This window comes from Polynucleobacter sp. MG-6-Vaara-E2 (assembly GCF_018687695.1).
Classification (GTDB): Bacteria; Pseudomonadota; Gammaproteobacteria; order Burkholderiales; family Burkholderiaceae; genus Polynucleobacter.
The window spans coordinates 1,548,531-1,776,353 of the sequence record NZ_CP061303.1 but is presented as its reverse complement, the minus strand read 5'-3'; the positions used below and the strand labels follow the sequence as shown (position 1 = coordinate 1,776,353).

At 44.5% G+C, this 227,823-nt stretch carries 225 protein-coding genes and 2 tRNA genes (1 of these 227 cut by a window edge); 130 read left to right on the top strand and 97 right to left on the bottom strand.

Translation table 11 applies throughout. The features are described from left to right. Positions 1-14: 14 nt before the first annotated feature. A complete protein-coding gene (locus tag ICV38_RS09170; RefSeq protein ID WP_068949441.1) occupies positions 15-302 on the bottom strand; it encodes a glycine zipper domain-containing protein in 288 nt (95 codons plus the stop codon). Between the two features lie 46 nt (positions 303-348). After that, on the bottom strand, positions 349-717 hold the full coding sequence (locus ICV38_RS09165) for a Rap1a/Tai family immunity protein (RefSeq protein WP_215380326.1): 369 nt from the start codon (positions 715-717) through the stop codon (positions 349-351). A 137-nt stretch (positions 718-854) separates the two neighbouring features. Between ICV38_RS09165 and ICV38_RS09160 the strand changes: the two genes are divergently transcribed. From ICV38_RS09160 to ICV38_RS09150, 3 genes are read left to right on the top strand one after another with little or no spacing between them, the layout of a single operon-like run. Then, complete coding sequence (locus ICV38_RS09160; protein ID WP_215380324.1) at positions 855-2,057, top strand: ammonium transporter; 1,203 nt, start codon at positions 855-857, stop codon at positions 2,055-2,057. A 54-nt stretch (positions 2,058-2,111) separates the two neighbouring features. Next, positions 2,112-2,636, top strand: a complete 525-nt coding sequence (locus ICV38_RS09155) for a gamma carbonic anhydrase family protein (RefSeq protein WP_215380321.1) — start codon at positions 2,112-2,114, stop codon at positions 2,634-2,636. 12 nt (positions 2,637-2,648) lie between these two features. Continuing rightward, entirely contained in the window at positions 2,649-3,578 is a 930-nt protein-coding gene (locus tag ICV38_RS09150) for an AEC family transporter (RefSeq protein WP_215380318.1), read from the top strand. On the opposite strand, the gene maiA is transcribed toward ICV38_RS09150, so the two are convergent. Then, positions 3,549-4,229: a maleylacetoacetate isomerase gene (gene maiA, locus ICV38_RS09145; protein ID WP_215380315.1), complete on the bottom strand. Its 681-nt coding sequence runs from the start codon at positions 4,227-4,229 to the stop codon at positions 3,549-3,551. The genes ICV38_RS09150 and maiA overlap by 30 nt on opposite strands. A 93-nt stretch (positions 4,230-4,322) precedes the next feature. On the opposite strand from maiA, the gene ICV38_RS09140 reads away from it, so the two are divergent. Beyond that, complete coding sequence (locus tag ICV38_RS09140; RefSeq protein ID WP_215380284.1) at positions 4,323-4,952, top strand: trimeric intracellular cation channel family protein; 630 nt, start codon at positions 4,323-4,325, stop codon at positions 4,950-4,952. On the opposite strand, the gene ggt is transcribed toward ICV38_RS09140, so the two are convergent. Next, positions 4,939-6,537, bottom strand: coding sequence for a gamma-glutamyltransferase (gene ggt, locus ICV38_RS09135; protein ID WP_215380281.1), 1,599 nt, complete (start codon positions 6,535-6,537; stop codon positions 4,939-4,941). The two genes, ICV38_RS09140 and ggt, sit on opposite strands and share 14 nt — an antisense overlap. 223 nt (positions 6,538-6,760) lie before the next feature. On the opposite strand from ggt, the gene ICV38_RS09130 reads away from it, so the two are divergent. After that, on the top strand, positions 6,761-8,431 hold the full coding sequence (locus tag ICV38_RS09130; RefSeq protein ID WP_215380278.1) for an MFS transporter: 1,671 nt from the start codon (positions 6,761-6,763) through the stop codon (positions 8,429-8,431). A 52-nt stretch (positions 8,432-8,483) separates the two neighbouring features. On the opposite strand, the gene ICV38_RS09125 is transcribed toward ICV38_RS09130, so the two are convergent. Further along, entirely contained in the window at positions 8,484-9,095 is a 612-nt protein-coding gene (locus ICV38_RS09125) for an MOSC domain-containing protein (RefSeq protein WP_215380274.1), read from the bottom strand. Positions 9,096-9,110: 15 nt separating this feature from the next. Then, positions 9,111-9,431, bottom strand: a complete 321-nt coding sequence (locus ICV38_RS09120) for a DUF6150 family protein (RefSeq protein ID WP_215380271.1) — start codon at positions 9,429-9,431, stop codon at positions 9,111-9,113. 68 nt (positions 9,432-9,499) lie between these two features. On the opposite strand from ICV38_RS09120, the gene ICV38_RS09115 reads away from it, so the two are divergent. From ICV38_RS09115 to ICV38_RS09080, 8 genes are all read left to right on the top strand, one after another. Further along, positions 9,500-9,576: transfer RNA gene (locus ICV38_RS09115), tRNA-Met, on the top strand. 62 nt (positions 9,577-9,638) lie between these two features. Further along, positions 9,639-10,172 carry a DUF2878 domain-containing protein gene (locus ICV38_RS09110; protein WP_215380256.1) on the top strand — a complete coding sequence of 178 codons (534 nt, stop codon included), beginning with the start codon at positions 9,639-9,641 and terminating at the stop codon, positions 10,170-10,172. 167 nt (positions 10,173-10,339) lie between these two features. After that, positions 10,340-11,383, top strand: a complete 1,044-nt coding sequence (recA, locus tag ICV38_RS09105; protein ID WP_228385137.1) for a recombinase RecA — start codon at positions 10,340-10,342, stop codon at positions 11,381-11,383. Positions 11,384-11,400: 17 nt separating this feature from the next. Further along, complete coding sequence (gene recX / locus ICV38_RS09100; protein WP_215380252.1) at positions 11,401-11,919, top strand: recombination regulator RecX; 519 nt, start codon at positions 11,401-11,403, stop codon at positions 11,917-11,919. Positions 11,920-12,107: 188 nt separating this feature from the next. Next, complete coding sequence (gene sucC / locus ICV38_RS09095) at positions 12,108-13,277, top strand: ADP-forming succinate--CoA ligase subunit beta (RefSeq protein WP_215380240.1); 1,170 nt, start codon at positions 12,108-12,110, stop codon at positions 13,275-13,277. Positions 13,278-13,292: 15 nt separating this feature from the next. Beyond that, positions 13,293-14,186 carry a succinate--CoA ligase subunit alpha gene (sucD, locus tag ICV38_RS09090; protein WP_215380228.1) on the top strand — a complete coding sequence of 298 codons (894 nt, stop codon included), beginning with the start codon at positions 13,293-13,295 and terminating at the stop codon, positions 14,184-14,186. Positions 14,187-14,287: 101 nt separating this feature from the next. After that, positions 14,288-14,992 (top strand): TerC family protein, encoded by a 705-nt coding sequence (locus ICV38_RS09085; protein WP_215380217.1) that lies wholly within the window; start codon positions 14,288-14,290, stop codon positions 14,990-14,992. 121 nt (positions 14,993-15,113) lie between these two features. After that, positions 15,114-15,614, top strand: a complete 501-nt coding sequence (locus tag ICV38_RS09080; protein ID WP_215380214.1) for a pilin — start codon at positions 15,114-15,116, stop codon at positions 15,612-15,614. 49 nt (positions 15,615-15,663) lie between these two features. Here ICV38_RS09080 and moaC read toward each other — a convergent pair whose 3' ends face one another. Continuing rightward, complete coding sequence (moaC, locus tag ICV38_RS09075) at positions 15,664-16,140, bottom strand: cyclic pyranopterin monophosphate synthase MoaC (protein WP_215380212.1); 477 nt, start codon at positions 16,138-16,140, stop codon at positions 15,664-15,666. A gap of 23 nt (positions 16,141-16,163) precedes the next feature. Here moaC and ICV38_RS09070 point away from each other — a divergent pair, with 23 nt between their 5' ends. Then, a complete protein-coding gene (locus ICV38_RS09070) occupies positions 16,164-17,864 on the top strand; it encodes a M48 family metalloprotease (protein ID WP_215380199.1) in 1,701 nt (566 codons plus the stop codon). Here the strand turns inward: ICV38_RS09070 and ICV38_RS09065 are convergent. The 5 genes from ICV38_RS09065 to ICV38_RS09045 are packed head-to-tail and all read right to left on the bottom strand — an operon-like array spanning position 17,861 to position 21,163. Continuing rightward, complete coding sequence (locus ICV38_RS09065; RefSeq protein WP_215380183.1) at positions 17,861-18,484, bottom strand: DUF2946 family protein; 624 nt, start codon at positions 18,482-18,484, stop codon at positions 17,861-17,863. The two genes, ICV38_RS09070 and ICV38_RS09065, sit on opposite strands and share 4 nt — an antisense overlap. A gap of 6 nt (positions 18,485-18,490) precedes the next feature. Next, on the bottom strand, positions 18,491-18,925 hold the full coding sequence (locus tag ICV38_RS09060; RefSeq protein ID WP_215380181.1) for a nuclear transport factor 2 family protein: 435 nt from the start codon (positions 18,923-18,925) through the stop codon (positions 18,491-18,493). A 20-nt stretch (positions 18,926-18,945) separates the two neighbouring features. Continuing rightward, positions 18,946-19,980: a lipopolysaccharide heptosyltransferase II gene (gene waaF / locus ICV38_RS09055; protein ID WP_215380178.1), complete on the bottom strand. Its 1,035-nt coding sequence runs from the start codon at positions 19,978-19,980 to the stop codon at positions 18,946-18,948. A gap of 46 nt (positions 19,981-20,026) precedes the next feature. Further along, complete coding sequence (locus ICV38_RS09050; protein ID WP_215380164.1) at positions 20,027-20,215, bottom strand: zinc-finger domain-containing protein; 189 nt, start codon at positions 20,213-20,215, stop codon at positions 20,027-20,029. Between the two features lie 24 nt (positions 20,216-20,239). Next, a complete protein-coding gene (locus tag ICV38_RS09045) occupies positions 20,240-21,163 on the bottom strand; it encodes a branched-chain amino acid transaminase (protein WP_215380161.1) in 924 nt (307 codons plus the stop codon). 210 nt (positions 21,164-21,373) lie between these two features. Here ICV38_RS09045 and ICV38_RS09040 point away from each other — a divergent pair, with 210 nt between their 5' ends. Genes ICV38_RS09040 through ICV38_RS09010 form a run of 7 tightly spaced genes read left to right on the top strand, consistent with a single transcriptional unit; the run spans position 21,374 to position 28,860 of the window. Beyond that, a complete protein-coding gene (locus ICV38_RS09040; RefSeq protein WP_215382865.1) occupies positions 21,374-22,585 on the top strand; it encodes a phosphoglycerate kinase in 1,212 nt (403 codons plus the stop codon). Positions 22,586-22,587: 2 nt separating this feature from the next. After that, positions 22,588-24,024 carry a pyruvate kinase gene (gene pyk, locus ICV38_RS09035; RefSeq protein ID WP_215380159.1) on the top strand — a complete coding sequence of 479 codons (1,437 nt, stop codon included), beginning with the start codon at positions 22,588-22,590 and terminating at the stop codon, positions 24,022-24,024. Positions 24,025-24,075: 51 nt separating this feature from the next. Further along, on the top strand, positions 24,076-25,140 hold the full coding sequence (fba, locus tag ICV38_RS09030; protein WP_215380156.1) for a class II fructose-bisphosphate aldolase: 1,065 nt from the start codon (positions 24,076-24,078) through the stop codon (positions 25,138-25,140). 8 nt (positions 25,141-25,148) lie between these two features. Beyond that, entirely contained in the window at positions 25,149-26,045 is an 897-nt protein-coding gene (locus ICV38_RS09025) for a phosphoribosylaminoimidazolesuccinocarboxamide synthase (protein ID WP_215380144.1), read from the top strand. Positions 26,046-26,084: 39 nt separating this feature from the next. Then, positions 26,085-26,579: a 5-(carboxyamino)imidazole ribonucleotide mutase gene (gene purE / locus ICV38_RS09020; RefSeq protein WP_215380141.1), complete on the top strand. Its 495-nt coding sequence runs from the start codon at positions 26,085-26,087 to the stop codon at positions 26,577-26,579. A 4-nt stretch (positions 26,580-26,583) separates the two neighbouring features. Next, complete coding sequence (locus tag ICV38_RS09015; RefSeq protein WP_215380118.1) at positions 26,584-27,768, top strand: 5-(carboxyamino)imidazole ribonucleotide synthase; 1,185 nt, start codon at positions 26,584-26,586, stop codon at positions 27,766-27,768. A 3-nt stretch (positions 27,769-27,771) separates the two neighbouring features. Continuing rightward, the gene (locus ICV38_RS09010) at positions 27,772-28,860 is read left to right on the top strand and encodes an L-threonylcarbamoyladenylate synthase (RefSeq protein ID WP_215380115.1); all 1,089 of its coding nucleotides are present in this window, start codon (positions 27,772-27,774) and stop codon (positions 28,858-28,860) included. Here the strand turns inward: ICV38_RS09010 and dacB are convergent. The 4 genes from dacB to ICV38_RS08990 are packed head-to-tail and all read right to left on the bottom strand — an operon-like array spanning position 28,806 to position 34,271. Beyond that, positions 28,806-30,338, bottom strand: a complete 1,533-nt coding sequence (gene dacB / locus ICV38_RS09005; protein WP_215380093.1) for a D-alanyl-D-alanine carboxypeptidase/D-alanyl-D-alanine-endopeptidase — start codon at positions 30,336-30,338, stop codon at positions 28,806-28,808. The genes ICV38_RS09010 and dacB overlap by 55 nt on opposite strands. A gap of 38 nt (positions 30,339-30,376) precedes the next feature. Then, the gene (locus ICV38_RS09000) at positions 30,377-32,800 is read right to left on the bottom strand and encodes a response regulator (protein ID WP_215380077.1); all 2,424 of its coding nucleotides are present in this window, start codon (positions 32,798-32,800) and stop codon (positions 30,377-30,379) included. 5 nt (positions 32,801-32,805) lie between these two features. After that, positions 32,806-33,429, bottom strand: coding sequence for a response regulator transcription factor (locus ICV38_RS08995; RefSeq protein WP_215380074.1), 624 nt, complete (start codon positions 33,427-33,429; stop codon positions 32,806-32,808). Then, positions 33,429-34,271 (bottom strand): diguanylate phosphodiesterase, encoded by an 843-nt coding sequence (locus ICV38_RS08990; RefSeq protein ID WP_215380071.1) that lies wholly within the window; start codon positions 34,269-34,271, stop codon positions 33,429-33,431. The genes ICV38_RS08995 and ICV38_RS08990 overlap by 1 nt, the downstream gene beginning before the upstream one ends. A 314-nt stretch (positions 34,272-34,585) precedes the next feature. Here ICV38_RS08990 and ICV38_RS08985 point away from each other — a divergent pair, with 314 nt between their 5' ends. The 3 genes from ICV38_RS08985 to oxlT all read left to right on the top strand — a co-directional run bounded on the left by ICV38_RS08985 (position 34,586) and on the right by oxlT (position 38,018). Further along, positions 34,586-34,876 (top strand): co-chaperone GroES, encoded by a 291-nt coding sequence (locus tag ICV38_RS08985; protein WP_068949371.1) that lies wholly within the window; start codon positions 34,586-34,588, stop codon positions 34,874-34,876. A gap of 28 nt (positions 34,877-34,904) precedes the next feature. Continuing rightward, complete coding sequence (gene groL, locus ICV38_RS08980; RefSeq protein ID WP_215380059.1) at positions 34,905-36,557, top strand: chaperonin GroEL; 1,653 nt, start codon at positions 34,905-34,907, stop codon at positions 36,555-36,557. Positions 36,558-36,773: 216 nt separating this feature from the next. Continuing rightward, positions 36,774-38,018 carry an oxalate/formate MFS antiporter gene (oxlT, locus tag ICV38_RS08975; protein ID WP_215380056.1) on the top strand — a complete coding sequence of 415 codons (1,245 nt, stop codon included), beginning with the start codon at positions 36,774-36,776 and terminating at the stop codon, positions 38,016-38,018. 73 nt (positions 38,019-38,091) lie between these two features. Here oxlT and ICV38_RS08970 read toward each other — a convergent pair whose 3' ends face one another. From ICV38_RS08970 to ICV38_RS08955, 4 genes are all read right to left on the bottom strand, one after another. Beyond that, on the bottom strand, positions 38,092-39,069 hold the full coding sequence (locus ICV38_RS08970) for a tripartite tricarboxylate transporter substrate binding protein (protein ID WP_215380053.1): 978 nt from the start codon (positions 39,067-39,069) through the stop codon (positions 38,092-38,094). A gap of 108 nt (positions 39,070-39,177) precedes the next feature. Continuing rightward, entirely contained in the window at positions 39,178-40,545 is a 1,368-nt protein-coding gene (locus ICV38_RS08965) for an NAD(P)(+) transhydrogenase (Re/Si-specific) subunit beta (protein ID WP_215380040.1), read from the bottom strand. Between the two features lie 29 nt (positions 40,546-40,574). Next, entirely contained in the window at positions 40,575-40,910 is a 336-nt protein-coding gene (locus tag ICV38_RS08960; protein WP_215380037.1) for a proton-translocating transhydrogenase family protein, read from the bottom strand. A 26-nt stretch (positions 40,911-40,936) separates the two neighbouring features. Then, positions 40,937-42,067, bottom strand: a complete 1,131-nt coding sequence (locus tag ICV38_RS08955; protein WP_215380034.1) for a Re/Si-specific NAD(P)(+) transhydrogenase subunit alpha — start codon at positions 42,065-42,067, stop codon at positions 40,937-40,939. Between the two features lie 173 nt (positions 42,068-42,240). On the opposite strand from ICV38_RS08955, the gene mnmA reads away from it, so the two are divergent. Further along, a complete protein-coding gene (mnmA, locus tag ICV38_RS08950; protein WP_215380020.1) occupies positions 42,241-43,350 on the top strand; it encodes a tRNA 2-thiouridine(34) synthase MnmA in 1,110 nt (369 codons plus the stop codon). A 15-nt stretch (positions 43,351-43,365) separates the two neighbouring features. Here mnmA and ICV38_RS08945 read toward each other — a convergent pair whose 3' ends face one another. After that, complete coding sequence (locus ICV38_RS08945; RefSeq protein WP_215380006.1) at positions 43,366-43,980, bottom strand: glutathione S-transferase; 615 nt, start codon at positions 43,978-43,980, stop codon at positions 43,366-43,368. Between the two features lie 95 nt (positions 43,981-44,075). On the opposite strand from ICV38_RS08945, the gene purB reads away from it, so the two are divergent. Both purB and ICV38_RS08935 read left to right on the top strand, forming a co-directional pair. Then, positions 44,076-45,455, top strand: a complete 1,380-nt coding sequence (gene purB / locus ICV38_RS08940) for an adenylosuccinate lyase (protein WP_215380003.1) — start codon at positions 44,076-44,078, stop codon at positions 45,453-45,455. Continuing rightward, complete coding sequence (locus ICV38_RS08935) at positions 45,452-46,813, top strand: 3-deoxy-D-manno-octulosonic acid transferase (protein WP_215380000.1); 1,362 nt, start codon at positions 45,452-45,454, stop codon at positions 46,811-46,813. The genes purB and ICV38_RS08935 overlap by 4 nt, the downstream gene beginning before the upstream one ends. Before the next feature lie 6 nt (positions 46,814-46,819). Here ICV38_RS08935 and secF read toward each other — a convergent pair whose 3' ends face one another. The 5 genes from secF to queA all read right to left on the bottom strand — a co-directional run bounded on the left by secF (position 46,820) and on the right by queA (position 52,344). Further along, on the bottom strand, positions 46,820-47,794 hold the full coding sequence (gene secF / locus ICV38_RS08930) for a protein translocase subunit SecF (RefSeq protein ID WP_215379997.1): 975 nt from the start codon (positions 47,792-47,794) through the stop codon (positions 46,820-46,822). 3 nt (positions 47,795-47,797) lie between these two features. Continuing rightward, positions 47,798-49,657 (bottom strand): protein translocase subunit SecD, encoded by a 1,860-nt coding sequence (gene secD / locus ICV38_RS08925; RefSeq protein WP_215379981.1) that lies wholly within the window; start codon positions 49,655-49,657, stop codon positions 47,798-47,800. Between the two features lie 25 nt (positions 49,658-49,682). Then, a complete protein-coding gene (yajC, locus tag ICV38_RS08920) occupies positions 49,683-50,009 on the bottom strand; it encodes a preprotein translocase subunit YajC (RefSeq protein WP_215379968.1) in 327 nt (108 codons plus the stop codon). 134 nt (positions 50,010-50,143) lie between these two features. Next, positions 50,144-51,301, bottom strand: a complete 1,158-nt coding sequence (gene tgt / locus ICV38_RS08915; RefSeq protein WP_215379965.1) for a tRNA guanosine(34) transglycosylase Tgt — start codon at positions 51,299-51,301, stop codon at positions 50,144-50,146. Then, positions 51,298-52,344, bottom strand: a complete 1,047-nt coding sequence (gene queA / locus ICV38_RS08910) for a tRNA preQ1(34) S-adenosylmethionine ribosyltransferase-isomerase QueA (RefSeq protein WP_215379950.1) — start codon at positions 52,342-52,344, stop codon at positions 51,298-51,300. Before queA ends, tgt begins: the two co-directional genes overlap by 4 nt. Before the next feature lie 30 nt (positions 52,345-52,374). On the opposite strand from queA, the gene recG reads away from it, so the two are divergent. Beyond that, positions 52,375-54,444 carry an ATP-dependent DNA helicase RecG gene (recG, locus tag ICV38_RS08905; RefSeq protein ID WP_215379947.1) on the top strand — a complete coding sequence of 690 codons (2,070 nt, stop codon included), beginning with the start codon at positions 52,375-52,377 and terminating at the stop codon, positions 54,442-54,444. 7 nt (positions 54,445-54,451) lie between these two features. Next, positions 54,452-55,315: a 4-hydroxybenzoate octaprenyltransferase gene (ubiA, locus tag ICV38_RS08900; RefSeq protein WP_215379944.1), complete on the top strand. Its 864-nt coding sequence runs from the start codon at positions 54,452-54,454 to the stop codon at positions 55,313-55,315. 12 nt (positions 55,316-55,327) lie between these two features. On the opposite strand, the gene proC is transcribed toward ubiA, so the two are convergent. Genes proC through ICV38_RS08875 form a run of 5 tightly spaced genes read right to left on the bottom strand, consistent with a single transcriptional unit; the run spans position 55,328 to position 60,846 of the window. Further along, positions 55,328-56,194 carry a pyrroline-5-carboxylate reductase gene (gene proC, locus ICV38_RS08895; RefSeq protein ID WP_215379930.1) on the bottom strand — a complete coding sequence of 289 codons (867 nt, stop codon included), beginning with the start codon at positions 56,192-56,194 and terminating at the stop codon, positions 55,328-55,330. After that, positions 56,191-56,916, bottom strand: a complete 726-nt coding sequence (locus ICV38_RS08890; protein ID WP_215379919.1) for a YggS family pyridoxal phosphate-dependent enzyme — start codon at positions 56,914-56,916, stop codon at positions 56,191-56,193. Before ICV38_RS08890 ends, proC begins: the two co-directional genes overlap by 4 nt. Next, on the bottom strand, positions 56,916-58,190 hold the full coding sequence (gene glcF, locus ICV38_RS08885) for a glycolate oxidase subunit GlcF (RefSeq protein ID WP_215379917.1): 1,275 nt from the start codon (positions 58,188-58,190) through the stop codon (positions 56,916-56,918). Before glcF ends, ICV38_RS08890 begins: the two co-directional genes overlap by 1 nt. A gap of 8 nt (positions 58,191-58,198) precedes the next feature. Then, positions 58,199-59,341: a glycolate oxidase subunit GlcE gene (glcE, locus tag ICV38_RS08880; RefSeq protein WP_215379914.1), complete on the bottom strand. Its 1,143-nt coding sequence runs from the start codon at positions 59,339-59,341 to the stop codon at positions 58,199-58,201. Further along, positions 59,341-60,846, bottom strand: coding sequence for an FAD-linked oxidase C-terminal domain-containing protein (locus tag ICV38_RS08875; RefSeq protein ID WP_251368286.1), 1,506 nt, complete (start codon positions 60,844-60,846; stop codon positions 59,341-59,343). Before ICV38_RS08875 ends, glcE begins: the two co-directional genes overlap by 1 nt. A gap of 27 nt (positions 60,847-60,873) precedes the next feature. Here ICV38_RS08875 and ICV38_RS08870 point away from each other — a divergent pair, with 27 nt between their 5' ends. Beyond that, positions 60,874-61,443 carry a cob(I)yrinic acid a,c-diamide adenosyltransferase gene (locus tag ICV38_RS08870; protein WP_215379900.1) on the top strand — a complete coding sequence of 190 codons (570 nt, stop codon included), beginning with the start codon at positions 60,874-60,876 and terminating at the stop codon, positions 61,441-61,443. Between the two features lie 37 nt (positions 61,444-61,480). Here ICV38_RS08870 and ICV38_RS08865 read toward each other — a convergent pair whose 3' ends face one another. Genes ICV38_RS08865 through ICV38_RS08850 form a run of 4 tightly spaced genes read right to left on the bottom strand, consistent with a single transcriptional unit; the run spans position 61,481 to position 69,120 of the window. Continuing rightward, a complete protein-coding gene (locus ICV38_RS08865; protein ID WP_215379897.1) occupies positions 61,481-62,605 on the bottom strand; it encodes a 3-deoxy-7-phosphoheptulonate synthase in 1,125 nt (374 codons plus the stop codon). 30 nt (positions 62,606-62,635) lie between these two features. Then, entirely contained in the window at positions 62,636-64,126 is a 1,491-nt protein-coding gene (gene tldD, locus ICV38_RS08860) for a metalloprotease TldD (RefSeq protein ID WP_251368142.1), read from the bottom strand. 20 nt (positions 64,127-64,146) lie between these two features. Further along, positions 64,147-64,980 carry a carbon-nitrogen hydrolase family protein gene (locus ICV38_RS08855; protein WP_215379895.1) on the bottom strand — a complete coding sequence of 278 codons (834 nt, stop codon included), beginning with the start codon at positions 64,978-64,980 and terminating at the stop codon, positions 64,147-64,149. 6 nt (positions 64,981-64,986) lie between these two features. Next, the gene (locus tag ICV38_RS08850) at positions 64,987-69,120 is read right to left on the bottom strand and encodes a YhdP family protein (protein WP_215379892.1); all 4,134 of its coding nucleotides are present in this window, start codon (positions 69,118-69,120) and stop codon (positions 64,987-64,989) included. 78 nt (positions 69,121-69,198) lie between these two features. On the opposite strand from ICV38_RS08850, the gene glnE reads away from it, so the two are divergent. Next, positions 69,199-72,003, top strand: coding sequence for a bifunctional [glutamate--ammonia ligase]-adenylyl-L-tyrosine phosphorylase/[glutamate--ammonia-ligase] adenylyltransferase (gene glnE, locus ICV38_RS08845; RefSeq protein WP_215379890.1), 2,805 nt, complete (start codon positions 69,199-69,201; stop codon positions 72,001-72,003). Between the two features lie 6 nt (positions 72,004-72,009). Here the strand turns inward: glnE and recN are convergent, their stop codons facing one another. Both recN and ICV38_RS08835 read right to left on the bottom strand, forming a co-directional pair. Beyond that, positions 72,010-73,680 (bottom strand): DNA repair protein RecN, encoded by a 1,671-nt coding sequence (recN, locus tag ICV38_RS08840; RefSeq protein WP_215379887.1) that lies wholly within the window; start codon positions 73,678-73,680, stop codon positions 72,010-72,012. Between the two features lie 26 nt (positions 73,681-73,706). Beyond that, a complete protein-coding gene (locus ICV38_RS08835) occupies positions 73,707-74,612 on the bottom strand; it encodes an NAD kinase (protein WP_215379875.1) in 906 nt (301 codons plus the stop codon). 37 nt (positions 74,613-74,649) lie between these two features. Between ICV38_RS08835 and hrcA the strand changes: the two genes are divergently transcribed. From hrcA to dnaJ, 5 genes are all read left to right on the top strand, one after another. Beyond that, positions 74,650-75,660, top strand: a complete 1,011-nt coding sequence (hrcA, locus tag ICV38_RS08830; protein WP_215379872.1) for a heat-inducible transcriptional repressor HrcA — start codon at positions 74,650-74,652, stop codon at positions 75,658-75,660. Positions 75,661-75,697: 37 nt separating this feature from the next. After that, entirely contained in the window at positions 75,698-76,789 is a 1,092-nt protein-coding gene (gene hemH / locus ICV38_RS08825) for a ferrochelatase (RefSeq protein WP_371819255.1), read from the top strand. A gap of 83 nt (positions 76,790-76,872) precedes the next feature. After that, positions 76,873-77,424 carry a nucleotide exchange factor GrpE gene (grpE, locus tag ICV38_RS08820; protein WP_215379830.1) on the top strand — a complete coding sequence of 184 codons (552 nt, stop codon included), beginning with the start codon at positions 76,873-76,875 and terminating at the stop codon, positions 77,422-77,424. Between the two features lie 190 nt (positions 77,425-77,614). Next, positions 77,615-79,546: a molecular chaperone DnaK gene (gene dnaK / locus ICV38_RS08815; RefSeq protein ID WP_215379828.1), complete on the top strand. Its 1,932-nt coding sequence runs from the start codon at positions 77,615-77,617 to the stop codon at positions 79,544-79,546. 99 nt (positions 79,547-79,645) lie between these two features. After that, entirely contained in the window at positions 79,646-80,782 is a 1,137-nt protein-coding gene (gene dnaJ / locus ICV38_RS08810; RefSeq protein WP_215379825.1) for a molecular chaperone DnaJ, read from the top strand. On the opposite strand, the gene panB is transcribed toward dnaJ, so the two are convergent. Genes panB through ICV38_RS08780 form a run of 6 tightly spaced genes read right to left on the bottom strand, consistent with a single transcriptional unit; the run spans position 80,783 to position 86,051 of the window. Beyond that, entirely contained in the window at positions 80,783-81,598 is an 816-nt protein-coding gene (panB, locus tag ICV38_RS08805) for a 3-methyl-2-oxobutanoate hydroxymethyltransferase (RefSeq protein WP_215379823.1), read from the bottom strand. A gap of 17 nt (positions 81,599-81,615) precedes the next feature. Continuing rightward, entirely contained in the window at positions 81,616-82,143 is a 528-nt protein-coding gene (gene folK / locus ICV38_RS08800; RefSeq protein ID WP_215379820.1) for a 2-amino-4-hydroxy-6-hydroxymethyldihydropteridine diphosphokinase, read from the bottom strand. Positions 82,144-82,195: 52 nt separating this feature from the next. Then, positions 82,196-83,599, bottom strand: coding sequence for a polynucleotide adenylyltransferase PcnB (pcnB, locus tag ICV38_RS08795; protein WP_215379817.1), 1,404 nt, complete (start codon positions 83,597-83,599; stop codon positions 82,196-82,198). Continuing rightward, positions 83,596-84,276, bottom strand: a complete 681-nt coding sequence (locus tag ICV38_RS08790) for an HAD family phosphatase (RefSeq protein WP_215379803.1) — start codon at positions 84,274-84,276, stop codon at positions 83,596-83,598. The genes pcnB and ICV38_RS08790 overlap by 4 nt, the downstream gene beginning before the upstream one ends. A gap of 19 nt (positions 84,277-84,295) precedes the next feature. Continuing rightward, entirely contained in the window at positions 84,296-85,051 is a 756-nt protein-coding gene (hda, locus tag ICV38_RS08785; protein ID WP_215379799.1) for a DnaA regulatory inactivator Hda, read from the bottom strand. 10 nt (positions 85,052-85,061) lie between these two features. Next, positions 85,062-86,051: an AI-2E family transporter gene (locus ICV38_RS08780; protein WP_215379795.1), complete on the bottom strand. Its 990-nt coding sequence runs from the start codon at positions 86,049-86,051 to the stop codon at positions 85,062-85,064. 72 nt (positions 86,052-86,123) lie between these two features. Between ICV38_RS08780 and purM the strand changes: the two genes are divergently transcribed. Then, positions 86,124-87,176, top strand: coding sequence for a phosphoribosylformylglycinamidine cyclo-ligase (gene purM / locus ICV38_RS08775; RefSeq protein WP_215379792.1), 1,053 nt, complete (start codon positions 86,124-86,126; stop codon positions 87,174-87,176). On the opposite strand, the gene miaA is transcribed toward purM, so the two are convergent. Continuing rightward, on the bottom strand, positions 87,169-88,209 hold the full coding sequence (miaA, locus tag ICV38_RS08770) for a tRNA (adenosine(37)-N6)-dimethylallyltransferase MiaA (RefSeq protein ID WP_215379780.1): 1,041 nt from the start codon (positions 88,207-88,209) through the stop codon (positions 87,169-87,171). The genes purM and miaA overlap by 8 nt on opposite strands. 58 nt (positions 88,210-88,267) lie before the next feature. On the opposite strand from miaA, the gene ICV38_RS08765 reads away from it, so the two are divergent. After that, a complete protein-coding gene (locus tag ICV38_RS08765; protein WP_215382859.1) occupies positions 88,268-88,912 on the top strand; it encodes a VTT domain-containing protein in 645 nt (214 codons plus the stop codon). Between the two features lie 14 nt (positions 88,913-88,926). On the opposite strand, the gene ICV38_RS08760 is transcribed toward ICV38_RS08765, so the two are convergent. Together ICV38_RS08760 and murJ are read right to left on the bottom strand one after the other, a co-directional pair. After that, entirely contained in the window at positions 88,927-89,769 is an 843-nt protein-coding gene (locus ICV38_RS08760; RefSeq protein ID WP_215379777.1) for a SirB1 family protein, read from the bottom strand. Positions 89,770-89,774: 5 nt separating this feature from the next. Continuing rightward, positions 89,775-91,328, bottom strand: coding sequence for a murein biosynthesis integral membrane protein MurJ (murJ, locus tag ICV38_RS08755; protein WP_215379774.1), 1,554 nt, complete (start codon positions 91,326-91,328; stop codon positions 89,775-89,777). 151 nt (positions 91,329-91,479) lie between these two features. On the opposite strand from murJ, the gene rpsT reads away from it, so the two are divergent. Continuing rightward, positions 91,480-91,746 (top strand): 30S ribosomal protein S20, encoded by a 267-nt coding sequence (gene rpsT / locus ICV38_RS08750; protein WP_068320845.1) that lies wholly within the window; start codon positions 91,480-91,482, stop codon positions 91,744-91,746. Positions 91,747-91,826: 80 nt separating this feature from the next. Here rpsT and ICV38_RS08745 read toward each other — a convergent pair whose 3' ends face one another. Next, entirely contained in the window at positions 91,827-92,135 is a 309-nt protein-coding gene (locus ICV38_RS08745; protein WP_215379762.1) for a DUF3579 domain-containing protein, read from the bottom strand. A gap of 152 nt (positions 92,136-92,287) precedes the next feature. Here ICV38_RS08745 and argF point away from each other — a divergent pair, with 152 nt between their 5' ends. The 3 genes from argF to ICV38_RS08730 all read left to right on the top strand — a co-directional run bounded on the left by argF (position 92,288) and on the right by ICV38_RS08730 (position 94,880). Continuing rightward, positions 92,288-93,235 carry an ornithine carbamoyltransferase gene (gene argF, locus ICV38_RS08740; protein WP_215382857.1) on the top strand — a complete coding sequence of 316 codons (948 nt, stop codon included), beginning with the start codon at positions 92,288-92,290 and terminating at the stop codon, positions 93,233-93,235. A gap of 64 nt (positions 93,236-93,299) precedes the next feature. Further along, positions 93,300-94,532 carry an argininosuccinate synthase gene (locus tag ICV38_RS08735; RefSeq protein WP_215379759.1) on the top strand — a complete coding sequence of 411 codons (1,233 nt, stop codon included), beginning with the start codon at positions 93,300-93,302 and terminating at the stop codon, positions 94,530-94,532. A 42-nt stretch (positions 94,533-94,574) separates the two neighbouring features. Next, a complete protein-coding gene (locus ICV38_RS08730) occupies positions 94,575-94,880 on the top strand; it encodes a pyrimidine/purine nucleoside phosphorylase (protein ID WP_071466051.1) in 306 nt (101 codons plus the stop codon). A 71-nt stretch (positions 94,881-94,951) separates the two neighbouring features. On the opposite strand, the gene ICV38_RS08725 is transcribed toward ICV38_RS08730, so the two are convergent. Continuing rightward, the gene (locus ICV38_RS08725; RefSeq protein ID WP_215379757.1) at positions 94,952-95,404 is read right to left on the bottom strand and encodes a DUF192 domain-containing protein; all 453 of its coding nucleotides are present in this window, start codon (positions 95,402-95,404) and stop codon (positions 94,952-94,954) included. 83 nt (positions 95,405-95,487) lie between these two features. Beyond that, on the bottom strand, positions 95,488-95,691 hold the full coding sequence (locus tag ICV38_RS08720; protein ID WP_011903586.1) for a cold-shock protein: 204 nt from the start codon (positions 95,689-95,691) through the stop codon (positions 95,488-95,490). 276 nt (positions 95,692-95,967) lie between these two features. On the opposite strand from ICV38_RS08720, the gene clpS reads away from it, so the two are divergent. The 3 genes from clpS to ICV38_RS08705 are packed head-to-tail and all read left to right on the top strand — an operon-like array spanning position 95,968 to position 98,891. Beyond that, positions 95,968-96,324: an ATP-dependent Clp protease adapter ClpS gene (gene clpS / locus ICV38_RS08715; protein WP_068949325.1), complete on the top strand. Its 357-nt coding sequence runs from the start codon at positions 95,968-95,970 to the stop codon at positions 96,322-96,324. Continuing rightward, a complete protein-coding gene (gene clpA / locus ICV38_RS08710; protein ID WP_215379754.1) occupies positions 96,321-98,627 on the top strand; it encodes an ATP-dependent Clp protease ATP-binding subunit ClpA in 2,307 nt (768 codons plus the stop codon). The genes clpS and clpA overlap by 4 nt, the downstream gene beginning before the upstream one ends. 27 nt (positions 98,628-98,654) lie before the next feature. Further along, complete coding sequence (locus ICV38_RS08705) at positions 98,655-98,891, top strand: hypothetical protein (protein WP_215365608.1); 237 nt, start codon at positions 98,655-98,657, stop codon at positions 98,889-98,891. 64 nt (positions 98,892-98,955) lie between these two features. On the opposite strand, the gene dut is transcribed toward ICV38_RS08705, so the two are convergent. From dut to ICV38_RS08680, 5 genes are read right to left on the bottom strand one after another with little or no spacing between them, the layout of a single operon-like run. Next, a complete protein-coding gene (gene dut / locus ICV38_RS08700; RefSeq protein WP_215379742.1) occupies positions 98,956-99,405 on the bottom strand; it encodes a dUTP diphosphatase in 450 nt (149 codons plus the stop codon). Positions 99,406-99,444: 39 nt separating this feature from the next. Next, a complete protein-coding gene (gene coaBC, locus ICV38_RS08695) occupies positions 99,445-100,656 on the bottom strand; it encodes a bifunctional phosphopantothenoylcysteine decarboxylase/phosphopantothenate--cysteine ligase CoaBC (RefSeq protein WP_215379729.1) in 1,212 nt (403 codons plus the stop codon). Positions 100,657-100,665: 9 nt separating this feature from the next. Then, the gene (gene lspA, locus ICV38_RS08690; RefSeq protein WP_215379726.1) at positions 100,666-101,154 is read right to left on the bottom strand and encodes a signal peptidase II; all 489 of its coding nucleotides are present in this window, start codon (positions 101,152-101,154) and stop codon (positions 100,666-100,668) included. 10 nt (positions 101,155-101,164) lie between these two features. Beyond that, the gene (gene ileS / locus ICV38_RS08685) at positions 101,165-104,041 is read right to left on the bottom strand and encodes an isoleucine--tRNA ligase (protein WP_371819254.1); all 2,877 of its coding nucleotides are present in this window, start codon (positions 104,039-104,041) and stop codon (positions 101,165-101,167) included. After that, entirely contained in the window at positions 104,016-104,966 is a 951-nt protein-coding gene (locus tag ICV38_RS08680) for a bifunctional riboflavin kinase/FAD synthetase (protein WP_215379709.1), read from the bottom strand. The genes ileS and ICV38_RS08680 overlap by 26 nt, the downstream gene beginning before the upstream one ends. Before the next feature lie 39 nt (positions 104,967-105,005). Here ICV38_RS08680 and purN point away from each other — a divergent pair, with 39 nt between their 5' ends. The 3 genes from purN to ICV38_RS08665 are packed head-to-tail and all read left to right on the top strand — an operon-like array spanning position 105,006 to position 108,418. After that, complete coding sequence (purN, locus tag ICV38_RS08675) at positions 105,006-105,635, top strand: phosphoribosylglycinamide formyltransferase (RefSeq protein WP_215379698.1); 630 nt, start codon at positions 105,006-105,008, stop codon at positions 105,633-105,635. Next, a complete protein-coding gene (locus ICV38_RS08670) occupies positions 105,632-107,176 on the top strand; it encodes an RsmB/NOP family class I SAM-dependent RNA methyltransferase (protein ID WP_215379695.1) in 1,545 nt (514 codons plus the stop codon). The genes purN and ICV38_RS08670 overlap by 4 nt, the downstream gene beginning before the upstream one ends. Positions 107,177-107,218: 42 nt before the next feature. Further along, entirely contained in the window at positions 107,219-108,418 is a 1,200-nt protein-coding gene (locus ICV38_RS08665) for an acyl-CoA desaturase (RefSeq protein ID WP_215379681.1), read from the top strand. A 61-nt stretch (positions 108,419-108,479) separates the two neighbouring features. Here the strand turns inward: ICV38_RS08665 and rpmG are convergent, their stop codons facing one another. The 3 genes from rpmG to radC all read right to left on the bottom strand — a co-directional run bounded on the left by rpmG (position 108,480) and on the right by radC (position 109,742). Then, positions 108,480-108,647 carry a 50S ribosomal protein L33 gene (rpmG, locus tag ICV38_RS08660; protein WP_015421876.1) on the bottom strand — a complete coding sequence of 56 codons (168 nt, stop codon included), beginning with the start codon at positions 108,645-108,647 and terminating at the stop codon, positions 108,480-108,482. A gap of 11 nt (positions 108,648-108,658) precedes the next feature. Beyond that, entirely contained in the window at positions 108,659-108,892 is a 234-nt protein-coding gene (gene rpmB / locus ICV38_RS08655) for a 50S ribosomal protein L28 (protein ID WP_011903570.1), read from the bottom strand. A gap of 157 nt (positions 108,893-109,049) precedes the next feature. Beyond that, positions 109,050-109,742 (bottom strand): DNA repair protein RadC, encoded by a 693-nt coding sequence (radC, locus tag ICV38_RS08650; protein ID WP_251368141.1) that lies wholly within the window; start codon positions 109,740-109,742, stop codon positions 109,050-109,052. A 30-nt stretch (positions 109,743-109,772) separates the two neighbouring features. Here radC and ICV38_RS08645 point away from each other — a divergent pair, with 30 nt between their 5' ends. The 7 genes from ICV38_RS08645 (at position 109,773) to ICV38_RS08615 (ending at position 115,947) form a co-directional block, all read left to right on the top strand. After that, a complete protein-coding gene (locus ICV38_RS08645; protein ID WP_215379678.1) occupies positions 109,773-110,219 on the top strand; it encodes a peptidylprolyl isomerase in 447 nt (148 codons plus the stop codon). Between the two features lie 3 nt (positions 110,220-110,222). Further along, a complete protein-coding gene (ispH, locus tag ICV38_RS08640) occupies positions 110,223-111,164 on the top strand; it encodes a 4-hydroxy-3-methylbut-2-enyl diphosphate reductase (RefSeq protein ID WP_215379675.1) in 942 nt (313 codons plus the stop codon). 95 nt (positions 111,165-111,259) lie between these two features. Then, complete coding sequence (locus ICV38_RS08635) at positions 111,260-112,381, top strand: branched-chain amino acid ABC transporter substrate-binding protein (protein ID WP_371819253.1); 1,122 nt, start codon at positions 111,260-111,262, stop codon at positions 112,379-112,381. Positions 112,382-112,444: 63 nt separating this feature from the next. Continuing rightward, positions 112,445-113,380, top strand: a complete 936-nt coding sequence (locus ICV38_RS08630) for a branched-chain amino acid ABC transporter permease (RefSeq protein WP_215379661.1) — start codon at positions 112,445-112,447, stop codon at positions 113,378-113,380. A gap of 43 nt (positions 113,381-113,423) precedes the next feature. Next, positions 113,424-114,461 carry an ABC transporter ATP-binding protein gene (locus ICV38_RS08625; protein ID WP_371819252.1) on the top strand — a complete coding sequence of 346 codons (1,038 nt, stop codon included), beginning with the start codon at positions 113,424-113,426 and terminating at the stop codon, positions 114,459-114,461. Next, positions 114,461-115,234, top strand: coding sequence for an ABC transporter ATP-binding protein (locus tag ICV38_RS08620; RefSeq protein WP_215379643.1), 774 nt, complete (start codon positions 114,461-114,463; stop codon positions 115,232-115,234). The genes ICV38_RS08625 and ICV38_RS08620 overlap by 1 nt, the downstream gene beginning before the upstream one ends. After that, positions 115,234-115,947 (top strand): ABC transporter ATP-binding protein, encoded by a 714-nt coding sequence (locus ICV38_RS08615; protein WP_215379640.1) that lies wholly within the window; start codon positions 115,234-115,236, stop codon positions 115,945-115,947. Before ICV38_RS08620 ends, ICV38_RS08615 begins: the two co-directional genes overlap by 1 nt. A gap of 20 nt (positions 115,948-115,967) precedes the next feature. Here the strand turns inward: ICV38_RS08615 and ICV38_RS08610 are convergent, their stop codons facing one another. Continuing rightward, a complete protein-coding gene (locus ICV38_RS08610; RefSeq protein WP_215379638.1) occupies positions 115,968-117,158 on the bottom strand; it encodes an acetylornithine transaminase in 1,191 nt (396 codons plus the stop codon). Between the two features lie 47 nt (positions 117,159-117,205). Beyond that, on the bottom strand, positions 117,206-118,255 hold the full coding sequence (locus tag ICV38_RS08605; RefSeq protein WP_215379636.1) for a CDP-6-deoxy-delta-3,4-glucoseen reductase: 1,050 nt from the start codon (positions 118,253-118,255) through the stop codon (positions 117,206-117,208). Between the two features lie 27 nt (positions 118,256-118,282). Between ICV38_RS08605 and ICV38_RS08600 the strand changes: the two genes are divergently transcribed. Continuing rightward, positions 118,283-119,179, top strand: a complete 897-nt coding sequence (locus tag ICV38_RS08600) for an SDR family oxidoreductase (protein WP_215379633.1) — start codon at positions 118,283-118,285, stop codon at positions 119,177-119,179. Here the strand turns inward: ICV38_RS08600 and ICV38_RS08595 are convergent. From ICV38_RS08595 to ICV38_RS08585, 3 genes are all read right to left on the bottom strand, one after another. Next, entirely contained in the window at positions 119,160-120,932 is a 1,773-nt protein-coding gene (locus tag ICV38_RS08595; RefSeq protein ID WP_215379630.1) for a glutamine--tRNA ligase/YqeY domain fusion protein, read from the bottom strand. The two genes, ICV38_RS08600 and ICV38_RS08595, sit on opposite strands and share 20 nt — an antisense overlap. Before the next feature lie 85 nt (positions 120,933-121,017). Then, positions 121,018-122,520: a tripartite tricarboxylate transporter permease gene (locus ICV38_RS08590; RefSeq protein ID WP_215379627.1), complete on the bottom strand. Its 1,503-nt coding sequence runs from the start codon at positions 122,518-122,520 to the stop codon at positions 121,018-121,020. Positions 122,521-122,538: 18 nt separating this feature from the next. Further along, the gene (locus ICV38_RS08585) at positions 122,539-123,000 is read right to left on the bottom strand and encodes a tripartite tricarboxylate transporter TctB family protein (protein WP_215379624.1); all 462 of its coding nucleotides are present in this window, start codon (positions 122,998-123,000) and stop codon (positions 122,539-122,541) included. Between the two features lie 123 nt (positions 123,001-123,123). Between ICV38_RS08585 and alaS the strand changes: the two genes are divergently transcribed. Both alaS and ICV38_RS08575 read left to right on the top strand, forming a co-directional pair. Continuing rightward, complete coding sequence (gene alaS, locus ICV38_RS08580; protein ID WP_215379614.1) at positions 123,124-125,748, top strand: alanine--tRNA ligase; 2,625 nt, start codon at positions 123,124-123,126, stop codon at positions 125,746-125,748. A gap of 11 nt (positions 125,749-125,759) precedes the next feature. Continuing rightward, positions 125,760-125,987 (top strand): sulfurtransferase TusA family protein, encoded by a 228-nt coding sequence (locus tag ICV38_RS08575; protein WP_215382854.1) that lies wholly within the window; start codon positions 125,760-125,762, stop codon positions 125,985-125,987. A 78-nt stretch (positions 125,988-126,065) separates the two neighbouring features. On the opposite strand, the gene galU is transcribed toward ICV38_RS08575, so the two are convergent. Both galU and ICV38_RS08565 read right to left on the bottom strand, forming a co-directional pair. After that, positions 126,066-126,950 carry a UTP--glucose-1-phosphate uridylyltransferase GalU gene (gene galU, locus ICV38_RS08570; RefSeq protein ID WP_215379611.1) on the bottom strand — a complete coding sequence of 295 codons (885 nt, stop codon included), beginning with the start codon at positions 126,948-126,950 and terminating at the stop codon, positions 126,066-126,068. Positions 126,951-126,964: 14 nt separating this feature from the next. Continuing rightward, on the bottom strand, positions 126,965-129,856 hold the full coding sequence (locus ICV38_RS08565) for a valine--tRNA ligase (protein WP_215379598.1): 2,892 nt from the start codon (positions 129,854-129,856) through the stop codon (positions 126,965-126,967). 24 nt (positions 129,857-129,880) lie between these two features. Between ICV38_RS08565 and ICV38_RS08560 the strand changes: the two genes are divergently transcribed. Next, a complete protein-coding gene (locus ICV38_RS08560) occupies positions 129,881-132,244 on the top strand; it encodes a UvrD-helicase domain-containing protein (RefSeq protein WP_215379584.1) in 2,364 nt (787 codons plus the stop codon). A gap of 10 nt (positions 132,245-132,254) precedes the next feature. Here ICV38_RS08560 and ICV38_RS08555 read toward each other — a convergent pair whose 3' ends face one another. From ICV38_RS08555 to ICV38_RS08545, 3 genes are read right to left on the bottom strand one after another with little or no spacing between them, the layout of a single operon-like run. Then, entirely contained in the window at positions 132,255-133,028 is a 774-nt protein-coding gene (locus ICV38_RS08555; RefSeq protein ID WP_215379581.1) for a BPSS1780 family membrane protein, read from the bottom strand. Next, a complete protein-coding gene (locus ICV38_RS08550) occupies positions 133,025-134,002 on the bottom strand; it encodes a homoserine kinase (RefSeq protein WP_215379569.1) in 978 nt (325 codons plus the stop codon). Before ICV38_RS08550 ends, ICV38_RS08555 begins: the two co-directional genes overlap by 4 nt. Before the next feature lie 28 nt (positions 134,003-134,030). Continuing rightward, positions 134,031-134,444, bottom strand: coding sequence for a hypothetical protein (locus tag ICV38_RS08545; protein ID WP_215379566.1), 414 nt, complete (start codon positions 134,442-134,444; stop codon positions 134,031-134,033). An 82-nt stretch (positions 134,445-134,526) separates the two neighbouring features. Here ICV38_RS08545 and polA point away from each other — a divergent pair, with 82 nt between their 5' ends. From polA to ICV38_RS08530, 3 genes are read left to right on the top strand one after another with little or no spacing between them, the layout of a single operon-like run. Next, the gene (gene polA, locus ICV38_RS08540; protein ID WP_215379563.1) at positions 134,527-137,352 is read left to right on the top strand and encodes a DNA polymerase I; all 2,826 of its coding nucleotides are present in this window, start codon (positions 134,527-134,529) and stop codon (positions 137,350-137,352) included. 23 nt (positions 137,353-137,375) lie between these two features. Then, a complete protein-coding gene (locus ICV38_RS08535) occupies positions 137,376-138,260 on the top strand; it encodes a dienelactone hydrolase family protein (RefSeq protein WP_215379561.1) in 885 nt (294 codons plus the stop codon). A gap of 6 nt (positions 138,261-138,266) precedes the next feature. Then, positions 138,267-139,040 (top strand): ZIP family metal transporter, encoded by a 774-nt coding sequence (locus ICV38_RS08530; RefSeq protein WP_215379559.1) that lies wholly within the window; start codon positions 138,267-138,269, stop codon positions 139,038-139,040. A gap of 14 nt (positions 139,041-139,054) precedes the next feature. Here ICV38_RS08530 and ICV38_RS08525 read toward each other — a convergent pair whose 3' ends face one another. Next, positions 139,055-139,885, bottom strand: a complete 831-nt coding sequence (locus ICV38_RS08525; RefSeq protein WP_215379556.1) for a sulfurtransferase — start codon at positions 139,883-139,885, stop codon at positions 139,055-139,057. 50 nt (positions 139,886-139,935) lie between these two features. Beyond that, complete coding sequence (locus ICV38_RS08520) at positions 139,936-141,042, bottom strand: aromatic ring-hydroxylating dioxygenase subunit alpha (protein WP_215379537.1); 1,107 nt, start codon at positions 141,040-141,042, stop codon at positions 139,936-139,938. Positions 141,043-141,178: 136 nt separating this feature from the next. Here ICV38_RS08520 and xseB point away from each other — a divergent pair, with 136 nt between their 5' ends. The 4 genes from xseB to folE2 are packed head-to-tail and all read left to right on the top strand — an operon-like array spanning position 141,179 to position 145,106. Beyond that, positions 141,179-141,439, top strand: a complete 261-nt coding sequence (gene xseB / locus ICV38_RS08515) for an exodeoxyribonuclease VII small subunit (RefSeq protein ID WP_251368140.1) — start codon at positions 141,179-141,181, stop codon at positions 141,437-141,439. Further along, complete coding sequence (locus ICV38_RS08510) at positions 141,440-142,336, top strand: polyprenyl synthetase family protein (RefSeq protein ID WP_215379535.1); 897 nt, start codon at positions 141,440-141,442, stop codon at positions 142,334-142,336. 15 nt (positions 142,337-142,351) lie between these two features. Beyond that, positions 142,352-144,253 (top strand): 1-deoxy-D-xylulose-5-phosphate synthase, encoded by a 1,902-nt coding sequence (gene dxs, locus ICV38_RS08505; protein WP_215379532.1) that lies wholly within the window; start codon positions 142,352-142,354, stop codon positions 144,251-144,253. A gap of 25 nt (positions 144,254-144,278) precedes the next feature. After that, the gene (gene folE2, locus ICV38_RS08500; RefSeq protein ID WP_215379518.1) at positions 144,279-145,106 is read left to right on the top strand and encodes a GTP cyclohydrolase FolE2; all 828 of its coding nucleotides are present in this window, start codon (positions 144,279-144,281) and stop codon (positions 145,104-145,106) included. Between the two features lie 14 nt (positions 145,107-145,120). Here the strand turns inward: folE2 and tsaD are convergent, their stop codons facing one another. Further along, positions 145,121-146,194 carry a tRNA (adenosine(37)-N6)-threonylcarbamoyltransferase complex transferase subunit TsaD gene (gene tsaD / locus ICV38_RS08495; protein ID WP_215379515.1) on the bottom strand — a complete coding sequence of 358 codons (1,074 nt, stop codon included), beginning with the start codon at positions 146,192-146,194 and terminating at the stop codon, positions 145,121-145,123. Between the two features lie 77 nt (positions 146,195-146,271). Between tsaD and rpsU the strand changes: the two genes are divergently transcribed. From rpsU to ICV38_RS08470, 5 genes are all read left to right on the top strand, one after another. Further along, complete coding sequence (gene rpsU, locus ICV38_RS08490) at positions 146,272-146,484, top strand: 30S ribosomal protein S21 (RefSeq protein WP_011903537.1); 213 nt, start codon at positions 146,272-146,274, stop codon at positions 146,482-146,484. 128 nt (positions 146,485-146,612) lie between these two features. Next, positions 146,613-147,059, top strand: a complete 447-nt coding sequence (locus tag ICV38_RS08485) for a GatB/YqeY domain-containing protein (RefSeq protein ID WP_215379513.1) — start codon at positions 146,613-146,615, stop codon at positions 147,057-147,059. A 27-nt stretch (positions 147,060-147,086) separates the two neighbouring features. After that, on the top strand, positions 147,087-149,039 hold the full coding sequence (gene dnaG, locus ICV38_RS08480) for a DNA primase (RefSeq protein WP_215379508.1): 1,953 nt from the start codon (positions 147,087-147,089) through the stop codon (positions 149,037-149,039). 234 nt (positions 149,040-149,273) lie between these two features. Continuing rightward, positions 149,274-151,826: an RNA polymerase sigma factor RpoD gene (gene rpoD, locus ICV38_RS08475; RefSeq protein WP_215379505.1), complete on the top strand. Its 2,553-nt coding sequence runs from the start codon at positions 149,274-149,276 to the stop codon at positions 151,824-151,826. Positions 151,827-152,065: 239 nt separating this feature from the next. Beyond that, positions 152,066-152,142, top strand: a tRNA-Ile gene (locus tag ICV38_RS08470). A gap of 97 nt (positions 152,143-152,239) precedes the next feature. On the opposite strand, the gene ICV38_RS08465 is transcribed toward ICV38_RS08470, so the two are convergent. Beyond that, positions 152,240-152,524: a hypothetical protein gene (locus ICV38_RS08465; protein WP_215379503.1), complete on the bottom strand. Its 285-nt coding sequence runs from the start codon at positions 152,522-152,524 to the stop codon at positions 152,240-152,242. 65 nt (positions 152,525-152,589) lie between these two features. After that, positions 152,590-153,294, bottom strand: coding sequence for a hypothetical protein (locus ICV38_RS08460; RefSeq protein ID WP_215379500.1), 705 nt, complete (start codon positions 153,292-153,294; stop codon positions 152,590-152,592). A 196-nt stretch (positions 153,295-153,490) separates the two neighbouring features. On the opposite strand from ICV38_RS08460, the gene ICV38_RS08455 reads away from it, so the two are divergent. The 11 genes from ICV38_RS08455 to ICV38_RS08405 all read left to right on the top strand — a co-directional run bounded on the left by ICV38_RS08455 (position 153,491) and on the right by ICV38_RS08405 (position 163,596). After that, on the top strand, positions 153,491-154,780 hold the full coding sequence (locus ICV38_RS08455; protein WP_215379497.1) for a restriction endonuclease: 1,290 nt from the start codon (positions 153,491-153,493) through the stop codon (positions 154,778-154,780). A 136-nt stretch (positions 154,781-154,916) separates the two neighbouring features. Beyond that, positions 154,917-156,263 carry a hypothetical protein gene (locus ICV38_RS08450; RefSeq protein ID WP_215379494.1) on the top strand — a complete coding sequence of 449 codons (1,347 nt, stop codon included), beginning with the start codon at positions 154,917-154,919 and terminating at the stop codon, positions 156,261-156,263. A 117-nt stretch (positions 156,264-156,380) separates the two neighbouring features. After that, the gene (locus ICV38_RS08445) at positions 156,381-156,743 is read left to right on the top strand and encodes a hypothetical protein (protein WP_215379491.1); all 363 of its coding nucleotides are present in this window, start codon (positions 156,381-156,383) and stop codon (positions 156,741-156,743) included. A 76-nt stretch (positions 156,744-156,819) separates the two neighbouring features. Beyond that, positions 156,820-157,095, top strand: a complete 276-nt coding sequence (locus ICV38_RS08440) for a hypothetical protein (protein ID WP_215379488.1) — start codon at positions 156,820-156,822, stop codon at positions 157,093-157,095. Further along, the gene (locus ICV38_RS08435; RefSeq protein WP_215379485.1) at positions 157,085-157,549 is read left to right on the top strand and encodes a hypothetical protein; all 465 of its coding nucleotides are present in this window, start codon (positions 157,085-157,087) and stop codon (positions 157,547-157,549) included. The genes ICV38_RS08440 and ICV38_RS08435 overlap by 11 nt, the downstream gene beginning before the upstream one ends. Before the next feature lie 191 nt (positions 157,550-157,740). Further along, positions 157,741-159,072 carry a ParB/RepB/Spo0J family partition protein gene (locus ICV38_RS08430; RefSeq protein WP_215379483.1) on the top strand — a complete coding sequence of 444 codons (1,332 nt, stop codon included), beginning with the start codon at positions 157,741-157,743 and terminating at the stop codon, positions 159,070-159,072. A 37-nt stretch (positions 159,073-159,109) separates the two neighbouring features. Further along, positions 159,110-160,936 carry a DEAD/DEAH box helicase gene (locus tag ICV38_RS08425; protein ID WP_215379480.1) on the top strand — a complete coding sequence of 609 codons (1,827 nt, stop codon included), beginning with the start codon at positions 159,110-159,112 and terminating at the stop codon, positions 160,934-160,936. Further along, a complete protein-coding gene (locus tag ICV38_RS08420; RefSeq protein ID WP_215379466.1) occupies positions 160,929-161,675 on the top strand; it encodes a protein NO VEIN domain-containing protein in 747 nt (248 codons plus the stop codon). Before ICV38_RS08425 ends, ICV38_RS08420 begins: the two co-directional genes overlap by 8 nt. A 3-nt stretch (positions 161,676-161,678) precedes the next feature. Then, complete coding sequence (locus ICV38_RS08415) at positions 161,679-162,101, top strand: restriction endonuclease PLD domain-containing protein (RefSeq protein ID WP_215379457.1); 423 nt, start codon at positions 161,679-161,681, stop codon at positions 162,099-162,101. A gap of 11 nt (positions 162,102-162,112) precedes the next feature. Continuing rightward, a complete protein-coding gene (locus ICV38_RS08410; RefSeq protein ID WP_215379454.1) occupies positions 162,113-162,463 on the top strand; it encodes a polyhydroxyalkanoate synthesis regulator DNA-binding domain-containing protein in 351 nt (116 codons plus the stop codon). Positions 162,464-162,507: 44 nt separating this feature from the next. Beyond that, a complete protein-coding gene (locus tag ICV38_RS08405) occupies positions 162,508-163,596 on the top strand; it encodes a DNA cytosine methyltransferase (RefSeq protein WP_215379451.1) in 1,089 nt (362 codons plus the stop codon). Here ICV38_RS08405 and ICV38_RS08400 read toward each other — a convergent pair. Then, positions 163,593-164,654: a restriction endonuclease PLD domain-containing protein gene (locus ICV38_RS08400; RefSeq protein ID WP_215379437.1), complete on the bottom strand. Its 1,062-nt coding sequence runs from the start codon at positions 164,652-164,654 to the stop codon at positions 163,593-163,595. The genes ICV38_RS08405 and ICV38_RS08400 overlap by 4 nt on opposite strands. A gap of 151 nt (positions 164,655-164,805) precedes the next feature. After that, positions 164,806-165,777: a YafY family protein gene (locus ICV38_RS08395; protein WP_215379434.1), complete on the bottom strand. Its 972-nt coding sequence runs from the start codon at positions 165,775-165,777 to the stop codon at positions 164,806-164,808. Between the two features lie 306 nt (positions 165,778-166,083). Between ICV38_RS08395 and ICV38_RS08390 the strand changes: the two genes are divergently transcribed. Together ICV38_RS08390 and ICV38_RS08385 are read left to right on the top strand one after the other, a co-directional pair. Beyond that, the gene (locus ICV38_RS08390; RefSeq protein ID WP_215379431.1) at positions 166,084-166,437 is read left to right on the top strand and encodes a hypothetical protein; all 354 of its coding nucleotides are present in this window, start codon (positions 166,084-166,086) and stop codon (positions 166,435-166,437) included. Then, positions 166,430-166,780, top strand: coding sequence for a hypothetical protein (locus ICV38_RS08385; RefSeq protein WP_215379428.1), 351 nt, complete (start codon positions 166,430-166,432; stop codon positions 166,778-166,780). Before ICV38_RS08390 ends, ICV38_RS08385 begins: the two co-directional genes overlap by 8 nt. 2 nt (positions 166,781-166,782) lie before the next feature. Here ICV38_RS08385 and ICV38_RS08380 read toward each other — a convergent pair whose 3' ends face one another. The 4 genes from ICV38_RS08380 to ICV38_RS08365 all read right to left on the bottom strand — a co-directional run bounded on the left by ICV38_RS08380 (position 166,783) and on the right by ICV38_RS08365 (position 168,232). Beyond that, entirely contained in the window at positions 166,783-167,208 is a 426-nt protein-coding gene (locus tag ICV38_RS08380) for an HAD domain-containing protein (protein WP_215379425.1), read from the bottom strand. A gap of 2 nt (positions 167,209-167,210) precedes the next feature. After that, entirely contained in the window at positions 167,211-167,411 is a 201-nt protein-coding gene (locus ICV38_RS08375; protein ID WP_215379421.1) for a hypothetical protein, read from the bottom strand. 311 nt (positions 167,412-167,722) lie between these two features. Beyond that, the gene (locus ICV38_RS08370; protein WP_215379418.1) at positions 167,723-167,914 is read right to left on the bottom strand and encodes a hypothetical protein; all 192 of its coding nucleotides are present in this window, start codon (positions 167,912-167,914) and stop codon (positions 167,723-167,725) included. Positions 167,915-167,917: 3 nt separating this feature from the next. Beyond that, positions 167,918-168,232, bottom strand: coding sequence for a hypothetical protein (locus ICV38_RS08365; RefSeq protein ID WP_215379394.1), 315 nt, complete (start codon positions 168,230-168,232; stop codon positions 167,918-167,920). Between the two features lie 109 nt (positions 168,233-168,341). Here ICV38_RS08365 and ICV38_RS08360 point away from each other — a divergent pair, with 109 nt between their 5' ends. The 3 genes from ICV38_RS08360 to ICV38_RS08350 are packed head-to-tail and all read left to right on the top strand — an operon-like array spanning position 168,342 to position 170,836. Next, positions 168,342-168,629: a hypothetical protein gene (locus tag ICV38_RS08360; RefSeq protein ID WP_215379391.1), complete on the top strand. Its 288-nt coding sequence runs from the start codon at positions 168,342-168,344 to the stop codon at positions 168,627-168,629. 7 nt (positions 168,630-168,636) lie between these two features. After that, the gene (locus tag ICV38_RS08355; RefSeq protein WP_215379381.1) at positions 168,637-170,544 is read left to right on the top strand and encodes a DUF3857 and transglutaminase domain-containing protein; all 1,908 of its coding nucleotides are present in this window, start codon (positions 168,637-168,639) and stop codon (positions 170,542-170,544) included. A gap of 31 nt (positions 170,545-170,575) precedes the next feature. Then, positions 170,576-170,836: a hypothetical protein gene (locus ICV38_RS08350; protein WP_215379379.1), complete on the top strand. Its 261-nt coding sequence runs from the start codon at positions 170,576-170,578 to the stop codon at positions 170,834-170,836. 229 nt (positions 170,837-171,065) lie between these two features. Here the strand turns inward: ICV38_RS08350 and ICV38_RS08345 are convergent, their stop codons facing one another. Both ICV38_RS08345 and ICV38_RS08340 read right to left on the bottom strand, forming a co-directional pair. Then, positions 171,066-171,671 carry a hypothetical protein gene (locus tag ICV38_RS08345; RefSeq protein WP_215379376.1) on the bottom strand — a complete coding sequence of 202 codons (606 nt, stop codon included), beginning with the start codon at positions 171,669-171,671 and terminating at the stop codon, positions 171,066-171,068. Continuing rightward, complete coding sequence (locus ICV38_RS08340) at positions 171,668-172,141, bottom strand: hypothetical protein (protein WP_215379374.1); 474 nt, start codon at positions 172,139-172,141, stop codon at positions 171,668-171,670. The genes ICV38_RS08345 and ICV38_RS08340 overlap by 4 nt, the downstream gene beginning before the upstream one ends. 154 nt (positions 172,142-172,295) lie before the next feature. Between ICV38_RS08340 and ICV38_RS08335 the strand changes: the two genes are divergently transcribed. The 4 genes from ICV38_RS08335 (at position 172,296) to ICV38_RS08320 (ending at position 179,786) form a co-directional block, all read left to right on the top strand. Beyond that, positions 172,296-172,844: a hypothetical protein gene (locus ICV38_RS08335; RefSeq protein WP_215379354.1), complete on the top strand. Its 549-nt coding sequence runs from the start codon at positions 172,296-172,298 to the stop codon at positions 172,842-172,844. A gap of 8 nt (positions 172,845-172,852) precedes the next feature. After that, positions 172,853-173,431 carry a SprT-like domain-containing protein gene (locus tag ICV38_RS08330; protein WP_215379351.1) on the top strand — a complete coding sequence of 193 codons (579 nt, stop codon included), beginning with the start codon at positions 172,853-172,855 and terminating at the stop codon, positions 173,429-173,431. Positions 173,432-173,496: 65 nt separating this feature from the next. Then, positions 173,497-178,059, top strand: a complete 4,563-nt coding sequence (locus ICV38_RS08325) for a DUF3883 domain-containing protein (protein WP_215379349.1) — start codon at positions 173,497-173,499, stop codon at positions 178,057-178,059. 2 nt (positions 178,060-178,061) lie between these two features. Beyond that, entirely contained in the window at positions 178,062-179,786 is a 1,725-nt protein-coding gene (locus ICV38_RS08320; protein ID WP_215379346.1) for an NERD domain-containing protein, read from the top strand. A 1-nt stretch (position 179,787) separates the two neighbouring features. Here the strand turns inward: ICV38_RS08320 and ICV38_RS08315 are convergent, their stop codons facing one another. After that, positions 179,788-180,444: a putative quorum-sensing-regulated virulence factor gene (locus ICV38_RS08315; protein ID WP_215379343.1), complete on the bottom strand. Its 657-nt coding sequence runs from the start codon at positions 180,442-180,444 to the stop codon at positions 179,788-179,790. A 47-nt stretch (positions 180,445-180,491) separates the two neighbouring features. On the opposite strand from ICV38_RS08315, the gene ICV38_RS08310 reads away from it, so the two are divergent. Continuing rightward, positions 180,492-180,815: a hypothetical protein gene (locus ICV38_RS08310; protein ID WP_215379340.1), complete on the top strand. Its 324-nt coding sequence runs from the start codon at positions 180,492-180,494 to the stop codon at positions 180,813-180,815. Between the two features lie 139 nt (positions 180,816-180,954). On the opposite strand, the gene ICV38_RS08305 is transcribed toward ICV38_RS08310, so the two are convergent. Continuing rightward, a complete protein-coding gene (locus tag ICV38_RS08305) occupies positions 180,955-181,293 on the bottom strand; it encodes a hypothetical protein (RefSeq protein WP_215382893.1) in 339 nt (112 codons plus the stop codon). 26 nt (positions 181,294-181,319) lie between these two features. Further along, positions 181,320-181,757: a DUF6641 family protein gene (locus ICV38_RS08300; protein WP_215379337.1), complete on the bottom strand. Its 438-nt coding sequence runs from the start codon at positions 181,755-181,757 to the stop codon at positions 181,320-181,322. Positions 181,758-182,470: 713 nt separating this feature from the next. On the opposite strand from ICV38_RS08300, the gene ICV38_RS08295 reads away from it, so the two are divergent. Both ICV38_RS08295 and ICV38_RS08290 read left to right on the top strand, forming a co-directional pair. Beyond that, positions 182,471-182,857 (top strand): hypothetical protein, encoded by a 387-nt coding sequence (locus tag ICV38_RS08295; RefSeq protein ID WP_215379333.1) that lies wholly within the window; start codon positions 182,471-182,473, stop codon positions 182,855-182,857. A gap of 232 nt (positions 182,858-183,089) precedes the next feature. Further along, entirely contained in the window at positions 183,090-183,662 is a 573-nt protein-coding gene (locus ICV38_RS08290; protein ID WP_215379330.1) for a site-specific integrase, read from the top strand. Here the strand turns inward: ICV38_RS08290 and ICV38_RS08285 are convergent. Then, complete coding sequence (locus tag ICV38_RS08285) at positions 183,655-184,518, bottom strand: hypothetical protein (protein ID WP_215379327.1); 864 nt, start codon at positions 184,516-184,518, stop codon at positions 183,655-183,657. The genes ICV38_RS08290 and ICV38_RS08285 overlap by 8 nt on opposite strands. A gap of 137 nt (positions 184,519-184,655) precedes the next feature. On the opposite strand from ICV38_RS08285, the gene ICV38_RS08280 reads away from it, so the two are divergent. From ICV38_RS08280 to ICV38_RS08260, 5 genes are read left to right on the top strand one after another with little or no spacing between them, the layout of a single operon-like run. Further along, entirely contained in the window at positions 184,656-185,147 is a 492-nt protein-coding gene (locus tag ICV38_RS08280; RefSeq protein WP_215379324.1) for a hypothetical protein, read from the top strand. A 24-nt stretch (positions 185,148-185,171) separates the two neighbouring features. Next, positions 185,172-185,582 (top strand): hypothetical protein, encoded by a 411-nt coding sequence (locus ICV38_RS08275; RefSeq protein WP_215379322.1) that lies wholly within the window; start codon positions 185,172-185,174, stop codon positions 185,580-185,582. A gap of 56 nt (positions 185,583-185,638) precedes the next feature. Then, positions 185,639-186,499, top strand: coding sequence for a hypothetical protein (locus tag ICV38_RS08270; RefSeq protein WP_215379319.1), 861 nt, complete (start codon positions 185,639-185,641; stop codon positions 186,497-186,499). Positions 186,500-186,501: 2 nt separating this feature from the next. Continuing rightward, positions 186,502-187,023 (top strand): hypothetical protein, encoded by a 522-nt coding sequence (locus tag ICV38_RS08265; RefSeq protein WP_215379316.1) that lies wholly within the window; start codon positions 186,502-186,504, stop codon positions 187,021-187,023. 59 nt (positions 187,024-187,082) lie between these two features. Further along, a complete protein-coding gene (locus ICV38_RS08260) occupies positions 187,083-188,273 on the top strand; it encodes a hypothetical protein (RefSeq protein WP_215379303.1) in 1,191 nt (396 codons plus the stop codon). A gap of 416 nt (positions 188,274-188,689) precedes the next feature. Here ICV38_RS08260 and ICV38_RS08255 read toward each other — a convergent pair whose 3' ends face one another. The 4 genes from ICV38_RS08255 to ICV38_RS08240 are packed head-to-tail and all read right to left on the bottom strand — an operon-like array spanning position 188,690 to position 192,774. After that, positions 188,690-189,532 carry a hypothetical protein gene (locus ICV38_RS08255; RefSeq protein ID WP_215379300.1) on the bottom strand — a complete coding sequence of 281 codons (843 nt, stop codon included), beginning with the start codon at positions 189,530-189,532 and terminating at the stop codon, positions 188,690-188,692. Further along, complete coding sequence (locus tag ICV38_RS08250; RefSeq protein WP_215379298.1) at positions 189,507-190,613, bottom strand: HEAT repeat domain-containing protein; 1,107 nt, start codon at positions 190,611-190,613, stop codon at positions 189,507-189,509. The genes ICV38_RS08255 and ICV38_RS08250 overlap by 26 nt, the downstream gene beginning before the upstream one ends. Before the next feature lie 18 nt (positions 190,614-190,631). After that, positions 190,632-191,255: a hypothetical protein gene (locus ICV38_RS08245; protein WP_215379294.1), complete on the bottom strand. Its 624-nt coding sequence runs from the start codon at positions 191,253-191,255 to the stop codon at positions 190,632-190,634. Between the two features lie 10 nt (positions 191,256-191,265). Next, entirely contained in the window at positions 191,266-192,774 is a 1,509-nt protein-coding gene (locus tag ICV38_RS08240; RefSeq protein WP_215379292.1) for a DUF2779 domain-containing protein, read from the bottom strand. A gap of 502 nt (positions 192,775-193,276) precedes the next feature. Between ICV38_RS08240 and ICV38_RS08235 the strand changes: the two genes are divergently transcribed. From ICV38_RS08235 to ICV38_RS08195, 9 genes are all read left to right on the top strand, one after another. After that, positions 193,277-193,597: a hypothetical protein gene (locus ICV38_RS08235; RefSeq protein WP_215379289.1), complete on the top strand. Its 321-nt coding sequence runs from the start codon at positions 193,277-193,279 to the stop codon at positions 193,595-193,597. Between the two features lie 12 nt (positions 193,598-193,609). Beyond that, positions 193,610-194,944 carry a hypothetical protein gene (locus ICV38_RS08230; protein WP_215379286.1) on the top strand — a complete coding sequence of 445 codons (1,335 nt, stop codon included), beginning with the start codon at positions 193,610-193,612 and terminating at the stop codon, positions 194,942-194,944. A gap of 102 nt (positions 194,945-195,046) precedes the next feature. Continuing rightward, entirely contained in the window at positions 195,047-196,936 is a 1,890-nt protein-coding gene (locus ICV38_RS08225; RefSeq protein WP_215379284.1) for a hypothetical protein, read from the top strand. Positions 196,937-196,939: 3 nt separating this feature from the next. Next, positions 196,940-197,470 carry a hypothetical protein gene (locus ICV38_RS08220; RefSeq protein WP_215379281.1) on the top strand — a complete coding sequence of 177 codons (531 nt, stop codon included), beginning with the start codon at positions 196,940-196,942 and terminating at the stop codon, positions 197,468-197,470. 24 nt (positions 197,471-197,494) lie between these two features. Further along, positions 197,495-198,487, top strand: a complete 993-nt coding sequence (locus tag ICV38_RS08215; RefSeq protein ID WP_215379278.1) for a zinc ribbon domain-containing protein — start codon at positions 197,495-197,497, stop codon at positions 198,485-198,487. A gap of 15 nt (positions 198,488-198,502) precedes the next feature. Continuing rightward, positions 198,503-200,095 carry a zinc ribbon domain-containing protein gene (locus ICV38_RS08210; protein ID WP_215379268.1) on the top strand — a complete coding sequence of 531 codons (1,593 nt, stop codon included), beginning with the start codon at positions 198,503-198,505 and terminating at the stop codon, positions 200,093-200,095. Between the two features lie 159 nt (positions 200,096-200,254). After that, a complete protein-coding gene (locus ICV38_RS08205; protein WP_215379265.1) occupies positions 200,255-200,533 on the top strand; it encodes a hypothetical protein in 279 nt (92 codons plus the stop codon). Positions 200,534-200,652: 119 nt separating this feature from the next. Continuing rightward, positions 200,653-201,081, top strand: a complete 429-nt coding sequence (locus ICV38_RS08200; RefSeq protein WP_215379263.1) for a YbjN domain-containing protein — start codon at positions 200,653-200,655, stop codon at positions 201,079-201,081. Between the two features lie 56 nt (positions 201,082-201,137). Further along, a complete protein-coding gene (locus ICV38_RS08195; RefSeq protein WP_215379260.1) occupies positions 201,138-201,830 on the top strand; it encodes a hypothetical protein in 693 nt (230 codons plus the stop codon). Between the two features lie 110 nt (positions 201,831-201,940). On the opposite strand, the gene ICV38_RS08190 is transcribed toward ICV38_RS08195, so the two are convergent. Further along, positions 201,941-202,399, bottom strand: coding sequence for a hypothetical protein (locus ICV38_RS08190; RefSeq protein ID WP_215379258.1), 459 nt, complete (start codon positions 202,397-202,399; stop codon positions 201,941-201,943). A 648-nt stretch (positions 202,400-203,047) separates the two neighbouring features. Further along, complete coding sequence (locus ICV38_RS08185; protein ID WP_251368138.1) at positions 203,048-203,620, bottom strand: hypothetical protein; 573 nt, start codon at positions 203,618-203,620, stop codon at positions 203,048-203,050. A gap of 72 nt (positions 203,621-203,692) precedes the next feature. Here ICV38_RS08185 and ICV38_RS08180 point away from each other — a divergent pair, with 72 nt between their 5' ends. Further along, entirely contained in the window at positions 203,693-204,046 is a 354-nt protein-coding gene (locus ICV38_RS08180) for a MarR family winged helix-turn-helix transcriptional regulator (RefSeq protein ID WP_215379255.1), read from the top strand. A 217-nt stretch (positions 204,047-204,263) separates the two neighbouring features. Here the strand turns inward: ICV38_RS08180 and ICV38_RS08175 are convergent, their stop codons facing one another. Then, positions 204,264-204,860: an AAA family ATPase gene (locus ICV38_RS08175; RefSeq protein WP_215379252.1), complete on the bottom strand. Its 597-nt coding sequence runs from the start codon at positions 204,858-204,860 to the stop codon at positions 204,264-204,266. A 234-nt stretch (positions 204,861-205,094) separates the two neighbouring features. On the opposite strand from ICV38_RS08175, the gene ICV38_RS08170 reads away from it, so the two are divergent. From ICV38_RS08170 to ICV38_RS08160, 3 genes are all read left to right on the top strand, one after another. Then, a complete protein-coding gene (locus ICV38_RS08170) occupies positions 205,095-205,814 on the top strand; it encodes an MFS transporter (RefSeq protein WP_215379249.1) in 720 nt (239 codons plus the stop codon). A gap of 192 nt (positions 205,815-206,006) precedes the next feature. Next, the gene (locus ICV38_RS08165) at positions 206,007-206,273 is read left to right on the top strand and encodes a DUF1488 family protein (RefSeq protein WP_215379246.1); all 267 of its coding nucleotides are present in this window, start codon (positions 206,007-206,009) and stop codon (positions 206,271-206,273) included. 20 nt (positions 206,274-206,293) lie between these two features. Continuing rightward, the gene (locus tag ICV38_RS08160) at positions 206,294-207,262 is read left to right on the top strand and encodes a glycosyltransferase family 2 protein (protein ID WP_215379244.1); all 969 of its coding nucleotides are present in this window, start codon (positions 206,294-206,296) and stop codon (positions 207,260-207,262) included. Between the two features lie 22 nt (positions 207,263-207,284). On the opposite strand, the gene ICV38_RS08155 is transcribed toward ICV38_RS08160, so the two are convergent. Further along, entirely contained in the window at positions 207,285-208,718 is a 1,434-nt protein-coding gene (locus tag ICV38_RS08155) for a hypothetical protein (protein WP_215379241.1), read from the bottom strand. An 81-nt stretch (positions 208,719-208,799) separates the two neighbouring features. On the opposite strand from ICV38_RS08155, the gene ICV38_RS08150 reads away from it, so the two are divergent. Genes ICV38_RS08150 through ICV38_RS08130 form a run of 5 tightly spaced genes read left to right on the top strand, consistent with a single transcriptional unit; the run spans position 208,800 to position 212,778 of the window. Beyond that, positions 208,800-210,080, top strand: a complete 1,281-nt coding sequence (locus tag ICV38_RS08150; RefSeq protein ID WP_215379238.1) for a pilus assembly protein TadG-related protein — start codon at positions 208,800-208,802, stop codon at positions 210,078-210,080. Beyond that, positions 210,077-210,538: a TadE family protein gene (locus ICV38_RS08145; protein WP_215379236.1), complete on the top strand. Its 462-nt coding sequence runs from the start codon at positions 210,077-210,079 to the stop codon at positions 210,536-210,538. The genes ICV38_RS08150 and ICV38_RS08145 overlap by 4 nt, the downstream gene beginning before the upstream one ends. Before the next feature lie 8 nt (positions 210,539-210,546). Then, entirely contained in the window at positions 210,547-210,981 is a 435-nt protein-coding gene (locus ICV38_RS08140; protein WP_215379233.1) for a TadE/TadG family type IV pilus assembly protein, read from the top strand. Further along, on the top strand, positions 210,978-211,454 hold the full coding sequence (locus ICV38_RS08135; protein ID WP_215379230.1) for a hypothetical protein: 477 nt from the start codon (positions 210,978-210,980) through the stop codon (positions 211,452-211,454). Before ICV38_RS08140 ends, ICV38_RS08135 begins: the two co-directional genes overlap by 4 nt. After that, complete coding sequence (locus tag ICV38_RS08130; RefSeq protein WP_215379228.1) at positions 211,447-212,778, top strand: hypothetical protein; 1,332 nt, start codon at positions 211,447-211,449, stop codon at positions 212,776-212,778. The genes ICV38_RS08135 and ICV38_RS08130 overlap by 8 nt, the downstream gene beginning before the upstream one ends. Here ICV38_RS08130 and ICV38_RS08125 read toward each other — a convergent pair. Then, a complete protein-coding gene (locus ICV38_RS08125) occupies positions 212,741-213,781 on the bottom strand; it encodes a helix-turn-helix transcriptional regulator (RefSeq protein ID WP_215379226.1) in 1,041 nt (346 codons plus the stop codon). The genes ICV38_RS08130 and ICV38_RS08125 overlap by 38 nt on opposite strands. Before the next feature lie 189 nt (positions 213,782-213,970). Here ICV38_RS08125 and ICV38_RS08120 point away from each other — a divergent pair, with 189 nt between their 5' ends. The 8 genes from ICV38_RS08120 to ICV38_RS08085 all read left to right on the top strand — a co-directional run bounded on the left by ICV38_RS08120 (position 213,971) and on the right by ICV38_RS08085 (position 221,106). Next, positions 213,971-214,162, top strand: coding sequence for a Flp family type IVb pilin (locus ICV38_RS08120; protein WP_215379223.1), 192 nt, complete (start codon positions 213,971-213,973; stop codon positions 214,160-214,162). Positions 214,163-214,265: 103 nt separating this feature from the next. After that, a complete protein-coding gene (cpaB, locus tag ICV38_RS08115) occupies positions 214,266-215,018 on the top strand; it encodes a Flp pilus assembly protein CpaB (protein WP_215379221.1) in 753 nt (250 codons plus the stop codon). Between the two features lies 1 nt (position 215,019). Further along, positions 215,020-216,354, top strand: a complete 1,335-nt coding sequence (locus ICV38_RS08110; protein ID WP_215379218.1) for a type II and III secretion system protein family protein — start codon at positions 215,020-215,022, stop codon at positions 216,352-216,354. Next, complete coding sequence (locus ICV38_RS08105) at positions 216,355-216,648, top strand: pilus assembly protein (RefSeq protein ID WP_215379215.1); 294 nt, start codon at positions 216,355-216,357, stop codon at positions 216,646-216,648. A 6-nt stretch (positions 216,649-216,654) separates the two neighbouring features. Continuing rightward, on the top strand, positions 216,655-217,827 hold the full coding sequence (locus ICV38_RS08100; RefSeq protein WP_215379212.1) for an AAA family ATPase: 1,173 nt from the start codon (positions 216,655-216,657) through the stop codon (positions 217,825-217,827). 2 nt (positions 217,828-217,829) lie between these two features. Beyond that, positions 217,830-219,188: a CpaF family protein gene (locus tag ICV38_RS08095; protein ID WP_215379202.1), complete on the top strand. Its 1,359-nt coding sequence runs from the start codon at positions 217,830-217,832 to the stop codon at positions 219,186-219,188. Next, positions 219,189-220,160 carry a type II secretion system F family protein gene (locus tag ICV38_RS08090; protein WP_215379199.1) on the top strand — a complete coding sequence of 324 codons (972 nt, stop codon included), beginning with the start codon at positions 219,189-219,191 and terminating at the stop codon, positions 220,158-220,160. Between the two features lie 10 nt (positions 220,161-220,170). Then, positions 220,171-221,106 carry a type II secretion system F family protein gene (locus ICV38_RS08085; RefSeq protein ID WP_215379196.1) on the top strand — a complete coding sequence of 312 codons (936 nt, stop codon included), beginning with the start codon at positions 220,171-220,173 and terminating at the stop codon, positions 221,104-221,106. A 16-nt stretch (positions 221,107-221,122) separates the two neighbouring features. Here the strand turns inward: ICV38_RS08085 and ICV38_RS08080 are convergent, their stop codons facing one another. The 3 genes from ICV38_RS08080 to ICV38_RS08070 form a co-directional block, all read right to left on the bottom strand. Next, positions 221,123-221,611: an A24 family peptidase gene (locus ICV38_RS08080; RefSeq protein ID WP_215379193.1), complete on the bottom strand. Its 489-nt coding sequence runs from the start codon at positions 221,609-221,611 to the stop codon at positions 221,123-221,125. An 11-nt stretch (positions 221,612-221,622) separates the two neighbouring features. Continuing rightward, positions 221,623-222,123, bottom strand: a complete 501-nt coding sequence (locus ICV38_RS08075) for a hypothetical protein (protein ID WP_215379190.1) — start codon at positions 222,121-222,123, stop codon at positions 221,623-221,625. A 430-nt stretch (positions 222,124-222,553) separates the two neighbouring features. Beyond that, positions 222,554-222,904 carry a DUF3147 family protein gene (locus ICV38_RS08070; protein WP_215379173.1) on the bottom strand — a complete coding sequence of 117 codons (351 nt, stop codon included), beginning with the start codon at positions 222,902-222,904 and terminating at the stop codon, positions 222,554-222,556. A 79-nt stretch (positions 222,905-222,983) separates the two neighbouring features. On the opposite strand from ICV38_RS08070, the gene ICV38_RS08065 reads away from it, so the two are divergent. Beyond that, on the top strand, positions 222,984-224,171 hold the full coding sequence (locus ICV38_RS08065) for an MFS transporter (RefSeq protein ID WP_215379170.1): 1,188 nt from the start codon (positions 222,984-222,986) through the stop codon (positions 224,169-224,171). Between the two features lie 145 nt (positions 224,172-224,316). Then, positions 224,317-224,832: a DUF1003 domain-containing protein gene (locus ICV38_RS08060; RefSeq protein ID WP_215379167.1), complete on the top strand. Its 516-nt coding sequence runs from the start codon at positions 224,317-224,319 to the stop codon at positions 224,830-224,832. Positions 224,833-224,869: 37 nt separating this feature from the next. Here the strand turns inward: ICV38_RS08060 and ICV38_RS08055 are convergent, their stop codons facing one another. Next, positions 224,870-226,345, bottom strand: coding sequence for a ribonuclease catalytic domain-containing protein (locus ICV38_RS08055; RefSeq protein ID WP_215379164.1), 1,476 nt, complete (start codon positions 226,343-226,345; stop codon positions 224,870-224,872). Between the two features lie 193 nt (positions 226,346-226,538). On the opposite strand from ICV38_RS08055, the gene ICV38_RS08050 reads away from it, so the two are divergent. The 3 genes from ICV38_RS08050 to ICV38_RS08040 all read left to right on the top strand — a co-directional run. Further along, positions 226,539-226,979: a universal stress protein gene (locus tag ICV38_RS08050; protein WP_215379161.1), complete on the top strand. Its 441-nt coding sequence runs from the start codon at positions 226,539-226,541 to the stop codon at positions 226,977-226,979. A gap of 1 nt (position 226,980) precedes the next feature. Then, positions 226,981-227,244 (top strand): DUF1488 family protein, encoded by a 264-nt coding sequence (locus tag ICV38_RS08045; RefSeq protein ID WP_215379158.1) that lies wholly within the window; start codon positions 226,981-226,983, stop codon positions 227,242-227,244. Positions 227,245-227,339: 95 nt separating this feature from the next. Then, a protein-coding gene (locus tag ICV38_RS08040; protein ID WP_215379155.1) for a glycosyltransferase family 2 protein crosses the window boundary here: on the top strand, positions 227,340-227,823 show its start. It continues 761 nt past the right edge of the window; 484 of the gene's 1,245 nt are visible here — the first part of the coding sequence; it begins with the start codon at positions 227,340-227,342; its stop codon lies beyond the right edge, outside the window.

The following is a 227,823-nucleotide window of genomic DNA, read 5'->3' as shown; positions in this document are numbered from 1 at the left end:
GCTAGTACGCTGAATTAGTTAGGAGCGTTTGCAGGCTTATTGTTTTTACCGGCGTTGTATCCAGAGTTGTATTCAGAAGCCTGTTCTTTTTTGTAAGCGTCGTATACATAGCCAGATGCTGCACCAACTGCTGCACCACCTACAGCGCCCCAGATTGGATTGCCGTGGAAAATCGCTGCGCCTACACCACCAGCTACTGCGCCAATAGAGGCACCAGATAATGTACGTTGCTCAGTGTTGCTCATATTTGAACAGCCAGCAATTGCGAGAGTTGCTGCAGTAATCGCGATAATTTTTTTCATATCAACAGATCCTTTAAATTAATTTTGTAATGAATAGCTAGTGAGATTATTTTCTGGCGCAAGGAAAGCGTGCTGCCAAAAAGCCCAAGAAAACACCTGACGCTGGTTTATCAGCGGTTTGTGGATTTTCTTGACCAAACTTCACAAAATCTGCAATCACTTCATCCCGTGATGGAGCGGGTTGTTTTACGCAAATAAATGGTTTTGCACGCTGAGGATGACGAGTTGCTAAATAAGTGTCATAAATCGCGGTCGAATAGCCAACGCAGTAACTGCGGGATTCTGGACTTGCTGGTAATTTGCAAACGTTCACAAGCTCTTGGGTGCTCAGCACTTTGACTGGAGCGCTCGATTGAGCCTGAGCTAGGCCAGAAAATGCGACAAATGCAGCTAATAAAACGAGGACTTTTTTCATGGATTCTCCCTGAGGTGTATGTAAATTCATCATAAACCATAAATAATGCCAATTTACGCACTAATTTAGTGCAATATGCACCTATTTAGGTTTATGAATTCCCCATAATGAGGCAAAAAATAGAGGGAGAAAATCACATGGAAATTTTGAAATCAGGTAGTGACGCTTTATTTATTTTGCTCGGCGCCATCATGGTGCTAGGCATGCATGCGGGTTTTGCTTTCTTGGAGCTGGGCACAGTTCGCAAGAAAAACCAGGTCAATGCGTTGGTAAAGATCTTGGTTGATTTTGCCGTTTCGACAATCGCTTACTTTTTTATTGGTTACAGCATTGCCTATGGCGTGAACTTCTTTTCGGGCGCAGAATTGCTTGCTGAAAAAAATGGTTATGAATTAGTGAAATTTTTCTTCTTACTCACTTTTGCTGCTGCTATTCCGGCGATTATTTCTGGTGGCATTGCTGAGCGCGCTAAATTCAATCCACAATTGATTGCTACTTTTGTATTGGTTGGATTTGTGTATCCCTTCTTTGAGGGAATTGCCTGGAATCAACACTATGGTATTCAAGCTTGGATCAAAGGTTTAACTGGTGAAGAGTTTCATGATTTTGCTGGCTCTGTAGTGGTGCATGCGGTTGGTGGCTGGATTGCTTTGCCAGCAGTCATTCTTCTGGGTGCGCGGCGTGGTCGCTATACCAAAGAAGGTCAAATCTCAGCACATCCACCATCAAGCATTCCTTTCTTGGCACTGGGGGCTTGGATTTTGGCAGTAGGTTGGTTTGGTTTTAATGTCATGAGTGCGCAGACCATCGACAAGATTAGTGGCTTGGTTGCTTTGAATTCCTTGATGGCGATGGTTGGTGGCACTCTTGCTGCATGGATTGTGGGTCGTAACGATCCTGGTTTTACCTACAACGGCCCACTAGCAGGTTTGGTTGCGGTTTGCGCAGGCTCTGACCTGATGCATCCGGTGGGTGCTTTAGTAGTGGGCCTAGTTGCTGGCGCTCTATTTGTATACATGTTTACCTTGGTACAAAACCGTTGGAAGATTGATGATGTTTTGGGTGTCTGGCCATTACATGGACTGTGCGGTCTCTGGGGTGGATTAGCCGCAGGTATTTTTGGAGCGAAAGCTTTGGGCGGAATTGGTGGGATTACGTTTACAGGTCAACTCATTGGTAGCGCCTTGGGTGTTGGTATTGCCTTGATCGGCGGTATCGTAGTCTACGGAACCCTAAAAGCCCTTCTCGGAATTCGAATGACTCAGGAAGAAGAATACGAAGGTGCTGACTTAAGCGTGCACCGTATTTCAGCAACACCTGATCGCGAGCCTAACTGGTAATTCATTTGCATTACTCAGTCTTATATATGGCCTGATTCATACCTATAATGGGTCATGGCTATATATGAACTAGACGGAAACGCCCCTCAACTAGCAGAGGGCGCTTGGGTTGCCGAGAGTGCTGAAGTAATTGGGAGGGTTGAGCTTCATCGAAGCGCAAACATTTGGCCCAAAGTCGTTATCCGCGGCGACAACGATCTGATTCAAGTTGGAGAAGGCAGCAACGTTCAAGATGCCTCTGTACTTCACACTGATCCAGGTTATCCACTTCTTATTGGTAAGAATGTCACGGTTGGACATCAAGTCATGTTGCACGGTTGCAGTATTGGGGATAGTAGCTTGATCGGTATTGGAGCAGTTATTCTGAATGGCGCCAAGATTGGAAAACATTGTTTAGTGGGCGCTGGCGCTTTAGTCACGGAGGGTAAAGAATTTCCTGACGGTTCCATGATTATTGGCTCACCTGCTAAGGCAGTAAAAGAATTGAGCCCAGAGCAAATTGCAGGCATCAGCGAAATCGCAGGTCGCTACGTCAAAAATGCACAGCGTTATATCAAAACGCTTAAGAAAATTTCCTAATCATTAAAACCTGTGCTCTACGTCTTTAATGTAGTCCTACCTGTATTTGTCCTGATCCTCATCGGATATGTTGGTGGTCGCGCAGGTAAGTTGGGCGAGAACGCCTCTATTGAGCTGAATCGGTTCGTAGTGTGGTTGGCATTACCTGCCCAGCTTTTTAATTTCGCTGCAAACAGTGGTTGGCAAACGCTTTGGCAACCACAATTCATTACTGCATTTTTTCTCAGTTGCTTCACCGTTTTTATATTAGTGTTCGCTGCTAGCTATTGGAAGAGTCGAGATTTAGTGGCCGCTAGCTTTAATAGTTTGAGTGCATCCTATTCAAATACGGGTTATATGGGTATCCCATTATGTCTTCTTGCATTGGGGCAGGATGGTCTGGCTCCCGCAATTATTTCTACCTTTATTGTGTTTGTGATGTTTGCATTAGCAACAGTACTTATCGAGATTGGGATGTTGTCCCATAAAAAGAATTATCAAATTCTTTTAAGTGTTGTGAAATCACTTGGTGCAAATCCACTTTTGATTGCGCCGGTTTTAGGCTTGCTATGGGCGGCATCCAACTTCACTTTGTATGATCCAATCGCTCAAGTCATTTCTTTTTTAGCTGCCGCTGCCACCCCATGCGCCTTAGTATCGATCGGCTTATTTCTATTGCAGAGGAGCGAGGCTGAGGTAACGCAGGCATGGGGCATTAGTGCCGCAAAATTAATGATTCAGCCCATCGTTGCCTGGGTCATTGCTGGACCTATTATGGGGTTGCCCCCGCTGTGGTTAAACGCCATCGTGATTTTGAGTGCGCTACCAACAGGTACGGGCCCATTTATGCTGGCTCAGTATTACAAGGCAGATGGCAGTGTGATATCGCGGGTTGTATTAATAACGACAGTAGGATCCTTAGTCACGCTGTCTTTATTCTTGTGGTGGAACAGCGGGATTTAATCCTTCGGCATCAATTTGCTTTTCCCATGATGCGTTGATGAATGCTGGCTGCTGCATGCATTCATTAAAGATCTTCATGAGAGTGGGATAAAGACTCACGTCTATTTTTGCACTTAACGCATTAAATAACTGTGGCACTAAGCAGACATCAATCAAACTCGGTTGATCGCCATAGGCAAAACGTCCAACTCGAGGATCGCTACTCAAACGTTTTTCGAGGCTGGTCAAGCCAATTACAACCCAGTGTTGGTACCAAGTGTCTTTTGCCTCAATGCTAATGCCCAATTGTTTTACAAGATAGCGCAAGACCCTTAAGTTATCGATAGGATGAATATCGCTAGCGATATCTTGAGAAAGTGCGCGTACCCATGCGCGATCAATGGCTGCTTGTGGAAGCAAAGCAGGCTCTTTTTTAATTTCTTCTAAATACTCAATGATGGCTATAGATTGATGGATATTATTTTTTCCGTCATCGAATAAGGGTACTAGTTGATTTGGATTTTTACTGGTGTACGCATCTGAGAGTTGATTGCCACCATTTTTACTTAGGTGAACTGGAATGATTTCATAATCCATTCCCTTCAGGTTTAAGGCAATACGCACTCGAAACGCAGCGGAGCTACGCCAATAGCTATAAAGCTTGGGTTTCATAGTGTTATCAATGTAGGAGAATTCATAAACCACAGTATATTCATGCACCAATTTTTCGTTCAGAAGAATTTGAAGTGCTTTAGACTATTTCCTATGGAACAGATTCAATTTTGGATTAGCGTGATTGCAACGATGGCGTTTGCAGTCACTGGCGTACTTGCAATTGCTGATCGTGGCGTCGATCTTTTCGGTGTTTTAGTTCTTGGGCTTATTACCGCCATTGGTGGTGGAACCATTCGCGACATTATCTTGGGCGCCCCGGTGTTTTGGTCAGAGAACCAAATCTATGTTTGGCTTGCCTTAGGGGCTAGCGTACTCACTTTTGTAGCTGAATCATTTTTTACGCAACCCCAAATTTATCGATGGATGCTTTATATCGACGGTTTTGGTGCGGCACTATTTGCAATTCAAGGGGCTGACAAAGCTTGGTCTATGGGATATGGACTGCCAGTTGGCCCAGTCATACTGGGTGTCATTACTGCTATTGGTGGTGGATTGATACGGGATATTTTGGCTGGCAGAAAAACACTCATCATGTCGCATGAGTTGTACGCGATTCCAGTCACTCTGGGTTGTTGCGCTTATGTGTTGGTATTGAACTTCGCCCCCCTATATGCGCTAGAGGGTTCAGTACTTTGCATGTTGGGAATATTTGGATTACGCGCAGCCGCCATTTATTGGGATCTACGCGTGCCCAAAATGTTTATTACTAAAACGCGCTAACAGCACCATCGCTACGAGGATCCCATCCTCCGCGAAGCGTGCCAGATGGCTCGCGAATAATGCACCCTGCATGGCCTACGGTTTCATCGAACGCGTCAAGCATTTCAATGTCGTGTCCCATTGCATGTAATTCTTTTGCAACCCATGGGCTAAAGCGTGACTCCAGCTTTAAGCTATCGCTCGTTTGACCCCAGGTGCGACCCAGTAACCAGCGAGGACGGCTGATGGCATCTTGCGGATCAAGTCCATAAGTCGCGGCGCGAGTAAAGACTGCGCATTGGGTTTGTGGTTGGCCGTCACCACCCATCGTTCCATAAACCATGGAGCGACCATCTTTGAATAAAGCCATTGCCGGATTGAGCGTATGGAATGGTTTTCGATAGGGCTCGAGATGATTGAGTGTCTTCGGATCTAGAGAGAAGCTACAGCCACGGTTCTGCCAATTAACTCCTGATTTAGGAAGAACAATGCCGGCACCAAACTCGTGATAAATACTTTGAATGAACGACACGCAATTGCCATCACCATCAATCACGCCCATCCAGATAGTGTCTGCTGGACCTTTGCCTTGGCCCCAAGGTAAAGCTTTGTTGGGATCGATATTTTTTGCTAACTTTTTCAAGAAAGCGGGGGACAAAAAGGACTGGGCATTCTTCGTCATGTAGGCCGGGTCAGTGACAAACTGATCGCGAATCTTAAATGCCTGCTTTGTAGCTTCAACACAATGGTGAACATATTCAGTACTATCAACTTTAAAGCGCTTGAGATTAAGTTGATCAAGGATGCCGATAATCATGAGCGATACGACGCCTTGAGTTGGGGGTACCATGTTATAGACATTCCCCAGGCTATGTTTGAGCTCAAGCGGATCAATCAGTTTTGCGTGGTGACGATGAAGGTCATCTAGACGTAGTGGGCTGCCAACGTCAGCCAGTTCTTTTGCCAATAATTCTGCAAGGTCACCACGATAAAAATCATCAGTGCCCTCAGTGGCGATTTGTCGCAAAGTTTTAGCTAAGCGATCTTGCTTAAAGATACTGCCCACTGCAGGTGCTTTGCCGTTGACTAAGAACGTTTTGGAAAATCCTGGGATAGGGCTAAGCTCTTCACGCTTTTTAGCTGTGAGACTCGATTGGCTATAAGTAACTGGAACGCCTGCTTCAGCATAATGAATCGCATCCGCTAAGAGGCGCGATAAAGGAATCTTTCCGCCCAGACCTTGCTGAGATAGTTTGTGTGCAGCACCCCAGCCCGAAATTGTTCCTGCCACGGTATTGGCTGCAACGGGTCCGCGAAATGGAATGGCTTTAGTAATGCCGCGCTCTGCATACCATCTCTTAGTTGCAAGGCCTGCAGCTGCGCCGCAGGCATCAATGCCGCCCATGGCTTTGCCTGGAGAGTGGATAACCCAAAACGAGTCTCCGCCAATGGAGTTCATATGGGGATAAACAACTGCAATTGTTGCCGCTGCAGCGACCATTGCTTCTAGGGCGTTACCACCCTCACGAAGAACTGCTAAAGCTGATTCCGAAGCGAGGGAGTGTGGCGCAACAGCCATTCCTCGAATTCCCCATTTTTGTTGCATGGTTATTTTGCCCCTTAAACAGTGCACTACTTCATTGCTTGAATTTTTTATTAGACATCAGGCTAACTCTTGTTGCGTTATAGCATCTTCTCGCTGGGTTTCTCGGGAAAACCCCGATCCTAATTGATGGGGAGTTACCCTAACTAGCGGATTTCTTTGGTTTTTTTCAAAGCATAATCGATTCGTTGTTTTTTACTTCAATAAAAATAGTTAGGAGCTACTGATGTCAACATCAATTAAAGCAGCCCCAATGACCGCTGAAGAGCGCAAAGTTATTTTTGCTTCCTCCTTGGGTACGGTTTTTGAGTGGTACGACTTTTATCTTTACGGTTCACTTGCCGCAATTATTGCTAAGCAATTCTTTTCAGGCTTAGATGCAGGCTCTGCCTTCATTTTTGCGTTGTTAGCGTTTGCCGCCGGTTTCATCGTGCGTCCATTTGGCGCGTTGGTGTTTGGTCGCTTAGGCGATTTGATTGGTCGTAAATACACCTTCTTGGTCACCATCCTATTAATGGGTGGCGCAACCTTTATCGTAGGCATTCTGCCTAACTACGCAACGATCGGTGTTGCCGCTCCAGTCATTTTGATCGCATTACGTATGCTTCAAGGTTTGGCTTTGGGTGGTGAGTACGGCGGTGCTGCTACTTATGTTGCAGAACATGCTCCGAATGGTCGTCGTGGTGCTTACACGGCTTGGATCCAAACAACTGCTACTTTGGGCTTGTTCCTTTCCTTGCTCGTGATTTTGTTCACACGTGAATTCACTGGTCCAGACTTTGACGTTTGGGGCTGGCGCATTCCTTTCATCGTTTCTATCGCATTGTTGGCGATCTCTGTATGGATTCGCTTGTCCATGAATGAGTCACCAGCTTTCAAGAAGATGAAAGAAGAAGGTAAATTGTCTAAAGCACCTTTGACTGAGTCATTTGGTCAATGGAAGAATTTGAAGATTGTGATCTTGGCATTGTTTGGTCTGGTAGCAGGTCAAGCAGTGGTTTGGTATACAGGTCAGTTCTACGCTCTGTTCTATCTGACACAAGTATTAAAGGTAGATCCAAAGACTGCGAACTTATTGATTGCTGCTTCATTGGTAATCGGCACACCATTCTTCGTGGTGTTCGGTAGCTTGTCAGACAAGATCGGCCGTAAAGTGATCATCATGGGTGGCTTGTTATTGGCTGTAATTACTTACATCCCTAACACCCCAGTTTCTGTGTTCAATGCCTTGACTCACTACGCTAACCCAGCGCTAGAAAAAGCAATGGCAACAGCGCCAGCAACAATCACTGCTGATGTAAATGAATGTACTTTCCAGTTCAACCCAACAGGTACTGCCAAATTCACAAGCTCTTGCGATATTGCAAAACAAGTGATGGCATCTAACTCTGCTAGCTACAGCACTATCCCAGCTCCTGCTGGCACTGTTGCTGTAGTGAAAATTGGTGATGTAGAGATTCCGGGCTACACCGCTAAGGGCCTAGATCCTGCTGAAGCGAAAGCAAAAGATGCTGAATTTAAGAAAGCAATCCGCGACGCTTTGAACAAAGAAGGTTACCCAGCAAAAGCTGATTCAGCACAAATTAACTATGTTGCTGTATTGCTCTTATTGGTTTACTTAGTGATCTTGGTAACCATGGTTTATGGTCCAATCGCTGCGATGTTGGTTGAGATGTTCCCAACCCGAATTCGCTACACCTCTATGTCATTGCCATACCATATTGGTAACGGTTGGTTCGGCGGCTTGTTGCCAACGATCTCCTTTGCCCTGGTTGCGCAAAACGGCAATATTTACTATGGCCTCTGGTATCCAATTATCGTTGCTGCGGTTACTTTAGTAATCGGCACATTGTTTGTACGTGAAACCAAGGATGTAGATATCTATGCACGTGACTAAGATTTTTTAGTCTGCAGTAAATTCAAAACCCGATCAGAAATGATCGGGTTTTTTATTCCCACAAATCTTTTTGATTCCGACGATTTAAGAGGGTTTTATTTTGTGCGGCAATCGAAATATTTCTGGGGCCTGGAATTAGAGTGATACTAGCGCCTGCTGACAAAGAGCCTGTTTTGAGTACGCGTAAGTACCAACCACTAAAGCCCGATTGGAGCATAGCCTTGCTGGCTCCCTTGTAGCCTAAAGCAGCATTGAATTTAAAACAAGGCTCTCTTAATTTGACAACAGAAAACTCAAGCTCACCAATCAGTAGTTGGTCACCAACAAACACATCTGTTTCTAAAAGACCTTCAATTGTGAAGTTTTCACCAATAGCCCCATATTCAAGTGATGAGTGCTTTTTGGTTTCGCGTGCGAGTAGCTCATTCCAGAACGCGTAGTGCTCTGATGGATAAACATAAATTGCTTTTTCAATGCCACCGTGCACACTTAAGTCGGCCTGTTCATCTCCCACAACTCCAAGATGATTAATTTCCACTGCTTTAGGATTTTGTAAATTACTCATGCTCTTCTTGTGAATTGCTGATGCCACGGATTGGTAATTGGGGTGATGATTGCCAAATAAAGGCAGAACCTTTCCTGAGGAAATGGAGATGAGCTTCATGTGTTAAATGCTAAATTAGTAGCGACAACGAGCATCGCTTTTGTACTTCGTGAAATACACCACAAGATCAGCATCGGATTTGTATTGGGTGTAGTAGATCGTAGCTCGAGCATCACTTTTATATTTTGTATAAAACCAAACTCCTGGCTCGTTATCGCTGGAGTATTGGGTTTCATAAACAATGCAATTTGCCTCGGATGGGTACTTGGTAACAAAGACCTTGGCATTGGCTTCCGATGGGTAGTTAGTGATAAAGATTTGTGCTGCAAATGCGCTCTGGGGTAAAAAAGTGCCTAAGGCTAACCAAATCAGTACTTTTCGCAGTTGATTTTTCATGTATCTATATTACGGTTTCTGGGTTGAGCCATTACAGAATGGGGTAGATTTGCTACAATCACACCTTCGGCGAATTAGCTCAGCTGGTTAGAGCGACGGAATCATAATCCGCAGGTCCGGGGTTCAAATCCCTGATTCGCCACCAAATCTAAAGGCCATTGCCCATCGGCAGTGGCCTTTTTCTTAGGCTCAGTAGAATCTTCCGATATGGCTAAATTTTGGAATTTTGTCTTTTTCCAGCTAGGTTGGTTTGCTTGTGTGTTGGGCGCTGCTAACAAGCAAGTGTTCTGGGCGGTTCTGGGAACGTTGGGCTACATTGCCTTTCATATATGGCGCCTAGATGAGCCCAGGGAGTCATTCCGTTTATTAAGCAGGGCGCTTATTTATGGAATCCTGGCTGATACCCTAATTGTTCATCTGGGTTACTTAGATTTTCAAGATTCTTGGCCCTTAAGCTACCTATCCCCAGTTTGGATGTGGGTTCTATGGGTTTTAGTAGCCACCACCATCAATGGATCTTTGTCCTGGTTGCGTGGCAGGCCAATCCTGGGGGCCATATTAGGGGGGATTTGTGGCCCAATGTCCTATGAGGCTGGCATTCGGATGGGGGCTGGAGGTTGGGGTCCAGGCGGGCAGACTATCGGTTTTATCCTCGTTGGGATCGTTTGGGCTGTGGCTATACCCTTGTTTTTCTATTGGGATCGAACCCCTCTCGAACAAGGATTAGTAAAAAATCTGTAAATTCCTTGAAAAAGTCGCTTGCAAAGAATACTGTTTTTATATACAGTAAGTCCTAAGTTGTTAGACAGTAGATAAAACTTCGGGAAAAAGCCCCAATACAAAGCGAAAAGGGAACAAAAATGGCCTTGGATGACAAAAGAAAATCAGCCTCATCAGAATTTGAGGGAATGAGTGGAGACAAACAAAAAGCACTAACAGCTGCCTTAGCGCAAATTGAAAAGCAATTTGGCAAAGGCTCGATCATGCGATTGGGTGATGCTGAAATCAGTCAAGATATTCAAGTGGTATCAAGTGGATCACTTGGCTTGGATATCGCTCTGGGTGTTGGTGGTCTAGCACGTGGTCGCGTCATAGAAATCTACGGCCCAGAATCATCTGGTAAAACGACTTTAACGTTGCATGCTATTGCTGAAATGCAAAAGCTCGGTGGCACTTGCGCATTTATTGACGCTGAGCACGCTTTAGATGTTCAGTACGCATCACGCTTGGGCGTAGACGTAAATAATTTATTGATTTCTCAGCCAGACACTGGCGAGCAGGCATTAGAGATTGCTGATGCCTTGGTGCGCTCCGGATCAATTGATTTAATCGTTATTGACTCTGTTGCGGCGCTGGTTCCAAAGGCTGAGATTGAAGGCGACATGGGTGATTCATTGCCAGGCTTACAGGCTCGTTTGATGAGTCAAGCTTTGCGTAAATTGACTGGCGCTATCAAGCGTACCAACACCACCGTGATTTTTATTAATCAAATTCGTATGAAGATTGGCGTGATGTTTGGTTCTCCAGAGACCACTACTGGTGGTAATGCGCTGAAGTTCTACGCTTCTATGCGTTTGGATATTCGTCGTATCGGTAGCATCAAAAAAGGTGATGAGGTTGTTGGTAACGAAACTCGTGTGAAGGTTGTGAAGAATAAAGTTTCTCCTCCATTTCGTGAAGCTATTTTTGACATCATGTATGGCGCTGGCATTTCAAGAGAGGGTGAGATCATTGACATGGGTGTTGAGGCCGATATCGTTGAAAAGTCAGGGTCTTGGTATAGCTACAACGGCGATCGCATTGGTCAAGGTAAAGACAATGTACGCGATTTCTTGAAAGAGAATCCCGCAATCGCTAAAGATATTGAAGCCAAAATTCGTGAGAAGCTAGGCGTTAAGGTTGGCTCTGCAGTAGTCACTGATGTTCTGAGTGAGGAAGAGGAAGTCGAATAAGCACATCGAATAACTCAATGTCAGAATTAGGTAGCAAGAAACCAAAACAAAGCCCGAGTCTCAAAGCTCGGGCTTTGCGTCTTTTATCGCTCCGAGAATATAGTCGCAAGACTTTAGCCTCCAAGTTAGCTGAGTCAGAGGCTCGGTGGGCCAAGCTTGGGGCTCAGCAGGAAGGGCAAACTCAGCATGCGACTACCCTGGGTATTGAGGCAGTGCTGGATGATTTTGAGGCGCGGGGTTGGCTCTCAGATGAGCGATTTTCTGAAGCTTTGGTGCGTCGGCGTAGCGATCGCTATGGCGCTCGGAAAATAGCTGATGAGCTCGAGAGGGCGGGGGTAGACTCTAAGCAATCTGCCAAGCTGCTTGGCGCCCTCAAGGAGACTGAATTTCAGAGGGCCTACGATCTTTGGTCAAGAAGATATGGACAGAAAGCCCAAGACCAAAAGGAGCGCGCGAGGCAATATCGCTTCTTAGCATCCAAAGGATTTAGCTCGGATGTGGTCGCTAAAATCATTGGCGGCCAGAGCCCGGATTAGGGCAATTACGGATCTAGAAATGCCATTTGCGGCATTGCAACATGATAGACTTAGGTAGTCGGTCAAGCCGTTCGCATTTATTCAAATTTAGCTAATTTAGCTACTTCCAGGGTAAGTATGGGATCAAGGCAACATCGGTTTAACTAATCCTCATTGCTTGCTAAAAAAGATACCGTTTCGGAGTAATTATGAAAATTCACGAGTACCAAGGCAAAGAACTTCTGCGCCAATTTAATGTGCCTGTTCCAAACGGCATTCCTGCATTTAGTGTTGATGAGGCAGTGAAAGCTGCTGAAAAGCTTGGCGGCCCAGTATGGGTTGTAAAGGCACAGATTCATGCTGGTGGTCGCGGTAAAGGTGGTGGCGTGAAGTTGGCGCGAAGCATGGACGACGTGAAGAAATATGCTTCTGAAATCTTAGGCATGCAACTCAAGACTCATCAAACTGGACCAGAAGGTCAAAAAGTAAATCGCCTTTTGATTGAAGACGGCGCAGACATTAAAAAAGAGTACTACTTCAGCATCGTTACAGACCGTGCAACACAAAAGAATGTGATCATGGCCTCAAGCGAAGGCGGTATGGATATCGAGGAAGTTGCAGAATCCCATCCAGAAAAAATTATCAAAGTATTTGTTGATCCATTGATTGGCTTGACAGATGCAGACTGCGACATTGTTGCTAAAGGCATTGGTGTACCAGAAGCCTCTATTCCAATGGCTCGTGACGTATTTAAAAATCTCTACAAAACTTACTGGGATACCGATGCTTCATTGGTTGAAATTAATCCATTGATCCTAGAGGGTAATGGCAAGATTAAGGCCTTGGATGCGAAGTTCAACTTTGATCCAAACGCATTATTCCGTCATCCTGAAATCGTTGCCTATCGTGATATCGATGAAGAAGATGCTGCCGAAATCGAAGCCTCTAAATTCGATCTTGCTTATATCTCTTTAGATGGCAACATTGGTTGTTTGGTGAATGGTGCTGGTTTAGCTATGGCAACCATGGACACTATTAAGTTGTTCGGTGGTGAGCCTGCAAACTTCTTGGATGTTGGCGGTGGCGCTACAGCAGAGAAGGTTACTGAAGCATTCAAGATCATGCTTAAGAACAAGAGCGTTGAAGCTATTTTGGTCAACATCTTCGGCGGCATTATGCGTTGCGATGTGATTGCTGACGGTGTGGTCACTGCATGTAAGGCAGTTAATCTCACAGTACCTTTGGTTGTGCGTATGAAGGGTACAAACGAAGAGTTAGGCAAGAAGATTCTTGCGGACTCTGGTTTGCCAATCATTAGCGCAGATTCAATGGCGGAGGCTGCTACAAAGGTAGTTGCTGCTGTTGCCAAAAACAAATAATCCAGGAATTTCAATATGTCTATTTTGATCAATAAAAACACCAAAGTCATTACACAAGGTATTACTGGTAAGACCGGTCAATTCCACACTGAAAAGTGTCAAGAATACGCAAACGGCAAGAACTGTTTTGTTGCTGGTGTAAATCCTAAAAAAGCTGGCGAGTCTATTTTTAATATTCCGATTTATGCGACTGTTAAAGAGGCTGCTCAGCAAACTGGCGCAACTACTTCAGTTATCTATGTTCCGCCTCCTGGTGCTGCTGCAGCGATCTGGGAAGCTGTTGAAGCTGACCTAGATTTCGTAATTTGTATTACTGAAGGTATTCCTGTGCGAGACATGCTTGAAGTACGCAACAAGATGAGGGCAAAAGAAGCTAAAGGTGGCAAGAAAACCTTGTTACTTGGCCCTAACTGCCCAGGAATCATCACACCTGATGAAATCAAAATCGGCATCATGCCTGGCCATATCCATAAAAAGGGCCGCATTGGTGTTGTTAGCCGCTCAGGTACTCTGACATACGAAGCTGTTGGTCAATTGACAGCAATCGGTTTGGGTCAATCTACTGCCGTTGGTATCGGTGGTGACCCAATTAACGGTTTGAAGCATATTGATGTGATGCGCATGTTCAACGAAGATCCAGAGACTGATGCAGTCATCATGATCGGTGAAATCGGCGGACCAGATGAAGCTGAAGCGGCTCGTTGGTGCAAAGAAAATATGAAGAAACCAGTGGTCGGCTTTATTGCTGGTGTAACTGCGCCTCCTGGTAAGCGTATGGGTCATGCTGGCGCATTGATCTCTGGTGGTGCTGATACTGCTGATGCCAAGCTTGCCGTGATGGAAGAGTGTGGTTTCAAGGTAACTAAGAACCCATCTGAGATGGCAGCCTTGCTAAAAGCAATGCTTTAATTTGTAATCAAAAATGGATGCTGAATAATCGGCATCCATTTTTTGTAGTGAATAGTAGTAAATCAGTAATCAAAATATAAAAAATTGCAGGGAGACAAACAATGGATTTTTCAGTATTTTCAGGTCCGGCATTTTGGGCTGCACTTCTATCAATCATCATTGCAAATATTTTGTTATCAGGCGATAACGCTGTTGTGATTGCTTTGGCATCACGCAATCTACCAGCGCATCAGCAGAAGAAAGCAATTTTTTGGGGTAGTGCTGCTGCAATTGTTTTGCGTGTAGTTCTTACCATTACAGCAGTTCAGTTACTAACCCTTCCCTATTTAAAAATTATTGGCGCAATATTGCTGATTTATATCGGAGTGCAATTATTAGCCGATAGTGATGATGATGCAAACATGGAGGGTAGCTCTAATATTTGGGGTGCTATTCGTACGATCTTAGTAGCCGATTTGGTAATGAGTTTGGACAATGTATTGGCCGTTGCAGCTGCCGCACAAAAGGGTCCAGAAGAAACCCGTTTAGCTCTACTCATCATTGGTCTTGGCCTATCCATTCCATTGATTATTTTTGGTAGCACCATGCTTCTCAAAGTGATGGATCGTTTTCCGGTCATCATTACTCTTGGTGCAGGCTTGCTAGGGTTATTGGCAGGTGGCATGTTGGTAGAAGATCCTGCGATCAAAGAATCGATGCAGGCTGCTTTTGAAGATGCTCACATGATCTTTGAGGGTATCGGGGTTGCGATCGTGATCCTGCTAGGCACTTATCTCAAGAAAAAGAATGCATCTAAAGAGGCATAAGTCTCTTATTCAAAAATCAGAAAAAGCCGGCTCAAAAAGCTGGCTTTTTTATTAGTCGTTTCATTGAGTTGAAGAGGTATAGACTGGATGATGAGGTATTTCACCTCAGGAGCCAAAAAATATGCAGAGTACAAATAAAGATCATCAAGAAGCTGGTTTTACCTTGATCGAAGTGATGGTAGTGGTGGCGATTATTGGTATTTTGGTTGCTGTAGCAGTACCGCAATATCAAGACTATATCGCTCGCAGCAGAGTAGTTGAGGGTATGAATCTCTCCTCAAGCGCTAAGCTTGCGGTGACAGAAGCATTTGCCAGTCGCGGAACCGTACCGATGGATGAGGCAACAAACGGAGCATTTACATTTACGCCTACACGAAGTGTCAAGTTAATTGAAATTACACCCTCTGGTGCAATTGCTATTGACTATCAAGTGAGTGTGGCGCCTGAAGGAAAAAATACATTGCACTTAGTACCAACAAATGAGCCAGATGCGAATTCTCCTAAGCCTATTGACTTATCAAAACCAGAGGGAGCAACTTGGGCTGGCGGTTGGTCATGCAGGTCTACCGAGACAAATTTAATTTCTCAGCTACTGCCGTCGGAGTGCAGAATTAGTAAGTAGATAGAACGGATGATCTGGTAATTAAAGCCACCCTAGGGTGGCTTGTGTTTTATTGGGCTTTCCACTCACCTGATTTACCGCCACTTTTCTCAAGTAGCTTCACATCACCCATTACCATGCCACGGTCAACTGCTTTGCACATATCGTAGATTGTGAGTAGGGCAACTTGGACTGCGGTGAGAGCTTCCATTTCAACGCCAGTGGGGCCGGTGGTTTCTGCTCTGACTTGGCAAGAGATGCTGCTGGTTTTTGGGTCAAGCGCAAATTCGAGGCTGACGTGAGTAAGTGCTAAAGGGTGGCAGAGAGGGATGAGATCCGCCGTCTTTTTGGACGCCTGAATACCTGCAATGCGAGCGATTCCTAAAACATCACCCTTTTTATGGGTCCCTGACTCAACCATTTTGAAGGTTTCCGGGAGCATCGTAATTTTCCCAGTTGCAATGGCTATGCGGTGGGTATTGGGTTTATCGCCGACATTGACCATGTGGGCTTGGCCACTGGCATCAAAATGAGTTAGTTTGTTCATGAGATAAGTTTTACCATATAGGGATGCAAGACATAAAGACATCTAACAAAACATCTGTATTTAGGCGTGGTTTGGCATTATTACTGGCGCTATCCTTGGAGATTTCTGGGGCTGGCGTAACCACTGCTGCGCCGGCTGTGGGTGATGTCTCCGTGGAAGGTAACTCTGCCGCAATCCAGAATATTGGTAGAGCTATGCAATCTCCAGACGCCCGACCTGCTAATGCCCCCACTCGCAATACTCTTCAAGCGCAGCCCAATATCATCCTGCCGGATATGGGTGATCCAGGTGGTGATGCTTTAAGTCGCATAGATGAGCGTAAGTATGGTGAGCTCATCATGCGGGAGATTCGGCCTGATGCTGACTATTCAAATGACTTACCGCTATATGACTACTTGAATCAAATGGAGCGACGCTTACTTCAGACTGCAAAAAAATTGCAACTGGGTGGCGCAAACGAACAAGGAAGCGGCGCCTATAACTTTGAAGTATTCGCAGTAAAAGATAGCAGCATCAATGCATTTGCGTTACCAGGGGGGTTCATTGGATTTCATACTGGCTTAATTGTGGATGCAGAGACAGATTCTGAAGTAGCTTCTGTGATGGGGCATGAAACAGGTCACGTTTTACAGCGGCACTTAGCGCGTCAGATGGATCGGCAGGCCACCAACACCATGATTGCTTTAGCGGGTATGGTTTTAGGCGCATTAGCGATGTCTCGCAATCCTCAGGCTGCTGGTGGCTTAATGCAAGGGGGTCAAGCTGCTGCAATCAATAATCAGCTTTCTTACTCAAGAGATGCGGAGCGTGAGGCGGATCGAGTTGGCTTCCAAATCCTCAATGCTAGTGGCTATGACGTAAATGGCGCCCCAGACTTTTTCCAGCGCTTACAAAAAATTACCGGGATTATGGATAAAGGGGTTCCAACCTATGTTCGGTCCCACCCATTAACTACCGACCGTATTGCGGATATGCAGGATCGCGTTCGTAGCGTGCCTCAGCATCATGTTCCTGCCACTTCTGAATTTTATTTTATTAAAGCTCGTGCACGTATGGAGCAGGCAGGAACATCAAGCGGTTTATATGACCTCAAGAATGTATTTGAAAGTCTGAGTAAACAAGCTCCAATCGGTAAGCAAATGGAAGGCTTTTATGGTTTAGCGCTGATCGCTCAAAGACAAGGCAAGATTGATGTTGCAGAGAGTAACTTACAGCAGGCGCGAAATTTAGCGCAAAAATACAGTACAACTTCTTCATCAGGACAGCGCCAAAGTCTTTCCTTAGATGTCATGTCATCTGAGTTGGCACTTGCAAAAGGAAGAAACGATGAGGCTTTGCAAATAGCTCAATCAGCCCTGAAAGCTTATCCGCAATCCTTTGCAGCAGCAGTAGCAATGATCAATGCTGAATTAAAACTAGGCAGAACGAATGATGCAATTTCTTGGCTCAAGGCTCGTACAAAGGTGCAGTCGAATGAGGTGATCTGGTGGGGCCTGCTTTCGAAAGCCTATGATCAGGCTAACAATATTCCAATGCGTCATTACGCTCTTGGTGAAAAATATGCACTAGAGGGCGCTTGGCCATCAGCCTTGGAGCAGATGAGAATTGCTAGATCCGCAGCAGGTTCAGACTTTTATCAAGGCTCATCTATTGATGCTCGTCTTAGAGAGATGCAAAGACAATATAACGACGAGTTGAAAGAGAAGAAGCAACTACCAAGCTAGATTGAACTTGGTTGCGGTTGACTGATATACCCAAATCTTTTGCTTAATTCTTCAGAATATATTGGGTCTAAAGGTAACTGCTTGCCCTGCCAACTCCAAGATCCCCCAAAGCTACAGGCCTCTTCGCGTAGTTTAGCTAACTCAGAAAATTGATCTAGGTCGTGATCATGTAACAACGCGACGCATGGGTGCAATTCTTTTGTGAATTGTTGCGAAGCTAAATCTTGATATTTCGTTTGGCTAACTAGACCAACAATATAAATATTCCCATGCTCATCACTTAGTGCCGCATTTGGTGAAATTTCTGTTTGACATTGTGTAATCAGTTTTAAGCCTTGATCACTTGGAATGATGCGAGTTATCCAGGGTGTTGCAGCTAGATTGATAAATACCCGTTGTGGACCATTTTGAAAAAAGAATTTTCCCAATGAATCGCTAGCGTAATTTCTGGAAATGAACTCATTGAGCATTGCATGAGTAATGACTTGTCCAGGAAGTTTGCTTTGCTGTGCAAATTCATTAACCATGCGCCATTGACCACGGCGATCAAGAGCTAGCCAGCCATAGCAATCTGGCACATTAGGCCATTTGATGAGTGAGCGAAGTACTTGCTCATCCATACATTTTTAATGCAAACCGTGTGGGGTAGATGGTGCGTCAAAAGTATCGTCAGTTGAGCGACTGGCGTGTAGGTGAGCAATGCGCCAACCTTGACTATCTTGTAAGAGTACCAAAGTGATATTGAGAAAAAACTCTGCCTCAATTTGATCCGCTCTTAGATGAACTGCTTCAGTGGTGTCATACACTGCCGCGCCCAAAATGGAGTGACTGATACAAGCAATTGGCTCAAGAAATAACGCTTGTTTTGATAAAAGCCTTTCTAGGCCCTCACGAATTTCTGTATGACCGCTTAGACGATGGCCCTCAGGAAGTACGCAAGTAATCGAATCATCATCTAGCCAAATATCTAGGGCGCCTTTGACGTCACGGTGTCTTAGTGCATCACGCCAGGCATCAACCACTTCATCAGCGTTGTGAAAGAGTCTGGCTAGTTTGGTCATGGCTAACGTTTCCTAGATATTTAATTCAAGGTATTCAGTGTAGCGAATACTTGCTGGGGCAGGATGTCATTTAGACACTTTAAGTGGCCCAAGGGACAGATCTTTTTATGACAAGGGCTACAGGGAAGATTGAGCCAAATCACTTTCGCCTTCTCTGAAAGTGGAGGTGTATGAGCAGGGTCGCTGGACCCAAAAATAGCCACTTGAGGGGTTTTGAGTGCCGCAGCGATATGCATCAAGCCCGAATCATTGCTTACTACAGCCATTGCTGTATCAATTAAAGCAATCGCCTCGTCTAAGGAGGTGATGCCACACCAGTTATGTAGATGAGGGTTGTTTCCAGATTGCAACACGATATTCTGGGCAAGTTCGTGATCACTACTTCCACCTAACAGCACAATCTGAAGATCTGCATTTTGCTCAATAAGATTCCTGGCGAGCTCCGCAAAATGTTCAGCTGGCCAACGTTTTGTTGGGCCAAACTCGGCTCCTGGACAAAACACCAAAAGAGCATTTGGATTGATGTTTGCTGCAGCTAATTTTTGTTCTACAGAGTGCTGAGCAACAGATGAGACATTGAGCTTTGGTGTTAATTCGTTTGGCGGATTGACTTCATCGTCTTTCAGTAATTGGCTCAGCGCGAGGTAGTGCTCCACCATTGGTGGGCGATTAACTTTGCTTGGATTATCAAGCGATACGTTGATTAAGCCATATCGCAACTCTCCACGATAACCAATTCGGAATGGAATATTGGCTAACCAAGGGATGAGTGCGGATTTGAAACTATTCGGAAGTACAAGGCATGCTTGGTAATTATTAGCCTCAATGTCTTTGGCTAGTTGTTTGCGTAATCCCCATTGCAGTTGCTGATGTTCAAACTTTGCTTCAATGACTTCATTGACTTCAGTGCACGCACGATAAATGGGTGCAACCCAGGTGCTAGCTAGAACATCAATTGTTGAGTTTGGATATTGCGCCTTGAGATTAGCCAGTAGGGGCTGAGTCATGACGGCATCCCCAATCCAGTTGGGGGCGATGATCAGAATACCTTGCATGTGTTGTATCCCGACTCAGCACCCCACGGGGAGGTGCTGATATGGCCTAGTGCCCGTGTGGCTCTGTGCCAGGTATGAGCTTGTACTCAGCGCCACAATAAGGACACTTCGCTTCGCCAGTTTTGGTGATGTCTAAAAAAACTCTTGGATGAGAATTCCATGCAGGAGTTTTATTGGTTGGGCAATGCAATGGCAGATCTTTGCCATCAATCATTGTCACTTGAGCTTGAGTCATATTTTGCTTCCCGGTTGCTAAATATTATTTAACGTAAGTGAGCCAAGACTTATATTGATCGCTGCGGCCATACACTGCATCGAAATAGGTCTTCTGAATTTTTTCAGTAATTGGACCACGCTTACCATCACCGATCGTGCGATCATCGAGCTCGCGAATGGGTGTTACTTCGGCAGCGGTACCAGTAAAGAATGCTTCATCAGCAGAATAGACTTCATCACGAGTTAAACGTTTTTCGCGAACTTCATAGCCAAGATCTTTAGCGATTTGAATCACTGAATCACGTGTAATACCGTCTAAGCAAGAAGCCAAGTCTGGTGTGTAAACAACCCCATTGCGAACCATAAAAAGATTCTCTCCAGAGCCTTCAGAAACATAACCTTCGGTATCGAGTAACAACGCTTCGTCGTACCCATTAGCAGTGACTTCTTGGTTAGCCAAAATAGAGTTGATGTAATAGCCTGAGGCTTTGGCGCGAACTAATGAGGAGTTTACAAAGTGGCGAGTAAACGATGAGGTCTTAACGCGAATCCCTTTATTGAGACCGTCTTCTCCTAAATAGGCGCCCCACTCCCATGCTGCGATGGCAGTGTGGATGCTGTTGCCTTTAGGGGAGATGCCAAGCTTTTGGGAGCCAATAAAGATGATGGGGCGGATGTAGCAAGACTCTAGCTTATTGCTATTGACCACATCAATAATGCCTTTAGTAATCTCATCTGAGCTGTAAGGCATGTTCATCTGAAAGATCTTGGTGCCATTAAAGAGGCGTTTGACGTGCTCTGGCAGGCGGAAAATGGCGGTACCCTGGGGGGTTTTATAAGCGCGGATACCTTCAAATACACCCATACCGTAGTGCAGGCTATGGGTTAGTACGTGAACATTGGCCTCACGCCAAGGAATCAGCTTCCCATCGGACCAAATAAAGCCATCGCGGTCGGACATCGACATTTTCTCTACCTTTTGTGTCTATAGGCTATGTTTAATAGCGGATTAATGAGGGCGCAGATTCAATCGGTTTTGGGCCTTTTGACATGCAATGCGTCCAAACCTCTATTGTAGAGCAGGCTGAGCAGTCCGATAGTCCAGTCCTTCGGGGTGATGGGGCTAGACGATTTAGAATGGAGTATTCCCTATAAACCACCTAATTTAGCTACTCTCATGCCGGAATCCTTATTTAAAGTTAAGCGTTTAAGCGAATTAGCCCAATTGGGCCAATTAAAGGGAAAACGGGTTTTTATCCGTGCTGACCTCAATGTCCCTCAAGACGAAGCTGGCAACATTACGGAAGACACCCGAATCCGCGCATCCATGCCTGCAGTGCAAATGTGCTTAGATGCTGGCGCAGCAGTAATGGTGACCTCTCACTTGGGGCGCCCAACCGAGGGTGAATTTAAACCCGAGGATAGCTTGGCGCCTGTAGCGGATCGGATTGCTACTTTTCTTAATCGTAAGGTCCCTCTTATTAGTGATTGGGTAGATGGTGGTTTTGAAGTCAATCCAGGCGAAGTAGTTCTTTTGGAAAATTGCCGTTTAAATATTGGCGAGAAAAAGAACAATGATGAGCTAGCAAAAAAGATTGCAGCTCTTTGCGATGTTTACGTCAACGATGCATTTGGCACGGCGCATCGTGCTGAGGCGACCACTAATGGCGTTGCGAAGTTTGCGCCAATTGCTTGTGCCGGTCCTTTAATGGCTGCCGAATTAGATGCCTTAAGTCGCGCATTGGCAAGTCCAAAACGCCCGCTAGTAGCGATTGTTGCTGGCTCCAAGGTTTCCTCGAAGTTAACTATTCTGAAAGCCCTCTCTGAAAAAGTAGATGAGCTAATTGTTGGTGGTGGTATTGCCAATACCTTTATGTTGGCCAAAGGTTTGCCAATCGGCAAATCTCTTGCTGAGCCTGACTTGGTGCAGGAAGCGCGAGAGATTATGCATCTGATGGAAAAGCGTGGGGCACATGTACCTATTCCAGAGGATGTTGTGGTTGCGAATGAACTCTCACCACTAGCTCGTGCAAACCGCGTGCCTGCTGATCAAGTTGCCGAAGACGACATGATTTTGGATATTGGCCCCAAGACAGCGGCGCGTTTATCAATCATGTTGGCGCATGCAGGTACGATTGTTTGGAACGGCCCCCTTGGCGTTTTTGAAATCGATCAGTTTGGCGGTGGCACCAAGATGCTTGCGGCAGCGATTGCACACTCACCAGCCTTCTCAATTGCAGGGGGTGGCGATACTTTGGCAGCTATTGCTAAGTACGGCATTGAAAATCAAGTGGATTACATCTCAACTGGCGGTGGCGCTTTCTTGGAGTTCCTTGAAGGTAAAACGTTGCCGGCCTTTGCAGTACTTGCCGAAAGGGCGAAAGACTAAACATGCTTAGAGCAACCAAAATCATTGCAACATTAGGGCCAGCATCCGAAAAGCCTGAAGTCTTACGCGACATGATTCGTGCTGGAGTTGATGTCGTGCGGATGAACTTTTCACACGGCACAGTTGCAGATCACAAAGCGCGTCATGATTTGGTGCGAAGCATTTCTGCTGAAGCTGGCAAGGAAGTTGGCATCATGGCCGATCTTCAGGGCCCAAAGATACGGGTCGGAAAGTTTGCTGATAGCAAGATCCTTCTAAAAGAAGGTGAAAAATTTATTCTGGATGTAGCGTGTGAAATGGGTAATCAAGATCGTGTAGGGCTTGATTACAAAGAACTTCCTAATGATGTAAAGCCAGGCGATCGCCTTCTGTTGAATGATGGCTTAGTAGTACTCCGTGTTGAAAGCGTTAAAGGCGGAGAAATTTTTACTCTTGTTGAGCAAGGCGGGCCACTCTCCAATAACAAAGGTATTAATCGTGCAGGCGGGGGTTTGACTGCACCTGCATTGACTGAAAAAGATATCACAGACTTAGATGCGGCAATCGCCATGGGGGTTGATTTCCTGGCAATCAGTTTTCCAAAAGATGGCGCAGATATGGCTTATGCGCGCAAGCTAGCGGATGCCGCTAGCGCCAAGTATGGTGTAGGCAGGGTTAGAACGATTGCTAAGGTAGAGCGCGCTGAGGCTATTGAGCCAGAGGCTCTCAAAAGTATTATTGCTGAGAGTGACGGCATTATGGTCGCCCGTGGTGATCTTGCCATTGAAGTTGGTAATGCTGCGGTGCCTGCGTTACAAAAACGGATGATTACATGGGCGCGTGAGGCGGATAAATTCACAATCACGGCAACACAAATGATGGAGTCAATGATTAGCGCTCCAGTTCCAACCCGTGCCGAAGTTAGTGACGTGGCTAATGCAGTTTTAGATGGCACCGATGCTGTGATGCTTTCTGCTGAGTCTGCAGCTGGAATGTATCCAGTGCAAACCATTAAAGCAATGGCTGAGATTTGCGTTGAAGCGGAGAAATCAGATCGCGTGAAGTTAGATACAGACTTCTTAGATCAAACCTTTACTCGCATTGATCAAACCATAGCGTTGGGCGCTTTATTTACCGCTCATCACTTAAATGCAGATGCGATTGCAGCATTGACAGATTCAGGTTCGACTGCAATCTGGATGAGCCGTCATAACATTCATGTGCCGATCTTTGCCTTAACTTCAAAGATTGCTACACAGCGCGCATTAAGTACTTACCGTAATGTCACACCTATTGGTTTGGATTACACCAAGGATCGTGACACTGCTCTACAAGAGGTAGAGGCATGTCTAAAGAAATTGGGCGCAGTTAAAAAGGGCGATACCGTCGTGTTGACTTCTGGTGAGCCTATGGGTGAGCCTGGTGGCACCAATACCCTCAAGATTATTCATGTGAAATAAACACATTCATTCCATTTCAATTATTAACTTCATACAAATAAAGAGAACATCATGGCTTTAGTATCTTTACGACAACTCTTGGATCATGCGGCCGAAAATGGCTATGGTTTACCGGCTTTTAACGTCAACAACTTGGAGCAAGTGACTGCGATCATGGAGGCGGCTAATGAGGCTGATTCCCCAGTGATCATGCAAGCATCTGCTGGCGCACGTAAATATGCTGGAGAAGCATTCTTACGTCATTTAATTTCTGCTGCAGTTGAGGCCTACCCTCATATCCCAGTCGTGATGCACCAAGACCATGGTCAAAGCCCGGCGGTTTGCATGGCTGCAATCAAGAGCGGTTTTACTAGCGTCATGATGGACGGTTCATTGGAGGCCGATGGAAAGTCTGTTGCCAGTTACGAGTACAACGTAGATGTATCGAGAGAGGTAGTGAAGTTCTCTCATTCCATCGGAGTGACAGTAGAGGCAGAGCTTGGCGTATTGGGTTCATTAGAAACGATGAAAGGTGATAAAGAAGATGGTCATGGTGCAGATGGCACGATGACCCGTGAACAGTTACTGACTGATGTAGAGCAAGCCGCTGATTTTGTAAAAGCGACTCAGTGTGATGCTTTGGCAATTGCAATTGGCACTAGTCATGGCGCATATAAGTTCACCAAAAAGCCAACTGGCGATATTTTGGCAATCGATCGCATTAAAGAAATTCATGCGCGTATTCCGAATACACATCTCGTAATGCATGGTTCCTCTAGTGTTCCACAAGAACTGCTTGCAGAGATTCGTGAGTTCGGTGGCGACATGAAAGAGACTTATGGTGTTCCTGTTGAAGAAATTCAAGAGGGCATCAAGAATGGCGTTCGCAAAATCAATATTGATACTGATATTCGCTTGGCAATGACAGGCGCCATCCGCCGTTATATGTTCGAGAATCCAAGTAAATTTGACCCACGAGATTATTTGAAGCCGGCTCGTGAAGCCGCTAAGAAAGTCTGCATTGCACGCTTCCAAGCATTTGGTTCTGCCGGTCAAGCTTCCAAAATTAAGCCTATCCCATTAGAAAAAATGGCAGAGCTATACAAGAGCGGCAAGTTAGCTCAGATTGTGAAGTGATCTAAAACATGCCAGCTCTCTACGCAACTTCTATTAAGTCACTGCCTTTGCTCTCTAAAGGTAAGGTACGTGATGTGTATGCATTAGGTGATGACAAGCTTTTGATGATTACAACGGATCGCTTATCTGCATTTGACGTTGTGATGGGTGAGCCTATTCCAGAAAAAGGTATTGTTCTCAATCAAATGGCGAACTTCTGGTTCGATAAATTGGGCAAGGTAATCCCAAACCATTTGACTGGAATTGATCCAGCCACTGTTGTTCCTATCGATGAAGTGGAGCAGGTTAAAGGACGCGCAGTAGTGGCAAAGCGGTTAAAGCCAATTCTGGTTGAAGCAGTTGTGCGCGGCTATTTGGCTGGCAGCGGTTGGAAAGACTATCAAGAAACTGGCAAGGTATGTGGTATCGCATTACCTGCGGGACTAGAGAATGCGCAAAAGTTACCAGAGCCGATTTTTACTCCAGCTGCTAAAGCGGAAGTTGGCGAGCACGATGAAAATATCTCGTTTGAAAAAGTGATTGAGCTTATTGGTGAGAAGCTCGCAAATCAAATTCGTGAAGTGAGTATTCGTCTTTATAAAGAAGCTTCTGAATATGCAGCTACTCGCGGAATCATTATTGCGGATACCAAGTTTGAGTTCGGCTTGGATGATGCTGGTCAATTGGTCTTAATGGATGAGATCCTGACGGCTGATTCTTCCCGTTTCTGGCCTGCAGAAACCTATTATGTTGGCTCAAATCCACCGTCTTACGATAAGCAATTTGTCCGTGATTGGCTAGAAACCGCTCAAGTGAACGGTAAGTTATGGCCTAAGACAGCCCCTGCACCCGAGTTGCCTGCTGACGTTATTGAAAAGACCGCCCAAAAGTACCGTGAGGCCCTAACTCGCTTAACTCAGGGATAATAGATCCTTAGTTGATATTTAGGGCATTTGGAGAGGTAAATGAGCAAGAAGCCAATAGTCGGAATAGTGATGGGTTCCAATTCAGATTGGGACACTATGCAGCACGCTGCTCAGATGCTCGAGCAATTTGGTATTGCTCACGAAGCGAAAGTCCTCTCTGCGCACCGCATGCCTGATGATATGTTTCAGTATGCTGAAAATGCTCAGAAAAATGGCTTGCAAGCAATTATTGCTGGTGCAGGCGGCGCTGCTCACTTGCCGGGCATGCTAGCTTCCAAAACTATTGTTCCGGTTTACGGTGTTCCAGTTGCAAGTAAATATTTGCGTGGAGAAGATTCTTTATATTCCATCGTACAGATGCCTAAAGGTATCCCCGTCGCTACTTTTGCAATTGGTGAGGCGGGCGCAGCAAATGCCGCATTACATGTGATTGCAGGCTTAGCTTTGCATGATGCTGATTTAGCTAAGCGTTTAGAAGAGTTTCGTGCGAAGCAGTCTGATACTGCACGCTCAATGAATCTGCCGGGATATTAATTACATGGCAGATCATATGGAACCCATCTTACCGGGTTCGTATTTGGGAATTTTGGGCGGTGGTCAATTAGGGCGGATGTTTACTCAGGCGGCCCAAGCCATGGGCTACAAAGTTTGTGTGTTAGATCCAGGGTCCGATAGTCCCGCGGGCTCAATTGCTGAAAAGTTTATTCAAGCTGATTACACAGATTCTGCTGCCTTAAAAGAGATGGCCTCACTCTGTGCATCAGTGAGCACTGAGTTTGAAAATGTTCCAGCGCAAGCTTTGGATGAGCTTGAGTCATTGGGAGTGTTTGTTGCCCCCCGGAGTAGTTGTGTTTCTTTGGCGCAAAATCGTATCGCTGAGAAAAATTTCTTAGCAACCTGGAAATCTGAAACTAATATTGGCCCGGCTCCTAATTTCGTAATTGAGCATGATGCTGATATTGCGCATACCCCAGCAGATCTTTTTCCTGGAATTCTGAAGACGGCCCGCATGGGTTATGACGGTAAGGGTCAGATTACTGTGCCTACGGCTGAAGACCTTCCTGCCGCTTGGGTGGAGTTAGGCAAGGTACCCTGTGTGCTGGAAAAGCGCATGGAGTTGGACTTTGAAGTATCTGCTTTGGTAGTGCGCGGCTACGATGATGCTGTGGTTGCCTACCCTGTTTCTCAAAACATTCATCGTGATGGTATTTTGCATACCTCTACAGTTCCTGCACCATCACTCAAGCCTGCCCAAGAGAAAAAGATTATTGATGCTGCGAAGGCACTCATTCGAAAAATTGATTATGTAGGTGTGCTTTGTGTTGAATTCTTTGTTCTAAAGAATGGCGATATTGTTGCAAATGAAATTGCCCCTCGTCCTCATAACTCTGGACACTATACGATGGACGCCTGTGTCAGTAGCCAGTTTGAGCAGCAAGTAAGAGCGATGGCACGTTTGCCTCTGGGAGATACCCGTCAGTTAGCTCCCGTGTCTATGTTGAACTTATTGGGTGATCTTTGGTATGAGGGTAGTGAAGATCAAGTTAAAGAGCCCGCTTGGAATAAAGTGCTCGCTCATCCTGATGCGAAATTGCATCTCTACGGCAAGTCAGCCCCTCGTATTGGCAGAAAGATGGGCCATATTAATTGCTTGGGTGAGGCTCTCAATGAAGCGCGTCAGAACTGCGCAGCTGTCGCCACTGAATTAGGTATCGAGCCCTAGAAAATGTCCAGCGATAGTACGCCACTGCAATCATCGGCAGTGATCGATGAAGCAGTGCAAACCTTGCGCGATGGTGGCTTAGTTGCTTTCCCAACGGAGACGGTCTACGGCTTAGGTGCCGATGCAAAAAATCCTGAGGCTATTAAGAAGGTCTTCGCTACCAAAGGTAGACCATCTAACCATCCTTTGATTGTGCACTTAGCAGCACCGGATAGATTTGATCAAACTCAGGTGGATTGGGCTCCAGTGCTGGTGCCATGGGTCAGAGATCTCTCTGAGGATGCTTTAAAGCTAATCAATGCATTTTGGCCTGGCCCTTTAACCTTGGTTTTCAAAAAAGACAAGAGTGTCTTAAGTGAGATTACTGGCGGCCAAGATACTGTCGCGATTCGTGCTCCAGCACACCCAATGGCTCAGGAGTTATTAAGAAAATTTAGGAGTGGAGTAGTTGCGCCTTCGGCCAATCGTTTTGGCAAAGTATCTCCTACTAGCGCAGCAGATGTTCGTCATGAGTTTGAAGGTGAGCTTGGATTAATGGTTTTAGATGGTGGTGACTGCGAGGTGGGTATTGAGTCGACCATCATTGATTTATCCAGTAGCGATCACCCAGTATTGCTTCGCCCAGGATTAATTACTCCCAAAGAGATTTTGGCTAAAACAGGAATTAAAGTTTATCAAGCAGGCGAACAATTTAAGACTGGAGATAGCCTGCCTAGAGTATCGGGAAGTCTAAAAGCGCATTACGCACCAACAACCCCTTTACGTCTATATGCACCTGGAAGAGTCTTGGATGCACTTAGTGAGTTCCCGGATACAAAGTCTAGGGTTGCTGTAGCAGTTTGGGATTTTGAATCTTCTTTAGGTGATGATGGTCATCCATCTGTTCACTTCGAGGAAGTTGAAGTGCCTAGTGATAGCGGAACTTTTGCTAGTCGCCTTTATCGTTCTTTGAGAGACTTAGATCAACAAGGTTGGGACCTCATTTTATTTCCTGAGCCGCCAGTAGGCGAGGAGTGGGATGGGGTAAGAGATCGACTTCAGCGCGCCTGTTTTGGTTCAGGGCCATCCTCAAGTAACCACGATAGTAATTGATCGTGAGCATCCAAGCCTCTCCAGGCGTTGGGATGATTAATAAACGAACTCACAGCATATAGTTTTCCAGATTTACTCAGGACGTATCCTGAAATCGCACGTACATCAGAAAGCGATCCTGTTTTAATTCTAGCTTCAGGCTTTTTCTTGGGATGTAAAAATTTACGCAGTTGAGTCATGAGTCGATGACGCATCGTTCCATCAACACCAGCAATGGGAAGGCTACTATAAAAAATCTCCCCAATTGGTAGATTGCGTGCAGTGAGTAACAATTGATTCATTTGTCCGGCAGATATAGCTTCATTGCGTGAGAGTCCTGAGCCATTCTCAATGATCAGTCCTGAGAAATTCAAACCGTTCTGTTTTAGCCAACTCTGAATAACGTGCTCACCGTTTGCAGTCGTTGCTGGTTTACCCATTTTCTCCAGCGCTAGTGTTAGCAATAGCTGACGTGCCATGACATTATTGGAGTACTTATTTATATCCTGCACATCATCAGCAAGACTGATACCTTCAAATTGCAGGAGTAGTTTTGCTGCAAGTGGTACGGCAGCATCTTTCCCAATTGGTGGGTTCACCCAAGTGCCTCCAGACAATTCCCAAGCCGCCGCAAATCCCTGAGTTAAGAAGGTATTCGCATCTAGGGCTGCAACGTTGTAATTAACTTCCCCGCAAGAGCTTGGAAAGATGCCGGAGAACTGAGCGGTGAGTGCTTGATCTGTATTGGTTACAGATTCGGGATCAAGTTTGAAGTGAGTATTACTTTTCCAGTTATCACAAGGCCGATCAACCAATTTCATTTGATTATTTACCTTCAGCTGAGAAAGTGCGGGAGTGTAACTAATGTCAATGGAGTTACCAGTACGTGACTTTCCAATTTGAAAAGATAACGTTCTAAATGCATAAAGCAGGGGATCAGGCGGCACGTTATAGGCGCGAAGTGATTCCCCGTCAATTGTGCTGTGTTCCATCACGCTAGGAGCGTAAGCACTTCGGTCAAAAAATAAATTCCCATCGATTTTTTGAATACCGAGAGCTTGCAAGTCTTTCATGAGCTTAGCAAGTTCTTCGGGGATAAGTTTTGGATCGCCGCTGCCCTGTAAATAGAGATTCCCTTTGAGTGTGTCCTGACGAATAAAGCCATCGGTAAATATTTTCGTCTGCCAGCGATACTGTGGACCGAGAACATCTAAGCCTGCTAGTGTTGTGAGAATCTTCATAGTCGAGGCAGGATTCATCGCATTTTGCGCACGCCACTCCAGAACACTTTTGGCTGTATGTTTCCCAAGTTTGTTAGGCTCAATCTCAACTACGGAGATGCTCACTGCGTCTAATGGAATTTGGTTGCGCTCTAGACTATTCGTAATGGCAGCGGGGATTGAAAGATCCCGAGCTTTTGTAGTAATTGGTGTGCATGAGAGCCCAATCCATAAAATTGCTAAAAGCAGATGGGTTAGCCGGTAAATACGTTTTTTCATTCACCATAGAATAAACCCACGGCGATAGAAGGCAAGCCTCAAATTGATGACTTAGAAAACTTTGCTTGATAGCGGGCAATCACTTGGTTTTGCTGGATAAGTAACACTCTAAAAGAAGCAAGCTTGCCATGAAAATCTTCCTCTTTTTCTAAAGATTCGCAGGAATGAATAAATTGCCCTGCACTTAGAAGTTGAGCGCCGCCCTTGATCTTATGAATCAGGCTGTCTAGGGTGGGTTCACTGAGAAGTTCTGTTTCAATGGCCTGCAGAGCTTCATCATGAACTTTCTTAATCTCACTTAAAATAATTGATATCTTTTCTGGCTCATTCCTCAGCAAGTTAGCAAAAGCATCAAATGAGTATTCTTCTTTAGGGAAGCATGCCTTTTCTATTTCTTCAACAGCTTGAAAATACCGCACTAATTCATTTTCAAGACTCATCAGGCTTAGGGGTTTAATGAGAACACCGTTCATGCCCGCTGCTAAAAACTGATGGCGCGACTCTAGGGCATAAATATCGGCCGTTACCCCAATGATGACAAGATCTCGATTTCCAGAAGCTCGAATTTGTTTAGCTAATTCCGAACCTTGCATACCTGGTATCGATTGATCGGTCATTAATAGATCAAAATGATTCTCAGAAATCATTTGTAGGGCTGTTTGGGCGTTATCGCAAACCAAGACATTGATACCTAGGGATTCCAATTGGAGAGAAATAATTTGCCTACTTGCGGGATGATCCTCAACTACCAGAGCATTTAAGGCTTTATCTCTATTCTGAGGATTTTTTGCAGTGAACTTGACTGAGCTATGACCTATGGATGAAGAGTATTCATTTTTAGATGGGGCCATGCTTGTTCGAGGAAATGCCACGCAGAAATGAATATTGCTGCCAAAACCAGGGGCACTTTCAAAGTAAAGTTGGCTATTCATGGAGGTGACTAGGTGATTGGTGATCGTTAAGCCAAGACCGGTGCCATGCTCTTGAATTCCTTTGCCGGGCACCTGTTCAAATGCTTGTAGTGCTAGCTCAATCTCGTCTGCACCCATACCAACCCCAGTATCAATGATCCGAAATTCTATTAACTGTCCAGCATGATCGTCTGCTAGAACGCTGATAGAGAAGTAAATTTCTCCCTGTCGAGTAAATTTAATGGCATTACTAATAAGGTTTTGCAAAATCTGACGCAAGCGCAAAGCATCGACCATGAGAGCTTCTGCTATGCGTGGATCTTTCGAGGTATGTAGGATTAAGTTTTGCTTATAAGCTATCGCTGAATACGCAGAGTCAATATCATTAATTAAAGAATTTAAGCAGCAAGGCTCTAAATTTAAGGTGAGCTTACCTGCTTCTATCTTAGAGAGATCTAAAACTTGATTCAGAATTCCCAAAAGAGAGTTGGCTGAGGTGTTAGCGCTTTTGAGTAAGGACTTTGCCTGCGCTGGAAATTCTTGACTCTTCAAGAGTATTTCCTGAACCCCAAGAATTGCATTCATGGGGGTACGAATCTCATGGCTCATTGTGGCGAGGAAAGAGGACTTAGCAGCATTTGCTCTTTCTGCAAGCTCCTTTGAAGAGAGTAGTTCTGCTACCTCTTGGTCTTGTAGTTGTCGTCTTTTGTGCATCCGCCAGAAGAGCGTGCAGCCACCAATCAAGATTAAAAAAGTACTTAGCCAGGGCAGAACTTTTAAATGACTACTCCTGATTTCAGGTTGAGTGAAATCTAGCGCAAAGAGTTCCCGCGACTCTATAGGATCCAGATTATTGAGGAAGTGACTAAGAACTCTATGAAGTGGTGCATCTTCATGTGAAATCAACCAGCGATAAGCAAAGGGCTCTCGGTTATATATCCCATCTAGTTGGATTTGTGGATCGTTTACTTTTTGAATAAGTTGCTGAGCTAAGCGTATGGGTAGGATTAAAGCTTCCACATCATTCTTAATTAGAGCAGTCAGTAACTTATCGGAATTATTGAAGAACTGTGGTTCTAGGTGAGTACTTGCGGGAGGATTCTCATAGCCGCGATCAAAGTAAGCAACATTGGTTGGATCAATTGCAGTAGTACTTAACTTATTTCGCTTGGTGATAACTGCATCGTGCCCCCAAAAGATAGCTTCCGATAAAGATCCGAAGCGAAGGTAGTTGTCATTTATGCTCGGCGGATCAATGATGAAGTCAACTTCACCGTTGGATAGTTGTTCCAATCCCTCTTGTTCTGTTTTTCTCCATTTCGGACGAAACTCTTGTTGGGTATGATTGCTCAGTTTTTTTAGAAGCAGGTTAAATATCCCTGCTTCATCTTGATTTTGAAGATAGGGTGCATATTTTTCATGAATACTGAAATGCACTATGGGATGGGCATCGATCCACCGTTGTTCTGCTGAACTTATCGGGTGGGCATATGATGCCCCATTCCATAAGATGCCACATATCAGAACTATGCGAATAATGAATCGATGCATGTTGATTAGCTTTCGATAATATTATTCATTCGGCAAAACAGAATTAAGTCCGCAATATTGTTGATGCCGAGTTTGTCAAAGACACGGGTCTTATAGGTAGCAACTGTTTTATTACTAATATGCAGCATGTCAGAAATTTGTTGATTTGTATTTCCCTTGCCTAGATATTTCATCACCTGCAATTCACGGTCAGAGATTAAGGCGAGCTTATCGTTGTCTGTTAGTGAGCTATTACCATTTTTTCCATGGGTAAAGAAGTTATAGCCTTGAGATATGGCAACGCAAGCTGCCAGGATAACGTCAGCCCCAGCTGTTTTATTGACAAAGCCGTGACCGCCAAGGGATCTCACTCTACCGCCGTAGACCGCTTCATCCATGCTCGATAAAATGAGCATACGAATATCTGGATACATGAGACCGATGCGTCTAATGACATCAAAGCCATCCGTCTTGGGCATATCCAAATCTAGAATGACCATGTTCGGATTTACCTCTTTTATAGACCGAAGGCACTCTTCACCGTTCTGAGCTTGGCCCACTACCTCGAACATCAGTTGGTCTTGCAACATACTTTTAAGAGCCATCAGCATTGCTGGATGGTCATCTACCAACATCACGCGTTTTCTCATTACTTGTCTCCATTTGGGTTTAGGTGTTGATGAGGGTGCAGCGAAAAAATGGCTTTAGCGATTCGGCTATCGTTAATCTGAAGCATTTGATGTCGACTAATGGGTGCCATCATGAGACCCCCATAACAATGATCTATTTGCCAATTCGAGGCATTTTCCAGGTCCTTCACTAGTGCTACATTGCTTGCATATATTTGTGTTGGTGAATATGGCGAGCGCCTAATTTTTGCCAGAACATCATGCGAAATCTCCTGATCACGAAGTTGATTCATGTCTAAATGAATTCCTTCCATTTGCATTTCTTGAGCCCATTGAAGTTGCTCTGGTTCTCCGGTGAAATTGATCAGGTGCAACAAGACGCCTAGTCGTCGCATGCGTAGTAAACCTTCCTTGCAAGAATCTGCGAGATCTTTTTCTGGCAGGGACTGCATGCCTAATGCAACTAAACCAACAGGTAAGCGTGAATTCAAAATGAGGTCGCTAAAGGCATCGACATACTCAGCAGAAGCAAGAGCATGTGTCGGAATTGGCAAAATGCCGGGAATGAATCGACCACCTTGGTACCAGTAGGAGATCGTATCCAAGCCCTCCATGAATAAACGCAGTAATTGCATATCAGTGGCTGCCAGTAGTGGTCTAAATAAAGAGCCGGTCAGTTTTGTCCCTTTGCAGTTAAAAATAGGTTCATGACTAATCGCCTGTCGCTTGGACCAGGATTGGTGTTCTTCGAGGGCTTGACTACTCAGGCCAAGCCAGGGTGCGCCACAGGCGTCGCGTACTTCTTGGAAGGGTTTGTTCTTCCATGCCTTTACAAGCGTGTACAGCCGGGATTTCGGGCTCATCAGCATTCTCCAATCGGTGACTGTTCAGTCTAGGCAGGACGGATTGGAGCGGTAAGGGCTTAAGGCTTATTTATCTGTAGGAATTCTCCTACTTGCCTGTCCAAAGTATAGGGAGAGGCTAAATCCTTAAAGAATTTATGGGGATCAGCCCTTGAAATCTCGAGAAGCAGACCTATATAATCAGCACTCCCTACACGTGAGTGCTAAAAAGGCTGTTTTTTGATAAATCAGTCTAAATTTGCGTGTGAGAGACTATAAAGCTTTGATTTATTTAGATTTTTAATTAGTTAACACTTACTAACATAGGAGAAGAGATGAATTTGCGTCCTTTACATGATCGCGTAATCATCAAGCGTTTGGATCAAGAATCAAAAACTGCATCTGGAATCATTATTCCTGACGCTGCTGCAGAAAAGCCTGATCAAGGTGAAGTATTAGCAGTTGGTCCAGGTAAGCGCGATGAAACCGGCAAGTTAAACCCACTCGACGTCAAAGTTGGCGATCGCGTGTTGTTTGGCAAATATGCTGGCCAAACAGTCAAAGTAGACAACGAAGAGCTCATCGTGATGCGTGAAGACGACATCATGGCTGTTGTTCAGAAGTAATTTTGGTACTTAAGAGAGGAATTTAATCATGGCAGCAAAAGACGTTGTATTTGGAGATGGCGCCCGTACCAAGATGGTAGAAGGCGTAAATATTCTTGCAAACGCAGTTAAAACTACTTTGGGGCCAAAAGGTCGTAACGTAGTGATCGAGCGTTCATTCGGTGGCCCAACAATCACTAAAGACGGTGTATCCGTTGCGAAAGAAATCGAACTCAAAGATAAGCTTCAGAATATGGGCGCTCAAATGGTTAAGGAAGTTGCTTCCAAAACTGCTGATATCGCTGGTGACGGTACAACTACCGCAACTGTTTTGGCGCAATCCATCGTTCGCGAGGGTATGAAATATGTTGTTTCAGGCCATAATCCAATGGACTTGAAGCGCGGAATTGATAAGGCTGTTACAGCTGCAATCGAAGAGCTCGCAAAAATCAGCAAGCCTTGCACCACTACTAAAGAAATCGCTCAAGTAGGCTCTATTTCTGCAAACAGCGACCACAGTATTGGTCAGCGTATTGCAGAAGCAATGGAAAAAGTAGGTAAAGAGGGTGTTATTACTGTTGAAGATGGCAAGTCTTTAGAGGACGAGCTTGAAGTAGTTGAGGGTATGCAGTTTGATCGTGGCTACCTCTCTCCATATTTCATTAATCAGCCTGAAAAACAAGTTGCCGTATTAGAGAACCCATTTGTTCTCTTGTTCGACAAGAAGATTGCCAATATCCGTGATTTGCTCCCAGTCCTTGAGCAAGTAGCGAAGTCTGGTCGTCCATTGTTGATCATTGCTGAAGATGTTGAGGGCGAAGCCTTGGCAACTTTGGTTGTAAACAATATTCGCGGCATTATCAAAACCTGTGCAGTTAAAGCTCCTGGTTTTGGTGATCGTCGTAAAGCAATGTTGGAAGACATTGCAATTTTGACTGGTGGCACTGTTATCGCTGAAGAAATTGGCCTCACACTCGAGAAAACAACTCTCGAGCACTTAGGTCAAGCGAAGCGTATCGAAGTCGGCAAAGAAAACACCATCATCATTGATGGCGCTGGCGATGCTAAAGCGATTGAAGCGCGAGTGAAGAACATTCGTGTTCAGATCGACGAAGCTACAAGCGACTATGACAAAGAAAAATTGCAAGAGCGTGTTGCTAAATTGGCAGGCGGTGTTGCGGTGATTCGTGTTGGTGCAGCTACTGAAGTAGAAATGAAAGAGAAGAAAGCTCGTGTTGATGATGCATTGCATGCAACTCGTGCTGCCGTCGAAGAAGGTATTGTGCCTGGTGGTGGCGTAGCATTGATTCGTGCAATGCAAGGCATCAAGGGCTTGAAAGGTGATAATGCTGATCAAGACGCTGGTATCAGTATCGTATTGCGCGCTATGCAAGAGCCTCTTCGTACTATCGTTAGCAATGCTGGTGAAGATGCTGGTGTAGTCGTTAATGCTGTACAGGAAAGCAAGGGCAACAATGGCTACAACGCTGCTACTGGTGAGTACGGTGATCTTGTTGCACAAGGCGTGATCGACCCAACTAAAGTCACTAAAACCGCATTAGTAAATGCAGCATCTGTTGCTGGCTTGTTGTTGACTACTGATTGTGCAATCTCCGAGGCGCCAAAAGAAGAATCTGCTGGCGGCGGAATGCCTGATATGGGCGGCATGGGTGGTATGGGTGGAATGGGCGGCATGATGTAATAGCCACTCCTTTCATCGGCAACTTAGCCGTAGAAGTTAAAACGCCTAGTTCAAAAGACTAGGCGTTTTTTTATCCATTTTTTTATTGAATGCGCCTATGATTCAAAAAGAAGCATGTTGCACCAAGTTAGCGCAATTGACAGTAGAAACCCGTAGTAAATCTATAAAAATGAATTAACCAAATTGAAGTTGATTTTAATAATGAGGAGATAAGCAATGAGTGAAAGCACGAACCCTTTAAAGTCGAAGTGGGTCCAGCTAGCTTTAGGTGTGATCTGCATGATGTCCATCTCAAGCCCGCAATATGTTTGGGCTTTGTTTACTAAACCCATTATGGGTCAGTTGGGCGTTACATTGACTGAGCTTCAAGTAACGTTTTCTCTTTTGATTGTGTTGCAAACTTTCTTTTCCCCATTTCAGGGATGGTTGGTTGATAAGTTTGGCCCTCGCTTACTGCTCTCAGTAGGCACCGTACTTACTGGTCTGAGTTGGGTGCTCTCAGCCAATCTGACTACCGTCTCGAATCTCTACATTACCTATGGTGTATTGGGCGGTCTCGGTACCGGCATTGTTTACATTGGTGTTGTTGGTCTAATGGTTCGTTGGTTCCCAAATAACCGTGGCTTTGCAGTAGGGATGGTTGCTGCGGGATACGGTATCGGCGCTCTTTTGACGACCTTCCCAATATCTACAAGCCTGACTGAATCCGGTTTACAAAGCACTTTGACATTCTTTGGCTACATCATTGGTGCAGTGGGTTTGCTGGCTGCGCAGGGTATTCGTGTGCCACATGCTGATCGTGTGCAAACAGCAGGTCAGATTGAAGCTGCAGCTGCTGGCGTTGCGCCAAAAACGATGTTGAAGACCCCGGTCTTTTGGCTCATGTTTTTGATGATGTCCATGATGTCAACATCTGGTCTGATGGTTATTTCTCAAATGGGCGCATTTGCAAAAGATTTTGGCATTACTACCGCAACTGTATTTGGCATGGCAGCGCTTCCATTAGCGCTCACAATTGATCGCGTTACCAACGGACTTACTCGTCCGTTCTTTGGTTGGGTTTCTGACAAACTTGGCCGTGAATACACGATGACTATCGCATTTGGTCTCGAAGCAATTGCCATGTTTATTTGGATCTCGACACGCTCCGATCCGCTGATGTTTGTATTGATGTCTGGTGTGGTGTTCTTTGGTTGGGGTGAGATTTTCTCTTTATTCCCATCAACCTTGACAGACACATTTGGGCAAAAGCATGCGACTACCAATTATGGTTTCCTGTATATGGCTCAAGGTGTAGGCTCCATTATTGGTGGTCCAATTGCCGCGTATATCCATGGTGTAGCAGATAGCTGGATACCAGTGTTTGGCATCATGATTGCCTTAGACGCGACAGCAGCCCTGTTGGCATTTTTTGTGCTGCGCCCAATGCGTGCTAATTACATGAAATCCAGAGCTGCATGATTTAGACGGAGTGGTTTTAAGTAATAACAAAAGGCTGCCAAATAGCAGCCTTTTGTTTTGAGGACTTTGTCCATTAATCAGGCTGAATACCGCCATCTTTAATCACTTTTTTCATCCTCGCCAATCCTTGGGCGATCATATCTTTTAAATGATCTGGACCGAGTGGTACAAACTCAAAACCTTGCTGTATAAGTTGTTCGCGGAGTTTTGTATCTTTGAGAACTAATGCTAAAGATTCATTTAGTTTTTCAATAACCGCTGATGGAGTGCCTTTGGGTGCTAGTAGAGCTCCCCAGGTAGAAAATTCATAACCCTTCACGCTTTCATTAATGGTGGGGATGTTGGGCAAAAGGGGGGACCGCGTTTTACTTGCAACCCCTAATACTTTTAATTTCCCAGCTCGAATGTGTGGAAGCACAACAGACAATGCGCTGATCATGACAGGCACTTGTCCGGCCATCACGTCAGTTACTGCTGCAGCAGCGCCGCGATAGGGGATATGCACGATAGGGGCGCCTGTGTATTGGCGGAAAATTTCCATACCGATGTGTTGAGGCGAGCCATTGCCGCCTGATGCGTAATCAATCTTTCCGGGCTTTTCTTTTGCGATGCGTACCAAGTCTGCCGCGGTATTTCCTGGGAATGATGGGTTAGCCACCAAAACAAAAGTAATCGCTGCAACTTCAGAAATTGGAGAAAAACTTTGCACCGGATCGTAATCAATCTTTTTATACAGATTAGGCAGCATTGTCAGAATGCTGTCATTGAAGGCGCCTAAGACATAACCATCAGCAGGGCTCTGCGCGATCTTGGCTGCGCCAATCAGTCCTGCGCCTCCAGGAATATTTTCAATAGTGATTGCTTGCCCTAGACTTTCACTCATTCTTTGAGCAATTGGCCGCATCAGTATATCAACCCCACTACCAGCTTGGAGAGGCATGATCGTTTGTATAGTGCGATTGGGGTAACTGTTCTGTGCGCTGATTGATCCAGCCCAAAAGATTGTGCAGATAGAAATCAGAATATGGGGTAATAGTGGTTTGATTTGCATATTGTCTCGATGTTGAATGGTTCAGCATTCTGTCGATGCTTGTGTCATATCTTAGCGCAATAAAAAACCGCCCGTAGGCGGTTTAATGAGGCGATTAAATCTTTGATTTTATTCAATAGACTTAACCATGTCTTCTACAACCTTCTTGGCATCACCGAAGACCATCATAGTTTTATCCATGTAAAAGAGTTCATTGTCCAAACCAGCATAACCAGCAGCCATGGAGCGCTTGTTAACGATGATGGTTTTTGCTTTGAATGCTTCCAAGATTGGCATGCCAAAAATTGGGCTGCCGGGTGTGCGAGCAGCAGGGTTCACCACGTCGTTAGCGCCTAAGATCAACACCACATCAGCCTGACCAAAGTCGCTATTGATATCTTCCATCTCAAATACTTGATCGTATGGAACTTCAGCTTCAGCCAAAAGAACATTCATATGACCAGGCATCCGACCTGCTACTGGATGGATCGCATACTTCACTGTTACACCATGATGAGTTAACTTTTCAGTCAATTCTTTAAGGGCGTGTTGAGCGCGGGCAACTGCAAGGCCATAACCCGGAACAATGATCACTTTATCTGCATTTTCCATCAGGAAGGCAGCATCTTCTGGTGAGCCTGTTTTGTAGTTCTTAGGGCCACCATCATCGCCACCGCCAGCTGCCGCTTCAGCACCAAAGCCGCCGAGCAATACTGCAAGGATAGAGCGATTCATTGCCTTACACATAATGTAAGACAGAATCGCACCAGAAGAGCCTACGCATGCACCGGCGATGATCAATACTGGATTGTTTAATGTGAAGCCAATGCCTGCCGCCGCCCAACCAGAGTAGCTGTTGAGCATAGATACAACCACTGGCATATCTGCGCCACCAATTGGGATGATTAATGTCACGCCCAATACCAATGCAATTGCACACATTGCCAAGAACGCAGCATGACTATCAACCATGTAATACGCAATACCTGCACCAATCATCGAGACTGCTAAAACCAGGTTTAGTAAATGTTGTCCAGAAAAACTTACTGGTTTACCGCTCACTTTGCCTGAGAGTTTTCCGAAGGCAATTACAGACGCAGTAAAAGTGATTGCACCAATAAATGCTCCGATAAAGAGTTCAATCTTTTGGGCACCAGTATGGTCATGTGCAGTATTAAATACAGCTGCAATTGCAATTAATACGGCAGATAAGCCAACGAATGAGTGCATCAAAGCAACGAGCTCAGGCATTTTAGTCATCTGAACGCGCTTCGCAGCCAAGGTGCCGATGATTGCGCCACCTACAACTGCTGCAGCAATCAATGAAACTGCAGGTTTGAAGTCGGGAACAAAGAAGGTGGTGATTACGGCTAACAACATACCGATCATGCCAAAGGTATTGCCTTGGCGTGAGGTGGTAGGTGAAGACAAGCCACGCAACGCGAGGATGAACAGCACCGATGAAATGAGATAAGAAATAGCGGTTATGTTTGACATTGTTTTGGTCTCTGTAGATCTTGTTCTATTTATTTAGCAGCTGCGTCAGCCTTGGGAGCTTTTTTCTTAAACATCTCTAGCATGCGGCGGGTAACCATAAAGCCCCCAAAAATATTGATGGAGGCTAAGAAAACCGCAACCGCACCAATCACACTGGTGAGGGTGATTTCATCGCCACCAATCACTTCGGTCTGCAAGAGCGCGCCAACAATGATGATTCCAGAAATAGCATTAGTAACCGCCATCAAAGGGGTGTGTAGTGCTGGGGTTACGTTCCAAACAACGTGATAGCCCACAAAAATAGCCAAGACAAATACAGTGATGCTTTGGACTGTGAGGATACTTTGAAAAGCAGCGAGATCCATGATGTTTCCTTAGTATGAATGTTCTATTAGTTTTTGCGAACAGCTTGGCCGTCACGACACATTAAGCAAGCAGTAACGATGTCGTCATCACTCGGGATAACTAACTTCGCTTCTTTATCGACGATCAGTTTCATAAAGTCGAGTAAGTTGCGCGCATAAAGTGCGGAAGCATCGGCAGCGACCATGCTGGCTAGATTGGTGTAACCCACAATCTTTACGCCATTCACATCAACCACTTTATCTGCCTGAGTCAAAGGACAGTTGCCAGATCCGTTGTCGCCTTTGCCAGCTGCCAAATCAATCACAATAGAACCTGGCTTCATATTGGCAACAGTGTTGCTATGCAGCAGAACTGGTGGCTTGCGACCAGGAATCAATGCAGTAGTAATGACAATGTCTGCTTGTTGGGCACGTTCTGCAACCAAGGCTGCTTGACGTCTCATCCAAGCCTCTGGCATTGGACGGGCATAGCCACCAACACCCTGAGCAATTTCACGCTCTTCATCTGTTTCGTAAGGCACATCAACAAACTTTGCACCTAAAGATTCGATCTGCTCCTTAGCGGCAGGGCGCACATCAGATGCTTCAATCACAGCGCCAAGACGTTTTGCAGTAGCAATCGCTTGTAGACCAGCAACGCCAGCACCTAAGATGAGAACGCGTGCTGCTTTTACGGTTCCCGCTGCAGTCATCAACATTGGCATGAAACGTTGATACTCACTTGCGGCAACCATAACTGCTTTATATCCAGCAATATTTGCTTGAGATGACAATACGTCCATGCTTTGTGCTCTAGTAGTGCGTGGGGCAGCTTCTAAGGAGAAGCCAGTAATCCCTTGAGCAGCCATAGCAGCAATGTTGTCACTATCAAATGGATCGAGCATACCAATCAGCACACTGCCAGATTGAATTTGTTTCAGTTCTGCAGCCTCAGGAGCGCGTACCTTGAGAACAATTTCTGCGCTAAAGGCGTCAGCCGCACTACCAATAGAAGCGCCTACAGCCTCATAAGCAGAGTCTGGTTGGCTCGCCTGCACGCCAGCACCTTTTTGGATGACGACAGTGTGGCCTTGGCCAATCAGTTTTTTAACGGTTTCTGGTGTTGCAGCAACCCGAGTTTCCCCAGACCTAGTTTCCAGCGGCACTCCTATGCGCATGGCATGTCTCCAAAAGCAAAATTTAAATGTCTATTTTAGTGAAATGGGTCAAAAAATGCCCATCTACTTACCCCTAAAACCACCCGCATGGCTTTTGCCTAAATTTCTGTTAAATCGGGCTAAGACTTCTACAATGTGGTTTGTCAGCTTATATTGAATTCTCGCATTTTTTGATGATCCAGCTCAATTCTTCAGCAATCCCACCTTCAAAACCCAAGAAAGTCGTTATTGGCATGTCTGGGGGCGTAGATTCGTCGGTTGCAGCTTGGATGCTCAAGGAGCAGGGCTATGAGGTTGTAGGCCTTTTTATGAAAAATTGGGAGGATGACGATAGCGATGAATATTGTTCTGCCCGCCAAGATTGGCTAGATGTCGTCTCGGTTGCTGATTTGATTGGCATTGATGTTGAAGCAGTCAATTTTGCCGCCGAATATCGCGAGCGGGTTTTTGCTGAATTTTTGCGCGAGTATTCCGCAGGGCGAACCCCTAATCCTGATGTACTTTGCAATGCTGAAATTAAATTTAAGGCCTTCTTAGATCATGCAATGAGTCTTGGGGCCGATGCCATTGCTACTGGCCACTATGCGCGTGTCCGTCACGAGGGCGGCAAAGTGCAATTATTGAAAGCGCTCGATGCCAGTAAAGACCAAAGTTATTTCTTGCATCGCTTAACTCAGCAACAGTTAGCGAATGTTTTATTTCCTTTGGGAGAAATTCCTAAAACTGAAGTGCGCGAAATTGCTGAAAAAATTGGTTTGCATAACGCCAAGAAAAAAGACTCTACTGGAATTTGTTTTATTGGTGAGAGGCCATTTCGAGAATTTTTAAATCGCTACTTACCGCGTGCACCTGGCCCCATTAAAACACCTGAAGGAAAAATTGTCGGCGAGCATATGGGCTTAGCATTTTTCACCCTAGGTCAGCGCAAGGGAATCGGTTTAGGTGGCAGTCAGGACGGCAATGGCGATGCTTGGTATGTTGCTCGCAAGGATGTTACCAATAACACCTTATACGTAGTGCAAGGTCATGAGCACCCGTGGCTATTGGCCGGTAAGCTCGATGCTATCGATGCGAGTTGGGTTGCTGGCATTACGCCTACTGCTGGAAATTACTCTGCTAAGACACGTTATCGTCAAGCAGACTCTGCTTGCACATTAAGCAACAATGATTCTTTGAATTTCAGTTTAAGTTTTCCAGATGCGCAATGGGCTGTGACCCCTGGACAATCAGCCGTCTTGTATGACGGTGATATTTGTTTGGGTGGCGGAATTATTTCCGCCTAATCCCTAAAATATTAACTATGCAGCTGGCGGTTCGGTTTCAACAAACGAAGCACGTTGCAATAGCTTTTGATACAAGCGATCTAAGTTTGGATATTGCGCCTGCCATTTAATTTCTGGAAAGCGAAATAAAAGATAGCCAACTGCACATCCAAGGGCAACATCTGCCAAAGTCATTTGGTTGCCATGACACCAGGCATTTTCACCAAGCTTCTCAGACATTTGCTCAAGTGCTTTATTGATCTTGCCGTTTTGACGATCTACCCATGCTGTGCATTGCTCATTTGCAGGGCGCCATGTACGCTCAAGGCGAGCCAAGATGCCGGCATCCATAATGCCGTCAGCCAAGGCCTCCCAGGTCTTCACTGCAGCACGCTCACGATTGTCGGTAGGGATAAGCTTGCTGACTGGACTCAAGGCGTCAGCATATTCTGCAATCACTCTAGAGTCGTAGATTGCCTCGTCATCATCCGGAATGAGGCATGGAACCTTCCCTAAAGGGTTGGAACTAGCGATTTTGGTGTCTGCAGACCATACATTGTCTAATTCAAGGTCGACATCAAGCTTCTTTTCCAAGAAAACAATGCGTACTTTACGTACATAGGGGCTGGTAAGGGATCCGATCAGTTTCATAGGGCACAGTATAGCCACCCAAACTCAGGTTTGCCCAGGCTCAGAACGCATTAAAATCAGGTTTTATTGATTTCTTCAATGTAAAGGCAATATTCGTGAGTCAGCCGCTTTCTACCCTTAACGCCCTTTCCCCTTTAGACGGTCGCTATGCCGGAAAACTAGACGCTTTGCGTCCTTGGTTATCCGAGGCTGCTTTTATGCGTCAGCGGGTTTTTGTGGAGATTCACTGGTTATTGGCTTTGGCGTCTGCAGGCCTGCCAGATGTTCCTAAGATCAGCGCAGCTGACGAAGCTTTTTTGCTTTCCCTGCCAGAAAACTTTTCTGATGCCGACGCACAGCGCATTAAAGATATTGAAGCGGTAACCAATCATGATGTCAAAGCAGTTGAATACTTCTTGAAAGAGAAAGTTGCTGGCCGCCCTGATTTATTAAAAGCAAGTGAGTTTATTCATTTTGCTTGTACCTCCGAAGACATTAACAACACCTCACATGGTTTGATGTTGCGTGGTGCGCGTGATGAAGTGTTGTTACCACAGCTGCGCAAGGTACTCTCTGTATTGACTGATTTGGCTATTGAGAACGCAAAAGTGCCTTTGCTTTCTCGTACACATGGACAACCTGCTTCGCCAAGTACTTTAGGCAAAGAGATTGCCAATATTGCTAAACGCTTAGAGCGCGCAATTGAATCTATCGCTGCAGCGCCATTGCTTGGCAAAATGAATGGTGCTGTTGGCAACTACAACGCACATTTATCTGCCTACCCTGATTTTGATTGGGAAAACTTCTCCAAGGGTGTTGTTGAAAAGCGTCTGGGATTAACTTTTAATCCATACACCATTCAGATTGAGCCGCATGATGGTATGGCCCAGTTGTTTGATGCGATTGCGCGCGCCAATACGATTTTGCTAGATATGGATCGTGACTTCTGGGCTTATATTTCTGTTGGATACTTTAAGCAACGTACCAAGGCAGGCGAGATTGGTTCTTCAACTATGCCGCATAAAGTCAATCCTATAGATTTTGAAAACTCTGAAGGTAACTTAGGCGTAGCGAATGCCCTCTTACGGCACCTCGCAGAAAAATTACCAATCTCTCGTTGGCAGCGTGACCTTACAGACTCTACTGTTTTGCGTAATCTGGGCCCCGCGTTTGGCCATAGTGTTCTAGCCTATGACAGTGCATTGCGCGGTCTAGGTAAGTTAGAGGTGAATCACGCAGCTATTGCTGCGGATCTAGATGAATGCTGGGAAGTATTGGCTGAGCCGGTACAAACTGTGATGCGTCGTTATGGTATTGAGAATCCCTACGAGCAATTAAAAGAATTGACGCGTGGCAAAGGTATCAACCAAGCAGATTTACAAAACTTCATTCGTGGTTTGAAGATTCCAGATGATGCAAAAGCACGTTTGCTTGAAATGACACCATCCTCTTATCTCGGTAAGGCGGTCGAATTGACCGAACGTCTCAAAAAGTGAGTGTGACCTCCAATTCAGGATACGGGGCTCATCCTCGTCTCTGGTTTGCTGCGTACCAATTGCTATGGCACCTGCTGTTGCCATTAGCGTTTGTGCGCCTAGCTTGGCGCGCACGATATTCATTTGCTTATTTACATCACATTCCAGAGCGCCTTGGATTTGGGTATGAGAAACCGATTATTAAAGGCTCCATTTGGATACATGCAGTTTCTGTGGGTGAGACCCGCGCGGCTCAGCCTTTAATTGAAGCCTATCTTGCCCGTGGCGAATCAATTTTGCTCACGCATATGACCCTCAATGGTCGTCGTACAGGAAAACAACTTTTTAACAAAGCCATTAGTGCTGGCCAAATTCGTCAGGTGTATTTGCCTTACGACCTTTGCTGGTGCGTGGAGCATTTTCTGAAAACGTTTAAGCCAAAATTTGGCCTCTTCATGGAAACAGAGGCTTGGCCAACAGTCGTGTTTCGTTGTGCCGAAATCAATTTACCTTTATTTTTGGTCAATGCCCGCCTTTCTGAGAGAAGTGCGCGTCGCGTGAATCGTTTTGGTAAGGCAGGACGTGCATTATTTCAGGCCTTTGCAGGCATCTTGGCGCAGACTGAATTTGATGCGGATCGTTATCGCAGCTTGGGTGTAAAAAATGTAGCCATAACCGGCAATATGAAGTTTGATGTGCCTCTTGATCCACAACTGGTTGCCCAAGGCAAAGCATGGCATCAAGATTTCCATGCAAGTAATCGACTCATGGTGTGTGCTGCTAGTACACGCGATGGTGAAGAAGAAATCATTCTCAAGGCTTGGAAAGATTTAGTGCTTAGCAATGCCTTTGAGATTCAACCTTTGCTTTGCTTGGTACCGCGTCACCCTGAGCGCTTTGGTGAAGTCGCCAATCAAATACAGGCCTCAGGTTTAAGTTTCCGCCGACGCTCTGAGTGGCCCGGTTTGCCGAAAGATAGTGCTAGCTTAGATGTCATCTTAGGCGACTCCATGGGTGAGATGCCCATGTATTACAGTGCATCTGATGTAGTTGTCATGGGTGGAAGCTTATTGCCTTTTGGCGGCCAGAACTTGATTGAAGCTTGTGCCGCAGGATGTCCAGTATTACTTGGTGAACATACCTACAATTTCCAGCAGGCTGCAGTAGATGCCATTTCAATTGGCGCTGCTAAGCGAATTAAAGGCGATCTCTCACTTGACGAAACAATTGCGCTCACAGAGTCTTTGAAAGCCTTGCTCTTAAATACTGCTGAGTTATCTAGGATGAGTCAGGCTGCCAAGAGCTACTCAACTGAACATCAAGGCGCAACCAAAAAAATCTTGGCTGCCCTTGATCAACAAAACTTTTCTCTGAGCTAAGTCTGCTTAAACTCGTGCCCCGTAGTTCGGGTCATCATTGCGAGCATTGTCATCGGGTTTTTTATCACCCTTAATTAAATCTTCTCGTGTTACTCCAAGCCACATGGCGAGTGCGGCTGCAACGAAAACGGACGAGTAAATACCGAACAAAATACCGATGGTCAGAGCCAGGGCGAAGTAGAACAGTGTTGGGCCACCAAAGATCAGCATTGCAAGCACCATCATTTCAGTACTACCGTGGGTAATCACAGTGCGACTGATAGTGCTAGTAATCGCATTATCAATGATCTCTCGGGTGTTCATCTTGCGATATTTGCGGAAGTTTTCACGAATACGGTCAAAGATCACCACTGATTCATTTACGGAGTAACCCAAGACTGCTAGGACTGCCGCCAGAACAGAGAGTGAAAACTCCCAGTGAAAGAAAGCAAAGAAGCCCAGAATGATTACCACGTCATGCAAGTTAGCGATGATGCCGGCAAGTGCAAACTTCCACTCAAAGCGGAAGGAGAGATAAAGCACAATACCGATGATGACAAATACCAGTGCCTTTAGTCCGTCAATCGCTAGCTCTTGACCAACTTGTGGACCAACGAATTCAACGCGCTGTAGTTTGACCCCAGAAGTTGCGGGATCAAGTGCCTGCATGACTGCATTGCTTTGATCCGCTGAAGAGATGAGTTTGCCTTCTACATCTTTTTGTAACGGCAAACGAATCATCACATCACGTGAGCTACCAAAGTTTTGAATTTGAGTATCCGCATAACCCAGCTTTTCAACTTTAGAGCGAATGGATTCTAGAGGGGCGGTTTGGGGATAAGTAACCTCCATTACCGTACCACCAGTAAATTCAATAGATAGGTGTAGGCCGTTATGCCAAAGAAAGAAGACTGCCGCCAAGAAAGTAATTAAAGAAATCGCATTGAGCGCCAATGCGTGGCGCATAAACGGAATATCTTTTTTGATTCTAAAAAATTCCATGACTTATTTCTCCTGTGGACGCCAAACTTGGCCGATCGCGAGTTTTTGAATCTTCTTATGTCTGCCATACCAAAGGTTGACGAGACCGCGAGAGAAGAATACAGCCGAGAACATTGAAGTCAAAATACCCAAACAGTGAACTACCGCAAAACCCTTAATAGGGCCAGAGCCAAATGCCAAAAGGGCAAGACCAGCAATCAAGGTGGTTACGTTTGAGTCTAGGATGGTTGCCCAAGCCTTATCAAAGCCAACCGCAATCGCAGTTTGCGGAGAGGAACCATTGCGAAGTTCCTCGCGAATACGCTCGTTAATCAGAACGTTTGAGTCAATTGCCATACCCAGTGCAAGTGCCATCGCAGCAATGCCTGGTAATGTGAGTGTTGCCTGCAGCATCGATAACACCGATATCAGCAATAGCAAGTTGACTGCCAATGCGACTACAGAGAAGGTGCCAAATAGAAGATAGTAGGCAACCATAAAAATAGAGATTGCTGCAAATCCAATTAATAAAGATTTAAAGCCTTTCTCAATATTCTCCGCGCCTAAGCTTGGCCCAATCGTGCGCTCTTCAATGATTTCCATTGGAGCTGCCAAAGATCCAGCGCGCAGGAGAAGGGCTAAGTCGTTTGCGCTCTCAGTGGTAGGCTGCCCAGTAATTTGGAACTTGGAGCCAAACTCGCCTTGAATGGTGGCAATTGTGAGAACCTCGCCCTTACCCTTTTCAAACAAAATCATACCCATGGGCTTGCCAATGTTTTCGCGGGTTACTTCTTGCATCACACGTCCACCAGCAGCGTCTAAGGAGATGTTGACTGCAGGACGTTGGTTTTGATCAAAGCCTGCGCTGGCATCAGTAATGCGATCGCCACTAAAAATCACAGACTTTTTGAATACGCCTAAACGATTCTCTCCAAAGCGGAATGTGTCCATGCCTGGTGGAGGTGTTTCACCAATACCAATCGTAGATACCAGTGGATCAGCAAGGCGTGATTCTAGAGTGGCGGTGCGACCAATAATGTCTTTAGCACGAGCTGTATCTTGAACGCCTGGCAATTGCACAACGATGCGCTCGGCACCTTGTTGTTGAATGACGGGTTCTTTTACTGCCAATTCATTCACGCGCTTATTTAGGGTAATGATGTTTTGTTTTACTGCATTGTCCTGAATGTCTTTCAGGGCTTTTGGTTTGAACTCACCAAATAGTTTTGCTGAGCCACCGCTAGTTTTGACTAGCCAAATAAGGTCAGGTTGTGATGTATTTAGAAGTGTGCGAGCCGCTTCAGCTTCATCGCTGCTGCCAAAATTAATAGAGATGGATTCTGGGTTGCGATCAATGCCTTGATGGCGAATATTCTTATCACGCAGTTGACTGCGTATATCAGTTGCCAAGGAGGTGACTTTCTTCTGAACAGCACCCTTCATATCAACTTGCAAGAGGAAGTAGACGCCACCACGTAAGTCTAGACCTAGTGGCATTGGTAAAGCGTTAATCGCATTTAACCAGCCCGGTGTATTGGACAAAAGATTTAGTGCAACTGTGAAATTAGGATCGTTCTGATCAACATTTAATTTTTGCTGCAGGAGATCGCGTGCACGCAATTGAATGTCGGTATTGTTAAGGCGAATTTTGATGGAGCCTACATTGCCAGCACTCTCAAAAAAGATGCCGGTGCTATTGAGGTCGGCGTCAGACAAAATCTTTTCGACACGAGATTGAGTCGCCAAATCAACCTTGATGGTTGGTTTGGCGGACGAGACTTGAACTGCTGGAGCCTCACCGTAGAAATTAGGTAATGAGTAAAGTCCGCCAATAAGTAATGCAACGGCTATGACAATATATTTCCAGAGAGGGTAGCGATTCATATCGAGATACTTTTAAACAATCGTATTAAGCAGACTTCAGAGTGCCTTTTGGCAAAACAGTGGTGATTGCACCTTTTTGTAATTGCACTTGTGTACCGGCAGCAATTTCAACAGTGACTACATCATCTTTTAAGGCGCTTACTTTTCCGAAGATGCCGCCAATAGTGACTACTTCATCGCCAACAGCCAAGGCTGAGAGCATCGCTTTAGTTTCTTTTTGACGCTTCATTTGTGGGCGAATCATGATGAAGTACAAAACTGCAAACATCAAAATTAAGGGGAGGAAGCTCATCAAGCCACCTGCATCTGCGCCCGCGGCTGGAGCCTGAGCAAAAGCATTACTAATCCACATACAAAACCTCCGTTAATAACCAAATGGAAACTGCATCATTTTTAGGCTTTAAATAGAAAGCCGTAAACCCGCAATTCTAAACGCTATGGGGCTTTAGAGGTGGTTTGAGGGGGTTATTCCCCCCTCTGGGGCTATTAATCCTGCCCAGGTTCCACGCCACGCTGGCGATTAGTGTGGAATTCCTCGCGATAGGCGCTAAAACGATCCTTACTTAAGGCCTCTCGTACTTCAGTCATTAACTGAAGGTAATACGAGAGGTTGTGAATTGTGTTGAGTTGGGACCCCAGAATCTCATTGGCTTTTTGGAGGTGATTTAAGTAGGACCTAGTGAAGTTTTGGCAGGTATAGCAAGCGCATGTAGGGTCTAGCGGACGATCATCATCTTTATACCCAGAATTGCGTAATTTCAGGTCCCCAAACCGGGTAAATAACCAGCCGTTCCGCGCATTACGAGTAGGCATTACGCAATCAAACATATCGATGCCTAAACTGACGCCCAAAATTAGGTCTTCTGGAGTGCCTACACCCATAAGGTAGTGAGGCATATGTTCAGGTAACTTTGGTGCGGTGAAATTGAGAATTCTTTCAAACTCAGGCTTTGGCTCACCAACCGATAAGCCGCCAATGGCAATACCATCAAAACCTTGGTGACTGACGGCATCCAAAGAAAACTCGCGCAGATTTTCAAACATGCCACCTTGCACGATGCCAAAAAGACCGTTACCAGTGTCAAGTTCGCGAAAACGTTTGAGTGAGCGATCGCCCCAGCGTAATGACATTTCAAGTGATGCCCGTGCTATTTTCTCTGAGGTAGGTTGCCCCTTAATTTCATAAGGAGTGCACTCATCAAATTGCATGGCAATGTCACTATTTAAAACCGCCTGAATTTCCATCGACACTTCGGGTGACATAAAAAGTTTGTCACCGTTGATTGGTGATGCAAAGGTGACGCCTTCTTCAGAGATCTTACGCAACGCACCTAAGCTAAATACCTGAAAGCCGCCAGAGTCTGTCAGGAGCGGTTTATCCCAACCCATAAAGCGATGTAACCCACCATGCTTTTTAATGACATCTAGACCTGGCCTCAGCCAAAGATGAAAAGTATTTCCTAAAATGATTTGAGCTTTAGCTTCGTTGAGATCACGTGGCGTCATCGCTTTTACGGTGCCATACGTGCCCACAGGCATAAAGATGGGGGTTTGCACGCTGCCGTGCGGAAGATCAAGCTGACCAAGACGTGCAGGACTTTGGGAGTCGCGCGCCAAAATATTGAAGTGAACGGGTTTGGTCATATTTCTGTTTTCTCAAGTCGGCAAAGAAACATGGCATCTCCATAACTGAAGAAGCGATATTTCTGGTGAATTGCATGTTGGTATGCGGCACGAATATTTTCCATCCCCGCAAAGGCGCTTACCAACATCAATAGAGTAGATTTTGGCAGATGAAAGTTGGTTAGTAAGCAATCTACCGTTTTAAATTGAAAACCCGGTGTAATAAAGAGGTTCGTTTCACCACTGCTTTGTCCAGTTGCTGCTTGGCTTTCTAGGGCGCGTAGGCTAGTAGTGCCAACAGCAATGACTCTCCCGCCATTCTTCTGAGTTTTTGTAATTGCTTGCAAAGTAGCGTCCGGAATAGAAAACCACTCATAGTGCATCTTGTGCTTGGACAGATCTTCCTCGCGAACGGGGGTAAATGTGCCTGCACCAACATGTAAAGTCACTGTAGCCTGCTCAACTCCCAAGTTATTTAATTGCTGCAGAATGGACTCGTCAAAATGTAGACCTGCGGTTGGTGCAGCAACGGCGCCTGGATTTTTCGCAACAACAGTTTGATAGCGTTGCGCATCTTCACCATCAGGTTGATGCTCGATGTATGGAGGAAGAGGTAGTTCACCAAAACGCTCAAGCAAAGCAAAAACATTTTCTGGAAAGCGGACTTCATAAAAGCGACCGTCATACCCAATCATCTCGACAGGAAAGGTTTCGCCGGCTTGATTGTGAATATGAACAATAGAACCCGTCTTGGGAACTTTAGATGCCCTGATTTGGACCCAAGCCTGCTTATCGCCGCTAATGCGCTCAATGAGGAGTTCGACATTGCCCCCAGTCTCTTTTTTGCCATGAAGTCTCGCGGGTATGACCTTAGTGTCATTAAAGACTACCAAGTCCCCAGGATGCATCAGGTTAAGAATGTCCTTAAACTGACTATCTACAAGCTGAACGCAATCATCCCGCTCAGCCTTGACCTCCAGGAGGCGGCTATCGGTTCTATTCGCCAAGGGGTGTTGGGCGATTAGTTCGGCTGGGAGTTCGTAATTAAAGTCGGAGAGTTGCATAGCATTACCATCAGGTATTAGATTTTAACGATGACTACTAAGCAAGCGCCAAACACACTGCAAAAAATGGGTTTAGACAGCCCAATGGCCCTTGCTTTGCACCTGCCATCCCGCTATGAGGATGAAACCGAGTTATGTACGATTGAAGAGGGCTTGATACAGGGGCGCTTTAGCTCGCTGCAAACTCAAGGCGTGGTGATCAAAAACCAGGTCCTGTTTCGACCCAGAAGGCAAATGATTGTCACGATAGAGGACGACACAGCAACATTACAGCTGCGCTTTCTCAATTTCTACCCAAGTCAACAAAAGCAAATGGCAGTGGGTGCGCATGTTCGAGTTCGGGGAGAGGTGCGCGAAGGTTTTCAGGGGCCCGAGATGGTTCATCCTACCGTCAAGGCGGTTGCCCCAGATGCACCGTTACCTTCAAGTTTGACGCCGGTTTATCCCGCTAGTGCAGGCGTATCGCAAGCAGTCATACGCAAGGCAGTCACCCAGGCTTTACGTGATCCCAGCTTGCAAGAAAGTTTGTCTGAGTTTTTACCCAAGCAATTAATGATGGAGTTACTGCCAAGCAATGACTGGCCGAATTTGCAGTCAGCAATAACTTATCTGCATCAACCTCCAGCAGATGCCGATACACAGGCCTTGTTAGAGCGCACCCATCCAGCATGGCGTCGTGTTCAATTCGAAGAGTTGCTTGCTCAACAAATATCCTTAAAGCGTGCGCACGCTATTCGTAGAGAGCGGCATGCTCCGAGTTTTGTCGATTCAAATGAGAATGTTGGTTCTTTAGAAACTCGTCTTCTGAGAGTTTTACCGTTTCAATTAACAAAAGCCCAAGCACGCGTTTGGGATGAGATTAGCTCCGACCTATCGAAGCCATTTCCGATGAATCGTCTGCTCCAAGGAGACGTTGGCAGCGGTAAGACTGTCGTAGCTGCCTTGGCGGCAGCGCGTGTTATGAATCATGGTTATCAAGCAGCAGTGATGGCGCCGACCGAAATATTAGCTGAGCAGCATTATTTAAAGATGAAGGAGTGGTTTGAGCCTTTAGGAATTCAGGCCGCTTGGCTGTCTGGAAGCTTGAAAGCTAAAGAGAAAAGATCTGCTCAAGAAATGATTGAGAGTGGTTACGCTCAACTCATCATTGGTACTCATGCTCTCATTCAGGAAAATGTAAGCTTTGCAAAATTAGGTTTAGCGGTAATTGATGAGCAACACCGTTTTGGTGTCCGTCAGCGTCTAGAAATTCAGCAACGCGTTGGCTCGGAATTATTTTATTGCCATCAGTTAATGATGTCGGCCACACCAATTCCCCGTACTCTGGCAATGACCTATTACGCCGATCTTGACGTGTCTGTAATTGATGAGTTGCCACCGGGGCGCAAGCCTATCGCCACTAAGGTAGTCAAAGCTAGCCGACGCGATGAAGTGATTAGCGGTTTGCAAAGTTGGTTGTCCAAAGGATTACAGGCTTATTGGGTATGTCCTCTGATTGAGGAGTCAGAGGCATTGCAACTCCAAACCGCCGTAGAAAGTTTTGAGCAATTAACTCAAGCACTACCAGAATTCAAAGTGGGTCTAGTACATGGACGCTTAAAAGCAGAAGAAAAAGCGGCAGTTATGGCGGCATTCAAAGCCAATGAAATTCAATTGCTGGTAGCTACTACCGTGATTGAGGTTGGAGTTGATGTACCTAATGCTGCTCTGATGGTGATTGAGCACGCAGAGCGTTTTGGTTATGCGCAGATTCACCAATTGCGAGGGCGCGTGGGTCGCGGCTCTGCAGATTCAGTATGTATTTTGATGTATGCAGAACCTTTGTCTATGGCAGCTAAAGAGCGTTTACAAACCTTGCGTGAGACATCTGATGGTTTTGTGATTGCTGAGCGCGATCTATCTTTACGTGGGCCAGGAGAGCTTCTGGGTGCAAAACAATCAGGTGATGCCATGCTACGTTTCGTTGATTTGCAGCGAGATGCCTGGTTGATTGAGTTAGCTCAGCAGGCTGCGGAGCGATTATTAGCTAAGCATACTAATATCGTTGAGCGTCACTTAGAGCGTTGGCTGGGCTCTAGAGCCGAGTTTCTGAAGGCATAATTTAGGCATGTCTTTTGTTGATCGCCTTAAAGCCTATGCTTATCTTATACGTTTAGATAAGCCGATTGGTACTTTGCTGCTTTTATGGCCGACTTTATGGGCCTTGTGGCTAGCAAGCTCAGGCATCCCTGACTTCAGTATTTTGTTCATCTTTGTAGCTGGCACCATCTTGATGCGAAGTGCGGGGTGTGCAATTAATGATTATGCGGACCGTGACTTTGACCGTCATGTACAAAGAACCCAAGGTCGCCCAGTGACTAGCGGAAAAATTTCTGGAAAAGAAGCAGTCGCTATTGCTACAAGTCTAGCGCTCATTGCTTTTCTGTTAATTCAGCCCCTCAATACCTTTACTAAGCAACTTTCAGTTCTCGCTTTATTGGTCGCTTTTATTTACCCATTTACCAAACGTTTCTTTGCCATGCCACAAGCGGTGCTAGGAATTGCTTTTGGCTTTGGCATTCCAATGGCTTATGCCGCCATTCTGGATTTCATTCCACTCGAAGCTTGGATCCTATTTATAGGCAATGTTTTTTGGGCCATTGCTTATGACACAGCGTATGCCATGGTCGATCGAGAGGATGATTTACGTTTAGGTTTACGAACCTCGGCAATTACTTTCGGAAAACATGATGTACTAGCTATCGGCATCAGTTACACCATTTTGCTTGTGAGCCAACTTTGGGTTGCGCAACTCGCGGACCTCAGTAACTACTTTTTGGTGGGCTGGATTATGGCTTTAGGGTGCGCAATTTATCACCTCAAACTTATTTCCACTAGGGGGCGAGACGAGTGCTTTTTAGCATTCCGTCACAATAATTGGTTGGGTGGATTTTTATTCTTAGGAATCGTGTTGGGTCTAAGTATTAACTAATTGAGAACCAACTCAGTTTTTACCCAGCTCGTCGCCCATTGTTTTGCCACGCTGACTGGCAGCATCAATTGCTTTTTCCAAGATCTCATGCCAACCATGTCGGCTCATGACATCCAAGGCCGCAGCAGTCGTGCCACCCTTGGAGGTAACACGTTCACGCAAGATGCCGGCATGCTCATCTGAGTTGTGCGCTAACTGAGTAGCACCTTCAAGAGTGGCGTAGGCTAATTTGCGTGCAGTCTGTGCATCAAGGCCTAGTTTTTCTCCTGCAGATTGCATTGCCTCTAGGAATGCAAAAACATAAGCTGGGCCGCTACCAGAAACGGCTGTAACGGCATCCATTAATTTTTCATCAGACACCCAAACAGCTTGACCAACGGCGTTGCAAATAGTCTCTGCTAAAGCGCGATCTGATGGATTTACCGCAGCATCAGCAAATAGACCAGTAATACCCTTTCCAATGAGAGCGGGTGTATTGGGCATAGCACGGACACAGCGAGCATGATCTAACCAACGACTCATATCTTGAAGTCGAATGCCTGCGGCAATAGATAAGATCAGCGGACCTGGTGCTGTTGCATGTTTCAGTTTTGATGCTAGACCCTTAGCAACCACATTAAAGTCTTGAGGTTTGATGGCCATCACCACCACATTGTTTTTTGAGAAGTCAAAAGCAATCTGCTCTAGAGCGCCAATACCTTGTACACCAAAGTCTTCATGTAGCTTTAGAGCTGTCACGGCATTTGCTTCAACCACTGAAATTTGATTGGGTTCAAATCCATTGGCCAGAAGACCGCTAATTAAAGCGCGACCCATATTGCCACCACCAATAAAAGTGATGTGTGCATTACTGTTTTGCATGTTCTTTTGTTGACTCATTTAGTAATCTTATCGCGCTTCCCAAAAATAGCCGTTCCAACCCGCACCATGGTGCTGCCCTCTGCGATAGCGGCCTCTAAATCATCGGACATACCCATTGAGAGCGTGTCAAAGAATTGATAGCCTGGGTCCAAGGCTCGGCTAGTTTGAATCTTCCGAAAGCAATCTTGTACTGCAGCAAATGCCTCTCTCTGGATCTTAGCGTCTGGATTGGGAGCGGGAATAGCCATGAGGCCACGTAAGGTGACGTTTGGGAGCTGGCTGATGGCATCGCAAAGAGCCTCCGCTTCCGTGAGTGCCACACCACTCTTACTGTCTTCCTCGCTAACGTTTACTTGAACGCAAAGTTGTAATTCAGGTAAGTTCGGAAATTCGCCTCTCTGGGTCGATAGTCGCTCTGCAATTTTGAGCCTATCCACACTATGAACCCAATCAAAATGCTCGGCAACGTCTCTTGTTTTATTGCTTTGCAGGGGTCCAATAAAGTGCCAGATGAGCCAAGGCCTGAGTTTTGCTAATTGAATAATTTTTTCAACACCCTCTTGCACGTAGTTTTCGCCAAATGCAGATTGACCGGCATGCATTGCTTCTTCAACAGCGGACGCAGGAAAGGTTTTGCTAACAGCGAGCAACTCAATTTCTTCAGGCTCCCGCTTTGCGGCTAGAGCAGCCAACTCTATACGATTTCTAACCTGAATAAGATTAACGACAATCGAGTTCATTAAGCCTTGGCTTGCTGATGAATGAGTTGATCAACGATTTCAATCCAATGAAGTACTGGCGTATCTTCCTGTTGGAGATGGGTAATACAGCCAATATTCCCAGAGACAATGACCTCGGCGCCAGACTCTTCGCAAGCCGCATTTAAATGGGTTAACTTATTTTTACGTAATTGTTCTGAGAGCTCTGGTTGTGTCACAGAGTAAGTGCCGGCAGAGCCGCAGCAAAGATGGCTGTCATTGCAAAGACGTACGCCAATACCTAAGCTAGAAAGCAGCCCTTCGACTTTTCCCCGAATCTGTTGACCATGCTGCAAAGTGCAGGGTGGGTGATATACCACGCCTGGCTTTTGATCAGAGCCAATGATTTGTACTAGTTCATTTTGAAGTGAGGGCAAAATCTCTGCAATGTCTTTGGTTAATTCTGAAATCTTTTTCGCTTTCGCGGCATACGCAGGATTATTTGCAAAGAGATGTCCATAGTCTTTGACCATGACACCACATCCAGACGCGGTCATCACAATCGCTTCAATACCTTGCTCAACCAACGGCCACCATGCATCAATATTTAGCTTGGCATTCTCAAGACCGCCTGCCTGGTCATTTAGGTGATAACGCAATGCACCACAGCAAGTAGCATTAGATGCGCTGACGAGTTGAATCTTCAGTGCATCTAATACTCTTGCTGTTGCTGAGTTGATGTTAGGCAACATACCAGGCTGAACACAACCCTCTAGGATGAGCATCTTGCGTGCGTGTACTGCTTTAGGTCGAGCATAAGGATTAGTTGTTGGGGCTAAAGCTTTATTTTTTGCTAAAGGAATCTTGCGCTGAATTCCACTGGGCATGAGTGGGCGCACTAAGCGTCCCAAAGTCATTGCAGAATTAAATAATGCGGGTTTGGTCAAGCCTTCCTTGAGGGCCCAGCGAGTAAGGCGCTGACCTAGTGGGCGCTCGGGCGTATTTTCTTCTGCCCATTTGCGACCAATATCAACCAAGTTGCCATATTGCACGCCGCTAGGGCAGGTACTTTCGCAATTACGACACGTGAGGCAGCGATCTAAATGCAAACGGGTTTTTTCAGTTGGCGCTTGACCTTCCGCAATTTGCTTGATGAGATAAATACGACCACGTGGCCCATCCAGCTCATCACCTAGTAGTTGATAGGTAGGGCATGTAGCAGTACAAAAACCGCAGTGAACACATTTACCCAAGATGCGGGCTGCCTCTATACCTTCAGGAGTATTGGCAAATTGAGGGGCGAGTTGAGTTTGCATAGAAATACTTATGGAAGACGTTTAGTGGCAAATACACCGGCCGGATCAAATGCCGATCTTAGGCGTGCTTGTACTGTTTCGAGAGCTGTGGAGTGCGCTTGTTCGCTAAGCAGAGTAAAACGCTGTAAGGATGGGTCAACATCTGAACCTTGTTTAAAGCGGGTTACATGACCACCATGACTACTGACAATTTTTTTGATTGCTGTAAAAGTAGCTTCATCACCAGGGGCTTTAACCCAGCGTTGCTGCCCGTGCCACTCGAGAACTTCATCCTTGTTAGAGTTTGGGAAGACCAATGGGCCGCATGCTGCAGGCAGTGCTAAACGGTATAAGGTTTGATTTCCTGTAAGACTAGTAAACGCCGATAGTTTTTGCTCGCGGACATCATTCCAAAAGATTGCTGCTTCTTCAGGAGTGATTTCATATGTGTTGACTAAAGAGCTCATCAAGGGAATAGCTGCTTTTACTGCAGCTACTGCGCCTGATAAGCGAATAGTGAGCTCGCCATCACTATCTTGATTGCCAATCCAGCAACTGGCTGATAGTGGCAAAGGTTGACCAGCCCATTCATTGAGAATCCTTAAGGCTTTTTCTTGAGAAACCTGGCAACGCAATGTGGTAGTAGCAGCAGGCTTAGGCAAGACCTTAACGGATGCTTCTAGCAATAAGGAAAGAGTTCCCATGGATCCTGGCAGCAGACGAGATACGTCATAACCTGCAACGTTCTTCATCACCTTACCGCCAAAGAAAAGATCCTGACCTTTGCCATCAAGAATACGAGCACCCAAAACAAAATCGCGGAAATTACCAACGCTAATGCGCCCTGGTCCTGCGAGTCCAGCAGCAATGGCGCCACCAAAAGTGGCATGCTCGCCAAAGTGGGGAGGTTCAAATGCGAGAACTTGATTCTTCTCTTTGAGCGCTGCTTCAATCTCTTTTAAGGGTGTACCGGCACAGGCGGTAATGACAAGTTCTTCAGGTTGATATTCCAAAATACCGGAATAAGAACGTGTATCTAACTTGGTGAGCTGATTGGGATTGCCATACCAAGCTTTTGTACCACCACCTTCTATAGAGAGCGGAGTTTGGTTCTTTGCTGCATTCAGAATCTGTTCGCGAAAACTGCTAATCCTAGGGTTGGTAGCCGTCATTAGAAGCGCTCCAATTCCGGATGTGGCAGATTGCCGCCGCTAATACGCATACGCCCGTACTCAGCGCAGCGATTTAAGGTTGGAATTGCCTTATCAGGATTGAGGAGCTTTTCTGGATCAAAAGCTGCTTTGACACCCCAGAAAGATTCGCGTTCACCCTCGCCAAACTGAACACACATTGAATTAATTTTTTCTATACCAACACCATGTTCACCAGTAATGGTTCCGCCAAGTTCAACACAGGCTTCCAAGATTTCTGTACCGAATTCTTCAGCGCGGTGCCATTCTTCTTGATCGGCACCATTAAATAAAATGAGTGGATGCATATTGCCATCACCTGCATGGAATACATTCAGGCAGCCAAGACCATATTTCACTTCCATACCCTGAATACGTTTGAGTAAGGTTGCAATATGGCGGCGTGGAATGGTGCCGTCCATACAGTAGTAATCTGCTGCTAAACGACCAGCAGCAGGGAAGGCATTCTTTCGACCGCTCCAAAACTTTAAGCGTTCAGCTTCGTCTCTAGAGATCTGAATACCAGTAGCACCAGCATGCTCCAAAACTTTGGTCATGCGTTCAATTTCTTCCGCCACTTCTTCTGGAGTGCCATCAGATTCGCAAAGCAAAATAGCTGCAGCATCTAAGTCATAGCCTGCATGCACAAACTCTTCAACGGCACGAGTAGTGGCTTTGTCCATCATTTCTAAGCCGGCAGGAATAATACCTGCAGCAATAATGGCAGCAACCGCATTGCCGCCTTTTTCAATATCGTCAAAGCTAGCCATGATCACGCGCGCTAACTTCGGTTTGGCAACCAGCTTTACAGTGACTTCAGTGACTACTGCCAACATACCTTCACTACCCATCATGATTGCTAGCAAATCCAATCCTGGTGAGTCAGGAGCTAAGCTACCAAACTCCACAATCTCGCCACTCATAAGAACACCGCGTACACGCAAGACGTTATGTAAGGTCAATCCATATTTAAGGCAGTGCACGCCACCAGAGTTCTCATTGACATTGCCACCAATGGAGCAAGCAATTTGGGATGAGGGATCTGGTGCGTAATACAGACCCAAATGAGCTACAGCTTCTGAGATTGCCAGATTGCGAACGCCAGGTTGGACCACTGCAGTTCGAGTAAATGGGTCGATGCTGATGATCTTCTTGAGCTTGGCAAGAGAAAGAACAAGGCCTTGTGAAAGCGGCATCGCTCCACCTGATAAACCTGTTCCAGATCCCCGAGGCACCACCGGGATTTGCATCTCAAAGCAGATCTTCAGAATTTGGGCTACCTGCTCCTCTGTTTCTGGAAGGGCAACAGCCAAAGGCATCCTGCGGTAGGCCGCTAAACCATCGCATTCGTAGGGAATCGTGTCTTCTGGCTCCCAAAGCAGGGCATGCTCTGGGAGAATTGGGCGCAGGGCCGAAACCAGTTTGGACTGAAGGGCGCTAATAGCGGCCAGATCGGGGGGCGGGGTCACCATATTCATGACAATCATTTTAGCCATTTACCTATAATTAAGCTCATGGGAAATCGACTATCAAAAATCGCCACTAGAACGGGTGATGCTGGCATGACTGGCCTTGGAGACGGAAGTCGCGTTGAGAAGGATCATTTGCGTATTTGCGCCATGGGTGATGTCGATGAGCTTAATTCAGAAATCGGTGTTTTGATGACCGAAGAGATCCCAGCCAGTATTGCTGATGAGCTAAAAACCCTCTTTTTGCAAATTCAGCATGACTTGTTTGATCTGGGCGGCGAGCTCTGCATTCCAAATTACAAACTGCTTAATCCAGATCATGTGGCTCAATTAGATATCTGGCTAGAAAAATACAATCAACAACTTCCTCCGCTCACTGAATTTATTTTGCCAGGCGGAACTCGTGCTGCAGCACAAGCTCATGTGTGTCGTACAGTTTGCAGAAGAGCAGAGCGCTCGATTGTGCGTCTAGGATGGGAAGAGCCGTTATATGACTCCCCACGTCAATATGTGAACCGTTTATCTGATTTATTGTTTGTTATCGCTCGCATTCTTAATCGCGCAGCAGGTGGAACGGATGTGTTGTGGAAGCACGAAAAAAAAGAGACTAAATAAATCAGTCTCTTTTAGTATTTGCTAAATGAATGCAGTATTACTTCTTTTTGCTGCGACGTTTTTTCACTGCAGCCGCAAGCCGCTCGAGTACCTGAACTGAATCATCCCAATTAATACAAGCATCAGTAATACTCTTGCCGTACTCTAATTTGCTTGGGTCATCCTTGCCTGGTGTAAATTTCTGTGCACCCTCATTGAGGTGACTCTCCACCATGACACCAAAAATTTGATGTGAGCCAGATTCAATTTGCTTACCAATATCATCGGCTACAACGATTTGACGTTCATGTTTTTTGCTCGAATTAGCATGTGATAGATCAACCATCAAACTACCACGAAGCTTGCCAGCTTCAAGCTCAGAGCATGCTGCCTCAACAAATTTAGCCTCATAGTTAGGCTCCTTGCCTCCGCGCAAGATAACGTGGCAATCTTTATTACCTTTAGTTTCGACTACGGATACTTGACCATTTTTATGAACGGATAAAAAGTGGTGAGGACGTCCTGCCGCTTGAATTGCATCAGTAGCAATTTTGATATTGCCATCAGTACCATTCTTAAATCCGATTGGCGCAGATAAGCCTGAAGCAAGTTCACGGTGCACTTGACTCTCGGTTGTACGTGCACCAATGGCGCCCCAAGAAATAAGGTCGGCAATATATTGCGGAGAAATGACGTCTAAGAATTCACTACCAGCAGGCATGCCGAGACGGTTGATTTCCATCAAAACTTGGCGCGCAAGGCGTAAACCTTCTTCGATGCGATAAGACTCGTCGAGGTAAGGGTCGTTAATCAAACCTTTCCAGCCAACAGTAGTGCGTGGTTTTTCAAAATACACACGCATCACGATTTCGAGTTCACCTGCAAAACGATCGCGCTCAGCTAACAGTCTTTGGCAATATTCCAGCGCTGCTCTTGGATCATGAATTGAGCATGGGCCAATGATCACGAGTAAGCGATCATCTTTGCCGTGAATGATGTCGCGGATCTTTTTACGTGTTTTGCTAATTAATGCTTCTGTGGGTGTTCCAGAGATTGGAAAGAAGCGAATCAGATGTTCTGGCGGAGGCAGAACAGAAATGTTATCTATGCGTTGATCGTCAGTATCCGACGTTTTGTCAACGGCGGAGTACCAGTTAGCGGGATTCGTATTTTGTTGGCTCATACGACTATTTTAAGCCGTAATTTGCCAATATCAGGCGGTGCCGCCAACCGTCAGGCTGTCGATCCTTAAAGTGGGCTGTCCAACCCCGACTGGCACGCTTTGACCTTCTTTGCCACAAACCCCAACCCCACCGTCTAATTTGAGGTCGTTGCCGATCATGGAAACCTGTTTCAGGGATTCTGGGCCACTACCGATGATAGTGGCGCCTTTTACGGGATATTGGATTTTTCCGTTTTCTACCCAATAAGCCTCGGAAGCGGAGAAGACAAATTTGCCACTAGTGATGTCAACCTGACCTCCACCGAAATTCACCGCATAAAGACCCCGTTTAATACTTGCCACAATTTCTTCCGGATCATCTTTACCGGCCAACATATAAGTATTGGTCATGCGCGGCATTGGTAGGGACGCAAAACTTTCGCGACGTCCATTACCCGTCAGTGGCATTTTCATGAGTCTCGCATTCAAACTATCTTGAATGTAACCCTTCAAAATGCCATCCTCAATCAAGGTAGTGCATTGAGTGGGTGTGCCTTCATCATCAATATTCAGTGAACCTCTACGACCTGATAATGTGCCATCGTCAACTACAGTGACGCCCTTAGCAGCAACGCGTTGACCAATTCGTCCTGCAAATGCGGAGGAGCCCTTACGATTAAAGTCACCCTCAAGACCATGGCCTACTGCTTCATGTAAAAGTACGCCTGGCCAACCGGGGCCCATGACAACCGTCATTGGCCCAGCAGGTGCAGGGCGAGACTCAAGATTTACCAATGCGCCATCCACTGCCTCATCAACATAGCGATTAATGAGGTCAGCATCAAAATATAGGTAGTCATGGCGCGCTCCGCCACCTGATGAGCCCGACTCGCGGCGACCATTTTGCTCTGCAATGACGTGCACAGAGACTCGTACCAGTGGACGAATATCAGCTGCCAATAATCCATCTGCCCTGGCGACAAGAACTACATCAAACTCACCAGCAAGACTTGCCATTACTTGAATGATGCGGGGATCACGCGCTTTAGCGCGACGCTCAATACCTTCAAGTAAAGCAATTTTTTCTTTCGGCTGAAGGGAGTCAAGCGGGTTTAAATCTGAATAAAGTTTATTTGATGCAGGGTTGAACAACTTTTTAGCCACTGCTTGCTTGCCACCTTGTGGACCAATCACACGTGTAGCCTTAGCAGCTTTACTGAGCGCTTCGATATTAATTTCATCTGAGTATGCAAACGCCGTTTTATCTCCGTAGATAGCACGTACGCCAACACCTTGATCAATGTTGAAGCTACCGGATTTGACAATGCCTTCTTCAAGACTCCAACTCTCGCTGCGTGTATGTTGAAAATAGAGATCTGCATCGTCAAGGCGATGTGAAAACATATTTCTAAAGGTATGGTGGAGGTCTCGCTCGGATAAGCCTGTGGGCTCGAGCAATATCGATTTGGCTAATTTAATAAGGTCTGCCTGCTTTTTGGTCTTTGTCCAATTGGCTGGAAATAGTGCTTCGGGTGCGTTCATGTGATTCGGCAGATCCTTGATTAAAGCTTGCGGTGCGCAAGTGCTGGTAACTGAGAGCGTACCTTGTTTAATTTTTCTTTGCTTAAAACGCCCGAGATAAAGCCTTCACCTTCGGGTAGATCGGCCAATATCGTGCCCCAAGGATCGATTAGCATGCTGTGGCCCCAGGTGCGTCTTTGATTACGATGCACACCACCTTGTGCAGAAGATAGGACATAAGATTGATTTTCAATTGCGCGAGCGCGCAACAGAATTTCCCAGTGATCCTTGCCGGTGGTGTATGTAAATGCCGCTGGAATGATGTGGCAGTCTACTGCACCCATGGCACGATACAGTTCTGGAAAACGTAGGTCGTAACATATGCTTAGACCAAAAATCCACTCTTGCTTATCGTGGGTGATTTTGAGTAACCCCGGTTTATCGCCAGCCTCAATCGTTTCAGATTCTTGGTAACGCTCTGTCGATGTCTGAAAGCCAAATAGATGAATTTTGTCGTAACGTCCAATCTGCTGGCCACTAGGATTAAAGGTAAGCATAGTATTAAGCACCTTCCCAGGGTCTTTAGCTGCCAAAGGGATGGTGCCTGCTACTAAATGAATTGCATTGTCTTTTGCGAAGCTTGCAAGCTGGTCTTGAATTGGTCCGCTACCAAAAGCCTCTCGCACTCCTACCTTGTCAGTATCTTTGAGGCCCATCATGCAAAAGTATTCTGGTAGCACGACTAACTGTGCTCCATCTTGCGCAGCAGTGCGAATGAGTCTGCCAGCCGTCCCCAGATTCTCTTGAAGGTCTGGAGTAGAGATCATTTGTATCGAAGCAATTTTCAGTAATGCCGAGTTTGCAGTGGCGCTCATAAGAATCTAGTTGGGAGTTTTTGGGATGCTGCCTGAATTATTCTGCGGTGCAGGGCTAGGTGCATTGTTCAAGCTAGGCTTACTCTGTTCTTTGAGTAATTCTTTGCTTCTAATAGATTCTAGGATTTTTGAGTCAATCGGTTGGCCTTGTTGATTTAAAGGAATCACTTCGGGATCTTCCCACGATCCTTGTACCAAGTAGTCTGACTGGAGGCTGCGATTAATTTGGCTAGTCAATAAGTATTGGCCAACTAAGGCCCCTAATCCGACGATAGGGTTGATTGCAAAGGCAGCCAGAGATCCTGCAGTCGCATCAATCGTTGGGAAAATAGTGATCCGCAAATCTTGTGTTTGCTTTGGAATATTAATTTGACCATTCATGGCAACGCGCGCTTGGTCAAGATTCATATTGAATTGCTGAGTTTGAGCAACCCCATTACTAATCTCAAAGTTACTTGTAATGGAATTAAATGGCGTCCCTTTGGTAACGATATTGCCAAGACTGCCTTTAAGGTCAAGCGTTGCAAATCTAAACAAGCTCTGAAGGCTAAGCACATCTAGAATTTTTGCGCCGCTCGTATTGACTTCCATTAAGCGACCTTTTTCAAGATTTAAGCTAGCTTTTCCATTTAGGGTTTGGTATTGGGGGTTGTAAGGCGAGCCATCCCATTCCACGTTAGCGCTGACTTTACCTTGGCCGCCTTCAATTGACTTCTGAGGAGTCCAATGAGCAATGATCTGCCCAGCATCCTTTACATCCATGCTGATATTTAGGACGCTATGCTCAACAGAATTTTTTGTACCGCCACGCCATTGACCGCTGACTGATGTAGCACCCTGGGGATTATTTGCTTGAATCGAATCAATTTTTAAAACATTGTCCTTGGTATTCGTTTTAATTTTGAGCTGACCAAGCTGTGCTTTTGACCAAGAAAAATCGTCAATCGTTAAATCTAAGCTTGGAATGGCTTCAGGGCTAAGCGATTTTCTAGTGCTCGCATTTACCTTTGACGTGCTTGCTGGAATAGGGTCCGGAAGTTTGAGCTTTATTAGACGTCCGCTTACTAGACCACTGCTATAAGATTTGCCGGCCGCCTGATATTGAAGCTGACCTGTAATCTGGGGTGAGTTTAGTCGCATGTCCCAGACATTCTTTTTATTATTTGCAGTGACATTAATATCTTGCCAAAGACGATTTATTGCGGTCAGCTTTTTGACTTGGGCCATGACCTGAACGTTGCTTGTATTGATTTCGCTTTCTTGTACTTGGGCAGATTTATTAGTGCCTAAAAATTCTTGCCAAGCGTCAAGATTGAGTTCATTGCTCACCAGGTTCACTTGAAAACCTTGTTGCGGTATGTTGGGTGAAGTTCCTACACCCAGACCTTGGCGAACTTCATAGTCCCGGCCTAACACCCCTTGTATTGAATATAGATCTCCAACTTCTCCAGACCAACTGATGCGATTAGGATTGTTCCTATCTCCATTAAAGGTTTTAATATTGAGATCACCCATTAATGGAGAGCCAGCGTTTTTTTTTGCAGGGACGGGCGCATTAAGAGACCAATTTTTAAGATCAAAGCGAATATTAGAGTCACTGCCAAGCTTACCAAAGCTAATATTGCCGTCATACTTGATAGAGCCATTCATCGCATTGAGTATGGGGCGAAGTTCTGGGCGCGAGGTATTGGCAAAATAGTCTTTAACAAAATTAGCTTGCATGTCACCGGTAATTTTGAAGTTTTGCTTATTACTATTGTCGTCGGTGCTGACTACATTAATAGTGCCACCTAGAAAATTAGCAGAAACATCTTCAAATTCAGGATTAGATTCAGTGATACGAATATTTCCTTTGAGATTTTCAAAGGGTGGAATGCCTGCCCACTCTGCTCGATTACCGGGTAGAGCTATTTTCAGATCAACACTCGTATCTGCAGAGCCGGTTAAAGGAACTTTAAGCCCAAGATCTAGATTGAGCGGGCCGCTAATGCGAAGATTCTCTGCAAGCTTACCTTCTTTCTTACCAGCGGGAGATGCATAAAAATACTCGAGCATTTGTGATGCCTCGCCACTTGCCTTGCCATTAACGGAGAGTATTAACTGTTTTGCGCTGACATTCAGAATATCAGCATGAAAAGTATTTAAGGCGATTTGTTTGTAATTCGCTTTATTAATATCCACCGTAAGCTTGGCATTAGTCATCCTAATATTGCCATTGACATTGGTGAAGGTTGACCAGGTTCCTTGATTACTTGGTAGGGTTGGAACAGGGCTAAAAGCTGCACCAGATATGGGCAGGTTTAAGCTGAACTCGCCTTGCTGTTTATCGGGGAAAGGGACTTGGTTGGGGTCGCCTTTGATATGTAAGCTGCCATTCTGAATGACTCCTGAGTCAAATGCTTTGCTTAAGTACACTCTGGCATCTTTGCCCATTCCTACGGGGAGATAACGATAGGCAGTTTTGAGATTGGCTTTTTGAAAGTCCATGTCTAAAGCCATAAAGTCAGATTCTTTGGCGTTCCCAATGATGTAATTGAGACTGAGTTTGCTAGTAATTTCAGGGTTACTCAATGCTAGTTGCTTGGTATTGATGACCCAGTGCCCTCTTTGTTTTACCCAAGTGATTTGTCCGTTTGCCCGATCAAGTTGAATTTTGGGATCTTCTAGTAAGTCATGAATCTCTAGGCCAAGATCACTGGAGTTCAAAGAAAAGCTACCTTCCTTTTGACTAGTGGTGATGTAGCCAGATAGATTAGAGACGGAAGGAATGGACTTATTCATTCCAGTGAAACTCAAGTTGATCAGCCTAGCGCTAACAGTGAAGTCCAGCTTGTTCGACTTAAACCAGCCTCCAGGAATATTGAGTGCTGACAAGGGAGACTTGCTTTCGGACCAGTGAATATCAACATCCTCTAAATCCCCTTCTGCTTGAGAATTTTTAATCCAATTGTGTACTTTTGTAGAGAGCGGTAAGTTCAGTGCAAATAGGGCGATATCATCAACCGAAATTTTTGGTGATGAAAATCCAAATTCTTTAATTTCACCGTCATCACCAGGAGGGCGCCAACGAAAAGTCATTGGACTCAGTTTTTCCAATGGCGTAGATTTAGGGCTATCCATATCGCGCCAAGCAAATGTTGTGGTGGATATTGCAATTAAGCCATCATCAGTTGCTTGTAGAAGGTTAGCCTCTAGCCTTCCTAGGGCAATAGCATCCTCGCTTTTTGATAACTGAACTACAAGGTCATCAACTGCCACAAAGAATTCACCACCATCAGGCTTGGCGTTATCAATTTTTAAGTTTCCTTTGGAGCTGAGTTTTCCTTCTAGAGCGTTGATACCAAAATTGAAGTCTTTAGCAACTTGTCTTAAGTCTAAATCCGTTAAGTTCCAGTTGATCTTGCCAATCCAGTCACGCCAGTTACCAGCTTGACCGCCAAGGCGATGCGCAAAGTCTACTTCAACTTTAGTAACGCCTTTAGTCCAGGGTGTGGTCGTAGTGACATAGCCTTGATGGCTACGGATGCCATTAATAAGTGATAGATTTAGTATTTCAAGTGAGTTGGACGCTTTTTTATTGAGTTGATCATCCCAGTAAAGCTTGACCCGATTTACATCAATCATGTCTTGAGTGAACAACCAGTTCTCAGCTGAGTAGTCGCTACTACTGCTGTCAATTGCCATTCCAGCGATCGTAATTACTCCCTTGGAATTTCTCTGGGCAAAAATTTCTGCGTCTTCTAAATGAATGTCATGAAAATATGGCGCTAAGTGATAAAAAGATTTCCAGCTCAGTTCGCCATAAATCTTTTTAATCTTCAATAGTGATTGGGTTTGATCGGAGTTGCTAAAGCGTAATCCATCCATTTCAAAGGCTGGCCTGATTCCCGTCCAAGAAACTCTGAGATCTTCTATTGATACATTGACGCCAGCGCGGACACTGATCAGTTTTTCAACAGAAGCTTTAGATTTTTCAATTTGAGGCCAAAGAATGTAGCGAACGCCGAAATGAACCAATAAAAAAAGTGCCACAGTAATGCCAGTCAAAATCAGCAGGCGTTTGCGCCAGCCAGTACCAAAAACTGGAGGACGTTTTGTCAACATACTCTTGAGCTGTGGCGGAATGATTTTTTGCAGCATGGCCTCTATTATCCGTCAGGCACTACATGACCGCCAAGCTTCTGTAGCTAGACTTTGAGTCGGCATTAAGATGGGGGAATGGATGATTTTTCAAGTCAAATTGAGTTTTTAGAGCGACACTCTAATTACGCTCGGCGTTGGCTCCATGCTAAACCTGAGTGGCATGAGTGGCTGAGGGCTCATGGGCATCAAAAAATTGATCTGCAGGGTATTCAGGATCTTCTTAAGACTTGCAAGATTGATGGTTTAACTGCGACGCATGATGAAGCGCAATTTATGGCTGATTTGCGCCTGGCTCGTCAAAAACTGATGTTATGGCTGGCTTATCGCGACCTCAATGGTATGGCGGCTCTAGACGAGGTTACCCATAGCCTGAGCCATTTTGCCCAATTAGCAGTTTCTGATTGCATTGCATTTATTCGCAGAGACTTGCAGGAGTACTTTGGGCTGCCATGGAGTCAGTCAACTCATTCAGAGATGCCGCTCATGGTCGTTGGTATGGGTAAGCTCGGTGGCTACGAGCTGAACTTATCCTCTGATATCGATTTGATTTTCTTGTACGAGCATGAGGGTGATACTCAAGGAGGTCCCAAGAGTTTATCCAATCATGAGTGGTTCGCCCGTATGGGCAAGCGTCTCATAAAGCTTTTGTCAGAGCATGAGGCAAATGGATTTGTATTTCGTGTAGATATGCGCTTGCGACCTAATGGAGACTCGGGTCCCTTGGTGTGTAGTCTCGATATGCTAGAAGAGTATTTGCTAGTTCAAGGTCGAGAGTGGGAGCGCTATGCGTGGATTAAAGGCAGATTAGTTGCACCTTTGCCAGATTCGCAAGACTATCAACATTGCGAAAGGGCTTTGGAGCAACTCATTCGTCCGTTTGTGTATCGCAGGCATTTGGATTATGGCGTCATAGGAGCCATTCGAGATTTACACGCCCAAATTCAGCAAGAAGCCGAGAAACGTTCTGCCGGCCATCAAGGCCGATCTCATGACATCAAGTTGGGGCGCGGGGGGATTCGGGAAATAGAGTTTTTGGCACAAATGTTTCAACTGATGCGTGGGGGTACTGACCCTCGGTTTAGGGCTCGTCCAACTTTAAAGGTGCTTGACCTCATTAAACAGTATGGCCTTTTGTTAGCTCAAGAGATTGATGAATTACAAGCTGCTTATATTTTTTTAAGGAAGCTTGAGCATCGCATACAGGTTTGGGATGATCAGCAGACACACTATCTGCCCGATGATCAGGACTCGCGCGCTCGCTTAGCAATCAGTATGGGCTTCGAAAATGAGAAGAGTTTCTTAGCGGGATTGGAGCGCCATCAAAATAACGTAGCGATTTTCTTTGAAAAAGCTTTCTCATTGAATGATGGGGCTCGTCTTAATATTGCTCCCTCAGATAGAAGCTGGGAGCCAGACGGGAGTCTATTTCCTCAAACCTTGGCTCGCTGGCAGGCATGGCTTGCGGGTCCTAAAGCCAAACTGTTGCCAGAAAAAAGCCATTTAATCTTCGATAGTTTGATGCGCAGCGCTACAGAATTATTGAGCCCTGATAATCAAAGCGCACTTAGTCAAGATCAAACACTATTGCGCTTCTTTGATTTACTTGAGGCAATTGCAAGGCGCAGCGCCTATTTATCTATATTGGCAGAATATCCAAAGGCTTTAGTCAATGTATTGGCGTTATTGAAAGCATCTCAATGGGGCGCTCAATACCTTACTTCGCATCCGCATCTTCTGGATTACTTACTTAACTCTCGAACTGAGAGGGCTCTGATTGAGCACCCCGAAGACTATTGGCAAGAAGTTAAGGCGAATTTAAATATGCGCCTTGATGATGTGATGGCGGATGGCGATGGTTCAGAACAGGCAATGAATATTTTGCGTGTTACCCATCACACAGAAACATTCATTACTCTGTTGGCGGATTTGGGTATTGGGGTAGAGCATGCTCTACCCGTAGAGAAAGTAAGCGATCATTTATCTGCATTAGCGGATTTGATATTGCAAGCTACTTTTGAGCGGGTTTGGCCTGCCGTTGCTAAGAAGTTTGATTTAGCACTAGATGATCCTCCTCTATTTGCGGTAATTGCGTATGGCAAGTTGGGCGGTAAGGAGCTTGGTTACGCCTCAGATTTAGATTTAGTATTTTTATACCAGTCATCAGAGGGTGATTACGCCGCACAAGAAATTTATGCCCTTTTGGCTAAACGCATGATTCATTGGTTAACGACCTATACCGCTACGGGTAGTTTGTTTGAAATTGATACTCGTTTACGTCCGAATGGATCGGCAGGTTTTTTGGTAACCAATGTTGAAGCATTTAAAAAATATCAAAAGCGTGAAGGCGATAACGCTGCATGGGTTTGGGAGCATCAGGCTTTAACTCGAGCCCGCTTTGCTGCGGGCAATCCCTTGGTAGGCATTGAGTTTGATGCAGTGCGTTCTGAAGTCTTAAGTCAAAAACGCAACATTGATGAGTTGCGCTCAGAGATTTTAAATATGCGTCATAAGGTGCATGAAGGACATCCAAATGCTAGTGGGGATTTTGATCTCAAGCATGATGCTGGCGGTATGGTGGATATTGAATTTATAGTTCAATTTTTAGTGCTGGCTTATTCATATCAATGTCCAAGCTTGATAGGTAACTTAGGCAATATTGCGCTTTTAAGAATCGCGGGTGAAATGGGTTTAATTTCAGTCAATGCCGCTCAGCAAGTCGGAGATGCATATCGTTTGTTAAGAGCACGTCAACATCGCTTACGATTGGATGGCGCAGAAAAGACTCGTATTCAGTTGGTAGCTGAGCCCGAGTTAGTTGCAGCTAGAGATTGCGTGTTAGCACTTTGGCAAGAAATCTTTAAAGCGCCCTCAAGCGCTTAAAGCGATTTATTGTTGCTCTAGAAGTTCGCGTGCATGGCGACGAGTGGTATCGGTAATCGTTGCGCCACCTAACATTCTGGCAACTTCTTCAACCCGCTCTGATCTACCTAAGGGCTGAACTTGTGACACAGTTTTATCGCCATTTTGGGACTTGCTTACTTTGAGGTGATGGTTACCCTGTGCTGCCACCTGAGGAAGATGGGTGACGCACAAGATTTGGTGCGATTGTCCTAACTGATGTAATAGTTTTCCAACAGTTTCAGCAACAGCGCCGCCTATACCGGCATCGACTTCATCAAAAATTAATGTTGGGGTAAACGAAGCCTTGCTAGTAATTACGCTGATAGCCAAACTAATACGCGCGAGCTCACCACCAGAAGCTACCTTGGCTAAAGATCGAGGGGTGCTACCAGCATGACCTGCCACTAAAAACTCAATTTGCTCAAGACCATGAGAACCGCCCTCTTGCAATGGTGAGAGTGTAATTTCTAAGCGTCCACCCGCCATTGATAAATCTTGCATTGCATCTGTCACCAACTGGCCAAGCTCTGCAGCGGCCTTACTGCGTTTTTGTGAGAGTTGCTTGGCGAATTTAAGATAACTTGCTTCTTCCTGCATTACTTTTTCGCGAAGGGCGTCAATATTTTGTGAAGCAGTTAATGCTTCTAAGCGTTCCGTTGTCTCTAGGAGGAGTTTGGGGAGCTCATCTACCTCAGTACGATATTTTCTAGAGGCGCCATGTAAGGCTTGCATTCGTTCTTCAACTTGCTCAAGGCGTGCAGGATCTAAATCGAGTTTTTGCAGATAGCGATTGAGTCCATGAATCGCTTCATCTAGTTGAATTTGAGCGCTTTGTAATGATTCGCTAATACTGCTCAAAGCAGGATCATGTTCAGCGAGAGCGCCGATATTGCCGCAGACTTTAGATAAGGAAGACTCAAGAGAATTATCTGCGTCACTCAAAACTTCAATAGCTTCTTGGCAGCCCCCAATTAACTTAGCGCCGTTAGCTAATCTAGCATGCTCACTTTGGATATTGGCCCACTCACCTTCTTGTGGAGAAAGTTCGGTAAGCTCCTCAAGTTGCCATTCGAGTCGTTCACGTTCGCGTTCAATATCTTGGCCAGCATTTTCAGCTTGCTCCAAGCGGCGACGGGAATCGTTCAGAGTTTTAAAGGCTTGCGCAACTTCGGATGCTAGTGGAAGTAATCCAGCGTGGCGATCTAAAAGTTCGCGTTGTGCACCACCCTTCAGAAGGAGTTGGTGCGCATGTTGACCGTGAATATCCACTAACTGATCACCCGCTTCTCGAAGCTGCGCTAAGGTGGCTACACTGCCATTAATAAAGGCACGACTGCGACCATTATTTTCAACAGTTCTTTTCAGTAGAAGGCTTTGACCTTCATCTTCTACTGGAAAGCCTTGCTCATCTAGCCATTTGTTAAATGATTGAATAAGTTCTGAATCAATACGAAACAGAGCTGAGATCTCAGCGCGATGACACCCTTCTCGAATTTGACTACTGTCCGCGCGCTCACCAAGCACTAGGCTTAAGGCGTCAAGCAGAATAGATTTGCCTGCACCTGTTTCGCCAGTGAGGACTGTAAAGCCACTTGCAAAGTCGAGTTCAAGCTGATCAACAATGACAAAGTCACGAAGGGAGATGGTTTGAAGCATGTATTAGCGTAGCAAGAAACTCGACATCAAAAAGTCGATGGGTATTCATTCCAATGCAATTTTTCACGCAAAGTTTTGTAGTCGCTGTGATTGCTAGGATGTAATAGGGCGATTGTTTTATCAGATTGGCGTACTTCAATTTTGTCACCGCTCTGTAAATTGGTTTGTGATTGCATGTCAAAGTTGACGATTACTTCGCGGCCATCAACTACCTCAATCACGGTCACGCTATCTTGGGGCAAAACAATAGGTCTATTTGATAGCGAGTGGGGAGCAATCGGAGCCAATAAGATTCCTGCAACATGTGGATGCAGGATGGGGCCACCAGCTGATAAGGCATAGGCAGTTGAGCCGGTTGGTGTAGAGACAATCAAACCATCGGAGCGCTGGTTATACATAAAGGAGCCATTGACGCGAACAGCGAGCTCAACCATTCCAGAAATTCCAGAGCGATTGACGACGACATCATTGAGCGCTAGGGCGCGATTAATTTCTTTGTTATCACGCAGCACTACGGCATCAAGTAAGGTTCTTGTATCCGCTTCATATTCGCCTGCAATGATTTTGGGTAAGGTGTCTTGAACGGATTGAAAGGGAATATCCGTCATATAGCCAAGACGCCCCATATTAATTCCCACTAGCGGGACATGGCTGCCTGCCAATTGGCGAGCAATTCCTAGCATCGTGCCATCACCGCCTAAAACGACTACTAGGTCAATCGCTCCAGCGAAGTCCTGAGGGGTTTTTGTGGGGTAGCCACTTAAACCGAGGTGAACGGCTGTTTCTGCTTCAATAAATACTTCACAACCTAGCCCTGTGACCAGCTTAGCCAGGTCTTTGAGGTGCCCTTCAATGCCATCCGCATGAAATTTACCGACAAGCGCCACCCGGCTAAAGGCCTTCTTGGAGGAATTTGGGGATGGGCTTAACATATAACGATTAAACCATAGGCATAAAATCCCTTCCACCATGGACGATCGTTCCCGCGCCTTACTAAAAACCCTCATCGAGCGCTATATCGAGGAGGGCCAGCCTATTGGCTCGCGTACCCTATCGAGATTCTCGGGTTTGGACCTCTCTGCGGCCACTATTAGGAATGTGATGGCTGACCTAGAGGACATGGGTCTGGTGACCAGCCCACATACCTCTGCAGGCCGTGTCCCAACTCCTAGGGGCTATCGCCTCTTTGTCGACACGATGGTGACAGTGCGCCCCTTGGAGGAAATTGCTGCTCGGGAGGTTGAAAAAGGGCTTTTGCCAGACTCACCGCAAAGAGTGCTGAACTCAGCGGCCCAAATTTTGTCCAATCTCACCCACTTTGCTGGCGTGGTGATGACCCCAAAGCGTGCCCAAGTTTTTAAGCATATTGAATTTCTTCGCTTGGGTGAGGGCAAGATTTTGCTGATTATGGTGACCCCAGAAGGAGATGTGCAAAATCGTATCCTGCCAACAAATCAAGACTACACACCAAGTCAGCTGATCGAAGCGGGCAATTACATCAATGCGCAATTTGCAGGAAAAAGTTTTGAGCAGGTGCGCTTACACCTCAAGTCAGATTTAGACAATTTGCGTGCCGATATTTCTGGCTTAATGGCCTTGGCATTGCAAAGCGGTGTTGCTGATTACGACATGAGTCGTGGTGACATGGTGTTATCTGGCGAGCGTCGCTTGCTCAACGTTGGTGATTTAAGTTCTAACCTTGATAAGTTGCGCAAGATGTTTGATATGTTGGAGCAAAAATCGGTCTTAATGCAGTTACTTGATGTATCTAGCCATGCTGATGGTATCCAGATATTTATTGGCGGTGAGAGTGATCTCTTGCCTTATGAAGACCTAGCCGTAATCAGCGCCCCATATAGCGTTGATGGGCAAATTGTTGGAACGTTGGGAGTTATCGGTCCAACCCGTATGGCTTATGACCGAGTAATACCGATTGTCGACATCACCTCTAAATTATTGTCAGGTGCGTTGAGCTCCTGAGAGATTTAGAAATCTAAAATTACATTTACTAGAGACAATAACTTTGAATCAAAACCCACACTTACGCGCTTCCAAAACTGCGGTGCTGTTATTAAATTTGGGCACACCTTCTGCGCCGACATCAAAAGCGGTAAGAGCATATTTGAAAGAGTTTCTTTCTGATCCACGCGTTGTAGAGATTCCGCGTTTCATTTGGTGGTTCATTTTGAATGGCATCATTCTGCCAATTCGAAGTAGCGCTTCAGCAAAAAAATATGCATCGATATGGTTGCCTCAATTAGGTTCACCACTCATGCACTACTCACGCTTGCAGGCAAAAGAGCTTGGTGAAGCATTTGCAAACGCCGGACATACTGTTTTGGTAGATTTAGCAATGCGCTATGGCAAACCCTCAACCCAAGAGGTTCTCGAGGGCTTAAAAGCGGAAGGAATGGAACGTTTATTGCTATTGCCTCTGTATCCTCAATACTCAGCCACCACAACCGCCTCAAGCTTTGATGAGGTATTTCGTGTACTCGGTACCTGGCGTGATCAACCTGAGTTACGCTTGGTAAAGCACTATCACGATAATCCAGCTTATATCGCAGCATTGCGCGATCAAGTATTAATGAGTTGGGATAAAGATGGTCGTCCTGACTTTGCTAAGGGCGACCGCTTTGTAATGTCTTTTCATGGATTGCCTAAACGCAATCTCATGAAGGGTGATCCATATCACTGCGAATGTTTAAAGACGGGTCGTTTGCTTGGGGAATCCTTAGGTTTGGAGCCAGGTCAATATCTCGTTACCTTCCAATCCCGTTTTGGTAAGGCTGAATGGTTAAAGCCTTATACCGCACCAACTATAGAAAAGCTGGCAAAAGAAGGCTGTCAGCGCATTGATATTTTTTGCCCAGGATTCCCAGCAGATTGCCTTGAAACGTTGGAAGAGATTGCGATGGAGGCTAGGGAAGATTTCTTGGCTCATGGCGGCAAGGACTATCGTTACATTCCTTGTTTGAACAGCAATCCTAAGTGGATTCAGGCTTTGAGCGATATTGCCTATCAGCACCTATTGGGTTGGTCGCTGGGTACCGAATCCCATGATGAACTTGCTAAGCGCAATGAAAGAGCTGAGTTTGCTAAGAAGTAATCACTTCATAAGCTTGAAATTGAATAAACTGACCCCACATAGCAAGGCAATAGACTTAATTACAGAAAAGTGAATTCGCGTCCATGACACAAGAAAACCAAAACCCATCATCAGAGCAGGAAAATCTTGCGGTTGAGCCTGAGGCAAATGCAGCTCCAGCAGAAACTCCAGTGGTAAAAACGCCCGAGCAAGAGATCGCTGAGCTCATTCAAAAGGTTTCTGATTTGCAGGATAACTTTTTGCGTGCAAAAGCAGAAGGTGAAAATATTCGACGTCGCGCTGTGGAAGATATTGCAAAAGCTCACAAGTTTGCGATTGAGAGTTTTGCTGAACACTTGGTTCCAGTGACCGATAGTCTGTATGCCGCATTAAGTACCGATGCTGGCGATGCGAAAGCATTCAAAGAGGGTCTCGAAATAACCTTGAAGCAGCTCTTGTCTGCCTTTGAAAAAGGTCGCATGACTGAAATCAACCCTGCAGTTGGGGATAAATTTGATCCTCACCACCATCAAGCAATTGCTTCGGTCCCGTCCGAGCAAGAGGCTAATACAGTGGTTTCAGTGCTTCAAAGGGGGTATACCGTTGCAGATAGAGTCCTCAGACCAGCTTTAGTGACTGTTAGCGCTCCAAAATAAGCTAAAAACAGGGTTAAGGCCTTAAAAAGGCAGCAAAAAAGGCAGATTTCTGCCTTTTTTGCTATTTCGCCCCTTGAATTCCTCTTTTTAGACCCCATTTGTTGAGTATTGGAATATTCACGGCAGCTCAGATGAGTTGCCTAAAACAACCTAGAAGTACAACAAAGTAACTTAATTATTTGGAGCAATTATGGGAAAGATTATCGGAATCGACTTAGGAACCACTAACTCGTGCGTTTCAGTCGTTGAAAACAATGCACCTAAGGTTGTCGAGAATGCAGAAGGTGCTCGCACAACGCCATCCATCATCGCCTACGTTGAGGATGGCGAAGTATTGGTTGGTGCGCCAGCAAAACGTCAGTCAGTAACTAATCCTAAAAATACCATCTACGCAGTGAAGCGTTTGATGGGTCGTAAATTTACTGATCCTGAAGTACAAAAAGATATTGGCCTGATGCCTTACGCCATTATTCAAGCAGACAATGGTGATGCTTGGGTTGAAGCACGCGATAAGAAAATGGCGCCACAACAAGTTTCTGCTGAGATCTTGCGCAAGATGAAAAAGACTGCCGAAGATTATCTTGGCGAAGAAGTAACTGAAGCGGTCATTACTGTGCCTGCTTACTTTAACGACAGTCAACGTCAAGCAACTAAAGATGCTGGCCGTATCGCTGGTTTGGATGTGAAACGCATCATTAACGAGCCAACAGCCGCTGCTTTAGCATTTGGTCTGGATAAGCAAGATAAAGTAGATCGCAAGATCGCTGTATATGACTTGGGCGGCGGTACATTCGACGTTTCCATCATTGAGATTGCTAACGTGGACGGTGAGAAGCAGTTTGAAGTGCTCTCAACCAACGGTGACACCTTCCTTGGTGGTGAGGACTTTGACCAACGCATTATTGATTGGATTATTGCTGAGTTCAAAAAAGAACAAGGCGTTGATTTGAGTAAAGACGTGCTGGCATTACAACGCTTGAAAGATGCTGCTGAAAAAGCCAAGATTGAATTGTCATCTGCGCAGCAAACTGAAATCAATTTGCCATATGTAACGGCTGATGCAAGCGGTCCTAAGCATTTGAATTTGAAATTGACCCGCGCTAAGTTGGAATCTTTGGTAGAAGAATTAATTAGCCGTACAGCCGGTCCTTGCTTAACTGCAATCAAAGACGCTGGTGTAAACGTAGCTGATATCGACGATGTGATTTTGGTCGGTGGTCAGACTCGTATGCCTGCGGTGCAAGACAAAGTAAAAGAAATCTTTGGTAAAGAGCCACGTAAAGACGTTAACCCTGATGAAGCGGTGGCTGTTGGTGCTGCAATTCAAGGTTCTGTATTGTCTGGCGATCGTAAGGACGTATTGCTCTTGGACGTTACCCCATTGTCATTGGGTATCGAAACTCTTGGTGGCGTGATGACCAAGATGATTCCAAAGAACACCACGATTCCTACCAAGCATTCACAGGTTTACTCAACTGCGGAAGATAACCAGCCTGCGGTAACTATCAAGTGCTACCAAGGTGAGCGCGAAATGGCGGCTGCAAATAAATTGTTAGGTGAATTTAACCTTGAGGGTATTGCGCCAGCACAGCGTGGCATGCCACAAATTGAAGTGACCTTTGATATCGATGCCAACGGTATTTTGCATGTAACAGCAAAAGACAAAACTACAGGTAAAGAGAACAAGATCACCATCAAGGCAAACTCTGGTTTGACTGAAGAGGAAATTCAACGCATGGTGAAAGATGCTGAAGCCAATGCTGCTGAGGATAAGAAAGCCCTTGAGTTGGTCACTGCACGCAATACAGCTGATGCCTTAGCTCACTCTACTAAGAAAGCTCTGGAAGAGCATGGTGCCAGCTTAGAAGCTTCCGAAAAAGAAGTGATCGAAGTAGCTCTCAAAGAGTTGGATGAGGCTATCAAAGGTAGTGATAAAGAGGCTATTGAAGCCAAGACCGAAGCTTTGGGTAAGGCAAGTCAAAAGCTAGGCGAAAAAGTCATGGCCGCTGAACAAGCTAAAGCTGGTGCAGCTGCAGGCGCAGCCCCAGGTGGCGAGCAAAAAGCAGCCCCTGATGCTGATGTCGTAGATGCAGATTTTAAAGAGGTTAATGATAAGAAGTAATTCTGGAATTAGACATTCATTAACGTAGTTTTGATGTTTCTAAATAACAAGTCGGCCTCGTGCCGACTTGTGCCATTGAGGTTGTTGAGAGGATAGGCCGTGCCTAAAAGTAAACGCGATTTTTATGAAGTGCTTGGTGTAGCAAAAGGTGCTAGCAATGAAGAGCTCAAAAAGGCTTATCGCAAAATGGCAATGAAGTATCACCCTGATCGCAACCCTGATAGCAAAACAGCTGAAGCCCAATTTAAAGAGGTAAAAGAAGCGTACGAAACGCTAACTGATCCTAATAAGCGCGCTGCTTATGATCAATACGGTCATGCTGGTGTTGACCCTTCAATGGGCGGGGGATTTGGTGGGGGCGGCTTCGGAGGTGGTGGATTTGCCGATGCTTTTGGAGATATCTTCGGTGATATTTTTGGTCAAGGTGGTGGTCGTCAGTCGGGTCCCCAGGTTTATAAAGGGGCCGACCTGCGCTACAACATGGACATCACTCTTGAGCAAGCTGCCGAAGGGTATTCCACTCAAATCCGTGTTCCTAGTTGGAGTAATTGCAAGCCATGTCATGGCACTGGTGCGGAGCCGGGCTCCAAAGCTGAGACATGTACTACCTGCAATGGTCACGGCCAAGTCCGCGTTCAGCAAGGCTTCTTTTCTATGCAGCAAACTTGCCCTAAGTGCCGCGGTACGGGTGAGTACATTCCCAAGCCATGCAAGACTTGTCAGGGCACAGGCAAACTTAAAGAACAAAAAACGCTGGAAATCAAAATACCTGCAGGTATTGATGATGGCATGCGTGTTCGTTCAGTTGGTAATGGTGAGCCTGGAATTAATGGAGGCCCCTCTGGCGACCTCTATGTAGAAGTACGTGTCAAACCACATAAAGTCTTTCAACGAGACGGTAGTGATTTACATGTTCAAATGCCCATCTCTTTTGCAACAGCAACTATCGGTGGTGAGATTGAAGTGCCAACGCTATCTGGTCGAGTTGAGTTTCCAATTCCAGAGGGAACTCAGACTGGCAAAACTTTCCGCCTGCGTAACAAAGGCATTAAAGGTCTGCGCTCAACTTTAGTTGGTGATCTCTTTGTTCACGTTTTAGTTGAAACACCTGTGAAATTGACTGATGAGCAAAAGCAATTGCTACAAAAGTTTGACGACAGTCTCAAGTCGGGTGGCGATAAACATAGCCCGCAACAAAAGGGCTGGTTTGATGGCGTAAAGAGTTTCTTTAGCTAGTTAACCGGCAAAGCCATGCTCGGGTCCGGGAAACTTTCCGGACTTCACCTCACGGACGTAGGCCTTAACTGCAGCCTCAACTGAGTGGTGACCTTCCATGAAATTCTTCACGAACTTGGGAGCTTTGCCTGGGCTGATTCCCAGCATATCTTGCAGAACTAAAACCTGACCAGAGCATTCTGGGCCTGCACCAATTCCAATAGTTGGAATGTGCAACTCAGCTGTAATTTTTTTGCCAAGCGATGAAGGGATTGCTTCAAGCACTACCATTTGTGCCCCAGCTTGCTGGCATGCAAGTGCTTGCTCGAGCATATGGCTGGCAGCATCTTTTGATTTACCTTGAACTTTGTAGCCGCCCAAGACATGAACTGATTGAGGTAGCAATCCAAGGTGAGCGCAAACTGGTACGCTGCGTTCAACTAAATATTGGATGATGTCGACTTGCCAATCACCACCCTCTAGCTTGACCATGTCTGCGCCGGCACGCATAAGTTCCGCCGCAGAATCTAATGCTTGTACTGGATCGCCATAGCTAGCAAATGGCAAGTCAGTAATTAGAAAAGCATGGGTGTTTGCGCGGGCTACACATTCAGTGTGATAAGCCATTTGCTCAACAGTCACAGGCGTCGTGCTGGAGTGTCCCTGAATAACGTTGCCCAATGAGTCACCGATCAAGATGACCTCAACTCCGCAGCGATTCAATAATGCGGACATTGTTGAATCATATGCCGTGAGCATAGTAATTTTTTCTTGCTCGGCATGCATCGCCAAGAGCTTAGTAATCGAGATTGGCTTATCGCCCTGTAAGTAACCCATGGCGAGAGTTTAATGAATTAATGCGCCGTTTGGCTATAAACCTCTTTTTCCCCACAATTGCAGTTACGGCAGGGGAGTTTTTCAATTCTCTGGTGAGCTACTTTTGGTAAGTAGGCTTTTAATTCGCCAAAATTGGGTAGGAAAAAATCAGGAGCTATTTCTAGTAGGGGAAGCAAAACGAATGATCGTTCAATGATTCTTGGATGGGGGAGCATGAGCTCAGTTTCGTTTTGAGTGACACCCTCAAAAGACAAAATGTCTAAATCTAGAGTGCGTGGCGCGTTGGCATAAGGCCGTTCTCTGCCAAACTCTTGTTCAATTGCTTGGCAGACATGCAAAAGTCCGTAAGGAGTAAGTTGAGTTTCGATTTCAATCACTGCATTGATGTAATCACCACCAAGGGCATCAACGGGTGCGCTTTGGTAAAAACAGCTCTTGGCCAGAATCTGCAATTCTGAGCGCTGTGCTAAGCAGACGATTGCGTCAGTGATAAGTTGACGGGTATCGCCGATATTGCCGCCAAATCCGATAAATGCTCGTGCCATAGGATTCCAAACTTGAGATGAAACTACTTTACCGAAAAATCTCTAAGTCTGCTTAACCTGCCGCGGGTTCTGATGGAGTGGCTGATTTGGGTTTTCTGCGCCGGCGCCTTTTAGCTGGCGCGTTGGCAACGGAACCTAAATCATTTTTGGCGCTAGCCATTAATTCATCTTGTCCTGCTGGATCGGCAGCAATGAAGTTAGTCCACCATTCTCCTAAGGTCGGGCTTTGTTCACCGGTTGCACATCTTAGGAGCATAAAGTCATAGCCTGCCCTAAAACGGGGCGATTCGATGAGTCGATAAGGGTAGCGTCCAACCCGTCTTTCAAAGCGTGGCTGCATAGACCAGATTTCCCGCATATCGCTCTCAAACCGACGTTGTATCGTCATGCCACTGCTTTGAGTGGCGATAGTGTCATCCATTGCTTCATTTAGTGCGGGAATATTGGCCATACCTTTAGCGATATTGGCTTTCCAGTTCTTTAGAAGGTCTGGCCAAAGTAGGGTGGCAAATAAGAATCCTGCAGAAACACTTTTGCCGGATTGGATGCGCTGATCAGTATTTGCTAATGCCAACTTTACAAAATCATTTGCCCCTTTAGACGCTTCGCTGCTATCAAGAATGTGATCGAGAAGCGGCAGTAGTCCGTGGTGTAAACCGGCGTTGCTGAGGCCTTGAATAGCGGCCCAAGAGTAACCGGACATTAAGAGCTTCAGGATTTCATCAAACAGTCTCGCTGAGGGTACATCCTGCAAGAGTTTTCCCAGCTTGGCGATTGGGGCGCGAGTGTTGGCTTCTAAGGTAAATCCTGTTTTAGCAGCAAAGCGTATTGCTCTGAGCATACGAACAGGGTCTTCACGATAGCGTTTGGTGGGATCGCCGATCATGCGCAAAGTTTTCTTCTGCATGTCAGCCATGCCACCGTGATAGTCCAAGACGGTTTCAGTTGACGGGTCGTAATACATTGCGTTGATCGTGAAATCGCGACGAGCAGCATCCTCGCCTTGTGAACCCCAAACGTTGTCGCGCAAAATTCGACCACTCTCAGCGACGTGGTCACCAGCGTTATCTAGTAGCGCTCTAAAGGTAGAGACTTCAATAATTTCTGGATGGCCTTTGCCAAAAAAAGTGACATGCACAATCTGAAAGCGACGACCAATGAGGCGGGCCTTGCGGAACAGTCTTTGCACTTGATCGGGTGTTGCATTCGTAGCAACGTCAAAGTCTTTGGGTCCAATGCCTAAAACGAGATCGCGTACTGCTCCACCAACAATAAATGCCTCATAACCTGCTTGCTGCAAAGTTTGGGTGACTTTGACGGCATTCTTCGAGAGTAGGTGTGGATCAATGCGATGCAATTTCTTGGGGATGCGTTTTGGCACCCCAGTATTATTTGCTTGCGTATGCTTGACCATTGGGTCGCGACGCAAAATACGTTTAATAAATTTAGCAATCATGCAAACAACTCAAGAATCGGCCATTGACGTTTTTGAGCCTCATTACGAAGACGGTCATCGGGGTTGGTGGCAACCGGATGACTTACTTGCTCGAGTAGTGGTAAATCATTCATTGAATCAGAGTAGAAATAACTGCGTGGCAAAGTGCCCAAGCTCAAATTTCGCTGACTTAACCAGTTTTGCAGATTTTGAATCTTGCCTTCCCGAAAGTTCGGAATACCTTGAACGTCACCAGTGAACGTTGACGAAGGCTCATTGGTGCTCGTTGCCGGCTCGGTAGCAATGAGATGTTCGATCCCAAAAATTTCTACGATTGGACGTGTAACAAAGCTATTGGTTGCCGTCACTACGCAACACAGATCACCCGCATCTTGATGTTGCATAACTAAATCGATTGCTTTCTGGCGAATATGACCCTTAATGACCTCTTCCATAAATTGATCGTGCCATTCTTTTAATTGGGCCCGTGAATGTTCGGAAAGAGGTTTTAGGGCAAACCGTAAAAATTCATTAATATCAAGCCTACCTTCTTTGTAGTCTTGATAAAAGCGCTCATTTTGACGCGCATAATATTCGCTATCAACAACACCAATGCGTGCTAAAAATTGACCCCACTCGTAGTCGCTATCGCAAGGTAGTAGGGTGTGATCTAAATCGAAAAGGGCTAACTGAGTCACAAATTGAATATTGAGTAAATTATTTAGGCTGCAAGAGCTCGCGAACTAGTGGCAAGGTTACAGCGCGTTTTGTTTCTAATGAGTAAGCATCCAAAGCATCAATTAAAGCCATTAAATTTGGCATATCGCGATAAAAGCGGTTTAACAGCCACGGCAAAACATCGGGTGAGAGGACCAATCCTCTGGCCTTCGCTGCTTGCTCTAAGGCTTGTATTTTCTCATCATCATCCAAAAGTTGGGTCTGGAAGATCAAGCCCCAGCCCAAGCGGGTCCGCAGGTCTTCACGGAGGGAAAGTGAGGCTGGCGCTGCGTTCCCAGCCATAAAAATATGAATATTTTTGCTGGCTTGGACTTCATTCAGAATCCGAAAAAGTGCCCCAACCAGACGTTCATCTAGGCGATCAACATCATCAACGGTAATGACTGATGGGGCATTGCTTGGAGTGAGACTTGGTAGCTTTTCCTCAAGGCGTACCCAAGAGATCGGTTCACTTGGGTTGAGAGAAAAATTCTCAAGTCCGGTATTTTCTGCAACATGATTCATTGCGTTCAGTAAGTGAGATCGTCCAGATCCTTCCGGTCCCCACCAATATATCCAGCGATGATTGAGTGGATTATTTACCGCCTCTTTGGGTGCACGAGTCCAAGTGCTGGAAAGTGATTGCAGCGTTGATACCAATGCAAGATCTTTGCCGGGTAGGTAGTTTTCAAGACTGGCTTTTGGTGTATGACTAATGTCTAGGGCAAATTGTCTTGGAAGCGAAGGTGTATTCATTAACACTAAATTATTTTTGATACCAAGAGCTTTGCGTATAAACGGACCAGAGGTATTGAACTAGGACTAGGCTAACCGCACTAATTGGTAAAGCCAATAAGACACCAAAGAAACCAAAAAGCTTTCCAAACAATAGCAAGGCAAACAAGACTGCTACTGGATGTAAGCCAATGCGCTCGCCTACTAGGCGGGGTGTCAACACAAAGCCTTCTAAAAATTGCCCGAGACCATATAGGGCTAAAACACCAACCAGCTCTCGTTCCGGACCAAATTGAAGGAGTGCTGAGAGGATTGCAAGACCAAATCCTAAGGCGATGCCAATGTATGGAATCACAATCATGAGGGCAGTAAAGATGCCTAATGCAACAGCACCTTTGATACCAATGATGCTTAGACCGGCGCTATAAAAAACAGACATGATCGAAATCACAATGATCATGCCATTGAGATATTGGGAGAGTAGACCATCTGTATGCATTGCCAAGTGATGCACTGTCTCCTGCGCACGTACAGGAACAATTTTTTTAACTAATCCAAAGAAGTGATCCCAATCCAAAAGTAGGTAGAACATGACAAACACAATCAAAACAGCATTTACAAATCCTGCAATGACTGAGCTACCTGACATAAGTACGGTTTCGATCGTCGAGCTCATTAGGCTGTCTGCGTTATCGCTGATGTGCTCCGATATTTTTTGAGATGCCGCAGCTTTTAATGCTCCCCAATCGACATTGAGATGGAGGTCGGCTAGCCTAGGTCCAAGCCAAGCCTGAGTATTGGCGATCCAATCAGGTAATTGCGCCTTGATGAGAGGAATCTCGGTTTTGAGTAGTCCAATAAAGAGACTCAAAATCGCTATAACTACCCCTAATCCAAAAATAACCGTCAGCCCTGCCGCAGTAGCCGCGGGCAAGCGACGTCCTTCCAGCCACAGAAAAGCAGGCCTTAGGATGTAGGCCAAGATAAATGCAGCCAGAAAAGGGGTAAAAATTTCAGCCATGACGAGTAATCCTCTAGAATTCAATGATTCTACTGACCCAGTAGCATTTTTCACCAATATTCCAGCGTAAACATGACTTCATCTACCAATTCTTCCTCAAAAGGCCTTTCCTACCGTGACGCTGGCGTTGATATTGACGCTGGGGATGACTTGGTTGACCGTATTAAGCCTTTGGCTAAAAAGACCATGCGTGAGGGTGTATTGGCTGGAATTGGTGGTTTTGGGGCTCTTTTCGAGGTACCTAAGCGCTATAAAGAGCCGGTTTTGGTTTCTGGTACGGACGGTGTTGGAACAAAGCTACGTTTGGCTTTTGAGTGGAACCGTCACGAGACTATCGGCCAAGACCTAGTAGCGATGAGTGTGAACGATATTTTGGTACAAGGTGCCGAGCCATTGTTCTTCTTGGATTACTTTGCTTGCGGCAAATTGACTGTTGATACTGCAGCCACGGTTGTTGGTGGAATTGCGAAAGGTTGCGAATTATCTGGTTGCGCCCTGATTGGTGGGGAGACCGCGGAGATGCCTGGTATGTATCCTCCTGGTGAGTATGACTTGGCTGGTTTTGCAGTTGGCGCAGTTGAGAAATCCAAAATTATTACTGGTAACACTATTGTTCCTGGTGATGTAGTACTAGCAATTGGTTCAAGTGGCGCTCACTCCAATGGTTATTCTTTGGTGCGAAAAATTATTGAGCGTGCTGGTGCAAAGCCAAGTGATGATTTGGGTGGTCGCCCCTTGGGTGATGTGGTGATGGCGCCAACGGAGATTTATGTAAAGCCACTACTCAAATTGATCTCTGAGATTGATGTCAAAGGAATGGCGCACATTACTGGTGGGGGCTTAGTGGATAACGTGCCACGTGTATTGCCAGAAAATACGCAAGCAGTTTTACATCGTAGTAGTTGGCAAATGCCAGAACTCTTCCGCTGGTTACAGATGAAGGGTGGTGTTGCAGATGCTGAAATGGTGCGGGTATTTAACTGCGGTATTGGCATGGTGGTAATTGTTACCCCTGCACAAGCTGATACGGCAATCAAATCATTAACCGCTCAAGGCTTAAAGGCCTGGACTGTTGGTGAAGTGGTTGAGCGTCCAAAAGATGCGCCACAAACCATCGTCATCTAAGGCAATAGCTACTGGACTTAGCTAGAGAACTATTTTTTAGATTTTGTTTGCAGTAATCTAAGGCCGCCTTCAGCTCTTCGGGGTTAAAGGGGTCATAAGTATTTCTTCCCGAGATTGCTCTTAGCCAAGTGAGTTGGCGCTTCCCAAGCTGCCTGGTGGCGGCTAATGCTTTGTAGCGCATTTGCTCGGCATCAATTTCCCCGTTGAGATATTCCCAAGCCTGACGATAGCCTACCGAACGTATGGCTGGTAGATCTGCATGTAAGTCAGGATTGGTGCGGAGCGTTTTCACTTCATCCAAAAAGCCTGCTAGCAGCATTTCGTCAAATCGTTTTTCGAGATTTTGATGAAGACGTTTGCGATCGCTTGGTTCTAGTGATACCAACTTAATCCAATCTGGAATAGTAGAACCTTCTCTACCGTCCTCGCTAGGAGAATCTGCGAGTAATGTAGACATGGGTTTGCCAGTAATTTCAAAAACCTCGAGCGCGCGTTGTACTCTTTGTGAATCATTGGGCTGTAATCGTGCAGCAGTTTCTGGATCTACTTCTGCGAGCTTGGCATGCATGGCTGGCCACCCCAGTGTTTTGCCTTCTTCATCAAGGCGGGCGCGTATATCAGGGTTGGCAGTTGGCAATGAAGAAAGACCATGCACCCACGCCCTCCAATACAACATGGTTCCACCAACCACAACAGGAATATTTCCACGGCTTCGGATTTCATCACAGAGTCGTTTTGCATCTTTGGCAAATCGTGCTGCTGAGTACACCTCGGTAGGTTCAAGGATGTCGATCAAGTGATGAATGACTGCAGCTTGTTCTGCTTTAGTCGGCTTAGCACTGCCAATATCAAGGCCACGATAGACCAGAGCAGAATCCATGCTGATCACTTCAATAGTCATGCCGAGAGATTTGGCATGTTCAGCTAAAGACATGGCGAGATGGGTTTTGCCTGCACCGGTAGGTCCCACAATACACAGTATGGGATTTACTTTCGGTGACTGCATAGGCTGAATGTAGGGTTCAGTTTGCATGCTTCATTATAAGAGCCTGTTAATATGCGCATCAAACCTATCCTAGGAGCGCAAGTTGATTGATACCCTTTTGCAATTGAGCGATTTACTGCTACATATTGATCGGCATTTGGATGTTGTGATCTCACAATATGGTCCTTGGGCATATGGTTTGTTATTTGCGATTGTGTTTGCTGAAACAGGGCTGGTGGTTGCCCCATTCTTGCCTGGCGACTCCCTTTTATTTATTGCGGGTGCCTACTGTGCAACTGAGCACTTTAATATTTGGACTTTGTGTATTGGTTTATTGATTGCGGCCATATCCGGTAATACCGTGAATTACTTTATTGGTCGTTGGATTGGCAAAAGAGTGTTTAGTAGTAATTCACGTTGGATTGATCAAGGCGCTTTGCTCAAGACCCACGCCTTTTATGAAAAGCATGGCGGTAAGACCATAATCGTCGCTCGGTTTCTGCCGATTATCCGAACCTTTGCTCCTTTTGTTGCAGGCATTTCCGAAATGAATTTCTCGCGCTTTCAGTTATTCAACATTACTGGCGCAGTCTTGTGGGTTTTTGGATTAGTGATTGCGGGATACTTTTTTGGCAATATCCCCGTTATTCGTCAAAACCTTAATGTGATTGTTTTGGTAGGTATAGGCGCAGCAGCAGTGCCCGTTGCCCTTGCTGCAATCTACAAACTCTTCCAACGTAAGAAAAGTTAAATCACCACATTTGGTTAATGTAGTTTGGTTTGACTTTCTAGTGTTGCGATGTGTTCCCGAATATCACTTGCATCTTCAGCTTCTGGAACCTCGCTAAGATAGCGATGCATATCAGCTAGTGCAGGACGCAAATATTCTAATTGGGCAAAGATCAAACCACGGTCTCTGACCTCTTCAATTGAGTCAGGCAGCAAAATTACCAGTCGCTCTTGGATGCCAAGTAAGCGCTCCCAGCGCTCATGTTCCGAGTAGATCATTTTAAGATTCCGCAGAAAGCGCGACAGGATCTCTCTGGCGCTGGAAGCCCGCAGAAATACATTCAGAGGCAGACTGAGTTCACCTCGATAGCCTTTAGCATCAAGATAGGGATCAAGCATCTCTTGTAGTTGATTCTTGGAGAGAGAATCACCGGTCAATGGATCCATGATCACTTCACCTTGTTGCAAAGAGATGCGCATCATAAAGTGATTGGGGAATGAAACACCCCGAATCTTTAAGCCAATTTGCTGACCTAATTCCATCATTAAGATGGCTAATGAGATCGGAATGCCTCTGCGATTCTCGAGCACATAGTGTAAGTAAGAATTTTCAGGCGCATAAAAATCATTCGGGTTTGGGCCAAAGCCTAACTCGGTATAAAAGAAATGCTTGAGAATTTGTAAGCGCTGAATCGGTGAGGTGTCAGGGGTGATACGCGCTTTTAATTTATTGCCCAGCTCGTCAAGATGATCGAGAACACCTTGAACATCTAGATCAGGATAGGCGTGTTGTGCTACAGCGATTGCTGCTTCTGTTAAAGGGAAGTGCTCGTCCTCAGTAACTAGTGAAGTGAAATAGTCGAGTTGTTGTGTTGGCATACATCCTATTTTGCATGACGCAAGAATTTTTGCCAGCGAATTCCAACCAAGGCTAGGGCACCAAAGTAAATCAAGGCTGCGATAGTCAACCATAGCGTCAATAAGCCAATACGAGTCCAAGGCTCGGCCTGTAGGGCAATCCAGTTATGAGCATTGGCCGCATAAAAAAGGACGGCTGCAAACGGGATTAAAGCCAATAAGAGCTGCCCCAAATACTTTATCCAGGCTGCGCTTGGGAGAGCGCCTCGTTTATGTAGGCCAACCCATAGTAGGGCGGCGTTCAAACAAGCACCAGTGCCAACCGATAAGGCCAATCCGGCATGCCCTAACCAAGGCACAAAGACCAAGTTGGCCATTTGTGTAGCAACGAGCACGAATAAGCCGATTTTGACTGGGGTGCGAATATCTTGGCGAGAATAAAACCCAGGCGCCAAAATCTTGACAAGAATTAATCCAATGAGTCCCACTCCATAGGCTGCTAAAGCACGCTGTGTCATGAGGACATCAAGCGCATTAAATTTTCCATAGTGATACAGAACTGCTGCCAAAGGCTCACCAAAAATAAAGAGCGCAATAGCAGACGGTGCAGCAAGCAAGAAGGTGAGTTGCAATCCCCAAACGAGTAGTTCACCGGCATGCACTAAATCATTTTTTGCATTGGCCTTGCTTAAGCTTGGCAGAAGCACTGTGCCCAGCGCAACACCAAGCAGTGCGGTTGGAAATTCCATTAAACGATCGGCATAAGAGAGCCAAGAAACGCTACCTGCTTGTAAGTGCGATGCAATGTTGGTGTTGATGATCAAAGAAATTTGCGCAACGGAAACTGCAAATACTGCAGGCCCCATCAGTTTCATGACGCGTCTTGCATCAGGGTTTGTGATAGCAGCCTTGATTGCTCCAGGTAGCAAACCGATTCGAGGCAAAAGACCCAAGCGAGAAAGTGCTGGCACTTGAATGGCTAGCTGGAGCACGCCGCCCAAAAGGACGCCAATACTCAATGCATAAATTGGTTGCTCTAAATGTGGTGCTAAAAAGATAGCGCTTCCAATTAAAGCGAAATTGAGGAGTACTGGTGTGAACGCTGGAATTGCAAAGCGGTGATAAGTGTTCAGAATCCCCGCTGAGAGGGAAACCATCGAAATCAGTCCGATGTAGGGGAACATGATTCGGGTCATCACAACACTAGCCTCATAAGCTGGGCCACCGCTAAAGCCTGTAGCAATCACCAGAATGAGCAGGGGCGCGCCAATAACCCCAAGCAGTACCGTTAGCAGGAGAGCCCAAAATAAGAGTGTGGCAACCGCATTAATAAGGATTTTGGCCTTGTTTTGGTCCTCATTTGTGGAAATTTCACCCAAAATAGGCACAAAAGCCTGGGAAAAAGCCCCTTCAGCAAACAGGCGGCGGAGCAGATTGGGTAGTCTAAAAGCCACATTGAAGGCGTCTGTCCACTCCGAAGCCCCGAAACTGCGGGCAATTAAGGTCTCCCGCAGCAGCCCAGTAATACGGGACAGCATGGTCAGGGAGCTAACCTTAGCGGCGGCAGAAAGCAGGTTCATGAGCCGATTTTCACCTATTTATGGGTGGACTGGGCTTTTTTGCCCCTTTAAGGTAAAATCTTGGGTTTTGGCGAGCTTGCTTATGAATCTGGCAGGTCCGCGAGATTTTTAACTAATCGCATTTTGCAATTTATAGAGGCAAGGTTTAAAGATGGCCAATACAGCACAAGCGCGTAAGCGCGCACGCCAGGCAGTAAAACAAAACGAGCATAACTCCAGCTTGCGCTCAAAGCTTCGCACTTCCATTAAGGCAGTTCGCAAAGCTATCGAAACTGGTGACAAAGCTGCTGCAGCGAAGGTTTTCGCAGCAACTCAAGCAACAATCGACAAGATTGCTGATAAAAAGATCGCTCACAAAAATACTGCAGCACGTCAAAAGTCACGTTTGTCTGCAGCTATCAAGGCGATGGCAGCGTAATTTTGTAATAGTTTTAGGCTGGTCGAATCAGGTTTCGACCTAAGCCCGCTCCTTATCAGAGCGGGTTTTTGTTTTTAGGGCTAGGATTGGGGTTTGGGTTCAAACTCGCAGGCCTCTTCAATCGGTAGGCTATTGTCTTTGGCAAAGTTCATGACAAAGTCGAGCGCTCTTGGATCGAGGTCACCAAGCCTGGTATCGATAACAACGCATTTCACTGTAGCAATCACGACCGGAATGACATAGGGTGAATAAGTGAAGCGTGGGTCTCCGGAATCTCCTGGAGGGCGAAAAGTAGCCATCACCCCGCAGAGACGTTCCGCCCAATCACTGGGTCGAAATGGTTTGCCAGAAGTGGTAATGCCTTGAATGAAAAGCTTTTTGTGGTTCAAGTTGGCGTAAGGAAGTTCGTAAGAATCAGTATTACTAAGTCCTCTAGCTTAACAGCCTGAGGTGACCGTAAGATGGCTTTATGTTCTATTTTCGTGCAGTTGAAAGTTTTAAGAAAAAAATGCAAGCCAAAACTTTAGTAGAAAGCTCAACTATGACATCTCTGGCAAAGCCTCAAGTGCCTGGTCAGGTAAAGCATTATCTGCAGTTTGCTGACCTCACTCGCGAGGAATATGACTATTTGCTCAAAAGATCAGCTTGGTTAAAAGCAAAGTTTAAGAGTTATGAGACTTGGCATCCTTTGCATGACCGTACTTTGGCAATGATTTTTGAAAAGCACTCCACACGGACTCGTCTTTCTTTCGAGGCGGGCATCCATCAGCTTGGTGGCCATGCTGTATACCTAAACACTCGTGACACTCAGTTGGGTCGTGGCGAGCCTGTAGAGGACGCTGCACAGGTTATCTCAAGGATGACTGACATCATCATGATCCGCACCTTCGGTCAGGAGATCATCGAGCGTTTTGCTGCTAATTCCCGTGTACCTGTAATTAATGGCTTGACCAACGAATACCATCCTTGCCAAGTTTTGGCTGATATCTTTACTTTCGTTGAAGCGCGCGGACCGATTCAGGGTAAAACGGTTGCTTGGGTAGGTGATGCCAACAATATGGCCTATACCTGGATACAGGCGGCTGAATGTTTGGATTTCCAATTACGTTTCTCTGCCCCCCAGGGTTATCAGCTAGATCCTGCGCGCTTGACTAAGAATGCTGCAAAATATTTAACCGTTTGCGCTGATCCAAAGGATGCTTGTAAAGATGCTGGCTTGGTAACTACTGACGTATGGACCAGCATGGGCTTTGAGGCTGAAAACAATTCGCGCATGAATGCCTTTCAGGACTGGATGGTTGATGAAGAGTTGATGGCGGTAGCAAAACCAGATGCCTTATTTATGCATTGCTTGCCAGCACATCGAGGTGAAGAAGTTTCTGCGGGCGTGATTGATGGTCCGCAGAGCATTGTGTGGGAAGAGGCTGAAAATCGTTTGCATGTTCAAAAGGCTTTGATGGAGTATTTGCTCTGTGGCCGTTTGGATTAAGTTATAAAACGCAAGCAATAAAATTTAAGAAATTCATTTATTAATTTTGATTGAATAAGAAATCATGTCTGATATTAAAAAAGCGGTACTAGCCTATTCTGGTGGACTCGACACTAGCGTGATCTTGAAGTGGCTTCAAGATACCTACGGTTGCGAAATTGTTACTTTTACTGCTGACTTGGGTCAGGGTGAAGAGCTTGAGCCAGCGCGTGCTAAGGCTCTTCAGTTTGGTATCAAACCAGAGAACATTTTTATTGATGACTTGCGCGAAGAATTTGTACGTGACTTTGTGTTCCCAATGTTCCGCGCCAATACGATTTATGAGGGCGAATATCTCTTGGGCACTTCCATTGCGCGCCCATTGATCGCTAAACGTCAAATTGAGATTGCCCGCTTAACTGGTGCCGACTCTGTATCTCACGGCGCTACTGGCAAAGGTAATGACCAGGTTCGCTTTGAGTTGGGTTACTACGCACTTGAGCCGGGAATTAAAGTGATTGCTCCATGGCGTGAGTGGGACCTTCTTTCACGCGAGAAGTTAATGGCTTACGCTGAAAAGCATGGAATTCCTGTAGAGATGAAGCATAAGCAAGGCGGTTCACCCTATTCAATGGATGCCAACCTTTTGCACATCAGCTATGAAGGTCGCCATCTTGAGAATCCAAATGCCGAGGCTGAAGAGTCAATGTGGCGTTGGACAGTCTCTCCCGAGAAAGCCTCTGACGCTCCAGAAATCATTGAGATTGAATTTAAAGCTGGAGATCCGGTTGCGATTAACGGCAAGGCATACAAGCCTCATGAATTATTAGCAGAGCTCAATCGCGTTGGCGGTCAGCATGGTATTGGCCGTCTTGATTTGGTTGAAAACCGCTTCGTTGGTATGAAGAGTCGCGGCTGTTATGAGACTCCTGGCGGCACAATCCTTCTAAAGGCGCATCGCGGTATTGAAAGTATTACGCTTGATCGTGAAGTGGCTCACTTGAAGGATGATCTGATGCCACGCTACGCTAGCTTGATCTACAACGGCTTATGGTGGTCTCCAGAGCGTCTTGCGTTGCAAACCTTGATCGATCACACCCAACAAATGGTTAATGGTGTAGTGCGCCTCAAGCTTTATAAAGGTTCTGTATCCGTGATTTCACGTGACTCAGCCAATACCTTGTTTGATCAAAACATTGCAACCTTTGATGATGATGGTGGCGCCTATAACCAGGCGGATGCTGGCGGCTTCATCAAGCTCAATGCATTGCGTATGCGGATTGCTGAAATAGCAAAGCGTAAGCGCGCCAAGAAATAATCAGAAGTAATATTTAGAACCAAATGAAATAGAAAGAAATAGATGCAATTTGATCAAGTCTCAGTCGGCAAAAAAGCCAATGTATTTTTTGATGGGAAGTGTGTTTCACACACCGTGACTCTGCCTAATGGCGTTCGCAAGTCTGTTGGGGTTGTATTACCAAGCACTTTGCGTTTTGACCTTAGCACTAAAGAAGTCATGGAAGTAGTCGATGGCAATGCATTTGTCAGTATCAACGGTGCTCCAGAGCAAGAGTTCAAAGCCGGTCAGAGCTGGGAAGTAGAAAAAGGCGGTTATTTTATTATTCGCGCTGAGCAACCAGTGCATTATGTCTGCCACTTTGAGTAAAGAGCTTAATTGCTAAAGAAAAAGCAGACCTAGGTCTGCTTTTTTATTTCCTATTTCGCTGAGCTAACTTTCTAACGCCTCGGCAACCCCGTAATTACACTCCCCGGCACAATTACTCTTTCTGAGAACCATTGCTTGTTCATCTCTAGGGCGTAACGTACGGCTGCTTTGGGGCAATGATTATTGGTTGTCTCTGCTTGCATCTCTTCGATATTCACAATCTTGCCGTCATCTGCGATGAATGCAATTGAAAGCGGAATCTTCGTGTTATTCATCCAGAAGCAATGGCCTGCTTTTTGATCAAAGACAAACAGCATTCCTAAATTTGTTGGCATGCTTGCGCGGTTCATCAGACCAACTTCTCTGGCCTTAGGCGTATCAGCTAGCTCTGCTTGTATGCGGTAAATTCCTGTTTTTAGTTCAATGGTGGGTAATCCGACGTTCACTTGAGCCCATGCAATAACGGGGCTAAGTAGAAGGGTGGTCGCAAATAGCTTGGAAATTATTTTTTTAAATTTTTGCATGTGAGGATTTTAAGTCAGGCAAATTGCGGACGAAAAAAAACCCAGGAACGAATCCTGGGTTTTCCATAATGATCTAAGGACTATTAAGCCGCTTGGATATTGGTAGCTTGTTTGCCTTTAGGACCTTGGGTAATGTCAAACGTTACCTTTTGGTTTTCCTTGAGGGTTTTGAACCCAGGCATAGTAATTGCGCTGAAATGCGCGAACAACTCTTCTTCACCATCATCAGGTTTGATAAAGCCAAAACCTTTTGCATCATTGAACCACTTAACAATTCCGGTCGCCATGCGAACTCCATTACATAAACTTAAAACAACCGTGATGAGGGTAAATACTTTTTAATCAGTCTCAATCCACAACACGCCTAAATAGAACCTCTTTTGAAGCCTACCCCCCGATTGTTTGCCCTTTTTGTAGGGGTGTCAAGGAGTTATCTATACATACCCCCCAGTAATTACCCCTTTTTTTATCAAAAAATGCCCCAATATGGGTTAAAGAGGGGTTTTTGAGGGGTTTTCACAACAAGACCCTGCTCAAATCAAGTTTGGATATCTGTGTTTAGAATGTTTCTCATGAGTCGCACACCTAAAAACCCCACTACTGGCGTTCCCGCCAATCCCTATGTTGAGGACACCCTTCTTCTCGAAAAACAGGTCGAGCAAGTTAAGGCTCCATCAATGTACAAAGTTTTATTACTGAATGATGATTACACCCCAATGGAATTTGTGGTGATGGTCATTCAGGAGTATTTTAATAAGGATCACGAAACAGCAACGCGCATCATGTTGCAGGTTCATTTGGTTGGCAAAGGCGTTTGCGGAATCTTTACTCGCGATGTTGCGGCAACTAAGGTGCATCAAGTTATTGAATTATCCCGTGAAGCGGGCCACCCACTACAGTGCACTATGGAGGAAGCATGATTGCCCAAGAACTAGAAGTAAGTTTGCACATGGCGTTTGTTGACGCAAGGGCATCAAGACATGAATTCATTACCGTAGAGCATTTGCTAGCAGCCTTGCTAGATAACGCTACCGCGGTTGAGGTGCTAAAGGCTTGCGCGGTCAATATCGCAGAGTTGCGTGCTCAACTCAAAAACTTTATTAACGACAACACGCCTGTAGTACCAGGCAATGATGAAGTTGATACACAACCAACGCTTGGATTTCAGCGCGTGATTCAACGCGCCATCATGCATGTTCAATCGACATCCAATGGCAAGAAAGAAGTGACTGGTGCCAATGTTCTAGTCGCCATTTTTGGGGAAAAAGATTCGCATGCGGTGTACTTCTTGCAGCAGCAGGGTGTGACACGTTTGGACGTTGTGAACTTTATTAGCCATGGTGTCCGTAAAGATCAAGCTGAGCATGTAAAGCCAGCTGATACCACTCAAGAGACTGAAGAAGCAGCCTCTTCAGGCAAAGAGAGCCCATTAGATCAGTACACCCAGAATCTCAATGCTATGGCCCGTCAGGGAAAGATCGATCCATTGATCGGTCGTGAGAGTGAGGTAGAGCGCGTCATTCAAGTGCTTTGCCGTCGCCGCAAGAACAATCCATTATTGGTTGGTGAAGCTGGCGTTGGTAAAACTGCGATTGCAGAGGGCCTGGCTTGGAGAATTGTGAAGGGCGATGTCCCAGATATTTTGGCCGATGCTACTGTCTATTCATTGGATATGGGCGCCTTGTTGGCTGGCACCAAATACCGTGGCGACTTTGAGCAGCGACTCAAGAGCGTTCTCAAGTCATTAAAAGATCATGCGCATGGCGTGTTATTCATAGATGAAATTCATACCTTAATTGGTGCCGGTGCTGCATCTGGCGGAACCTTAGATGCAAGCAATCTCTTGAAGCCGGCTTTATCAAATGGTCAGCTCAAATGTATTGGTGCCACCACCTTCACTGAGTACCGTGGCATTTTTGAAAAAGATGCTGCTTTGTCACGTCGCTTCCAAAAGGTGGATGTCGTTGAACCAACTGTAGATCAGACTGTGCAAATTTTGCGTGGCTTGAAATCGCGTTTTGAAGAGCATCACAGTGTGAAGTACGCGGCTGGTGCTTTAGTCGCTGCTGCAGAGTTATCGGCTCGCTATATTAATGATCGCCATTTGCCAGATAAAGCAATCGATGTGATTGATGAGGCCGGTGCTGCGCAACGTATTCTGCCAAAGTCAAAGCAGAAGAAAACGATCGGCCGACCAGAGATTGAAGAGATTGTGGCAAAGATTGCACGCATACCGCCTCAGTCAGTCACCGTGGACGACCGTAGTAAGTTGCAAACTTTGGATCGCGATATTAAGAGCGTGGTATTTGGTCAAGACCCCGCAGTAGAATCCTTAGCTAGCGCGATCAAGATGACGCGTGCTGGTCTTGGTAAGATTGATAGGCCAATTGGTTCATTCTTGTTCTCGGGTCCAACAGGCGTTGGCAAGACAGAGGTTGCAAAACAGCTTGCTTATATTTTAGGTATTGAGCTCTTACGCTTTGATATGTCTGAGTACATGGAGCGTCATGCGGTTAGTCGCCTAATTGGTGCGCCTCCAGGTTATGTTGGCTTTGATCAGGGTGGCTTGCTGACTGAGGCTGTAAATAAGAAGCCACATTGCGTACTCTTGCTTGATGAAATTGAAAAAGCCCATCCTGATATTTTCAATATCCTCTTGCAGGTGATGGATCATGGCACCTTAACGGATAACAACGGTCGCAAGACAGATTTCCGTAATGTGATCATTATCATGACTACCAATGCTGGTGCCGAAGCAATGCAGAAGTCGACGATTGGCTTTACCAATGCGCGTGAATCTGGCGATGAGATGGCTGATATTAAAAAGTTCTTTACGCCTGAGTTCCGCAATCGCCTGGATGCCATTGTTTCCTTCAAAGCTCTCGATGAAACCATCATCATGCGTGTTGTCGACAAATTCCTAATGCAGTTGGAAGAACAGTTACATGAGAAGAAGGTCGATGCCACTTTCAGTCCCGCGTTGCGTGCGCATTTAGCTAAGCATGGCTTCGATCCATTAATGGGTGCACGTCCTATGCAGCGCATTATTCAGGACACTGTCCGTAAAGCGCTTGCTGATGAACTGCTCTTTGGTAAGTTAGCGCAAGGCGGACATGTGGATGTTGATATCGATGAAGAAGGCAAAGTGCAGTTGAACTTTGAAGCTCCTAAGTTGCCCGGTAAGGCAGCCAAGGTTGATGTCGCACCTGCAGAAGAAATTTAATTACCGATTTACCAACAAAGGGAAAATATGTCTCACCACCACGATAAATTACTTGAAGCTTTTGAAACATATAAAGCTGAAAATGAAAAGTTTCAAGGAAAAGGGATTAAGGCTTCAGCGGCTCGCGCTCGTAAGGCTTTGCAAGAGATTGCTGGTTCATGCAAAGAGCGACGTAAAGAAATTACTGCCGAGAAAGAATCTCGTGAAGGCGCTGGCGCCGGCATGTCGCAAGATGCCGCACGCAAAGCACATATTCGTAAGTAAATTTAGTATCCGAAATAAAAAAGCCACCCTTGGGTGGCTTTTTTATTGGGTGATTATGGATCGATTAACTACGACCAGTACTGCCAAAGCCACCGGCACCGCGACTACTTTCAGTGAACTCTTCAACAACCTTAAGCTCTACTTGCATTACAGGCATTACCACTAGCTGTGCAAGACGATCCATTGGTTCAAGCTTGAACGGAGCGGATCCACGGTTCCAGGTGCTCACCATTAATTGACCTTGATAGTCTGAATCAATCAAGCCAACCAGGTTACCTAATACGATGCCATGCTTATGTCCAAGACCTGAACGAGGAAGAATGAATGCCGCATAACGTGGATCTTCAACGTAGATCGCTAAACCAGTTGGTACCAGTACTGTCTGGCCTGGAGCAATCTCAATCGCTTCATCGATGCAAGCGCGCAAATCTAATCCAGCACTTCCGGGAGTGCCATAAGTAGGCAACTGATCGCGCATACGTTCATCGAGAATTTTGACTTGTAAAGATTGCATAAAATTTCCTAAAACGGAGAATGTAATGAAAGAGAATGCTTAAATTTTCTTGGCAACTAGCCCAATGAGTTGGCGGGCTAAGTGGAGTTTTTCTGCCTTAGCGGTTTTCTTGCTACCACTTGCATCAATGATGACGAGTTGATTGAGATCGCTACCAAAAGTTTCTGGACCAATATTGCCAACAATCATCGGAATGCCTTTGCGCTTCCGCTTCTCGTCGGCATGCTTTTCAAGATCAGTTGATTCTGCAGCAAAGCCTACGCAATAGGGGTAAGGTTTGCCACCTTTAGTTTTGACTAATTTGGCAACATCCAAAAGAATGTCAGGATTTGCTACAAATTCAATAGTTGGTGTTGAGGCACCTTGGCGCTTCATCTTTTCTTTGGCGGGTTTGGCGATGCCCCAATCCGCTACTGCAGCTACCGCAAAGAACAGATCGTAATCGACATTTGCCAAGGCCGTTGCATGCATTTCTTTGGCGCTTACTACGTTGGTACGAGTAATTTTCCCAGTAGTTTCAAGCGGTGTTGGTAGCTCACATGGACCTGCAATCAAATGAACCTGCGCACCAGCTTCTAGGGCTGCTCTAGCAATCGCAAATCCCATCTTTCCTGAGCTATGGTTTGTAATGCCACGCACTGGATCAATCGCCTCAAAAGTCGGTCCAGCAGTAATCAATACCTTTTTGCCAAGTAGAGTTTTCTTTTGAAAGAAGGCAATGACTTGTTCCGCAATTTCTGTCGGTTCGAGCATTCTACCCATACCAACTTCGCCGCATGCCTGAAAGCCACTCGCTGGACCAAGCAGAGTTACACCATCTTTTTCAAGGCGTTCTGCGCTGCGTTGAGTAGCTGCGTGTTCCCACATTTGCTTATTCATTGCCGGTGCTAGTAAAAGCGGACAGTCTCTTGCAAGGCAGAGCGTACTGAGTAAATCATCTGCCAGACCAAGCGATAGTTTTGCCATAAGATCAGCGCTAGTTGGTGCAATCAAGATGACATCAGCAGAGCGTGAAAGCTCAATGTGAGCCATGTTATTTGCAATACTGCTATCCCATTGGCTGGTATAGACTGGATTGCCGGTAAGCGCCTGCATAGTAACAGGGGTAACAAATTGCTGAGCAGCTTCAGTCATGACCACTTGTACAGAAGCACCTTCCTGCATGAGAAGGCGTGCAAGCTCTGGCGTTTTATAGGCGGCAATGCCGCCAGAGATGCCGAGAACGATTTTCTTATTTAAAAGTGATTGCATGGCGCCAGATTAATGGGATTGTGGGGATTTGCCAAATGACTTGTGAAGTTCGCCAAAAATAATGAGTACTGCACCTATGCAGATGGCGCTATCGGCGATGTTAAAAGCTGGCCAGTGCCAGTTTGCATAGTGCACATCAATGAAGTCCACTACAGCGCCATACATCAGGCGATCTAATATATTGCCGAGCGCCCCACCTAAAATCAAACTGAGGGCCAGGCAGAGTAGCCGATCTTCTTGGTGCTTGCGCAAAATAAAAACGATATAGATGCAGGCAAATAATCCGAGAAAAGTAAAAAACCAACGTTGCCAGCCAGAACTTTGAGCTAAGAATGAGAATGCTGCACCTGGATTAAAAAGTAGTAGCCAATTTAAAAAAGGTAGCACTTGCTCCGGAACTCCCATCTGCAAGTTGCTCAGTGCAAGCCATTTACTGGCTTGATCTAGTAGTAGGGTAACGGTGGCAACCGCTAGGCAGCGCAAAAATGTCAAAGTCATCTGATGGGGCTTAAGCAAATAGACGATGATCGCCATCGCCAAAAAGATTGCTAATACAGCGGCCACAAAGCTCTGGATGCTGAGCATTAGCGCCTACATCTTCAGTGTGATGCCAGCAACGACCACATTTCTTGTATTGACTGCCGCGTACTAAAACCTCTAAGCCAGCATTGCTAAGTTCAATATTGGCACTAGAAGTAATGGTGACAAAGCGTAAATCATCTTCAAGTGAATGTAGGATGGCAAAGTCGACATCACCCACTTTAATAGTGAGTTCGGCTTGTAATGAGGAGCCAACATTTCCAGCTTCGCGCTCAACTTCAATTGCTTTGGTCACTTCAGAACGGATCTCACGAATGCGATTCCACTTGGCAAGTAGCTCATCTGAATTGGTAATTGCAGGGAAGTTAGCAAACTCCTCCATGAAGATCGACTCAGCATTATTGTCCGCGCTATGGGGAAAATCTTGCCATGCCTCTTCTGCCGTAAACGAGAGAAAGGGAGCCAACCATTTCAAGAGGTTGCGGGTGATATGGAATAGCGCATTTTGTGCAGCACGACGATCCGGCGAATCAGGTGCGCTGGTATAGAGGCGATCTTTCAGAATGTCTAAATAGAAACCACCTAAATCTTCCGAGCAAAATGACAGTATGCGAGCTACAGCAGGGTGAAACTCATAGGCCTTGTAGTGCGCCTCAACATCATTCTGGATTTGATTGGCTAGGGCAACCGCATAGCGATCGATCTCAAGCCATTGCTCAGCAGGCATTACATGTTTGCTTGAATCAAAATCAGAGAGGTTAGCAAGCAAAAAGCGCAGAGTATTGCGAATGCGACGATAGCTCTCGGTAACCCGTTTGAGAATCTCATCTGAGATGGTCATCTCACCAGAGTAATCAGTAGAAGCTACCCAAAGGCGAATAATTTCAGCGCCGAGTTTGTCGGCTACTTGTTGTGGTGCGATCACATTGCCTACGGACTTACTCATCTTGCGACCTTGACCATCCACAGTGAAGCCATGAGTAAGGAGTGCTTTATAGGGTGGTTTGCCATCGAGCATGGCACCAGTGAGTAATGAAGAATGGAACCAGCCACGATGTTGGTCTGAACCCTCAAGATACAAGTCGGCCAAGCGACCATTATGTGTTTCTGCATCAGAAGTAAGCAACTCATCACGATGCGATCCGCGAATTACATGCCAATGAGTAGTGCCTGAATCAAACCATACATCCAATGTGTCGCGATTCTTTTCATATTGAGCGGCTTCAGCACCAAGTAATTCAGAAACTTCCAATTGTTGCCAGGCTTCAATGCCACCTTTTTCTACACGCTTCGCAACCTCTTCGAGTAGTTCGACTGTACGAGGATGGGGGTCACCTGTCTCTTTATGAACAAAGAAAGCCATCGGCACACCCCATTGGCGTTGGCGTGACAAAGTCCAATCGGGGCGATTGGCGATCATGCTGTGAAGACGTTGCTTACCCCAAGCTGGAAAGAATTCAGTGCTATCAATGCCTGCTAACGCAGTCTCGCGCAAACTTGCTTTGCCATCAGATGGTTTTTTATCCATGCTGGCAAACCACTGTGAAGTGGCGCGATAAATAATGGGTGACTTATGGCGCCAGCAATGCATGTAGGAGTGGGTGTAGGTCTTGTCGCGCAATAGGCTGCCTGCTTCACGCATGGCCTCGACAATCTTGGGATTGGCTTTCCAGATGTATTCGTTTGCAAAGAGCGGCAACCAAGATGCATAAACCCCATTACCCATGACTGGATTAAGAATATCCTTATCAGCCAACTGATTTGCCTTGCAGGATTTAAAGTCCTCTTCACCGTAAGCTGGTGCAGAGTGAACAATACCGGTGCCGGTATCAAGTGTGACGTATTCAGCCGGGTAGATTGGAGACAGTCGCTTATAACCTTCATGCAGTGAGGCCAGCGGATGCCAGAAAGAAATATTTGCCAACTGGGCGCCTTGACAAGTCGCAATCACCTTGCCTTCGAGGCCGTAGTCTTGCAAGCAAGTTTCGACACGATCCTTTGCGAGAATCAATAACTTATCGCCAACATCAACTAATGCGTAAGTTAATTCTGGATGAACGTTCATTGCTTGGTTAGCAGGGATAGTCCAAGGCGTTGTTGTCCAGATCACAATTTGCCCTGGTTTATTTGGCAACTCAGGCAGGCCAAATACTTTTGCAAGCTGTGGACGCTGAGCATCATCAAATGAAAAACCAACATCAACCGTAGGATCTGTTTTGTCTTGGTATTCGACCTCAGCTTCAGCAAGTGCGGAGCCGCAGTCAAAACACCAGTTCACTGGCTTTAAGCCGCGGAAGACGTAACCTTTTTCCCAAATCCTACCTAAGGCGCGGATTTCATCGGCCTCATTGCGATAGTTCATAGTGAGATAGGGGTTATTCCAGTCACCCAAGACACCAAGACGCTCAAAGTCTTTCTTCTGTTTGTCTACTTGAACTTGAGCATAGGCACGGGCTTTAGATTGAACCTCTGCTGTTGGCAGATTTTTGCCAAACTGCTTCTCGATTTGAATTTCAATCGGCATGCCGTGGCAATCCCAACCTGGTACGTATGCAGAGTCATAACCCATAAGCCAGCGAGATTTGACAATCATATCCTTCAGAATCTTATTAACTGCATGACCGATATGAATATCGCCATTCGCATAAGGCGGGCCATCATGCAAAATAAACTTCGGTTGATTTGCATGTGCTGCGCGAATCTTTTCGTAAAGCTTATTCTTTTGCCATTGAGAAACCCATTGCGGTTCACGTTTAGCAAGATCTCCTCGCATTGGGAATGCGGTATCAAGAAGATTAACGGGATAAGAGTTTTCTTTTTCAGACATAAGTTTTTTTCTGGAAATAATTTCTGGCATGCATTGCATCGGCTGCAATTGCTTTTGTTAGGGCGTCGAGACCATCGTACTTTGCCTCGTCACGAATTTTTTCTAAGAGTTCAACAGTAATAATTTTTCCGTAGACATCTTGTTGGTAATCGAAGATATGCGTTTCGAGCAGAACGCGTCCTTCATCTTCTACTGTGGGCCTAACGCCCAGACTGGCTACGGCTGGCAATGGCTTTTCAGAGAGGCCAAGTACCTGTGCAGTAAAAATGCCAGTAGTGGCTGGTTTGCGATGATGTAAGTGATTGGCAACTGCTAAGTTCAGCGTGGGGAATCCTAGCTTGCGTCCAAGTTGTTGCCCGTGAATTACATGACCAGAGATGCCGTATGGACGACCTAATAATTTTTCTGCTTGCTTCATATCACCACTTGCGAGTGCAGTGCGTAAAGCGGAGCTCGAAATACGCTCTCCATCTTCCAAAATGGTTTGAATGCTGGAAACTTCAAAGCCGTATTTTTCACCGGCTGACTTAAGGCTTGCAAAATTACCCGCCCGTTTTGCACCATAGCAAAAATCATCACCAATTAAAATCCATTTGGCATTCAAACGTTTGACAATAATTTCGGTGACAAATTCTTCTGGCGACAAACGTGCAAATGCAGCGTTGAAATGCTCAACCACCACACGATCAATGCCGAGATCAGATAGAGCGGCTAATTTATCTCTGAGATTCAGAATGCGAGGGGGCGCTTGATCTGGAGAGAAGAATTCTTTGGGATGGGGTTCAAAGGTCATCACACAGCTAACCAACCCTCGTTCCTGGGCGCCATCCACCAGCTGATTGAGTAGGGCGCGATGACCCCTGTGCACGCCATCGAAATTACCGATGGTTAGGGCACAAGCAGGTCCTGCAGAAAACTGGGTCGGGCCACGGAATACGTTCACAAAATCGCTTTCAGGGTAGCCATCAATTATATTGTGGGCATGCTTTCTATCGTTACCTTAATCTCAGGCCGCGGATCCAATTTTGAGGCCATCGTCAAAACGGCTCAAAAAGAGCATTGGCCAGTTAAATTTGCCGGGGTCATAGCGAACCACTCTGCGGCTAAGGGCCTTGATTTTGCTCGCTCGCAAGGTATTCCGGCCTATGCTATTGAGCATAAGGAATACCCAAGCCGCGAGTCCTTCGACACTGCCCTTATCCAGAAAATCGATGAGCTAGGGGCCAATTTAGTGGTCTTGGCTGGTTTTATGAGAATTCTGACCCCAGGATTTATTCGCCATTTTGAGGGGCGTCTGATCAATATTCATCCGGCGCTCCTTCCCGCCTTCCCTGGCCTGCATACCCATGAGCGTGCCTTAGAGGCGGGTGTTAAGGAACATGGCGCCACAGTGCACTTCGTTAATGAGGGTGTCGATGAGGGACCTATTATTTGCCAAGCCTCCGTTCCAGTGCTTGCGGGTGACAATGCTGACACTTTAGCGGCGCGTGTTTTAACTGCTGAGCATGAAATTTACCCGCGGGCCGTAAAATGGTTCCTTGATGGACGATTGCGAATAGAAGGTAATCAAGTGAAGTTACAACCCCCAGAGTCGCAATTTTTTAAATTATGAGCGCAGATCGTCCACCCCGAAAATCTGGCAAGCGCTTAGGACCAGAAAAAAGTTACGCCACAAAATCTAAAGATCCATTGCGTCGACCAGAGCGACGGAATGCAAAAGGCAATCTTATTGCGCCAGAAGGCCAAAAGAATTTTTCGAATGCAAAGGCTTTGCCTCAGCATGCGATTCACTTGGAGCGTTTGCTTCCTGAGTTATTAAGTTTTGAGCAACCAGCAGATCGTGTGGTCAGTCGCTATTTCCGGGCCGAGCCTCAGCTTGGTAATCGTGATCGCGCTCTGATTGCGGAGAGTGCATTTGCTATTTTGCGTCGTAAAAATGAGTTCTCTCAATTTGCCGTTAGCGGTGAGGGCTCCCAGGCTAGACGCTTATCCCTATTGGGTTTGCTGTCCGCTTTATCTGAAGGTGGTCTGGGCTCTGCGAATCGCGCAGAGAGTGCCATAGCGGATTTAGCGCACGTGCTCAAGCCTGGTGAATATGAATGGTTACAACGTTTTGCCACTGTAGATCCTGCCGCATTAAATCCTCTTGTGCGTAACAATTTGCCAGAGTGGTTATGGGCTGCGTTTGGAAAATACCCTGGTGAAGAGGTTCGCGAAGAGCTTGCAAAATCATTGATGCATCCTGCGCTATTGGATTTGCGTGCTAACACCATGAAAACCAATCGCGAAGAATTGCTTGCGCAGATGAATGCATTAGGCGGTCGCTACCAAGCTATTCCAACACCATACGCACCTGATGGTGTTCGCATTATGGGTAAGCCCGCACTACAAAATACTGCTGGCTTTAAAGCGGGTATGTTTGAAGTGCAAGATGAAGGCAGTCAACTCTTGGCATATTTGCTTGCGCCAAAGCGTGGTGAGATGGTCGTTGACTTCTGCGCGGGTGCTGGCGGCAAGACTTTAGCTATCGGTGCCTTGATGCGCTCCACTGGACGCCTCTATGCTTTCGACACATCCGAGCGTCGTTTGGCTAACTTGAAGCCAAGACAGGCGCGTAGCGGCCTCTCTAACGTTCATCCCGTCTGGATTGATAGTGAGAATGATGCCAAGATCAAACGCTTAGCTGGAAAGATTGATCGAGTCTTGGTTGATGCCCCTTGTAGTGGGATGGGTACATTGCGTCGCAATCCTGATCTTAAGTGGCGCCAAACCCCTGAAGGCGTTTTAGAGCTTAATCAGAAGCAGATAAATATTTTGACCTCAGCAGCTCGCCTGTTAAAGCCGGGCGGTCGCTTGGTCTATGCCACTTGCAGTCTTTTGCCTCAAGAAAATCAGGCAATTGCAGAAGATTTCCTGGCAAAACACCCAGAGTTTGAGTCCGTCCCAGCCGCTGAAGCACTTAAACCATTGTTTCCAAAGGATAAACTGCCCTTAGGATGCTCACCAGATAACCCTTGGTGGCAGTTATGGCCCCATGTTCATGGAACAGATGGCTTTTTTGGGGCGGTTTTTCAGAAAAAAGGAGTTAAACCTGGGAAGGCTGAAAAGCCAAAAACCCCAGAGTTAACGAAAGATAAGCCAAAAAAGACCTAAAAAGCTCTAAAATAAGAACTAATACTTAAATAGGACTCTCTTTTGAATACAGTTTCAAGCTCAGGTTTTGATTTATTCCTCAATTGGCTTGCCAATGGATATTTGGATTGGTCTTGGTGGCAGATCACCCTATTCACCTTAGCTGTCACCCACATCACTATCGCGGCGGTTACGATCTTTTTGCACCGCTGCCAAGCGCACCGCGCCCTAGATCTGCATCCAATCGTTTCCCATTTCTTCCGCTTTTGGCTTTGGCTCACTACTGGCATGGTGACGAAAGAGTGGGCCTCTATTCACCGCAAGCATCACGCAAAATGCGAAACCGTAGATGACCCCCATAGCCCTCAAGTTTTAGGTATCGGCATGGTTCTTTCGCGCGGTGCTGAGCTTTATAAAAATGAAGCCAAAAATCTAGAAACGATGCAAAAGTTTGGTCATGGTACCCCTGATGATTGGCTCGAGCGCAATATCTATTCGAAGTTTTCTTGGCAGGGTGTTGCCATCATGCTCATCATTGATGTGTTTTTGTTTGGTGGAATTGGCTTAACAGTCTGGGCTGTGCAAATGTTGTGGATCCCCATCACAGCGGCCGGCGTGATTAATGGTATTGGTCACTTTTGGGGCTATCGCAACTTTGACTGCGAAGATGCCTCCACTAATATTTTCCCTTGGGGTATTTTGATTGGTGGCGAAGAGTTGCACAACAATCACCATACTTTTGCGACAAGCGCTAAGCTATCAAACAAGTGGTATGAGTTTGATATTGGCTGGCTCTATATTCGGATGATGAGTGCTGTAGGCCTAGCAACCGTGAAGAAGACTTCGCCTAAGCCAATGCTGAGCGACTTACGGCCTGCGGACCAAAATACATTAGAGGCCATCATTGCCAATCGTTATGAAATCATGGCGCGTTATAGCAAAACCTTGCGCAGCTTTTTCAGCAATGAAGTACAGCATATGCAAGTTCTTGCTTCGCATTTAAGTGACGCACGCACTTGGTTATCCAAGGATGAGGCTCGCTTGACTGATGAAGAGAAGAGCAAGCTAGATGAGCTGATGGCCAGTAATGCGCAGTTACGCAAGATGATTGAGATGCGTCGTGATTTGCAGGCAATCTGGGGTCGCTCTACTGCCACTAGAGAGCAATTAGTTGCGCAGTTGCATGCTTGGTGCCAACGCGCTGAAGACAGTGGTCTAGCTAGCTTGCGTGAGTTCTCTTTAAGATTGCGTCGTTACGCTTAATTAAAGCAGTAGACAATAAAAAACCCGCTTAGTAGCGGGTTTTTTATTTGCTAGAAGTAAATTACTTCAGCTTTGTTTCTTTGTAAGCAACATGCTTGCGAATGGTCGGATCAAATTTCATGATCTCCATTTTCTCAGGCTTAGTACGCTTGTTTTTTGAGGTAGTGTAAAAGTGACCAGTACCAGCTGATGACTCTAATTTGATTTTTTCTCTGCCGCCTTTAGCCATTTGTGCGCTCCTTAAATTTCGCCGCGTGCACGAAGATCAGACAAAACAGCATCGATGCCGTTTTTATCGATAACGCGCAAACCAGCATTGGTTAAGCGCAAGCTAATCCAACGGTTTTCAGATTCAACCCAGAAACGGCGGTTTTGCAAATTCGGCAAAAAGCGACGCTTCGTTTTATTGTTTGCATGGGATACATTGTTGCCAACCATCGGCTTCTTCCCAGTGACTTGGCAAACTTTTGCCATGACATAACTCCATTAATTGCGAAAAAAGAAGATTGTATCAGTCAAAGCCTATTTTGGGCTAGCCCTTATTGGGTTTGCCGTTGGAGTTTCAGCAAGAATTGTGGTGGAATCCTCATTAGAGGCCCTAATCGTTCATATAAGTTAGTAATTACTTTCATTAAGATTCAATATTCATAAGCCCTGATTCAGAAAATGAGAAAAATCCCCTGTTACTCACAATGCAGTGGTCTAAAAGGGGAATATCAACTAGCTGCAAAGCTTTGACTAGGGTAACGGTGAGCTCCTGATCAGCATTACTAGGAAGCGGGTTACCGCTGGGATGGTTGTGGGCAACAATCATGGCGCTGGCGTTCCTGGATAAGGCTTCTTTAAGGATTTCGCGAGGGTAGACGGCCGTCTGAGTAATAGACCCCCGAAAAAGCTCTTGGCATTCAATGAGATGGAGGTTTGAATCAAGGTGAAGGCATAAAAATACCTCATGAGGGAGACTACCAATTTTTGCCTGTAAAAACTCCTTTACATGTCCTGGAGATGAAAAAATGGAGCCCTGGGCAAGGTTATCCTCAAGACTGCGCTTCACAAGCTCATAAGCAGCCTGTATTTGCGACCACTTTGAGAGTCCCATGCCATGAATACGGGTGAATTCTTTGGCGCCACAGGCCAGAAGGCGAGACAGGCTACCAAAGTGATGGAGTAAATCCTTGGCCAAAGTTACCGCGCTTTTGCCTTGGACTCCAACCCTTAGAAAGATTGCCAGTAATTCGGCATCTGTGAGGCAGTGGGCCCCATGCAAACGAAGTTTTTCTCTGGGTTGCTCATTTTTAGGCCAATGGGGGATGGGGGAATCCACGGCTAATGCAGGGCTAGCTACAATTACCTTATGACTAAGCTTATCGTTTTGCCCAATTCCTATTTGACCCTCAACTATCGACTCACTCTGCCTGGCGGGGAGGATTACATCAATACTTTTGTTGATCGGCCTGCGACGGTTTTGATGGGTTCTGGACAATTTGCACCTTGTTTTGAAAAAGTGTTGTTGGGTTTGGGTGTTGGTGATAAAAAAAGCGCGTTGTTATCACCAGATGAAAGTTTTGGTGAGCGCAAAGAAGACTTAGTGCAGTGGGTGTCTTTGAAAGCGCTCAAAGAAGGTCGGGATGACGACGTGGAATTTAATCCTGGTGATGTGATTGAATTTAATGCGTCGGGTGGTGCTCAATATGCCGGTGTTTTGCAATCGATTAATGAAGAAGGCGCTTGGTTTGATTTCAATCATCCGCTTGCAGGCCGTGAAGTAACCTTTGAAGCCCAGATTGTTGCGATTCTCTAAAGCATGAGCACGCCCGATACCGCTGAAATTTTGATGGCACAGCCCCGCGGTTTTTGCGCGGGTGTTGATCGTGCCATCAATATTGTGAATGAGGCTCTGACTCGCTTTGGTGCACCGATCTATGTGCGTCATGAAATTGTGCACAATGTTTACGTAGTCAATGAGTTGCGCGATAAGGGTGCGGTCTTTGTGGAAGAGTTGCATGAGGTTCCAAAGGGCGGCATTGTGGTGTTTAGTGCGCATGGTGTTTCTCAGGAGGTGCGTAAAGATGCCGAGCAGCGTGGCTTACAGGTATATGACGCCACTTGTCCATTGGTAACCAAAGTACATCTCGAAGTCATCAAGATGTGCAAAGATGGGTTTACGGTATTGATGATTGGCCATGCGGGCCATCCTGAAGTTGAGGGAACTATGGGGCAAGTTAAGGAAGGCGTCTTCTTGATTGAAAAAGTAGCCGATGTAGCCAATCTCTCTTTTCCAAGTGATGAAAAAATTGCTTTTGTGACGCAAACTACTTTATCGGTAGATGAGACTAAGGAAATTGTTGATGCGCTCACAAAAAAATTCCCGAATATTGTTCAGCCGCGTAAGCAAGATATTTGTTATGCCACTCAGAATCGTCAAGATGCTGTGAAATTTATGGCGCCACAAGTAGAGTTAGTCATTGTGGTGGGTAGCGCGACAAGCTCAAACTCCAATCGTTTGCGTGAACTCTCAGAAAAATTAGGTGTACCGTCTTACATGGTGGATGCTCCAGACCAACTCAAACCAGAATGGTTTGTGGGCAAGAAGCGTATAGGCCTAACTGCTGGTGCTTCTGCTCCTGAGAGCTTGGCGCAATCTATTGTTGCCCGAATTCAAGAGTTTGGGCCTCGCAGTGTGCGTGCCTTATCTGGTGTGGTGGAGGATGTTACGTTTTCACTACCCAAGAATTTAGTTGACTGAAGTATTGATTCATAACAGAGGAGCTGTAGATGATTAATTCAAAAGTGTCAAAAATTACTTTCTTAAAAACGGCCATTGCTTTGTCAGCAACTGCCATGCTTCTAGCCGCTTGCGGAAAGGGCGGCGATAAATCTGCGGCTGCGCCTGTAGATGGCGTTGAAGTCAAAATTGGACACGTGGCTCCATTGACCGGACCAATTGCCCACTTAGGTAAAGATAATGAAAATGGCGCACGCTTAGCGCTTGAAGAAATTAATAAAGCAGGCTTGACGATTGACGGTAAAAAAGTCGTTCTGACTTTGGTGCCGGAAGATGACGCTGAAGATCCAAAAACAGCGACTCAAGTTGCCCAAAAACTCGTTGATGCAAAAGTGGTTGGTGTCGTTGGTCACTTGAACTCCGGCACTAGTATCCCAGCTTCTAAGATTTATAGCGATGCAGGCATCACACAGATTTCTCCATCCGCTACTAATCCTGATTACACCAAACAAGGCTTCAAAACCACGTATCGTCTTGTAGCAACCGATGCGCAGCAAGGCCCAGCCTTAGCGAATTATGTTTCAAAAACCTTGAACGCTAAGACAGTAGCGATCATTGATGATTCAACACAATACGGCAAAGGTTTGGCTGACGAGTTTGAAAAAACTGTGAAAGCTTCTGGTGTCAAGGTGGTTACTCGTGAAGCCAGCAATAACAAAGCGACTGACTTCAAGGCCATTCTCACCAAAATTAAGGGCAGCAAGCCGGATGTGATCATGTACGGCGGTATGGATGCTACTGGTGGTCCTTTAACAAAGCAAGCTGCCGAGTTAGGTATCAAAGCGAAGATTGTGGGTGGTGACGGCATGTGCACCGAGAAGCTTGCTGAATTGGCTGGCGATGCAGTGGTGAACGTAACGTGTTCTGAAGCTGGTAAGGCGCTTTCAAAAATGGCTCAAGGCGCTGATTTCCAGAAACGTTACAAAGAGCGCTTCAACACTGATGTACAAATTTACGCACCCTTTACCTATGATGCGGTCTACGTATTGGTTGATGCAATGAAGCGTGCCAATTCTACTGATCCAGCAAAGATTTTGGTGGTGATGCCCGATACCAAGATGAATGGTCTAGTAGGCAATATTGCTTTTGATGACAAAGGCGATATGAAAGAAGGCGTTATTACTTTGTACGACTTCAAGGATAAAAAGAAAACGGTTCTTGACGTTATCAATATGTAAGAAACATTAAAAGGGCGCCGCAAATGCGGTGCTCTTTTTTTGTACTGCTTCTTCAAACCCCTCATGGATATTTTTCTTCAGCAAATTATTAATGGCTTAGTGCTTGGTAGCATTTATGCGTTAATCGCCTTGGGCTACACCATGGTCTATGGCGTGCTGGGGATAATCAACTTCGCCCATGGCGAGGTGCTGATGATCGGTGCAATGGTCTCGCTCTCGTTGCTGCGTTTGATTTTGAGTCTGACGAGCGATTTACCGGGTTGGTTGACACTTCTGATTGTTTTGCCGGTAACGATGGCTGTCTGCGCAGTTTTGAGTTATTGGATTGAGCGTATCGCTTATCGCCCCTTGCGTAATGCGCCACGTTTAGCCCCACTGATCTCTGCAATTGGCATGTCGATTTTGTTGCAAACCATTGCCATGCTGATTTGGTCTAGAAACCCCATGACCTATCCGCAGTTACTTCCCTCAAATCCGATCGAGCTAGGCACTACAGGCGCAACAATTACCGGCAAAGAGATCGTGATCATCGCGGTGGCATTGGCTGTGATGTGTGGTTTGTTGTTCTTGGTTGAAAAAACAAAGCTCGGTAGAGCAATGCGTGCGACTGCTGAGCAAACTCAAATTGCGGCGCTGATGGGTGTCAATCCCAATCGTGTGATCTCCATCACATTTATGCTGGGCGGAGCTTTAGCCGGCTTAGCGGGCGTGATGATTGCCAGCAATTATGGCAATGTGCATTTTTATATGGGATTTATTCCTGGCCTCAAAGCCTTTACTGCAGCGGTGTTGGGCGGTATTGGTAATTTGCAGGGGGCAATGCTTGGTGGCTTACTTCTGGGTCTGATTGAGTCCTTAGGCGCCGGTTACATAGGTGAACTCACTGGCGGCGTCTTTGGTTCGAACTATCAGGATATTTTTGCTTTCTTGGTGTTGATCTTGGTTCTCGTCTTGCGTCCGACTGGTTTATTGGGTGAGAAGGTTTCTGATCGTGCTTAAGCGACTTACCTTAAATCATTTGAATCAATCAAGTTATCTTTGGCTGGGCGCGCTTGCCTTAGTGCTATTACCTTGGGTAGTCAGTGCCAGTGGCGGAAACTATTGGGTGCGCGTGCTGGATTTTGCATTGCTTTATATCGTTCTTGCCCTGGGCCTTAACGTGGTTGTCGGTTTTGCGGGTCTTTTGGATCTAGGCTACATCGCTTTTTATGCACTAGGTGCCTACAGTTACGCCCTATTAGCCTCACCACACTTACCGCAACATTTTGAAATGATTGCCGCTACTTTCCCGCAAGGTATGCACTTCTCGCCTTGGATGGTGGCAGTCTTCTCTATCATCTTGGCAGCCTTGTTTGGCATTATTTTGGGTTTACCCACCTTGCAGTTGCGCGGTGATTATCTGGCGATCGTGACTTTAGGTTTTGGAGAAATTATTCGTATTTTTATGAATAACCTCGATCGCCCTTTGAATTTAACAAATGGCCCTAAAGGCATTACTGCGATCGATCCCATTCAGATGTTTGGTCTGTCATTTACCAAATCATTAGATTTGGGATTTATTCAGATCCCTGCCTTGTATTTGGTGTTTTATCTTTTCCTGGCACTGGCTATTACAGTGACAATTGTGTGCCTTCATTTACAACACTCTCGCATTGGTCGGGCTTGGGTGGCTATTCGTGAAGATGAGATTGCTGCCAAAGCAATGGGAATCAATACTCGAAATATGAAGCTTTTGGCTTTTGCTATTGGCGCATCGTTTGCGGGCGTTGCTGGCGTACTCTTTTCGGCGTTTCAAGGTTTTGTATCTCCCGAGTCATTTACCTTGTGGGAATCAATTGTTGTCCTAGCGATGGTAGTGCTGGGTGGCATAGGGCATATTCCTGGAGTGATCTTGGGTGCAATTGTTTTAGCGGTTTTCCCAGAAATTTTGCGCGGTGTTGCTGAACCAGTTCAAAAGGCACTCTTTGGTCATGTGATTGTCGATGTGGAAGTGATTCGACAATTGATCTACGGCTTAGCCTTGATTTTGATCATGTTGTATCGCCCAGGCGGTATTTGGCAAAAGAGAGGGGATCAATAATGCCCTCTCATTTATTGCTTGATGTTGCAGATGTTTCTAAACGCTTTGGTGGTGTCCAGGCTCTAGATTCTGTAGGTCTACAAGTTGCTTACGGATCGATTGTTGGTTTGATTGGTCCGAATGGCGCAGGAAAGACAACATTCTTTAATGTGATTACAGGACTGTATCCAGCAGACTCTGGAATCTTTTTGTTTGATAGCAAATCTTATTTTCCAGAATCAGTTTCTGAAGTGACTAAGTCAGGTTTAGCAAGAACGTTTCAGAATATTCGTCTTTTTGGAGAAATGTCGGTCTTGGAGAATGTGATGGTGGGTTGCCATTGCCGCTCTCAAGCAGGATTACTCGGCGCGATCTTCCGTTTCCCATCGACCAAGCGTGAAGAACAATCTATCCGTGAAAAATCACAAGCCTTGCTTGCCTATGTTGGCCTAAGTGACTATTCACATATACAGGCCCGTAATCTGTCTTATGGGCACCAACGGCGTCTTGAGATTGCCCGAGCACTAGCAACAGAGCCGAAGCTGCTGGCCTTAGACGAACCTGCTGCAGGTATGAATGCTACTGAGAAACTAGCATTACGTGAGCTATTACTTCGCATTCGTGGTGATGGTAAAACGATCCTACTGATTGAGCACGATGTCAGTTTAGTGATGGGTATTTGCGATAGCCTGACGGTACTTGATTACGGCAAGGTGATTGCCGCAGGGAAGCCAGCTGATGTGCGCATGCATCCTGAAGTGATTAAAGCCTATCTAGGTCAGGGGGCAGTCTAATGAGTGCCTTACTTCAGGTGCAGGATCTCAAGGTTGCTTATGGTGGCATTAATGCTGTCAAAGGAATAGATCTACACGTCAATCAAGGTGAATTGGTTGCCCTGATTGGCGCGAATGGCGCTGGTAAGAGTTCAAGCTTGAAAGCAATTGCAGGCCTCCTAAAACCTGCCTCAGGTGAAATTGAATTTCTTCACCACAAAACCAATCAATTGCCCGCTTATGAATTAGTCGAAATTGGTTTAGGTCTTGTGCCTGAAGGTCGTGGCGTATTTAAACGCATGAGCATCCTAGAAAATTTACAGATGGGCGCTTTTCTAAAAACGGATGCTAAAGCTGTCAATCAAAAGTTAGAGGAAGTGTTTACGTATTTTCCAAGACTTAAAGAGCGACTCTCACAATTGGCGGGCACCCTATCGGGTGGCGAGCAACAAATGGTGGCGATGGGTAGAGCGATGATGGCCGAGCCCAAGCTTTTACTATTGGATGAGCCGTCGATGGGCCTATCCCCCATCATGGTAGAAACTATTTTTGATGTGATCCGCAATCTTTCTACAAGTGGCATGACCATTCTCTTGGTCGAACAAAACGCTCGCTTAGCCTTGGAGATGGCAGATCGTGCTTATGTGATGGAGAGTGGTTTGATCACTCTGACGGGTCAAGGACAAGAATTGCTTCAAGACCCGCGAGTGCGTACTGCTTACCTAGGTGAGTAAGTGAATAAGCGGGTCAATTCTTAAGCTATCTCTTTTAGTAATTCGCGCAGCATATTGCACATCTGACGAATTTCATCATCGCTGACATTTAATGCTGGCATAAAGCGCAATAAATTTGGTCTTGGTGAGTTAATCAGTAGGCCTTCGGGATTACGGTCACGCGCCAATTCAACCAACTTTCCGCCAATATCTTTGCCAAGCATGAGAGCGCGCAACAGACCCTCACCACGCTCACCTTCAAGATGAAATTCAGTACAAAGCTTGAGGAGTTCTGATTTGAGCAACTCGCCTTTAGCCTTAACGCTCTCCAAAAATCCAGGTGCTAATAATTGCTCAATAACACTGATGCCAACTGCAGTCATGAGTGGGTTGCCGTTATAGGTGCCACCCTGATCTCCAGGTACAAAGCAAGCTACTGCATCAGTTGCCAGCAAGGCGGCCAAAGGAACGCCACCACCAATGCCTTTGCCTAAGGTCATGATGTCAGGCTCAATGCCATATTGCTGATAAGCAAACAGAGTACCAGTACGACCACAGCCAGCCTGCACTTCATCGGCGATGAGCAGAATATTGTTTTCTTTGGTGAATTGGCGCAGCTGACGCATAAATTCTTTGGTGGTTGGGATAACACCACCTTCGCCCTGAACTGGCTCGAGCATGACAGCAACGGTTTTATCAGTTACCAGTTTTTTAACAGAGTCCAGATCATTCAAATCCGCTTTTGGAAAACCTGGAACTTGGGGCGCAAACATAGTGTCCCAGTTTGGTTTACCAGATGCACTCATTGTTGCCAAAGTGCGACCATGAAAGCTGTGATCGAACGTGATGATTTCAAAAGCACCGTTTTTATTGAGCTGACCCCATTTGCGTGCCAACTTAATAGCGCCTTCATTTGCTTCAGCACCACTGTTCGCAAAAAAGACTTTGTTAAAGCAGCTATTGGATGTTAATAAATTGGAGAGTCCAATCATGGGCTCGTTGTAAAACGCTGGGCTTGGGTTGATGAGTTTCTTCGCCTGCGCATTGAGAGCAGCAATCATTCCTGGATTGCCGTGACCCAAGCAATTGACAGCCCAACCTTGCAAGAAGTCTAAATAGCGCTTGCCATTGTTATCAGTTAACCATGAGCCATTACCCTCAACCATCACCACATCTGGGCGTTGAGTAATAAACATGACTGAATGGGTATCAATGGGTGCTGGTGTGTTCATGCTGTATTGGGGTTATTTGACTCTAATAAGGGTTCTATTATCTAACTTTATGAAGACGAGTTTGTGACTAAATCTGCTGCACTGGTGAAGGAATCTGCAAAGAACTCTTCCTCGGGCAGATGGCACTTGGATGAGAAGTCAGTTTTAGCGGCATTCACCATGACGGGAGCTCCGCAGGCATAGACCTGAAAGCCCTTAAGGTCTGGGTGGTCATCAATGACGGCCTGATGCACAAAGCCGGTGCGACCCTGCCACGCATCCTCAGGGATTCCATCCGAAATCACTGGGATGTATTTGAAGTTTGGAATTTCCTGTGCCCAGGTTTTGCATAGTTCATCAAGGTACAAATCGTTGGGACGACGTCCACCCCAATAGAGCTCAATAGGCCTATCAACCTTCTTGGCTTGCATTTGCTCGATGATGGATTTGATCGGCGCAAAGCCTGTTCCCGCAGCCAAAAAGATGATGGGCTTTTTGGAGTCTTCTCTCAGGAAGAAGCTGCCCAGAGGTCCCTCGAAGCGCAAAATATCTTTTTCTTTGAGTGCGGGTGTGCTCACACCAAAGACAAAGTCGGTAAATAGACCGCCAGGCATGTGACGGATATGAAGTTCAAGTGGCCCCTCTTGGTCCGGAGGAGTCGCAATGGAGTAGGCGCGACGTTGTCCGTCTTTTAGAAGAAACTCGAGATACTGCCCTGCTAAAAACTGAAAACGCTCAGCAGCAGGAAGTTGCAATTTCAGAATTGCTACATCGCTACTGGGTTTGCTGATGGTGTTTATACGACATGGCACCTTGCGAATGGCAATATCGCCAGCGCCCTGAACTTCGCGTGCCTCAATCAAGAGGTCTGACTTTGGGTGGGAGCAGCAAAATAAGATGCCACCTGTAGTTTCATCAGCCCTGCTCAGCGCATTCTCACTGTGTTGACCATGGCTAATGTGACCTTCTAATACCTTCCCTTTACAAGAGCCACAAGCTCCATTTTTACAGCCATAGGGAAGGTTGATACCTTGACGAAGAGCGGCCTCCAGGACGGTTTCATCCTGGCTTACGGTAAATTGTTTGCCGCTCGTTTTGAGCGTGACCTGATAAGACACTCTCGTTCCTTTCAATAAATCGTTACGATGTCACTTATGCAATCTTTTGGTAAACCTTCAATCCTGATTATTGGCTGCGGTGACATTGGTCTTCGGGTGGCAAAACAGTTATCCCGTAGTCATCGAGTATTTGCGCTTACATCTTCGCAAAATCGTTTTCAGGAGTTGAGGGAGGTTGGCACGACTCCGATTTTAGGTAATCTGGATTATCCAGAGAGCTTGTGGCGTTTGGCCGGTTTAGCTCAAACTGTCATTCATTTAGCGCCGCCCCAAAATCAAGGAAATCGTGATTGCCGAACCCGCAACCTATTGAGAATTTTAGCCCAAGGCTCCAATACCGTCAGGCGCCTGATCTACATCAGTACTACGGGCGTCTATGGGGATCATCGAGGAGCCAAGGTCAGTGAGGCAACCCCAGTGAATCCGAAGAGCGAGCGAGCCCAGAGGCGGGTAGACGCCGAGCGGGTTTTGCGTTTATGGGGTCCTGCGCATGGAGTCGCAGTGACCATTTTGCGTGTTCCCGGAATCTATGCTGCAGATCGTTTGCCGATTGAGCGCCTACAGTCCCAAACACCAGCCCTACTGCCAGAAGAGGATGCGTATTCAAATCATATTCATAGCGATGATTTAGCACGTTTGGTGTGTGCGGCGGTGTATTACGGCAAACCACAAAGAATCATCAATACTTGTGATGGCGGTGAAACCAAGATGGGCGATTATTTTGATGAGGTAGCAGATGCATTTGGCCTAGAGAGACCTCCGCGTAAGCCAGCGAGTGAGCTGCAAAATATGGTGAGCCCGATGCTATGGTCGTTTATGCGGGAATCAAGAAGAGTCACCAACACTCGATTGCATGAACTAAAAATGCCGCTACGTTATCCCAGCGTAGCGGATTTTCTGAAGACTACTTCCAAGAATCCTTAAGACCAACCGTACGATTAAATACAAGCTTGCCAGGTTTGGAGTCCACCTTATCGGCAACAAAGTAGCCATGACGTTCAAACTGAAAGCGATCTTCAGCTTTGGCATCCTTCATACAGGGCTCCAGGTAAGCGGTAATCGTCTCTTTGGAATTTGAATTGATGGCATCCAAGAAATTCTTATCACCGCTGTCTGGGTGGGGGTCGGTAAAGAGATGATCGTATAGGCGGACCTCCGCTGGAATGGCTTCAGCAGCACTAATCCAATGAATATTGCCTTTCACTTTGTAATTGTTTGAGCCAGGCGTACCGCTCTTACTGTCTGAGAAATGCGTCACGTTGACTTGCGTGACATTACCATCAGCATCTGTTTCAAAGCCAGTGCACTCCACTACAAAGCCGTGACGCAAGCGAACTCGACTACCCGGCTGACCACCAATCGGTGGGTAGAGTCTGAAGAAGCCTTTAATCGGCTCTTTCATAAAGTCATCGGCTTCAATCCACAGTTCCCGTGTGAAATGAAATTCACGATTGCCCCATTCGGGATGATTTGGATGGCGTGGCGCTGAGCATGCTTCTTTTGCCACGGCATCAAAATTTTCTACAACGAGTTTGAGCGGCTTTAAGACTGCAGTCGCACGTGGCGCTCTGGCTTCAAGATCATCACGCAAAGCTTGATCAAGAGTGCTCATATCAATCCAACTATCGGCTTTAGAAACCCCAATACGCTCGCAGAAGAGGCGAATACTCTCCGGCGTGTAGCCGCGACGACGAATACCGACAATGGTTGGCATGCGGGGGTCATCCCAGCCTTCAACATGCTTCTCTTCAACGAGTTGTAGTAACTTACGTTTACTGGTGATGGTGTACGTTAAATTAAGGCGCGCAAATTCATATTGATGTGGCACGGGGTCTTTGAAGACGCCTAGCTCTTTGAGGGAGTTCACAATCCAGTCATATAAGGGGCGGTTGTTCTCAAACTCCAGCGTACAGATCGAGTGAGATACGCTCTCCAATGCATCTGAGATGCAATGGGTGAAGTCATACAGTGGATAAATACACCACTTGCTACCAGTACGATGATGATCGGTATGGCGAATACGGTAAACCACGGGATCACGCATCACAATATTGGGATGCGCCATATCAATTTTTAGGCGCAGAACATGCTCGCCGTCTTTGAATTTGCCATCACGCATCTCGCGAAAAAGGGATAAGTTTTCTTCAGAGCTGCGATCGCGATAAGGACTATTTTTCCCAGCTTGACCAAAGTTGCCGCGATTAGTGTGTATATCGTCAGCGCTCTGGCTATCTACATACGCTTTGCCATTCTGAATCAGAATTTCTGCAAATTCATAGAGGCGATCAAAGTAATCGCTGGCGTGATAAAGATGTGTGCCCCAATCAAACCCGAGCCATTTAACCGCATCCAAAATACTGTCGGCGTATTCAATATCTTCTTTTACTGGATTGGTGTCATCCAGTCGCATATTGCAGCGCGCACCACCAGCTTGATTGTTGTAATCGGCCGCTAAACCAAAATTGAGACAAATGCTTTTTGCGTGACCAATATGCAAATAGCCATTTGGTTCAGGCGGAAATCGAGTAATGATGGATGGGATAGGTTCACCAGCTAAATTCGTACGCTGTGCAAAGGCGCCACTCGCTAGGTCATGATCGATAATCTGACGCAAGAAGTTAGAGGGCTCGGCGATCGCGCCAATGGCTGCTTTAGTGGGTTTGCTATCTTGGGACATAGCCACATTGTAGAGAAAACCCTGTGCCCCATAAAGAAAAAGCCCGCAAACTTCTGCGGGCTCGTTTCTGTTAGGTCTAGGCCTATCAGTCTTCGACGAAGGCCTCTTCGCGAGTCTTCTTCACTGCTGGCAAAGCCACGATCACCACCAAAAGGGCTGCAGCAATCAGCAATCCTAAGGAAAGTGGGCGGGTTACGAAGGTGGTGAAGTCGCCACGAGACAGCAATAGTGCACGACGGAAGTTCTCTTCCATCATTGGTCCGAGCACGAAGCCCAAGAGCAATGGAGGAGGTTCGCATCCGAGTTTGAAGAAGAGGTAACCAATCAAGCCAAAGCCTGCAGTCACATAAACATCAAACACAGTGTTATTCACGGTATACACACCAATGCAGCAGAACACCAAGATTGCTGGGTAGAGGAAGCGGTATGGAATCTTCAAGAGTTTTACCCAGATACCAATCAAAGGTAAGTTCAAGAGAATCAACATCACGTTACCAATCCACATAGAAGCGATCAGACCCCAGAACAAAGCTGGGTTGCTGGTCATCACTTGTGGGCCTGGTTGAATGTTGTGAATCGTCATCGCGCCAACCATCAAAGCCATCACGGCGTTTGGTGGGATGCCGAGTGTAAGCAATGGAATGAATGAGGTTTGAGCGGCAGCATTATTTGCAGACTCAGGACCGGCAACACCCTCAATAGCACCTTTGCCAAACTCGTGACTAAATTTGGAAGACTTCTTCTCAACTGAGTAAGCGCCGAAAGCAGCAAGTGCAGCACCGCCGCCAGGCAGAATACCCAAGATGGAGCCGATCGTTGTGCCGCGCAAGATGGAGGGAATCATACGTTTCACATCTTGTTTGGTTGGGATCATGGTGGTCATCTTGTTTAAGAAACCCTCGTCCTCACCAGTCTTCTCTAGGTTGCCCATGATTTCTGCGAAGCCAAACACGCCCATGGCAACAGCCACGAAGCCGATACCGTCACTCAATTCAGGAATGTCAAACGCATAGCGTGACACTCCAGAGTTCACGTCGGTACCGATTAAGCCCATCAACAGACCTAAAACGATCATGCCAATCGCTTTGATCAAAGATCCGGATGCCAACACCACAGCACCAATCAAACCTAAGACCATGAGGGAGAAATATTCTGCAGGACCAAACTTAAACGCTAGCTGTGAAAGTGGTGCAGCAAAAGCGGCTAACACTAAAGTTGCAACGCAACCTGCAAAGAATGAGCCCATACCAGCAGTAAATAAGGCAACGCCAGCTCGACCATTGCGGGCCATTTGGTACCCATCGATCGCCGTCACTACCGAGGACGTCTCACCCGGAATGTTGAGCAAAATCGCAGTAGTTGAACCGCCGTACTGTGAGCCGTAGTAAATACCAGCCAGCATAATCAGTGCAGCGATTGGGGGCAGAGCATAAGTTGCTGGCAAAAGCATCGCGATCGTTGCGATCGGACCAAGACCAGGCAAAACGCCAATCAAGGTTCCCAAGATACAGCCAATCAAGCAGTACAAGAGATTTTGGAGTGTGAACGCGGTATCGAAACCGAGAGCTAAGTTAGCAAATAAATCCATTTTCAGAGTCCCGTTTCGTTATTGTTGTAGGAAGACAGGTAGTAGTGGGAACTGAAGTTTCAGGCCCAGCACAAACACGGAGTAAGTAAAGGCTACAAGGAAGCCTGCATTAATCAGTGAACCCTTCCAAGTAAATTCTTTGCTAGCGCTGGCAGAAACTAAAACCAACACAACTACGGCAACCAAGAATCCCATTCTTGGTAATAGCAAACCGTACAGAACCACTGACCCAGTAATTTGGGCAATGATTCTCCAGTTGAACTTGGGGATGGATTCGATCGCAGCTTTTGCGCTCAGAGATCTAATCAAAACAAATAAGCCCAACAGCGTCATGATGATGCCGAGGAAAAATGGGAAATATCCAGGACCCATTTTTGCGGCTGTGCCCATTGGATACTGGGTAGCCACAATGGTGAAGAAGAGGCCAATGACCATATACATGATCCCCGCCCCAAAATCCCGTTGATTGCGAATTTTCAAGTTGCTCTCCTTGTATGTCGACTTAAGTGCCGATTTTTATTGATGTTGAGCGATTGTAAGGCAGGTTTAGGTCCTCTTGCCAAGCGTTTGCCCTAGGCTAGTGCCAATGCGATAATTATTGCCATGAAAGTCTCCCAAATCCGCCAGGCTTACCTGGATTTCTTTGCCCAAAAAGGCCACCAAATCGTCCCATCCAGCCCAGTAGTGCCTGGGGATGACCCAACCCTGCTGTTTACTAATGCGGGTATGAACCAGTTCAAAGACGTATTTTTGGGTTTCGATAAGCGTCCTTATAGCCGCGCCACGACCGCTCAAAAGTGCATCCGTGCCGGTGGAAAACACAATGACCTGGATAACGTGGGCTATACCGCCCGTCACCATACCTTTTTTGAGATGTTGGGCAATTTCTCCTTTGGGGATTATTTCAAGATAGATGCCATTCAATTTGCTTGGGATTTATTGACCCAGGTATTTCAGTTACCTAAAGAAAAGTTGTTGGTCACCGTCTATGCGGAAGATGATGAAGCTTATGCCATCTGGAAGGATCAGATCGGCGTGCCTGCTGAGCGCATCATTCGAATTGGCGACAACAAGGGCGCGCGTTATGCTTCAGATAATTTCTGGATGATGGGTGACACGGGTCCATGCGGCCCTTGCACAGAAATCTTCTACGATCACGGCGAGCATATTCCTGGCGGTCCCCCTGGTAGCCCAGAAGAAGATGGCGATCGTTTTATTGAAATCTGGAATAACGTGTTCATGCAATTCAACCGTGATGAAGCGGGCGTGATGCATCCACTACCAAAGCCCAGTGTTGATACTGGGATGGGTCTTGAGCGTATTGCTGCGGTATTGCAACATGTACACTCTAATTACGAAATTGACCTCTTTGTCAATCTGCTTAAGGCTTCTAAGGATGCCGTAGATGCTGCTGGTGGTGAGAATTGCGACGCTACTAGCCCATCACTTAAGGTGATTGCTGATCATATTCGTGCTTGCAGCTTTATTGTGGTTGATGGAGTCATACCGGGTAATGCAGGGCGCGGATATGTATTGCGTCGTATTGCACGTCGCGCGATTCGCCATGGTTATAAATTGGGTGCGCGCAAACCATTCTTCTATCAATTGGTTCCTGCCCTCGTAAAAGAAATGGGCGATGCTTACCCAGAGTTGCGTGCCGCACAAGACAAAGTTGGTGAAGTGCTCAAGCAAGAAGAAGAGCGCTTCTTCCAAACAATTGCCAATGGCATGGAAATTTTAGATGGTGCACTATCGGGTGGTGCAAAGGTAGTTGATGGCGAAACTGCTTTCCGCCTGCATGACACTTTTGGCTTCCCATTGGATTTGACTGCTGACGTTTGTCGTGAACGTGGCGTGACTGTAGATGCTGAAGGTTTTGAGCTTGCCATGCAAAAGCAACGTGACCAAGCTAGGGCTGCAGGTAAGTTCAAAGTAGCCCAGGGCTTGGATTACAAAGGCAAACCCACCCAGTTCCATGGCTATGACACCCTTAAGCATGAGGGCGCCAAAGTTACAGCGCTCTACGTTGATGGCTCGGAAGTTGCCTTAGTAAAGGCGGGAGATGCTGCTGTAATCGTTCTAGATAACACCCCTTTCTATGCTGAATCTGGTGGTCAGGTCGGCGATAAGGGCGAGCTTCGCAATGAAACTGTTCGTTTTTCAGTAGATGACACCTTTAAGATCCAGGCGGATGTATTTGGTCATCAGGGTGAGTTGCTTGAGGGTGAGCTTAAAGTCGGCGACACCTTAAATGCCTTGGTTGATGTTCAACAAAGAACCGATACGATGCGCAACCACAGCGCTACGCATATCTTGCACAAAGCCTTACGCGAAGTGTTGGGTGATCATGTGCAGCAAAAGGGCTCTTTGGTGGATGCTACTAAAACCCGTTTTGACTTTACCCATAACGCTCCCATTACGGCAGAGCAAATTCGTCGTATAGAAGATATTGTGAATGCTGAGATATTGGCCAATACAGCCACCTCTGGAAAAGTAATGTCTTTAGATGATGCTCAAAAGACTGGCGCCATGATGCTCTTTGGTGAAAAGTATGGCGATGAAGTGCGCGTTCTTGAAATCGGCAGCTCCAAAGAATTGTGCGGTGGCACTCACGTATCTCGTACTGGTGATATTGGCAGCTTGAAGATTGTTTCTGAGGGCGGTGTTGCGGCGGGTATCCGTCGTGTCGAGGCAGTTACCGGTAGTAACGCACTGCAATTCTTGCAAGGTCTCGAAGATAAAATTAATGAGGCCGCAGCAATCCTTAAAACCCATCCAGGGGATTTAGTTAATCGTGTTGCACAACTTCAAGAAAGCTTGCGTCAAGCAGAGCGTGAGCTTGAAAAAGTCAATTCCAAATTAGCCGCTAGCCAGGGTGATGAATTAGCTGGGCAAGCAATTGATGTCAACGGCTTAAAAGTATTGGCTGCACGCTTAGATGGCGCGGACGCAGGTGTGCTGCGAGAGACGATGGATGCACTCAAGGCGAATCTTAAAACTGCTGCCATTGTTTTGGCGTCTGTTCAGGGCGATAAGGTTAGTTTGATTGCTGGCGTGACCGCAGACTCGATTGGCAGAGTGAAGGCGGGTGATCTCGTGAACTTTGTTGCTCAACAAGTGGGCGGTAAAGGTGGCGGTAAACCAGAGATGGCAATGGCTGGTGGCAATGATCCAAGCAAATTGGGTGCTGCGTTGGCTGGCGTAAAAGATTGGGTGGCTAGCAAATGAGTGATATGAATATTGCTTTCAATGCGGAAGTAGACGCCATCGGCATGAACTGCCCATTGCCCATCTTGCGCACTAAGAAAGCTTTGGCAACGATGCAGTCTGGCGAAGTTTTAAAAATTAAGGCAACGGATTCAGGGGCTGCGAGAGATTTTCCCGCATTTGCTAAGCAAACTGGTAATGAACTTATTGGAAGTGCTACTGAAGGCGATGTCTTGGTGTTCTTCTTGAAGAGAAGGTAAGAAGAAATAGGATTGCAAAGTTCTCCAAGGAAAAAGGCAGGATATTCCTGCCTTTTTTGTTTTCCAAATTAGAGTTGCTTAAGTTAAGGAGCGGCTCTTTAGGTAAGCAGCAAAATCAGCAGAAACCTCTGGGTGGCGTAATGCAAATTCCACAGAAGCCTTAAGGTATCCGAGTTTGCTTCCGCAGTCATAACGAACACCATCATATTCATAGGCAAATACAGGCTCTTCTTTGAGCAGAGTTGCAATTGCATCAGTTAATTGAATTTCGCCACCAGCACCGGGTTTGAGATTGCGAATATGTTTGAAGATATCTGAAGATAGGACATAGCGACCAACTACCGCTAGATTGGATGGTGCGTCTTTAGGTTGCGGCTTTTCAATGATGCCGTTTAAGTGATAAATGCCCTTGGTTACTTCCGAGCCAGAGACGATGCCATAAGAGCTACTTTTAGCTGGATCAATTTTTTCTACTGCAATAACCGAACCATTTTGCTCATTAAAGACATTAAGCATTTGCTTAAGTACCGGAGGCTGTCCATCCAATAAGTCATCAGCCAAGATGATGGCGAACGGTTCATCACGGACTAATTTTTCTGCACATAAGACTGCGTGACCTAAACCTAGGGCTTCGGGCTGACGAACGTAGACACAATCGACATGGCTTGGTTTCACGCTGCGCACAATATCGAGTAATGCTTGTTTATTTTTTGCTTCGAGTTCAGCCTCAAGCTCATATGCTTTATCAAAGTGATCTTCAATAGCACGTTTACTGCGACCGGTAACGAAAATCATTTCCGTAATGCCGGCAGCAATTGCTTCTTCTACTGCGTATTGGATCAATGGCTTATCAACTACGTTGAGCATCTCTTTTGGACTTGCCTTAGTAGCTGGCAAAAAGCGAGTGCCAAGACCTGCAACAGGAAAGACGGCTTTAGTAACGGCTTTAGTAGTTAATGGCATTGAAGATCCGATCTTTATTTGAGACGCTCTAATTGTGCAACAAGCTTCTCATGGTTTTGCTCAAACCCTGTAAGACGTTGTTTTTCTTGGGCAACCACCTCGGCCGGGGCGCGAGCCACAAAGCTCTCGTTACCCAATTTACTGCGGGCCTTGGTAATTTCATTGGCTAAGCGCTCGATTTCTTTGCCTAGACGAATGCGTTCTGCAGCTACATCTACCTCGATTTTGAGAAGAAGCTTGATATCGCCAACTAATGCAATCGGCGCGCCGGGAGCATCTTTTTCAAGAGCAGATTCATCGCTGTAGATTTTGACTTCGGTGAGCTTGGCTAAAGCAAGTAAGTAAGGTGTAGCTTTTTGCAAGAAGGCATCCGGGCCATAAATCCACAAAGGCACTTTTTGACCTGGCGGTACTTGCATTTCGCCGCGCAAGTTCCTGCAGGCATCCACAATTGCTTTGACTTGCGCAACCCAAGCTTCGCTTTGCTCATCAATTTTCTCGGGTTGAGCAACAGGATAGGGTTGTAATGCAATCGTTTGCTTGGCTTGTTTTGCCAATTCTTTACCAGACTTTGGACCAACTGTTTGCCAAAGGGTTTCAGTGATAAACGGAATGAGTGGGTGAGCTATGCGCAAGATAGTTTCTAGAACCCGCAATAATGTACGACGCGTTGCGCGCTGCTGAGCAGGTGTGCCAGTTTGTAACTGCACCTTAGCAAGTTCCAAATACCAGTCGCAATACTCATCCCAAACAAACTGATAGATGCTGCTTGCGATATTGTCAAAGCGATAGTTCTGGAAGCCTTTTGCAACTTCAGCTTCCGTTCTTTGGAGCTGCGACACAATCCAGCGGTCCGCAGGTGAGAAATCTAAATAACCTTCAGGTCCGCACTGATTGTCACACGGTGCTAAACCATTTTCCTCGTCGTTACCAGGACAGTTCATGAGAACAAAGCGGGTCGCATTCCAAAGCTTGTTACAGAAGTTGCGATAGCCTTCACAGCGTTTCTGATCAAAGTTGATATTGCGGCCCAGTGAAGCGAGTGATGCAAAAGTGAAGCGCAATGCATCTGTGCCGAATGCTGGGATACCGTCCGGAAATTCTTTTTTGGTTTTCTTGCTGATGCTCTCAGCTTGTTTTGGATTCATGAGACCGGTAGTGCGTTTGCCAACCAGCTCTTCAATCTTGATGCCATCAATCAAATCAATCGGATCCAAAGTATTGCCCTTGGATTTACTCATCTTCTGACCTTCTGCATCGCGTACCAACCCATGCACATAGACAGTATGGAACGGCACCTTTCCAGTGAAGTGGCAAGTCATCATCACCATGCGCGCTACCCAGAAGAAGATGATGTCAAAACCAGTGACCAAAACGGATGACGGTAGGAAATGGTTCAGCGCAGGAGTCTCATCAGGCCAGCCCAATGAGCTAAATGGCACGAGAGCCGAGCTAAACCAGGTGTCCAAAACATCTGGATCACGATTGAGCTTGCCGGTGTAGCCAGCTGTAGCAGCTTTAGCTTTAGCCTCTTCCTCTGACCGAGCCACAAAGATCTGGCCGTCATCACCATACCAAGCAGGTATTTGATGGCCCCACCAGAGTTGACGTGAGATGCACCAGTCTTGAATGTTTTCAAGCCATTGGGTGTAAGTATTGATCCAGTTTTCTGGAACAAGCTTGATATCGCCCTTGGTGACCGCATCTAGAGCGGCGCCTGCGATCGATGAGCCAGGTTGATATTTGTTATCAGGGCTTGGCTTAGACATTGCCACAAACCATTGATCAGTGAGCATTGGCTCAATGATGGTCTGGGTGCGATCGCCACGCGGCACCATCAATTTATGGGGCTGCACTTTCTCTAATAAACCAGCTGCATCTAAATCGGAAACGATTTGTTTGCGAGCTACAAAACGCTCCATTCCTCGATAGGCAGCGGGAGCATTGTCATTAATCTTGGCATCTAGAGTGAGAATACTAATCAATGGCAGTTGGTGACGTTGACCCACTGCATAGTCATTAAAGTCATGTGCAGGAGTAACCTTCACTACGCCAGTTCCAAAGTTCAGATCAACGTAGTCATCTGCAATGATGGGGATTTGGCGATCACATAGTGGGAGATTGACTGACTTACCAATGAGGTGTTTGTAGCGGTCATCTTCTGGGTTGATCATCACTGCAACGTCACCCAGTAAGGTTTCTGGGCGGGTAGTTGCAACAGTGAGGTGACCTGAGCCATCAGCTAGTGGATAGCGAATGTGCCACATCGAGCCATCCTCTTCTTCGCTCACCACTTCTAAATCAGAGACTGCTGTGCCTAGTACGGGATCCCAGTTCACCAATCGTTTGCCACGATAGATTAAGCCTTGTTCATGAAGACGAACAAATACTTCCACCACTGCCTTGGACATTTTGCTGTCCATCGTGAAATATTCTTTACCCCAATCAATTGAAGCACCCAAGCGACGAATTTGACGGGTGATCGTGTTACCAGAAGTTTCTTTCCATTCCCAAACTTTTTCGAGGAATTTCTCACGACCTAAATCGTGACGAGAAACTTTCTGTGCATCGAGTTGGCGCTCAACAACAATTTGAGTGGCAATGCCTGCATGGTCTGTGCCTGGCACCCACAAAGTATTTTTACCGGACATGCGGGCATGGCGTACCAAGCCATCCATGATGGTTTGGTTAAAAGCGTGACCCATGTGCAGGGTCCCTGTCACATTTGGTGGTGGTAGTTGAATTGAAAAATCAGCTTTACCTTCATCCATGCTGGCATCAGCAATGCCTCTGCGCTCCCACTCTGGACCCCAATAGGCTTCAATCGGGGCAGGTTCATAGGATTTTGCTAGTTCATCTACTGAACCGGCCGCTGGTGAATTAGGGGTATTTGAGGCATTTGGCATAAGAGGCAAATTATAATTGGGCTGATGTACTCAGACTTGCTCGCGAACCTCAATCCTGAACAGCGCGAGGCAGTAACCCTCCCGCCTGTTAACTCTAATGGCCAAGCCCAGTCAGCCCTGATTTTGGCTGGCGCTGGTAGCGGTAAGACGCGCGTATTGACTACTCGTATAGCCTGGCTGATCCAAACGGGTCAGGTATCGCCTATTGGCGTCCTAGCAGTGACCTTTACGAATAAGGCTGCGAAAGAGATGATGGTGCGTTTGAGCGCCATGTTGCCGATCAATACACGAGGAATGTGGATTGGCACCTTTCATGGACTTTGTAATCGTTTATTGCGTGCTCACCATAAAGAAGCGGGCTTACCTTCCACTTTCCAAATTTTGGATACCCAAGATCAATTGTCAGCTATCAAGCGTCTTTTGAAGGGTCTGAAAGTTGATGATGAGAAGTATCCGCCTAAGCAATTGCAATACTTTATTGCCCATGCCAAAGAGCGTGGCCAACGCGCCAAAGATTTATCGGTGGGAGATGACTTTCAGGCAAAGATGGCGCAACTCTATGCTGCCTACGATGAACAGTGCCAGCGCGAGGGCGTTGTCGATTTTGCTGAACTACTCCTTCGTAGTTATGAGTTGCTCAAGCACAGCGAACCGATTCGTACGCATTATCAAGAGCGTTTCCGTCACATACTGATCGATGAGTTCCAAGACACCAATGCTTTGCAATACGCTTGGCTCAAATTGCTTTCCGGCCATGATGCTAGTCGCGTCAACGTCAGTGGTATGGGGAGTAGCTCTGTATTTGCGGTTGGTGATGATGACCAAAGTATTTACGCTTTTCGTGGCGCAGATGTGGAGAACATGCGCCTTTATGAAAAACAATTTCATCCACTTTTAGTCAAGCTTGAGCAAAACTATCGCTCGCACGGCCATATTCTGGATACGGCTAATCATCTGATTGCAAATAACTCAGAGCGCCTTGGTAAAAACCTAAGAACTGATGCTGGTCATGGAGAGCCGGTCCGAATCTATGAGGCACCAAGTGACCATGCTGAAGCCGCTTGGCTGGTCGATGAAATCAAGGCCTTAATCAACAGTGGTATCCAGCGTACGGAAGTAGCTTTGCTCTATCGCAGCAACGCGCAGTCACGCATTATCGAACATGCGCTGTTTTCTGCTGGTATTCCATATCGTGTCTATGGCGGCTTACGATTCTTTGAGCGCGCTGAAATTAAACATGCTTTGGCTTATTTGCGCTTGCTAGAAAATCCTAATGACGACACTTCATTTTCTCGTGTCGTGAATTTCCCAACTAGAGGTATTGGCGCGAGATCAATTGAAGCCTTACAAGATGCAGCTAGAGAACAACAATGTTCCTTATATTCAGCAGCATCTTCTCTTGATGGTAAGGCTGGCGCTACCTTAAGTGGTTTTATTCGCTTGGTTGATCATATGCGCGAAGCAACGCGTCACAATACCTTGCCTGAAACAGTGGAGTTTGTGATTCAGCACAGTGGCTTGATTCAGCATTATCTTTCTGAGCGCGAAGGGCAAGACCGCGTAGAAAACTTACAAGAATTAATTAATGCTGCTACCGCATTTATTGCGGAAGAGGGTTATGGGCAAGACGCTGCGGCTGCGATGCTACCTGGTGAGAATGCACCTGGAGTCGTTGAAGTCTCTCCATTAGCCGCTTTCTTGTCACATGCTTCCTTGGAAGCGGGCGATAACCAAGCTCAGGCTGGCCAAGATGCTGTGCAGTTAATGACCGTTCACTCTGCTAAAGGCCTAGAGTTCACCTCTGTCTTTATTACTGGGCTTGAGGAAGGATTATTTCCTCATGAGAACAGCATCAATGAGCAGAATGGTCTCGAGGAAGAGCGTCGCCTCATGTATGTGGCAATCACTCGCGCTAAAGAGCGCTTGTATCTCTCGCACACCCAGTCACGCATGTTGCATGGTCAAGTACGTTACAACATGCCTTCTCGCTTCTTGGAAGAGTTGCCATCCGATTCTTTGAAATGGCTCACACCAAAAGCCAAAGATGCGCGCTGGGGCGGCGGCACCAGATCGGGTTCAACTTGGCAAGATGGCTATACCCGCCAACGTGAATATGAGTCCAATGATTTCTTTGACTCTGGCAGCGAACGCCCAAGGCCAGCAAAGCGGGTCGGATCCGCTTCCATGGAGGTGAAGCGCTTGGCATCACCTCCCCGTGGAGATTATCCATTCAGAATTGGCCAGAATGTTTTCCATACCAAGTTTGGCGAAGGTCGCGTGACTGGCTTAGAAGGTGTTGATGCGGATGCTCGAGCACAAGTGAACTTTAAGCGTCACGGTGTGAAGTGGTTGCAACTGAGTATCGCGAAGCTTGCTGCGATTGATTAAGTAGTAAAAACTAAATGACGATTTCGTCTTCTACAAAGCATGCTTTCCAAGTTGCATAGAAAGAGCAGTGCATGATTGTTAAGCCCGCCATGGAGATGGGTGCGACAATAAATGAAGCGGCTTGCTCAAAATCGAGTGCATCGAATAGCATTCCAATAGTCAGTGGGAAAGCAATTAGAACCGCACTCCAAACCGCTAAATAAAAAAAGAATGCTGCTTTATTGGTCCAGCACGCCAGCCAGCTGGAGAAGAGCGCCTGAGGAACTGACATATCAGCCCAAGCCACCAAAATAGGTGAGAACCACATCAGCATTGCTACTGGGATGTAGAGGATCGCACCAAAGAAAAGGATTAAATAGATCTGACGCAAGGCTTCTGGTGTGATTGCTTTATCGCTAGTCATCAGAGGGAGTAGCAGCTCAAAATCTACTAAGAGACTCAGGATAAAACTGAGCAAAAGAATGAGTGCTGCATAAACTAGACCTAGTTGCAACATACGCTTACGAATAAATACACCGGATTGCAATGCAATCAAATACACCATAGGACGGATGCGTTCTTTTTGAATCGCTTGACGACAGGCTGTCATGAAGCCAACAGACAAGGTTGGCGTTAAGAGTAGTACTGCAAAGACACCGATTACCGGAATGATGACAGCGAGTTGAGCGGCAAACACATACATGAAAACAAGCATCAGAAAACCGAGTGGGTTTTGTTTGAAGAGCCAAATACCTTGTCTTATCCAGGTATAACCCTCTTTAGGTGGGACAGAATTGAGTTTCATGAGGTTCGACGACTCAGCAAAATACGCTCAAAGTGAGTTGGATCGTGTGGGGTCAACATCTGCGCATCGCGTGGTAAGTAAAAATCCCACAGACGGGATACCCAAAAACGTAGGGCAGCAGCACGCACTATAAGCGGCCAACTTGCTTGCTCTTCTTTGGTTAAGGGGCGTACAGATTGGTAGGCCTGCATGAGGGCGTCAAAGCGAGTTGGATCAAGATCTTGTTTATTCTCCGCCAGGCACCAATCATTCACAGTGACCGCGAGATCAAACAACCACTTGTCTGTACCAGCGAAATAAAAATCGAAGAAGCCGCCAAGTTGATCATTACTGGAGTCAGCGCCACCTTTGGGGTCAAAGAGCACGTTATCTCGGAATAGATCGCAATGACTTGAGCCTTGCGGCAATAAGTCGTAATTGCTCGAAGCAAAAAATGCTTCTTGAGTCGCAAGCTCATGCGTGAGCAAATCTTTTTGAGATGAATTTAAGTGAGGCAAAACTAGGGGAATGGTTTGTTGCCACCAAGCTAGGCTCCGAAGATTTTCTTGTAACTTTGAAAAGTCTTTTCCAGCTAAATGCATCTTAGCCAACATCTCACCAACCATAGCGCAATGTTTTGCCTCAGGCTGCATGCGAGATAGACCCGGAAGTTTAGTAACAATCGCTGCTGGCTTACCTTTGAGGGAAAACAGGATCTCACCCTGCTGGTTCTCAATCGGTTTGGGAACTGGTATGCCCTTGTTCGCCAAATGGCGCATCAATTCGAGGTAGTAAGGGAGTTGCTCTGCAGATAAGCGCTCAAAGATGGTCAAAACGTATTCTTGTTTCTCACCATCTTTGACGGCATCTAAAAAGAAATTAGAATTTTCAATTCCACCATGAATGCCGCGAATATCAGTAGCTTCACCGATCCTGAAATTTTGCGAAATCCATGCGGAGATATCGCTCAGTTCAATGGGGGTAAATACAGCCATAAAGCAGCAACTATTCTTTTTGACTTTTTTACTGGATCGGAATGCTGATGCTCGGTACGCTCAAGAGTGCACCTTCACCTGATGGAGGTCCAGGCATCACGGAGTCTGGGGGCGACATCTCATAGGTGGTGTACTTAGTTTTGACTTGTACTTGAGTTGGGCTGTTGGCATCTTTGTATTCGGTAATTTCAGTGCCGGTAGCCTCTTTGTGCTGAAAACTGGGTTTACGTGACTCAGGACTGCTCATGACACCTGCTGGACTCACCATTGGGGCCAGTGGCTGATTGTTGATTCGGTTGAGCTCGGATTGGCTCAGAGCTTGGCTGGTATTCTGAGCTTGTGCTGATCCCACTCCAAAGAGGCTAAAAACCACCAAAAAGCTCATTAGAGCAAGGCTTTGCCTGAAGGTATGGCTAATTAAGTTTGTTAGAGCATGCATCATTTTTCACCTTTTTTGGCCTACTCTCGGATGGTTCTTTAACCAGACCTGTAGGCAACTTATAACTAGATTGTACGATTGCGGTATGACTAAACATAGACTCTTGTTGGTAGACGGCTCTAGCTACCTCTATCGTGCCTTTCACGCCATGCCAGACCTCCGAAATGGGGCTGGGGAGCCTACTGGCGCCATATATGGCATGGTCAATATGATGCGCCGGGCTAGATCGGAGCTCAAGGCTGACCATATCGCCTGCGTCTTTGACGCTAAGGGTAAAACTTTCCGTGACGAGATGTACGCCGAGTACAAGGCTCATCGGTCGCCCATGCCGGAGGATCTGGTCAAACAAATTGAACCAATCCATGCAATGGTCAAAGCCCTGGGTTGGCCAGTGTTGATGGTTTCTGGTGTTGAGGCCGATGATGTGATTGGCACTTTAGCGTGTCAAGCCACGCAAGCCGGTTGGGAAACGATTATCTCGACTGGCGATAAAGATTTAGCGCAGTTAGTAAATTCTTCTGTCACGCTCATCAATACGATGACGAATGAAAAGTTAGATATCGAAGGCGTAAAAGAAAAGTTTGGTGTACCGCCAGAGTTAATTGTGGACTACTTATCGATTATTGGCGACGCCGTAGATAATGTACCTGGTGTTCCTAAAGCGGGCCCTAAAACTGCCAACAAGTGGTTAGCAGAGTTTGGTAATCTTGATAACTTGATGGCCAATGCAGATCAAGTGAAAGGTGTCGTTGGAGAAAACCTTCGCGCCACTTTAGATTGGTTGCCACAGGCGCGCCAACTCATCACCGTCAAAACGGATTGTGATTTATCACCACATTTACCTGGCTTGGATGATTTACATGCCAAGTCTGAAGACGCTGCATTGTTACGAGAGTTATTTGAGCGCTATGCATTTAAGACTTGGTTGCGCGACGTTGAAAAACAACTGACAAGCCCAGAGAATATAGCCTCTGAGGCGCCCACCTTTGATCTTGCTGGCAGTCCAATCGCCAGCGCTTCTGAAGAAACTGGCTCCAAAAAATCACGTGTCGTTGCAAGCACTCCGACTAAGGTGTTATCGCAAGATACAACGGATTTGCAAGGCGCAATTGAGCGTAACTATGAATGCGTGACGGATGAAGTTGCTCTAGAGAAGTGGTTAAAAAAGATTGAGAGTGCCCCATTAACTGCCGTTGATACAGAAACGACCAGCTTAGATGCATTGGCTGCCGAACTGGTTGGGATCTCGCTATCAGTAAAGCCAGGCGAAGCTTGCTACATTCCGGTGGCACATCGCAATGGTGAGGTGCAACTTAATCGTGATGCTGTGCTTACCAAGTTAAAGCCATGGTTAGAAAGTACAAGTAATTTAAAGGTTGGTCAAAACTTAAAGTACGATGCGCATATTTTTGCCAACTACGGAATTACTCTAGGCGGTGTTGCATTCGATACCTTGCTAGAGTCCTATGTGTTGGAGTCACATCTTCCACACAATATGGACAGTTTGGCCGAGCGCCATCTGGGTATGAAAACCATTCGCTATGAAGAGGTGTGTGGCAAAGGTGTTCACCAAATTGGTTTTGATCAGGTGGATCTTAAGATCGCCACAGACTATGCGGCTGAGGATGCTGACATTACTTTGCGCCTGCACCTTGAGCTTTGGCCGCAGATCCAGCAGAGCCCAGGCCTGCTCTATGTTTATGAAAAGATCGAAATGCCGGCAATGCGTGTATTGGGAATCATGGAACGCAATGGCATTCGAATTGATTCAGCGCTGTTAGGTCAGCAAGGGCAGCAGGTTGGCAAGCGGCTCTTAGAGCTTGAGGGCGAAATTCATCAGCTCGCAGGCCAGCCTTTCAACATTCAATCACCTAAACAAATTGCTGAAATTCTTTTTGGGCAGCTCGAATTACCGGTAATTAAGAAGACTCCATCGGGCGCACCATCGACTGATGAAGAAGTCCTGCAAAAGTTGGCTGAAGACTATCCCTTGCCGGCGCGCATTCTGGACTATCGTAGTTTGGCTAAGTTGATGTCAACCTACATCGAGAAGCTCCCTCGGATGGCTGATCCTAAAACAGGCCGTGTACATACCAACTTCTCACAAGCGACTGCCGTCACTGGACGTTTGGCGTCGAGCGATCCTAACCTACAAAACATTCCAGTGCGCACCGAAGAGGGCCGTCGTATTCGGGAAGCATTTGTTCCTGCCGATGGATGCAAATTGTTATCTGCTGACTATTCGCAGATTGAGCTTCGTATCATGGCGCACATTGCCGAAGATGAAAATCTTCTCGCTGCATTTAGAGATGGCAAGGATGTGCACCAAGCAACCGCTGCAGAGATTTTTGGCATTCCTTTAGAGGATGTCAATTCAGAGCAACGTCGTTATGCCAAGGTCATTAACTTTGGCCTCATTTATGGCATGAGTGCGTTTGGTTTAGCGGGCAACTTGGGCATTGAGCGTTCTGCTGCGCAAAACTATATTGCGAAATATTTTGATCGTTATCCAGGCGTTGCTCAGTACATGGAGCACACACGTTTGGAAGCCAGGGAAAATGGTTATGTGGAAACAGTCTTTGGCAGACGTCTTTGGTTGCCAGAAATTAAGGGTTCGAATGGACCTCGTCGCCAAGGTGCTGAGCGTGCTGCCATTAACGCGCCAATGCAAGGAACTGCTGCCGACCTGATTAAGTTGGCAATGATTGCTGTTGAGGATTGGCTGGAAAAAGAGCAACTCAAGACCAAGCTCCTATTGCAAGTGCATGACGAATTGGTCTTGGATGTTCCTTTTGATGAAATTGACCTATTGCAAGCGAAGTTACCTGATTTAATGTGCAATGTAGCTCAATTGAAGGTTCCCTTGGTCGTCAGTATTGGGATTGGCGATAATTGGGAAGAAGCGCACTAGTAAATAGCCTGGAGGCACGCATCATGACTGATAAGATACAAAACAGTAGAAGAAATTTTATGAAGACTTCAGTCGCCAGTGCGACAGCAGTAACAACCATGGGTGTTGGATTTGTTACAGCCTCTGATCCGGTATTGGCCGCAGCCATTGAGACTGATTTCAAGGGCATTCAAGCGGGCGAGCAAATGATTCCGATTGGCGGCTTCCAGTTGCCAGCCTATGTATCTCGCCCAGAAAAGACTAAAGGGAATTTGCCAGTCATTATTGTTGTGAGTGAAATTTTCGGTGTACATGAATACATCGCTGATGTCACACGACGTTTTGCGAAATTAGGTTATCTTGCGATTGCCCCAGAGTTCTTTACTCGCGCTGGTGATCCCAATACTTACGGCACGATTGCTGAAATTCAGTCGAACATTGTGGCCAAAACCCCTGATGCTCAAGTCTTAAATGATCTGCAGGGAGCATTGGTTTGGGCTGGCAAGAATGGTGGCGATCTCAAGCGTGTAGGCGTTACAGGCTTCTGTTGGGGCGGTCGTATTACCTGGTTGTCCGCTACCCTGCCACAAGTCAAAGCTGGTGTGGCTTGGTATGGAAGAGTCATCGGTGAGAAAACAGAAAATAGTCCGCGTCACCCAGTGGATCTAGCGGCCGATTTGAAGGCGCCGGTACTTGGCTTATATGGCGGTGCTGATACAGGTATCTCTTTGGAGAGCGTGGATCAAATGCGTGCAGCACTAGCTCAAGCAGCACCAAAAAATCCAGCAGCTAAAGCATCGTTGATTGAGGTATATCCGGATGCGCCTCACGCGTTTCATGCCGACTATCGCGCAACATATCGTGAAGGCCCCGCTAAAGATGGTTGGGAGAAGTGCATCGCTTGGTTTAAGAAAATGGGCGTAGCGTAATTCTCCATGACGGTTCTACAAAGCATCCTCTTAGTTACAGCGTTAGCAGGCACTGCTAGCGTACTGGTTGCAGCCAGCTGTTCATTGGCGTTGTTATCTAAGATGGTCAACAACATGGTAAGTTTGTCAGTGGGCATACTGCTGGCTACAGCTTTGTTGCATTCGCTGCCCGAAGCATTCAATATTTCTGGCACTAATCCCCAGCTCTTGTTTGCAACCTTACTAGCTGGCTTGTTGGGATTTTTCTTGTTAGAGAAAATTGCCCTGTTACGTCACGATCATCACCATGAAGGTGATGGGCATCACCATCATCACGGGCATGATGCAGAAAATGCTGGTCGTAGCGGTTGGATGATTTTGGTAGGTGATGGTATTCATAATTTTGTCGATGGCATTCTGATTGCTGCTGCTTTTATGGCGGACTACCAAGTAGGCATCTTTACAGCGATTGCCATCATTGCGCACGAGATTCCACAGGAGATCGGTGACTTTATTGTTCTGCTTAATGCCGGCTTCTCCCGTACACGCGCATTGCTCTATAACTTCATCTGCGGCCTATCTGCCGTACTTGGCGGTGTGCTGGCGTATTTCTTCTTAGAGCGCGCACATGCTGCAATGCCTTACTTACTTGTCATTGCTTCAAGTAGTTTCATTTATATTGCGGTTAGTGATTTGATTCCACAAATGCATCGTCGTCCACACTGGGCTGAGTCGCTCCGTCAAACAGTATTGATTGCTTGTGGCGTAGGCTTCGTGATCCTGCTATCCCTACTGCATTAATTACAAACTTAGATTTAAGTTTCGATAGGTCTGCTAGAGTCGGCGCACCATTCGCTCCAACTGCCTGCATATAAGCGAGAGCCTTTTAGCCCAGCAATTTCCATTGCGAGTAAGTTGTGACAAGCGGTAACACCGGATCCGCATTGATGAATCACATCAGCTGGTTTGATGGGACCGAGTAATTCGACAAAATCTTTAAAGAGTTGTTCGGCAGGTTTGAATGCTGTGGCAGATAAGTTACCTTTAAAGAATCGGTTGATGGCTCCAGGGATATGTCCACCAATCGGATCTAAGGTTTCATTCTGACCCTGAAAGCGATCGTTAGAACGGGCATCAAGAACAGTATTTTTCTTGCTTTGTAGATTGCTCACGACTTCATCAACCAAAACTAATCCCACATAAGGCCTAGGCTCAATTGCCTGTGGGGTTGCAGTAGGTTGGCGTGGCACTGTGCCCATCGGGCCATTCCATGCATCGAGTCCGCCATCGAAGACTCGAACATTGGCATGTCCAGTGGCCTTGAGCATCCACCAGAGGCGACTTGCATAGACTGAGCCTTGTTTGTCATAGGCAACAACCAATGTATTGGGGCTAATGCCAAGGCGCGTTTTGGTCTGTGCCCAAGCTTCTGGAGTGGGTAAGGGATGTCTGCCATTCTTGCCGGTTTTGTTACCCGACATATCTTGGTCAAGGTCCACGTAAATCGCACCAGGAATATGACTTTCTTCGTACGCTTTTTTGCCAGCAAGTGGATCTGCTAAATCAAAGCGGCAATCGCAGAGTAAAACATCTTCGCCACTATTAATGATTTCTTCTAACTGGTTTGCGGTAATTAGAGGAGTCATGATGCTTCCTATTTTTAAGTGGCGAGAGTGATGTAATGCGACTGTCTAGATTATGCGCCCTGAAAATTCATGACGCGACGATACCATTCATGAAAATGTTGCATGCCATCTTCCATTGGGCTTTGATAAGGACCAACTTCGTTGACGCCCCGGGCAAGAAGTGCTGCTCTACCTTGGTCCATGCGTTCAGCGATTTCATCATCTTCAATGCAGGTTTCCATATAGGCGGCACGTTCGGCTTCCACAAACTCACGTTCGAATAGGGCAATTTCTTCTGGGTAATAAAACTCAACAATATTGCGAGTTTTATTCACGCCCATTGGGTGCAAGGTCGATACACAGAGCACGCCTGGGTACCACTCCACCATCACGTTGGGATAGTAAGTGAGCCAGATCGCTCCATGGCGTGGTGCTTTACCGCCATATTGGCGCAGCACTGCCTCATGCCAGTTCTTGTAGGTTGGGGATCCTGGGGTCCGAAGATCCTTATGAATGCCAACAGTTTGAACGCTGTGCCAATCACCAAATTCCCACTGCAGATCTTCGCAAGAAACAAACTTCCCTAAGCCCGGATGAAACGGCACCACGTGGTAATCCTCAAGGTAAACCTCGATAAAGGTTTTCCAGTTGTAATTGCATTCATGCACTTCAACATGATCAAGTACATAACCATCAAATTTGAGATCTTCAGCAACACCCAGGTTGGCGAGATCGTTGCGGACATCGCGAGGGCCTTCGAACAAGAGGCCTTGCCAATTTTGCAGAGGTGACTTACCAAGATTTAAACAAGGTTTATCTTCAAAGTGTGGTGCACCCAATAAATTACCACCCAAGTCGTAAGTCCAGCGATGTAATGGGCAAACAATATTGTCGGCCTTGCCTTTGCCATTGAGCATGAGTGCTTGGCGATGACGGCAGACGTTAGATAGGAGCTCAACACCATCGTTATTGCGCACGAGGATACGACCTTCGTTTTCTGCGGATAAAGTTTGGTAGGAGCCAATTTCAGGCACCATGAGTTCGTGGCCAACATAGCCAGGACCCTGCTTAAAAAGCAGTTCAATTTCCCGCTGATACAAGTCAGCGTCAAAATATGCCGAAACCGGCAGTTGCAGATTGGACGGCGCAAGCTTCTGCGCGGTAGCCAGATTAGTCATTCTCCCCACCCCCGAAAACGTCAGCCGAAGCTAAGCGGAATAACCAATCCAACCATCGACGGATCGATATTGGAAAGGAAGGGATGGATTATACCCATCCAAGGGGTTTCTCGCTTTAATATGTAGGGCTATCCGTATGGGAATCAAGAAGGAAAACCAGCTTATGCCAGCCAAGAAGTCAGAGAGTCAAAAACCAGGCCTTGAGGTCCAAATCGACCCAGATCTGCGCTATGAGCAAGCAGTCAAGGAGCTCGAAAAGCTCATTTCTGATATGGAGTCTGGCAAATTTTCCTTAGAAGAGACCTTGTTGGCCTATCAACGAGGTGCCGCTTTACTCAAACATTGTCAGGGAGTGCTTGCGCAAGTGGAACAGCAAGTGCGCGTTTTCGAGGCTTAATTGAGCGCTGAATTTCATTTTCAAGATTGGATTGCTGCTCACTCTGAGCGTACCGAATCTGCTTTAGACCGTTTGCTTGATTCTGCGCAAACAACGCCGCATCGTTTGCATGAAGCGATGCGCTACGCTGCGCAAGGTGGTGGTAAACGCATTCGCCCCTTGTTAGTTTATGCAGCCGGTCAACTAGGTGATAGCAAAGACAATGCTGAGGTATTGGATGCGGCTACAGTCGCAATTGAATGTATACATGCTTATTCATTAGTGCATGATGACTTGCCATGTATGGACAATGATGATTTACGTCGCGGCAGACCAACTGTTCATAAAGCCTTTGATGAAGCTACTGCATTATTGGTGGGCGATGCCTTGCAAACGCGCGCCTTTGAGATTTTGGCAAATGCCAACGGTGATGCCAGTAATCGTTTGCGGATGATTAGTACATTAGCAGCTGCCTCTGGCTCACGTGGCATGGCTGGTGGCCAAGCGATTGATCTAGAGAGTGTTGGTAAAAAATTGGATCTTGCGGGTTTACAACAAATGCACGCGATGAAAACTGGCGCTTTGTTGGCATGTGCTGTTGAGTTGGGTGGAATTGCTGTCAATCTCAATGCAAATCAATTGGCACAATTGCAAAAATACTCAATCGCCTTAGGCCTGGCATTTCAGATTGTGGATGATGTGCTCGATGCCACGGCAGATAGTCAAACCCTTGGAAAAACAGCTGGCAAAGACGCTGCTAATGACAAGCCAACCTATGTCACCTTGATGGGTTTAGACTATGCACAGAAACAGGCTAAAGAATTGCAAGAAACCGCTATCAGTAGCCTAGATAGTTTTGGTGAAAAAGCCCAAGCCTTAAAACATTTAGCTCTGTTGGTTGTGAGTAGAGGTAAATGACAAAAATTAGACGCAATGACCTTAAATTCTATTAACTCTCCTGATGATTTAAAAAAACTTTCTCGCGAAGAGCTACCTGCTCTTGCTGATGAGTTGCGTCAGTTTGTTTTGGAGTCTGTCTCGAAGACGGGTGGACATTTATCCTCCAACTTGGGCACTGTAGAGTTGTCGATTGCATTGCATTATGTATTTGATACACCGCGCGATCGCATTGTCTGGGATGTGGGTCACCAAAGCTATCCCCATAAAATTTTGACTGGTCGTCGTGAGCGCATGAGTACCCTGCGTCAGTTCAGAGGTTTGTCCGGATTTCCGCATCGTGCTGAAAGCGAGTTCGATGCTTTCGGTACTGGCCACTCATCAACCAGTATTTCTGCAGCGATGGGGATGGCACGAGCCTTTCAAACCAAGGGTGAGCGTCAAGTTGCCGTTGCAGTGATTGGTGATAGCGCGATGACAGGTGGCATGGCATTCGAAGCCATGAATAATGCCGGGGTCTATGACGACTTACCGCTTTTAGTCATTCTGAATGACAACGATATGTCGATCTCGCCTGCAGTGGGCGCACTCAATCGGCATCTAGCAAGATTATTGAGCGGCAACATTTACTCTGCAACCAAAAAAGGGATTGATAGCGTTTTATCTATTGCCCCACCGCTGCGTGAGTTTGCTAAACGCTTAGAAGATCATGCCAAAGGCATGGTTTCGCCTTCAACCATCTTTCAAGAATTTGGTTTTAACTACTTTGGTCCGATTGATGGCCACGATTTAGATGCCTTGATTCCGATGTTGCAGAACGTGAAGCGTTTGGCGCTCGAGGGACGCGGTCCACAGTTCTTGCATGTGGTGACCAAAAAAGGTCAAGGCTATGAGTTGGCAGAAGCTGATCCAGTTCTCTATCACGGACCAAGTAAATTCAATCCAGAAGAGGGTGTTAAAAAAGCAGCTGCCAGCAAGAAAACCTTCACTCAAGTATTTGGCGAGTGGCTCTGTGATATGGCGCATGTCGATCCTTTGTTGGTTGGCATTACTCCAGCTATGCGCGAAGGCTCTGGTTTGGTCGAGTTTGAAAAGAATTTTCCGAAGCGCTATTACGATGTCGGCATTGCTGAACAACATGCTGTGACCTTTGCAGCGGGTATGGCATGCGAGGGTATGAAGCCTGTTGTCGCGATTTATTCCACTTTCTTACAGCGTGCCTACGATCAACTCATTCATGACGTTGCTCTACAAGATTTGCCAGTGCTATTTGCACTTGATCGTGCAGGCTTAGTTGGTGCAGATGGTGCAACCCATGCTGGTGCGTATGACATTCCATTCTTACGCTGTATTCCCAATATGTTGGTCATGACACCCGCAGACGAGGCTGAGTGTCGCGATTTACTAACCACTGCATTTCATCAGCCACACCCAACCGCTGTGCGCTATCCGCGCGGTTCTGGTGTTGGAGCCACTCCTTCAACCGAGTTACGAACATTACCGCTGGGTAAAGGTGAGATTCGTCGTGAATCGAATGCACCTGTTGGCCAGCGCGTAGCGATTTTGGCATTCGGTACTTTGTTGTATTCCGCATTGGAAGCTGCTGAAAGTCTTGATGCAACGGTAGCTAATATGCGTTTCGTAAAACCACTCGACATTGATTTGATTCAATCCTTGGCGGAGAATCATGATTATTTTGTCACCATTGAAGATGGGGCGATTGCTGGTGGAGCTGGTAGCGCATGTCTTGAAGCGCTCTCAAATCTTGGTATTCACAAACCCTTATTGCAGTTAGGTCTTCCGGATGAATTTATCGAGCATGGAGACTATCAACTGCTGATGACGAAGTGTGGCTTGGATGTAGAGGGGATTACAAACTCTATCAAGAAGCGTTTTCCTGCTGTATTAATGGCAAATTCGGCGATTTCAGGCAAATAAGATCGTTTTGCTTGAAAATAGAGCCATGAATGACATGAATCCCGCCTTTCTCAAAGCCAGCGCAATGCCTGACGTGCAATCTACCTTGGATGAGCGCGCGCTGCCAATTGAGCAAGTTGGTATCCGTGGTGTGCGTCATCCGCTAACAATTCGAAGCAAGACTGGGAACTTTCCATCGGTAGGTACTTTTGAGATGGATGTGGCTTTACCCGCTCATGTGAAGGGCACCCATATGTCTCGTTTCATGGCGCTCTTGCAAAAGCAAGATCAAGCCATCGATAGCGCTACGGTTGTAGCGCTTGTAAAAGAGATGCTGCCTTTGCTCGATGCCAAACAAGGTCATGTGCAATTTACTTACACCCACTTTGTGAAAAAAGCAGCGCCGGTGTCTGGTGTTGAAAGCTTGATGGATTACGAAGTGACTTGGATGGCTAATGCCAAGCAAAATGCAACAGGCACTGCTGATGTTGAGTTGGGTTTACGTGCACAGGTGCCAGTGATGAGTTTATGCCCATGCTCAAAAGAGATTTCTGAATTTGGGGCACACAATCAACGCTCACATGTCACGATGACAGTGACATTGGACTCAAATACGCAGATGACTGTGGAAGATTTGGTTACTGCTGCTGAAAGTGAAGCCTCTAGTGAGCTTTGGGGATTACTCAAGCGTCCTGATGAAAAGTGGGTTACCGAGCACTCTTATAGCAATCCTAAATTCGTTGAAGACTTAGTGCGTGATGTGGCTGGCAATCTTAAGGCTGATCAGCGTATCCAATCCTTTGTGGTTGAGGCCGAGAACTTTGAATCCATTCATAATCACAGCGCCTTTGCCAGAATTAGCCATAAGAAATAATCAGCTTAAGCAAATTAAATCAAATTATTGCTTTGCAAATCCCAGCGGGGTTTGACATCAAAGGCTCCAGAAGTTGTGGAGCCATTATTGTTGGCGAGTAGGCGAAGTGCACCCGCAAACGCAATCATTACGCCATTGTCAGTGCATAACTCTAGAGGTGGGTAGTGCACTTCAAAACCATTCTTTTTTGCTTTGTCATTTAGCGCATTACGTAATTGCAAATTCGCACCTACGCCACCAGCAAGTACTAAGTGTTTGCAAGCAGTTTGCTTCAGCGCTTTTTCAGACTTACTTACCAAGACTGCAACGATGGCATCCACAAAACTTCTCGCAAGATCTGCATGAAATTGCGCCACCTCAGTAGGATCAGAAATTTTTCTCTCATCAAACTTTTTGACTTGATTGAGAACCGCTGTCTTTAATCCTGAGAATGAGAAATCTAAATCTCCCGAATGGAGCATCGGCTTTGGTAGATCAAACACTCCGGCTCGACCCTGTTCTGCCAGTTTAGAAATTGCTGCGCCACCTGGGTAATCTAAGCCTAATAATTTGGCTGTTTTATCGAACGCTTCGCCTGCAGCGTCATCCAAAGATTCACCTAAAAGTTCATATTGACCAATGCCTGAAACCTTCATTAGCTGGGTATGTCCCCCTGAAACAAGGAGGGCAATAAAGGGAAATTGGGGTGCGGTTTGGCCTAAAAGTGGAGAAAGTAGGTGCCCTTCGAGGTGATGGACGCCGATTGAGGGCAAATTGAGACCCTGAGCTAGGGATTTAGCAAAAGCGCTGCCCACTAGAAGGGCGCCCGCTAAACCGGGTCCCTGGGTAAAGGCCACAGCATCAATATCGGCTAATTTGAGTCCAGATTGGGTCAAAGATTGCTCTAAAAGGGGTAAAACACGGCGAATATGGTCTCTAGATGCCAGTTCTGGGACTACACCCCCATAATCTCGGTGCATGGCGATTTGGGAGTGCAAACCCTGGCCCAGAATGCCCTGGAATGCCGGTTTTCCCTCTTCCCAGGGGGCTGTGTTGTATAAAGCCACCCCGGTTTCGTCACAAGAAGTTTCTATTCCTAAAACAATCATTTTTTGGCTTAGCCGTGCTAGAATCGCAATTCAGTTAATTTTTCGATATTTATCGAGCATATACGAGTTAAATAAGTATGACTACAGTCCGCCTCCGCGAAAACGAACCATTTGAAGTGGCATTGCGCCGTTTCAAGCGCACCATTGAAAAAAATGGTCTTTTGACAGACTTGCGTGCCCGCGAGTTTTACGAGAAGCCAACGGCTGAGCGTAAGCGTAAAAAGGCTGCTGCTGCTAAACGCCATTACAAGCGTATTCGCAGCCAAATGTTGCCTAAGAAGCTTTACTAATAGAATTTAAAAGCTCTCTTCACCGAGAAGCTTTGAAACCCGCTGACGGTGAAACGCAGCGGGTTTTTGCTTTTTGAATCGCCAATTATTGCTAGATAAATTCAACATCAGAAAACTAGGATCGCACCATGAGTCTGAAAGATCAAATTACCGAAGATATGAAAAACGCTATGCGTGCCAAAGAGACTGCACGCCTTGGCACCATCCGTCTTTTGTTAGCCGCTATTAAGCAGCGTGAAGTGGATGACCGCATCGTACTCGATAATGCAGCCATCATTTCTACGATTGAAAAAATGATCAAGCAGCGCAAGGACTCCATCTCTCAATTTGAAAAAGCGGGGCGCGATGATTTGGTCGCCGTTGAATCTGCCGAGATGGTTATTTTGCAAGCTTACTTGCCAGCACAGATGTCTGATGCAGAAGTTGAGGCTGCAGTCGCCGCCGCAGTTGCTTCGACTGGCGCTGCGGGTCCGCAGGATATGGGCAAGGTCATCGGTGTGCTGAAGGGTCAATTGGCTGGAAAGGCTGATATGGGTAAAGTCTCTGGCTTGGCAAAAGCTGCACTCGCAAAATAAGAGAACTCAGCTCATACTCCTAGCCTTATGGCGCTCATTCCACAATCCTTCATTGCCGATCTTCTGAATCGGGTCGACATCGTTGATGTGGTTGGGCAGCACGTAAAGTTAAAAAAAGCAGGCGCAAACTATCAAGGTTTGTGCCCCTTTCATTCAGAGAAGTCCCCTTCCTTTTCTGTATCTCCAACAAAACAGTTTTATCACTGCTTTGGTTGTGGAGCGCATGGCTCTGCGATTAGTTTCATGATGGAGTACTCAGGTTTGGGTTACGTAGATGCCATTGAGGAGCTTGCACGTTCTGCAGGACTTGATGTGCCCCGTGAAGAGCGCACGGCAAATGACGTTGCTAGGCAGCAGCAAGCAATGGCAGTTAGTGAAGTGATGAGTGCTGCCGCAGATTGGTATCGCCAGCAACTTAAAAATAGTACGCGTGCTGTTGATTATTTAAAGGGTCGTGGGCTGACCGGTGAAATCGCAAAGCGTTATGGACTGGGTTATGCCCCCGATGGTTGGCAAGGACTTGAAGCGGTATTTGGTCCCTATAGCAACGATGAGGTGGCCAAGACCTTAGTCGAGGGTGGCCTGCTTATTCAGGGTGAGCAATCTGAGGGTGCCCCCGTAAAACGTTATGACCGTTTCCGTGATCGTGTGATGTTCCCGATCAGAAACCCAAAAGGTCAAACAATTGGTTTTGGTGGACGCATTCTCGATCAAGGTGAGCCAAAGTATTTAAATTCTCCAGAGACACCGCTCTTTTCTAAGGGTAATACGCTCTACGGTTTATTTGAGGCAAGACAAGCCATTCGCGCGCAAGAATATGTTCTCGTATGCGAAGGTTATATGGATGTGGTGGCACTTGCGCAATTGGGTTTTCCTAATGCAGTGGCTACATTGGGTACAGCATGTACAGCAAACCATGTGCGGATATTGCTACGCCAGACAGATAAAGTCGTTTTCTCATTTGATGGTGACTCTGCTGGTCAGCGTGCAGCACAACGTGCGCTTGAAGCTTGCTTGCCACTCATGTCAGACGATAAAGAAATTCGTTTTTTATTCTTACCAACTGAGCATGATCCCGATAGTTATGTCAGAGCATATGGCGCGCCGGCATTTGAGAAGGTGATTAAAGAGGCTATGTCGATCTCCAGCTTCTTCTTTAAGGTCTCAAGCGAAGGTCATGACTTAACTACTCCAGAAGGTAGAGCCCATACGCATCATGCAGCGAAGCCTCTGTTGCTATCGATGCCTCCCATTGCCTTGCGAACCCAAATCTTGCGTGAGCTTGCTATTCGCACGAACTCTACCCCTGCTGAACTTGAAGCATTCTGTGGATTAACGGTAGTGCCCGCACAGAAGTCGGCATACAGCTCAAATCAAGTGAGACAACAGAGTATTCCAAATACTCAAACCAACTTCGGCAGTAATGGAAACAGGCAAGGTGCCCCATGGCAAGCTTTTAAGGGATCTGCTAAACGGGTAGCAACGCAAAATATTGAACCACCAAAAGCGCCAACCGATTTGACAGAGCAAATGTTGCGAGTGCTGATTCAGTTTCCGCATTTGGGAAAAGTGCTTGATAGTAATAGACGAGCTTTGGCACTAAAGGCAGCCGAACAAAGATCCGCAAATGCACTCGCATTAATGAAAGACCTTCTTTCTCAATGCGATCAAGTGGAGTTGATTCTTGGTGAGAATGGAAAACCAGGAAGCGTAGGTGCTGGCGCTTTTGCCATGTTCCAAGATCAACTATCCTGCAGTGAACTGGCACCCATGTATGAAGTGCTGAGAAAACGGGTGATGGGCTCAGATCTTGAGCTTGATGGGGCGATTGCAGATTTAGAGGGCGCTTTTAAAAAACTAGAGTTGAGCCACTTAAAACAAGAAATGACCGAAATTGCCCAAAAGATTGCTGGAAATACTGCAACCGACCAAGACAAAGCCAGATATCGGGAATTGGGCGAAAAGCTGAAATTCTCCTAAGAATTTACTGAAACACCGCTAGAAATCCCCGAAAAATACTCCATATTTTTAGGTAGTTGGGGGCTAAAAAAGTCGCAATCGACTATAATCCTCTGTTCCCAAGAAAAAAACGAATTAATTCAGCCACTTGCGCTTTATTTTCATGAACTTTGGGGTAAGTGAACAAGTGAGTTACGGGGCTGTGCTTAATCAGTCGAGATCAACAACAGTAGTAATGTGAGTAAGTGCTAATAAATGCCTAATACCAAGACAAAAAAACCAGCTAAACCAGCTCCAAAAGCGAAAACTGTAGCGAAAGCTCCAGCCAAACCAGCGCCAAAATCAAAGGCACCGGCTAAACCTGCCCCTAAAGCGAAGGCTGTAGCCAAACCAGCTCCTAAAGCGAAAGCTCCAGCCAAACCAGCGCCAAAATCAAAGGCGCCGGCTAAACCTGCCCCTAAGGGAAAGGTTGTTGCTAAACCAGCACCAAAAGCGAAGGCTCCAGCTAAACCTGCCCCTAAGGCAAAGGTTGTTGCTAAACCAGCCACAAAGGGGAAAGTGCTTGCTAAGGCCCCTACCAAGCCAGTAAAGGCTGCCGCAAAACCTGTCAAAGCACCTGCTAAATCAGTTAAGTCCGCTGCTCCTGTTAAGGCGCCTGCAAAACCAGCGAAAGCAGAAGTCAAAGTAGAGCCAGCTAAAAAAGGTAAGGCACTCGCAGCTAAAGCTGAAGATGTAAAAGATCTCAAAGGTAAAAAAGGCAAAGCAGTTGAAGTCGCTCCGGTAGTTGAAGAAGAGAAAAAACGTGGCCGTAAAGCTAAGGCTGATAGCCCTGCAGAGGGCGCCGAGCCAGTTTTGACGGATCGTCAAAAGGCACGTGAACGCAAGGCAAAAGAAAAAGCCCTCTTAAAAGAATTCGCAGCACAACAACTTGGTACTGAAGAGCAACAAGAGCTACGTCGTGCTCGCTTGAAGACTTTGATCAAGATGGGTATGTCCAAGGGTTACTTAACCCATGGTGAAATGAATGACGTAATGTCTGATGAGTTATCTGATGCGGATGCATTAGAAACATTAATTAGCTTGTTAAACGACATTGGTATTACTGTTTACGAGCAAGCCCCAGACGCAGAGACATTAATTCTGTCCGACAACACTGCAGCGGCAGCTTCCGAAGAAGAGGCTGAAGAAGAGGCTGAAGCAGCCCTCTCTACAGTGGATTCAGAGTTCGGTCGTACTACTGACCCTGTCCGCATGTATATGCGTGAGATGGGTACAGTTGATTTGTTGACTCGCGAAGGCGAGATCGTCATTGCCAAGAAGATTGAGGCTGGCCTCAAAGACATGGTGATGGCCTTAGCAGCCTGCCCAGTCACCATTAGTGAAATCCTCAGTAACGTTGACAAGATTGCCTCTGGTGAAATGGAGATTGATCAATTTGTTGATGGTCTCGTAGATCCAAATGCAGAAGACATCAAGCTTGGACCAGATGAGCCTGAGATTGATCCTGATGCTGAAGAGGGTGAAGATGATGGCGAAGATGAAGGTGGCGGTGGCGGTGGCGGTGGCGCGGCTACAGCAAACGCGAAGCAACTCGAAGAGTTGAAGCAAATTTCCTTGGAAAAGTTTGCAATTGTGCGTACACAAGCTGACAAGATGCGTCGTGCATTTGATAAAGACGGATACAACTGCCCAGCTTATATTAAGGCGCAAGATGCGATTCGTGCTGAATTACTCGGTTTTCGTTTGACTGCGAAGAGTGTTGAGAAGCTATGTGACACCATGCGTTCACAAGTAGACCAAGTATGGAAGCTTGAGCGCGGTATCGTAAGTTTATTAGTGGATAAGGTTGGCGTGAATCGTGGCGAAGTATTAAAAGACTTCCCAAAGATGTCAATGAATCTGACTTGGACAGACAAGTTACTCAAAGAGAACAAACCTTACAGCGCACTCTTGCAACGTAACGTTCCAGCAATTCAAGAACTCCAGCAGAAGTTAATTGATATTCAGAAGAATGTGGTTATTCCACTTCCTGAATTGAAAGAAGTGAACAAGCAAATGATTGCGGGTGAGAAGCGTGCTCGTGAAGCAAAACGTGAGATGACAGTAGCCAACTTACGTTTGGTGATCTCCATTGCTAAAAAGTACACCAACCGTGGTTTGCAATTCCTAGACTTGATTCAAGAAGGCAATATCGGTTTGATGAAGGCGGTAGATAAGTTTGAATACCGTCGCGGTTATAAGTTCTCTACTTATGCAACCTGGTGGATTCGTCAGGCAATCACCCGTTCTATTGCCGACCAAGCGCGCACGATCCGCATCCCAGTTCATATGATTGAGACGATCAATAAGATGAACCGTATCAGCCGTCAAATCTTGCAAGAAACTGGTCATGAGCCAGATGCTGCAACCTTGGCGCTGAAGATGGAGATTCCTGAAGACAAGATTCGTAAGATCATGAAGATTGCTAAAGAGCCAATCTCTATGGAAACACCAATTGGTGACGACGAAGATTCTCATTTGGGCGACTTTATTGAGGATGGCAATACCTTGGCGCCTGCAGAAGCTGCATTGCATGACTCTATGCGTGATGTAGTGAAAGATGTTCTCGATTCGTTAACACCACGCGAAGCAAAAGTATTACGCATGCGCTTTGGTGTGGAGATGAGCACAGACCACACGCTCGAAGAGGTAGGTAAACAGTTTGACGTTACTCGTGAGCGTATTCGTCAGATTGAAGCGAAAGCTCTGAGAAAAATGCGTCATCCAAGCCGCAGCGACAAACTCAAGACCTTCCTCGAGGAAGATTGAACCAAAGACTAACGGGCCTATAGCTCAGTTGGTTAGAGCAGAGGACTCATAAGAAAGAAGCCCTAGGGGTCTTGTAGTTAAGACCTCAATAGATTCAAGAGGTTAGTGGTCGATTAGGCGGTATAAATTCACTACACATCGACTACACACCGGAGCAAAAACCGAGGTGTGTAGTAAATGCGGTTTTAATGTGGTTTTGCAGTAGTTAAAAAGTGCAAAATTAGCATGTAAAGATTAACGGGCCTATAGCTCAGTTGGTTAGAGCAGAGGACTCATAATCCTTTGGTCCCAGGTTCAAGTCCTGGTGGGCCCACCAGAAATGAAAATACCAACCTTCGGGTTGGTATTTTTTTGAGCGTTACTTTAAGTAACGGTTAAAACCCCATATAGAACTTGTCTAAATAAAAGATATCTTACCGACTAATGCTTAAATTTGTAGGGGCGTATTGGTTTCTATCGTATGTAAAAGACAAGCTTCCTTGTGGCGTAGGCTGAGCCCCTGCATCACGATTGATGTTTTTACCTTTGTAGTAGGTTTTGGTTGTTGAGTTGTAGTAATAACCATTCACTGTATTAAAGCCAGCTTGGTTGCTTGGAGTTATTTCTGTTGCTCGACCTGAGTAGCGATTGGCGTAGTAATCAGATTGTGCAAACGCAGGTAGTGTGATTATGCAAAGAATGAAAATAGCAGCTTTCATAGAATTTCCCCCTATATAACTCTAATCATCGCCGACCACTAGCTCACTAAATGAGCCCATAAGAACTAATTAACCAGGAGAATTCGCTGATTTCGTTTGTTTACGAATTGCATAACTAGATCCTTATACGCACAGTAAGAGTCTAGAGCCTTTGGAACTACAGGCGATTTGAAGTTATCAAACGGCATAAAAAATTTAATTGCCGAGCAATCCTTAGTTACTAAATCTTGCAGTAGGAAAAACTCAACATAACCCTTGAAGTTATCAAACAAGGCAAAAAAATCACTATACCTTGATAGCGCCGCATCAAGAGGGCTTGTTTCGTTGTTGTAATGACGCCTTATGCATTCCAGCGTTAGGTCAATTCGATCTTTAATTAGGGGATGAAAGCCTCTAGCGCCATTGATGGTTGCTTTACCGTCTATGCGGTTTCCTGGAAAAATCATCATGCTACCCATCGTATAAGCAAGCCTTCTAAATACTTCAATATCTTCACTGCTAACTTGGCTAATGATGCGTGCCATGCTTGCCCAACGACTAAAGGTATGTATGGCAGAGTCACTAGACAAGTAAAACTCGCCCAACTCTGATTGGTGATACAAATAGACTTTGTCTTTAGTGTCTACTAGCTCAAATAATTTGCCATTTGGCAGTGACTTACTCCAAAGGAATTTATGATACGAACGTAGCGTAGGACTAAAGCTATCAGGATCCTTCCCTAGCGGAGTATCTGACCTAAAGTCAAAGGTAATATCTATATGGCTAGGCATGATTAATTCTAATTCCATCTTGCAAAAAATATAAGCCGAATCCGGGGCTATTACCCTATTTTGAGTATTACTAAAGGTAACTCTTAGGAGTCCGCTTGCGGAGGATAGAAGACGATGGATAGTCTTGGGGGTTAAAAAAGGGTATCCTTTTCATTCAATATGCTTCCAAAGAGCAAAATTTATTAAAAGGTTTTAAATGAGTGCGCTGACCATAGGGACAATATATAGATACTCCAGTTCAAACCCTGTAGATATCCCGTCCATCGATGGGTTGCCAAACCTACTTTTTCATACCAATACTCCAGGTGAAAATAAGGCTTTATTGGAGGCAGGTATTAATGCAATAAGAGCAGTTAAAACTGCCGATGGGCCAAGAACACCGGCCATTTTAATTTCAAGCAGCACTCATAAGCAAGGATCAAAGGAGACGCCTTGGCAGGATGAGTTTGATGTCGACAATGGGTACATAAAATATTTCGGTGATAACAAGTCAATTTCAGACCCATCTAAGGCGCCTGGTAACGCATACATATTGGAGCAGTTCGTCCTGCATAGAAGTAATGATTACCAAAGCCGATTGAAGGCGGTGCCATTTATCTTTTTCAAGAGTATTAAGGTTGGCGAGCGCGTTAAAGGCAATAGAGTATTTCAAGGCATTGGGCTGCTAAATTCTGCTGAGCTGGTTACTCAATATCAAAAAGACATTGGTTACTTTACAAACTACGTCTTTGAATTTGACGTACTGGATATGAGAAAAGATTTTGAGATTTTTTCTTGGGACTGGGTATCAGCTCGCCGCAATCCAAAGCTAACAAATTTAGAAACATTAAAACTTGCTCCAAAGAGCTGGCAAGTCTGGGTTGCCGAAGGGGAAATTTCTAGAGATAAATTAAAAAGACGGGTTCATAAAATTACAGCCGTCGGTAAGCAAGATCAATTGCCTACCCCAGGATCTCGCGAAGATAAATGCCTAGGAGAAATATATAAGTTTTATGATGGCCGAAAACACCACTTCGAGCTCCTATCATCCAAAGTCGTTGCAAACATAATTAGACAAAGCGGTAGTGGTTACAAGGAAGGGTGGATTACCCAGGGCTCAGGCGATGGGGGTATAGATTTTGTAGGCCGCATTGATTTGGGGACGGGCTTCTCTAAGGTTGAAGTCGTTGTTCTGGGCCAAGCAAAATGTGAAGCCTATTCGAAACCAACGAATGGGGTTGACTTAGCTAGAACGGTAGCTAGATTAAAGCGAGGCTGGATTGGTGCTTATGTAACCACATCATATTTCTCGGAAAAAAGTCAGCAAGAAATTAGTGAGGATAGTTACCCACTGATTACTGTTAATGGTCTCGAGCTTGCAAAGGAAGTCTTAAAGTTGGTTGAGCTCACAGGTTCATCATCAGTTTTAAATTTCTTAGAAGATTTAGATAAAAAATACTCCGAATTCATAGAGAAAAAGAAGCCAGAGGATGTTCTTGATAGATGAGTAGTGTGTAGCATCATTCTTTAATAAAACCACCATAAACCTCCACAACTAGCCATACTTTCTTTTGGCTAAATTGACCCCTGTAATTCCTCCAATCAGGTTGTCCTAGCTTGTGCTCAGAAGCTAAAGTATATGTATGGCAACTAAAAAAGAAAGTACACATCAACTCATACACCGTAACCTAACCCTCTATCAACGCGAGCATAGTGCAGTATGGCAATGTCGTTATAAGGTAGACAACAAGTGGATACGGGCAACTACCAAAGAGACCCAGCTTGACTTAGCAGTCAATAAAGCCAAAGAGCTTTTGGTGGAAGCAGAGATTCGTAAGCGCTCTGGCATCCCAGTGGTTACTAAACGCTTTAAAGATATCGCTATGTTGGCTATTGATCGGATGGAGCGAGATTTAAAGGGCGGCTTAGGTAAATCAATCTACAAAGACTACATCCGGATCATTAACGAGCATTTCATACCCAGTCTTGGGCAAAGGCTTATTACCAATATTGACTACGATGCCTTGCAACAGTATTACGATGACCGTGAAGCCAGGTATGGGTTGGCGATTTCCAACAGCAATCGTAAAACCCAAAATGCCGCATTTAATAGAGTCTTTGATGAAGCTATTGTGCGGGGTTACTTAACTGAGAGTAATCGTCCTAAGCTAGATGGCAAGACCAAAGAGAGTGTTCGTCGCCCAGCGTTTGAATTGCATGAACTCAGAGCATTACTAAAGCTACTGGGCCCCTACATAGAATCAGGCAGAACCAAGGATGTGCGTGAGCGCAGGGAAATCCTTAGAGACTATGTAGAGATGCTGGTTGATACAGGCGCTAGACCAGGCATTGAGTTACTCGATATGAAATGGAAGCAAATCCGTTTCATGATGAATCCTATTAGTACAGTCACTGATCAATTGGACGAAGATGGTGAAGTCATTGAAGTGCACAGCCTAAATCGTAGCTGCGAGATGACTGTCAAAGGGAAAACAGGGCAAAGACAGATCATTGGACGCTTACCTAGTATTAGAGTTTTAGAGAGAATAGCCTTGCGAAACTATGGAGTGGCTAGCTCAATTAAAGATCCATTGGCTGAGCTGATTAAGCCTACTAATGACGATTACATCTTTAGAACCAAAGAAGGTAGGGATTTAAGTGATGTCTTAAACCATATGTTTGACGGCTTCTTAGCAGACCATGGTTTATTGATTGATCCTAAAACTAATCAAAAGCGGGTGTTCTATAGCCTACGCCATACCTATGCCACGTTAGCACTTACCCACGATCTGGTGCCAATACATACGTTAGCCAAACAAATGGGTACTAGTGTTTTAATGATTGAGCGGCACTATAGCCACTTACAGGTAATACAGGCTATTGAGCAATTGCGGGGAGCCAATACTAGAAAGCTGATTGAGGCAGATAGTAGGGCGGCGGATAACTATCCAAGTAAGAAGCAGACTGAACGAGAGCTACGGGCAGCTTAGGTCAGGACAAGCGTTACTTTAAGTAACGGTGTAGGGAATTCATATCCAGGGTGGGAGCTCATTATTTGAGCCTGTAGGTTTTTATACTCAATAGTTAACACCCACAAAGGAGAAATCATGCGTGACTATACATACTTAGGCGGTGCCCGTTTCACGATTAACAATATTTTTCGCAGCTTACGCTTTGATGTTGATAGGCTCGATTTGAGTTGGTCCGAAGATCAAAAGCCTGAATTTACTAGAGGCCTTCGTATTGTTGATAACGATGAGTCGACTACAGTAACCCTTGATGGCGAAGATGCAGATAACTTAGTCTTTAGTTTGGCCTATGTATTTAACAAGCAAGATGGCTTTGAAGCCTTTCGAGCAGCAATCGATGCCTATCTAAAGGTTGCATTGGCCACTAAACAATATCTGATAACCAGCCAAAAAAAAGATCCAGAAGGAAGGCCTGAATCGTCTGAGGCAGTAGTGCACTAGAGTAAGGAGTGGGGGCAGATTTAGACCGACTTGCCAAGCCCTGACATTCGTCGAATTGGCTAAAGAGGAGAAATGCATGAATATTCAGTTAATACATGTAGAGCAACTACAAAAAAATGGTTTTCCAAGGGTGCTAAGACCTCAAAAATCATCCGAGTACGAATATGTTGGGATTGCCATAGAAGATCAGGGGGCTCATTATTATTGGGCTAGAGGAGTTAGCCTACGAATTACCGAACAGGAATATCACTATATAAAGGCAAATCCAAAGTTGTATTATTTTTCTACTGCTCTAAAGCTACACCTGAAAATCGACCGCCATCTTCATAATGAGAATTTCGATGGACTTTGATCGATCTGGATTAATTGCTCTCATCAAGACCGAGTTCAAGCTTGACTGGCATGGAATTCATGGCGCAAATCATTGGGCACGGGTACTAAACCATGGAAAAAATATTGGCCAAATCCGTAATGCTGATTTATTGGTAGTTGAGCTCTTTGGGTTCTTGCATGATAGCTGCCGCTTTAATGATGGAAGAGATCCTAAGCATGGAGAGAGGGCGGCAGAATTTGCTCATGGGATTCACGGCGACTTTTATCAGTTATGTCCAAAGCAACTCGATGCACTTTGCTACGCCATGAGGCACCACTCTAGTGGAGAGATTTCGTCTGATAAAACGATTCAAACTTGCTGGGATGCTGATCGCCTAGACCTGGGTAGGGTTGGAATCTTTCCATCGCCTCGCTATCTATCTAAGGAGGCTTCAATTTTTATAGATCTAGCATTTGATTGGAGCCAATATTAAGTGGTTCTAAAAGTTCAGGCCCTACCTCTTGGCGACCAAATACATTCATCATTCGCCCTGAAGGCTCATAGAATGAGCTAGTCATTTTAAAAGGTAACATTAAATGAATTAAATTGAAGGTCTAGACCTGTAATTGATATCTAAACCTCTTTAAATCTTATAATCAAAGTGACTAATTAAAAAGATTGAATATGACTAATTTAACCAATCAACATCGTCGGGACGCAATTGCAAAATCTTTAGCAGTCTATAAAGAAAGCAATCAAAGAAAAACGGAAAGCATTGAATATAGGGGTAAAGATACTCCTCTTGAAGTAATTACTATAAAGCCCGAATTCCTTCTGCTGAATCATGACAACAGTAGATTAAGTGCTCAATTATTTGATCATCCAAAGCGGTCAATTGTTGAACAACAGCCAACGTCTGATGAAGCGCAGAAGATCTTGGCGGAATTGCTAAGAAGTACGGACCAATATTCGCGCCTAAAGGATGAGCTAAAGGCAATGGGTCAGTTACACCCTGGGCTAATCTCTCGTGATGGCTTATTAATCAACGGAAATACTCGGGTTGCAGCTCTTAGAGAGATTGGTGTAGAGGGTGTTGAGGTTGCGGTTTTGCCGGAAGATGCAGTTTCCTCTGATTTCCTTGACCTTGAAATGTCATTGCAGATGCGAAGACTTACGCATCAAGATTACACTTTTACTAATGAGCTGTTGCTGATGGACAAGTATCGAAAGTTTGGCCATACAGATAAGCAATTGGCTAAAAAAATGGGCTGGATTAGAAGATCCGAAAAGAAGCTTGCTGAAGCAACCCAATTACTTAATTTGGTGAAAGAGATCAGGAACCAATCCAATCCTCCAATTGCTTTTAGTGTTTTCGACAGAATGAGTCAGCACTTAAAGGATTTGAATACTGAGTACCAAATTATGGCGCTGACTGATTTCCGTGAAGCTGAGCGTATGAAGTGGGGTAGGGTTGCCGCCATGTTCCTAAGTATTAACAAAGATCAAACCCGGGCAATTGACGATGAGTTTTACGAAGAAGACGTTATAAAAAGATTAGATGGCGATCCTAGTGTCGTTAAATTTTTCGAAGACTATAAAAAGGTTGAGCCTGTTGAAGATGGACTATCTTCAATATTGGGAAATGATCAAACGGATAGTGAAAAAATTGATATCCAATTGTTTGCTAAAAAAGTTATGTCTGAATTGGTTGATGAAAGCGGGCATATAGCTAAGGATTTAACTCCAGAATTACAAAAGGTTAGAGAGGCTATACGTGTAGCTTCAGATGCGCTAATTATTAAAGGAAAACGTAAGGAGGCCGCCCAGGCTCCATCGGAAATTTTATCTGAGACAAGAATAAGTCTCGAGGAAGTTGTGATGCAGTTTTCTGAAGTATCAAAATTGCCAGGATTTGATCCGAAGAGATTTGAATTTCATTTAAAAAAAGTACATAAGTCTCTTGAGGACTTAACAAAGGAATACGAAAAGTTCCAAGCTAAAGACAGATCTAATTAGTCAATTTTCTTAATTAATAATATAAAAATATTTAACTATGGCGACTTTACGCATATTAGTTAATAAAGATGAGCGGGTTCTAATAGAGCCAATTGGTGACATTGCCCCCGATGAGTGGAATCAGGTAACAAGGTGGTGGTGTAGCGTTGGTGGCGTTACTGAAAGTCTATATTCCATATCAATTCCACCCGCTATTTTTGCTCAACACAAACACTGGTTGCGGGAGGGGTGGACTCGCTTCGGACATTCTGTTGCGCCTCCAGGCCCTGAAATTGTCTCTTTATTAAGCCGGACTGAAAGTTATATAGATGAATTTGTTTCCCTGTCTCAGCAAGAGGGTGCTAGCGAGCAAATAGATTTATCTGATTTACAAATCAAGAGGCAGTTAACTAGTTTTCAACTAGACAATTTACGAGCATTAATAAGAATGCCTAATGGAGCAAATTTTTCAGTACCCGGTGCTGGAAAAACTTCTACAACTCTTGCTGTGTGGGAGTATTTCAGAAAATCAGGCACCATCTCTCGCTTATTGGTTATATGCCCTAGATCAGCTTTTGAGGCCTGGAAGCAGGAGCCACTCGATGTTTTGAGGGATGAGATAGTTACAAGTCAGTTTTCAGATGATCCAATTCCTGCTGAAGCCCAATTACTTTATGTAAATTATGAGCAACTTGAAAATCGAAACAGATTAAATAGATTGCTGGCATGGGTAAAGCAAAAACCCACCATGTTGGTGATGGATGAGGCTCATCGCATTAAGGGTGGTGGTGGCTCCATAAGATGGCGCTCTTGTTTGGAACTTGCAAATGGTGCAAAGCGTGTAGATTTACTTACCGGCACCCCAATGCCACAAAGCCCGGAAGACTTAAGAAATCTTTTTGGAATCTCTTGGCAAAAAATACCTCGACCTTTTTTAACTGATGACAGGCTGAAATCACTTCAGCGAGGCGGAATATTTGTTAGGACAACAAAGTCAGAGCTTAAGTTGCCGCCAATGAGAATTGAAACGGTAAAGCTTGAAATGAGTGCTGTGCAGTCAGAAATTTATAGTGCATTACGACGTTCATATGTTGGGCAATTTGGACTTAATACGAACGATCAAAGCTATTTTGGGAATAAAGGAAAGGCGGTTATGAGTCTTCTAGCCTGTGCCACAAACCCAGGCCTACTCATGAGTGCTACTAATGAAGATGCATATCTTGGGTTGCAGTGGCCTCCAATAGAATTGGCTGGTTCAGAGAGATTGCTGAATATTTTAGAAAACTACTCGTCGCACGAAATGCCCTCTAAATACGAATGGATTTCAAGATTTGTTACAAAGGCGGCATTAGAAGGTCGCAAGGTTTTGGTGTGGAGCACTTTCATAGGTAATTTACTGGCTCTTCAAAGGGTGCTTGAGCCTTTTAATCCAGCCTTGGTATATGGTGGCACCTCTCCTGAGCAGCGTGCAATAGAGTTGGCTAAGTTTAGAACCTCCCGTTCATGTTCAGTATTGTTAAGCAATCCCCAGACTCTTGGCGAAGGAATTAGTTTGCATAATGATTGTCATGAAACGGTTTATATAGATAGAAGTTATAACGCTGGCCTTTACCTTCAATCACTTGATCGTATCCACCGTCTTGGACTTCCTCCAGACCAAGTAACTACAGCTTTTATTTTGCAATCTGAGGGAACTATCGACCGACAAGTTGCAAATCGATTGGAATTGAAAATAGCTAAATTAGGTGAATATTTGAATGATGATGGATTATCTCTTGCCAGCCTTCCTAATGGAGACGGTGATGACCCACCAGAGAGTTTATTGGGAATCGATAATTTAGATCTTAACGATTTATTTGAGCATCTTAAGGTGGGGGATGCTTAATAATAATTCCTGGCAAGAGCTCGTATTAGAAGTTTTACGGGCTGCGCGTGAAGGTCTTTCAATTAATGACTTTACTGTGCGCTGTCAGCTTGCCCCAATTGAAATTGGGAAGTCATACCAAGATCGTTTGCGTGTTGCGGATAAATTACTTTCTGACGGAACTATTTTTCTTGATGATGGATTTATGCGAATTGCAGTTAAAGATTCTCCAGTCTGGCTTACTGAAGACCTAAAGCAGGGGTTGGATGTTGCGTGGGATATTTTGGGGGTAATTGATCCAACCCAAAAATTAGGCAATAAGTTTGATCGGCTCTTTAATGAAGAGCTTGGATATGAAGGTGAAATGGCTGTAATAGCGGAATTACACTCTAGACTTCATGAAAGTGTGCATCATAGAATCCAACATGTTTCATTGGTAGATGATTCTGCTGGATTTGACATCAGGTCGCCATCTGTATTGGATCCCTCGGCGAATGTATTGCTAGAGGTTAAGACAACTTCAAGACCTGGACAGCAATTTAGCTTTTTTATATCCAGAAATGAAGCGAGGGTAGCTTCATTAAATGCGAATTGGCGTCTCATCGGAGTAATTAAAGAGCCTGATGGGCTTTTAATCTTAGGTAGCTTATCATTTGTGCAGATATCAAGTTTTTTACCTGTTGACCAAGTTGAAAATGGAAGATGGGAGTCAGCAAAAATATCAATTCCACGCTCAACTTTTCTTGAAAATCTTCCTTAAGAAATGCATCCTAGTTCTCAAATAATATCTTTACCACTAACTGCAAAAATAAAAGGCGTTGATATGGTCCCCCAGCGTTCAGGATTAAACTGGGGGCAGAGACTTGGCCGAGAGCCAAATCAAGCATACTTAGCGGTTCCTGCAGAAATTCAACGTAGTGGGTTCCTTCCTGAGCGTGGAGAAGAGTTCCTAATTGAATGCGACGATGGGGAAATTATGAAGTGTGTAAGGGCGCAGGCAAACGGCAAAGCGATTGAAACTTGCGGAAATAATGCAATACTTGGCCTTTATTTCCGGCATAGGTTAAATGTAAGGCCCGGCTATATGGTAACTATAGAACACCTATATAGATATGGGCGTCTTTCAGTGGACTTGAAATACCAAAATAACTATCGTTATTTTCTTGATTTTTCAACTACAAGTTAAGCGGATCTGAAATGTCTAAAACCATCAAATATGTCAAATATCCTAATAGGCGTATTTACGACACTGAATTGAGTGATTACGTACCATTTTCAAGCATAAGAAAAAGAATTATGGACGGAGATACTATTGTTGTTTTGAATCATAAGACTAAAGAGGATGTAACAAGAGAGGTTTTGATAAGCATTCTTTTGGAGCAAAGTGTGCCTGGAGATGAATTATTTACGGAAGATTTGATGCGTATGATTATTCGTTTTTACGGCAATCCATTGCAAGCTGCGCTAAGCACACATCTAGACCAGACCCATGAAATACTTAGCTCCTTTTGGGCCAACTTTTTAACCAACAAGAAAGATGCTGAATAAATATTTTGGCAGCTTTTTTGGATTAAATAAAATATACTGTTTTTATGAAAAAAATAATATTAGGTGAATTGTTTTCTGGCCCTGGTGGGCTCGCAATAGGCGCGGAGATGGCAAATGAAGCTATCGCCGACATCTCTGACTCTAGATTTGTTCATGGATGGGCAGTTGATTATCACGACGAAACAGTTGAAACTTATCGGCGTAATGTAGAGGGTGCAACTGAAAAAACAGCCATTGTTTCTGATGTAAGAAAAATCACAGCAAAAGATTTGGCAAAGATATCAAAAACAATTGACGGATTTGCATATGGATTCCCTTGTAATGATTTTTCATTGGTGGGAGAGCACAAGGGGATCGATGGAGAGTTTGGACCTTTGTATAGTTATGGCGTACCAATTCTTAATGAGTTCAATCCAAAGTTTTTTATTGCTGAGAATGTTGGTGGGATTCGAAGCGCAAATGAAGGCAAGACTTTATTGAAAATTCTTGATGATCTTTCCAAGGCTGGTAAGTATGGATACGTTATAACCCCTCATCTATATAAGTTTGAGGAATATGGCATACCCCAAGCGAGACATCGCGTGATTATGGTTGGCATTAGGAAGAATTTGAAATTAACTTTCAAGCCGCCAGCACCTACCCATTTGAAAAAATTCAAAACTTGTCAGGAGGCGATTGAGAAGCCTCCAATAAAGCCCGATGCTAAAAATAATGAGCTTACAAAACAGCATCCAAGAGTAGTGGCACGCCTAAGGCATATTAAACCTGGCGAGAACGCTTGGACAGCTAAATTACCTGCCCATCTGAAGCTTAATGTTACCGGCGCTCAGATTAGTCAGATATACAAACGATTGGACCCAAAAAAGCCGGCCTACACAATTACAGGTTCGGGTGGAGGTGGTACCCATGTATATCACTGGTCTGAAGATCGCGCTTTAACAAATAGAGAGCGCGCAAGACTTCAAACATTCCCTGATAGCTTTGTTTTTGAGGGCAATAAGGAGGCTATTCGTAGGCAGATTGGTATGGCAGTCCCTCCGGAAGGGGCTAAAGTTTTATTCACGGCAATTATAAAAACGTTGGAAGGTATTGATTATCCTTTTGTTGAGTCAAATATCGATTCGCTACTCTAGAAAGTGATGTGATAGTAATTTTTTTTCCCTGGGATTGCTCTAAATTCAAGCCAATCATTTCCATGAGTATCTAGAGTATCTGCAGTGATTAATTCGCCATACTTCAAAAGCCCAGTATCTAGTAGCTTATCTTTGATAAATCTTCCAAGCTCGATACGATTTTTTGTCATGAAATCAGAGCCATCTCGAAGTGTGTTATTAGAAGTTGAGCTTGCTGTTTTTCTTTTGAAAAGAGCTGGCATCACATCACCTTGATCGTCAACTAAATTGATTGTGAATGGGCTCTTAGTTGCCGGGACAAAACTAGTCAGTGTTGCCATTTCTTGTTTACTTACGCCTAATTCAACTTCATACCAGGGGCGAAGAATATAAATTCCTTTTGTATTTTTTCTGCCAACCCCAGCAAAAAGATTTATATGAGACCTTGGCTGAGGTTTTATCTTAAGCTTGAAGGCGATGGGTAAGGACTTTATATTTTGTGGAATTCCAATATTTTTCTTCGAGACTTTTTTCTTTAATTCTTTTTTACGACTTGGGAATGTTAGAAGATTTATTGGCTTTGCATTTAATTTTTTTAACCTCGTAAAATACTCGTTAAGTAATTGAATTTCACTAGGGCTACTAGTTTTTTTATTGGACTCAAGCCAGTTACCGAATCCGGTATCAGAAAAGTTCGATGATCCTACACTAGCCCAATGATCTTCATCATTTTCAAAAATATAAAACTTTCCATGAAACCTTTGTTTTTGACAGAAAAAAACTCCAGACTTTTCATTAAGTCCAATCGCTAGATTATGAAATTCCCTTAGTAGCTTCTCTAGTGCAGGTGATATACCCTCCCAATAGCCTAGCCCGAATATTAGAGTGACTTGCCCACCACTCTCAAGAATTTTTTTGAACAGCTCTAAGGCTTCCTGAAATGCGCCTAGACCCACATATCCGCTTGCGATCTTAACAATCTTACAATCTTTTAAGCTACTCAATACAAAGTGACGGGCCTGTAAAAATTCACTTTCATTTGTGATGAGAGCGTTGCTTTTCCTGTAATCAGATGGCATAGTTTTTTCGAGAAAAATATAGACCGAGATGGATTGGTTATATTAAACCTTATTGGGCCTCACTAGTTTTTAGTTGCCATTAATAAGCGTTACTTAAAGTAACGCCTAGAATTAATGGGGTCACTAATATCTCCTTAGGTCATATTTGTAGTTACTTGTAGTTGCTTAATGCTTTTTGGAGCTCTGTTTTAACTTTATTCTTCAGCGTCAATGGAGACAATACCTCTACACCTGATCCATGCTTCATAATATCCATGACAAGCTCCGGATCTTGGTTATAGTCAAACTCCAAGTTGTAGTAACCCTCTTTATCAAAACTCCCTACTTGTTGGCCATGCCAGTTCTCACCAGAGACCCAACGTGCATGTTCGGGTGTAAAACGCAGTTTTGCTCTTTGGGTCGCCTTACCAGAAAAGATTCCATAGCTCTGAGCAAAATGCTCCTGACATTCTTTATCAGAGATCTCCTGCGCTTTGGTGTTAGTCAGTACTGCGCTGCGAATGCCATCCACTGCAAAGCTACGTAGGCCTTCTCGCATATGGCAATACGCATCAAGATACCAATTCTCGCGATAGAAAATCAGACGCTGCGGAGAAATTTCCCGCTCAGTCACTTCATCTTTCCCTTTAGCGTAATACTGGATTACCAGGCGGTTACGTTTGAGTAGTGCAGCGCCAATTTCTGAGAAGTTTTCAATTGAATTTTTACGAGAGCCCATCCCTAAAACCTTGATACGTTTTCGTAGCTCTTTCGCGGTAGTTTCACTCTGACCTAGAATGCCATCAATAATGGCAGTCAAAGGTTCAATATGGGGACCAATGAGCCCGCTTTGATCTAGAGAAGATAGTAGATGCTGCATCAGGACTAGGGCAGTAGCCTCCTTCTCAGAGAACCATAGCCCTGGCATTTCAATCTTATTAATTTTATCGGGGAATTCAAACTTGTAGCCTCCTTCAAAGCGGTCATAAATGATCGATGCTTTCAGTCGACTGCGTAGGTATTCAAGATCACGCTTAAAGGTAGCTTTGGAGATTTCAAGCTCATCTAAGAAGCTTTCGATAGGCACGCATTTTCGATCCTGAATCATGTACTTAATGCGGTGTAGACGTTCCATATCACTCATAAAGCTCTCCAATTGCAGGGATAAGAATATTTGTAGTTTTAATAACTATAGATACTTTATAGCTCATTTAATGAGCTAGTAGCTCATTATTCTTCGTAGATATGACCATAAGGAGACGCTCCAAATGAAGCTTTTAGGGTTCTTACTAATATTTTTGAGTTGTTACAACTTTGAGCAAGGTTATTTCACCCCCAAGTTGATGGCCATCTTTTTATTGGGTCTTTTTATGGTTTGTGGCAAACCATTTGTTGAGCACCTATTTTTTGTTAAGCGTGAGAGGGTGCGCGCGCAGTATAGGGGAAGAAGATGAGAAAACTTAATTGTTCAGTTGGTGACTTAGCAATTACCGTGAATTGTAGTTATCCAAAAAATCTAGGCAATATCGTGAAGATAGTTTCAGCTGTTGGATTTGAGGAATGGGCAAATCATGAAGAGCTGGTCTATACCTGGAATGTAGAGGTAGCCAGTGAAGGTAGCTTCTTGTACTACCAATATGAAGGCGAAGAATTTAAACCATTTACATCTGGTCCGGTTCCTGACACTTATCTTAGACGCTTAACTCCGCCTAGCGGATACCTTATGAATGAGTTTATAGACTCAGAGCAGCTGCAAATGAATTTTCATGAACTAGATTTTGTGGAAAGCGAAAGCAATGTCTAGGAATGGGCATATTCATTTGCGTTGCGAGTTAGGGTGCATTGCCATGATTGCTGATAGTAAATTTTCAATTAATAAGGGAATCATTGTGAAGGTGATTGAGCCTATGGGCTTAATGCACTGGCCAGATATTGATTGGGGAGTAATTCCAGTTTGGCGCGTCAAAGTCCTAGCTCAAGGCCATACGATTTGTTACCACTTGCCTAACAAAGGGGAGTTACGTCATGAGAGGGTGGGCTTAGTACCGGATCGATTCTTGCGCTGCTTAACTCCTTTATCTGGGCAAATGCGCTTTGAGTTTGAAGACTATGAGCCAGAGCCGGACTTAGACCCAATGACTTTGTAGCCCTAACCCTGAATGAGCCATTGGTTTAGTTCCAGTATTTGTCTATCAGTAATACCGGTATTAGGGTTGCAGCGGATTAGTCTAGGACAAGGATTTGGAAATTCCCAATAAGAATCATCAAGCGCTCTCCAATCTGCTGGTCCGTAACTCTGTAAGTAATTCTGAATTTCCGTGAAGCGTGGATGTTTGCCAATTACTGCTGCTCCAGTGGCACCAATAATGAGTGATGAAATAAAAGTAGGTAAGGTCTTTTGTAGTTTTTCAAGATTGTGTGTAAAGCGCCAGCTAGATGAAATCACAATTTTGGGTGATAGCAAGTTAAAAGATTCTTCTAAAAGAGCTGCGCGTGAGAATGGAGATTCACCCGCAAAGTGAGTTGGATGTAAAACTCCATCAAAATCTAAAAAAATCAGCTTTTCCTTATGCACTCTTATAGTTCTTCCTCATCTTTTTTCTCAAGCACTAAGAAATTCCTCTGAATCGGTTGTCCATAGTCATCTTGTGTCCAAAACTTTTGTACCGCCACAAAACGAAACCCCTCACCACCTTTTTCATTAAGGATATTTTCTACCGTATCAATGTCTGATGATACGGGCTCCATTTTGATTAGTTCATATTCGTATGTACTCATTGTCTTTTGCTAGGTGAGTACCCGATCCTGTTGCCATTGTTATCGAAGACATTGGTGACGCCAGTGGGTGACTGAGTTTCATAGCCAATTCGATTTCCATTGTTGTCATAAACCCCATTGGTTGAGTTGTAGTTAAGGGGGCTGTTTTGATAATTCAATGGCGAATTGTTGTAATTCAAGGGTGAGTTGTTGTAGTTAAGAGGGCTGTTGTTGTAATTTAAAGGTGAGTTATCCCAGCTAGTTACTTGGGCTTGACTGACGCTAGAAATTAGAAGGGCACCCGTAACAAGTAATCGCTTCATTTAGATCTCCTAAGATTTTTTGGCATATTTGTGGCGGGACGGTGTGTAGTTAGTGCTCAAATCTTTCCAGCAGTAGTAGCAATTCTCATGCCCACTTGGATTGTTATATTTTTGCGAGCTCTTCTTGCTGCCGCCATCGGTGCGTGCAAAAACAGGAATGGCGATGCTAATTAACATCGCAGCAATGACTAGCCTTTTCATTTTTTACCAACCTTTCGCAGAAGGCGCCTGAGGTGCTTGGCGCGGCGTATTGATCGAAGTATTTGGCGCTGCATAAACAGGCGTGGTTGAAGTGCCTTGATATGCACCCTGAGGGCTATAAAAATTGGTCTGCCCGTTATCGGTTTGAAAAGACTGAACGTTCTGACCAGTGGCGTTGTAAACATTAGTGACACCGCTTGGCGCTGTTTGACTATAGCCAAGGTAATTCCCGGTGGGTCCATAAATAGCCTGAGCCGATGCTCCCCGTGCCATTAGAGCGGCTTGGGCTATTAAAAATAGAGTGATTAGATATTTCATGCTTACCTCCAAATAAGTCTTGATGGAGTTAGATTAAAAGCAATAAGGCTCACCCAATGAGCTAGTGGCCCAAGAAAATGAAATACCTAACAAATTTCATAAAGAGCCCATGCTAAGCACCCTTGTATTCGTTACCTTCATGCCCCTGCAGGTTTCTCCAGCTGGAAAGTCAGCCGTACCCCTCTCTAGGCCTTTGGCTGTTGCTGCCTATGTTGATGCCTCAAAGATCTTAGGTTTACCTAAGTTCAGGCTCAGGGATGGAAATGGTAATCCATACATGCCAGAAAAAACACTTCTGCAAGAACCGTTGGCGATGATCCATGACAGCGCAGGAATTATTTTTACAAGTGAAGTTAATAAACGTAAGGCTTACATACAATCGTATGTAAGGCGCTAAGGATCTTATGAAATTCGCAATTCAATCAATTAGTAGTCTTGCGGCAGTCCTTCTGGGATTCTTATTGCTCGCCAATGTTGGCATAACCAGCGCAGGCAGAGGTGAGCTCGAATCACTTTCTGCTGTTGAAAGAGCCATCATCACAGAAACTATTCAGGCCGATGGTACGGTTGTTGAGATTGATGAACTCACTACCTTGGTGAAATCGCAGTTAGTCGTTGACTCTGAGTCACAAGCCGACTTGCCATATAACTCCACGCTATCCAAGCTAGAAGTGCTTGATGCCTACACAATCACCCCTAAGGGAGAAAAAATCCCGGTAGCCGCCAATGCCATACGCACAGTAGAGGATGACAATAGCTCTGGCGCAGCAATGTTCTCCGATCAAAAGCACAAGATCATCATCTTCCCAAAGGTAACGCCGGGTTCTAAAACCTATTACAAGACGAGGCTAACAACCTACAAGCCACTATTGCCAGGTTATTTCTATACCAGGCTGATCTTCTCGCCTAATGTGGAGGTGAAGTCTTATGAGTACAACCTCAGTTATCCGGAAGACTTAAAGCTCTATACCGATATTAAAGACGTTAAACAAACGAGAGATGAAGTGGTTGGTGGCGTACGTCATGTGAGCTACACATATGAAAACCTCAAGATGAAGAAAAAAGAGCTATATCAAGTCTCTAGTAACGACTATGCTCCTCATATTTATATTTCCAGCTTCCCAAGTCAAGAGGCTTTTGCCAAGGCATATGAAGAGCGCATTAAAGGTAAATTCATCATCACCCCAGAAATTCAGAAACAAGCTGATGAGATCACTAAAGGGCTAGACAAGAAGGTTCAAAATAATCCAAAACTCGACCTAAAAAAAGAACAGGCCAAGGCGATCTATCACTGGGTAGCCAGAAACATTCGTTATGTAGCTATCTACCTTGCTGATGGTGGGATCGTGCCACACGATGCCAATAGCGTGCTGAAAAATCGCTATGGTGACTGCAAAGATCACAACGCACTCTTAATTACTTTATTGGCAGCTAAGGGCATCGATGCAACCAGCGCATTAATTAACTCAGGCAATGCTTATGTACTCCCTAAATACCCAGTCTTGGGGCCTTTTAATCATGTCATCACCTATATCCCAGCCTGGAATCTATATCTAGACTCGACTGATGAGATGGCGAGCTACGGCACGTTGCCCTCGGATGAGATGGATAAGCCTGTACTACTCACTAAATTAGCAAAGGTAGGGCGCACACCCAAGCCTAAGAAAGAAGATAGTGATATGGCTACTGGTATCTCTATGCAGATTGAGAAAGATGGGCGGATTACCGGTAAGGCACACACTATGTATTTTGGAAGTGCTGCAATCAGTGCTCGTTATAAGTACGAGGGTGCTGAAACATCCTACTCAGATAAGCTAGTTAAAAACCAGTTAGCTAAATTTAGGCAAACAGGCGAAGGCAAGATCACTACTAGTTATGTCTATGATCTAGATAAACCATTTACAACCGACACTGAGTTCACCTTAGACGCCATTGCGAATGTGCCAGGACCGGGAGCAATGACAGTGCCTATTGGCTTAGCGCCTGGAGAGTTAGCTGCCATTGCCAGTGATAGGCCGCCTGAGAAATTTACAGTTCCATATGTCTGTTCCACCAGAATGATAGGAGAGGCTTACCAAATCAGATTTCCAAGCAACACCAAGGTAACGCGTATTCCACCTAATGTAAGCTACAAAAAAGCCGGCATTGAATACGAAGCAACCTATAACGAAGTAAAGAACAATATCTTTGTTATTAGAAAGCTAGCCATTCAAAGACCGGGAGCAGTCTGCCAGCCAGAAGAGCTGCAGAACTGGAAAGACTTCTATCAAGTCTTTATTAAAGATATGCGCGGGCAGATTTTTTATGAGTAACAAAAGAAGCTCTAAATAAGGAGAGAAATAAATGATTCGAATGCCAGAAGATGATGATTACACGATTCGCAACTGTGTCTTTGCATTTAAGTGCACAGCAAAGTGGGATGAGTTAACCCCAACGGATGATGACAAGGTGCACTTTTGTAATGACTGTCAAAAAGAAGTTCACTTATGTGAAGATGATGACGAGCTTGTAAAGTCAGTTCGCCTTAATCGCTACATCGCTATCTACCGTGAAGGGGGTATGGTGATGGGGGATTTGATCGGTAGAGTTGTGATTAACGAATAGAAAAACAGCCGGTCTTTCCCGGCTGTCAGCTTGCTCGCACCCTGAAGGAGGCCCCAACGAAATGGGTATAGCAGAATGCACATGCTGGTATGGTTTTCTCATGAGAAGGGCTAATCAACAAAAGGTAGTCCTTTGATCTTGGGGCACTCATACCTGATCCCGGTGATCACCAAAACAAATTAAACAGCTAATGAATTCATTAAAGCAGGGCTAAAGCTCAAATAATGAGCTAATCGGATTCAGTAATAAATTCTCCCAATACCTTCCCATTGCGAACCCTAGCGTAACCTCTGATATCAGTTGTGGCAGCAAAGCGGTGCTTCCCACATTTACTACCCTTGGGCACATAAAAAGACCACATTTCATCGCGATCATCTGTCATATCAGTCAGAAAATTTACCCAGCCTTTATTCAAATGCCCAAAGGGTAGAGCAGGAACGCTTGCTAGAGGGTCAATGATGTAGCTGGCAATCTCTGCATCAAGTGGATTGACTATTGCTACTAGGTGTTCAGGTAGGCAATTAAAGTCAGGTGCATCATAGAACTTTTGTTGAACAGCAGCATCGCGCTTCTCTTTGATAAACCAAATCATAAATCCTGGCCAGCCAGCTAAGACGCAGACCAAGGCAATGCCATATACACCAGCCTCTTTTAGCCTATCCAGTAGCGTTTCTTCTTTACCCATGATTTTCATGAGACCTTTGGCAAAGTCAGAGGGCTTTTCAAGCCATGTTGAGACAAGCAAGTAGCCAACCATTAAAGTACCTGGGATGAGATAGAGAAGTAGGTGCTCAACCCAGGTCTCAGGCCTCCAGGACAATAGAGAGTCAATCATTGTTGTTTCCTCAGAAAAGAAGGAATCTTTGCTGGATCAATCGGCTCTTCTTCTGGAACCTGATTATGGCGGGCGTGCTTGTTAACCAGCACACCTTGTTTAAAATCCATCAAGAGGTCATATTCATAGATACTCCCGTATCCCATATGACGGTATTTGAGCTGGGCGCCTTGAGGACAGCGCAATTCGCCTGTGAACCAGTGTGCAAAGACTTTATCGCAACCAGGAAAAACATCAGATAGCCCAATAATCTCTTCATAAGTCTTGTGTGCAGACAAGGCTACCAAATAGAGACGTTCAACACCTTCATGCTCCAGAATTTCCCAGGTGCCAATATATCCTCGCCAATTAGATGTAACTGGAGATTCAAAGCGAATGCCTGCCTGCTTCAAATATAGCGATAGCGGATTGGTATAAAGACGAATTTCATTGCCGCCATAAATCAGTTTTTCTGAAACCTGTGCTGTCATAAGTACCTCAGGTGGAAGTGTGTAGATTAATTAGTATGGATAAGTTGAAGTCCATAGAATGAGCCATCAAAAATAAAACTTAAATAGCTCAGTTTTTGAGCTTTCAACTGACTAATCTAAGCCTCCTAGAGTTAATTGAACAAATGGAGAATTTATGCCTGTATTAATAGAGGGTGTTTCAGTCTTAATGCGTAAGGGTTCAATACATGAGCGCTATATAGGCGGCTATGGCAAATTTCTTTTTGATTTGAATGGATACGTGAACTTCATATCCTCGAATCAACTACTTTGTGTCGAATATAAGAATCATGAAGAGGCTAGAGCTCTCCTACAGATGCTCGCAGATAGGGGGCTGAGAATTGCATTAATAAATGAAGAGAACACACAAAATACAGATGCAGTATTAGTCGATCAAGTTTTCGGGGCAAGTATTCGTGTTTGGTGGCTCGATCTAATACCCTTAGTGCGTCCAAGAGTCGGCAATACAGCGGGCAATAGAAAGGCAAGTGTAAAAGAACCTCTTAAGGAAAATATTTTGATAGCTGCAACTTATGAAGAGCTTGATGAGAAGGAGGAATTACGTATCAAGAATTGGGATAGAGCTGAAATTGCCTACCCACGGGATTGGGAATATGAAAGATCTAAATCTTTGGATCTAGAGTTCATAAGAATGGCCGAAAACCGTAGCTTCCGAAATCATTAGGAGGTTCTATGGGTGAAATAAATCGAGAGCAATGGTTAATGCGCGCTGTAGATCATATAGTGCCAATATTTGATAAGGCTGGATATTCAATACCAATAGTGAAGGTATCGGTTGGGTTTCCAAGTTCTGGCGGAAAAGGACGGCACCTAGGTCAGTGCTGGTCTACAAGATCTGCTGTAGACGGGATTAATCAAATCTTTATAGCACCACATCTTCAGACGCCGTTAGACTTCTTAGATACCTTGGTGCATGAATTAGTACATGCTGTAGATGATTGCCAAAGTGGACATGGTGAAAATTTTAGAAAAATTGCACTGGATGTTGGGCTAAAGGGGCCGATGAGAAGCGCTGGTGCTGGTGATTGGCTAAAGCAGGATTTAATTAGGATTGTGGATAAGTTAGGCACTTTCCCTCATGGTAGATTGAGCTTGCCAGTCAGAACTATGCAAAAAGCCCCCAAAAGACCAGGTGCAAAATGCTCTAAGTGCGGATATGAGGTGGTGATGTTGAAAAGGCATCTTATTTTAGGCCCCCCAATTTGCCCCAAGGACATGGAGGGGATGGAGGAAACGGGAGATTGGGATTAAGTTACATCAGAATGATCATTATGGTTATTATTTTAATAATCCATTAACTTTGATTGATCAAACTGATGTCCAAAACGCCTTACATGATAATTTCTGAAATCCGAAAGGAATTTGGAATTGATGAAGCTGGAACTAACAACTTTAGACCAGGTAAAGACAGGGTGATTGATGGCTATAACAATGCACTCCGACTTCTATCGACCGGGCTATATAACGACCAAGGACATTTTGTATTGGAGGTTATTCAAAATGCTGATGATAACCAATACGATCCAAAGATAATTCCTAAGCTTGAATTTCATATCACACCCAATAGCCTTCGACTTGTAAATAATGAGCTAGGATTTCGTGAAGAGAACGTTTCAGCTTTATGTACAACCGGCAAAAGTTCTAAGTCTAAGAATCGAGGATTTATTGGTGAAAAAGGCATTGGATTTAAATCAGTCTTTGCGGTTTCAGATGCCCCCGAAATCCATTCGAATGGATTTCATTTTCGTTTTAATCGGTTAGACCCAGAAAATTTGCTTGGGTATATAGTCCCCGAGTGGCATGAGCCTAGCGGAGAAGTGGGTAAGCATGAGACAACAATTATTTTGCCCGCTAAGACTGGTTACCAATTCAATAATGAGACATTTAAAGCTTTTGATCCAAGGTTATTGCTCTTTTTATCAAAGCTTAAAGAAATAAAAATAGAACAATCAGAAAATAAATTAATTTATCTAAGGCTTGATAGGGATGAGCACACTACTTTAACTAGTAGAACATTCTTGGGGGGTGTTAGTAAAGAAGAAAAAAATAATTATCTTCGCGTATCAAAATTAATTGATGTTTCAGGTGTAAGTGAAGAAAGTCGAGTTGAAATTAGTTCAAGTGAAATTGTTCTTGCATTTTCATTAAAAGAAAATGGAGAGGCAAAAGTTACAAATGACGAGAATGTCTTTGCATATTTACCAATTCGTAATTTTGGCTTCAAATTCATAATACAGGCAGACTTTATCTTAAGTGCCAGTAGACAAGATATAAACACTAGCTCAGCATGGAATACATATCTCAAGGATCAGATTGCTGATATTTTTTCAACTGAGGTATTGGCAAGATTTAAAGCTAGCGAGCCATTAACCTATTCGTATTTGAGTTTTCTTTCAGATTTCGATCGAATCGTTGACCCCTTTTTTAAAGATTTGCCAATGGCAATTTTGGAAAAGCTATCAAATGTAGAAAGTCTTCCTGTTCAAGGGGGCGGCTGGAAAAAGCCAAGAGATATTCGGATAGCACCACCAGAATTCCAAAACCTTTTTCCGCCGCAAATAGCTGAAAAGCTATTTAATTTTTATTATCTTGATAAGCGTTGTAAAAAAGAATTTGAGATGTTGAAGATATTAGGTGTGAAAAGTTTAACGGATGAAGATTTGGTTGATATTTTTAGGGCGCAGCAGGATTGGCTAGATAGCCAATCGGTTGAATGGAAGTCTAATTTTTACGCCTTCTTAGCGACGCGAAATATTAGTACATTACTAATGGCTGGCATATCTTCCGTTAATTGCATTCCTCTTGCTGGTGGTGGGTTTGCTGCTCCAGATGATGGGGATGCTTATTATCCGCTTGGTAAAAATAAAAAATATGGATTTGAGGGGGAGTTAACATTTGTTGATAACAATATATGCGAACTCGCTATCTCGAAATGTAAAGAGGCTTATGAATTTTTTGCGAAAATTAATATTAAACAACCAGACTCATATACAGTCATTAAATCTCATATCCTTCCATTGCACAGTTCTGAGGGGCGGAAATCATCTGAGAACGAGGCATTAATTGGCCATTTAAGATATGTAAAGGATAATTTTGAAGCGTTCATCGCATCTGAGGCCAAAAATGAAAACATTTTTGCAGTAAATAGGGCTACTAGAGTCATTTCTAATGGAATGTATATTGGCTCGAAATCCAAAGACAAGCAGGAGTGGGTTTTTGCAAAACCGGATACTCTATATATAAGCGATGAATATGACCCTTCATTCTCAATAGAGCGTTTTCTTAAGTCATCAATTGGTAAGGAAGTACTAGTTTCTGCAAGTTATATTGACGAAACAGCTTCAAATATTTTTGAAGAAAAAAAATCATGGATATTATTTTTTAAGCAAATTGGAATTATTGATTATCCTCGTGTGGTTGATGGCACAAACCCTTCGCCGTCCGAGGAATTGCAATTATTGCTGGATTCTGAAAATTCAGAAATTAGAAAAGCTACACTTGAAATAATTGATAAAAATTGGGACTATTACCAGGACAAGCTCGAGACATCATTAGGCTCTCGTCGTAAATCCCCAACTATGGTGAGTAGTCATTTTGCAAATGCACTATCAGGAATGTTTGCTCCAGTAAATAAGCGGGGCAATATTCCAATAAGCCAATCTTATTATCGGAATCAGGATATCGAAGATATTTTTGGTGATACGCCACCTTATTTAACGGCAACAATATTTAATGAAGAGTTATTGGATATTTGCGGCATAACCTATCAAGTTGACTCTGAGGCCTGTGTTAAAAGGCTTAAGCAGCTTAAGGAGGCAGGCGGTGAAACGGGCGCTCAGCTAAAGGCTATATATAGGAAGCTCGAAACTCTATGGGATGAAAATACTGACTTTCAATTTAGTTACTATGGACTAATAAGGATAAAGAAAAAAGGCGATGTGTTTTGGGCAAAAAAAGATGAGGTGACTTGGGCTTCAAATGAACAATTCCTCGATTCCATATATCCACCCCTAGAGCAGACTTATCGAGATTTCCATGGATTTTTTGTAGGAAAACTAGGGGTAACTGAAAAGTTATCAATTTCCCAGAAAATTGTGGCACTCACTGAATTAGATTCAATCCCAGATCAGCAAAAGAAGAAGGAAGAGGCGATAAGGATATATAAGCAGGCAGGGAGAGAGTACGACGATGCTATTAAAAATAATCTTGATATAGATGATTGGCTCGATTTCATTAGAAGTAATGCTGTATACCTAAATCAGCATAGTCAGATGGTTTCCAATTCAGATAATCTTTATGTGAATGATTTTGATGAATATGGAGAACTTTTTTTTGATGAAGAAAGACTTTCATTTCTTGCTATCCCATCGGCTGAAATTCCACGATTAAGAAATTTATTCTCTGAAATTCCAATTGATTTTGTTTCTGAAAATATAGAGAAGCGAGTACTGCTTGATTCGCGTGGTGTGCTCGATGAGTATATGACAACTAAAATTAAGGAGTTAACACCTTTTTTTGCTCGTGTTTTTTATCACAAGAATCCTCGCGCCTTTGAAGAAGCGATGGAAAATCATAAATTTAGCATTCTTGCAAATGTAAAAGTTTTTAAACTAAAAGATTTAAATGTTGAGATAGAACTTTCGGAAATAGTTAAACGCTCGAAAATTGATGCCATATATGATTCAGGTAGCATCTATTTGCAAGAGGATGCAAGTCCTGAAGAGGATTTAATCGCCGAAGAAATATGTAACTTTTTTGGTATTAAAAGTTCGGACCTTATCGCAAGATTATTACTAGCAAAAAATGACAGTGAGCTTGCAAATATCCTTAGAGTTAAAGGAGTTCCTGATTTACCAAGTGATGTTTCTAAGGGATTGGATGGATTAATTTTAGAAACCCCACTGGACTTAAATGGCGAGGAGGGGGCAAATGTCAATAATTCAGACGGTGACGATGCAGACCCAATACAGGTCAATACGCCTAATGTACCAACCGAATTCAAGGAGGATGGAAGTCAGTCGATCGCATCCACAACTAATAGCTCCTTAGAGCGCGGTGACTTTACTGGCGACGAAAAATTTAAAATACCCTCCTTGTTTGATAAAGCTGAAAAATTTGCATCCCCCAGCAGAACATCTCCCAATTTGAGCGAGTCTAGCGAGCCGGCATCCTCTGTAAATATTGGAGAATCTCATCTCACTCCTCAAAATAGCTCCTCAAAACGATCTGAAGATAACTTCAAAGAGCGCGCTTCTTCAGGCAGGCTAATCAGCTATGCTGATAGTGGCAAGGATTCAAGTGAGGAGGCTGGTGAACTTAGCGCTGAAGTCGTTGCCTCTCGCGATGCTACTGCAAGGGCTGCTGTTAAGTATTTTCTGGAAGAGCACAAAGCAAAATGGATTTCATTCACTGAGATGCCTCATAACAATCCCGGATTCGATGTTAAGGCAACTTCATTTGAGGGTATAGAGGAGTATATAGAGGTAAAAGGACAGACAAATGGTTGGACTGAGGAGGGTGTAATACTTACCCCAACAGAATTAAAGAAAGCCATTGAAGCTGGTGACAGATACTGGCTGTGTGTTGTCGAATTTGCGCAAGATGAAAACAGGCGCCGAAGCTATCTAATAAAGAATCCGTTTGAAAATACCAACCAATTTAGATTTGATTCTGGTTGGAAAACAATTGCGCAAAAAGATTCTTTAGAAATTTTGCAACCAGAGATTGGGTTGTATGTAAATATTCCTGATGTAGGAAAGGTTAAGATTGAAGATATTAAAGCATATGGTCAAATTTATAAAATATATTTTCTAGATGAAAATCAAAATAAAATTTCAAAAACATTTGCACCTTCGAAGATGATTTTGTCTAAAGATTAGCAATGGCTCGCATGATTCCGCTCCTTACTGGCGATCAATTATCGGCAGTTAAATCACGTGCTGAGGCGCGATTTTATGAGGCATGCCGCGATCAATTATCTTCAGACTTTGTGGTGATTCATAGCGCAGGTTGGCTTTATAAAGACGCACGAGGAAGATTAAAAGAAGGTGAGGCTGATTTCATTATCCTTACACCAACTGCGGGCATTTATGTAGTGGAGGTAAAAGGCGGGGGTATTTCTTTTGACCCCGCCAATGGAAAATGGTCCTCGAAAGATCGTAATGGCTATCAGCATGAAATAAAGGACCCATTTAGACAAGCATCTAGTGAGCGTCATGCTTTGCTTGATCAATTGAATGGAAGTCCCGAATGGAGACAATGGAAGGGTGAGCGCGTCTCGCTCGGACATAGCGTATTTTTTCCTGATATTGCCGATTCAGCAAATATTGTCGGCCCAGAGCGTCCACGAGAGCTTATTGGTATTTCAGTAGATTTGAAAAGCCTTACATCATGGTTAGATAGATTAATTAAATTCTGGCGTCAGAACGGAGAAACCCCATTAGGCTCCCAGGGAGTCAAAATTCTTGAGAAATTTTTGACGAAACCGATTGAGGTGAGGCCGGCATTTGTGGCGACCATTGATGATGCGGAAGTACAAAGAATTCGGTTGACCAATAATCAAGCAAAAGTGCTACGCATTATTGGTGGGAGAACGCGGGCTGTTATTTCTGGTGGCGCTGGAACGGGAAAAACATTAATTGCAGTTGAGAAGGCAAAGTATTTTGCTAGTAACGGGTTAAAAACACTTCTACTTTGTTACAACCGACCTTTAGCTGATTCATTGGCTCTTGCATTACAAGATCAACCTTTGCTGGCCGTATTGGATTTTCATCAATTATGTGACCGAAGAATTAGACAGGCAAAAGGAAGCACAGGACGGGACTTGTTAAAAGAGGCAGCAGAAGCATACCCAGGAAACTCAAGTTTTCACTTATACGGTGTCCAGATGCCATACGCACTAGCCCTCTCTAATGAATTATTAGATGAAAAATTTGATGCAATTGTGATTGATGAGGCCCAAGATTTTAGTGATGAATATTGGTTTGGAATAGAAGAGCTTCTTAAGGATGTGAATAAAAGTTATCTCTATATTTTTATCGATCAAAACCAAGAGATATATAAAAGACATGGGAATTTACCGGTTACCGAGGCCCCATATCATTTGACTGCAAACTGCAGAAATACTATTCCAATTCATAGGTTGGCGTATAACTTTTATAAAGGCGAGGTCGTGGATGAGCCCGAGTTACAGGGCCCCAATGCGCAATTATTAGCTATAAATGATCAAGATTCACAGGTTAAAGAGATACTTAATACATTAGCAAAATGGACATCTGATGATGCTATTAAACCTGTGGATATAGTTATTCTTATTACTGGGCAAGATAAGGAGATGGCTTATAAGGCATTAGAGCATGAAGCAAGTCTGCATGGAGTCAAGTTGTCATTCGGGAATCATGCCAGGCGATCCAATCAGGTATTGGTAGATAGCGTTTATCGGTTTAAAGGATTAGAGTCCAGCGCAGTAATTTTATGGGTTGGTGATGAAGTCTTTGATAGCAAAGAAACAGAATTAATTTATGTTGGCATTTCCAGGGCGAAAACTTTACTTTCGGTAGTTGCTTCAACTAAATCCATAGAAATTATTAAAGATGGATTTCAATGAATTAAGCACCCAAAGCCTTCCGTAGGTATGGATCAATATCCCCTTGAGTCAGCAGCCACTGTTTATAGTCACTAGGTACATCTGATAACAACATGCCCTTATGTTTACCAAATGGCATCGTTGTTGGGGTTCTAGCTTTCTCGGATTCAGCATATAAATCTTCAATAGTTTTGATGTCTAGCTCTTGGCAAATGTGATCTAGGATCACAGCGCAAATACCCACATCTGCAATAGCCGAATGTGCGTTACGTAATTGCTCACGTGCTGTATCGCGTTCCAAGTAATACATGAGAGCACTTTGATTATGGCTATCTAAATCAGGCCAAAGCTTGCGGGCTAGAGCTAGTGTGCAGATACGTTTGATTTCGGGTTTACCAATCACTTCCCAGTCAAAGTCCACGTTATGCCCAATGATGTAGTCCACATGACCGGGCAATGTAAAGCTAGCTGCGGGTGGGCAATTAACCAATTCTTCATCCATGATGTGATGAGTAGCTAGTGCACCAAGGGTAATGGGTTTACCAGGGTTATAGCGCTGTACAAAAGGGTTGGTAACAGTAAAGGGCTCAATAGATTCAAGCTCAACCCAAGCAGCTTCTATTAATACGGGTTCTTTAATGCCTGTAGCTTCGGTATCGAAAATAATGGTTTTGGACATATGAGTTTGTGTAATATTTAAGGTAATAATTCTATAAGGAGTTTCAGATGGCTATTAGATTTGCACGATTCAATATCCAGCTTTTAGAAAGTCCTGATGTTGAGATGAAAGCAGATGAATGGCAGGCCTTGCTAAATGATTCGGCAATTGAAGGATATGCTGATGATTATGAGGTATTTTATTTGTCACAGCGAGGGGTTGTTGGTCTAAGTGTGCCTTATGAGGATGATGACCCAATGCTCTTATTAGAAGCTGGAGCTGTTTTGGGATTCTGTCAGTCAAGGTGTGAGGCATCAAATATAGGTGGGATAGAGTCAATGTGGCTATCTTTGCATGATGCAGATGATTCAACTATTGATTCTCCAATTTAATAATTATGAGCGTTACTTAAAGTAACGCTTGTGAGTATCTGTACTATGCCTGTCATCGCTATCAATGCGGCTAAAAAATATGACCAAAAATTTGCCAAATAGCCACTTTTTTAGGTGGTTTTATAGCATTTTGAAAAGATCATCTAGATAGATTGAATAGATTCTTTTGAGCCTTAGCAATCTTTTGACGATTGCGTTCGGCTTTAAGTCTATTGTTGGCCTGATCCTTTTGTTTTTTCAGGGTATCAATAGTTAGTTGCTGTGGAGTCATGGGTTTTAGGGGCTTAATCATTTGTAGTGCCTCCTCAATCGATATGCCCCCTGATGATTCTTTAGTGGTTGCGATGGGGCTACTAAGGATACAGTTCATGCCAAACTGATACTCCAGTATTAGTCTTGCATGAATTGCGCTGTCGGCAAAAACGACTGTTTTAATCGACTGGCCTTTTAGGGTAATAGTGGCTAGATATTTGTTCATATCTATATTTATTGATACTTCAAGTATTAATGTTTAAATCCCATTCTTACCGCTTCAGTTGCAGCATTAATTAAGTGATCTAGTTCTCCTGCTTCAACCGCAGTCTTAATCTTTTGTAATGTTGGAATAAGTTCTGCGGGCTTATCTAGTTCAATAGCAGATTTGCCCTGTGCTATTTCAAGCACTTTGGATCCGTATCGCAGTATCAAGCAGACTTTGCCATTTGGGGCAGTAAACCACCAGGGTTTAATACGCTTGGGTACCTCTAACAGCTTGATATTACCCTCTAGATCTTTAAGGCGTTTGGATTTTAGTGGAGCATATGTGCCTCCATTGCTTTTAGCTTCCGCCAATTGGATCTGCTCCCAGATCTTATCGGATAGCTTATTTCTTCTTTGGACAACTGGTGGTAACTTAGCTGGTTTTATAACGGCTACTAATTTAAGTGAATTTAGTGTGCTCATATTGGTTTCCTTGATAAATGAATGGGCACCTATAACAATATGATCGGGTTCGGTGGTTGGGCAACCTGAAAAAAGCTAACCTAAAGAATCCAGAATTAAGCAGGAATTTGTGTGGTTTGCTAAATAACTATGACAAGCAGTTCAGAGGAAAGCTCTGTTTGCCAATAATTACTACCGAAAAAGAGCTGTGGCACTCATTCGTTATGCCATCCGAAAACTGGACATTAGTGATCACGGAGACGGAAATTCTGGGCGGTAGCAGAGACTTGTATTCACTATCCTTAACAGGACGCAGACAGACTAGCTATCTGGCATGAATCTTGGAGATGTCAATTTAAGCTGAAAGACGAGGGCCTCAAGCTCTGACAGTCACGAGAAAGCTCTGCTTACACAGCAACTTTCAAGCAAGACAAAGGTAGCCACTTATTGCTTTTGTCATTGTTGCGTTTTAAAGCCGCACATAAAAGGAGACAGCGAAACCGCCCTTACCAATTTGGTTGTGCTTATAGTGGTGTAGCAAAGAACTCATCAAAAGAACTTTTCTATAGCTGAGCCTGTTGCTTAAGGCTCAGTGTAGGTTGAATCTATCAAAAGTTCTATAAATCAATTATTCAAACATTAAAAGATGAAAAAAGTGATGAGCGAAAGCGAATCACAGGCGAATACTTTCGCCTTATATTAAGATAGAATTTAATCCATTAATAAGGATCTATATGGCAAACAATCCCAATGCCCCTGAAAATCTATTAACTCCATGGTTAGTCGCAATGGATGACTATGCAATGGGAGCCAGAGTTTACGACAAGGATATAACTGGATTTGAGAAGGCGTTATTAGCCCATATTCTTAAATTCTCAGACCGGCATAATAAGTTATATGAAATGTTAAGGTGGCTTGGTACTGATGATGCTGAAATATACTTTGCATCGGCATCTGACCACTCAGAAGCAATGTATAGGGAATTTCAAATTATTGATGACCTATCGGGATATGATGATCTTGATGAAGACCCGGAATTCGTAGCTAATTTCTTAGATGAAATACGTGGATGGATTCAGGAAAATGATCAAGATTTTCCAGTGGCGTTGGAATTAAATTAACTTAAGGTTTGTGGCATCTAAGCCATAACTTTAGCCATTTACGCCATGGTTTTCCAGTAAAAACCAGCTAAATAAAAAACTACAGGAAATTGCGCTTTCCTGTAGTTATCTTGTAAGTCGTTGAAATCGAAAGCCCTTTTTTCTGTGGCATTTAAGCCATAGTCGGTTGTCCAAACCAAACATCAGAAAACATACTGTAGCTGCGTATTTATTACATTTAAAGGACAGCTATATGCCACAAGCAAAATCGTTTAGTAGTGCAGAACTTACCCAAGTTTTGACATATGTACAAACCACCAAACACAGCGTGCGTAACCGCGCTATGTTGCTATTAACCCATTGGGGTGGGCTCAGAGTAGGGGAAGTAGCAGCCCTGCGTATATGCGATGTTTTAGACGGGGAAAATCAGGTGAAAAGTGAGATCCGCTTATTGCCAGAGCAAACCAAAGGACGCCATCCAAGAACGGTCTTTCTTAATGAACGCTTAAAGGCAGAGCTTCAAGCTTTTGCCAATGAGATCGCCATTAAAGACCGTAACTACGCATTCTTCCCTACACAGAAGTTTCCTAAGCGTGGGTTTACTGCAAATACCTTAACGCAGCACTTTAAGCACATCTATAAAGAGTCTGGAATAGCTGGTGCTACTAGTCATAGTGGTCGTAGGAGCTTTATTACCAATCTTGCTAGCAAAGGAATTGGTGTGCGTGTACTAATGAGCTTAGCGGGTCATCGCAATATCGGCACTACACAGGCATATATTGATGTGAATGACGATATGAAGCGCAGGGCAGTTGAGCTCATTTAGGTTTTTTTAGTTTGGGGTTAGAGATTTGCATACGCCTATAGATATCTTCGTAATCAAACTCCGGAAGGGATATTTTTTTGGGATCAGGGAATCTTCCCCTTGCAGCATTTTCTGCAATGTATTGCGCTTTACTAAGTGCTCTGCTTGTTAGAACTGCCATATTCGTTCTCTGATCAACTGTATTAGTAGTCGACTTGGTACTCCGATAATCCAGACCTTCAGCATTTGTTGGGCTGATCTTTGCTAACACCCCCAATCTCCATAGTGCCCAGTCAGGATTTTGGGCTTTAAGCCATAGCAAATTAATACCTCTAATTAGGGGTTGTGAGCGTAGACGCTTGGCAGTAAGGGAGCGCTTGGCTTTTTGGGCTTTAGGAGGGGCAGTCACACCAGTTTTATTGATCATTAGGGAGACTTGTTTGAGGATTGCTCTTTTGGGTATACCAAGTGGGATAGCTAGAATGAGCCCCGGCCCATTACCTTCATGCTTTCTGAAAGTTTTGAAGTATTGCTCTAATGATTTAGTAAAGCCAGGTTCAAATTCTTCATTCTTTTCCATTCTGCCAATCTGTCGAACTTGGGGTTTGATGTATTCCGACCCATAAAGTCCAATTCCAGTAGTTGCCCACCAGTCAGCAAATTGAATAGTTGCAACATCACCATATTCATCGTAAGTCTTAAGTACCAGGTCAAAGTCAGCGGGTAGATGCTTCTTTTCAGCGGCGGTGAGCTTACCCATTCTTGCCTTTCTAGCTAATTCATAGCTAGGACTTAGTCGCAGGTATTCGAGCATCAGCATCACATAGCCCTGAATACCTTTTGTTGCCCAATCCTTCATTGACTTGTTTGGCAGCATTTTTGAATCATTTCTTTAAAAATACATACAAATATATTAACACTTAAGCATCACATTCTAAATGCAATTTTTATAAAGTGTTAATTATGAGATTCTAACAATATAGCAATTTCGCTATGTTTATTAAGGAATATGAAATGAAAGTAATTGAGAAAAAAGCAGTTTCCAACCAGTTTAAGAAGGCTTACCTAAAGGGCGATGTCATATTGACTTTCGAGCATTCAGGGATTTACGGCGATACGCAGGAATTTTTTGATATATGCCTACCCATTAACAAAAATGAAAATGGTGCATATGACTTTTTGAATAAAACCTTATTCAAAAGAGTAGTTGCAGCGTGCCATAAATTCAATAGGCCTGTAGGTGATTTGATCAAAATCAGTATGGGTAGCCCTGATTGGCCAGTATTTGAAAAGCATACAGGCAAAAAATCAATCCTTGCATTGGGACATGACGCTAAGTGGTATTTCGGTAATGGGAGATGTGACTTGGGTAGATGGGAAAAAGACCTGATTGAAACATATGGTTTTGGCATAGATGTTGATATGTCATTTATCACTGAGGCTTGGTATGAGTTAAGACGTCAAGAACAAAAAGCATATCAAGAATCAAAAACCATGGTTGCTTAACTTCAAATAAAAAAGGAATAAAAAATGAATAAAGAAATTGCATATAGCGCAATACCGATGGATCGTTTTGGGATTAAAACATTAGTGCTAACTCAGCATCAACAATTAATTGATATGCGTGAAGCATTTCTGAATGATCCAGATTGGAGTTGGTGCGGCGGTAAGGGTAAGAGATTTATGCATCAAAAGCTTAAAAAGGAGTTGATGGCGGAGGATGCATATTTTGAAGCACATATCGAAGATGCCATTCAAAGCAATCAACGATGGGTAGATTTTATGGACGACTGTGTAATCTTTGCCGTACTAGATGAAGTAATAACATGCAATCCGCTAGTGTTAATGCATCCATCATGTATCGACAATGTAAGTCATCCTAAAATGCCGCCATTAAATATTAAGCCTAGCTTAATTCAAGGCATTGAGATTTTTCATTAATTCCAAAGAAAGGCGTTACTTAAAGTAACGCCTAATTTAAAGAAAAAGGAAAAAATATGCATATTGATTTAATAGAAGCCGTCGAAAATCACAGCCCTCTTGTAGCTACAAAGACTTTAATTGGTAAGGCTGATGATTTAGCTCGTGAGCATGAAGAATTTAATAATAGATATATCGTCTCAGGTCGCAAAGCTTTATATGAGTTGCTTGGAAAAATCTATGCTTTAGCTGAGCAGTTAGATGGCTGCAGTGATAAAGAAGACCAAGTTGCCATCTTAAGAAAGGTTTTATCCGAAAAGTACGGTATCCGCACACAGGAAAATACTTCAGATACTACGGTTCTCGTCCGGTATATAACTCAAGCGGACCGTAAGACTGCTCACGTATATTCTCGCGCAATTGAGACAGCTCGCCTGAATAAGATTGATAGCTCTAAATTTGCTGGTTATGTCGAGCAGGCGGGAGGGGTAGAGCGGATACGTACTGAAGGTGCCGACTCAGATGAGGGTGATTTTGATAAAAGAATGAGCATTGCTAGGATGTATTTAAATTCTCGCAAAGTTTTCCCGCTCACTTCATTCAAATTAAATCCAAAAAGTAATATCCATCTAGAGGGTTCATCAGATCTTAATATCCTGATCTGTAGTGAGTCTGAGGGGCGTCAATATGTTCTAGCAAAGCTTCCTATCGACTCGGGTCTTGAGAAAAAAGTATTTGATGGGTTAGTACGGCAACTACCTAATGACTTAAAAGATGTGTGCAAGCAGGTGACCAAATTTCATAAGAAAGCTAAAAAGAAACAATCACAAAATACCTTCAAAGCAATTGTGAAAAAGAGACCAGCTCTAGCGGCTGGTATGTTAAGGATTCAAAAAATTCGGAATTTAGTAATAGTTCAATCGAACAAAGGAGAATAAAAATGGCTGATGCATATGGAATGATTACTTTTGTAAAATCGACGGATGGAGTGTTCAATCCTCAAAAAATGAAGGGCATATTAAATACATTTAATTGGGATAATTCTGGGGCGCACTGGGGTTGTGACGGTGATTTACTCTTTATTGATAACTATGGTTTTGATTTACCGCAATACCCAAATGCAATCCCGTTGAAAGCTAATTCATATGTGATATCAACAGAGGATGGCGAGAGCATTAGTAAAGATCCATCTGAAATGACTTCAGACGATTGGGATAATATTATTGCTGAGCAGCTAGACCCGATGACCTTAAGGGAGCTATCAGAGGCTATTAGCCCGCTATTAGAAAGTGGCTGGATTGAGATTGCTTGCGTGGCAAATGAAAAAGCGCGTTATGTCTACTTTGAATCGATACGGGTGTATGCCGATGGCAAGGTTTTTAGTCGATATTCTCGATCGGGACCAGGCACAGAGCCAAGGAATGATTGTGAAGAATATGTGCCCAACAATGCAAGTCTTTAGCTAATAGGAGGAAGCTGCTTTCTGGCGGCTTCTTTAAGCGCTTCTTAAAAGGACATTCCATGGAAAAAGAGAGCTACACAAGAACTGAGATTTACGAAATGCTGTGGGTTGAGCCTACTACTAAAGTAGCTCAGCTACTTGGCATATCGGATGTAGGGCTTGGTAAATGGTGCAAAGCCTATGGAGTTCCAAAACCTAAGCTTGGGTATTGGGCAAAGCTACAGCATGGGGTTGAGGTTCCTGAAAGGGAACCTCTAGAACCCTGGTGGAATGAACATGAACCATCATTCACTGTAAATGCCATTGAGAAGGCAAAAATACTTGCAAGGGCTAATTTAGAAAAATTAGAAACACCTATTTGGGAGATTTATAAGGACAATAGATTTGATGCTGCTGTAGAAAAAACATTTGAAAGCTTTGATGTTGATAGTGTTTCTAAATTTGGCCGCACTACATCTAAACAAGGCTTTGCTGTAGATATCTCACCTAAAAGTACGGGAAGGGTGAAAAGGGTCTTGCAAACCCTGGTGACTGAGCTCAAGAAGAACGGTTATGACACATTTGAATATAAGCGGTATTCAAACCCAGAAATCACTGGATTTATCAAAGATGGTGAGAAGTATTCTGTCTCTATATATGAAGCAAGTACAAAGCTTGATAAGCCAATTAAAAAGAAGAAAACTTGGTCGCACAACGGCACTACTCATGACTACTATGAAACTATTGAATATGGATCGGGTGGAAAGTTAGAACTTCATCTATCCCATGATGACCTTTACGGCAGAAGAACGATTAAAGATACATCCAGGGCTAGCTTAGAAAGTCAGCTAGGAAAGACTTTAGTTATTTTTAGTGAAATGGCTGTTGAGGCAAAGGCCGCTAGAGAAGAACGTGAAAAGCGTGAACTTGAGCAGAAAATTCGAAACCAAAAAAGACTAGATAGGGCCTGGGCTATTAATGTCAAAGAATGGAAGTGGGAGCAGTTAAGTACTATTTCTCAAGAATGGGATCAACTGCAAAAGATTAGAAGATTCATTGCAGAGGTTCAATCTAATGAAGGTATTCGTAAGGCGAATGAAGATCTTAAGGATTGGCTAGCATGGGCAAAAGAGGAGGTAGATCAAAGAGATGCTATTAAGTTGGCAGAAGAGGGTGAGTCTCTACCCGGGCAAGGCGAGCCAGATCGGGAAGGTTTTAAAGTTGCTTATGATTGGATGGATGAATATGACGAAGAAGAGGACGATGAGTAGCTCTAAACTACTTTGGAGCAACGAAGTGTTAGATGGTTGCTCCAAAAATCCTTTGGTTTTGAAAACTAAAGACCGAGATAGTATTTGTTGTGATCTTGTTAATCTAGTCACACAAATACTCACACACCGATAAACAGGCGACATAACCTCTTGAAATCTTACCGGTTTTCTTTGGATGTCTGCTCTCATAACCAGAGAACCTAAACTCAACTTAAAACTCACAAAAGCTAGCTTTTGAGACTAATGATGAGGTTTGGTCATTTGAGCGTTACTTTAAGTAACGCTGGGCATGCTCGAAAGTGTGTAGGCAATTACTACACACTTTCAATGGTAATGCCGATAGATATTTGGATCTTTGTCGGAGCAATCAAGCGCTTATTAGTTACACTTCTGTTTCTTTTCTAGCATAAATTATTTTAGCTAGGATTGAAGAACCTATCACCAACTTCCTTCTTAAATTGAGCAATACTTTTAAATTTATACCTGCTTGATAGTAGATTTGGAGAAAAGGTTTTTCTTTTACTTAAATTTAGACCAACTTTTTTATCTGTAAAATGAATTTTGCCATGCTCAGATATTGGATAGGAGAATATGTCATAAACCTTCCCCCCATCGAAAAATATGAGTACTACTAGGTCAACATTACCTCTATTCTGTTTGGGGTCATGGAAGAAGGCTTCGGGACCCCAGCCATTCTTGCACATACTATCTTGCGTTTTTTTATTATGCCTAGTTACAAACTTTGCTTTTTTATGAAATTGGATGGCAAGCCAATCCTCTAAGTCATCTATTACCGAATCGGCAATTAATTGTTCTGAAGTAAAGTTCTTTGGCGCTATAACTTTAATATTTTCTGTATTAAAAATTACTAGCGCATCTTCCCAGCTGATATTAGCAATGTGAACTGGCTCGCTTAAATGCTGGGCTAGGTATATGGTAACCATATCATCTAATAGCAAAACATATGCATAGGCAGTATTAGGGGCCTGTTGGTTTTTGCTAATCTTGGTAAAAGTTGCTCCAAATTTCTTATCTAGCATTAAAGGGGTTTTGACATCCACCCGATCTTTTCCATCAATTAAAAAATCTGCCCCATGCTTATGTAGTTTCTCAACTTTATAGGACTTAGACATATGGTGGCTAAAGATTTTTTCGCCAAGAGCCCCATATCTAGTATTTCGACTAGCCTTTAAATAAAGAAGATATTCTTTTAATTCGGCAATACTATGCATCCTATTTTTTGAGTCCAGCATATTCATTAATAATTCCAATAGGTGTGTTTGGGTTGCTGGCCACGCCATCCCTTATGGACTCATCCTTATCTTTAGATAGTGCCTCAAGAATCTCTGGGCTAGAGTTTGGGTGGCTTGCTACGCTTTGCCTTACTCTGGCCGATCCATCCTTTGATAGTGTTTCTAGAATAGAACTTGCTAATTCTTTGTTCATTGCCAAAAACCATCTGACGGAATCCTCTTTATCTTTGGCTAAGGCATTGAATAGAACTTCATTTGCGTTTGGGTTCTGGCATATGTTTCGTCTTACATCCTCATCTTTATCTTTCAATAAGGTCTCAAGGATTTCGAGCGGCGTAGATGGGTTCGAAGCTATGGAAGCTCGTACGGAACTATTTTTATCTTTAGATAAAGTCAAAATGAGTTCGGTCGGCAAGGAAGGATTAAGGGCTGAATATTCCTTTAGACTGGCGTCCTTTCCTTTTTTGGCGGTACATTCAGCTATTAAGCTAACGGATAGGTTGGGGTGTCTAGCCGTGTACTCTCTTGTGCTTTCTTCGGGATCTTTAATGAGTAAGTCTAGAGCAGCAGTTGGCGCAGACTCATTTTGGGCAACATAAGCTCTTATTCGATCCTCATCTTTTTCTGATGCTAATTTAATTAGTATGTCCTCTGGGGTGCAGGGGTTTGATGCAACCCCTGATCTAACCCAGTCACTTTCATCTTTTGATAGCTCAATTAGTGTTTCAATTCTTGTGGAGGGATTATTAGCGACTAAGTTGCGAATTTTGTGACTTTCATCTTTTGCGAGCTTATCTAAAGTAGCAGTATTAGTTCGTGGATTTTCAGCTAATCCTCGTTTGCCATATTCTTCACCCATTAAGATCTTTATAAGATCATCGCTTACATTAGGGTTCATAGCCACGCTATAAATGACATCTTCACTCCCATCCTTAGCTAAATTCTTTAGAATTTCCAAGGGCGTTGATGGATTGCTTGCTACATCAGAACGTACTCCCTCATCTTTTTCTTTAGCGAGTAGCTTCAATATTTCAACTGGGGTAGAGGGATTCTTTGCAATTGACAAGTTAATTTTTGCTTTAGCCATGATTATTCCTACAGGTTATTAATCTTCAAAAGTTAGCGTGAATGGCCATACTTTAGATAGCCCTAATAAATCATCTAAGTCATCCCAGTCATATGTGTAAACATTATCAAACTTTTTAAACTTCTTAAGTACTTTTCCTAGGTCAACAATAGGTTGAATAAATTCATCATCATCGTCAGTAGAGTCTAGTGCAAAGTTTGCATTGAATGAATCAATAATTACTTGAATAATTTTTTCATTTTGTGGATCAATATTCAAAATGATCTCATCATCTTCAATTTCGGGCTCTTTACTACTTGTGTAGCTATAACCAGCTGCGCTATATAAAACAGATTTTTCCCCGCCCAGAGAAATATCATTACCGATGAAGCATGTTTGCTCTGCGTACATAAGTGCATAAACTGTATCGTAAATCCCACCGCCAGTTGACCCCATTCCAACTACAAATGACGGAGGAGGGGCATCTTCATCAATCACGGCTTGATATTCAACTTCAGCTGCTTCTTTGCCGACCATTGCTTCTAAGTTTGTATAAAGATCTTTTGTTGGCACAAGATCAATTCTATAAACGACGAATCTAATCGCATCATCATCTAAGAAGATATATTTCGATATGTCGGGGGCGGCATTTGACTTGGGCATATTGACTCTTTTAATGAATTGGTTGTGTATGAATGAAGCGAACTAAATCAACTAATGCTAACGTATCTTTTGCACAATATTTGAGAAGATTTTTTTTCAATGCCTGAATTTCACTTTCAGATAGCCTATGCTTTAAATCAGTGCATTTGAACCAAATCAGTTGAGCATCGTTCCCAGATCCCAGTTCCCCATCTTCGTGGTAGTCAACCGAGGTTGGAATGACTTTGGTAATAGTCTTAATAGAGTAAGTGCTTCCTTCGGATAGTCCCATCTCTGGGAAATACATTCCATCTCTTACTAAATCTAGCGTATCTTCAATTCTGAGAATAATTTTCTCAACAGCCTCATTAAGATCTTCACATTGCTTTTGGGCTGCAAGATAAAGTAAAGCTTTAATTTCTGTTGATTTGTGGTGTACAAATATAGTGCCTGACTCACCTAGGGCACTAATCAGGCTTATTAGAAAATCCCTAAATAAGGTCGGACTTAAAAAGTCTAAGAATGCCTTTCCATCATCAAGTCCCGTTGTATTGGCTAGGTCTTTAATAGAATGAACGCTCCATTGAAAAGGAACTGCATCATTAGGCTTAGTATTGGGAATGAGTGGGACACCTTGCATTACCGTTTCAAAGTCCATGAAAAAGTAAGGCCCTGGTAGTGAGCGCACTTTTTTAACCATCTCCTTACTAATATAAGGAGTATTCGATTGATGCGCTTGTCTGATGATTTCGTGACGTTCATTTGTAAGCGCTCCATCCGGTAGGTTTCTCAAATCATAGATTTTTTCTTTGCCCCATTTTTCAGCCAGTTTTTTCCCGGTATTGGGGAGAATGCTGATTGGAACTTCCGCCAGTTGAGGCAGCTCTGCAGAGCATTGCGGAAGAAATTGACAGGGATACGGGGTTTTGCATTTTAAGTCCTCCATATCTTCTGTAGGCCGAGGTGAATCTGGTTGAACTATGGGGAGTAAATCACTGATCCAAGTCTTTACATCCGATAGTCTTTCGATTGCCTCACTTGTGACGTCCGCCTCAACTAGCAGACCTGAATAGTCTCCATCACCTTTATAAAGAAAATTTTTATTAATATGGGCAATCTTCATTGAATTTAATTTGAGGCCGCATCCCAGTGCTACATAGGCTTGGGAAGCAATGTCATTTAGGTGATGCTGCTTGGCTTCTTTAGATGATTTGACTTCAATCATTTCCCAGCCATCTTTGTCACGCTTTAATACATCTACCCTTACTAATACATTTTCGAATTGAAATGCAGCTTCATAGATAACATTAACTTTGGGATCTAATAAAGCGAAATTTGTGTTATTAAAAATTTCATCTTTGTTACTCTTGCCATCTAAATTAACGCCGTCACCATAATGTGTTCTGGCGAAATCTCCGAAGCGATTTCCAAGTGCAAAAAGATGAGACTCCAATATATCTTGCTTGACATGGGTTTCCAGCCAGAGCTTTTTATGACACTGGATGCCTGAGATGATTTTGCTTTTGGAGAGTAGTTGCAAGGCAGCTTTTCAGGTGACGGGTGAATTGTCAATATAACTGCCAGAGGGGTAAAAAACAATTAATTTCTATTACGAATTATTCCTGCAAATTTTATAAAAAACAATTGGGGATAACTCTCATCTGTTTTTGATGCGATGAAATTTATAGTGATTGAAATTCAATGTCAGCCTCATTTATAAAAATAAATTGACTAACTCATATTGGGCTCATCGTGTGAGCTTGTAGATCTGTATAAAGAAAACTGGATAAACAAATAGGAGTAAGTATGAAATACCTTTATTTCCTGTTGCTATGCGGTTCATTGGCGGCATGTTCCAGCCCTAAAGTGGTTGGGTTTAAGAGTCCAGAGCAGATGAGCCGCGTTGAAGTAATCCAGGCAGCACGGGAATGCGTCTCTGCCAAGTTAAAACCCACAGTCCAGTATGTCTCGCAAAGAACTGAATTTGGGAATGTTGTAGTTCCAGTGGATGTTTATTGCGATATCTATAGATAGGTGGGGATATGTATACATTTGTAAGTGATGTTCTACATGTTCAAAGCTCAACCCTTGATTCATTTGTTTTTTATGCTATAGCCGCAATCGTCTTAGGTGTTGTGCTGTTTTATTTCTGGAAAGTACTTGCCCTTGGAGTATTTGGCATCTTTTGCATGAGTGCAATTTTTTCTCACAATGCGGTATTAGAGGTGGCTGCAAAAAATTCAGATGATTCCTTAGCATTGACGCAAGCAATCGGTCATAAAAAAGAGTTTATGGAAGATTGCTTAACCATCGCGATGAATACAAAAGATTCTTGTGAATCTATCTATAACGACAAACAATAATTAGGGTTAATAATGAAAAATTTAACCAAAAAAATAGAGTTTTTGAAATTACGGGAGCGTCAGCCAGCATTGGCACAGTGGTTAACTGAATTTAGCTCTCTATGTGATCCATTTAACAAGCAGGATCTATCCTGGGGCTTATTGGGGAATGGGCTAATGATTGAGGCTGCAGATAAGGACGCTTATCTTGATTTTTTAAAGTGGGTATCCGACATTACAGGTGCCAAGTTTATTGAAGTGCAGCAAGACAGCCTTCAGTCCCTTAAAGATTTAATAAGTAAGGCTGATGGACCCACAATCATATTTATTGAGTCTGGCGGATGGCTAGAAGCAGAAAATCCATCGGAAGAAGATTTATCAAATAAGAAGCTTGTTTCTGAAGTGTTGGATTTGATTAACGGCACGTCAAAAGTTATTACAAGCATCTGCAGCTCTTTTGGAGAGATTGCGGAGGCTTTTCGCTATCAAAATAAATTCGATCGCCATATTCTTTGGGCTTCGCCTAAGCCGAATTTTCACGCAAGTGATTTTTTGGAGCAACTTAGCGCTGACATAGTGAGTGATGATTTACTGAATGACCAGCATAGATTGGGGTGCATTCTATGTTTAGATTTTGCTAGTAAGCGCAGATTTGGAATGTTAGAGAAGACTTTAAAAAGAGTGGCATTTAGGGAAAAGAGAAAGATAGGCCTGCAAGATGTGCTTCAAGTGGCAATCAATGGCACTGGGGAGGGCTTGAGTTTTCAGGACTATCCAGACCCCGAGCAAATTGCCGCTCATGAAGCAGGTCATGCTGTAGTTGCAATGGCTGAATCAGGTTTTGAGAATATTCCGGATTGGGTGTCCATTATTCCATCTAAGGATATGGCTGGAGTAATGGTTCAAGATTACAGACATATATATCGCGGGGGTTTATTTAGATCATTTTCACAAGTACGAATTGCTATCAGAATAGATTTAGCCGGTAGGGTAGCCGAAGAGCTAATTCTTGGCGAGCTTAATGTTGGTGCAGATTGCGCTAACAGCGATCTTAAGGAGGCAACTTGGAAGGTATTTAATTTGATGACTAAAAATGGCTTTTCCTCTAACTATGGCATAAATGAGTATGACGGTGACAGCCTATTAGTAGTTGCGAATGGTTGCTTTGAGTCGCACTCTGAGGATTATCGAATTGAGGCTAAGAAATTCATACAAATGCAATATAGGGCTGTTAAGTTGATCTTAAGCAAAAACAAAAAACTTTTGCTTGCTATAAAGGATGGATTACTAGAAAAGCGTCTATTACTAAAGAGTGATCTAGATGGATTGGTAAAACATATGGTTATCCCCGAGAAAATAGCAGCCTAAATGTTTGTGGATTAACTCTTAACTCTAGTACTATATAAAAAAATACTTAATTATTCTAATTTTGATAATAATTAATCACGTTAGCTTAAGATAAAAACGATCATGTCTTCATCTTTAAATTTCGATACTTCTATATTTCAGCTTCCATTTTTCGGCGCAGAAATAGAAGAATTTAGCGCTGAAGGTCCTGATGAGTACGGGGACTACACAGTTTCGCTAAAAATTAGTATTGAAAATCAAACTAAAAATGATTGGAGTTCACTGGAACTTTGTGCCGTAGTCTTAAATGATGCGGGGCAACAGATTGGTGAGTCCAATTCCAAGGAGGAGGGTATAGCCTCTGGAGATAGCTCTGAATTAGAGCTATCTATCTGGAGGGTCGCCGGAGCACTTTTAAATGGTGATCGTCAAAAGTATCAAGCATTAGTTAAGGTGATGGCTACCTCTCCTAAAGAGCGGGAGTTAGGCTCATACTCAGTTCCTCTAGAAGCTTACGAAATTACGTCCTTGCCAGGGCTAGAAATTGAAAATCAGCTTCTAGTTATTGGCGGTTCAATTTGGCGTGCGGAGCCGGATTCTGAAGGCGATATCAATATTTACGCCAAGCTTTCCGTTCAAAATATTTCCAATAACCGAATGCCTAGAGTTCAATTTGTAGCCAATATCTCAAAAGACTCCGAAGAATTATTCGATGCCGGTAGTACAGAGGAGTTGAAGCTTGGGGATATACAAGTAATTGGAGGTTATGGATATAGCAATGTAAATGATCTAAAAAATGCCATAGTCGATTGCAAACTTATTTACTCCTCATTGGCTGCTGAAGGCAGTGCATCAATTACAGGTATTGAGATGCACACAACTGAGCAAGAAATTAAAGGGGAAAAAAGAAAGTTAAGTTGGCCTAAGTCCGATGAAGGCGTCGATGAAGAAGAGTTGGATGCTTTTGAAAATGGCGGCCATGAGTTTTTCATCGCCGTCGAAAAAAGTCAAAGAATTAGGGCTAACGTAGTATATGAGGAGGTAGATGGAGACTACGTGGGCGTATATTTTGGATACGAAGGCGGGGGCGTTTCTTCCGATGGTTTTTTCTGTCTCGATAGTAAATTCAGGGGGCTTGTAGCAAAAGATGAGACAGAGCTGCCTGCCAAATATCTCGATAAGTTATATGAACTTCAGGGGGTTCGAAGTCATTTTAGCGATTGGGAAGAAAACGATGATGGTAGTCAAGTATCGGATTTTGGAAAAAAGTATTTGAAAAATGCAAATACTGTGACATACGACAATATTTGGCAATACCAATCGGATGGATTTGTAGAGCAGGTATTACATGCTCTATCAAATGAGTGGAGTCTTATAACAACCTGGCCAATGCCCAACGAAAGTGTTAATGAAGAAGAGTTGGGCAGTATTAAAGATAGCAAAGTAGATATACCGATCAACCTAAAGGAGATGAACATGTCATCAAAGTTAGTATTTAAGTTAGTGGTAGAAGATGGTGGCAAGGAGGTATTTTCAAAGCCACTCTCATATGAGACCGTTGCAAGTATCACCTCAAGCTATGAGGATGCAGAAGAGAGTAAAGATTTTTTTGCATTGGTGGCGAAGCACCCAGCTTCTACGGTGAGAGAAAATGTTGCTTATAAAGATAAGATTTCTGAAGAAATTCTGTCTTTGTTGATGACTGATAAGTCAATACCTGTGTTGCGAAATCTGGTAAGAACTGAAGCATTTAAAGAGAATGCGTCTGCAGCAGATATAGAGCGTTTGATTCACCTAGATGTCGAAATTGCTCAAAATATTGCTGGTGACATTGATTCATACCAGCAGGCTGATGCAAGTAAGTTATGCGCCATTATTCTCAGCATGGAAGATCCATCTATTCTTGCTTCTTTAGCTGGTAACTACAGCACCCCCAAAAAGGTCCTTAAAGAGCTGGTAAACCACTCTGATCCATATGTGGCTTCTGAGGCTAAAAAGCGTCTAGAAGACTAATTTATGGCGAAGCTTGAGTTTCGATTGGTTGTGGTTGAGGATGGGAAAGAGGTCTTATCAGACCTTCTTTCCTGCGAGCTCTTAAGTACCATTGCGAACTACTATCCAGACAAAGCGAGTAGTGAGAGGTTTTTCAAATATGCATCTCTGCACCCATCAGCCGAAGTTCGTCAGCAAGTTGCCTATAAGGACAAAATTGACGAGGATTCTTGCCGTGTATTGATTGAAGATAATTCTGCTGCTGTTCTAAAGAATCTCTTAAGAAACTCTGTTTTTAGGGAAATAGCGACCCTTGAGATTATAGAAAAAATAATGAAGAGGGATCCTGAGCTGGCTGTAGCTGTAGCTCAAGATGTTGAGGCTTTTAAAGCAGTTGATATTCAAAATCTGGCAGATGTCATTGCCTCAAATAGTGACCCCTTTGTTGTTCTTGCGCTAGCTCAAAATCGACGGGCACCCAAAAAAGTATTACGAGATCTTTCAATGCATGAGGATCCATTGATTTCAGAATCTGCTCGCGAAAACCTTAAATGAAGATGTTTGCTTGGGAGTAACTTGATGAAATGCCAAAACTGTAATCATGTCAACAAAGATGGAGCAAAATTTTGTGAGTCTTGCGGTAGCAAATTAGAGGTTTTATCGCAAGAAGAGTTCTGCGGCTCATGCAATTATCCAAACCCTAGCAATTTCAAGTTTTGTAAGCATTGTGGTGCTGCAAAAGTTGCATCGAATGCACCTCGCCCCATAGTGGCTAGCCCTCATAAATCTGATGATAAAAAGGTGGCGCCTAAGGCTAGGGAAGAGATCAAATCTAAACCTACTAAACCAGAAAAGAAAAGCACACCTTGGGGTTTAATCATTATTGGCATTGTTATTTTGGCTGTAGCCGTTTTTTTCTTTATTGGTAAATCAGGAAAAAATAAAGATGTAATGGATTCATCACAAGTACAAGCGCCAACTAAGGGCTCTGGAAAAGATAGTCAGGTAGTTCAAATTACGCCATCCAGTGTTCGCATTCAGGCAATGCCACATATCCAATCGATGCTTTCTGCTATGCAAAGCAACAATCAATCTTCATTGGACGAAAATATCGGATTAATAAACGACCTAGCAAAACCTACCGGTGGAAATAGAAAGGCGGCACGGCAGTTTAATGATGCAGGACTAGTGGCCTTAAAGGCTAATAATTTAGATTTAGCGATTTCCAGTTTTAAGGATGCTGTTAATACAGACCTCACCGATCAGGAGGCTGCTAATAACCTTGGATATGCCTACTATCTCACTGGCGATCTTGATCATGCCAAGGGAATTATTGAGTACACCTTAGCCTTGGCACCCCAAAGAACCTCCGCCTGGACTAACTACGCAGTAATTCTATTTAAACAGGGCTCAAATGAGTCAGCAATTAATGCGTATTTAATAGCCTATAAGTATGCAAAAAATCAAGACAGACTTGTAATTTTTGTTGAAAAACAAGCCCAGGAGGATCCGGACGTTCAGCTTCACCCTTTTTATTCACAAGTTCTCACTGCAATCAGTCAGCACAAGTAAAGTCAGGGCTTAAATATGTCTAAATGCAAGCGTTGCCGAACCTCATTAAGTCAGGATGCAAGATTTTGTCCTGAATGCGGTGAAAAGGTCGATATTTTTTGTACATATTGTGGGGCCAGCATTTCAGCAACTGCGAGTTTTTGCGGAGAATGTGGCGAAAAGGTAGCCACTGGGATAGTGCCAGTTTATGAAAAAGCGTATAGCGGTTCGAATATCGCCTTATGCGCTTACTCAGCTAGTTTGCTACCACTTAAAGTGGATATTAACTCCGTAAAAGCAACTGGTCCTGATAGGGAAAAAGAATACTCCCTATGCATCAAATTTCAAGTAAGCAACAATAGTCAAAGCACATACAGTTCGATATTCATCTCCACCCAAATTTATAACTCTGAGGGATGCATTATTGAAGAGGGCAAAGAGGATTTTGATGAGGAAATCGAGGCTGGGGATAGCGCCAAATTTGAAACCTATGTTAATTCTATTAAGGCAGGATTGCTGGGAACTAACCCTGATGGGGTAAAGGTAGTATTAAATGCCTATGCTACCGAGCTGGAGGATATAAAGCTATCTACAGTTCAGTTGCCAAGCAGCGATCATGAGGTTGTTTCATTAGCATTTGAGGCGGAATCAAAAAATTTAGAGCTTGTGTCGGGTAGTGTTTGGAAGGCGCCGGTTTGGGAAGAAAATGACCCTTCAATAGTGGCTCGAGTTTGTATTCAGAACAAGACTAAGAGTTATATCCCAAAGGCAAAATTGATTCTCGATGTTCTTGATAAGGGCGAGCGATCTTTGAATGATCGAGATAGTTATGAGGAGCTCGTACCTGGTGGAGTTGTTGCTATCGATGTTGGGTGCCAGATTCCAAACAAAAAAGCAGATGGGTGCATGGCGGATATAAAACTTAGCCTGTTCCGTCAGGTTGCTGCTGGCAACACACAATCATCGGAAATTGAGATTGAAGTCAGCGATGAGGAGGATGAAGAGGACGAATCTGGTTCTAAAACAATTTACATAAAAACTGAACCAGGCGGCAAGATTGTCTTTGGTAGGCTAGATGACGATCAAGCTGATTCACTGTTTAAAGCACTCAAATTAGAAGAAATGTCGGAGGATTTGCTTGAGCTACGCTTTAATAGTAGTGGGGATTTTAGGGAGTATGAAGGCGTTGTCAATGAAGGCGATGAAGGCGATTCTGGAAATGAAGGGGTTATTAAGATTGATCCTGATGGCCCCATAGAGTTACTAAAAGACTCTGACGGTGAGCTCATAGATGGCGCCTACTTGGTGTATCTATCGCTAAGTAAGGTTTCCATCCAGTTTGAATTTGAGCCCAGTGATGGAAAATTTGATAGTAATAAATTCACTGAAGTATCCATCCCAATTGATCTGCCGGAGTTCGTAGAGCACGATCTGTATGGATATCCTTCATTCAATATTGTTATTGGTTACCAATATGATGGGGAGGATTTAGAGGAATATGACGGAGATTTGGTTGATCGTGGCTATGATGATTTAACTGTCTTTATATTAGTTAAAGACGGGGAGCCTTCACTTGTTTATAAAAACTACAACGGTGAAGAATCTTGGGATGGTTTTGAGTCCAATTAGAATGCTGTCGAAACCAGCGATAAAAAATCTATTTAGCAATTATTGACAGGGCTTTATGACGATAACCTTCATTTATTTCAAAAAGGTTATTTTTAAGTTCAATACAAAGGCAATGATTTTAAGGTCTATCAAGAAGACGGTTCTTATGCTGAAAGCTTTTTGATCTTAATTCATTACATTCTTTATTATGAAAAATTATATGAGGATTACTTTTCAGAAGAGACTGTGAAGCTTGCGGCGCGCTTGATTAAAAATGAATCAGATTTGCCGCCAGCATTCGAAGACGAGTCTGAAAACGAATATTTTGATGAACTTATTTTTGATGCCACTCAATTTACCTATGAATATATGAAGGATCACAAGTTGTATTGTGAAGAGATGAATGACTGGATTGAAAATACGGAGCAAGATTGGGAGTCCTTAAAAAGGTCAAAGTAGATTTGGGCGGTCTATAGTGAGTTGCTAACATCACAAGGAATCGTTTGCTGGAAGATAGTTCTAGTTCCGCGGTTTTGGTGTTAAAACTGGATTAAAAAGTATTAACAAAAGGAAAGATAATGGAAAACTTCATAGAATCAGAAAATTTAAACTTGGAAATCATTCAGAAAGTATTAGAGGATGCAGCTCTTCAACCTACGGTGGATGATGGTGATCTTTATATCTCAAGAGAGGCTATTGATTTTGGATGCTGGGTGAGATACATCGAAGATGCTAAGTTAATTAATTTCTTTACTTATGCAAAAGTCAAAGAAGGGGTGAATCAACATCAAATGTATGAGTTTGTTAATTTGCTAAATGCAACAATTATGATTCCTCAATTCTACGCAGTTGGTTCTTCAGAGGATGGTTTTCACCTTTATGGAAACTATTTCATGCCAACACTATTTGGCACTGACAAGAGATTTATTGTGGCAACACTACGTAGATTTTCAGGGGCTTTCTTGGCGGGACTTCAAGAGGATAAGGATGATATTTTTTTTGATTAATGCATAGTCAAGGATCGGCACCCTTCACTAAGTATTAATTTAAAGAAAGAATTTCTATGACCAAAAAGAAAAAAACATCTGTTGAGCAAGATGAACCTGAATATAAGCTTGGGATTTCTGTAAAAGTCGAAGGAGAAGATTCGACTGATGAGGGTGGAATTGACCAATATGGCCTAGAGAGCGGTGACGAGTTTTATCAGCTCAGTTTTATCCAATCTTCGCCAGATGGAGCTCTTGATGTAAAGCCAGCAACGTATGCCCTTATGACTTGGTGGAAAGTTCGCATGGGCAATAAAGATACTATTGACATATCCAGCGATTCCAATGATTCAATACTGAGATTTGATTCTACCTATATCGGAGGAGAGATTAAAGGTGGGGGGTTGGGTAAAAAGGATAAGGTTGAAATTGATCACATCATTGAAGTTAATGAACTTAGCATGCTTGTATCTCTTTACTCTTATATTGCCAAAGCTATTCCTGATAATATGGCGAATGAGCTAGCCGTCTCATTGATGAATTTAAATCCCAAACTTCAATATGGAAGTATTGAGGTTTACACAACAGATGCTGAGGATGGTCAAGCTCAGCACTTTTTGAGATATAGAGCCTCTACCTGCCTTAAAGGTGTGAAGGTTGGCAAGGTGAATGTTATTGAGAATATGGTGGATCTGGCGCAGTCGAATCATGGGTGGATCTTGGATGCTATTTGCCAAACCCCCGAATATAAAAAGTGGTTATTAAGTTAATTTAGTAATCCAATTCAAGTAAAGGTGAAATTGATGAATTTGCCCTGGAGAGTTACCTCAATAAGTTTTGAGTTAAGGCTAACTGACTAGGGGCTTCCTTTTCCAGAGGACTAAGATAGGTCTTTAACTTTCGTCGCCGTTTTGACCTCAATTAAATACCTTAACCCATCGCCCTCGCCAAAGCGATTTTTATATTTATAAGCCTCTGATTCCAATCCTTTTTCAACATCAGCTTCAAAGCTAGTTAAGAATTTATCGGCAATTCCATTAAAGACCCATTTACTTTTGGGATTTAAGAAGCTATCTAAATGATCTGGTTTTATTGATAATTTAAATATTGCATTGCATTTCACATTTAATTTCTTTCCATCGGGCTCTACTGAAAATTCTCCAGATACCATTTCATCCAATCTTGGTCTAAAGAGAATAAATTTATCAGCCCCCTCTAGAATGTTTAAATCTATAGAACCATAACCATCTTTCTGCAAATGTTTAACGATTGGTGTATCTGCATCATCCGAATCTACTAACGTAAAATTTCCGTGAATTTTAATAAATCCTGATGCCATTTTTATTCCCCTTTAATTAAGAAGTATTATTCAATTTCTCAATTTAATCCAACATTTTACTTTTCACGATACTGATATAAATTTACCTGCAAACTGGTTGATCTATATCAAATTGAATAGGTAGTTCATTAAGTTTGATGAATGAAAATTAACCCCATAAACGGCTGGAGCGAGCCTTACTTTAATGTGAGCTTTCCAGATCTACGGGTTTTTCTTTTTATGAGGTTTGATTCCGCCCAAGCCCCCAATCTGTTGACCGTTACTTTAAGTAACGCTCACTCACCAAAAACTACTTTGGAGCAATGAAGTGCTAAACGGTTGCTCTAAAATCCTTTGGTTTTGAAAACCAAAGAGTGAAGAGCTCTTTTAGTACATGCGTGAATTTGCTTACACATTTGCTTACACACCGACACTGACCACCCGCAGAGCCCCTGTTTATAAGGGTCTATCTTGGGTGTCTGCTCTCATAACCAGAGAACCTAAACTCAACCTAAAAGTCACGAAAAAGATAGGCTTGTGAAGCAAATGATTGGTTTGGTCATTTGAGCGTTACTTTAAGTAACGCTGGGCATTCTAGAAAGTGTGCAGGCGATTACTGCACACTTTCTATGGCAATGCTGAAAGATTGTGGTCTTCAAAAAAGAGGTATTACTCAATCAAGTTATCTCTACCCCATCTACCCTTAACAAGATCGATACCATATTTGATGATTGCTACAAATAGGATAGATCCCGCTATATCCCCGCAGAACATTGCTATGAAATGATTCAAACTTCCTGAATCCAATCCCCTGGTCGCAAACCAAATTTGATGTAGACCTGAACTTAGTAATGAATAAGCAATGATGATCACTAAGAGTTGCTTTATTGAGATATTGCTTAGGTCAGCTTGAACTTTTAAGTTATGAATAACAAAATGCCTACCCAGGAGTGGTGCTACTCCGCAGATAACTGCTATTCCTAGTGTTGATGTGAAATCCAATTCATAAAAGCCAATGTAATTAATCAATATAGAAGCCATGGCCAAGCCTATAGCCCCCGAATAATCCAATATCAGCGTAAGAAAGATTCGCAAGCCCGCAGGCAGAAAAATCCAATTAACCCCCTTAGCCTCTTCCAGTGGTGTCGTGATGGTTTGATTGAGGTAAAAGAACGCCATATACAGGGCGGCACTAATAATGATTTCAAAGAGAAATTGGCCCGAAGCCTTTAAATACGGCATTGAATAATTATGGATTTTAATAATGCCTAGCATACTGGTGTTTACCCTCCCAAAGAGGAGTAAAATTTGCTTATGAAAGCTATTAAACCTACAGCCTATATCCGCTTTATCAATTTCTTAGACAGCATAGATCGTATCAACCCTGGCAAGAAGCTAGATTCAACCGAAGAGCAACTGCTTAATCAAGTTACCCTTGCCGCAACGCAAGGTAAAGAGCTATTAGTTGGCGATTTAATCTCGCTAAGTGAGTTGGGTTCTCAGGCAACACTTCATGGCCGTATTAAGAACTTGGTTGGAATGGGCTATGTAAAGCTCAATGAAGATAAGGCTGATGGCCGTAAGAAATTTGTTAAACCTACAGCCAAAGCCTTAAAGCATTACGAGCGTTTATCTGCTTGCCTAGAAGAGGCTCTGAGAAGTAGTTAGGCAAGATAAGACATCTTACCTTGGTTCGTTTCGCCCCACTTATTACATGAATCCTGGAGCCCACGGATTCAAACAGGCACCTTTCTCAGTCAGGTGGCAAAACATTTTTAATGGAAACTGAAATACTCTTAACTAAGAATTTTTAAGAGTACCGCGCCACTAGCTCAGTTGGTTAGAGCGGAGGACACATAATTACTGCATGGCTTGCATAAAAGATTTATTCAGTTAGGTTATTAATAAGCTGTTCAAATTGAATGGGGTCAAAATGCAAGTTATCGAACCTAAATAGAGAGGGATTAAATGGCGGCTCTATTCTACGCGGTACGTATTGGTCCCAATGTGCAAGCTTCCACTCATCACGAGGGTCTGCACGTAGCTCCATTCTATGTCTAGCTTCACCTTCCTCTAGATCTATCCACGCCACACGAATAGTGGTTTCAAGCGGTAATCCTAAACGCTCCGGACTAAACATCTTGCCACTTTTAATTTCATTGGAAAAGGGCCCCACAAGGATGATGTTGACGCCGAGGAGGAGATTTTCTCTAGCTATATCAATAAGGCCAGAATATTCCCAGTCTCGTAAATTCTTGAGGTAGTAGGGGCTATCTCGATCATTTGGATTATTGGTAGTTAGCTCCATGACATGTGCGCTAAAAGCACCGAAGGCCGTATCTTTGTCTAGGAAGAAAAAATCTTCACCTGTCTTTTGAATGATTAAGGGTAGAGCCATTTTAGCAAGCGTAGATTTCCCCGTGCCTGCATGCCCAGAAAACAGAATGAGGCGTGGCGCTAATGGAGATAATTTACAGCTCATATGCTTTAAGTCTCGCAGAAATTTTATAAAAAAGGGCGGCAGAGTATGAATTTAAATAAATCGTTTTATGACTAGACGGGTAAAGCCAATACGTACCACCTCCTATCATAAGTTTTATATAGTGCTTTAAAAGGTAAGTTCAAGTTTTTTTGGCGCTCTCCAATTAATAATATTCTAAAAGTGGGTTGTCCAATAATGAAAAAACCAAGCAATTGGTGCTAAATTAAACGTGTAATGCTTAAAACAATCCTCGCACTTCCTCGTACTGTTTGGCTCATTGGCCTTATTAGTCTGGTTAATGATTCGGCCAGTGAGATGCTATATCCATTGATGCCTTTATACCTAGCATCCGTGCTGATGGCAGGGCCTAAAGCGCTCGGTATCATAGAGGGTATTGCCGAGGCCACTTCCAGCATATTCAAATTAGTTTCAGGTGTCATTGTTGATCGCACCAAGAAAGCAAAGCCTTGGATTATTCTAGGCTACACATTAGCGGGTATTGGACGACCGCTAATCGTAATCGCCAATTCATGGCTATGGGTTTTGGCTATTCGTTTTACCGATCGCCTTGGCAAAGGATTGAGAAGCTCACCTCGAGATGCACTATTGGCTGAGAGTGTTCAAGAAAACCAACGCGGGATCACTTTTGGTTTACATCGCCCAATGGATTTTTCATGTCGTTGGGGTGGTGAAGAGTTTGCAGTTTTATTAGTCAATACTGAGCTGTTGGGCGCCGTAAGTATTGCAGGAAAAATATTAGATGCAATTCGGAAACTCGAAATCAAAGTCAGCTCGGGATCGACTCAAGTAAGGGTCAGTATTGGAGTGGCGAGCATGTTGGTTACCGACAAAAATATTACGGACGATATTATTGACATGGCTGATAAAGCCATGCTGCAAGCAAAACACACGGGTAGAGATCGTTATGCAGTGTATGAGCCCAAGTCGGTTTAGCTTGGGAATATTCAATTCGTAGTAATTAGTTAGGATAGCGTAGATAAATCAGAGTGAATTCACTTTTGATAGTGCGAATAAAAGATCTACCTAACTGATAATGAATAGATTACTTGTTCATATTGAATGGGCGAAAGAAAAACTAACGGAAAATGATGTCTAATCGAGTTGATAAATTTAGGGGCTTATAAGATGGTAGTTGAGTTCATCGGGCCGGCATCCTTGTTGCCAGATGGTAGTGTGCAATATCCAGCAAAACTCGATGGGAAAGATTTACTCTGTCGTTTTACCTATGAGGCTCTTGAGGACGTCGATTCTGAGGACTTACAAGGCGACGCTTTGCTGACGTTCACCAAGCATCAACTAAAACTGCTCTCCGTTGCCGAGCAAAAGATTTTGAATGGAAATGTTAGCACCAATCAAGTACAAATCTTTAGTCATGACCTCTCTTTGGGGTGATCTCTATCTAGAGATTGAATATGAACTTGATATCGAATACAGCAGGGGGGAGACAGCAATTGGTTTCCATCGTGATTCCCTTCTTTAATGAAGGGAAGTGCGTTCAGAATTTCTTTAATCGTCTTTTCCCCGTCTTAAATCAGATCAAAAGTTCCATTGATTTAGATTATGAGCTCATCTGCGTTGATGATGGCAGTACAGATGACACTTTAGTCTTACTGCTTTCAGTAGCCAAGTCATATAAAAGTATCAAGGTGGTTGAATTGTCCCGTAATTTTGGCAAAGAGGCTGCATTAACTGCTGGCATTGATTCAGCGGTAGGGGATGCGGTTATTCCGATTGACTGTGATCTACAAGATCCCCCTGAATTGATTCCCAAGTTGATTGAGCGATGGCTGCTGGGATTTGATGTGGTTTTGGCTAAAAAAGATGATCGTCTATGCGATTCTTGCATGAAGCGATGGACTGCCCATCTTTTCTATCGCCTGCATAGCTTAGTGTCAGATACTCAGATACCTGAGGGGGTGGGCGATTTTCGTTTGATGAATAGAGCCGCTGTCGATGCTTTAAAGCGTATGCCGGAGCGTCAACGATTCATGAAAGGCCTGTTCTCCTGGGTTGGTTTTAAAACTGATGTTGTTCTTTATAAGAGAGAGCCTCGATCCGGTGGTGCCAGCAAATTTTCCGGTTGGATGTTATGGAATTTTGCACTAGAAGGCTTCACCAGCTTTAGTACTTCGCCACTACGGATGTGGACCTATATTGGTGGAGCGGCTACCTTGATCTCTTTAACTTACGCTTTGTATATTGTATTTAGGACTCTGATACAGGGAATTGACTTGCCTGGTTATGCCTCGCTCTTGGTTGCTATTTTGTTCTTGGGCGGTCTACAGCTCTTGAGTATTGGCCTCTTAGGCGAATACATCGGCAGAATTTATATGGAATCTAAGGGCAGGCCTATTTATATCGTGCGTAACAACCATGGCTAAGACTCAATAAAAAATGAGATTCTCAGTGAGCACTCATTTTTTTAATGTGCACCACAGAAATACTATCTTCATAAACTTTTTCCCAGAATGGATTCTGATCGAGGTAGTTAATGAGTTCTGACTTAGGGTTCAATACTGTCCAGGTAATTTCATACTTATTCAATATCTGCTCTATTTGTTCTTTGTTATGTGATTCAGTGGCTGCAATATAAGTGGCAAATTCATCATGGGAATAAATTTCAGCGCGTCCGTCAATGAAGACTGGAATACCGCGGTACTCTAGATATCCGCCATAGTTATATTCATTTAGCACATTGCCTTTTACTGCTAATAGCAAGGCTGCATCTACTGCTTGCTGCGGTGTGATGTGAGAATCGGGTTGATGAGGTTTGTATGTATAACTGGCAACTGTACTGAGACTAATGAGTACGCAGGTCACCAGGAATATTTTCCAATTTCTTCGCGCATCACCGGTGGTCTGATTTTGAATTAGTTTTCCTGAGCTCATGGCGTTAGCCAGTAGCATCGGTGCTATCAACCCGAATATAGAAATATAACGACCATGTAGGAGCGCTTCATAGCTTAGGCAGGCAATGATGAATGTAAATACAAACGTTAGCTTTAATCGTCTCAATATTAGTAGGTAAACGATGAGCCCCAACCATAAAGTGATGGGGCTGACAGCCGACAAGGGTGATAGAGCCCACTCATTGATCAGGCCGACATTGCTTAATGTACTGATATGAAAAGGCAGCCAGATGCCCTTCCAGCCCCAAGGCGTCAGCATGCTCGCCATGAGGGATAGGACTCCAAAGTAAGCCCATTGTTTCAATTGAGACAATGTCAATCTTTCGCTGAACTTGCCATTCACGGCCAGTAGCGGAATCAGAGCCAATCCCAATATAAAGCTAGCATGAAGGTTGGCCCATATCAGCATGATCAAGAGGAGCCAGAAGGGTGGCCTAGTATTACCCTCGCTGGCTTTTAGAAGCGTGCATACCCAAATAACCATGAGTGTCCATGCGATCACATGGGGTCTTGCTAACAGATGGGTGGTAAGAGAAAAGAACGTGAGCGCGGAAAAGGTTACTGCGTATAGCACGGAGATTCTGGCCAGCAGAAATTGAAGTTGTATAGCGAGGGTCAACGCGAGCATGAGGGCCGTGATAAAAACCAGTCCATTCCAAGAGCCTAGTTGGTACCCTAGTGAGAGAATGCATTGGGCCAGCCATTCATGATTAATCCAAGGTTGCCCTATAGCTGTATAGGAATAAATATCCACCCGAGATATTGATAGATGGCTCAAGATCCAATTACCACTCGCAATATGTAAATAGGTATCCGGATCGCGCAGAACTTCAAAGGTAGTGAACTGCATTACCCAGATAAACGCAATAAGCGGTATGTAGATTGACAGAAGGATATTTGGCAAGTATTGACGAATGGACTTTTTCATGGGCTTAATTCATAATACCCACTAAAGATCGCATTTAAATGATTCCGAGCAATTTTAAAAATAGTAGCAATGCTAGAATTAATGATGACTTACCAATCAAACCAACGCGGGACAATTGCTATTGCCTTCGCAATTCTGTTGCCGGTATTGATTGGTTTTATTGGCCTTGCAATTGATGTTGGCTATTTGTATTACGTCAAAATTCAAATGCAAACAGCGGCTGATGCCGGTGCCATTGCTGGTGCTCTCCAAGTACAGCAGGGTTTTCCAGGCAGTGTTAGCACTAATGCCATCAATGATGTTGCGCTCAATGGATTTGTTTCGGGCCAGAGCTCAGTCAATGTCACTGTCTTTAACGGTCCCTCAAGTGGCCCGCATGCTAGTGATCCAAATTTTGTAGAGGTGCTGGTTAAAAAGGAAGTGCCAGTCTTCTTTATTCCCATCTTGTACAATAAGTCTTTCACGATTTACACACGTGCTGTAGCTGGATTCTCATCAGGTAGCCCCACATGCATCTATACCTTAAATCCCTCCGCTACTGATGCGAGTTTTCAAGCGGCGTCCACTACTGAGGGCATGCCTACTCGGATGGTCTCTGCCAATGTACAAATGCCTGATTGCGGCATTGCCGTGAACTCTTCATCATCAAACGGATTTATGGTGGATGCAGCCTCGACTGTTGCTGCTCACGATATAGCCATTGTTGGCGGTAAGGCCGCTTCTGGAAGGGTAACACCCATTGCTAGAGTGGGTGCGGTGGCTGCGGTAGACCCCTTAAAGAATTACGTCATGCCTACCTTTGGGGTTTGTTCTTTTACTGAGCAGCAAGTTATTGAGACAGATGTTACGTTGTCCCCCGGGGTTTATTGCGGCGGGATTCTGATTAAGAATCAAGTCACCATTCGCTTTAGTCCTGGAACCTATTATTTAGTCGGTGGTGGCATTGCCAATACCGATAACGCAACTCTATTGGGTGAGGGCGTCACTTTTGTAAATACCCAAAAAGCAGGTTATCCATATGGTGCAGTTAACTTGGGAAGTGATGGTACCCTCATTAGCTTAAGCGCGCCAACCGATGGCCCAGCAAAAGACATTCTGTTTTATCAGGAGCCTTCTATCGCTGTAGGTTCTGCTGCGAGTAATTTGGGCGGTGGCTTAAATACCTTGATGAAATTAACGGGGGTAATTTATTTCCCGACCACGAGTTTGAGATATCAGGTAGGCAGTACCCTCGTCATGGGCGCTGGCACGCATACCTTTATTGTGTCTTATAACTTAGCAATGACTGGGGCTAACCGAATCAACTATCAGGCGGCAATGGCTTGGCCAGTATTGTCTGGCCCCGTGGCTCTCGCAGAATGAGGTTTCTCAATCTCTTGCATTACAAATCAATTCAAGAAAATAAAGGCGTAGTAGCGATTGAATTAGCGATATTACTACCGGTGATTCTTTTAATGTTGATGGCAGTGACAGATTTTGCTAGGGTCTTTTACGCAGGGATTACGCTAGTTAATGCAGCGCATGCCGGGGCGCAATATGCCACACAGAATCTCGCTCATATGGCTGATCGTAATCAAATCATTCAGGTGGTGATGAATGATGCCCAAGACCTAGCTGATGTGGAGGTCAGTGTTTCGTGTCAAACCCAATGCCCAAACCAAATATCCATTGCTTGTGGAGAGCAGTGTGCTGATTCACAAGCGCCTGAGAAGAGTGTTGTCCAGGTGACTGGCAGCCATGAATTTAAAACGCTCTTTCCATGGCCAGGCATTCCCGCAGTCGTTTCCTTGCGATGGACCTCTGTCATGAGGGCGCAGTAGTGCTAAAAATGAGTAAAATCATTTCACGATCAGACCGTGGCGCTGCAGCGATTGAATTTGCAATCGTCGTTATTTTATTCCTCACCTTAATTTTTGGGATTATTGATGGTGCCAGAATGGTGTGGTCTTACAACACGCTATCGAGCGCAGTCAAGATGGGTGCACGCTTTGCATCAATCTCTGGCTCCACTAGTGGCGATGCCCCTGGGCCGCGCAGTAGCGCGGAAACCATTGAACTCATTAAAGAAGAGATTCAGGCTTCAGCCCCTGGTCTCTTATTAACTTCAGATGGAATGGATGTGAGTTGGGAGCCTGCGGGCAATAATCAAGCAGGTAGCCTGGTCAAGGTATCGGCGACCTATCGATTTGTGCCGATTACGCCGTTCATGGGTTTTGCCGATGTGCAAATGCATAGCCACTCAGAAATGATTGTGCTCAGATGACATTCTTTTCTTCATGCAGAGTCATTTTGATTGTCCTCATAGTCTGCTTATTGGGTGCTTGTGATTGGCCAGACGCTCAAAAGTTGCCGGACTATTGGCTTTGCCGCGGTCCTACTAGCCAAAAAGTGCTGTTGAATGGTATCGAGCTCGAATCCTACTCTGGAACTGAGCCGGTATTGCTGGAGGTTTTTAATGGCGCCGTTTATCAGCAGGCCGCCACTGCACTGTCTAGTACTTACGTGCAATGTATTAATAATCCAGAAACTCTGATGTTTCGTCACCTTAATTGCAATGAGGATCAAGTAACGCCGATGACAAGCCCATTTAGGGAGGGTTTATTGGATAAGGTAAGCGGTCGGTTGAAATTTATAGAGCGCAGACCGTCAGGCGACAGAATGATTATGGGCAAAGGAAATTTACTTTGTCGCCATCTTGGTAGGGCTTTTAGTTTTACGGCGTTCGAAGATGAATAAACTTAAAAATCTTCTAGCGTCGTTCATTCCGATCTTAATATTGGAACTATCAGTCGTCATTGTCGTCCTGCGCATCTTGGTCGATACCCCATATCTCCGCTTTAATCGCTGGGTCGTTGCAGATTGGATGATTAATTACCAAAGTGGCTTTGTGAGGCGCGGCTTATTTGGCGAACTCCTGCACCAATTAAATAGTAATAGCATGGTGGCCGCACTGTACCCAATGCTCACTGGCTTATTTATAGGGTTTGCCATTCTTTTTGCCGCGCTCTATTTTTATTCCAAAGCCAAGGGGCAGCTATTGGCGACGATTATTTTGTTAATTCCTGGTGGCGTTTTCCATATGGCGATTAGCGGTGACTTTTATTCTCGAAAAGAAGGCTTCTTTGAGATTCAATTTGGAATTCTTTGTCTGTTATATATTTTCATTTGCAAAAACCAAGGGAATATAAAAAGTCGGCTGATTGATCTGTTCTGTTTTTTTGCTGTACCGGTTGGGATATTGATGGAGTTGGGTCATGAGGCCTATCTCTTTATGAGTTTTCCAATCTTTTGCCTATTAATTTTTCTTTTAGCTTATGAAAATCCCTCACACCGCCTATTACGCTGGTCAAAGTGGGCTTATGTCATTTTGATTCCTGCATTGTTTGTTGTTGCGTCTTTAAACCACGGCAGCTATGAGAGTGCTCAAGTGATATGGGAAGCGGTTCCATTGGCAGATCGCATTCAAATTGCACCAGCTTCACCTTATACGGTATCTCTGGCTGCCGGTGCTATCGCTTGGACAATGCAAGAGCACTTCCTCACAATCTACGAGAATATTGTTACCAATCAATTGCCATATATTGCATTCTTTTTCTGTGGCAACTTACTTATCGTACTTTTTCTGGCTAGTAGGTTGAGGCCATATGCCAAGCCTAATGGCGAGAATGAAATTTTTGCTAATGAGCGTTATGTCAGGCTGCTAGCACTTGCTTTTATTGGCTCATTGGGAATGTTCTTCTTGGGGTCAGACTGGGGGCGGTGGATTGCGTGCGCGGTCAACCAGTGGATCTTCCTCGCATTAGCTCTTAGATTCTCTCCCTCATTGCTGGGTAGCAAATTCCAATGCAATCATGCCAAGTTTTTAGATCGCATTTCTGACTATTTTAATCAGGCACCTAGATACCTATTTGTGACCCTAATATTGGTTTACAGCCTTGTTTACCAAATGCCAGAGAGTGTGGTCGGGAACTATCGCAGTATTTATATTCCCTACCTTGAGTTTAGTCGCGCAGCCTTTGAAATCATTCGACTTCAAGTGATTCAATCAGGGATTCAATAACTTCTCGATCCTTGTGCCGTAATTTCCCAGGCGAGTAGCCGAACTTTCTTCTGAATGCCGTGATGAAGTGATTAACGTGGCTATAGCCCAGATTGGCAGAGATGATCTTCATGGAGGTATTACTGGACTCCAATGCATGATGAGCCTGGTCTAGGCGGTAACCGGTAATAAAGGAGAAGATCGATTCACCATACTCAGAAACAAACTCTTCATTCATGATCCTAGCGGAGATACCAAAATCATGAGATAGAGCGGTGAGGGTTGGAAGTTTTCCTTCAAGCTTAGTGAGATAGTCATGTAGCTCGACAATTTTCATGCGCCTATTGGACACTCTTGCATCTGTCTTGGTTCGATGGAGTGAGCTTAGCAGGTTTGCTAGGCTTTCTAAGACCTTAGCCTGGGTATAAAGATTGCGTGCGCTACCGTGATACTTGCTATCCATTGCTACCTGAATTAGCTCACTAACAGAATAGGGTACTGATCGCACGATGGATTTCGTTGGCGGGTTAAGATCTAGGGCGATTAGTAATTCCTCGGCATCGTTTTGTCCAAAGAGATTATTGAGTGTTGATTTGCCGATTTGTAGGCTAATCATTTCACTATTGGAAGATCCATCCAGATACATCTTGGTGGAAATGTGATTGCCGTATCGAAAAATACCCATTCCCGAGCTAAAGATCAGATCTGTTTTTCCATCATCGTCCCGATGGCAAAATTGTCCGTTATAGGCATACCGAGCAACAAAGGTGGGCTCCGTAAATACGCCGGCGAATTCCACTAATTGGATTAACTTCCCAGAAGAGCTGGGTTTAAATTGATGCCTCCAGTGAATTAAATTAATCCCGAGTCCTACACGCCTTTGCTCTACGGTTCCCGAGCCAAGCTCAGCATCTATCGGTAGGGATTTGATCTCGCAATTGTTGATTGAATAATCTTGGCGAACGATCGCGGGAGGTGGATCGGTTAGCCAAGCAAGGCGGTAGTTTGGATATGAAGACTTCACATTTACATACTACGCATACTTACTTATAAAAAGTATGTATTTACATGAATTCGTAGATAAATGGTGCTTATCGGTAGAAATGATGGGGAAGATGCCCTTTCTGAGCCTTAATATGACTTATCTACTCCTTTATGCCCTTGCAGCATTTCACTGGACGGAGGAGTTAGACATCAACGAATAGGATCCAATATGTACGAATACCTAAAACACTGGCTCTCACTTCAACAACGAGAAGATGGCGTTACAGCGATTGAATATGCTTTACTGGTCGCGCTAATTGCGATTGCTTTGGTCGGTGGTGCAACCGCCTTGGGTGTTTCATTGAGTAATTTCTTTAGTGCGATTTCTACGTTTATCAACGGTTATACCGCTCGGGTCTAGAGCTTAAAACTTCATCGTTAACTACTATCAAGCGTTTTATCTATTGCGAGGATCTGTTCGGTATCGATTGACGGTTCATTTAGGATTTTTAAGGCTTTATTAAGTGCCAAAAAACCGCGTCATTCTTATTTTGATTGTCTCAGCCATTCTTGGAATTATTTCCATATCGATGGCAGTGATCTTTTTGAAAGCGCAAAGAGCCGCCGAGTTAACGCAAGTGGTGGTAGCTTCAATCAATATCGATTCAGGCAATAAACTTAATATACAAAATCTTGCATTAGCTGATTGGCCTAAAGCCCAAGTTCCTGTAGGAGCTAGCACTAACACCCAAACTTTATTTGATCGCGTTGCCAAATCCAATTTAGTTACTGGGCAAGTGGTATTGGAGCATATGCTCATGCCTATTGGCTCAGGCGCTAGCTTATCAGCAGTTATCTCCCCGGGAAAGCGCGCATTTACGATCTACGTTAGCGAGGCTGCGGGCGTTGCCGGTTTCACCTTCCCTGGAAATTATGTGGATGTACTCCTCAGCACCAAAGACGACTCTGGACAATCCGTTTCAAAAATTGTTTTAGAGAAAGTCTTAGTGTTGGCAATTGCGCAAGATCGGGTCATCAAGGATGAATCTAAGCCACGCGTAGTCAACGTGGTCACTTTGGAGGTCAGCCCTCAGCAAGCTGAGCGTCTAGATATGGCGCGCTCAGTTGGTAGTCTGACCCTGGCACTTCGCAATCAGTCCGATGTGTCTTCTGGAAAAACGGGTGGTGCACATAAAGGTGATTTTGAGGATGGTGTAGCGGTTATCGAGGTGATTCGTGGCACTAGTAAGCATATGGAATCAGGGCTGCAGAACTAATATGCCACTCATTCAAATTAGCAAATTCCTAATAACTATTGCTTTTCTAGGCTTTGCTATCGGCGCTTACTCTGTTGACCCTCTTAAGTCAAACTTGAGCACTGCTAATGCCGCTCATCTTTCTTTGAGTTTGAACGTAGGTAAGTCTCATATATTTAAATTAAAAGACCCAGTCACACGCGTCTCTATTGCCGATCCTAATGTTGCCGATGTGATGTTAGTGAGTTTTAAAGAGCTTTACCTCTTAGGAAAAAAATCAGGAACTACTAATGTATTTCTTTGGCATGAAGGTGAAAAAATGACTGTCGTTGATTTGACTGTCAATACCGATATTTCCTCTGTGCAGACTTTGTTAAATCAATTGATGCCTACTGAGAAACGCCTGCGGGTCATCGCTGCTGGAGATTCGTTGGTATTGACTGGTCAATTAAGTGATGCCATGAAGGTGGCGCAGGCAGTACAGATTGCTGAAAATGTGAGCGGTAAAAAAGTTATGAATATGACTACCCTTGATCATTTGCCCCAAGTATTGATTGAGGTAAAGATTGCCGAAATTGATAAGGTCGTTGCGGATCAATTGGGTTTGGAAGTCAGCGGCAAAAATTTTGCCTTTAGTGCGATGGGCGTTGGGTCTCTCGGATCAGGCGCTCAATTCATTGGAAGTTCAGGCACTAATAACGCCTGGTTACAGGCGCAAATCAATAGCGGCTTAATCAAGATTTTGGCAGAACCCAATATTATGGCCATTAGCGGTCAAGAGGGGCAGTTCCTGGCTGGTGGTATGGTCTTTTTGCCTGTGCCGCAAACAAGTGCAACTGGTGGCGGGGCGGTGATCACACTTCAGCAGCAGAACTACGGCGTCGGTGTTAAGTTCACACCCACTGTACTAGATGGCAATAGAATTAATTTGAAGGTCAGGCCTGAGGTCTCCGAGGTTAATCCGCAAGGTATCACCGTAAACGCTGGCGGCTCAACCATGGTCATGCCGGCAATCACAACGCGAGAAGCCTCTACAACAGTGCAGTTATATGACGGTCAGACCTTTGCTATCGGTGGATTGATTAGTAATAACGTTTCAGAATCTATTAATGCCTTTCCTGGCTTGTCGAACTTACCAATCATCGGGGCGCTGTTTCGGAGTAGTTCGTTCCAAAGTCATCGCACAGAACTACTCATCTTAGTGACTCCGCATATCGTCAAGCCACAAGATGGCAGACCTGAATTACCGACCGATAAATTTATTCAACCAACAGAAGCCGAGTTTCTGATTGGTGGCAAGCTTGAGGGCGAGAAAAAGCCCTTTACCCCCATAGTTAGCAAGGAGGCGGGAAACTAAATGTTAGCTAATCGAAATCATTATTGGATTAGTCCGGTCCTTTATCTTGCGCTGTGTCTTGCTATATCGGGCTGCCAGTCCATTTGGCAAAACGAGCCCGACTTTGGTAGCTCAGTAACATCATCCGTGCAAAACCAACTGGTAAACCCACAGGCACCACTAGGAAATCCCAAGCCCACAACAGGCTTAGATGGGCCTAGCGCTAAAGCCACAGTGGATAGTTATCAACGCTCCTTTAGAACGGGTACCAGTCCAGCCGGTGCTGTACCAGGTCAAACTGGGGTTGGTCAGTAAGCTCCTATGAAGATAGCCGTTATTGCAAGCTCTCCAGCAATGCTTGCCCTTATCGAGGGGGTGCTAGAGAAAAACCCTGGTGATGATCAGTTTGTATATTTACTCAGAATCAATGAGCAAATACATCTGGAGCGAATCGATTTATTCTCGACCAATATCCTAATTTTGGATGCCAACACTGTCAGCGATGCAGACTTAAAAGCGATCTCTGAGTGCACTAAGCAGCATTCAAATCCATCCATTTTTTACCTCTGCAATTTACATTCTGAAACTGCCTTGATTAGTTTGATGCGCTCTGGTGTAACAGAGGCTATTAGCCTACCTTTGATTGATATAGACCTAAATTCTGCAGTTGGACGAATTCGTGATCGCAGTTATTTATCGAGTGTTTATCATGCACGCGGCAAGATCTTGGCGTTTATCTCCTGTAAAGGTGGCGCTGGCGCTACCTTTTTGGCAACCAATTTGGGTTACTCGCTGGCAGAAGATTGCCAGCAAAAAGTTTTATTAATTGATTTGCATATGCAGTATGGAGATGCATCTTATTACTTAACAGACCAGATGAGTTCCATTACTCTAGGGGATATTGTGAAGCAGGTTGGCTTAGACTCAACCATCATTGCTGCTGCGGCAATGAAGATCTCGAGCAACTACTTTCTATTGCAAGCGCCTGCTAGCCCAGAAATGTCAGTTGGCATCGTTGCTCAGCATATTGACAATTTACTCACCGTTGCCATTCAGGACTATGACTTCGTCATTTTAGATATTTCACATACGCTAGATGCCTTGAATATGCGTGCTTTAGATCGGGCTGACATGATTTTTCCAGTGATGCAGCCAGTGGTGCCTTATCTCAGAGCCATGACAAAGCAACTTCGGATTTTTAGCATGCTTGGCTATCCCGAAAATAAAATCAAAGTTGTCCTTAATCGCATGGATAGTATGGTCAATTTATCTGAAGCAAAGATGGAGGATTCAATCCAGAAAAAAATCTTTGTTTCAGTGCCAAATGATTTCGTTAGTAGCGCTGAATCTGTCAATACGGGCATCTCTATCTTGAAGCAATCGCCTGATTCTCCTGTGAGCAAAGAGATTCGCGACTTGGCTGCAAGTCTTTCTGGGAAGGTTGCTAAGTCAGATAACCGTTCCTTGTTGCAAAAAATATTTGGAATGGACTGATTATGACTTTGCGTGAAGCCTTAAGAAGCGGTAATGATCACGTAGCTGATTATGAAAACTCAAGCGCAGGCTTTAGTCAATCTAGCCCACAAAATATTGCCCTTAAAACAAAGATTCATAGTTACTTAGTCGACACGATCGATTTGGTAGCTATTGAAAATATGTCTGAGCAGGATTTAAAGGCACACCTTAAAACCTCGATAGAAAGAATCGTCCTAAAAGATCAGTTGGTGATCAATGAGACTGATTTGGCTAGACTGATCTTTGAAATTCAGAATGAAGTCATTGGTCTTGGGCCCTTAGAGCCATTGCTAGCTGATTCGAGTATTTCAGATATCCTCGTCAACAACTGCCACTCCGTCTATATTGAAAAGAATGGACGCATTCAAAAAACCGATGTGCGCTTTGACAGTGACGCCCATCTTTTAAAAATTATTGGAAAAATTGTTGCTAGGGTAGGCCGTAGGATTGATGAATCCAGCCCCATGGTAGATGCGCGTTTGCAGGATGGCTCAAGGGTTAATGCCATCATTCCGCCTTTAGCAATTGATGGCCCAGTCTTATCGATTCGCCGCTTCTCCGAAATTCCCTTGAAGATGGCCAACTTAATTGCTTTGGGCAGCTTGACTGAAGAGATGGCTATCATCCTGGCGGCGTTGGTGAAGGCCAAAACAAATATTTTGGTTTCTGGTGGAACAGGTAGCGGTAAAACTACCTTGCTTAATATCATGTCTGGTTTTATTCCGGATAACGAGCGGATTGTGACTATTGAAGATGCTGCTGAGCTTCGCTTACAACAGCCTCACGTTGTGCGCCTGGAAACCAGACCCCCAAATATAGAAGGCAAGGGCGAAATCAATCAAAGGGCATTAGTACGTAATACCTTGCGTATGCGTCCTGACAGAATCATTGTTGGCGAGGTGCGAGGGATAGAGGTATTAGATATGCTACAGGCGATGAACACAGGCCATGAGGGTTCATTGACTACTGTGCATGCTAACTCGGCGAGAGATGCTTTGACTCGATTAGAGAACATGATCGGGATTGCAGGCCTGCAAGTCATGCTCAAACCCTTGCGGCAGCAAATGGTATCGGCTATCTCCGTGATCGTGCATGAAGCGCGCTTGAGTGACGGCAAACGAAAAATTATGAGTATTCAGGAAATTACTGGCATGGAGGGTGACATGATTACCATGCAAGAGATTTTCCACTTTGAACAAATCGGTGTGGCGCCGGATGGCACGGTATTGGGTAAATTTTCTGCAACTGGCATACGACCGAGGTTTGCCGAGCGCTTATTGTCTCGGGGTATTCCACTGGCAGACTATTTATTTGATCCTGATTTTCACCGAGATCCTTAAATGAGCTGGTTATCGAGCTTATTTATTGGCTTGGCAATACTCTCGGTATTGGCGCTATCTTGGACGTCCTATCTGCTGATACGCGATCATTATGGAGAAGAGTCTACGCTGCTGGAAAAAAGAATGAGGGATTTGGCATCGGAAAGTACCATTACGACCAGTTTGAATTTAAAGAAAAGAGTTTTCGCCAACTATCCAGCTTTAGATGCTGTCTTAAGGAGGTCTAAGTTAATTCAGAGCCTGGATGACTTCATTCTAAAGTCTGGTAGAGACTGGTTAGTATCCCAACTTTTACTGCTCGAAATCCTCATTGCTTGCGCATTGTTTGCTGTTGGTATCTTCCTGCAGATTTCTATTTGGTTTGCATTACCCATTGCTGGTTTGATGCTTGCTTTACCTTTTATCGCTATTCAGATATTGGTGAATCGCCGTGTCGCTTTACTGGAGATCCAGCTGCCTGATGTTTTAGACTTCGTGGCCCGGTCCATGCAAGCTGGACATGCCTTTACCAGCGCTTTGCAAATGGCGGCTACCGAGTCACCCCAGCCGATTGGAAAGGAGTTTACGATCGCGCTAAATGAAGTTAATTTTGGTATACCGATTCATGAAGTGCTCGGTAGTTTGGCTGATCGCGTAGATAGTCCCGATATGCGCTATTTCTCTGTAGCGGTATTAATCAATAGGGAAGTGGGTGGAGATTTAGCTGGTCTTTTACAAAACTTATCGGCCTTGATTCGGGATCGTTTAAATTTACGGCAATCGGTTCAGGCCATGACGGCCGAAGGGCGCACTTCTGCTTGGATTTTAGGTGTATTACCGTTTGGAGTTTTTGCCTTACTGTATTTTTTTAGCCCCCAATTTGTCTCAGTGTTATGGCATGACCCATTAGGAATTCAACTTATGGTTTTCGCATTAGGCCTTATGGGAATAGGGGCGTTCTGGATGAGATATATCTCTCGTTTGAAGGTGTAGGCGAAGCGCTATGGAAATCATTTTCCTCTCCATCCTATTTATTCTAGTGACGGGCGCCAGCTTTTACTTTATTGAAGGATTTCAATCAAGGCGAATAGATGAGCGCCTCTTAACCATTAAGAACGAGTCCCTGCTTACGCAGTCCGAACCAATTGATCCGCTAGAACTTTATGCGCGCAAGGTCGTGGCATGGTTGGTGACGTTTTCGATGCCGCATGAAGAGTGGGAAACCTCAGAAGATCGGATTCGATTTTTAAGGGCCGGATACCGCAGTGAGAAGATCATTCTAATTTACTTCACTGCTAAAACACTGCTGACTTTAATGCTGCCAACAGTTTATCTATTGTTGTATTTATTTTCAGGTGCCAGCCATAGTACTTTCCGTGTTCTTGTGACCTCTTTTTGTCTCGCTACGGCAGGATATTATTTTCCTAATTTTTATCTTTCTCAAAGAATTAAAGCAAGGCAGCAAGAAATCTTCGAAAGTTTTCCGGATGCATTGGATTTAATGCGCGTTTGTATTGGAGCTGGCTTAGGCTTGGATGGCTCTCTAATGCGCGTCAGTCAGGAGTTGAGCATTAAGAGTAGAGCGCTATCTGAAGAGTTCCATATCCTCAATTTAGAGTTGCGTGCTGGCGCTGTACGTGAGCACGCTATGCGCAATCTTGCTGAGCGCACTGGCGTGGAAGATATCCATTCATTAGTGGCTATGTTGATTCAGTCCGAGCGGTTTGGTACGAGCGTTTCTGATTCATTGAAGGTGGCTGCAGAAGGTCTGCGCAGTAAGCGAAAAATGTTGGCACAGGAAGCCGCAGCCAAAATTCCCGTCAAGCTCACGATCCCAATGATACTGTGCATTTTTCCGGCGCTGTTTGTAGTGATCCTTGGGCCGGCAGTAATCAACATCATTCATACTATCCTGCCATTAATGCGCGCTACACATTAAACATATAATAAGCAGGCTAAAGGCGTAAAAGGGCTGGATTCGTAAAGAGCGTTACAAAAGCTCCTACTATTAAGAAGGGCCCGAAAGCAAATAAGGCGTATCGATTTTGCTTTGTACTGATGAGGTAAATCGTTCCAGCAATACTAGCGCTGATGCTGGCAATGATTAATATTTCCGGTAAAGACTGCCATCCGAGCCAGGCACCTAGGGCCGCAGCAAGCTTAATGTCGCCAAAGCCTAGACCATGTCGCTCGGTAAGCTTTTGATAGAGAAGCTGTGTTATTAGGAGGGTGACATAAGCAAGTGTCGCACCCAATATTGCATCTGCAATGGGAATGGTTACGCCAAAAAAACTTAGCACAACCCCGGATAGTAGAAGTGGGATGGTGAGGTAATTTGGCAGCCTTAACGATTTCATATCAATTAGAGCTAAAGCAATGAGCGTAAAACAAAAGCCAAAATAAGAGACGAGTGTTAAGTAGTGTCCATTAGATGGTATGGCCATATTAGAGGAAATTACTCAGGTTTCTGATTGATTCTGGCTGAGCGAGCAGATTCTGTTGCGGCATTAGACATGCGTACCGCCTCAGCGGCAGCTTCTGTTGCAATGCGGGTTGCTTCTGCAGCTTCTGTAGATGCTTGTAGAGAAGAGGCTTCAGCTTGATGGGCAACTGCACCAGCAGCCGCAGCAGCTGCCGCAGCAGCGGATGCCGCAGCCTCAATTGCCGCCTCAGCAGCGGATGCCGCAGCATCTGCAGCAGCTTCTGCGGCACTTAGAATAAATTGACTGGAGGCTTCTTTAGCTGCTAATGCCGAACTTCTGGCCGCGAGTGCTGATTTTTCAGCTGCACTAGCAGCGCGTTTAGCGGCTTCAGTCGCGTGCATAGTCAATTCTTTAAGGGAGCCCAGAGCCTCGGTATAGCGTTTATTGGAAAGCGCATACCCTTGACGTAAATCACTCATTTCAACTTCAAGAGCGACTAGTTTGGCATAGATTTTTTTAATGTCGTGTTGCATATAGCTTCCTCATATTTGCCCTCGAGGAGTAATTTGACGAAGGCCAAAGCAACAAAGAAGACTTAAATAAATTGTACGCCCACTCTAGTTCACCTGGGATTGGACTAATTTTTAGCTTAAAAGGGCTGGACATGACTCTACTTTCGACTAATATGGGACTAAGGAATTACGCAAACTCCCGTACAATTTTTATACGTATTTATGCGAAATATCTACGCATAAATGCATTTAGCCTGCTCACAACTGACATAAAAGAATCTGAAGGCGGGCAGAAGAATCATCAACACGACTCATAACCAGAGAACCTAAACAGGACCTAAACATCACAAAAAGCCAGCTTTTGAGACTAAAGGTGAGGTTTGGTCATGTAAGCGTTACTTTAAGTAACGCTGGGGGTGCTCGAAAGTGTGTAGGCGATTACTACACACTTTTACAGCAGTTCAACCCCAAAGCCCTTCATCAGCAAAGCAAATAAGCCAAAGCAGATAACTGTCACCACAACGCTTGCCCCCATCGTCATCCAGAATCCTAGCTTTGGCAGTAGGAGTGGAAACAAAAGAAACATAGGCAATGTCGGAATCACATACCAGAAGGTGTAATAGGCGTGGTTTGCTATTTTTTCTTCAGGCTGGTTTTCTACGTACAGCCATACAAGGGTTAAAAGGGTCATTAGGGGCAATGCCGCAATAAAGCCACCCAATCTATCGCTTCGCTTAGCCACTTCAGAAATGAATACAACCATTCCTGCTGTTAGTAAGTATTTGGTAATAATCCAAGCCATAGAAGCCTTTATTGTGTATGCCCACCCCATTATAGGAATATCGTTTAAAACGACAAAACAAGAGTAAATTGAGCTTGTAATGTTTAAAACAATTCTCGCTCTTCCTCGTACTGTTTGGCTTATTGGTTTCATCAGCCTGGTAAATGATTCGGCCAGTGAGATGCTCTACCCTTTGATGCCTTTGTACCTAGCATCAGTCTTAATGGCTGGGCCAAAGGCATTGGGAATCATTGAAGGCATTGCTGAGGCCACTTCTAGTATCTTTAAATTAGTTTCAGGCGTGATTGTTGATCGTACAAAAAAAGCCAAGCCTTGGATTGTTTTGGGCTACACGCTGGCTGGTATTGGTAGACCCCTGATTGTGATTGCGAATTCATGGCTATGGGTTTTAGCAATTCGCTTTACTGATCGAATGGGTAAGGGTCTTCGAAGTTCCCCCCGTGATGCCCTCTTAGCTGAGAGTGTGAATGAAAATCAGCGAGGTATTACCTATGGCTTGCATCGCTCAATGGATAACGCGGGTGCAGTCATCGGACCACTATTAGCGGCGATGTTTTTATCTATGGGGGTAGCGCTCAAAGATATCTTTCTATGGGCCATTGTTCCGGCTGTAATTACCATTACTCTTGCTTTGTGCATTAAAGAACCAAAGCGAGAGGCTGTTCCACAAGCAAGTAAATTTAGCTGGTCGCTTGAGGGGATGCCAAATCAATTCAAAAGATATCTAGTTGTGGCAGGTATTTTTGCTTTGGCGAATTCATCTGACATGTTCTTGTTGCTAAGAGCAAGAGAGGCGGGGGTTCCACAAGAGCAAATCCCTCTTTTATGGGCGGCAATCTCTTTAATTACTACTTTGTTTGGCACTCCCTTATCCGCACTATCAGATACTTTTGGCCGCAAGCGATTTATTTTGATTGCTTGGATTGCTTTTGCATTTTTTTACATTTGTATGGGCTTACCAGGACTTTCCACTTATCAAATATTTGCGCTCTTTGTGGTTTACGGATTATTTAAAGCAGCAACAGAGGGGGTTGAAAAAGCCTTAGTCGCAGACTTTGCGCCAAAAGGTCTGGCTGGTACCGCCTTTGGCTGGTTCAATTTAATAACAGGGTTAATGCTCTTTCCAGCCTCATTTATCTTTGGCTGGATATACGAATCCATTGCGCCACTGTATGCATTCTTATTTTCAGGCGGATGCGCATTGGTGGCATTTGTGTTGATGGCTTTTTGGGTCGAAAGGCCCAATCAAGCTAAGCTAGAGACGTAGATCAAATTATTTCACGAGTAATACTGGTTGTTTTGCTGTGCTACTAATGCGCTGTGCTACTGAGCCCACCAAGAAATACCAAAACTTCCTTCGGTGGTTTTTTATTTAAAAGGGTGTAGAGTGGAAGTTCAATAGGAGAGCCCCCATGATAATTCACGTACCTACCAATCAAGAGCTACAAACTTTGGAGGCCCTGCGTATTCATAGGCGAACACACAGAGCGAGCATTCCAGCCCAGATTTCAGGCCATGTTGAGCAAGCTAAGGGCGGGCTAACTACAGGCCAGAAAATATCAGACACGGTAGCGAAGACAGTGGGGTCCTGGAAATTCATCATCATCCAGAGTATTTGTATTTTGGGTTGGATTACTTATAACTCGCTAAATAATGCCAATGTTTGGGATCCATATCCTTATATCTTGCTCAATCTAATGTTGTCATTTCAGGCAGCTTACACCGCGCCGGCAATTATGATGAGTCAAAATCGACTTTCAGAAATCGACAGGCAGCAGGCTAATAATGATTTTGAGGTGAACGTAAAAGCAGAGTTAGAAATCGAATTACTTCATCAAAAAATAGACATGATGAAAGAAAAAGAACTTTTTGCTCTGACTAAAGCGGTTGAGGCTTTGAGTCAGAAATTGGATGTTTATCGTAAATAATTCAACCATTTCGACCCACGAATTGAGCAATATAGTTTTAGAAGGCAACCTGCATGAAATTGATGTGACCCATCTCAACATTAGTAGATGTTAGTTTTACCCGTACCTTATTTCCGATGGATACATCTTTAGGAAGCTTCAGAAGCATTCCCTCGGCAGGGGGATTGAAAATCCTGACCCACCCATAATTTGGCGTAATGCCGGTAATCACGCCATTAAAGTCTTTGCCAATATAGGGCTCTAAAAATAGCGCAGCTTCAGATTTGCGCATTCTGCGCTCCACCTTACGAATGACATCCTCCTGTGTTGTGCAGTGGAGGGCTAATGCATAAAGTTCCTGGGTTTCATATGCATTAGACTCATTATTAATAGCTTTTTTGAGCATGCGTAAGGTAATTAAATCGGGATAGCGTCGATTTGGCGCTGTTGAATGCATGTAATCTTGAACGGCCAAACCAAAGTGGCCGATCGGAGTAGCCCCTGGCTGCTCTAAAACATACTCTCCTGGACCCATTAGTTTAATAACGACCAGAGATAGGTCGGGAAAGCGCAGGGGGTCCGCTTCGTGCCGTTTGGCTAAAAATTCCGATAGAGCTTTAGAGCTGGCTTCATTAGGTAATACTTCCCCATACTGCTTGGCAAGTTCAACAATGCGTAACCATCGGTCTGGACTACGAACCACTCTTCGTAGAGAAGGGATACCTTTTTTGAGTAGGAAACGCGCAGTCGAGCCATTAGTTGCAATCATGAACTCTTCTATTAGCTGCCTACCACGGTTATGAACCTGTTCGGCAATCCCTATAATATGTTCACCTTCAAAAACAGCTTTTGGCTGGAAAATCTCTAGCTGCAGTGATCCAGCCCGTTGCCGCTTCAAACGTAATCGCTGCGCAATTTCATCTTGGACCCTGATCTGTAGATCCATGCCAGGAACAGCAGCCATTGCGGCTGGCATTTCTCCTTTGCCCTCGATCCAAGTTGATACGGCGTCATAAGCTAACTTTGCTTTATTGTGTACCTTCGCTCTATAAATTGTCGAGCCTAAGATCTCTCCTTTGCTGCCAACAACAATTTCAGTAACTAAAGCCAGCCTGATTTGATCAAAATTGAGGGAAGTGAGGTTGGTAGATAGTTTTTCTGGCAGCATCGGAAAAATTCGTGCAGAGGTATAGATCGATGCGGTGTTATGTTTAGCATACTCATCAATAGGAGTATCTTTTTTAATGAGGGCGTCGACATCCGCTATGGCAATATAGATTTTATGATTTCCATTGCCAGCATCACTGCATACTGTTAATTGATCTAAATCTTTTGAATCATCATTATCTAGAGAGCACCATAGGAGATTGGTGAGGTCCTTAACAAGAGGATCGTTATCTTCTGCTGGCAGATTAATGGCGTCTAGTTGTTCGTGGACTTCTTTGGAAAAATTAGGCTCAAGACCTTTTTCCTCCATCACAATGGCTGCAATCCTGGCTAAATCAGAGCGTTTATATTGCTGATGTTTTGACATAGGTTGCTTATTGACCAGGGTAGTTAAGTATTGAGCTATATTCCATCATATTGAAAGTAATAGCCAAATCTTCTCTAGAGTGAATAAATTACTTAGGGTATGCACTTATAGTATGAGCTTATATATGACTCCTTCTCGGAAGATCATATACCGGTCAATTTACAATTTTATGAAATGAATAAAAAGGGTAATTATGTTTAAAAAAATAGTAGTTCCCATTAGTGGTGATGCAATTACTAAAAAAGAACTTAACAAACTTTCAAAGTTAGCCAAGTTAGATAATGCTGAGGTTGTCTTAGTTTATGTATCCGACCCATTGGCGCCATTCGTATATACCGAAAGTGTCAATAACTCACTGGTATCAGAGGCGGCTCATAAAAAAGCGTGTTCGGAGTTTGCAAAAAAATTATGTGCAAAAGCTAAGACTCAATTAGGCTCTAGTCTCAATGTTAAGTTTATGCATATCATCCATCCCAATATTGCTGATGGTATTTTAGAGGCGGCCAAAAAATCTAAGGCAGATGCGATTGCGATGTCTTCTCATAAGCGCACTGGTCTATCTGGATTGATTTTACGTAGTGAGGCCTGTGAAGTTGTTCTTCATAGCCCTATTCCCGTCATTGTGCTTAATTGATATGAAAATCGAATTCATAGGACCGCCTGTACTTGCCGAGGATGGTGGCATTTTTTATGCGGCTAAGTTAAACGGTGAGACTCTCTTATGTCACTTTAGTTACGAAGCTCTGGAGGATGTTGATCCTGATACAGTTCAAGGTGATGCTGCAACCCTTTTTCAAAAGCATCAACTAAAGCTTCTTTCAATTGCGGAGAAAAAAATTCGAGATGGTCATGCACACGATGGTCAAATTCAAATTTTTAGCAATGACTTGCTTTTATAAAATCCACTAATTTCTTTAATTTTTGCGACTAATATAATTTGTACTTCTCAGTAAAAGCAAAATTTATTATTTCCCTGCTATTTTCCTTAGGTTGGATGGGATTTTCTTTTTGGTATTCCCAGCCTTGGTTCTCAGATCTCAGCAATGAAATAGGAACATTTCCCGCTTACTTCACAATTACATTTATAGCCATCATCCCAGGCTTCATGAATGCCTTTGTGGCGATGGCGCTACTACTGGATCGTCGTCCTAAAGTCATTGTTGATCAGCACTACCCACCAGTCACGATATTAATTGCTGCCTATAACGAAGAAAATTCAATATCCTCAACCTTGTCAGGAATTTTTCTACAGGACTACCTAGCAGATATTCGCATCATTGTGATTAATGATGGCTCTAGTGATAAGACTGTTGATTCTGTTAAAGCATTACAGGCGGCACATCCAAATTTAGAGCTCATTGATTTGGGACATAACGGCGGCAAGGCATCTGCTCTAAATCATGGTTTGGTAAAATGTACGACGGATATCATTATTTCAATTGATGCCGATAGCTATATATTGAAAGATGGCGTACGCC

Excerpts from the sequence above, each read along its gene's own strand:
- ICV38_RS09170 (WP_068949441.1), bottom strand. The coding sequence starts at position 302 with ATGAAAAAAATTATCGCGATTACTGCAGCAACTCTCGCAATTGCTGGC.
- ICV38_RS09165 (WP_215380326.1), bottom strand. The coding sequence starts at position 717 with ATGAAAAAAGTCCTCGTTTTATTAGCTGCATTTGTCGCATTTTCTGGC.
- ICV38_RS09160 (WP_215380324.1), top strand. The coding sequence starts at position 855 with ATGGAAATTTTGAAATCAGGTAGTGACGCTTTATTTATTTTGCTCGGC.
- ICV38_RS09155 (WP_215380321.1), top strand. The coding sequence starts at position 2,112 with ATGGCTATATATGAACTAGACGGAAACGCCCCTCAACTAGCAGAGGGC.
- maiA (WP_215380315.1), bottom strand. The coding sequence starts at position 4,229 with ATGAAACCCAAGCTTTATAGCTATTGGCGTAGCTCCGCTGCGTTTCGA.
- ICV38_RS09140 (WP_215380284.1), top strand. The coding sequence starts at position 4,323 with ATGGAACAGATTCAATTTTGGATTAGCGTGATTGCAACGATGGCGTTT.
- ggt (WP_215380281.1), bottom strand. The coding sequence starts at position 6,537 with ATGCAACAAAAATGGGGAATTCGAGGAATGGCTGTTGCGCCACACTCC.
- ICV38_RS09130 (WP_215380278.1), top strand. The coding sequence starts at position 6,761 with ATGTCAACATCAATTAAAGCAGCCCCAATGACCGCTGAAGAGCGCAAA.
- ICV38_RS09125 (WP_215380274.1), bottom strand. The coding sequence starts at position 9,095 with ATGAAGCTCATCTCCATTTCCTCAGGAAAGGTTCTGCCTTTATTTGGC.
- ICV38_RS09120 (WP_215380271.1), bottom strand. The coding sequence starts at position 9,431 with ATGAAAAATCAACTGCGAAAAGTACTGATTTGGTTAGCCTTAGGCACT.
- ICV38_RS09110 (WP_215380256.1), top strand. The coding sequence starts at position 9,639 with ATGGCTAAATTTTGGAATTTTGTCTTTTTCCAGCTAGGTTGGTTTGCT.
- recA (WP_228385137.1), top strand. The coding sequence starts at position 10,340 with ATGAGTGGAGACAAACAAAAAGCACTAACAGCTGCCTTAGCGCAAATT.
- recX (WP_215380252.1), top strand. The coding sequence starts at position 11,401 with ATGTCAGAATTAGGTAGCAAGAAACCAAAACAAAGCCCGAGTCTCAAA.
- sucC (WP_215380240.1), top strand. The coding sequence starts at position 12,108 with ATGAAAATTCACGAGTACCAAGGCAAAGAACTTCTGCGCCAATTTAAT.
- sucD (WP_215380228.1), top strand. The coding sequence starts at position 13,293 with ATGTCTATTTTGATCAATAAAAACACCAAAGTCATTACACAAGGTATT.
- ICV38_RS09085 (WP_215380217.1), top strand. The coding sequence starts at position 14,288 with ATGGATTTTTCAGTATTTTCAGGTCCGGCATTTTGGGCTGCACTTCTA.
- ICV38_RS09080 (WP_215380214.1), top strand. The coding sequence starts at position 15,114 with ATGCAGAGTACAAATAAAGATCATCAAGAAGCTGGTTTTACCTTGATC.
- moaC (WP_215380212.1), bottom strand. The coding sequence starts at position 16,140 with ATGAACAAACTAACTCATTTTGATGCCAGTGGCCAAGCCCACATGGTC.
- ICV38_RS09070 (WP_215380199.1), top strand. The coding sequence starts at position 16,164 with ATGCAAGACATAAAGACATCTAACAAAACATCTGTATTTAGGCGTGGT.
- ICV38_RS09065 (WP_215380183.1), bottom strand. The coding sequence starts at position 18,484 with ATGGATGAGCAAGTACTTCGCTCACTCATCAAATGGCCTAATGTGCCA.
- ICV38_RS09060 (WP_215380181.1), bottom strand. The coding sequence starts at position 18,925 with ATGACCAAACTAGCCAGACTCTTTCACAACGCTGATGAAGTGGTTGAT.
- waaF (WP_215380178.1), bottom strand. The coding sequence starts at position 19,980 with ATGCAAGGTATTCTGATCATCGCCCCCAACTGGATTGGGGATGCCGTC.
- ICV38_RS09050 (WP_215380164.1), bottom strand. The coding sequence starts at position 20,215 with ATGACTCAAGCTCAAGTGACAATGATTGATGGCAAAGATCTGCCATTG.
- ICV38_RS09045 (WP_215380161.1), bottom strand. The coding sequence starts at position 21,163 with ATGTCGATGTCCGACCGCGATGGCTTTATTTGGTCCGATGGGAAGCTG.
- ICV38_RS09040 (WP_215382865.1), top strand. The coding sequence starts at position 21,374 with ATGCCGGAATCCTTATTTAAAGTTAAGCGTTTAAGCGAATTAGCCCAA.
- pyk (WP_215380159.1), top strand. The coding sequence starts at position 22,588 with ATGCTTAGAGCAACCAAAATCATTGCAACATTAGGGCCAGCATCCGAA.
- fba (WP_215380156.1), top strand. The coding sequence starts at position 24,076 with ATGGCTTTAGTATCTTTACGACAACTCTTGGATCATGCGGCCGAAAAT.
- ICV38_RS09025 (WP_215380144.1), top strand. The coding sequence starts at position 25,149 with ATGCCAGCTCTCTACGCAACTTCTATTAAGTCACTGCCTTTGCTCTCT.
- purE (WP_215380141.1), top strand. The coding sequence starts at position 26,085 with ATGAGCAAGAAGCCAATAGTCGGAATAGTGATGGGTTCCAATTCAGAT.
- ICV38_RS09015 (WP_215380118.1), top strand. The coding sequence starts at position 26,584 with ATGGCAGATCATATGGAACCCATCTTACCGGGTTCGTATTTGGGAATT.
- ICV38_RS09010 (WP_215380115.1), top strand. The coding sequence starts at position 27,772 with ATGTCCAGCGATAGTACGCCACTGCAATCATCGGCAGTGATCGATGAA.
- dacB (WP_215380093.1), bottom strand. The coding sequence starts at position 30,338 with ATGAAAAAACGTATTTACCGGCTAACCCATCTGCTTTTAGCAATTTTA.
- ICV38_RS09000 (WP_215380077.1), bottom strand. The coding sequence starts at position 32,800 with ATGCATCGATTCATTATTCGCATAGTTCTGATATGTGGCATCTTATGG.
- ICV38_RS08995 (WP_215380074.1), bottom strand. The coding sequence starts at position 33,429 with ATGAGAAAACGCGTGATGTTGGTAGATGACCATCCAGCAATGCTGATG.
- ICV38_RS08990 (WP_215380071.1), bottom strand. The coding sequence starts at position 34,271 with ATGAGCCCGAAATCCCGGCTGTACACGCTTGTAAAGGCATGGAAGAAC.
- ICV38_RS08985 (WP_068949371.1), top strand. The coding sequence starts at position 34,586 with ATGAATTTGCGTCCTTTACATGATCGCGTAATCATCAAGCGTTTGGAT.
- groL (WP_215380059.1), top strand. The coding sequence starts at position 34,905 with ATGGCAGCAAAAGACGTTGTATTTGGAGATGGCGCCCGTACCAAGATG.
- oxlT (WP_215380056.1), top strand. The coding sequence starts at position 36,774 with ATGAGTGAAAGCACGAACCCTTTAAAGTCGAAGTGGGTCCAGCTAGCT.
- ICV38_RS08970 (WP_215380053.1), bottom strand. The coding sequence starts at position 39,069 with ATGCAAATCAAACCACTATTACCCCATATTCTGATTTCTATCTGCACA.
- ICV38_RS08965 (WP_215380040.1), bottom strand. The coding sequence starts at position 40,545 with ATGTCAAACATAACCGCTATTTCTTATCTCATTTCATCGGTGCTGTTC.
- ICV38_RS08960 (WP_215380037.1), bottom strand. The coding sequence starts at position 40,910 with ATGGATCTCGCTGCTTTTCAAAGTATCCTCACAGTCCAAAGCATCACT.
- ICV38_RS08955 (WP_215380034.1), bottom strand. The coding sequence starts at position 42,067 with ATGCGCATAGGAGTGCCGCTGGAAACTAGGTCTGGGGAAACTCGGGTT.
- mnmA (WP_215380020.1), top strand. The coding sequence starts at position 42,241 with ATGATCCAGCTCAATTCTTCAGCAATCCCACCTTCAAAACCCAAGAAA.
- ICV38_RS08945 (WP_215380006.1), bottom strand. The coding sequence starts at position 43,980 with ATGAAACTGATCGGATCCCTTACCAGCCCCTATGTACGTAAAGTACGC.
- secF (WP_215379997.1), bottom strand. The coding sequence starts at position 47,794 with ATGGAATTTTTTAGAATCAAAAAAGATATTCCGTTTATGCGCCACGCA.
- secD (WP_215379981.1), bottom strand. The coding sequence starts at position 49,657 with ATGAATCGCTACCCTCTCTGGAAATATATTGTCATAGCCGTTGCATTA.
- yajC (WP_215379968.1), bottom strand. The coding sequence starts at position 50,009 with ATGTGGATTAGTAATGCTTTTGCTCAGGCTCCAGCCGCGGGCGCAGAT.
- tgt (WP_215379965.1), bottom strand. The coding sequence starts at position 51,301 with ATGACCAAACCCGTTCACTTCAATATTTTGGCGCGCGACTCCCAAAGT.
- queA (WP_215379950.1), bottom strand. The coding sequence starts at position 52,344 with ATGCAACTCTCCGACTTTAATTACGAACTCCCAGCCGAACTAATCGCC.
- recG (WP_215379947.1), top strand. The coding sequence starts at position 52,375 with ATGACTACTAAGCAAGCGCCAAACACACTGCAAAAAATGGGTTTAGAC.
- ubiA (WP_215379944.1), top strand. The coding sequence starts at position 54,452 with ATGTCTTTTGTTGATCGCCTTAAAGCCTATGCTTATCTTATACGTTTA.
- proC (WP_215379930.1), bottom strand. The coding sequence starts at position 56,194 with ATGAGTCAACAAAAGAACATGCAAAACAGTAATGCACACATCACTTTT.
- ICV38_RS08890 (WP_215379919.1), bottom strand. The coding sequence starts at position 56,916 with ATGAACTCGATTGTCGTTAATCTTATTCAGGTTAGAAATCGTATAGAG.
- glcF (WP_215379917.1), bottom strand. The coding sequence starts at position 58,190 with ATGCAAACTCAACTCGCCCCTCAATTTGCCAATACTCCTGAAGGTATA.
- glcE (WP_215379914.1), bottom strand. The coding sequence starts at position 59,341 with ATGACGGCTACCAACCCTAGGATTAGCAGTTTTCGCGAACAGATTCTG.
- ICV38_RS08875 (WP_251368286.1), bottom strand. The coding sequence starts at position 60,846 with ATGATTGTCATGAATATGGTGACCCCGCCCCCCGATCTGGCCGCTATT.
- ICV38_RS08870 (WP_215379900.1), top strand. The coding sequence starts at position 60,874 with ATGGGAAATCGACTATCAAAAATCGCCACTAGAACGGGTGATGCTGGC.
- ICV38_RS08865 (WP_215379897.1), bottom strand. The coding sequence starts at position 62,605 with ATGAGCCAACAAAATACGAATCCCGCTAACTGGTACTCCGCCGTTGAC.
- tldD (WP_251368142.1), bottom strand. The coding sequence starts at position 64,126 with ATGAACGCACCCGAAGCACTATTTCCAGCCAATTGGACAAAGACCAAA.
- ICV38_RS08855 (WP_215379895.1), bottom strand. The coding sequence starts at position 64,980 with ATGAGCGCCACTGCAAACTCGGCATTACTGAAAATTGCTTCGATACAA.
- ICV38_RS08850 (WP_215379892.1), bottom strand. The coding sequence starts at position 69,120 with ATGCTGCAAAAAATCATTCCGCCACAGCTCAAGAGTATGTTGACAAAA.
- glnE (WP_215379890.1), top strand. The coding sequence starts at position 69,199 with ATGGATGATTTTTCAAGTCAAATTGAGTTTTTAGAGCGACACTCTAAT.
- recN (WP_215379887.1), bottom strand. The coding sequence starts at position 73,680 with ATGCTTCAAACCATCTCCCTTCGTGACTTTGTCATTGTTGATCAGCTT.
- ICV38_RS08835 (WP_215379875.1), bottom strand. The coding sequence starts at position 74,612 with ATGTTAAGCCCATCCCCAAATTCCTCCAAGAAGGCCTTTAGCCGGGTG.
- hrcA (WP_215379872.1), top strand. The coding sequence starts at position 74,650 with ATGGACGATCGTTCCCGCGCCTTACTAAAAACCCTCATCGAGCGCTAT.
- grpE (WP_215379830.1), top strand. The coding sequence starts at position 76,873 with ATGACACAAGAAAACCAAAACCCATCATCAGAGCAGGAAAATCTTGCG.
- dnaK (WP_215379828.1), top strand. The coding sequence starts at position 77,615 with ATGGGAAAGATTATCGGAATCGACTTAGGAACCACTAACTCGTGCGTT.
- panB (WP_215379823.1), bottom strand. The coding sequence starts at position 81,598 with ATGGGTTACTTACAGGGCGATAAGCCAATCTCGATTACTAAGCTCTTG.
- folK (WP_215379820.1), bottom strand. The coding sequence starts at position 82,143 with ATGGCACGAGCATTTATCGGATTTGGCGGCAATATCGGCGATACCCGT.
- pcnB (WP_215379817.1), bottom strand. The coding sequence starts at position 83,599 with ATGATTGCTAAATTTATTAAACGTATTTTGCGTCGCGACCCAATGGTC.
- hda (WP_215379799.1), bottom strand. The coding sequence starts at position 85,051 with ATGAATACACCTTCGCTTCCAAGACAATTTGCCCTAGACATTAGTCAT.
- ICV38_RS08780 (WP_215379795.1), bottom strand. The coding sequence starts at position 86,051 with ATGGCTGAAATTTTTACCCCTTTTCTGGCTGCATTTATCTTGGCCTAC.
- purM (WP_215379792.1), top strand. The coding sequence starts at position 86,124 with ATGACTTCATCTACCAATTCTTCCTCAAAAGGCCTTTCCTACCGTGAC.
- miaA (WP_215379780.1), bottom strand. The coding sequence starts at position 88,209 with ATGCAAACTGAACCCTACATTCAGCCTATGCAGTCACCGAAAGTAAAT.
- ICV38_RS08760 (WP_215379777.1), bottom strand. The coding sequence starts at position 89,769 with ATGCCAACACAACAACTCGACTATTTCACTTCACTAGTTACTGAGGAC.
- murJ (WP_215379774.1), bottom strand. The coding sequence starts at position 91,328 with ATGAACCTGCTTTCTGCCGCCGCTAAGGTTAGCTCCCTGACCATGCTG.
- rpsT (WP_068320845.1), top strand. The coding sequence starts at position 91,480 with ATGGCCAATACAGCACAAGCGCGTAAGCGCGCACGCCAGGCAGTAAAA.
- argF (WP_215382857.1), top strand. The coding sequence starts at position 92,288 with ATGACATCTCTGGCAAAGCCTCAAGTGCCTGGTCAGGTAAAGCATTAT.
- ICV38_RS08735 (WP_215379759.1), top strand. The coding sequence starts at position 93,300 with ATGTCTGATATTAAAAAAGCGGTACTAGCCTATTCTGGTGGACTCGAC.
- ICV38_RS08730 (WP_071466051.1), top strand. The coding sequence starts at position 94,575 with ATGCAATTTGATCAAGTCTCAGTCGGCAAAAAAGCCAATGTATTTTTT.
- ICV38_RS08725 (WP_215379757.1), bottom strand. The coding sequence starts at position 95,404 with ATGCAAAAATTTAAAAAAATAATTTCCAAGCTATTTGCGACCACCCTT.
- ICV38_RS08720 (WP_011903586.1), bottom strand. The coding sequence starts at position 95,691 with ATGGCGACCGGAATTGTTAAGTGGTTCAATGATGCAAAAGGTTTTGGC.
- clpS (WP_068949325.1), top strand. The coding sequence starts at position 95,968 with ATGTTTCTCATGAGTCGCACACCTAAAAACCCCACTACTGGCGTTCCC.
- clpA (WP_215379754.1), top strand. The coding sequence starts at position 96,321 with ATGATTGCCCAAGAACTAGAAGTAAGTTTGCACATGGCGTTTGTTGAC.
- ICV38_RS08705 (WP_215365608.1), top strand. The coding sequence starts at position 98,655 with ATGTCTCACCACCACGATAAATTACTTGAAGCTTTTGAAACATATAAA.
- dut (WP_215379742.1), bottom strand. The coding sequence starts at position 99,405 with ATGCAATCTTTACAAGTCAAAATTCTCGATGAACGTATGCGCGATCAG.
- coaBC (WP_215379729.1), bottom strand. The coding sequence starts at position 100,656 with ATGCAATCACTTTTAAATAAGAAAATCGTTCTCGGCATCTCTGGCGGC.
- lspA (WP_215379726.1), bottom strand. The coding sequence starts at position 101,154 with ATGACTTTGACATTTTTGCGCTGCCTAGCGGTTGCCACCGTTACCCTA.
- purN (WP_215379698.1), top strand. The coding sequence starts at position 105,006 with ATGCTTTCTATCGTTACCTTAATCTCAGGCCGCGGATCCAATTTTGAG.
- ICV38_RS08670 (WP_215379695.1), top strand. The coding sequence starts at position 105,632 with ATGAGCGCAGATCGTCCACCCCGAAAATCTGGCAAGCGCTTAGGACCA.
- rpmG (WP_015421876.1), bottom strand. The coding sequence starts at position 108,647 with ATGGCTAAAGGCGGCAGAGAAAAAATCAAATTAGAGTCATCAGCTGGT.
- rpmB (WP_011903570.1), bottom strand. The coding sequence starts at position 108,892 with ATGGCAAAAGTTTGCCAAGTCACTGGGAAGAAGCCGATGGTTGGCAAC.
- ICV38_RS08645 (WP_215379678.1), top strand. The coding sequence starts at position 109,773 with ATGACTAAGCTTATCGTTTTGCCCAATTCCTATTTGACCCTCAACTAT.
- ispH (WP_215379675.1), top strand. The coding sequence starts at position 110,223 with ATGAGCACGCCCGATACCGCTGAAATTTTGATGGCACAGCCCCGCGGT.
- ICV38_RS08635 (WP_371819253.1), top strand. The coding sequence starts at position 111,260 with ATGCTTCTAGCCGCTTGCGGAAAGGGCGGCGATAAATCTGCGGCTGCG.
- ICV38_RS08630 (WP_215379661.1), top strand. The coding sequence starts at position 112,445 with ATGGATATTTTTCTTCAGCAAATTATTAATGGCTTAGTGCTTGGTAGC.
- ICV38_RS08620 (WP_215379643.1), top strand. The coding sequence starts at position 114,461 with ATGCCCTCTCATTTATTGCTTGATGTTGCAGATGTTTCTAAACGCTTT.
- ICV38_RS08615 (WP_215379640.1), top strand. The coding sequence starts at position 115,234 with ATGAGTGCCTTACTTCAGGTGCAGGATCTCAAGGTTGCTTATGGTGGC.
- ICV38_RS08610 (WP_215379638.1), bottom strand. The coding sequence starts at position 117,158 with ATGAACACACCAGCACCCATTGATACCCATTCAGTCATGTTTATTACT.
- ICV38_RS08600 (WP_215379633.1), top strand. The coding sequence starts at position 118,283 with ATGTCACTTATGCAATCTTTTGGTAAACCTTCAATCCTGATTATTGGC.
- ICV38_RS08595 (WP_215379630.1), bottom strand. The coding sequence starts at position 120,932 with ATGTCCCAAGATAGCAAACCCACTAAAGCAGCCATTGGCGCGATCGCC.
- ICV38_RS08590 (WP_215379627.1), bottom strand. The coding sequence starts at position 122,520 with ATGGATTTATTTGCTAACTTAGCTCTCGGTTTCGATACCGCGTTCACA.
- alaS (WP_215379614.1), top strand. The coding sequence starts at position 123,124 with ATGAAAGTCTCCCAAATCCGCCAGGCTTACCTGGATTTCTTTGCCCAA.
- galU (WP_215379611.1), bottom strand. The coding sequence starts at position 126,950 with ATGCCATTAACTACTAAAGCCGTTACTAAAGCCGTCTTTCCTGTTGCA.
- ICV38_RS08565 (WP_215379598.1), bottom strand. The coding sequence starts at position 129,856 with ATGCCAAATGCCTCAAATACCCCTAATTCACCAGCGGCCGGTTCAGTA.
- ICV38_RS08560 (WP_215379584.1), top strand. The coding sequence starts at position 129,881 with ATGTACTCAGACTTGCTCGCGAACCTCAATCCTGAACAGCGCGAGGCA.
- ICV38_RS08555 (WP_215379581.1), bottom strand. The coding sequence starts at position 133,028 with ATGAAACTCAATTCTGTCCCACCTAAAGAGGGTTATACCTGGATAAGA.
- ICV38_RS08550 (WP_215379569.1), bottom strand. The coding sequence starts at position 134,002 with ATGGCTGTATTTACCCCCATTGAACTGAGCGATATCTCCGCATGGATT.
- ICV38_RS08545 (WP_215379566.1), bottom strand. The coding sequence starts at position 134,444 with ATGATGCATGCTCTAACAAACTTAATTAGCCATACCTTCAGGCAAAGC.
- polA (WP_215379563.1), top strand. The coding sequence starts at position 134,527 with ATGACTAAACATAGACTCTTGTTGGTAGACGGCTCTAGCTACCTCTAT.
- ICV38_RS08535 (WP_215379561.1), top strand. The coding sequence starts at position 137,376 with ATGACTGATAAGATACAAAACAGTAGAAGAAATTTTATGAAGACTTCA.
- ICV38_RS08530 (WP_215379559.1), top strand. The coding sequence starts at position 138,267 with ATGACGGTTCTACAAAGCATCCTCTTAGTTACAGCGTTAGCAGGCACT.
- ICV38_RS08525 (WP_215379556.1), bottom strand. The coding sequence starts at position 139,885 with ATGACTCCTCTAATTACCGCAAACCAGTTAGAAGAAATCATTAATAGT.
- ICV38_RS08520 (WP_215379537.1), bottom strand. The coding sequence starts at position 141,042 with ATGACTAATCTGGCTACCGCGCAGAAGCTTGCGCCGTCCAATCTGCAA.
- xseB (WP_251368140.1), top strand. The coding sequence starts at position 141,179 with ATGGGAATCAAGAAGGAAAACCAGCTTATGCCAGCCAAGAAGTCAGAG.
- dxs (WP_215379532.1), top strand. The coding sequence starts at position 142,352 with ATGACCTTAAATTCTATTAACTCTCCTGATGATTTAAAAAAACTTTCT.
- folE2 (WP_215379518.1), top strand. The coding sequence starts at position 144,279 with ATGAATGACATGAATCCCGCCTTTCTCAAAGCCAGCGCAATGCCTGAC.
- tsaD (WP_215379515.1), bottom strand. The coding sequence starts at position 146,194 with ATGATTGTTTTAGGAATAGAAACTTCTTGTGACGAAACCGGGGTGGCT.
- rpsU (WP_011903537.1), top strand. The coding sequence starts at position 146,272 with ATGACTACAGTCCGCCTCCGCGAAAACGAACCATTTGAAGTGGCATTG.
- ICV38_RS08485 (WP_215379513.1), top strand. The coding sequence starts at position 146,613 with ATGAGTCTGAAAGATCAAATTACCGAAGATATGAAAAACGCTATGCGT.
- dnaG (WP_215379508.1), top strand. The coding sequence starts at position 147,087 with ATGGCGCTCATTCCACAATCCTTCATTGCCGATCTTCTGAATCGGGTC.
- rpoD (WP_215379505.1), top strand. The coding sequence starts at position 149,274 with ATGCCTAATACCAAGACAAAAAAACCAGCTAAACCAGCTCCAAAAGCG.
- ICV38_RS08465 (WP_215379503.1), bottom strand. The coding sequence starts at position 152,524 with ATGAAAGCTGCTATTTTCATTCTTTGCATAATCACACTACCTGCGTTT.
- ICV38_RS08460 (WP_215379500.1), bottom strand. The coding sequence starts at position 153,294 with ATGCCTAGCCATATAGATATTACCTTTGACTTTAGGTCAGATACTCCG.
- ICV38_RS08455 (WP_215379497.1), top strand. The coding sequence starts at position 153,491 with ATGAGTGCGCTGACCATAGGGACAATATATAGATACTCCAGTTCAAAC.
- ICV38_RS08450 (WP_215379494.1), top strand. The coding sequence starts at position 154,917 with ATGGCAACTAAAAAAGAAAGTACACATCAACTCATACACCGTAACCTA.
- ICV38_RS08445 (WP_215379491.1), top strand. The coding sequence starts at position 156,381 with ATGCGTGACTATACATACTTAGGCGGTGCCCGTTTCACGATTAACAAT.
- ICV38_RS08440 (WP_215379488.1), top strand. The coding sequence starts at position 156,820 with ATGAATATTCAGTTAATACATGTAGAGCAACTACAAAAAAATGGTTTT.
- ICV38_RS08435 (WP_215379485.1), top strand. The coding sequence starts at position 157,085 with ATGGACTTTGATCGATCTGGATTAATTGCTCTCATCAAGACCGAGTTC.
- ICV38_RS08430 (WP_215379483.1), top strand. The coding sequence starts at position 157,741 with ATGACTAATTTAACCAATCAACATCGTCGGGACGCAATTGCAAAATCT.
- ICV38_RS08425 (WP_215379480.1), top strand. The coding sequence starts at position 159,110 with ATGGCGACTTTACGCATATTAGTTAATAAAGATGAGCGGGTTCTAATA.
- ICV38_RS08420 (WP_215379466.1), top strand. The coding sequence starts at position 160,929 with ATGCTTAATAATAATTCCTGGCAAGAGCTCGTATTAGAAGTTTTACGG.
- ICV38_RS08415 (WP_215379457.1), top strand. The coding sequence starts at position 161,679 with ATGCATCCTAGTTCTCAAATAATATCTTTACCACTAACTGCAAAAATA.
- ICV38_RS08410 (WP_215379454.1), top strand. The coding sequence starts at position 162,113 with ATGTCTAAAACCATCAAATATGTCAAATATCCTAATAGGCGTATTTAC.
- ICV38_RS08405 (WP_215379451.1), top strand. The coding sequence starts at position 162,508 with ATGAAAAAAATAATATTAGGTGAATTGTTTTCTGGCCCTGGTGGGCTC.
- ICV38_RS08400 (WP_215379437.1), bottom strand. The coding sequence starts at position 164,654 with ATGCCATCTGATTACAGGAAAAGCAACGCTCTCATCACAAATGAAAGT.
- ICV38_RS08395 (WP_215379434.1), bottom strand. The coding sequence starts at position 165,777 with ATGAGTGATATGGAACGTCTACACCGCATTAAGTACATGATTCAGGAT.
- ICV38_RS08390 (WP_215379431.1), top strand. The coding sequence starts at position 166,084 with ATGAGAAAACTTAATTGTTCAGTTGGTGACTTAGCAATTACCGTGAAT.
- ICV38_RS08385 (WP_215379428.1), top strand. The coding sequence starts at position 166,430 with ATGTCTAGGAATGGGCATATTCATTTGCGTTGCGAGTTAGGGTGCATT.
- ICV38_RS08375 (WP_215379421.1), bottom strand. The coding sequence starts at position 167,411 with ATGAGTACATACGAATATGAACTAATCAAAATGGAGCCCGTATCATCA.
- ICV38_RS08370 (WP_215379418.1), bottom strand. The coding sequence starts at position 167,914 with ATGAAAAGGCTAGTCATTGCTGCGATGTTAATTAGCATCGCCATTCCT.
- ICV38_RS08365 (WP_215379394.1), bottom strand. The coding sequence starts at position 168,232 with ATGAAATATCTAATCACTCTATTTTTAATAGCCCAAGCCGCTCTAATG.
- ICV38_RS08360 (WP_215379391.1), top strand. The coding sequence starts at position 168,342 with ATGCTAAGCACCCTTGTATTCGTTACCTTCATGCCCCTGCAGGTTTCT.
- ICV38_RS08355 (WP_215379381.1), top strand. The coding sequence starts at position 168,637 with ATGAAATTCGCAATTCAATCAATTAGTAGTCTTGCGGCAGTCCTTCTG.
- ICV38_RS08350 (WP_215379379.1), top strand. The coding sequence starts at position 170,576 with ATGATTCGAATGCCAGAAGATGATGATTACACGATTCGCAACTGTGTC.
- ICV38_RS08345 (WP_215379376.1), bottom strand. The coding sequence starts at position 171,671 with ATGATTGACTCTCTATTGTCCTGGAGGCCTGAGACCTGGGTTGAGCAC.
- ICV38_RS08340 (WP_215379374.1), bottom strand. The coding sequence starts at position 172,141 with ATGACAGCACAGGTTTCAGAAAAACTGATTTATGGCGGCAATGAAATT.
- ICV38_RS08335 (WP_215379354.1), top strand. The coding sequence starts at position 172,296 with ATGCCTGTATTAATAGAGGGTGTTTCAGTCTTAATGCGTAAGGGTTCA.
- ICV38_RS08330 (WP_215379351.1), top strand. The coding sequence starts at position 172,853 with ATGGGTGAAATAAATCGAGAGCAATGGTTAATGCGCGCTGTAGATCAT.
- ICV38_RS08325 (WP_215379349.1), top strand. The coding sequence starts at position 173,497 with ATGTCCAAAACGCCTTACATGATAATTTCTGAAATCCGAAAGGAATTT.
- ICV38_RS08320 (WP_215379346.1), top strand. The coding sequence starts at position 178,062 with ATGGCTCGCATGATTCCGCTCCTTACTGGCGATCAATTATCGGCAGTT.
- ICV38_RS08315 (WP_215379343.1), bottom strand. The coding sequence starts at position 180,444 with ATGTCCAAAACCATTATTTTCGATACCGAAGCTACAGGCATTAAAGAA.
- ICV38_RS08310 (WP_215379340.1), top strand. The coding sequence starts at position 180,492 with ATGGCTATTAGATTTGCACGATTCAATATCCAGCTTTTAGAAAGTCCT.
- ICV38_RS08305 (WP_215382893.1), bottom strand. The coding sequence starts at position 181,293 with ATGAACAAATATCTAGCCACTATTACCCTAAAAGGCCAGTCGATTAAA.
- ICV38_RS08300 (WP_215379337.1), bottom strand. The coding sequence starts at position 181,757 with ATGAGCACACTAAATTCACTTAAATTAGTAGCCGTTATAAAACCAGCT.
- ICV38_RS08295 (WP_215379333.1), top strand. The coding sequence starts at position 182,471 with ATGGCAAACAATCCCAATGCCCCTGAAAATCTATTAACTCCATGGTTA.
- ICV38_RS08290 (WP_215379330.1), top strand. The coding sequence starts at position 183,090 with ATGCCACAAGCAAAATCGTTTAGTAGTGCAGAACTTACCCAAGTTTTG.
- ICV38_RS08285 (WP_215379327.1), bottom strand. The coding sequence starts at position 184,518 with ATGCTGCCAAACAAGTCAATGAAGGATTGGGCAACAAAAGGTATTCAG.
- ICV38_RS08280 (WP_215379324.1), top strand. The coding sequence starts at position 184,656 with ATGAAAGTAATTGAGAAAAAAGCAGTTTCCAACCAGTTTAAGAAGGCT.
- ICV38_RS08275 (WP_215379322.1), top strand. The coding sequence starts at position 185,172 with ATGAATAAAGAAATTGCATATAGCGCAATACCGATGGATCGTTTTGGG.
- ICV38_RS08270 (WP_215379319.1), top strand. The coding sequence starts at position 185,639 with ATGCATATTGATTTAATAGAAGCCGTCGAAAATCACAGCCCTCTTGTA.
- ICV38_RS08265 (WP_215379316.1), top strand. The coding sequence starts at position 186,502 with ATGGCTGATGCATATGGAATGATTACTTTTGTAAAATCGACGGATGGA.
- ICV38_RS08260 (WP_215379303.1), top strand. The coding sequence starts at position 187,083 with ATGGAAAAAGAGAGCTACACAAGAACTGAGATTTACGAAATGCTGTGG.
- ICV38_RS08255 (WP_215379300.1), bottom strand. The coding sequence starts at position 189,532 with ATGAATATGCTGGACTCAAAAAATAGGATGCATAGTATTGCCGAATTA.
- ICV38_RS08250 (WP_215379298.1), bottom strand. The coding sequence starts at position 190,613 with ATGGCTAAAGCAAAAATTAACTTGTCAATTGCAAAGAATCCCTCTACC.
- ICV38_RS08245 (WP_215379294.1), bottom strand. The coding sequence starts at position 191,255 with ATGCCCAAGTCAAATGCCGCCCCCGACATATCGAAATATATCTTCTTA.
- ICV38_RS08235 (WP_215379289.1), top strand. The coding sequence starts at position 193,277 with ATGTATACATTTGTAAGTGATGTTCTACATGTTCAAAGCTCAACCCTT.
- ICV38_RS08230 (WP_215379286.1), top strand. The coding sequence starts at position 193,610 with ATGAAAAATTTAACCAAAAAAATAGAGTTTTTGAAATTACGGGAGCGT.
- ICV38_RS08225 (WP_215379284.1), top strand. The coding sequence starts at position 195,047 with ATGTCTTCATCTTTAAATTTCGATACTTCTATATTTCAGCTTCCATTT.
- ICV38_RS08220 (WP_215379281.1), top strand. The coding sequence starts at position 196,940 with ATGGCGAAGCTTGAGTTTCGATTGGTTGTGGTTGAGGATGGGAAAGAG.
- ICV38_RS08215 (WP_215379278.1), top strand. The coding sequence starts at position 197,495 with ATGAAATGCCAAAACTGTAATCATGTCAACAAAGATGGAGCAAAATTT.
- ICV38_RS08210 (WP_215379268.1), top strand. The coding sequence starts at position 198,503 with ATGTCTAAATGCAAGCGTTGCCGAACCTCATTAAGTCAGGATGCAAGA.
- ICV38_RS08200 (WP_215379263.1), top strand. The coding sequence starts at position 200,653 with ATGGAAAACTTCATAGAATCAGAAAATTTAAACTTGGAAATCATTCAG.
- ICV38_RS08195 (WP_215379260.1), top strand. The coding sequence starts at position 201,138 with ATGACCAAAAAGAAAAAAACATCTGTTGAGCAAGATGAACCTGAATAT.
- ICV38_RS08190 (WP_215379258.1), bottom strand. The coding sequence starts at position 202,399 with ATGGCATCAGGATTTATTAAAATTCACGGAAATTTTACGTTAGTAGAT.
- ICV38_RS08185 (WP_251368138.1), bottom strand. The coding sequence starts at position 203,620 with ATGCCGTATTTAAAGGCTTCGGGCCAATTTCTCTTTGAAATCATTATT.
- ICV38_RS08180 (WP_215379255.1), top strand. The coding sequence starts at position 203,693 with ATGAAAGCTATTAAACCTACAGCCTATATCCGCTTTATCAATTTCTTA.
- ICV38_RS08175 (WP_215379252.1), bottom strand. The coding sequence starts at position 204,860 with ATGAGCTGTAAATTATCTCCATTAGCGCCACGCCTCATTCTGTTTTCT.
- ICV38_RS08170 (WP_215379249.1), top strand. The coding sequence starts at position 205,095 with ATGCTTAAAACAATCCTCGCACTTCCTCGTACTGTTTGGCTCATTGGC.
- ICV38_RS08165 (WP_215379246.1), top strand. The coding sequence starts at position 206,007 with ATGGTAGTTGAGTTCATCGGGCCGGCATCCTTGTTGCCAGATGGTAGT.
- ICV38_RS08160 (WP_215379244.1), top strand. The coding sequence starts at position 206,294 with ATGAACTTGATATCGAATACAGCAGGGGGGAGACAGCAATTGGTTTCC.
- ICV38_RS08155 (WP_215379241.1), bottom strand. The coding sequence starts at position 208,718 with ATGAAAAAGTCCATTCGTCAATACTTGCCAAATATCCTTCTGTCAATC.
- ICV38_RS08150 (WP_215379238.1), top strand. The coding sequence starts at position 208,800 with ATGATGACTTACCAATCAAACCAACGCGGGACAATTGCTATTGCCTTC.
- ICV38_RS08145 (WP_215379236.1), top strand. The coding sequence starts at position 210,077 with ATGAGGTTTCTCAATCTCTTGCATTACAAATCAATTCAAGAAAATAAA.
- ICV38_RS08140 (WP_215379233.1), top strand. The coding sequence starts at position 210,547 with ATGAGTAAAATCATTTCACGATCAGACCGTGGCGCTGCAGCGATTGAA.
- ICV38_RS08135 (WP_215379230.1), top strand. The coding sequence starts at position 210,978 with ATGACATTCTTTTCTTCATGCAGAGTCATTTTGATTGTCCTCATAGTC.
- ICV38_RS08130 (WP_215379228.1), top strand. The coding sequence starts at position 211,447 with ATGAATAAACTTAAAAATCTTCTAGCGTCGTTCATTCCGATCTTAATA.
- ICV38_RS08120 (WP_215379223.1), top strand. The coding sequence starts at position 213,971 with ATGTACGAATACCTAAAACACTGGCTCTCACTTCAACAACGAGAAGAT.
- ICV38_RS08110 (WP_215379218.1), top strand. The coding sequence starts at position 215,020 with ATGCCACTCATTCAAATTAGCAAATTCCTAATAACTATTGCTTTTCTA.
- ICV38_RS08105 (WP_215379215.1), top strand. The coding sequence starts at position 216,355 with ATGTTAGCTAATCGAAATCATTATTGGATTAGTCCGGTCCTTTATCTT.
- ICV38_RS08100 (WP_215379212.1), top strand. The coding sequence starts at position 216,655 with ATGAAGATAGCCGTTATTGCAAGCTCTCCAGCAATGCTTGCCCTTATC.
- ICV38_RS08095 (WP_215379202.1), top strand. The coding sequence starts at position 217,830 with ATGACTTTGCGTGAAGCCTTAAGAAGCGGTAATGATCACGTAGCTGAT.
- ICV38_RS08090 (WP_215379199.1), top strand. The coding sequence starts at position 219,189 with ATGAGCTGGTTATCGAGCTTATTTATTGGCTTGGCAATACTCTCGGTA.
- ICV38_RS08085 (WP_215379196.1), top strand. The coding sequence starts at position 220,171 with ATGGAAATCATTTTCCTCTCCATCCTATTTATTCTAGTGACGGGCGCC.
- ICV38_RS08080 (WP_215379193.1), bottom strand. The coding sequence starts at position 221,611 with ATGGCCATACCATCTAATGGACACTACTTAACACTCGTCTCTTATTTT.
- ICV38_RS08075 (WP_215379190.1), bottom strand. The coding sequence starts at position 222,123 with ATGCAACACGACATTAAAAAAATCTATGCCAAACTAGTCGCTCTTGAA.
- ICV38_RS08070 (WP_215379173.1), bottom strand. The coding sequence starts at position 222,904 with ATGGCTTGGATTATTACCAAATACTTACTAACAGCAGGAATGGTTGTA.
- ICV38_RS08065 (WP_215379170.1), top strand. The coding sequence starts at position 222,984 with ATGTTTAAAACAATTCTCGCTCTTCCTCGTACTGTTTGGCTTATTGGT.
- ICV38_RS08060 (WP_215379167.1), top strand. The coding sequence starts at position 224,317 with ATGATAATTCACGTACCTACCAATCAAGAGCTACAAACTTTGGAGGCC.
- ICV38_RS08055 (WP_215379164.1), bottom strand. The coding sequence starts at position 226,345 with ATGTCAAAACATCAGCAATATAAACGCTCTGATTTAGCCAGGATTGCA.
- ICV38_RS08050 (WP_215379161.1), top strand. The coding sequence starts at position 226,539 with ATGTTTAAAAAAATAGTAGTTCCCATTAGTGGTGATGCAATTACTAAA.
- ICV38_RS08045 (WP_215379158.1), top strand. The coding sequence starts at position 226,981 with ATGAAAATCGAATTCATAGGACCGCCTGTACTTGCCGAGGATGGTGGC.